We start from the raw sequence: 229,416 nt of genomic DNA on the forward strand, positions 1-229,416 counted from the left end.
GCGATCTCCAGATAGTCATGCAGGTCGCAATTCAAGGGCTGATAGGTGTGCATGTCGTTACTCCCGGCAACCTTGCAGTTTGAGGATGAAATAGCCCTGTTGGCTGATCGCTGCGGCCACTTGCGGGTTGGACGGTTCGACGTGGCAGAACTGGCAGCGGTCCTGGGCGATATCTTCGTCCTGCACGCCTTGTTCATCAAGGAAGCGGCGTGCATAGGTTTTCGCCAGATCGGGATCGTTCTGCTCGATCAACACATCGAAGTGCAGGTAGCGGCCGTCTTTGGTGCGCACGTGGGTATCGAAGACCTTGATGCTCATCATTGGCGCTCCTTGAGTTTCCAGGTGCCCGGCAACGACAGGTCGCCGGAGGCAATGTCATAGACGCTGCTGACGCACAGCAGCGGGTTGTGCAGGTCGGCGTTGACCTTCAGTGCCGCGGTGACGCCGTCGTAGTTGAAACTTTCCGGGAAGCCCACAGCCGCCAGCGGCACTCGGATTTGCGCGGTGTTTTTCTCCACGCCCAGGTCGTAGCCGGGGGAGTCGATGTAGATCGGCGCGCCCGGCCAGGTGGCCGGCAATTTCGGCTTGGCATCCTTGGGAATGTCACGGACTTTCAAACCGCCAGGGCCGCAGCTGTCGTCCTTGCTCAGCACCACCCAATGGGAGTGCCAGAGACCGCCGTCGTTGTCTTTCTTGCCGTCCTTGTTTTCGTCCAGTTGCGGGGTGTCATCGAAATCCGGGTGCGAGGTCAGGGCCAGGGCGAGGATGCCGGACTGGGCTTCAAAGCCGACGGCGGCGCTGTCCAGACTGGTCGGCCAGACATAGCTGTACACCTCGGCACCGGCGAATGAACCCTTGGCGGCCGGCACGCGGCTGCCGGCCTTGCCATCCACCCGTTGCTCGAACACCAGGTCGTTGCCGTCCTTGAACACCCGGGTGTTGACCAGATCGAACGCGGCGTCGGCCTTGCCTTTGTCGCTGTGAATGCCTTGTGAGTCATGGGCCCAGGCGTGTGAAGCGAGCAGGGCGCCGAGGCTGAGTGCCAGTGCGGTTTTCATGGGTGCCTCCCTTACAGAATGGATGGAATTACTGTTTCGAATCGACACCATAAAGCCTACGGTAAGCCGGCCTTTTGTCAATAAGGTTTTTATCCGATACTATTTATCAAGGTTATTGATCAGGAATTGCCCCGTGTTATTTGATCTGCTGGAAAGGTTGTCGAGCCTGACGCGCGTCTGGTTTCGCGAGCACCCGCTGCTGACGGACCTGCAGCCGATTCAGCTCAGCGCCTTGATGTACCTGGGCCGCTGCAATCGCTACTCCGACACACCGCTGGCGGTGACCGAGTACCTGGGGTTGACCAAGGGCACGGTGTCGCAATCGCTCAAGGCCCTGGAGGGCAAAGGGCTGCTGGTCAAAAGACCGGATGCCCGGGACAAACGCAGCGTGCACCTGGTGCTGACCGAACCGGCCCAGGCGCTGCTGGACGCCGTGACGCCACCGGATTTCCTGGTGGCCGCTGCCCGACGCATGGGGGCCGACGCAGTGGCGCTGGAAGGTTTGCTGCTGGATTTGCTGCGCAACATTCAACGCGGGGAAGACGTGCCAGGTTTCGGATTGTGCCGGACCTGCCGTTTTCACCAGGCCGTGGCGGGCGGGGCGTTTTGCGGGTTGACCCAGGAGCCGCTGGAACCACGGGAAATCGAGCTGATCTGTCGCGAGCATGAGGTTCCGGACCCGGCGTGAGCACGGGCACAGCAACGCTGAGATAGACTCACAATCACTACCCGACCCTGGAGCCCCCCCATGGCAGGCCTGCAATGGACTCGCTGATCAACGCCGCCGCACAGGCCCTGGCGGCCGGTGATCCGCTCGGCGCGCTGGACCGGGTCGCGTTGCGCGAGGACGCACCGGCCCTGGCCCTGCGCGGGATCGCCATGGCGCAACTGGGTGACCTGGTGCGGGCCAGGGCGCTGGTGCGCCGGGCAGCGCGGGCGTTCGGGCCGAAAGAACCGCTCGCCCGGGCACGCTGCATCGTCGCCGAAGCCGAGATCGCACTGGCGACCCGCGACCTCGGCTGGCCAGTCAAAACACTCGACGCGGCGCGAATCACCTTGCAGGCGCATGGCGACTGGGTCAACGCGGCCCATGCGCGGTATCTGGAGATCCGCCGCCTGCTGCTGATCGGGCAACTTGAGGAGGCCCAGGAAACACTCGCCCGGCTTGACCCGGCCATCCTGCCACCGCCCCTGCGGGCCACCCATGAACTGGTGGCGGCCGGGATCGCCATGCGCCAGCTGCATTCACACACGGCGCGCGAGGCCCTCGCCAGGGCCGGAATCGCCGCCGGGCAGGCCGCCATTCCTGCGCTGATGGCGGAAGTCGAGAGTGCCGTGCGGACCCTCGACAGTCCCGCCGCCCGCTTATTGTCCCAGGGTAAGGAGCGAACCGTGCGGCTCGACGAGGTCGAAGCCTTGCTCGCGTCGACGTCGCTGGTGGTGGACGCCTGCCGATACGTCGTGCGTGGCGCGGGCATGTCGGTCTCTTTAGCGACGCGACCGATCCTGTTCACCCTCGTACGCGCGCTGGCCGAAGCCTGGCCGGGCGACGTGCCTCGGGACATCCTCATCGCCCGGGCCTTTCGCTTGAAACTCAGTGATGAATCTCACCGCGCGCGCTTGCGTGTGGAAATCGGCCGGCTGCGCGCGGCGCTCAAACCTTTGGTCGGCGTGATCGCAACCCGGCGCGGCTTTGCACTGACCTCGCCGGAGTCAGCCGACGTCGTGCTGCTCACACCCCCGGTCGAGGAGAAACACGCGGCGGTGTTCGCCTTGCTCAGCGACGGTGAAGCCTGGTCGAGTTCGGCGCTGGCCCTGGCGTTGGGGAGCAGCCAGCGCAGCGTGCAACGCGCCCTCGATGCGCTGGCCGCAAACGGCAAGGTGCAGTCTTTCGGGCAGGGACGGGCACGGCGCTGGCTGACCCCGCCGGTGCCTGGTTTCGCGACGACCTTGTTACTCCCGGTGCCGCTGCCCGGTGGCTAGGATGAACGCCTCCAACCCCTTTCGAGGAACACCCGCATGAAACAGTCAGCCGCTGAAATTCTTCGTGAATATGGCCCTTTTGAGGGGGTCGATTCTGTGCACGGCCTCACCTGGGACGGTCAGCAGGTGTGGTTCGCCACCACCCACAAGCTGCACGTCCTGGACCCTGACAGCGGCCGTTTGGTGCGCTCGATCGATGTCGCCGGCCACGCCGGCACCGCCTTCGATGGCAAGCATCTGTTCCAGATCGCAGAGGACCGTATCCAGAAAGTCGACCCGCAAACCGGCCAGGTGCTCACCACGATCCCGGCCCCCGGTGGTGGCAACGATTCCGGGCTGACCTGGGCCGAAGGTTCGCTGTGGGTGGGCCAGTACCGCGAGCGCAAGATCCATCAGATCGATCCCGACAGCGGGGCGATCCTGCGCACCCTCGAATCCAACCGTTTCGTCACCGGCGTGACCTGGGTCGAGGGCGCGCTGTGGCATGGCACCTGGGAAGGCGAGGAGAGCGAGTTGCGCCGCGTCGATTCGCAAACCGGCGAGGTGCTGGAGAGCCTGAAGTTGCCCGCCGGCATCCATGTGTCGGGGCTTGAGTCCGATGGCGGCGAGCGGTTTTTCTGTGGCGGTGGTGGCAGCGGCAGGGTGAGGGCGGTTCGCCGGCCCGCGTGATGCGCCTGCTTCGTGGCTCAACGCGTTTGTGGATGCCCGTCGGCTATCTCATACCAGCTGGCCTTCGAAGCGACGCAACCGTGTTTTTGTGGGCGAACCGGGAACGGCGTATCCAGCGTCGCGATGGCAATCGATACCCACTGTGAAAACGCACCCTTTGAATCCGACCAGAACAGCGAAGAGCCGCAGTGGGAACAGAACTGGCGCATCACGCCCTCGGACGATGCATAGCCCTTGAGCAGCGGTGCGCCCGTCACGATGGAAAGGGCCGACGCGGGTGCGCTCGCGTAAGTCGCGAAGGCCGCGCCATGGGCTTTTTGGCACCGGGTGCAATGGCAGTGGGTAACGGCCTTCAGCGCGGTCGACACGCTGTAACTGACCGCGCCGCAAAGGCAGCTGCCGTGGTGAAGTTCATCCATGTTGAGTGGTTCCTGAAATGGGCCGCGCTACTGTAACGGGCTTGTACGCCGCTGGCGAAAAAAGGCGCTGCAAAAAAGGGTGCTCTGCGGCGAGATGATATCCTTCGCAAATATCGTGATAAACAGCGGATGTATGAGGCGCATGAACACGAATCGTGATCAATTTCCCTTGCCTGAAGACCTCAAGGTGTTTCTGACCGTGGTGCGCAAAAATGGCTTCGCCAGCGCCGCTGAAGAGCTGGGCTACTCGCCGGCCTACATCAGCAAGCGCATTTGCGTGCTGGAAACCACCCTGTCGACACGCCTGTTGCACCGCACCACCCGACGGATCGCATTGACCGATGACGGTGAGCGTGTGCGGGTGTGGGCCGAGAAGCTGTTGGGCGATTTCGACGATTTTGTCGGCGAAATTTCCGAAGCGCGGCAGCAGCCGATGGGCTCGCTGCACATCTGCAGCAGCTTTGGTTTCGGGCGCAATCATGTGGCGCCAGCGATCTGCAAACTGTCGCAGACCTATCCGAAACTGGAGATTCGCCTGGACGTGTTCGACCGCGTGGTCGACATCGTCGGCGAGGGCTTCGACCTGGAGATTCGTGTGGGCGATGACCTGCCGGGGCAGCACCTGGGGCGCAAGCTGGTGAGCAATCGACGGGTGCTGTGTGCGACGCCGCAGTACCTGGAGCGCCGAGGCACGCCGCACTCGCTGGATGACCTCAAGCAGCATGATTGCCTGGTGCTCAAGGAGCGCAACAATGCCTTCGGCGTGTGGAACCTGACGCGGGATGGGCAAGAGGCGTCGGTGCGCGTCAGCGGACCGTTGTCGTCCAACAGCGGCGAGATTGTCCTGGAATGGGCGTTGAGCGGAGGCGGGATTTTGTTGCGCTCGATGTGGGACGTCAAACCGCTGCTGGAACAGGGGCGACTGGTGCAAGTGCTGCACGACTACACCCAGAGCGCCAATGTCTGGGCGGTCTATCCCACCCGGCTCAGCCAGTCGGCGAAGTTGCGGGTGTGTGTCGAGTTCCTGGAAGAGTACTTCCGCGATTTATCCGTTGAATGAAGAGCCCTCTGTAGGAGCTGCCGCAGGCTGCGATCTTTTGCTGTCAAGAAACAACGTCAATAGATCGCAGCCTGCGGGAGCTCCTGCCCCGTCAGGCCAACCAGGGATTTTCTGCCAGGTGCCGAGCTTCAAAGCTGCGAATTTGCTCGGCCCGCTGCAGCGTCGTGCCGATCGCATCCAGGCCCAATAGCAATGACTGTTTACGCAGCTGATCGATCTCGAACGGGATCACGCTGCCGTCCGCCAATTCGATGCTTTGCTCGGGCAGATTGACGCTGATCCGGGCCGTCTCGGCCACGCTGATCACCCCGGCAATCCGCTTCAGTTGGGCGTCGTCCAGCTCAATCGCCAGCACCCCGTTGCGCTGGCAATTGTCATAGAAAATCCCGGCGAAGCGGGTGCCGATCAAGGCCCGGATGCCCACTTGCTTCAAGCCCCACACCGCGTGTTCGCGACTGGAACCGCAGCCAAAATTGGTGCCGACGACGAGGAACGCGGCCTCGTTCCAGGCGGGTTGGTTGAGGATGAACGCAGGGTTGGGTTCGCCTGATGGCAGAAAGCGCAGATCGAAGAACACTCCCCGATCCAGCCCCTGGCGATCGATGCCCTTGAGGAACTGCTTGGGCATGATCACGTCGGTATCGATGTTGCCGGCCAGCAGGGGGGCGGCACTGCCGCTGACGGTTGCGAAAGGTTGCATGGTTCAAGCCTCCAGAGCGAACGAGCGGACGTCGGTCAAGTGCCCGGTGATCGCGGCGGCCGCGACCATCGCCGGGCTCATCAGGTGGGTGCGCGCACCAGCGCCCTGGCGACCTTCAAAGTTGCGGTTGGTACTGGATGCGCAGCGGTCGCCGGGCGCGAGCACATCGTCATTCATGGCCAGGCACATCGAGCAGCCCGATTGGCGCCATTCGAAACCGGCATCGAGAAAAATCTGCGCCAGCCCTTCGTCTTCCGCCTGGCGCCGGACCAGCGTCGAGCCGGGAACGATCATCGCCCGTACATGGGCGGCCACGCGCTTGCCGCGCACGACGCGGGCGACGTCACGCAAATCCTCGATGCGCGCGTTGGTGCAGGAACCGATGAACGCGTGGCTGATCACCACCTCGCTCAACGGCATGCCCGGCGCCAGGCCCATGTAGTCGAGGGCGCGCTGCATGCCCTGGCGCAGGATCAGGTCGGGTTGGCTGGCGGGGTCGGGCACATGGCTGCCGACCGGCGCGGCCTGGTCGGGGCTGGTGCCCCAGGTGACCATAGGCTCCAGCGTGCTGACGTCGAGGACCACTTCGCGGTCGAAGAGGGCGCCGGCATCGCTGTGAAGGGTTCGCCAGCTGGCGACGGCCTGTTCCCACAACTCGCCCCGGGGGGCCCGCGGCTTACTCTGCAGATAGGCAAACACCTTGTCGTCCGGCGCCATGAACGCACCCCGGGCCCCAGCCTCCACGGCCATGTTGCAAATGGTCATGCGGGCCTCGACGCTGAGTGCGGTAATCGCCGGGCCGGCAAACTCGATCGCATAGCCGGTGGCCCCCGAGGCACCGATTGTCTCGATCAGGGCCATGATGATGTCCTTGGAGGTCAAGCCGGCGCCGAGCAGGCCGTTGACCGTTACGCGCAGGGTCTTGAGGCGCTTGTAGACCAGGGTTTGCGACGCCAGCAGGTGCTCGATTTCAGAGGTGCCGATACCGAAGCCGAAAGCACCCAGGGCACCGTAGGTGGTGGTGTGGCTGTCGCCGGCGGCGACCACCATGCCCGGCAGGATAAAGCCCTGCTCGGGCGCGACCACGTGTTCGATCCCCTGGCGTTCATCCAGGACGTCGAACAGCTCGATCCCGAAATCACGGCAGTTTTCTGCGAAGTACGACACCTGGCGGGCACCCCCGGCATCCGGCATCGTCGCGATGCGTGTCGCCGCCGTCGGGTTGACGTGGTCGACCACCGCCAGTGTCGCGCCCGGACGCCAGGCCTGGCGTCCCGATTCGCGCAGGCCGCTGAAGGCCTGGGGGCTGGTGTACTCGTTGGCGACCTGGCGATCGATGTACAACAACACATGGCCCTGGTCGTCGAGTTCGCAGAGGGTGTGACTGTCGATGTGCTTGTGGTAGAGCGTTCTTGGGCGGGGCATGGCGTGGGCTCTTGTTTGACTTGGGCGGGATCAACGTACGAACAGCATATTCGTCGCGGATCCCGCATCAAGAGCCGGAAAGTGAAGGCTTTGTGCATATTTCGTGAATAATCTTGCGATCAACGAACCGCGAGTGTCGTCCGTACAGGCTCAAACCCATCCACCGCAGGAATCGCCGCAACCGGTCCGCTCGCATCGCGATCGATGGACACCGAGAACCCGTGCCAGGCGTCGGCCTCTGCCGCTCGCGCCTGTTCGGCCTGGCGAGCCAACGCGCAGGCGTCGCTGCCGAGCAGAATGTGCGGCGGCAATGTGGTCGCTTCGGCAATCCGCAGCACCGCTTGCGCCACCTTGGCCGGATCGCCGGATTCGTTGCCCCAATAGGGTTCAAGCTGCCTGATCGATGCGCCGACGGACAGTTCATAGTCACTCAACACCGGGGGAAGTGCGGCGTTGGCGCGTTTGCCCCAGTTGGTGCGCAGGGCGCCGGGCTCCAGGGCAGTCACCTTCACGCCGAAGGGCGCGACTTCCTGGGCAATGCTTTCGGTGAAACCGCCCACGGCCCACTTGGCGGCGAAGTAGGCGGCATTACCCGCCATGGCAAAGCGTCCGCCGACCGACGAAATCTGAATGATGTGGCCACTGCGCTGCCGGCGCATCAGCGGCAGTACCGCGCGGGTCAGGTTGACCACGCCGAACAGGCAGGTTTCCACCACCTGGCGAAACTCATCGGTCGGCACCTGTTCAAAGGCCCGGCCATCGCCGTAGCCGGCATTATTGACCAGCACATCGATGCGCCCGAAGACCTCGACGGCCGTTTGTACGGCGGCAATGCCTTGCGCTTCCTGGGTGACATCCAGCGTCACCGCGCGCACCCGCGTGGGATATTTGAGCAGCAGATCCGCCAGGCCTTGGGTATTGCGTGCCGTTGCCAGCACGCAGTGGCCCGCTTCAAGTGCGGCCTCGGCCATGTGGCGACCAAGACCACTGGCACTCCCTGTGATCAACCAAACCTTTGACATCCTGTTTACCTCTGAAAACATCGTGGAGCGTTGGGTGACATGAGCCGATCAAGGGGCAATCAATAGCGTTGGTACTTGGAGCCGAACTCCGCACGGTTGTCCGCCACGATCACGCCGCTGCGCCATTCGTTACCCGGGCCAACGAGGGCAACACGCTCGCGCAGTTCCTGCAGGCGGTCAGCGCCACCTTCGGCCACCCGGTTCTGAATCAGGCGATCGGAACCGCCTTCGGCCACGCGGTTTTCGATCAAGCGGTCGGAACCCCCTTCGGCCACTCGATTCCTCTGCAGGTTTTCCGAGCCGTATTCAGCGACGCGGTTTTGTTGCAGGCGCTCAGCGCCGCCTTCCACCAGCAGCGGCTGGACCTGCGTGTACGACGCCGGGCTCGGGCTGTTGGCAGAAGCGAGGTTCGACAGGCCAAGGCCGCCGACCAGTGCCAGGCCGAGTGCCAGGGAGGAGAATTTCGAGAAGGTGATCATGGGTAATGCTCCTTGCGCTTAATGTTTGAGTGGGTCAGCAGCGGCCAGTGGGTGGTCGCTGTCTGGTGTTCACAGTTAAACGCCCGGGTGTATCGAGGGTGTGTGCTTGATCGTCGTGAAACAGCGCGTTGCGTATCAATCCGCGCTCCAGATACACAGAGATACAATCCTCTCGGCATTGGCGTGCACGGCCCTCTTTCTGTCGCCCTCGGACAACCCCCTCCGCGCATTGCCCCGGTTGCGGCCCCAGGCGCCATTCAATCCGCGACAAAAAACATTCCTGTTAGCGACCAGCCCGATCCAGTCCTGCGAATCCAAGCCCCTGTTTTTCAAGGGCTTGACCCATTTTGCATGTGTGTTCTTACAGTATTTTCTGTGTATACATAAAAAATACAAAGCATTGACGGTACCTGAAAGCCGTGCGAATCTGATTTCAACAACCCGCCACACACGCTGATTTGACTGCCCTGGAGGTCTTTTGTGAAAAACGGCAAGAGCACTCTTTACGACGACCTCAAGCGTCAGATCCTGACCATGGAACTGGACCCGGACGAGGCGTTGGACGAGGTGGCAATCAGTGAGCGCTACGGTCTTTCACGGACCCCGGTGCGCGAAGTGTTCCGGCGCCTGGCCGGCGAGGGTTATATCGATATCCGGGAAAACCGGGGCGCGCGGGTGATCCCGATGAATCACTCGACGCTGCGTAACTTCTTCCTGGTGGCGCCGATGGTCTACGCGGCCATCGGTCGCCTGGCGGTGCAGAACTTCAAGGCTCATCAATTGGCCGACCTCAAGGAAACCCAGCGCCGTTTCCGTGCGGCGACGGTTTCCCGCGATGCGCTCATGATGGTGGTGGAGAACAACCGGTTCCACGCGATCATGGGTGAGATGGCCGGCAATCAGTATCTGGAACCCAGTCTTGAGCGCCTGCTGATTGACCATGCGCGCATTGGCCACACGTTTTTCCGTCCTCGCGACGACGACACGGAGCAACGCCTGGAGCTTTCCGCCGAGCATCACGATGCCTTTATTGTTGCCATCGAGAATCGCGACGAGAGCGCTGTCGTTGATCTGGTGTTTGAACATTGGGAACTTTCCCGGGAAAACATGGAAATGTTTATCGCGCCGCAAGGAATGAAAGCGGATTTACCTCTTCCTTTTAAATGATATTGATCCCGGCCCGATGAATATCAGCCGCCCGCGCGGCAAACCGCATTGAATGCCCACTCAGGCAAGAGTTGGCAAGCAATAAATGCTGAATCGGATGGTGGACTTAAAGTTTCACGCCATGGGCTTCTATTGTTTAGAGGCTGAATAAAAACAGGTTTAAAAAAAGATCGAGGAACGCCATGAACAAAATCTGGAAGGCCGTTTGCGCGGTCGTGTTGATGGGCATGTTCATACTGCCTGTTCACGCGGAAGAAAAAACCATTACCGTCGGAACATTGTCCTGGGAGGACTTGACGCCCATTACCGGTATTACCAAAAAGGTGCTTGAAGACTCCGGTTATACCGTCAAGGTCATCGAGTTCTCCGAGTGGGGCATTGCCTACGCGGCACTGACTAAAGGCGATATCCAAGTGCTGGCTTCGCAGACCCACTACGCGGCGCAGGATTACTGGAACAAGAACAAGAATCGCCTGGAAAAACTCTCGCCGGTGTCCTATGGCCTCTACCAGGCCATCGCGGTGCCCAAGTACGTCGACATCGACTCGCTCGAACAACTCAATGACAACGCCGATAAGTTTGGCGGGAAGATCATCGGTATCGAACCCGGTTCCGGCCTGATGAGCGATGCCGTCAAGGCGGTCAAGGATTACGGGATCAAGTTGCAATTGCTTGAAGGCAGTACCGCGGCCATGACCGCTGCATTGAAGTCAGCGGTGGATCGCAAGGAGTGGGTGGCGGTGACTGTCTGGGAGCCGTCCTGGATGGCGCAAAAGTTTGATCTCAAGTTCCTCAAGGATCCAAAAGGCGTATTCCCTCCGCCGCAAGGTTATTACTGGATCGGGCACAAAGGCTTCTCGGCGGAATATCCGCACGCCCGTGAAGTCATCGCCAGTGTTTATGTTCCGCTGGGCGACATCACCCAAATAAATGGCCAGGTCAAAGACGGTAAAAGCATGGAACAGGCGGTCAACGACTGGACCACCAAGAATGCTGACCTGTTGAAGCGCTGGGAAAATATTAAAAAGCCATAAGCTACACTTTCATGCCACTGCCGAGTTTTGATCAATTAGAAAAACCAGCAAAACTGGTTCAATAGGCAAACAAATGAATACGGTCAAAATAGACACTAACGAAGTACTGGTGGATTGTCAGTCAGTCTGGAAAATCTTCGGTCAGAACGCCAGCGCGGCGATGGATGCTGTGGTTCAAAAGGGACTCAGCAAAACCCAGATCCTGCAGGATTATGGCTGTGTGGTCGGGGTGTCTGACGTCAGTCTCCAGGTTCGTCGTGGAGAGATCTTTTGCATCATGGGACTGTCCGGCAGTGGCAAGTCCACCCTCATCAGGCTCCTCAACAAGTTGATCACGCCCAGTTCAGGGAAGGTGTTTGTCAAAGGTAACGACCTGGCCGCGCTGTCGCCGGCAAAACTGCGCGAGGTCAGGGCACGCAATATCGGCATGGTGTTCCAGAGTGTCGCCTTGCTGCCCAATCGCACGGTGCTGGAAAACACCGCCTTTGGCCTGGAAGTGCAGGGCGTCGGCAAAGCCGAGCGCTATCAAGTCGCAGAGCGGGCGTTGGCCAAGGTCGGCCTGACCGACTGGGCCGCGCGTTACCCCAGCGAACTGTCGGGCGGCATGCAGCAGCGGGTCGGCCTGGCCAGGGCGATTACCGCTGACCCTGAAGTGATCCTGATGGACGAACCCTTCAGTGCGCTGGACCCGCTGATCCGTCGGCAGCTGCAGGATGAGTTCCGCCAGTTGACCAAGGAACTGGGCAAGTCCGCGGTGTTCATTACCCACGACCTGGAGGAGGCGATCCGCATCGGTGATCGCATCGCGATCATGAAGGATGGCGTGATCATCCAGGTCGGCACCGCCGAGGAGATTGTCCTCAACCCGGCGGATGACTATGTGGCCGAATTCGTCGCCGGCATTTCCCGACTGCACCTGGTCAAGGCCCATTCGGTCATGACCCCGGTGGCGGCATTCCAGGCGGCCAATCCGCCCTGCGATCTTGCGCGGCTGCCCAAAGCCTCGGCCGAGGCTGACATCGACGAACTGATCGGCCTGACCACGCAGTCCAATCTGGAAGCCATCACCGTGGTGAAAAACGGCGTGGTGGTGGGCGTGATCACGCCGCGGGATCTGCTGCGCGGCGTGCAGGGCCTGCCGAATGAAGTCGCGGCAGAACACGCCGCCACCGTCCTGGAGGCGTCGACATGAGCACGCCGGATTTTTCAGCGCAGTTCGATGCGGTGGTCGACTCCGGCCTGGAGTGGCTTTCCGATAACGGCGAGTTTGTCTTCGAGACCTTCAACACCCTGCTGGAGGGCCTGTTCAAAGGCGTGCAATGGTGCCTGGCTTATCCGCCGTATTACGTCATTGCCATCATCATCGGCCTGATCGGCTGGCGCATGGTGGGTGTGCGCTTTGCCGTGCTGTCGACCCTGGCCTTGCTCGCCTGCGCCATGATCGGCCTGTGGCCGGAAACGGTAAGCACGCTGGCGCTGGTGCTCACGGCCACGGTGCTGGCCCTGGTGGTCGCGGTGCCCCTGGGTGTGTTGGCGGGGCTGGCGCCGGTGTTCGACCGCGTGGTCGATCCCTGCCTGGACCTGATTCAGACCATGCCGCCCTACATTTACCTGCTGCCGGCGATTGCGCTGCTCGGCTACGGTCCGGCCACGGCCTTGCTGGCGACCTTCATCGTCGCGGTGCCGCCGGCGTTGCGCCTGACCTCCCTGGGCATTCGCATGACGCCCAAGGAGTTCATCGAGCTGGGCGAAGCCAGCGGTGTGACCGGGTTGCAGATGTTCTTCAAGATTCGCCTGCCGTTCGCCATGCCCAGCATCATGGCCGGGGTCAACCAAAGCCTGATGATGGCGTTCGGCATGGTGGTGATCGCCGGGATTGTCGGCTCCGGCGGCCTCGGTGAATCGATCTACGGTGCCGTGCGGACGCTGGATATTGCCAAGTCGATCAATGCGGCGATTGCCATCGTGATTCTGACCATGATCCTCGATCGGCTGGCACAGAGTGCGGCGCGGTCGCGGATGGGAGACAGCCAATGAGCCTCCTTGACCTGCGTTTCTCTCCCGGCGCGTTTCTCGCCCCGGCCATCGATTGGTTGAACGCCAATCTGCATGGGCTGTTCGTGGTCATCAGCAAAGTGATCGAGACTTGCCTGGGCGGTATTGAAACCGCGTTGCTGGCGCCTTCGCCCTATGTGTCGATGGCGGTGGTGGTGGTCCTGGCGTTCATCTTCGCCAACTGGCGGGTGGCGATTTTTGCCGGGCTGATGCTGGCTTTCTGTCTGTTCTCGGGGTTGTGGGTGGCGTCGATGCAGACCATTGCCCTGGTCTCGGTGTCGGTGCTGATCTCGGTGGCGATTGCCTTTCCCCTGGGCGTGCTGGCGGCGCGGGTCAAACGGGTCGACGCGGCGTTCCTGCCGATCCTCAACGTGATGCAAACCGTGCCGCCGTGGGTGTACCTGATTCCCGCGGTGATGTTGTTCAGCCTCGGCCGCGTGCCGGCGATCATCGCCACCATCGTGTATGGCATCCCGCCGATGCTGCGGTTGACCACCCTGGCGTTCAAGCAATTGCCCAAAGACCTGCTGGAACTGGGCCAGGCGCTGGGGGCGTCGCCACGCTCGATTCTGTTCAAGATCGAGCTGCCGACCGCCGCGCCGACACTGCTGGTCGGGCTGAACCAGTGCATCCTGTTGTCCCTGGCGATGGTTGTATTGGCCGGCCTGGTCGGTGCCGGCGGGCTGGGCGCGGAGGTCACCCGTGGCCTGACCCGAATGGAAATGGGCCTGGGGCTTCGCGCGGGGCTGGCGATTGTTGCGGTGGCGTTGCTGCTCGATCGCCTGTCACGGGGCGCCTTGCAGCGTCATTCGCCACGCCGGATGGTTTGAGGAGGCGGGCATTGCGATCCCTGTGGGAGCGGGCTTGCTCGCGAAAGCGGTGGGTCAGCCAATAGAGATGTTGAATGATAAACCGCATTCGCGAGCAAGCCCGCTCCCACAGATGATCTGTGTGGTGTTCAAAATGAGCGTCCACAGTAGCTCCCACAGGTGTTATGCCTATTGCCCAGGGCGTTGATTTTGCGTAAACAGGCCACTCACCGAGCCTGGTCAGGAGTAGCCACAATCAAGACGTTAATTCACCTGTTCGTCAACCCGACGAAGCGAGGCGTGCGTTGATAGAGCGACGTCAGTTCAGCGGTGGCATGAAGGGCAAGAACCTGCGCTACCTCAAGGAGCATGAAGGCCAGTCTGTCCGCGCCCGGGCGGGCTTTGTGCTGCTGGAGCATTTTTCCCTGCCCGCGTTCACCCAGGCGCTCGACACGGTCATCACCGCCAATCTGCTGCGGCCCGACCTGTTTTCCACGAAAACCTTCGGCTTGAGCGAAGGGGAAGTGATCAGCGACCTGGGGTTGGTCATTCGCCCCGATGCCTGCCTCAGCCAGGCCGAGATCCAGGACCTGGATCTGCTGGTGGTGTGTGGCGGCTACCGGACCGCGCTCAAGGCAGACGAGGCGTTGATCGGCCTCCTGCATGGGGCGGCCGAGCAAGGGGTGACGTTGGCGGGCATATGGAACGGCGCCTGGTTTCTCGGGCGCGCCGGTTTGCTCGATGGCTATCGCTGCGCGATTCACCCCGAACATCGTCCTGCCCTGGCGGAAATCGCCAAACTCTCGCAAGTCACCAGCGAAGCCTATGTGGTGGACCGCGACCGCCTGACCGCCTCCAGTCCGAACGGTACGTTCTATATGGCGCTGGAATGGATCAGGGGGTTGCACGACAAGGCACTGACCGATGGCATCGAAGACATCCTGGCGTTCGAGGCGTCGCGTTACCGGCGTATCAAACCTTCGCTGAATGCCTCGGTCTGTGGTCCGTTGCGCGAGGTGGTCAACCTGATGGATGCCAACCTCGAAGAACCGCTGGAGATGGAAGCCCTCTGCGAATACGCCGGGCGCTCGCGGCGGCAGATCGAGCGCCTGTTCAAGGAACAACTGGGCACCACGCCGCAGCGCTATTACATGGACCTGCGGATCACCGAAGCGCGTCGCCTGTTGCAGCACACCTCGCTGACCATCGTCGAAGTGTCGGTGGCCTGCGGTTTCGTGTCCCCCAGTCACTTCAGCAAGTGCTACAGCTCGTATTTCGGCTATCGGCCGTCGAAGGAAACACGTTTGGTCAAATGACCGCCGCATTAGGTCAGGACACCACGATTTTGTAGGCGCGAGCATGCTTGCTCCTACAAAAAGGCCCGTTTTTTCAGCGCATATCCAATCCCCATCAACCACCCATCACCTGCCATTGGCCTCTGTTTCTTTTGTGTATTTTAATTGTAGACACAAAGAATAATGTTGTTTTATAGTGAGAATACAGGTAGTAGACAACGCTCACTCACCCGTACTAAGGTTTCTGAAAATGGCCACAAAAGAACTCGATCCGCAGGCTTCCACCGATTTGCCTGTCGACCGTAAAGCCGTGTTGGGCGAAGCGCTGCGGCGGCGGATCCTGAGCATGGAACTGGCACCGGGCGCAGTGGTGGATGAACTGGCCTTGTGCGACGAGTTCGGGCTGTCTCGCCCACCGGTGCGCGAGCTGATGCGGCAGATGGCCGCCGAGGGCTACATCGACCTTGAAGCGAACCGCGCCGCGCGGGTTTCGTCGATGAACTATCAATCGCTGCGCAGCTTTTTCCTCGCCGCGCCGCTGATCTACATCGCCACCACCCAACTGGCCGCGTCCCACGCCACGGCGGCCGAAATGGTCGAGCTCAAGCGCATCCAGGCGCTGTTTCGCACCGCCATCGAAGAAAAAGATGTCGAGAAGCGCGTGCTCTACAACGACGAGTTCCACCTGCAAATCGGCAAGATGGCGCACAACGCCTACCTGATGCCGAGCCTGCAGCGCCTGCTGATCGACCATGCGCGGCTGGGCAAGATCTTCTACCGCCACCCGACCACCGTCGACATGCAGGAAGACCTGGAAGTGGCGGCGCAGCAGCACGACGAAATGATCAGCGCCATTGAAAACAATGATCCGGTACTGGCCGGGGACATCGTGCGCGCGCACCTGGAGTTGTCCCGTCGCCGGATGTCCGAATACGCAGCTCCCGAAGGGCTGGAAGTGGCACTTACCTACTAAGAGCAGTACCTGCCGAAGGGAAGCTTTTAGGACTCACAACTATAAAAGAACCCAGGTCGCGAAAATGGCAAAGATCAGATACACACCGGCAGACGATTCCACCTGTGGCTGGTTTCACCTCAGTCCACCCCGAGTGGCTCGTCCGTCCCATTCCGGCATCCGCGCAGCCCGCTGGGTGGTGCTGGGCGCCGGGTTCACCGGGCTGGCGGCGGCACGCCAGCTGGCGCTGAACTTTCCCGATGACGAGATCGTCCTGATCGAGGCCCAGGAGGTCGGTTACGGGGCTTCCGGGCGAAACGCCGGCTTCGCCATCGACCTGCCGCACGACATTGGCGCGGACGACTACATTGGCGACATCAAGACCGCCAAAATCAGCATGGAGTTGAACCTGACCGGTCAATCCATTCTGAAAAGCCTGGTGGAGAAACACGGCATCCAGTGCCAGTTCAGCCTGTGCGGCAAGTACCAGGCAGCCATTGAAGATCGCGGCATTGCGGTGCTGGATGCCTATCGCCGTGGCCTGGACAAGCTCGGCCAGCCATACGAGATGATCGAAGAGAAGGACTTGCCCGAGCACATTGGCACGCACTTCTATCGCAAGGCCTTGTTCACGCCCGGCACCGCCCTGATCCAGCCGGCCGCCCTGGTCAAAGGCCTGGCCGACAGCCTGCCGGCCAACGTGACATTGTACGAAAACACCCCGATCACCGAAGTGGAGTATGGCGACAAGACCATCCTCACTCACAAATACGGGCGCATCGTCGCCGACAAGCTGTTGCTGACCAACAACGCGTTCGCCATGAGCTTCGGCTTCCTGAAAGGGCGCATGTTGCCGATCTTCACCTACGCCAGCCTGACCCGGCCTTTGACCGAAGAGGAACAGGCGCGACTGGGTGGCCGGCCTTACTGGGGGGTGATTCCCGCCGACCCGTTCGGCACCACCCTGCGCCGGACCCCGGACAACCGCCTGCTGGTGCGCAACAGCTTCAGCTTCAATGCCGATGGGCGCAGCCATCCCAAGTACCTGCAACGCTTCAACCAGCGGCACAAGGAATCGTTCGAGCGCCGCTTCCCGATGCTGCCGGATGTCGACTTCGAGTACACCTGGGGCGGCTCGCTGGCGATGTCGAGGAATCACATGGCGCACTTCGGCCAGTTGACCGACAACGTCTACGGCGCGCTGTGCTGCAACGGGCTTGGCGTCACCCGGGGCACGGTGACGGGCGCGCTGCTGGCGGACTGGCTGGCGGGCAAGCGCAACCCTCTGATCGACTTTCTGTTGTCCTCCCCGGGGCCGAACAGAAATCCGCCCGAGCCCATACTCTCGGCAGGCGTGAACATGAACCTGCTGTGGGGCCAGTGCCGCGCCGGTAAAGAAAGCTGATCAATTAATACGTTAGTTACACACGTTCGAATTTAAACGATTGATGGGAAGTTGTGAGTGCCATGGGAGCGTCCCTGGCGGCTGACGGTTTCCGATCGAGACGGCTTTCGTTTACCTGGATTTCGGGTTTGCGCTTCAGCCCTTCGAATGATTGAGGCGAACTAGGAGACAATAATGACAAGTCCTAATACATCCATTGAGGATGTTCCTCTTAACAACTTTCACCGTTTGTTGACGGCCCGTTCGGGAGGCGGTTCGTTTGTAGACGGTTATGTGTTGAGCATTATCGGCATCGCCATGTTGCAGGTAACTTCTGCACTGAACCTGTCGGAGTTCTGGCAGGGAATGATTGCGGCATCGGCCTTGATGGGAGTGTTTTTCGGCGGCTTTATCGGGGGCTGGCTGACGGACCGGCTGGGTCGCAAGACCGTTTACTTCATCGGGCCCTCTCTGTTCATCGTTTGTTCGCTGGCACAGTTCTGGGTGGAGTCGGCCGCAGCGTTGTTCGCCCTGAGGTTCATCATCGGCCTGGCGGTGGGCATCGAATACCCGGTGGCCACGTCGTTGCTGGTGGAGTTCCTGCCCAGGAAGCAACGGGGCCCGCGCCTCGCGGCATTGACCATCCTGTGGTTTGCCGGTGCGGCATGCGCTTATGTCGTGGGTAACGCGATTCTCGGATCGGCGGGTGAAGAGGCCTGGCGCTATGCACTGGCGAGCGCTTCGGTGATCGGTCTGCTGTTGTTGCTGATGCGCATCGGCACGCCGGAATCCGCGCGCTGGCTGTTGAGCAAGGGCCGCGAGTGTGACGCTGAAGCCGTGATCAAACGTGTGTACGGTCCGCTGTATTCGCTCAAAGACCTGCCTGAACAACCTGATGAAAAGAAGATGACGTTCAGTGACTTGCTGCACTCGGGTTATGGCAAGCGCTTGTTCTTTGTCTCGGTGTTCTGGTCGTGCTCGATCATTCCGGTGTTTGCTGTTTATGCCTTCGCGCCCAAAGTTCTCCTGGCCCTTAACTTGAAAGGGGAGTGGGCCTCTTATGGCTCGATGGCGATTACTTTGTTGTTTGTCGTTGGTTGTGTGCTGGCCACTCGGCTAATCAATACGATTGGCCGGCGCAGCATGTTGATTCACAGCTTTTTATGGTCGGGCGTCTCGCTGTTGTTGTTGGCCATGTGTTCAAACGGCAATGAAATTTTGGTGCTCTTCCTGTTCGGAGCCTATGCGCTGTTCATTGGTGGCGCGCAAGTCCTGCAACTGGTTTACCCCAATGAACTTTTCCCTACGGAAATCCGCGCCTTTGCTGTGGGCATCGGCACGTCGCTGTCCCGTGTCGGGGCGGCGGTCGGTACTTACCTGGTGCCTGTTTCGCTACAGACGCTGGGTATCGGCAACACCATGTATGTGGCAGCAGCCGTGACCTTTATCGGGTTGACGGCAGCCTGGGCCATGGCTCCTGAAACACGTTCGCTGAACTTGCGCGATGCGGCGGCACTGAATTGAAAATTCCCCTTACTGATGGAGAAGCAACCATGAAATTCGAAGGCATCTATACCCCGGCAATCACTCCGCTGACGGCAAGCGGTGAAATCGACAAGACGGCATTCGCCGAAGTGCTCGAATACCTGATCGAGTCGAAAGTGCACGGCATCATCATTGGCGGTTCCACCGGTGAGTACTACGCCCACACCGCGCAAGAGCGCATCGCCCTGGCGACCCAGGCCAAGGACGTGATCGGCGGGCGCTTGCCGCTGGTCATCGGCACTGGCGCGATCCGTACCGAAGATTCGGTGGAATACGCCACGGCTGCCCGCGCCATCAAGGCTGACGCCATCCTGGTCGGCTCGCCTCCCTATGCGCTGCCGACCGAGAAGGAAAACGCCATCCATGCGTTGACCGTCGATCGAGCCGCCGGCTTGCCGATCATGCTCTACAACTATCCGGCACGCATGGGCGTGAGCATGGGCGAGGCGTATTTCGCGGCGGTGGCCGAATCGAAAAACATCGTCGCCATCAAGGAAAGCTCCGGCGACATGGCGCAGGTCCACCGTCTGGCGCGCAACTACCCGAACATCAGCCTGTCCTGCGGCTGGGACGACCAGGCACTGGAATTCTTCGCCTGGGGTGCGCGCAGCTGGGTGTGTGCCGGTTCCAATTTCATCCCGCGCGAGCACGTGGCGCTCTACGAAGCCTGCGTGATCGAAAAGGACTTCGACAAAGGCCGCAAGATCATGAGCGCGTTCATGCCGCTGATGGACTTCCTGGAAAGCGGCAAATTCGTGCAGTCGATCAAATACGGCTGCGAGCTCAACGGTCTGCGCACCGGTAGCGTGCGTTCGCCGCTGCAACCTTTGTACGAGCACGAAAAACAGGCCCTTAAAGACGTCATCGCCACCCTCAAGCGCGACGTCGCGCAAGTGATCGGGAGTTCGAACAATGACTGATCTGCTCAGCGCGGCCGACTATGCCGCCATCGCCCAACAACTGAAGTTCCCCACCGCATCCTTCGTCGACGGCGCGCCGTACACCTCGGGTTCGGGCAAGACCTTCACCACCACCAACCCGGCGACCAGCGAAGTACTGGCCGAAATCACCGCCTGCGATGCCAGGGATGTGGATATCGCCGTGGCCAGGGCCAAGCAAGCCTTCGACGACGGCCGCTGGCACAAGCTCAGCCCCGGCGAGCGCAAGAAAGTGCTGCTGCGCTTTGCCGACCTGCTGGAGCAGAACACCGTTGAGCTGTCGGTGATGGAAAGCCTGGACAGCGGCAAGCCAATTCGCGAATGCCAACTGGTCGACATTCCCGAAACCATTCACATGATCCGCTGGCACGCCGAGTTGATCGACAAGATCTACGACAACACCGCCCCGGTCGGCTCCGGCGCCCTGAGCCTGGTGGTGCGTGAAGCCATCGGCGTGGTCGGCCTGGTGCTGCCGTGGAATTTCCCCCTGCTGATGCTGGCGTGGAAAATCGGCCCGTCCCTGGCCGCCGGTTGCTCGATCATCGTCAAACCGGCGAAGGAAACCACGCTGACGGCACTGCGTGTCGCCGAACTGGCCCATGAAGCCGGGGTGCCAGCCGGGGTGTTCAACGTGTTGTCGGGCGGCGGCAGCGAAGTCGGGGAACCCCTGGGGCGGCACATGGACGTGTCCATGGTCAGCTTCACCGGCTCGACCGCGACCGGTCGGCGTTTCCTCCACTACGCGGCCGATTCGAACCTCAAGCGCATCGTGCTGGAGTGCGGCGGCAAGAACCCGGCCGTGGTGATGAACGACGTCGAAGACCTGGACCTGGTGGCCAGCCATGTGGTCAACGGTGCGTTCTGGAACATGGGGGAAAACTGCTCGGCGTCTTCACGGCTGATCGTGCATGCCGACATCAAGGACGCGTTGCTCAAGCGCATCGGCGTGCACATGCGTGAATGGAAAATGGGCAGCCCGCTGGACCCGGAAAACCGCATCGGCTCGATGGTCAGCCAGGCGCACTTCGAGAAAGTCCGTTCCTACCTCGAACATGCCGCGGATGAAAAGCTGAACGTGGTGTTCGGTGGCAACACCGAGGGCAATATTTTCGTTGAGCCAACGGTGGTCGATGGCGTCAGTGCCCAAAGCCGGCTGTTCCAGGAAGAAATCTTCGGCCCGGTGCTCGCGGTGACCACCTTCACCACCCTCGACCAGGCCATCACCCTGGCCAACGACTCGGTATACGGCCTGGCAGCGTCGGTCTACACCGACAACCTGCGCAATGCGATCAAGCTGTCCCGGGAAATCCGCGCCGGCATCGTGACGGTCAACTGCTTCGGCGAGGGCGATGCCTCCACGCCATTCGGTGGCTACAAGGAGTCCGGGTTCGGCGGCCGCGACAAGTCGATCTGGGCCCATGATCAATACACCGAGATCAAGACCATCTGGATTGACGTGTCCGAGCAGTAAAAAGACAAGCACGAGGGGGCTGCTCTGGCGGTGTTGAGGCCACTATCGCCTTCGCGAGCAAGCCCGCTCCCACATTGGACCGGTTGTGTACACATAATCCGTGTACGACCCACATTCCAATGTGGGAGCGGGCTTGCTCGCGAAAGCGGCATCACAGTCAACACACAATCAGGCAGCCAGCCCTCAAGGCGCGCCGAACAGCATCGTCCAGTAAACCCCTTCATCACTGCGCGCATCCGTCGCGTAGGCTGCACCCACCTGGGTGAACATCGGGTTCATCAGGTTCGCGCAGTGCCCCGGACTGGCCAGCCAGCCGGCCATCGCCTTGCCCGGGGAGCCCTGGCCGGCGGCAATGTTTTCGCCGATCTGCCGGCCACGGAAACCCGCTGCCCGCGCACGGTCGGCGGCGGTGTCGCCATCGGGGTCGCGGTGGGCGAAGTAATTGCCGTAGGCCATCGCCTTGCTGTGCCCCCGTGCGGCGGCGTCCAGGCTGGCGTTCCAGGCCAGCGGGCGGGCGGCGGCGAAGCGTTGGCGCCCGCACAGGCGCGGCTTGGCCCGGGCGGCGTTGACCTGGGCCAGCAGGGTCTTGCCGACGCTGCGCGCATCGCTCATTTGACTGCTCATCAACGGCTGCGCCAGCACCACCTGCCATTCACCCCGGCTGCGGCTGACCCCGACATCGGTGTATTGGCTATCGAGCAAGGCGGAGCAGTGCTCGCCCTGCATCAAATCGAACGCCTCTTCGGCATCTCGCGCACCCACCACGCGGATGCTGCGCACGGCCACGGCCTGATACCCGGAGTTCTTTAAGCGGTCGCGCAAGCCACCGCCGTAACCGACCGGCAACGCCAGGCTGGATTTCAGTGCCAGCGGCGCCAGGCGCTGCGCGGGACGGCGTTCGCAGCCATGGGGACGGGCGCGGTAGTCGTTGATGGCGTCCACCAGTTGCCGTTCCGCGCTGGCGTGGGCGGGGCTGGGAAACAGCGAAAGCGAGGACAGCAGGCACAGCGAAGTGAAGCGCAAGGCGAGGGCGGTTTGGCGCATGGGGCGGACAGCTCTGATGAGATGACGACGGTTGGGAGGAGGATCAATCGCCGGTTTAGACTGGCGGCGCGAAACTAGTTCAAGGGACAGGAAGGGATATTTGCTAAGGCGCAGCGGTGTCCGACGAGCGCCTCGTCGAGATGCGTCTATGGGCCTTCAATCGCCTGCGCGGGTTCGACCGGGCGCAGCTTGAAACGGCAGACATGGCCACCGCGAACCATGCATTCGCTGTGCTCGACCTCACCGCCGCCCAGTGTGCCGATCAGGGCCAGGTCAAGTTCGCAGACCACCGGGTGCGCCGCCGCCAGGCGATGAAACACGCAATTGTGCGCGACGATCTGCGCATCGCCGGAAGAGCGAAAAAACACCTCGGCTTCATACCCTGCCTGATTCATGTGCTCGACGATCTTCACCTCATCGACGACTTGCCGTTCGCGATCCCGGGCCAGCTTGCGGCCCAGGCTGCGCATCAGCGTCGCCAGGGCCTCGGGGCCGATGATCTCGGCCACTTCATCGATCAGCGCGCTGGCCAGCAATTGGTACTGGCGGGGGAATTGTTCCCGGGCATGCTCGGTGAGCCGATACAGCTGCTCCGGCCGCCGCCCCGTCGGCCGGGTGTCGCCGCGCAGCACCAGGCCGTCACGCTCCAGCGCCGCCAGGTGTTGGCGAATCGCCGTGCGCGTGACCGCCAGGTGCTCGGCCAACTCGTCAATGCTCATGCCGCCCGCCTGGTGCAGCAGCGCGTTAAGCAAGTCCTGCTGTGTCCGGCCCAATCCTTCCAGCATGGTGTGCCCTCGCGCGGTGTCAGAACTTGTCCGGGAATTGCTTGACCAGGGCGCCGGTCAAGGCGTCGGCCAGCGCCAGGATATGCGTGCGCATCATGTGCCAGGTCTGCGCTTCGCCCGCGTAGTCGTGAGCGGCGAATTCATCGATCTGAGCAATATGATGGCCACCGTGGGCGGCCAGCAGATTCACCAGCGTGGCCTCGGGCAGATTGGGGTTGGCCCCGGCCAGGAACGCCGCGATTGCCTTGGCATTGGCGGTCAGCTCCGTGACGGCCGCCTGCTTGCCCTTGGCGTCCCTGGCCACTGTGGCGTCGCTGTAGTGTTTCACCGCACCCCAATGGCCGGCAAGCAGCTTGAGCAGTTGATCCGCCGCGGGCTGCCCATACAGCGGCGCGATGCTGTTGGCGATTTTGGTCGCGTTGTCGACCACCTGATCCGCCGCGACCTTGGCTTGTTTCTGGTCGGCGGACTGGTTGGCCTGGGCGTAGGTTCTGATCCAGAAAATATGCTCGACCCACAGATCGCGCAGCGCCAGGCGCGTGGTCAGCGCCGGGCTGTCGACATCGGTGGGAGAGGCGGCGGGAGTCTGGCTCCAGACCGGTTGCGCGCAGAAAGCCAGGAGAATCAGAGCCAGGATCTTGCTATTCATGACGGCACCCTCGTGTAGTGGGAACGTTCGACAATAACAATTTAAGCATACAAATATGTTTTTATAGGTCGATGCAAAAATCTCGGATCAACGGTGGCGCCGCACGCGCCTTCCGTGATTTTCCCCATGCGAGGTATCGCGGCGGCGATCTCGGCGATCTGGATCAGGACCTGATTCACGGCGGCGTACTCGGGTTTTTCGCGAGCAGGCTCACGCCGACAAGACGCCACACCGCCGTCAGTAAACATCCCGCAAATAACGCTTCTGCTCGCTCAACTGGCGCCAGTAGTCCGCGGCGCCTTCGGTGCACAAGCCGCCATGGTCCTGGGCGATCGCGCGCAGGGCCTGGTCGACATCCCTGGCCATGCACGAGGCATCGCCGCAGATGTACAACTGCGCGCCTTCCTGTAGCCAGCGCCACAGTTCGGCACCCTGTTCGCGCAGGCGGTCCTGCACGTAGATCTTCTGCGCCTGATCACGGGAGAAGGCCAGGCTCAGGTGCGTCAGCAGGCCATCGTGCTGCATGCCTTGCAGTTCCTCGCGGTAGTAGAAATCGCTGGCGGCGTGCTGCTCGCCGAAGAACAGCCAGTTCTTGCCCTGGTCGCCCCGTGCGCGGCGCTCTTGCAGGAAAGCGCGAAACGGCGCGACGCCGGTGCCGGGGCCGATCATGATCATTGGCCGGTCGCCATCGGCCGGGGCGCGGAAGTGTTTGGAGGGCTGCACGAACACCGGCACCGGGCCGTCCTTGGCGCGGTCGGCGAGGAAGGTCGAGGACACCCCTTTGCGCTTGCCATAGCGCACGGCGGCCACCGTCAGATGGACTTCCTGCGGGTATGCCTTGGGGCTGGAGGCGATGGAATACAGGCGAGGTTGCAGACGCTTGAGGGTGCCCAGCAGCTCGCTGGCCGAGCACTCGACCGGGAATTGCTGCAGGACGTCCGCCAGTTGCCGGCCCCACAGCCAGTCTTTCAATTCAGCCTTGCGTTCGCTGCCCAGCAGCTGCTTCAACGCCGGGTTGCGGCTGCGCTCGGCGATGAAGGCCAGGGTGTCGCTGTTGGGCCGGGCGATTTCGAAATGTTCGGTCAGGGCCTGATGCAGTGGCAGTTCACCGACTTTGTCGACCTTCACTGTGGTGTCAGCACCCAGGCGCGTCAGTTCGAGCATTTCGGCCACCAGCCCGGGGCAGTTGCGCGGAATGACGCCCAAGGCATCGCCCGCTTCGTAGTGCAGTCCGGAGTCGGCCAGCGCCAGGGAAAACAGGCGGGTTTCCTTGTTGCTGCTCTGTTGATTGAGGTGCAGGTTGCTGAGCAGGCGCGAGGCATAGGGCTTGGCTTTGCATGGCGTCGCGACAGCGTTGGAGACCGCCACCGGGGAGGGCACGACCGTCGACGCTTGCAGTGACTTCAGCAGGTCGGCCAGCCACTGCTCCGCACGGGCCTCGAACTCGGTGTCGCAATCGACTCGCTCCAGCAATCGCGTGGCTCCCAGCTCCTGGAGGCGCTGATCGAGTTGTTTACCGTGCTGGCAGAACTGCTCGTAGTTCGGGTCACCCAGGGCCAGCACCGCGAAACGAAGGGACTCCAGGCGTGTCTCGGCACGGCTCAGGCTGTGCCAGAAACCTTCGCCGTTGTCTGGCGGATCGCCGTCACCGAAGGTGCTGCTGATCACGGCCAGGGTGCGGGTGCTGGCCAGTTTGCTGGCCGGGAAATCGGCCATCGCGCTCAACTCGACGGCGATGCCGCCCTCGCGCAAGCGTGCGGCAAAACGTTCGGCCAGGGCTTCGGCGTTTCCGGTTTGCGAGGCCCACAACAGCGTGACGGCCGCGGTGTTTACGGACGAATCAAGGCCGTCGGCAAGGGCTGGGGCCGCGCCCTCGACCCGGCTGAACAAACCGCCCAGCACGCCATCGAGCCAGAGCCGGGTCTCGCTGGACATCGGCGCGCTGGCCGGCAGCACAGGCACGCCAGCGGCCACGCGGCCCGCGGTGGATTGCAGGCCACTGACGAAACCGGCGAGGTACTGGCGCTCCTGTTCATTGAGCGTCGGCGGGGGCAGGCGACGGATGCCGGCGATATCGGCGAATGCCTCGATGCTCGACATGGCAAGTTCCTCTGGCAAGGGGGATACGGGGAGCGGTTCATCGGCCGGCGCGGGCACGTCGAGGAACTGGTGCTCGATCAGGGCGACCCGTTGCAGGGCAACGGCGCAGAACTTGAATTCGGGCTGCAGCGAAATCGGGTCGACCGCATCATGGGTGACGGCGTTGATCGCCAGGTGTTCACCGAACACATCGTTCCAGTGAAAGGGCGCAAAGCAATTGCCCGGGCGCACCCGGTCGGTCAGCGCTGCCGGCAGCACGGCGCGGCCACGGGCGGAACGCACTTCGACGTGGTCCTTGTCGCGAATGCCCAAGCGCGCTGCATCGTCCGGATGAATCTCGATGAAGGGACCGGGGTTGAGTTTGTTGAGGGTCGCGACCTTGCCGGTCTTGGTCAGGGTGTGCCACTGATGCTGCAATCGGCCGGTGTTGAGGACAAAGGGAAACTGCTCGTCCGGCATTTCCGCCGGTGCCATGTGCGGGCGGGCGAGGAAGATGCCTTTGCCGCGCTCGGTGGGGAAAGCGATGGCTGGCGGGTTGCCGTCGGCGTCGATCCTGAGGGCCTGGCTCACGCCGTCGTTCAGGTAGCGAATCGGGTGGCGGTGCTGCGTATCGTTTTCAGCGCAGGGCCATTGCAGCGGTTGTTCCCGAAGGCGCGCATGGCTCGCACCGCGAATGTCATAGCCGGTCTTGGGATTCCAGGCGCGCTTGATCTCTTCAAACACGTCGCTGGCCGAGGTGTAGGTGAACGCATCCGCGAAGCCCATCGCGCACGCCACCCGGGCAATGATCTGCCAGTCGGCCAGGGCCTCGCCGGGTGGCTCGACCGCCTGTTGCATCAGCGTCAGGTTGCGTTCGGAGTTGATCATCACGCCTTCGGCTTCGGCCCAGAGTGCACCGGGCAGGAGGATGTCGGCGTAGCGGTTGGTCTCGGTGTCGAGGTAGGCATCCTGGGTGATGACCAGCTCGGCGCTGCGCAGGCCGTCGATCACGGTCTGGCGATTGGGCACCGACGCCACCGGGTTGGTGCAGATGATCCAGCAGGCCTTGATCCGTCCGTCGGCCATTTGCTCGAACAGGTCCACGGTGCCGCCGCCGACACCGCGCGGCAGGCTGTCGCGCGGGATGTCCCACAGGTCCTCGATGAACGCCCGGTCCGCCTCGACCAGCGTTGAACGCTGGCCGGGCAGGCCGGGGCCCATGTAGCCCATTTCCCGACCGCCCATGGCATTTGGCTGTCCGGTCAGGGAGAACGGCCCGCTGCCTGGGCGGCAGATCGCGCCGGTGGCCAGGTGCAGGTTGCACAGGGCATTGGTGTTCCAGGTGCCGTGGGTGCTCTGGTTCAGGCCCATGGTCCAGCAGCTCATCCAGTCGGCTGCCTGACCAATCCAGTCGGCCGCCTGACGAATATCAGCTTCGGCAAGGCCCGTGAGTTCGGCGACTTTTTCCGGTGGGTAGTCTTCAAGGAACCCGGGCATGGCGTCCCAGCCTTCGGTGAATGCGGCGATGAAATCCGGGTCGGTATGGCCGTTTTTCAGCAGCAGGTGCAGCAAGCCATTGAGCAGCGCCAGGTCGGTGCCCGGGCGGATTTGCAGGAACAGCCCGGCCTTGTCCGCCGTGGCGCTGCGCCGAGGGTCGACCACGATCAGTCGCGCCCCGGCCTTGACCCGGTCCATCATGCGCAGGAACAGGATCGGGTGACAGTCGGCCATGTTGGCGCCGATCACGAAGAACAGATCCGCCTTGTCGAAGTCCTCATAGGAGCCGGGCGGCCCGTCGGAACCCAGCGACAGCTTGTAGCCGCTGCCTGCACTGGCCATGCACAGGCGTGAGTTGGATTCGATGTTAGGGGTGCGCACAAACCCCTTGGCCAGCTTGTTGATCAGGTATTGCGCTTCCAGCGACATTTGCCCGGAGACATAGAACGCCAGCGCGTCGGGCCCGTGGCTGTCGAGGATGCCGCGCAGCCGCCTGGCCGTTTCGTCGATGGCCTGGTCCATGGCGACCCGGGCCGGTTCCTGACTGCGATCCTGACGCAGGAAAGCGCTTTCCATCCGCCCCGATTCGGCAATCGATTGCCCGCAGGTGGTGCCTTTGGTGCAGAGCCGACCGGCGTTCGTCGGGTGAGCCTTGTCGCCGACGACCTTGACCACCCGATTGCCCTCGACCTGCATGACGATGCCGCACCCCACACCACAAAAGGGGCATACGCTGCGTACGGTTTTGTCTGCCATCCTCGACACCCTGCCAACACTTGATCAATCCAGAAACGCAAAAGGCGCCATGCGGCCCCTCCGTCGAAACGGGGAGCTACACGGCGCCTTTGTCGTATATGTGCAATCTGCGTTGACTGCGTAGTGGGTGATTGCAAGGGGCGGGCCAAAAGCGTTGAGGCAGAGCTGTAAAGGCTTTCCCGGCTGTCGGCGGTGACGAAGCAAGCGCTACATGCACTTTTTTATGGCGATGCTCAGGCTCGATGCACCAGTGGATGGCGACACCAAACCCTGTGGGAGCGGGCTTGCTCGCGAAGGCGGTGTGTCAGGCAACTTTTACGGTGATTGATACACCTTCTTCGCGAGCAAGCCCGCTCCCACAGGGGGCGGTGTTGCCGAACAGATCTCTAACATTCGCTAAGAGCCCCATCCCTCGCGCACCGCCCGCCGAATCCCTTCCAGCAACATCGCGAACGCCGGGTTGTCGTTGTTCTCGCGCCAGATCAGGTGCAGCTCGCTTTGCACCCCTTCGCCCAGGTCGATATCGCGGAACACCACGTGCTTGAACACCACGCTGGTGGCGCAGCGGGGCACGAGGGCCAGGCCCATGCCGGCGTTGACCAGGGCGAGGATGGTCAGGGACGAGCCCAGCCATTGCACGTAGTCCGGGGCGACCCGGGCCGAGCGCAGCATGCCGGTCAGCAGTTCGTTGAACGGCGGGTAGGCGGCGTGGGAGTACATCAGGAACGGTTGGGCGTCGAGGTCCTTGACCGACACCGTTTCGGCGCTGGCCAGTGGATGCGAGCTTGGCACCGCCAGCACAAAGGGCTCGCGCACCAGGCATTCGGTGGCGTAGCCGGGTTCCAGCAACGGCGCGCGGGCGATGCCCAGGTCGATGCGGCGGGCGCGCAGGGCTTCGTGCTGCTGGTAGGTGTTCATTTCCGACAGGTCGATTTTGACGTGGGGCTGTGTCAGTCGCGCCTCGGCAATGACTTTGGGCAGGAACTCGTACACGGCGCTGCCGACGAAGCTGATATTCACCGAGCCAATGTCGCCCTCGGCAAAACGCCGGGCGGTCACCGCAGCCTGCTGGGCGCGCTCCAGCAGGTTCTGCGCTTCGATGAAAAACGCCCGGCCGGCGGCCGTCAGGGCGACGCTGCGGGTGCTGCGGGTGAACAGCTCGACCCCCAGGTGATGCTCCAGCAACTGAATCTGCCGACTCAGCGGCGGCTGGGTCATGTTCAGCCGTTCGGCGGCACGGCGGAAATTCAGTTCGGTGGCCACGGTGGTGAAGCAGCGCAATTGCGTCAGTTCGAACATTGATCTAATCCAGGTATCAATCGCATGCCAAGTTAGATTAGACGGGATCAATGTGCGCGTCCATCATCGGCCCAGGCCTAAAAAGTCATCCCTAAAGCTTTCCACCAAAAAGAATAACGAACGGGAGTCGCCCCTTGAATAACGTCCTGAGCCCACCCGACCCGAATGTGCTGGCCCGCGCGGCCGCGAAGGTCAAGCGTCATGTCCTGCCGCTGTTCGTGATCATGTTCATCGTCAACTACATCGACCGGGTCAACATCGGCTTCGTACGCAGTCACATGGAAACCGACCTGGGCATTGGCGCTGCCGCCTACGGCCTGGGTGCCGGGCTGTTTTTCGTCGGTTACGCGATCTTCGAAGTGCCGTCCAACCTGTTGCTGCAACGCTACGGCGCCCGCGCCTGGCTGACGCGGATTATGTTCACCTGGGGCGCGGCCGCCATGGCCATGGCCTTCGTGCGCGGTGAGACCAGTTTCTATGTGTTGCGCTTCATCCTCGGCGCTGCCGAGGCAGGCTTCTTTCCCGGCATCATTTATTACTTCACCCAGTGGCTGCCGTCGACCGAACGCGGCAAGGCCATGGCGATCTTCCTCAGCGGCTCGGCCATCGCCTCGGTGATTTCCGGCCCGGTGTCCGGCGCGTTGCTCAATGTCAGCGGCCTGAGCCTGCATGGCTGGCAGTGGATGTTTCTGATCGAGGGCTTTGCGTCGATCGTGCTCTGCGGTTTCGTCTGGTTCTGGCTGCAATCCCATCCACGGGAAGCGAAGTGGTTGAGTGATGAAGAAAAATCCGCGCTGACCGCCGCCATCGCCCTGGAACAGCAGGCTCGCGACGCCAGCCATACGGTCAAGCCATCGATGTTCAAGCTGCTGGCCGACCGGCAGATCGCGCTGTTCTGCTTCATCTACTTCTCCATCGCCCTGACCATCTACGGTGCCACGTTCTGGCTGCCGAGCATGATCAAGAAAATGGGCAACCTCGGCGATTTCCAGGTCGGCCTGTTCAACTCCATTCCGTGGATCATCTCCATCGTTGCGATGTACGGCTTCGCCGCCATGGCCAGCAAGTGGAAATACCAGCAGGCCTGGGTCGCGGTGACGCTGGTGATCGCCTCGTTCGGCATGTTCATGTCCACCACCGGCGGGCCGGTCTTTGCCTTCGTCGCCATCTGTTTTGCCGCCATCGGTTTCAAGGCCGCCTCGGCCTTGTTCTGGCCGATCCCGCAAGGCTATCTGGATGCCCGCATCGCAGCGGCGGTGATCGCGCTGATCAACTCCATCGGCAATCTCGGCGGCTTCGTCGCGCCGACCACCTTCGGCTTTCTGGAGCAGACCACCGGCTCCATCGAAGGCGGGCTGTACGGTCTGGCGGCCACCTCGCTGCTGGCGGCCATCGTGATCTTTTTCGCCCGCACCTCACCGCGTGGCAGCAGCCTGCTGTCGCCGGATGCAGACGTCATTGCCGAAAAGCCCATCAGTCATCAAGCCCTGAAATCTGAACCAACGGGAGCAGCCTCTTGAAAATCAAACGCGTCACCGTCACCCCCATCGCCTTCCGTGATCCGCCCTTGCTCAACGCCAGCGGCATCCACGAACCCTTCGCGCTGCGCTCGATCATCGAAATCGAGAGCGACAACGGCTACATCGGCCTGGGCGAGAGCTATGGCGACGCCCCGGCGCTGGCGATCCAGCAGCAATTGCAAAGCCAGCTGATCGGCCTTGATCCGTTCAACCTCAACCAACTGCGCGCCATCGTCCAGGCCACGGTGGCGGCGAACAAACCGGCGAGTATTGCCGGCGCGGAACTGGCCCCCGGTTCCCACGCCAGCAAAGCAGTGAGCAATGCCTATTCGGCGTTCGAAGTGGCGTTTCTCGATCTGCAAGCGCATTACCTGAACGTGCCCCTGGTGGACTTGCTGGGCGGGGCGATCCGCGACGAGATTCCGTTCAGCGCCTATCTGTTCTTCAAGTACGCCCGGCACGTCGATTCACCCTACAAGCCTGACAACTGGGGCGAGGCACTCAACGAAGAACAGATCGTCGCCCAGGCGCGGCGGATGATCGAGGCCTACGGCTTCAAGAGCATCAAGCTCAAGGCCGGCACACTGCCGCCGGAGCATGAAGTGTCATGCATCAAGGCGCTGAAAAAAGCCTTCCCGGGCTATCCGCTGCGCATCGACCCGAACGGCAACTGGTCTTTGGAGACCTCGATCCGCATGGCCGAACTGCTCGGTGACGACCTGCAATATTACGAAGACCCGACGCCGGGGCTGGAGGGCATGGCCGAGCTGCACAAGCGCACCGGGCTGCCGCTGGCGACCAACATGGTGGTCACCGACTTCGACGAGTTCCGCCGCAGCGTGGCGCAGAACAGCGTGCAGATCGTCCTCGCCGACCACCACTACTGGGGCGGCCTGCGCGACACCCAGGCGCTGGCGAAAATGTGCGACACCTTTGGCCTGGGCGTGTCCATGCATTCCAACTCGCACCTGGGCATCAGCCTGATGGCCATGGCCCATGTCGCGGCCGCGGTGCCTAACCTGGATTACGCCTGCGACACCCACTACCCGTGGCAGGAACCGGATGAAGAGGTGATCAAGGGCGGCAAGCTGCCGATCGTCGACGGTTGCGTGAAGATCACCCGGGCGCCGGGATTGGGTCTGGAGCTGGACCAGGACCAGTTGGGCAAGCTGCATGACCAGTACCTGACGTGCGGCATTCGCCAGCGCGACGATGTGAAGCAGATGCAGCGGTACAAGGCGGACTGGAAGGCGGTCAAGCCACGGTTTTGATGAGCATGTAGCAACCTTTGGTCCGGGAAGCGTGGTCGCGCTTGCCCGGATTTTTTTTGTCCCGGGAGTATCAGCCACTGTAGGAGCTGCCGAAGGCTGCGATCTTTTGACTTTGCTTTTAAAGATCAAAAGATCGCAGCCTCGTTGCACTCGGCAGCTCCTGCACAGCTCCTACACAGCTTTTACAGACCATCCGCCAGCGCCTTGAGGTATTCGGGGTTGTCGCTGATCGAGTTGTGCCCCGTGTCCGGGATCACTCGCAGTGTTGCCACTCCCGCCGGGAAATGGCTGAACAGTCGCCGGGTACTTGCAGCCGGAATCACTTCATCCTGCTCGGCAGCGATCAGCCGCGTCGGCACCGCGATGTGCTCGGCATAACGCCAGGATTCGAATGTGTCCTGCAACAGCCACTGCACCGGAAACCAGCGGAACTGACGGGCCGCGAGTTCCACAAGGCTGTTGTAAGGCGTGATCAGCAGCAGCTGCGCCGCCGGCCGGACACTGGCCAGGCGCACGGCGACGCCCGACCCCAGGCTGCGCCCGACCACGACAACCTGCGGATGCTCGGCATAGACCTTGTCGAACAAGGCCATGGCATCGCGGGCAAGTGCTTCTTCGCTGGGGGCGCCACTGCTGCCGCCGTAGCCGCGGTAGTGCATGAAAAACAGGGCGTGTTCAGGGAACGCCTGTTCGAACGCCGGCAAGCTGCGCGAGACATCCTCGGCGTTGCCGCCAAAGTAGATCAGCGCCTTGGCACCCCGGTGCGGCCGGGTCGAAACCAGGACCTGCGCATCGTCGACCGATAGCGTCAGCAGCGCCGCCGTCGAGCCGGTGGCGCGGGGTTGCGGGTAGTAGATGAGGGCGCGCTGAAACACGAACAGCGCCGCACAGACCGCCAGGTACAGCGATGCGAGGATGACGACGATTAACATCAGGGTCCGGGACATTCGGCTAACGTTAGTGGGCGGCATGGACGGCTCCGGGTTGCCGTCCAAGTGTAGCTGGCGGTAAAGGAGGGCACCGATGCCGAACATGCCTCAATGGCTCGATGTACGGCCATCCGAGCGATCGGCCCTGTGGCTGGGCTTCGCCTTCCATTTCTGCGTGCTGGCCAGTTATTACCTGGTGCGGCCGCTGCGCGATGCCCTGGGCCTGGAAGGTGGCGCCGGCCAGTTGCAATGGCTGTTCACCGCCACCTTCGTGGTCATGCTGCTGATGGTGCCGCTGTTCGGTGCGCTGGCCTCGCGGCTGCCGGCGACGCGGTTCGTGCCGCTGATCTACCGGGTGATCGCCGTGTCGATGCTGGTGTTCGGCCTGTTGATCGCCAACCACGTTGCGCCGGTGACGGTGGGGCGGGTGTTTTTTGTCTGGATCAGCATCTACAACCTGTTCATCGTCTCGATTTTCTGGAGCGTGCTGGTCGACCGTTTTTCCAGCGAGCAGGGCCGACGGCTGTTCGGGTGCATCGCGGCGGGCGGCACCCTCGGCACGTTTATCGGGCCGCTGCTGGCGGCGACCATGGCCACCCGACTGGGGCCGGTGGCCTTGACCGTCGCGGCGGCGCTGCTGCTGGAAATCGCGGTGCGCTGCTATCGGGCACTGCTGTCGCGTACGCAGTCGCAGTCTGGCCAACGGCTAATCGACGAACGGCGCATGGGCGGCAGCATGCTCGCCGGCATCACCCTGATCCTGCGCTCGCCGTACCTGTTGGGGTTGGTGCTGTTCATGCTGTTGCACACCAGTGCGGCGACCTTGTTGTATTTCGAACAGGGACGGATTGTCGCTGGCAGCTACGCTGATACTGGCAGCCGGACGCAATTCTTCGCCGTGGTCGATTTACTCGTGTCGGCGCTGACCCTGGCCATCCAGCTGCTGCTGACGGCACCGTTGATCCGCCTGGTGGGGATCGGCGGGGCGTTGGTCGCGCTGCCCCTGGCGACAATCGTGGCCTTCGCCGCCATGGCCCTGGCACCGCTGCCGACCACCGTGGCGCTGGCCCAGGGCCTGCGCCGGGCGGTTGAGTTCGCCCTGGTGCGCCCGGCGCGAGAGGTGCTGTGGACGGTGGTGAGCCGCGAGGAGAAGTACAAGGCCAAGAATGTGATCGAGACCCTGGTCTATCGGGGTGGGGATGCCGCCAGTGGCTGGTTGTCCGCTGGCTTGACGGCGCTGGGCGCCGGGTTCGGCCTGGTGGCGATGCTGATCGTGCCGTTCGCCGCGTTGTGGGGCGGGCTGTGCCTGTGGCTGGCCCGGCAGCAGGCCCGCCGCGCCACACCTGAAAAACGGGGGAGGGATAGGTCATGAGCCATCCGGATGGTTTCACCCGCCGGGAAATACTCACGCTGGCTGCCGGTGTCTCGGCGGCCTTCACGTTCGGTCCGGTGGTTGCGCAAACGACGCCGTCGACGGAAGCAGGAGGCAAGACCATGCAGACCCGCGCCATTCCTTCCAGCAACGAGCCACTGCCGATCGTCGGGCTGGGCACCTATCGCGGCTTTGATGTGGCCCCGACCGATCCCGCCTACAAACAACTGCCCGCGGTGCTCCGTGCGTTGTTCGAGAAGGGCGGGACGGTGATCGACAGCTCGCCGATGTACGGCCGCGCCGAAGAGAACACCGGCGAACTGCTGTCGATCCACGAACCGCGCTCGCCGGCATTCCTGGCGACCAAGGTCTGGACCCGGGGCCGTGAGGAAGGCATCGCGCAGATCGAACAGTCCTTCAAGCGGTTGCAGACCGACCGCATCGACCTGATGCAGATTCACAACCTGCTGGACTGGCAGATTCATTTGCCGACCTTGCGTCACTTGAAGGAGCAAGGGCGCATTCGCTACATCGGCATCACCCATTACACCGCCTCGGCCTATGACGAAGTCGAAGCGGTGCTCAAGGCCGAGCCCCTGGATTTCCTGCAAATCAACTATGCGCTGGATGATCGCGGCGTCGAGAAACGCATCCTGCCGCTGTGCCGCGAGCGCGGTGTGGCGGTGATCTGCAATCGGCCGTTCGGCGGCGGCGGGCTGCTCGGCCGCTTTCAAGGCAAGCCGCTGCCGGGCTGGGCCTCGCAAGTCGGGGTCAAGAGCTGGCCGCAACTGGCGCTCAAATTCCTGCTGTCGCATACGGCGGTGACCTGCGTCATCCCCGGCACCGGCAACCCGCGCTACATGACCGAAAACGCCGGGGCGGGCTTCGGGCCGATGCTCACCGATGCCCAGCGTCACCAGCTGATTGCCCTGGTGGAGTAGGTATTGAAGCAAGGGGTTACACAGTGACTGCCCTGACTCCAACGAGTCACGGAACCTTTTCTATACTGTTCGCGGTGACCGGCTCAAGGTAGCTGGCGAATGCCGTCGAGCACACTGGCGGCGCCCCCCCGACCATTACTGCAAGGAGATCGAACATGGCAATCCGTATTGGCGACGAAGCACCGGATTTCACCGCCGAAACCACCGAAGGCACGCTCAACTTCCACCAATGGATCGGCGACGGGTGGGCCATCCTGTTTTCCCATCCCAAGGATTTCACCCCGGTCTGCACCACCGAGCTGGGTTACCTGGCCAAGCTCAAGCCGGAGTTCGACAAGCGCAATACCAAGATCCTCGGGCTGAGCATCGACCCGGTCAGCGACCACAACAAGTGGGTCGGTGACATCGAGGAAACCCAGGGCAATGCCGTCAACTATCCGCTGATCGGCGATGAAAACCTGGTGGTGGCCAAGCTCTACGACATGATCCACCCCAATGCCAGCGGCGGTTCGCGCACGGCGGTGGACAACGCCACGGTGCGTTCGGTGTTCATTGTCGGCCCGGACAAGAAGATCAAGGCGATGCTGATCTACCCGATGAGCGCCGGGCGCAATTTCGATGAAGTGCTGCGCTTGCTCGATTCGCTGCAGCTCAATGCCAAGCACACGGTGGCCACGCCGGTGAACTGGCGTCCGGGGGAAGACGTGATCATCCCGACTTCGGTGTCTGACGAGGATGCGAAGAAGAAATACCCCGATGGCTTCAAGACCCTGAAACCTTATCTGCGGACCGTGGCACAGCCAAAATAAGTACGACACAACACCTGTAGGAGCTGTCGAGTGCAACAAGGCTGCGATCTTTTGATCCTGCTTTAAAAGATCGCAGCCTCGTTGCACTCGGCAGCTCCTACAAGGACCGCCATTAAGCCAGATACTTGCCAAACCACCCCAACGTCCGGTCCCAGGCCAGCTTCGCCGCCGCCTCGTCATAACGCGGCGTGGAGTCATTGTGAAAACCATGATTGGCGCCGGGATAGATAAACGCCTCATAGGTCTTGCCCCCGGCCTTCAACGCCTGCTCATAGGCGGGCCAGCCTTCGTTGATCCGCGTGTCCAGTTCGCCGTAGTGCAGCATCACCGGGGCCTTGATCCGCGGCACATCCTTGGCCTCCGGCTGGCGGCCATAAAACGACACGGCGGCGCCCAGTTCCGGATAGGCCACCGCCGCCGCATTCGCGACCCCGCCGCCGTAGCAGAACCCGGTAATGCCGACCTTGCCGCTGCTCGCGTCGTGTTTCATCAGCCATTCGATGGCGGCGAAAAAGTCGTTCATGAGCTTTTCCGGATCGACTTTCGCCTGCAGTTCCTTGCCTTTCTCATCGTTGCCGGGATAGCCCCCGACCGAGCTCAAGCCGTCCGGGGCAAGGGCGATGAACCCGGCCTTGGCGACACGCCGGGCGACATCCTCGATGTAAGGGTTCAGGCCCCGGTTTTCATGCACGACCACCACCGAGGCGACCTTGCCGCCGGCCTTGGCCGGGCGCACCAGATAGCCGCGAACCTGACCGTGGCCCTTGGGCGAGGGGTAGGTGATGTACTCGGCGATGATGTCCGGGTCGGTGAACTCGACCTGTTCGGCGAGGGCGTAATCGGGGCTCAGCGAGGCCAGCAATGCGCTGGCCGTCAAGCCGCCGAAGGTGAACAGCGCCGCGCGGTCGAGAAACTCGCGCCGGTTGATCAGGCCGTGGGCGTAGTAGTCGTAGAGTTCCAGCAGTTCGGGGGCAAAGTCTTTCGCCGTGAGACGGGTCATCTGTGCGGTTCCTCTTTGACGGGGGGATGGTCTGAATGTGAAATACGATCCTTGTGGGAGCGAGCCTGCTCGCGAAAACGGTGTGTCAGACACATGGATGCGGGATGTACCGCCGTCTTCGCGAGCAGGCTCGCTCCCACAGTAGGTTTGGGGTTACTTCAGGGATTGCGCCCCGGCTTTCGCCACCTGCGCATCCTGCTCGGCCTTGACCCCGGACACCCCGACCGCGCCGATCACCTGGCCGTCGACGATGATCGGCACGCCACCTTCCAGCGACGTCAGCAACGGTGCCGACAGGAACGCCGTGCGGCCGCCGTTGACCATCTCTTCATAACCCTTGGATTCACGGCGGCCCAGGGCTGAGGTGCGCGCCTTTTCCGTGGCGATGTAGGCGCTGACAGGCGCGGCGCCGTCGAGGCGTTCGAGGGCCAGGGGATGGCCTCCGTCGTCGACCACCACAATGGTCACCGGCCATTGTCGGGCTTGCGCTTCGCTGCGCGCCGCAGCGAGGATCTGGCCGACTTCGGTCTGGCTCAGCACGGCTTTGCTTTTCATGGGGCATCTCCAGGGTTCGGTCAGGGCAACGCGGCCTCGACCAGTTCGATCCAGTGCTTCACCGGCGTACGGCCTGCGCCGTCGAGGTGTGACTGGCAGCCGATGTTGGCCGTGACAATGACCTCAGGGTAGCCGCTTTCCAGTGCATTCATTTTGTTGTCGCGCAGTTGCCGTGACAATTCGGGTTGGGTCAGCGAGTAAGTACCCGCCGAGCCGCAGCACAGGTGGCTGTCGGGTACGTACGTCAGGTTGAAGCCCAGGCGTTCGAGCAGCGCTTCGACCGCGCCACCGAGTTTTTGCGCGTGCTGCAGGGTGCAGGGGCAATGGAAGGCCAGGCGTTGGGCGTTGTGGATGCCGAGTGTTTCCAGCGGCTCCTTGCGCAGCACTTCGACCAGGTCCAGGGCCAGGGCACTGACCCTCCTGGCCTTGTCGGCATAGGCCGGATCCTTGCTGAGCAAGTGGCCGTAATCCTTGATGAAGGCGCCGCAACCGCTGGCGGTCTGGACGATGGCCTCCACGCCTGCTCTTTCGATCATGGGCCACCAGGCATCGATGTTGTGCCGGGCGCGATCAAGGCCGGCGGCCTGGGCGTCCAGGTGATAATCCACGGCGCCGCAGCAACCGGCCTCGCGGCTCGGCATGACGCTGATGCCGAGTCGATCCAGGACCCTGGCGGCGGCCACGTTGGTATTGGGCGACAGGCCGGGTTGCACGCAGCCTTCGAGCATCAGTACCTGCCGCGCGTGGCGCGTGGCCGGACGCGGTTTGACGGGCGTGGCGCTGCGCGGCAATTTGCTTTGCAGCGCCTCGGGCAGCAGCGCCCGGAACACCTGGCCACCGCCGACCAGGCTTTTGAACAGGTCGGGATGCGGCACCAGCGTGCGCAAACCCTCGCGCAGGAGGCGCTGGCCGATTGGCCGGGGCACCGCCGCATCGACCACGGCGCGGCCGATGTCCAGCAGATTGTGGTAGTCGACGCCAGACGGGCAGGTGGTCTCGCAGTTACGGCACGACAGGCAGCGATCCAGGTGTTGCTGGGTCTTTTGCGTGACCTCGTTGCCTTCCAGCACCTGCTTGATCAGGTAGATGCGCCCGCGCGGGCCATCGAGTTCATCGCCGAGCAATTGATAGGTCGGGCAGGTAGCGTTGCAGAACCCGCAGTGCACGCAGGTGCGCAGGATACTGTGGGCCTCTTCGGCGCGGGGCAGTCGGCGGGCTTGTTCACTCAGGGTGGTCTGCATGGTTCAAAGCTCCGCGTACAGGCGACCGGGGTTGAAAATGCCCCGGGGATCCAGTTGCTGCTTGAGGCTGCGGTGATAGCGCATCAGGGCCACCGGCAACGGCTGGAACGGGCTGTCGGTCAGGCCATGGCTGTAGCTGGTCACGTGGCCGCCGGCTTCGTCGACCACCTGGCGAAGGAACGAGGCTTCGGCGTCGGATTTGAGCCAGCGCTGGGCGCCGCCCCAGTCGATCAATTGCCGGCCGGGCAGGGACAGTTTCGGCGTGTTGTGGGGCAGCGACAGGCGCCAGAGCGGCTGGTCCTCGTCGAAGAATGGCAGGTGATGCTCGTTGAGGTCGGCCCAGAACGCACTGTCCAGGGGCTCGCCGCCCAGGCGGTCACGGGCCGCCGCCACCGAGCCTTCGCCGCCTTCAAGCCGCAGGTGCAGGCGTTCGCCGTCATGGCACGCGGCACTGATGGGCAAGGGTTGCTGGCCCCACTGCGACAGGCTCTGCAGGGCACGTTCACTGTTCATGTCCAGGCTGATACTCAAGGTTTTGCGCGGTTTGGGCAGGACCTTGAGCGAGACTTCCGTGATCAGGCCCAGGGTGCCGTAGCTGCCGGCCATCAGGCGCGAGACGTCGTAGCCGGCGACGTTCTTCATCACCTCGCCGCCAAAGCGCAGGTGCTTGCCCAGGCCGGTGATCACCCGGGTGCCCAGCACATAGTCGCGCACCGATCCCGACCACGGCCGCCGTGGCCCCGACAGCCCGCAGGCAATCATCCCGCCGACGGTGGCGTCATCAGCGAAGGCGGGCGGTTCGCAGGGCAGCATCTGTTGCGCGGCGTCGAGCACCTGCAGCAGTTCGGCCAGCGGCGTGCCACAACGCGCGGTGATCACCAGTTCGGTCGGGTCATAGCTGACAATGCCGCGGTGGGAGCGGGTATCGACGATCTCCCCGGCGACAATGCGTCCCAGGAACGCCTTGCTGTTGGCACCCTGGATGCGCAACGGCGTGGCGTTCTCCAGCGCCCCGTTGACCTGTTCCAGCAGCGCGCCGCTGTCGTCGAGATCAGCTGTTCCGTGCATCAGAAACGCTCCAGGTCAGGGAAGGGCAGTTGCCCGGCGTGCACGTGCATCGCGCCGAACTCGGCGCAGCGGTGCAGGGTCGGGATGTTCTTGCCGGGGTTGAGCAGGCCGCCCGGATCGAACGCCGCCTTGATCCCATGGAACAGGGTCAGCTCATCGCTGTTGAATTGCGCGCACATCTGATTGATCTTTTCGCGGCCCACTCCGTGTTCACCGGTGATGCTGCCGCCGACCTTCACACACAGTTCCAGGATCTTGCCGCCCAGGGTTTCGGCACGCTCAAGCTCCCCCGGCGTATTGGCATCGAACAGAATCAATGGATGCATGTTGCCGTCGCCCGCATGGAACACATTGGCGACACGCAGGCCGTACTCGGTCGAAAGCCCGGCAATGGCCTTGAGGACACCGGGCAGCTCGCGACGGGGAATCGTGCCGTCCATGCAGTAATAATCCGGGGAGAGGCGACCCACCGCCGGAAACGCATTTTTGCGCCCGGCCCAGAAACGCACGCGCTCGGCCTCGTCTTTGGCCAGGCGTACTTCGGTGGCGCCGGCCTGTTCCAGCACCTGGCGCACCCGGGTGCAATCGTCGTGGACGTCGGCTTCGACGCCGTCGAGTTCGCACAACAGAATGGCCTCGGCGTCGACCGGGTAGCCGGCGTGGATAAAGTCCTCGGCGGCGCGGATGGCCAGGTTGTCCATCATCTCCAGGCCTCCCGGGATGATGCCGGCGGCAATGATCTCGCCCACGGCCCGGCCGGCCTTTTCCACGGAATCGAACGCCGCCAGCAGCACCTTGGCGGACTGTGGCTTGGGCAGTAGTTTGACCGTGACTTCGGTGATCACCCCGAGCATGCCTTCGGAACCGGTGAACAGCGCCAGCAGATCCAGGCCTGGCGAGTCGAGGGCGTTGGAGCCCAGCGTCAGGCATTCGCCGTCGACGGTGAGGATGTCGACCTTCAGCACGTTGTGCACGGTCAGGCCGTACTTCAGGCAATGCACGCCTCCGGCATTTTCGGCGACGTTGCCGCCAATGGAACAGGCGATCTGCGACGATGGGTCGGGCGCGTAGTACAGGCCGAACTGCGCGGCCGCCTGGGAAATCGCCAGGTTGCGCACCCCCGGCTGGACCCGCGCGGTGCGGGCGGCGGGGTCGATGTGCAGAATCTGATTGAAGCGCGCCATCACCAGCAGCACGCCTTTTTCCAAGGGCAGTGCACCACCGGACAAACCGGTACCGGCCCCCCGGGCGACCACCGGCACTTGCCGTTCATGGCACAGCTTGAGCACGCCCTGAACCTGCGCGATGTCGCGCGGCAGCACCACCAGCATCGGCGTGGTGCGGTAGGCCGAGAGGCCGTCGCACTCGTACGGCTTGAGTTCTTCCTGCTGATGCAGCACTTCCAGGTCCGGCCACTGGGTGTGCAGAGCCTGTAATAACCCGGCCTTGTCCACGTCGGGCAACACGCCGTCGACGCGTTCATCGTAGAGAATGTTCATGGTTGCTTTACGATACTCCGTTCACATGAAGTGTGATGCGGTGGTGTGCATAAGCGAGGCGGCCTTAAAGCCGACATGACTTTGTAGTTGCCCACGTTCCCCTGTGGGAGCGGGCTTGCTCGCGAAGGCGGTGTTTCAGTCAATACACGTGTCAGCTGACACACCGCCTTCGCGAGCAAGCCCGCTCCCACATTTGAACGGTGCACATCAACAAGCGTCAGGTCGGCTTTAACGCCGCCTCGCTTTTGATTTTGATCCGGGCGCCCCGTTAAACCACGCTGGCCCCTCGCGGCGACCCACGGAGCAATGCCTTCGTTCGGGCATGCCGAGCCAGAGCGAGGCACCGAGTGGTGGGGCAAGAGCGCTTTGGTTACTTTCCGCCGGGCCGCGCAGGCTTTTCGAAAGTGACCCGCTGTAAGAGCGGAACCAATAGCCGCCGTTACCGAAAAAACGGATATTCACCCAACCCCTATGTGCGCCAAAAGCGTTGCCCCCAATCAATGCCCACCCACCACCATATGACTGAACGGCGCCACATAAGCCTGCAACGTCACCAAACCACCGACCAGGATCGCCAGAATGATCGAGTGGAAGAACACATAGCGCAGGATTTCCCCTTCATGCCCGTACCAGCGGGTGGCGGTAGAGGCGACCACGATCGATTGCGCATCGACCATCTTGCCCATGACCCCGCCGGAACTGTTGGCGGCGGCCATCAACACCGGGCTCAATCCCAGCTGCTCGGCGGTGACTTTTTGCAGCCCGCCGAACAGCACGTTGGAGGCCGTGTCGGAGCCGGTCAGCGCCACGCCGAGCCAGCCGAGCAGGGTGCCGAACATCGGGTAGAAAATCCCCGTCGCGGCGAAGGCCAGGCCCATGGTGGCGTCCAGCCCGGAGTAGCGCGTGAGGAAACCGAGGGCAAGCATCGCGGTGATGGTGATTAACGAGTAGCGCACCACCCAGATCGTGCGCAGGTATTGGTGAATCAGCTGCGGGATGGTGTAGCCCATCAGCAGGCCGCCGACAATCGCGGCCAGCAGGATGCCGCTGCCGGTGGCGGTGAACCAGGTGAACTTGTACACCGCGTCTTCGGTTTTAGGCGCCGGCACAACCGGCGGGACCTTCTCGATTTGCTGGTGAATCGTGGCGAAGGTCAGGACCGGGGCGAAAACCGGGTTGGCTTCGCGCAGCGGTTTTCCCTGCGGGTCGAGCTTGGCCGAACGGGTGGCCGGGTCGATCGCCGGGCGGGTGTCGAACATGTTTTTGAAGCCTTGGGTGCCCCAGGCGAAGACGAAGACGGTAAGAATGATCCACGGCATCCACGCGCGCATCACCGCCTTTTTCGAGTCGCTGGCAAACGCAGCGCTCGGTTCGGTCTTGCTGGCGTATTCGTCATCGATTTTCGAGTTGTCGACCCGCCCGGTGAGCGCGGCGGAGGTGTGCACGGTGGCCGGCTTCCAGACCCGCAGGAAACCGGTCAGGCACGCCATGGAAATCAGCGCGGCGATCACGTCCACCAGCATCGGCCCGTGATAGTTGGACACCAGGAACTGCGGGATGGCAAAACTGACCCCGGCGACGAGGATCGCCGGCCAGATTTCCAGCATCTTGCGCCAACCGGCGAAGGCCCAGATCAACCAGAACGGCACGATCACCGAGAAGAACGGCAGCTGCCGGCCGACCATCATCGACAACTCCATTTCATCCAGCCCGGTGACTTTGGCCAGGGTGATGATCGGCGTGCCCAGGGCGCCGAACGCGACCGGCGCGGTGTTGGCGATCAGCGCCAGGCCCGAGGCGGCCAGCGGTGAAAAACCCAGCCCGATCAGAATCGCCCCGGTCACCGCCACCGGTGTACCGAAGCCGGCGGCTCCTTCGAAGAAGGCGCCGAAGCAGAAGGCAATCAGCAGCAGTTGCAGGCGGCGGTCGTCGGTGATTCGCGCCAGGGAGTCCTGCAGCACTTTGAACGAGCCGTTTTCGGTGGTCAGCCTGTGCAGGAAAATGATGTTCAAGACGATCCAGCCAATGGGCAACAGGCCGTTGGCGGCGCCGTACAACGCCGCCGAGCCTGCCATGTTGGCGGGCATGCCGAAGGCGAAGATGGCGATCACCAGCGCCGAGGCCAGGGCGAGCAAGGCCGCCAGGTGTGCCTTGACATGGAAGAACGCCAGGGCGGCCAGCATCACCACCACGGGGACGGCGGCCATCAGGGTTGAAATCACCGGGTTACTGAACGGATCGTAGACTTGCTGCCAGACCATGTTTCACCTCTGCTTCTTATTGTTGGAAATGCAGACCCCAGGGGGGAGGTGGCTTGTAGTATAGGTGGCATTGCGCCGCTGTCAGGCGCTGCCTTTTGTCTCGTCAAACAGCGCTGTTTCGGTGGCCTGAGCTAGCATGGCCAGTAGAGTCAATCACCAGCCACGGGAGGAAAGTCGCGATGACAGAGCGTCATGAGGAGCACAAGGAGACGCTGTCGAACGGATGCAGCATCAGGGTCAAGGCCGAAATCCTGAAAGACGGTTCGTTGGGCATGTTTATCGGTGTCTACCGGCCGGACGGCTCGGTCATCGACGAGAATCACGACCCCAAGCCGCACATGCTGGACATGGAGGCGGCGATGGATTGGGGGATCGACATTGCCAAGGGGATTGGCAATAGCCAGCGCACATTGTAGCCGCTGTGGGTGGGAGCGGGCTTGCTCGCGAAGGCGGTGTGTCAGCCAACATTGATGTTGAATGTTAAACCGTATTCGCGAGCAAGCCCGCTCCCACATGTTGATTCGGTTCCTATAGGGATGCAGGCGTTGTCAGATGGCTGATCTGCGGGCCGACGCGCCGGAAAGACCGGCTGGCTGGGTCAAAGGCTTCGAAAATTTCCACGCATCCCCCGCCGGCGCCGTGCCTTTGTCGTACGGCTTGCCCAGCAGCATGTAGACCAGGCCCGCGCCCATCACCACCAGGGTGGTCAGGATCATCGAGTAATTGATGTACCACGCGGCGTCCGGCGAACGCGGCCAGACCATGTTGACGATGGCGCACACACCATAGACCAGCGCGGCCAGGTTGACCCACAGGCCCCAGGCACCGAGGGTGAACTGGCCGTTCGGGCGCCAGCCCTTGGCGCGGGCGATCAGGGCCGCGACCACGATCAGCTGGAACGCCACGTAGATCCCGATGGCCGCAAAGCCGACGATGGTCGCCACGGCATCGGCCATGAACATGCCCAGGCAGACGATCGCCGCCGGCACCAGACCACTCACCAGCAACGCGAACGACGGCACGTGATTGGCCGACAGGCGCTTGAACAGCGAGCTGCCGACGATCATTTCGTCCCGGGCATAGGCGAACAGCAGCCGGCTGGCGGCCGCTTGCAGGCTCAGCACGCAAGAGATGAACGAGACCATCACCACCGCCATCACGAGGCGCGAACCCACCGGGCCAAACGCATTGGCGAGGATCGTGGCGACCGGGTCGGTGTCTTCGCCGGCCAGGACCTTGGCCATGTCCGGCACCGAGAGGATTAACGCCAGGCAGGCGAACATCGCCGCCGCGCCGCCGATGTAGATGGTCATGCGCATGGCCTTGGGGATGCGCTTGCCCGGGTTCGGGGTTTCTTCGGCGACATCACCGCAGGCCTCGAAACCGTAGTACTGGAACAGGCCGGCCAGCGATGCGGCGAGGAACGCCGGCAAGTACGAACCGTTCACTTCCAGGTTGAAGGTGTCGAACAGCACGCTGATCGGCTGGTGGCGCTCGAAGATCAGCAGGTAGCCGCCCACCAGGATCGCCCCGACCAGTTCGCAGAGAAAGCCGAACATCGCCACCCTTGCGAGCAGCTTGGTGCCCACCAGATTCAGCCCAGTCGAGAGCAGGATGATCGCCAGGGCGATGCCGATATTGGCCTCGGGACCGGGTTTGAAACCCATCATGATTGCCAGGTACGGCCCGGCACCCACCGCGACCCCGGCGATGGTGGCGCACAGGGCCCAGGCATACACCCAGCCGACCATCCACGCCCAGCGCTTGCCCACCAGGCGACGGGCCCACGGGTAGACGCCACCGGAAATCGGGAACTGCGAAACCACTTCACCGAAGATCAGGCACACCAGCATCTGCCCGGCGCCGATCAACAGGTAAGACCAGAACATCGGCGGGCCGCCGGCGGCCAGGCACAGGCCGAACAGGGTGTAGACGCCGACGACCGGCGAGAGGTAGGTAAAGCCCAGGGAAAAGTTCTCCCACAGGCTCATGCTGCGATTGAAATCCGAGCTGTAGCCCAGGGCGCGGAGTTGTTCCGCATCCTGATCGGCGCTGGCGCTTGCACGCGGGTTGGATGAGCCACTCATGTTATTTCCTCATTATCAATGGCAGTGGATTGCGGTGCTGGCGGGTTGGACCGCCAGTTCACGGATACCTCGAACCTGTGGGAGCCAGCCTGCTGGCGATGGCGGTCTTGGGGTCGCCATCGCCAGCAGGCTGGCTCCCACAGGGGATAGCGTCAGGCTTTGGTTTCGTCGTCGTACTGCGACAGCCACTCAACGGCAGCATCGCGATACCTGCTGAAGCCCTTGTAATCCACCAGTTGCTGATTCAGGTCCCGCAGCACGCGGTGCATGCGCCGGGCCCAGGCGGGATGGGTGGCGATGTCTTCCAGGCTCAGCAGGTAGGTGCGGATCGGAAAGACGATGGCGTTGCTGCGCGGCAGGCGGTGCAATGGCTGCAACTCGATGCGCAGGTACACCAGTTTGCCGGCGTTTTCGGCAGTGACGATGGTCCGGTCCGGCGCCCATTCCGGCAGGCTCTCGGCCGACACTTCAAGGCGCGGATTAACCGTCAGCGACCAGTTCAGGCGGCGCACCGGATGGCCGGTGCGCAGGCGCAGCAGGAACTTCAGGGCGCGGTCGAGCATGCCGATTTCCTTCACCAGCGGCACCGGGCCGTGGAACTCTTCCCAGCTCATGCCGAGGTTGAAACGCAGCGAATAATCGGCGCGCTGGGTGGCAATGCCCGCACCCCAGTACAACGTGCCGTCGCGTTCTTCCTGCAAGACCCAGTCGCCCTGGGCCTGGCGGGTCACGTATTCCATCGGCTCATAGGGCAGGGTGGCCGGGTCGCCGAAGGTGAAACGATCGTCGATGCCCAGCAGGCGGTTGGTCCAGTGCCATTGGCGGCCTTCACGCTCAAGGCTGAAGTACTGCGGGTAGTCGCGGGCGTAGGACTCCATGATCAATTCCAGCAGGTCCCATTGCGCCTCCATCATGTGCGGCGCCGAGACGTAGTGCATGCCCGGGTCTTTCTCCAGGGTGATCGCGCGGTCGCGGCACTCGCTGATGTAGTGCTCGTCGATATCGAACGCCGCCCGGAACGCCCCGTCGCCCACCGAGACATGCGGCTCGAGGTTCATCGAGTACATGTAGTCGTCATCGGGGAACGGGAAGGGGGCGCGGGCGATGGTTTCCGGGCTGTTGGCGAAGGTGTAGTCGTCGCGGTAGGTTTCGTCGGGATTGAATTGGATATTCATGTTTTTTTCTCCGTCGATCAGAGGTCGATGACCAGGCGATTGCATTTGGCGCGGGATACGCAGGGCATGATTTTCTTGCGGCCGTTCTTGTCCTCGTCAGACAGCCAGTCATCGCTGTGCAGCAACTCGCCGTCGAGCTCCAGTACCTCGGTTTCACAGTGCCCACAGGCGCCACCGCGACACAGGTAAGGCATGCTGTAGCCGGCGGCTTCCACCGCTTCGAGCATGGTCTGGTCGGGGGAAACCTCGATAGTGGTGCCGCTGCGACCGAGGGTGAAACTGAAGGCCTCGCCGCCGCTGCTCTGCTCAAGGAAGCGCTCGAAGTGCACGTGGCTGTCGGTCCAGCCCAGGTCGCGGGCGCAGGCGAGCGTGGCGTCGATCATGCTGTCCGGGCCACAGGCATAGACGTGGCTGCCGAGCGGGCGATCCGCGAGGATCCGGCCGATGTCCATGCGTGATTCGATGCCCTTGCGGTACAGGTGAACCTGTTCGCCGTAGGTGGCCTGCAACTCGTTGCCCAGCTGCGCATGTGCTTCGCCACGCACCGCGTAGTGCAGTTCGAACGGCACCTTGCTCAGGCGCAACTCTTCCAGCTGGGAGATCACCGGGGTGATGCCCACGCCGCCGGCGATGAACAGATGCAGGCGCGCCTGTTTGATCAGCGGGAACAGATTGACCGGGGGCGTGACTTCGATCAGGTCGCCCTCGTTGACGTTGTCGTGCAACGCCATGGAGCCGCCGCGACCGCTGTCGACCCGGCGCACGGCGATCTGGTAACTGCTGGTGTCATAGGGCGAGCTGAGCAGCGAATAGGGGTTGCGCAGGGTGTTGTTGCCGTTGCCGATCAGCACCACGACGTGGCTGCCACCGGAGAAGGCCGGCAGGTGCGCGCCGCTGGGAGCGACCAGGGTGAAGCGCTTGATTTGCGGGGTCACCGCTTCGATGCGGGCTACGCGCAGATTCAATGTCCCATTGTTCTGGCTCATGTATCGAGCTCCTCGGCTGGGGGCAATTCGCCCGGTACTTCGGCATCGGCCTTGACCGCCTGAAACGCCGCCAGGCGCCGTGAATAGTGGTCGCGCACCACCAGCGTCAGGCCGCAACCAGGGCAGTCGTAGAGGCGCTGGGTGACGTTTTCGGTGTAGGTGTCGCAGTGCACGCACCAGACGCGGCGCACCAGGGTGCCGGAGTGTTCGCGCAGGACTTCGTCACGGTTCAGGTCGAAATGCGTGGCCACTTGCATGGCACTGCCGAGGAAGCTTTCGGAACCGGCCAGGTACAGGCGGGTGCCCATGCGGGCGTCGATCAGCAGCGCCTTGAGCGCCTCGATCAGGGCCTGGTTGGACGCGAGCACCTGCAAGGGCAGGTGCGGGTGTGCCTGCTGCAATTGAGCGAGAAAGTCCTGGCCGGAGAAGGACTCCTGGGAGTACAGCAGGGTGATGGGCCGATCCAGGCCGGCCATGTCGTCCAGCAGGCGCAACATGGCGCGCCCGCCGCTGCCTTGCCCGGCAACGATATGCCGCCTGCCGCCCGGCAGCGGTTGCAACCGGTCATAGACCGGCCGGCTTTTGATCCCGGTGATCAACATTCTTATTATTCCTCCTGGCTAGCGAGCCCCACGATGGTGGGATGCGGATAGCAGGAGCACAGGGCGTGCCAAGTTATTAACTTGTTGAATATAAAAGGATTATTGTTTTGGTGAGGGCTGGGGGCAGGCAGAAGTAACTAGATATGTATGCGTTTTCGCAGCGGTTAAGCGAAATCGAAGAAGGGTAAGGCCCCTGTGGGAGCGGGCTTGCTCGCGAAAGCGGTTTGACATGCAAGATAGACAGTGACTGACACACCGCTTTCGCGAGCAAGCCCGCTCCCACAGGGGCCGAGTCAGGTTGGAGGGTGGGGCAGGGGCTTCAGTCGCGCTGAAGCTTGCGGATCAAGGTGCCGATATCGATGCCCAGGTGCTGCGCCGCCTTGCGCTTGCTGCCGCACAACGCCACGGCCTGGAGGATGACCTGGCGTTCGAATTGTTGAACCTGGAGCTTGAGGTTTTGTTCCGGATCGTCTTGATCCGCCATCGCCCCTTTTGCCGGTTCCCGGGCACGCGCCGGTGCGAGCAGTTCAGCCGGCAAATGCTGCTCCTGTGCCTCGTCGTCCGCGAGCACCGCCAGGCGTTCGAAGATGTTCACCAGTTCCCGAACGTTGCCGGGGAAGTCATAACCCATCAGGCGCTTGCGACAGCCGGCCGACAGGCTCAGCGAGGGCTCGCGGTCAACGTTGATGCGGCTTAGCAGAATGTCGATGAGAAACGGCAAGTCATCCAGATGCTGGCGCAGCGGTGGAATTTCTACCGGCAACACCGCAAGGCGGTAGTAAAGGTCGGCACGAAATTCGCCGGTGCTGACCAGATGACGCAGGTCCTTGTTGGTGGCGGCAATCACCTGGACCTGCACGGTTTTGCTCAACGGCGAACCGACCGACTGGATGGTGCTGTCTTCGAGAAACTTCAACAGCTTGGCCTGGACATGCAGGGGGATTTCACCGATTTCGTCGAGGAACAAGGTGCCGCCCGAGGCCGCCTCGATATAGCCCTGCTTGCCGCCTTGCAGGGCGCCGGTAAACGCGCCGCGCTCGTACCCGAACATCTCCGATTCGAACAGGCTCTCCGGAATGCTCCCGCAGTTCACATGAATGAACGGCCGGTCGCCCCAACCGGCCGCCCGGTGAATGTGCCGGGCGATGGCGGTCTTGCCGACCCCCGGCTCACCCAGCAGCAACAACCGTGCGCGTCGGCGAAACGCACGCACGCCGGTATCGGCGATGCTCGACAGTTGCGGCGAAAGGTGCAGGGCATTGTCCTGGGGGTCGCGCAGGCCTTGCGGCTCCACCGGCCGACTGCCCAGGGTCGGGCGACGTTGTGGCTGGCTGCCGTCGACATCTTTCTGGGTCAACATGCGGAACGGCTTTTCGTAGGCCCCCGTGGGAATCGCGTGGGTGCTGCTGAGCAAGACCCGACCTTCGCGCGAGCGGGTCAGCGCGTGGTTGCCGCCACGGTTCAAGGCTGTCAGCAAGTCGTCGTAGTTCAAGGCCGAACGCTGGAAGAAATCACGCTCGGACAGGCCCACAGCCTGCTGTTTCGACAACCGGTTGACGCGCTCGGCGGCCAGGTTGAGAAACCGCACCCGACCTTCGCCATCGGTGACGATCAACGCGTCGCTGAAGCTGTCGAGCAGCGCGTGCAGGGCCGGGGTCTCCAGCAATGCGCCGAGCACTTCGCTACTGGCATTGACCGAAGAGCGCATGCCCATCTGCAGCGTCGGGGGCAGGTTGGTGTCTTTCATGGGTGCAACTCTTCGGCGTGGCGAACGCCCTGGCTTTGCCGGAACACCGCGACCCGCCAGGCCACGCCCTCACGGATCAGAATCCGCGAGCAATGCACATTAAAGTGGCGTTCGCGCCCGCCCAGGTCGGGCAGCGGCAAGCTGTGCCAGGTGCGCTCGGGCAGGGCATTGTCCAGCAGCAAGCGGGCGATGCCGGCGCCATGGGTGATGCCGAACGTTTCTTCGAACGCGGCGTTGCGCCATTGCGGTTGCAGTTGTTCATCGATCACCAGCACCGCGTCGGGCACCGCGTCGAACACCCGGCGCAGGGCATCGATGCGCTGCTCGGCGTCGTGTTGCATGCGCAATTCCTGGCTGACGTCGCGAATGCTGCCCCACATCCGCAGCAGCTGGCCGTTGACGATGGTCGCCCGCACGTCGTTTTCCACATAAGCCGGCGAGCCGTCATGCCGGCGATCCACCGAGAGGGCGCAATCGACACTGAACCCGGCCTCGATCAGGCGCCGCACAAACTCTTCGTTGGCCGGACTGCGCGGCCAGTACAGGCGCACCGGTTGCTGGTTGAAATCGACATCCGAGGGCATCTCGTAGACCTCGGCCATGGCGCGGTTGCACAGGCGCCAGTGGGAGTCGTTTTCGAACACCTGGCGGACGATTTCATCCGGCGTATGGTTGATGTCCACCGCCTCGGCGAACTCGATGCACCAGTAGGCGACCTTGGCGCTCTGCAGCATCTGGCTCATCACTTCATTGGCGTTGTGCATTTCCCGCAATCGATGGCCCAGTATCCCCAAGGGGATTTTCAGCAGGTGCAGGCGTGCCGGTTGCACCGCCCGCCACTCCAGCAAGCCGCTGGCGACCACGTGCAACAACCCGCCGTTATGGCGGATCAGGGTCAGCTCCAGGCTGTAGACCTGCTCGTCGGCCGGCGGGTTGGCGAACAGCGCTTGCAGGGTGCGCAGCGAGTCGATGCTGAACAGGCGTTCGATCGGTTGATCGAGCAGTTCTTCAGGCGCATAACCCAATTGATCGCTCAGGCTGGCGGACAGGCTGACAAGGTGCCCGTCAGCACTCAGGGTGCTGGTCAGGGGCGGGGCTTTATGGGCCAGCAGATTCAGGATATCCATCGATGGTCGGCTCGATTTTACTTATGGTATCGGGGACAGGGCATTTCGCATGCCAGCCTGCACACGCCTGAATCCGGGAGGCTGATAAAGCCTGAGCGGAAAGAGTGCTGTGATATCACAGCAAAATAGGCATTTATGCAGCACATTACAAATCCCTGAGGGAACTGTGTAGGAGCTGACGAGTGAAACGAGGCTGCGATCTTTTAACGTTAAAAAACAAGATCAAAAGATCGCAGCCTCGTTTCACTCGTCAGCTCCTACAAGCTCCTACAAGCTCCTACACAGCTCCCATAAACGGCGGCGATAGCATTTTTCCGTCCTGCGGCGTTTTTCACAGAACGAAAACGGTCTAAAAACACCGTCGCATTTCGTGAGGGCTTTGCTAATCTCAATTTTGTAGGTGAAAACGCAGACTTATGCGCAAGCGGATAGCGAGGACGCGTGGGGCGCGCTCCGAAGGGTACACGGTTAGAAAGATCTCCGCGCTGAGATCCAGCCCTTATGCCGTGTGAAGCAGGACAGTGCATTGCTGTTCCTGTGAGAGTCCTGATAAACCTCGTAAGCCAGAGACCAGCACTGGCCACCTACTAAATCCTCCCAGAGCCCGCCTTGTGCGGGCTTTTTAATGTCCGTCGGCTGAATATGTCCCGCTTTTCTGTGGGAGCGAGCCTGCTCGCGATGGTGTGTCAGCTACAGCGATGTGTCTGATACACCATCGCGAGCGTGCTCGCTCCTACACAGGTCGGCGTTTAAACCAGGTTGATCGTCACGTCGATGTTGCCCCGGGTCGCCTTGGAGTACGGGCAGGTCTGGTGGGCGGCGTCCACCAGGGTGCGGGCCAGCGCCGGGTCCAGGCCGGGCAGGCTTACATTCAGGCGCGCCTGGAGGAAAAACGCGGTGTCGCTTTTGCCCAGGTCAATTTCGGTGGCGACGCTGACGTCAGCCGGCAGGCTCACCTTCAACGCGGTCGCGGCCTTGCCCATGGCGCCGATGAAACAGGCGGACCAACCGGCACCCAGCAGTTGTTCGGGATTGGTGCCACTGCCGGACGAACCTGGCGGGGAAAGCTTGACGTCCAGGCGTCCGTCGTCGCTGCGCGATTCGCCCTGGCGGCCGCCGGTGGTAACGGTCTTGCCGGTGTACAGCACGGTGTCGATTGGATTGATCATGGGGGCTCCTGAAGATTTTTGGTGTTGGCCCTGGATGTCGCTCGACGGATCGAAAAACACCTGGAGGCCGCCCGCGCACTTTTTCACCGTCATGTACGCGGTGTGTGTCTTCAACCTGCCTTTGTGTATCGCTCTGTACCCTGGCCCGGCAAAGCTACACGGCGATACAAAACACTGACCCGGGAACTTCACACAACCGCCGGGCGGCTTTTGCTAGCCTGCGCTTTCCGTTTTCCAACAGGCACCCATCAATGTTCAACATCCGAGTCATGACCCTGGACGATTACGAGGCGGTCATGGAGTTCATGGCCAACACCCCGGGCATCGCCCTGCGCGATGCCGACTCCCGCGAGGCGACCGCGCGTTACCTGCAACGCAATCCCGGGATGAGTTTCGTCGCTGAAGTCGACGATGTGCTGGTCGGCTGCGTGATGAGCGGGCATGACGGTCGGCGAGGTTACCTGCAGCATTTGCTGGTGCTGCCGGCGTATCGGCGCCGGGGGATTGCCCAGGGCCTGGTCGAGTGTTGCCTGGCTGTTCTGGAGCAGCAGGGGATCGTCAAATGTCACCTTGATGTGTTCAAGACCAATGAGGCTGCGGCGCGATATTGGCGCAGGCAGGGGTGGCAGTTGCGGGAGGATATTGATCGGTATTCGTTCATTCGGTCGGGGGGCGGGAATGCCTGATTGAGGGAACGGCGAGTCACTTGGAAAAGCCTCTGGCAGCAAAGCTTGCTCGCGATGGCGGCGGGTCCATCCACATTGATGTCGCCTGACACATCGCTTTCGCGAGCAAGTTTCACTCCTGCATGGGCGCGTTCACCCGCTTTACTGGAGGGCCTGCGATGAATTCGGCTCGTGACCGATGTACTTCGGTCCTGCCAGTGCCCAAAGGAGCAAGCCAACCAGCGGCATAAACACGATTACCACCATCCACACCCCCCGAGTGCTGGATTTGCCTTCGCTTTTGCGCAACCGGTTGATCGCCCACAATTCGATCGCTAAAAGCACGGCCGCCAATACAAACCACGTCGTTTCAATGTGCATGAGTCACCTCCTGATGGTCATTCGGTTAGGCGGGTACTCACCGGCAGGGTTCATTAATTTTTCCGGGAGGCGCTGCTCGGGGTCGGTGCTCAACACGCTCGCAGGCACCCTGTGATTTAGCGAAAGCCAACCCAAGGGACTTGATGCATGATGGTGGGCGAGCGTCACCCGACACGTGCAGGAGAGGCCCATGAACCCGCCCGAGCGTCATGACCCGTTGCCCGGCCAGTCAGCCGAAGATCACCAGGAAATTGCGGAGTGGCGCGATGCCCTGTTGTCTGTCATCGCCCATGGCGGCGCGGACCAGGCCAGGCGGATTCTCGACCGGCTGGTGGCCGTGGCGAGGGAGTCGGATCTCGGTTGGCGACCCAGCCATCGCACGCCTTACATCAACACCCTTGGCGTTGAGCAGCAGCCTGTATTCCCTGGGGATTTGGCCATTGAAGAACGGCTGGCCTCGATCATGCGCTGGAACGCGCTGGCGATGGTTGCCAGGGCCAACCATGCCTATGGCGAATTGGGCGGGCACATCGCCAGTTACGCCAGCGCCGCCGACCTGTTCGAAGTGGGTTTCAACCATTTCTTCAAGGCGCGTACCGACACCAGCGGTGGCGACCTGGTGTTCTATCAGCCGCATTCGGCGCCGGGTGTCTACGCCCGGGCGTTCCTCGAAGGACGCCTCGATGAGCAGGACCTGCAACACTATCGGCAGGAAATCGGCGCTCGCGCCCATGGCGCGCGAGGCCTGTCGAGTTATCCGCACCCGTGGCTGATGCCGGACTTCTGGCAGTTCCCCACCGGCTCCATGGGCATCGGTCCGATCAGCTCGATCTACCAGGCGCGTTTCATGCGCTATCTGCACCACCGTGGCCTGCAAGACACCACGGGCCGGACCGTCTGGGGAGTGTTCGGCGACGGCGAAATGGACGAGCCCGAGAGCATGTCGGCGCTGACCCTGGCCGCGCGGGAGGGGCTGGACAATCTGGTGTGGGTGGTCAACTGCAACCTGCAACGCCTGGACGGGCCGGTGCGTGGCAACGGCCGCATCATCGACGAACTGGAAGCGCTGTTCGGCGGCGCCGGCTGGAACGTGATCAAACTGGTCTGGGGCTCCGATTGGGACAGCCTGTTCGCCCGTGATACCGAGGGCGCCCTGGTCAAGGCGTTGTCCAGCACCGTCGATGGCCAGTTCCAGACATTCGCGACCAAGGACGGGCGTTTCAACCGTGAGCAGTTCTTCGGCCAGAACGAGGCCCTGGCGCAGTTGGCCGAGGGCCTGAGCGATGAGCAGATCGACCGCCTCAAGCGCGGTGGTCATGACCTGGTGAAGATCTTTGCCGCGTATCACAGCGCACAGCTTGAAAGCAGCAAGCCCACGGTGGTTTTGGCGCAGACCAAGAAGGGTTTCGGCATGGGCGACGCGGGGCAGGGCAAGATGACCGTGCACCAGCAGAAGAAACTCGACAAGGACGCCTTGCTCGCCTTTCGCAACCGCTTCAACTTGCCGTTGACCGATGAGCAGGCCGCCGCGCTGAGCTTCTTCAAGCCGGACGAAAACAGCGCCGAGATGCGCTACCTGCATGAACGTCGCCGTGCGCTGGGCGGCTACATGCCGGCGCGATCCTCTGTCTGTGCGCCATTGCCGATTCCGGATATCAATGGCTACGGCACGTTCGCCATCGCCGCCGATGGCAAGGAAATGTCGACCACGATGGCTTTCGTCCGCCTGCTCGGCGGGTTGCTGCGGGACAAGCAATTGGGGCCGCGCATCGTGCCGATTGTGGCGGACGAGGCGCGGACGTTCGGCATGGCCAGCCTGTTCAAGCAGATCGGTATCTACTCCAGCGTCGGGCAACGCTATGAACCGGAAGACATCGGTTCGATCCTCAGCTATCGCGAAGCCCTCGATGGCCAGATCCTGGAGGAGGGCATCAGCGAGGCGGGGGCGATCAGTTCCTGGGTCGCCGCCGCGACCAGTTACTCGGTTCATGGCTTGCCCATGCTGCCGTTCTATATCTACTACTCGATGTTCGGGTTCCAGCGCATTGGCGACCTGATCTGGGCCGCCGCCGATCAACGGGCTCGCGGCTTCCTGCTCGGTGCCACCGCCGGCCGCACGACCCTGGGCGGCGAAGGCCTGCAACACCAGGACGGCAGCAGCCACCTGATGGCCGCGACGGTCCCCAACTGCCGGGCGTACGACCCGGCCTTTGCCGGCGAATTCGCGGTGATCCTGGATCACGGCATGCGTCAGATGCTCGAGCGCCAGGTGGACGAGTTTTACTACGTCACCCTGATGAACGAGAACTACCCGCAGCCCAACCTGCCGGCAGGTGTCGAAGCAGCCATCATCAAGGGCATGTACCGGTTTGCCCGACATGAATCAAAAGCTGCCCGTGGTCGCGTGCAGTTGCTGGGTTCGGGCGCCATCCTGCGCGAAGTCATCGCCGCCGCCGGGTTACTGGCCAGTGACTGGAACATCGACAGCCAGGTGTGGAGCGTCACCAGTTTCACCGAACTGGCCCGTGATGCCCGGGAGGTCGAACGCTGGAATCGCCTGCATCCACAACAACCGGCGCGGCACAGTCACCTGCAAGCGTCGCTCGACGACCGGGCTCCGGTCATTGCCTGTACCGATTACGTTCGCGCGGTGCCGCAACTGATTGCCAGTTATACGACGGGCCGATACACCGCGCTCGGCACCGACGGTTTCGGGCGCAGTGACACCCGCCAGCGGCTGCGCCGGTTCTTCGAAGTGGATCGTCATCAGATCGTCTTGAGTGCGCTGACCGCGCTGGTTCACGAAGGGCAAATGGCGGCGGATGTGTGTGCCGAGGCGATCGCCAGGTACGCCATGGACGTGGACGGCATGGCGCCCTGGGAGACATGAAAGCGCCAGCTCTGAGTCAGGGCTGATCAGCTTTGATGCGATTGAAGGAGACTGAAAGGAGTTTTTTCAACGAACGGGCAAGCGGAACTTCTACTTTCTTGTGAATGATGTAAGAGGCACCCAGCATCAAGGCGATGGTGCCCCATAACAGCACGTGTGAATTGACCGCCGGGTAGGCGATGTTGAAGATCATGAAACCGATCATTTGGTGCAGCAGGTAAAGCGGGTAGGTGATTGCCCCTGCGGTCGTCCAGTTCAATCGCCCGATGACGCCCGTCCTGTTCATGATGATCAAAAGGAATGTGACGAAGAACAGGGTGATGATGCTGCACACGATCAGCGGGCTGAACTCGGTGGGGTATTTGCTTTCGAGCAATGCGGCCCATGCCACCGCGGTGTAGCAGGCCAGTGCCAATGCGCCGATCAACAGGAACACTCGCGTCTTGGTGAATCCCTTGTTCCACAGGAGGTAGAACGTTGCACCCGCGATGAAATAGGCGGCGTAGTCGGTAATCAATATCGAGCGCAGCTTTTCAAACGCGAGCCCTTCTGCCGTGGCGGCAATCAAGAGCCAGACCACCAGGCAGCTCTCGATTTTTTCAATTTTCCTCATGCCCAGCAGTACCGAAATCATCAGGTAGAACTTTATTTCCACAAACAGTGACCAGTACACGCCATCGATGGGCGGCACACCGATGAATTCGCTCAGTAGTGTCATGTTGACAAGGTATTGATAAAAATCGGCGGTGTACCGGGGTTGTCCGATGGCCAGGGTGATCACGAACGTCAGGGTGCAGCACGCCCAGAACGCCGGGTAGAGACGGATGGCGCGGGAGATGAAAAACACTTTGAGGTTGTTGTTCGAAGCGGTCATCAGGATGACGAATCCGCTGATCATGAAAAACAGCTCGACACCCAGGTAACCGTATTTCGCCGGCTCTGCCAGCAACGGGTAGGGCATCGTGGACATGTCGCCTTTTGCGTAGCCACGGAACGCATAGTGAAAAAACACCACGGCCATGGCTGCCAGAAAACGCAGCAAGTCCAGTTCATTCAGCCGGCGTTTGATCACGAATGTGCGCTCCAGTTTTTTTGGCGCTGATGGACAACTGATCACCCTGCCGATTGAACGGGTGTGCCGGGGTGGGGAGTAGAGCGGGCAGGGCTGCCGCAGGCTCCTGCGTCGGGTGAGCCAGGGCTGGGGCGTGTCGGTTATTGGGTGTGGATCCGTTGCTGCGGTAACGGCGGCTTATGGTTCCGCTCTTACAGCGGGTCACTTTGAATAGCTGTACGGACTGGACACATGGTCGCCGCGCTGGGCCATCCCTGGCCCAGCGCGGCTAAACCGGCGTCCTGGCGGTTTACCCACTGCGCAATGCCTGCGTTCGGCCATCGTGGTTTAACGGGGCGCCCAGATCAAAATCAAAAGCCAAAGCGAGGCGGCCTGATAGCCGACCTGACTCTTGTTGATGTACACCGTTCAAAATGTGGGAGCGGGCTTGCTCGCGAAGGCGGTTGTCAGTTGACACATGTATTGACTGACACACCGCCTTCGCGAGCAAGCCCGCTCCCACAGGGGGACGCGTACATCCGCGAATCAGGTCGGCTTTAAGGCCGCCTCGCTTGGCTTTGGCTGTTGAGGTGTACGCCCCAAAAATAGCGTTCACCGCCCTCGCTGCCACACCTTGACGTAATCAACACTAAAGGTAGAAGGCAGATCCGCATCATCAACGACCCCGAACCATTGCCACATGGCCTCGCTGTCAAAAACAACCTGCATCGGGAAGAAGAAGTGGTTGTTCTTCGACTCCCTGACCAGCACGCCATCGACGTACCAGCGCAGGCTGTCGGGCCGCCAGTCGAAGCCGTAGACGTGAAAGTCATCGGCCAGGCGCCAGGGGCTGATCCAGTTGCTGCCGTCGGCGATATGTTCGGTGCTCTGCGGCGTGGCCCAGAGGTGGGCGTTCATGTTGTATCGCCGGTCGAAGGCCGCGCCCTTGGTCTTGCCGCCAATTTCGAAGATGTCGATTTCGGTGGCGTTGTCGGCCATGCCCGTCCAGGCCAGCCAGAAGGCGCTGGAGCCTGCGGAGTTCATGGGTTTGGCGCGTGCTTCGTAATAGCCGTAGAAACCGCGTTCATTAGTACGCACCATGGCCGAGGAGTAGTCCTTGAAGCCCAGCTGGACGTACTTGTGCGGCAGGGTTTCCTTGCGAAAGACAATGTTCAGGTGGCCCTTGTCGACGCTGGCATTGTCCGGCTTGAACAGGGCCGGTTTGCGTCCCAGGGACTCGTTGCCGATGGCATTGTTGACGTGCCAGCGGGCACGGTCGAGGGTGGCGCCATTGAAGTCGTCGGACAGTGTCGGGTCGAGCGTCCACTGACCGGCATTGGCCTGGTCTGACAGCGGCAGTCGGGCGTTGGTCCGGGCCGGCACTGTGCCCAGCGGTCCGACACGGGTCCAGGTGTCGGCCACGGCGGGGATGGCCACCGACCACTTGTGCGCCAGGTACTCAAACGCCTGCCGACGCTCCGCCAGCGAGGCAAACCGACGGTCATACACCAACACTTCGGCGATGTCGCCGCGAAAGTTCTCGGCATTGCCAATGGCATTGCGTCCCACGGCATATGGACCGATGGGCACATCGTCAAGCTCCAGGACGGAAACGGTCGGTGCATACGCGGTGGCCTGTTGCAGGCTGATGGCGAAATTGGGCAACACATTATCGTTGTTGGCTGTTTGCGGCCGTGAACTGAACAAGCGTTGCCAGGGATCGACCTTGGCTTGTTCGGGTAGGCGACGGGACACGATCAATACCGTCACATCGCCTTTGGCTGTGCGAATGCTGTTGCCCAGAAACGCCGAAGCGCCACTGAACCGCACCACCGAATGACCATTCAAGGCGTTGTTCACCCACTGCGGCGGCGAAGCGGCATCGTCGACCCTGGCGTCATTGGAGCGGGCGGATTTGTCGCTCCAGCGCTGAATCCGGCCCTGCGCATCCAGGGGCAGGGTGGTCGCATCGGCCGCGTCCAGCCACAGTACCAGCCCTGTGGCAGGTGGCTGCGCGGCCTCGCCAGCCAGCGACAGCAGCAACAGGCAGGCCGCCAGCCATGGCTTGATGCCCGGCATCACTTGACTCCGATCATCGCCGGCATTTCGACGCAGGACTGATACCCCTGCGGATTCCCCGACTGCCACCGCCAGGTATCAATGATCATCTGCTCCAGGTTGCGTTGTGCGCGCCAGTCCAGTTCACGTGCGGCCTTGCCCGGGTCGGCCCAGCACTCGGGGATATCCCCCGGGCGTCGCGGGGCGAAGCGGTAGGGAATGCTGATGCCGGTAATGTCCTCGAAACTGTGGATGATCTGCAGCACGCTGTAGCCGATGCCGGTGCCGAGGTTCCAGGCGTGGATGCCGCTGCGTTGCTGCAACACCTGCAACGCCTTGAGGTGACCATGGGCAAGGTCCACCACGTGAATGTAGTCGCGCACGCAGGTCCCATCCACGGTGGGATAGTCGCAGCCGTACACCGTGAGTTCGGCAATCCGGCCGATCGCGACCTGGGTCAGGCACGGCAACAGGTTGTTGGGGCGGCCTTTGGGGTCTTCTCCGATCATCCCGCTCTCATGGGCGCCAATCGGGTTGAAGTAGCGCAACAAGGCGATGCTCCAGCGTGGATCGGAGAGGCACAGGTCGGTGAGCAATTGCTCGATCATGAGCTTGGTGCGACCGTAGGGATTCACCGGCTTGCCGGTGCCGAAGTCTTCCTGGATCGGCGTCCGGGCGGGCTCGCCGTAGACCGTGGCCGAGGAACTGAACACCAGGTTGAACACCCCGTGAGCCGCCATCGCCCGGCACAGGTTCACGGTCCCGGCGACGTTGTTGGCGTAATAGTCCAGCGGCAGGCGAAGGCTTTCTTCCACGGATTTGAGACTGGCGAAATGCACCACCGAATCGATGGCGTAACGGCTGAAAATCTCGTCGAGCAGGATCGAGTCGCGGATATCGCCGTTGATGAAGTCGATCGAGGTATGGGTCAGTTGCTCAAGGCGCGCGATGCACTCTCGACAACTGTTGCACAGGTTGTCGAGCACCAGCACAGAGTGTCCGGCATTGATGAGCGCCAGGGCGGTATGGGAACCGATGTAGCCGGCCCCGCCAGTAATCAGCGTAGTTTTGCGCATGGTGAGCTGTTCCTGTTTCGGGATTGAATTCAGCGAGCGGTGAAAACCGATTTGAATTCCTGCGGCCAGCGCGGGTGCATGACGCTATACGCCACGGCATAGCTCAACGCGCCGACCACGATGTTGCCGATCAGGTGCAGGTAGCCTTGGACACCCAATCTTGAAGAAACCACCAGGACGATCACGGCCATGACCAGCGAGGCAATCACGCTGCGATAGTTGCTGTCGAAAAACAGCCGCCATTCATAGCCGATAGCGCTGTTCAAGCCGGCGATTTGCAGGGGCGTGATGACCACCATCCGGGCCAGCAGGCCCAGGGCCGCGGCCATGCCGCCATAGACGCTGCCGAAGCTGTAGACCAGTGCCAGGGCCAGGACCGTGGTGAGCACTTCGGCCTTGATGGTCAGGTGGCTGCGATTGACCGCGACCAGTGCGGTCGTGGCGTACATGGCGGTGTTGCCGATGGCGGCCGTGCACGCCAGCACTTGCAGCAGGGGAATGGCGTCGCTCCAGCGCTCGCCGAAAATCAGCAGGATCAGGTCCTGTGCCGTGAGTGCGAGGCCGATGAACAGGGGCGTCAGCACGAAGCCGCTGACGGCGGTCGAATCGCCGAGGATCGCGCGCAACCGCGATGGATCGGCACTGCGCCGGGAGAACGCCGGCAGCGCATAGCTCAGCAGGCCGTTGTAGATCGCCGTGCGCGGCAGCTCGATGATGCGCATCGCCATGTTGAACATGCCGACCGCGCTGGCGCCGGCCGTCATGCCCAGGACTACGTTGACCCCGCGTTGCAGGGTTTGCGAACTCAGCGCGTTGATGGCGACCGGCGTGCCGGCCTTCAACAGTTCGCGCAAGAACGGACCGTCGATGTGAAAGGCAATGCGTCGCGGGTCGGCGAGCATCAATACGATGATGGACACCCATTCCATGATCAGGGCCTGGGCAATGACCGCCCAGGCTCCCCACCCCCAGAGCGCGACCGCGATGCCGCCGACGCCGCCACACACCTTGCCCAGCAACGTGCGCGACGCCAGCGCCTTGAAGTTACCGCTGCGGCGCATTTGCGCCACATAGACCCGCGCCATCATGGTGAACAGGATCTTCACCGAAGCCACCGCCGTCATCCATTGCAGCACCGGGTCGCTCGTGTAGAGCATGGCCGCGCCCGAGATCACCACGATGGACAGCAGGCTGACGAGCACCGAGGCCCAGAAAGCCGTGGCGATGTGTTTGTCCTCCAGCCGTTCGAGTCGTACCAGCGGGTCTTCCAGCACCGACGAATACACCAGGCCGATCAACTCGACGATGGCGATGATCACCGTGCCCACACCCAACTCTGCCGGTGTCAGCAACCTGGCATAGGCGACAAAGGTGATCATCGACAGGAAAATCAGGCCGAATTTCTCGGTGAAGATCCAGATCAAGGTAACCAGACGGTGATTGGCCATGGCGCGCGCCCGTTCAATGCGCGGTGGTTGAGGCGGTTGCCCGGCGCAACGTCCTGGCGCGGGCATAGAGGTAGCGCAGGGTCGGTTTGCCGTTGGCGAAGATCAGGGTTTTCCAGGAACACTCCAGCATGCGCCGGTACACGTCGATGACCTCGGCATGTTCGCCACGTCGGGAAAAGGCATTGAGAAAATCGGTGTGGTTGCCCAGCACGAAATCGGTCCGCTGCTGCTTGCTCAGCTGCGCGCCATAGCGGGCCAAATACACTTCGATGAAGCGGATCTTGTTCTGGTAGTACTTTTTCGGTTGCGCGGTCATGTTGCCGCCGTTGATCGTGCGATCCAGCAGCACCTGCGGCACTGTATGGATCTCCCAGTGTTCGGCGATCCGGGTCCACATGAAGCGGTCTTCGGAATACCGCAGGCCGGCATCGAAGCCGCCCAGTTGCATGATCACGTCGCGCTTGACCAGCGCGGTGGAGACGCCATTGACAACGTTGGCGTGGATGAAATCGTAGAAATGCCGGCCGTGCTTGCGCAGGTTATCCAGTTGTCGCCTGCCGTCGCTGTAATTGACCTGCGCATAGCAGTCGATCAGCCCCACCGGCTTTCCCTGGCGAGTGAGGTCGTCATACAGCGCCAGTTGCAGCTCCAGCTTCTGCGGACGAAATTGGTCATCGGCATCGAGCATCGCCACAAACGTCTCTTCAGAATGCCGCAACCCGTGGTTGCGGGCACTGGCCTGGCCTTCGTTGGCTTGCTGCAACAGCGTCAGGCGAAACGGTGCCGCGAAGTCCCTGACCCGTTGGGGGCCGTCATCGGTGGAACCATCGTCGACGACAATGACGTGATCGGGCAGCCGGGTTTGCGCGACCAGGGACGCCAGTGTTTGCTCGATGCTGTCGGCACCGTTGTACATCGGGATCACGACGCACACGGTCGGGGGTAAAGCGTGGGCTTGGTCTGACACGGGCATTTCTCCTGTGGTTACGCCTGGGCCGAGTCGCGCGGCATGGCCCCGTCAGACGGACGCTGACGCTGGGTTGCCGGTGCAAACTCGGGGTATGTCGCGCGGTGATGCCGAAAGGACAGGGCAAGGGTGCAGAACACCAGAAACTCGGCGGAGCGGTAGTTGGGAATCACATACGCCACGTAGTTGGTGACGATGAACAAACCGATGATCACCAGGGCGCTGGCGCGAAACTGTGCCGCCTGGTTCGCCGTCACGGCGCGGTATTGTTTGAGCAGCGCTTCGCCCAGCAGCAGCGTCAGGGCAACCAACTGGATAACGCCGCCGTTGAGCAGGGTCTCCACGTAGCCGCTGTGGGCATTGCCGATGTAGCCCCAGCGATTGATGAAGGCATCGGCGTCGCGACTGGCCCAGAAGGCGCCGAAACCGTAACCCTTGAGCCATTCCTGGTCGACGAATGGCGCCAGCAGCTCCCAGATCAGCGTGCGGTCGGTGAGTGACGGATCGCGGCCGGCCATCTCCAGCAGCCACGCGATGTGGTTGTACAGCAACAGGCAAACCAGCAGGAATACCAGCGTGCAACCGAAGAACAGCCACTGCGAACGGTTGAGGCGCAAGCGGATCAGGGTGAGGAAATACCCGTAGCTCACCGTACCGGACACAATCAGTGCCACGCCGGTCGCCGACTGGGCGAGCAGCACGGCGACCAGCGAAAAAAACGAGCAGAACAGGGCCCAACGGTTGCGCTGGCGGATCATCGGCAGCAACAGCAGGATGGCGATCGCGTTCAGTCGTGCGCCGGCATTCTTTTCGGAAAAGATCCCCTTGAACGCACCGTCGCGAATGCCGCCGGAGATGAAGGCGACACTGGGCATGAGCAGGGCGAGTATCAGCCCGATCAAGGCCGCCACGCCGATGGCACAGCCGAGCATGAAGGTGATTTTTTCGAGGCTGTAGTTGTAGGCGATGAAACCGGCGAAAAACACCACGCTGATCAGCGCGATAAACCGCTTGAGACTCAACATCGGGTCGTGGGACCAGCCGATCGACGCCGCGACACAGAGCATGAACACCAACAGAAAGAAATTGCCCCGGTAAAAACTCTTGCTGAGGAACACCTTGTTGCGGATGAAGAAATACAACGGCACCAGCAGGGTAATCAGGCCGCATACCTGGTTGGTGACGTTACCGGCGAGGTCTTTGTCGATGTCGTCGAAACTCGCTGCGCCACCCAGCCCGAGGAAAAACGCAATCACCTGGATGTAGAACAGCACGCCGAACAGGGTGAAGGCGTCGCGCAGGGTGGAATGCCTGATCTCCAGTGTGCTCATGGCAATGGCCTCCCGAGCAGCGCGGCGAGGTAGGTTTGCACGGCGCTGGCATTCATGAATCGTGCGGCGGCATCGATGCGCGATTGGCGCTGCAGGTCTCGCGGCGTGGACAGTTGCAGGGTGATCGCTTGCGCCAGGGCCAGCGGGTCGTCGACGGGCACGAGCGGGGCGACGATGCCACCGATGAGAATGTCCTGCGGGCCATGGGGGCAGAGGGTCGAAACCACCGGCGTGCCCGTGGACAGGGCTTCTACCAGCGCGTTGGGGCTGCCCTCGAAGCGTGACGACAGCACGAAACAGTCGGCGGCAGCCACTTCTGCCATGGGATCGCGGGTGTAGCCCGGCAAGTCGAACCGGTCCGCCACGCCCAGCGTTTTGGCCTGCGCTTGCAGTTGGGCCCTGAGCGCGCCTTCGCCAAAAATGACCAGGCGAGCCCCGGTATCCGGCAGTGCCGCGAAGGCGGCGATCAAGGTGTCGAAGCCTTTTTGCGGGGCCAGGCGACCCACGGCGACAATCACCGGGCCGGATTTCTCCCGCAGCCAGTAGTGAACCGGCAGACCGAGCCTCTTGTGGCGAAAGTCGTTGTCGAGGACCGGGTTGTCGGCCACGGTGACATCCCGGTGCCGCGCAATGGTGGTTTTGACCAGGTCCTGGGCAACGCCTCGCGAGACGCAGATCACCGGATTGGGAATGAGCCGGTACAGCAGCGGTGCCACCAGGTACGCCACCCGCACCATGAACGCGGGGTTGACGTATTTGTCGTGGGAAAACGCGTTGCGCTCGCTGACGTGCAGCCGGGCCAATGTCCCTGACAGCGCGGCGGCGGCGATCGCCACCACATTGACGTGGGTGAGGGCAGCCAGTTGCGCGTCGAAGCGATTGGCCCGCAGAAATCGCGCGAGTGCCGGCACCGCTCGGGCGCTGCGCGGACTTTGCAGCTCAACCTTTTTTACCCGTGGGTCGAGTTGCGTGGCATGCACGCCGCCGCCGGTGAGCATCAGCAAGGTCACGTCATTGCCTGCGTCCACCAGCGCGCCGGCCAGGCGCGCCATCATTTTTTCAGCCCCGCCCGCGCCGAGGTCATGCAGGATAATCAGCAGCTTTTTCATTGATTCCATACCTGGTAGTACGCCTGCGCGGCGTGCTGGCTGGTGTACGGGTGAATGGCCTCCGTGAGCATTTTCGCGCTGGGTGCAACGGACCCCTGGGACGTCAGGCTGTGCAGCATGCCGCTCGCCAGCGCCGGTACATCGTTGACCTTGACCAGTTGGCCAAGCCGGCCGTGGTCCAGCAGTTCCCTGGGCCCGGTCTCGCAGTCGCAGGCCAGCACGGGCGTACCCAGGGCCAGCGCCTCGATCAGTACGGTCGGCATGCCTTCCTGCACGGAACTGAGAATGAACAGACGTGCGTGCCTGAGCAGTGGATAGGGGTTACTCAGGAATCCGGTGAAATGCACCCGGTGTGCGATGCCCAGGCGGCTGGCCTGGGTGGTCAGCGCGTCGAGCAAGGGGCCGTCGCCGACGATGACCAGGTCCGGCAACGCTGCACTGCGCAACGCCAGGGCGTAGGCGTCGAGCAACAGGTGAAACCCTTTGGGCTGCACCAGGCGGCCCAGGCTCAACCAGTAGTCGCCGGGCAGTCCGGCGGGCAGCGGTGCCCTGGAGGCTTGGAGCAGTTGTTCGGTGACGACGGCATTGGGGCAGTAACGGATTCGCTGCCGACCCCATGGCAGCAAGTCGACGAGGGCCTGGCGCAGGGCGGTGGAGACGGTGACGACCTTGCCACCGCCACACAAATACAGGCTGTAGAGCCATCGCAGGCTGGAAGGGCCGGTGTTCTGTTCAGTGCAATCGAGTGTCGCGTGGCGGCTGTAGATGACGTTGCCGGAACGGCCCAGGGTGGCGAACCAGGTGCAGAGGTTGGCCTGCTCCTTGGCGGAGATCAGGTGGGTGATGCCCTCACGGCGAATGAGACGGCGCAACAGCGCGATGGACTTGAGCAGCCCGACGATCCCGCTGCCGCCGCCCTGGATGTGTTGAACACCCGGGGTGTCGGGTGAGTCGCCGTTCATGACGAAAAAACTCACACGCCGGCCGTCCTTGAGAAACTGCTCGGACAAGCGTTGCTGAACGCGCTCGACGCCGCCGCCCGACTTGAAATCCTTGAGGATAAACAGGATGTGCATGGTCATTCCCCAACGCTGATGGCGACTTTGCGCCGAGCGAGCATCACCAGCAGGTGCAGGAAGTTGCCCGGGTAGTCGATGAGGTAGCGTTTGATCGTATGGGGTTCGCGGTACATTCGATAAAACGCGCGCAGGTGCAGGCGATTGATCAGCGCGGGGTAGTACTGCCGCGTAGCCATGGCTTCCTGCCGAATGAACCCGCCACAGGTAAAGGCGACGCCGCCGAAGCCCGCGCGCAACGCATCCTCGACGAACTGCTCCTGGCGCCCGGCGCCCAGGCCGACGATCAGGATGTTCGCAGCGCTGCGGCAGATGTCGGCCCGAAGGTCTTCGGCCTGCGCCGCATCGAAGTAGCCGTGGTGATAACCGGCGATGCCCAGCCGTGGATAGAGTGTCTGGATCTTGCTGACGAACAGCGCCAGTTCAGCTTGCCGGGCACCGACGAAATACACGCGCTTGCCCTGTTGCTCGGCGCTGCGCAGCACCAGGTCGGCAATCGAGGTGAAATCGAAGCTGACCCGGCCAATCGTCCGGCCGGTCACGCGCGACATGAAGGTCGACATCAGCAGGCCGTCGCAAAAATAGGCGACGGTGCCGGGAGCCTGTTCGAAAAAACTGCCAATGGACGCAAAGTTGATAAAGGAATAGGCCTGGTTGGCCTCCAGTAGCCGCGGTGAGTAATGCCTGACGAGTTCCAGTCGGATCATGGCGTGACTCCTGTCAGATAACCGCGTGGGTCTGGCGGCCCACGCAGATGTAGGTAAAGCCACGGTTGCCCAGGCGCTGCGGATCGAACAGGTTGCGTCCGTCGAAGATCAGCGGTTGCTTGAGCTGCCGGCTGAGCAGGTCGAAGTCCGGTGCGCGAAAGGACTGCCACTCGGTGACGATGATCAGCGCATCGGCATTTTTCAGCGCCGCTTCCTTGGTGCCCGCCAGTGTCAGGTCATCGCGGGCGCCGTAGATGCGCTGGGCCTCTTCCATGGCTTTGGGGTCGAAAGCCTGGACGCTGGCGCCGGCGTGCCACAGGGCTTCCATCAACACCCGGCTTGGCGCTTCGCGCATGTCGTCGGTGTCGGGCTTGAAGCTCAGGCCCCACAAGGCAAAGGTCTTGCCGCGCAGGGCGCCGTCGAAGTGATTGAAAATCTTGCCGTACAGGCTGGCTTTCTGTTCGTGGTTGCGCGCCTCGACGGCCTTGAGCAGCCGGGCGTCGATGTCGACTTGTGTGGCGGCATGGATCAGTGCCTTCACGTCCTTGGGAAAGCACGAACCGCCGTAGCCAAGTCCCGGGTAGATAAACTGATAACCGATGCGCGGGTCGGAGCCGATGCCGTGGCGCACCTTCTCGATGTCGGCGCCGAGTTTTTCCGCGAGGCAGGCCATTTCGTTCATGAAGCTGATCTTGGTCGCCAGCATGCAGTTGGCGGCGTACTTGGTCAGCTCGGCGCTGCGCACGTCCATGACGATGATTTTTTCGCGGCTGCGATTGAACGGCGCGTACAGTTCGCGCATCACCTCTTCGGCACGCGGGCTGTCGGTGCCGATGATGATCCGGTCCGGGCGCATGCAGTCTTCCACCGCGCAGCCTTCCTTGAGGAATTCCGGGTTGGAGACCACGTCGAACGTGAGATCACTGCGCCCGTTGTCGGCCAGCACCTGCTCGATGCAAGCACGCACACGGTCACCGGTGCCGACCGGCACGGTGGATTTGTCGACGATGATGTGGTGCCGGTCCATGTGCAGCGCGATGGTCTGCGCCACGCTCAACACGTATTGGAGGTCCGCCGAACCGTCTTCGTCAGGTGGCGTGCCGACGGCAATCAGCAGCACATCGCCATGGTGGACGGCGCCGGGCAGGTCGGTGGCGAATTGCAGGCGTCCACTCTGGTAATTGTCGCGGACCAGGCTTCTGAGGCCGGGTTCGTAGATCGGCAGCGTGCCTTCCTTCAATGCCTCTACCCGGGCAGCGTCGACATCGACGCAAAGCACGTTGTGGCCAACCTCCGCCAGTGCGGCGCCCTGGACAAGGCCGACATAACCAATACCGAATACGCTCACATTCATGGTCAAACCTCGGGTCGTGTTGACAGTGATCAGCGATGGGGCAGGGCGTCAGTAGATGTTTTTCGAGAACAGCGTGAAGGGGGTCTTGATGAGGATCTTGATGTCGAGCCACAGCGACCACTGGTTGATGTAGTTGAGGTCCTGGGCGACGCGCAGCTGCATTTTTTCCACCGTCTCGGTTTCGCCGCGATGCCCGGTGATCTGGGCCAAACCGGTGATGCCCGGCTTGAGGCGATGGCGGGCCATGTAGGCGCGGACTTTTCCGGTGTAGTAAATGTTGTGGGTGACGGCGTGCGGGCGCGGGCCGACCAGGGCCATTTGCCCCAGCAACACATTGAACAGTTGCGGCAACTCGTCGATGGAGCTGCGACGCAGGAAGCGTCCAACGGGGGTCACGCGATCGTCTTCGCGCGTGGCCTGGCGCACTTCGCGGTCGTCGTGCACGCGCATCGAGCGAAACTTCCAGACCTTGATCACTTCCCCGTTGCAACCGTGGCGATTCTGCTTGAACAGCACAGGGCCGGGGGAGCTGAGCTTGACGGCGGCGGCCACCAGCAGCAGCAACGGACTGAGCACTATGATCGCCACGGCGGCCAGGCTGCGTTCGAACAGGTCCTTGCAGAACAGGCTGGTGGGATGGGAGCTGATCAGGCTTTCGTTGAGGTAAATGGCCGGCATTCGCTCGATTTCCGAGATCGAATGGTTGAGCAGCACCATGCTGCCGAAATCCGGGATCCACACCACGTCCACGTTCAAGTCCAGCAGGTCGATGTACAACGCTTCGATGGTTGAAGCGTGCGCCATGGTCAGGACGACGTAGACGCGGCGTACTTCCAGGCGGGAGATGATTTCGCGGATCGAGTCGACGTGGCCGAGCAGCGGCAGAATGCTGGGAGCCGGGCCGCTGTTGTCCGCGGCACGAATAAACCCCAGCACCAGCGCACGGTTGGGCCTGGAGAGTTTTTTCGCCAACTCATGGGCGGTCGGGCATGTGCCGATGATCACCGAACGGCGCTCGTTGCAGAGCATCCGGGAGTGCAGCCGGGCAAAGTAGTGCAGGGGCAGAAAACTTGCGGCCTGGACCACGAAGCCCAGCACCGCCCAAACCATAATCACTTGGCGCGAATACAGCGCACTGGTCTGGGTGATGAAGGCGATGGCCGCCAGCACGGCCATCAGGATCAACCAGCCGGCCAGCAACCGGCCGAGGCCGACCAACAAGCCATGGCGCTTGTGGTAGACCTGCATCAGGCTGTAGATCGGTACCGAACCGAGCACCGCCAGGATGATCAGAATGCGGTATTCGCTGGTCAGGCTGCCAACGCGCCAATACACCAGCAGCATCAGCACGCAAGTGGCCAGCGTCAGCGCACACAGCCACTGACCCCAGAACGTCAGGCCTCGGCGATGTGTGATATGGGCGGTATAGAGCGGTGTCATGGGCTTGACCTCAAGGCAGGAGTAATGCATCAGCGTGGGTCGGGCAGGCACGGCGTGGCCCCCGGGCGCTATTTCGTAGCTCGGCAGAGGTGAAGCTGATTGTTGGCAGGGCAGACGTTGGCGTAAGGGGCAGGCGGGGTCGCAGTGTTATCGAGGCGCGAAGCCGTAGTTGTAGAACGACCGGGAATGGAGGTAGCCGTACTTGCGTGCCTTGCGCAGGTCGACCTGGTTGAGCACGGTGCCGAATACCGGCACATGGCTCTGTTGCAACATGGCCAGGCCTCGCTGCGCCTGGCTGATCGGCGTGCTGTCGGCCTTGACCACATAGATCACCGCGTCCGAATGCTTGGCCAGCAACAGCGCGTCGCTGATCATCTCTGCCGGTGGCGAGTCGATGATGATGTGGCGGTAACGGGTCTTGAGCACCTCAAGCATGCGCGCCATGCGCGGTGAGCTGAGCAGGTCCTGCGGCGGTGGCTGGCGCGATGCATTGAGCGAGTCGGCGGGAGACGGCAGGCGCGGCGCGGCGAACAGATCCAGCGACGGCGGCATGACCTTCCCGGACAGCAGCATGTCCAGATTACCCACCGACACGATGCAGTCCTCGAGCCGGGCGGTACCGGCAATCACATTGGCCAGCCCCGGGGTGTCAGACGCAAAATCGAAATTCAGCGAAAGGGTCGGCTGGCGCATGTCGGCATCGATCAGCAGTACCCGCTCCAGCGAAGAGAGCGAACTGGCCAGGTTGTTGGCAATGGTGCTTTTGCCCTCGCCGGCAACGGTCGACGTCACCAGCACCACCTGCGATGGCTTTTCAGTGCTTTGCAGCATCAGCCAGGTGCGCAGATTGCGAATGGTCTCGGAAAAACGCGGGTTGTCGTTGTCTTCGAACAGGCGCGCCAATTGCCGCCGGTTTTTCTTCGTCACCAGGGGGACGACGCTGAGCAGCGGAATGTTGAGCGCGCTCTCGATCGACTCGTCGGTTTTGAAGGTGTTGCTCAGGCTTTCGAGCAGTAAGGCCAATGCCACACCGATGACCGCGGCGACCAGGCCGACGATCCCCACAATCAGTTTTTTGCGCGGCTTGCTGGCTTCGGCCGGAACAATGGCCGGGTCGACGATGCGCACTTTGGTGGAGTCCATGTCGGCGGTCGCCGCCGTTTCCTTCAGGCGGGTGACGAAGGTTTCGTACAGGGCGCGGGTGCTGTCGACCTCCCGCTGGAATTCGCGCAACTGGAATTCCTTGCGCGCAATGTCCTGGATCTGCGCCTTGTTACTGTTGAAGGATTGCCGCAGCGAGGCTTCGCTGGCCGAGGCGAGCTGGTATTGCCGTTCAATGCCGGCCACCACCTGCTGCACCTGCAGTTGCAGGCTGGTGGTGGCAGCGCGCAGTTCGGACTGGGCGGAAAGCAGGCTCGGGTGTTTCGGCCCGTAGCGGCCGGACAGCTCGTCGACCTTGGCTTGGGCCTTGGCCCGGTCCGCCTGGAACTGCTGGACCAAGGGGTTGCTCAAGACCGCCGGCACGCTGGAGAGTCGGCTCAGGTCGCCATTGCTCAAGGCCTTCGCCTGGCGGTATTCGCTTTCTGCTTCAGCGCGGTTGCGCCGGGCGTCGACCATGCGGTTGCCGGTCATTTCCAGTTCGTTGGCACTGATGGTGGCGACCCCGCCGACGTCGACCAGACCTTGCTCTTCCCGATACCCCTGGAGTTTTTTCTCCGCCGTGCGCAGGTTGTCGCGCAGCTTGACCAAGCGGATGTTCATCCACGCGGTGGTGGTCTGCGAGGACTTCTCGCTGGTGTCCAGCTGGCTGTCGGTAAAACCCTGGGCCAGCGCGTTGGCCGCCGCTGCCGCGAGGTTCGGGTCGGGCAGTTCCACCTCGATTTCAAGCAACTGGCTCTTGCCGATGAACTTGACGCTGGTGTGCAGCATGAGGTTCTGCGTGACCTGATTGAAGACGTCTTCTTCGGTCGGCACCTCTTTCTCCGGGATCCACTTGCCCAGGCCCGGGATCCATTGATCAAGGTCAAGATCCGCCAGCCACTGGCGCGGCGTGAACCATGGCTTGGGCTGCTGGCGCGGGTCGGTGACCGGGTGGGTCGTCAGGCCGAGCTTTTTCACCGCGCGTTCGGCAAGGTCCCGCGACTGCAGGAGCGCTTGTTGAGTCTGCAAATAATCGGTGGCGTTGCTGCCCGAATCCTTGACTTGCTGGAAGGACATCAGCGGCGGTGTCTTGTCGTTGAACAGCAAGGTGGTGCTGCCGATGTACTGCGGGGTAATGGTCGAGACCACGGCGATCGCCAGCACACAGCTGAGCAGGACCAGCCATCCGATGTTCCATTTGGCGCGCCAGATCACCCGCCACAGATTAAGCAGGTCAATGGTGTCCTTGTCTTCGCGGTACTGCTGATGCAGATGCGTTTGCAGGGGACGTTCGACGTAGGTGCTAGGGCTGTTGTCCATGATCAGAAAAACCCTTGTGCAATGGAAATGGTGTCGCCGGGGGCAATAGTGGTGGTTCGCGTGATGTCGTCGGTGACGGTGGCACTGCCATCGCCGCGCACGATGGTCACCCGCTTGATGGAGGCGCGCTCGGTCAGGCCGCCGCCCAGGGCGATGGCTTTCTCCAGTGTCAGCCCGGGCACGAAGGGATAGCTGCCGGGTTTTTGCACTTCGCCATTGATGTAGAACGAACGGTATTCAATCTGGCTGAGGCTGACTTTCGGATCGATCAGGTAGCCTTTCTTGAGCCCGTCGACGATGATCTTTTCGACTTGGCCGGGGGTGAGTCCCTTGGCGGAAATCTCGCCCAGGAACGGGTAGGAAAATGTGCCGGCATCGCTCAGGCGGATCTTCTTGAGGCTCAATTCCGGCTCGCCGAACACGATGATGCGCAAGACATCGCCAGCGGCCAGTTTGTATTGGGTGTCGGGGTCTGCTGCATGCGCATTGGATACAAAACCCAGTGCGAACAACAAACCAAGCGTCTGCGCGTTCATGTCGAAACCCTCGTGCTTAAAGGCTTACGTTGAAGCTGAGCTGAACCACGTTGCGGGTGAAACTTTCATTGTCGGCATCGGAGTCGTTATCGCGGTATCGATAGCCGAGTTCGATATCCAGCCATCGGCGCATTTCGTACACCACGGCCAGGCGGTAGTCCTGGAGGTTGTCGGTCCGGCTTTGGCCCTCGTAGACATAACGACCGAACCCGGCCTGGGCCACGGTGGTGATCCGTTCGGTCCAGCCATGACGCCAACCGACCTGGGTGAAGGTGGACTTGACGGCATCAGCGCCGTCATCGCCTTCGGCCAGGGCCTGGCGAGCGACGAAGGTAAAGGTCGAATAAGTGCGCGGTTTCCATTGCAGGTCGACCTGCCAGGTGGGGTTGTCGAGGTCCTTGGATTCGCTGTTGTCGAAGTCTTTTTTCTCGTAGCCAATGCGCACCTTGCCGGTGGTGCGGGCGGTGATGTCCCACACCGCACCGGCCAGTACCGCATCGGAGGTGCTGCTGCGCGGGCTGTTGGATTGCAGGTAATCGAAAACGGTGTGGTCGTATTCCAGCAGGCTGCGGGTATTGCTGCCGAGGCGGTGGTACCAGGTACTCGTCACACCCGTAGTATTGCGCTCCTTGTCCTCATTGATGCCGTCGGAGTTGTCGTAGCGCAGCTGCGCGTAGTTGGCCCCGAAGTCGATCTGGTTGTCGGCACTCTTGGCGCCGTAGGTATAGAGCCCGCCCACCCGCTTGTTGTTGATCTTGTCATTGATGCCTTCGACCGCCGTCGATTCCGTGCGCTCGTATTTGCGGTATTCGGCTTCGAGGGCCAGCCGATGCCGGTCGGTGAACTCCATGATGCTGTCCGCCCGCACGCGTTGGGCGGTGTACGAGGCATCCGACTCGTCGTGGTAAATGTAGCGGGAGGGCTGCCAGGTCAGTCGGGTGGCGCTGTTGCGATCTTCGGCCTTGAGTTCGAAGGAGGGCAGCAACTTGGTGATCATGGAAGACTGTCGATTGTTTTCCAGTTCGCGAAAGTTGTCGTCATGACTTTCCGACAACATGAAAGTCGGTGTGAAATCGAACCCATACACATCAATAGCCTGTGGATCAATACTCCAGGCCATTGTCGGGTACAAAGAGACCATGATCAGTGCGTAAGGGCAGCGTGATTTCAAGACCATGTCCTAGCTCCCGGGGAAAGCATACAAGTCAGGGGGTTAATTATTTATTTGTAGTGAGGGTTGCTGGCGTTCGAGATCACGTAATGGCAGACAAATCGCCTGGTCCCGATTAAGAAACTGCAGCAGGATCATCACGCGCTCAGTCCCCTGCGACGATATGAAAATGCCTTCCAGTGTCGACAGTGGCCCTCGAATGATCTGCAAGGGTTCGCCGGGCTTGAGGGGCTCGTTAACTTGCGATTCCGCCGATTCACAGCGCGCACGCAAGTGCTCGACGACATGCTCGGACACCGTCGCGGGGCCATGATTGAATTCGACGATACGACTGACACCACGCGTGGATCGTATGGGCGCCCAGTTGTCGTTACCGCCAAGATGGATAAACAGATACCCAGGGAAGAGGGATTCGCGCACCCTGTGTTGTTTGCCGCGAATCACACGTTCACTCATGAGTTGAGGATGGAATACAACATAGTTTTGTTGAGTCAGGTTGACGTGGGCACGTTCATCCTGGTGAGGCTTGCATTGCAGTAGATACCATTGAGACCGTTCCGGGCATATTGCGGGCATGCTGGTAAACTCCGTGAAGATCGAAAGTTTAGGCAGGCAGGGGCTCTATCGAGACCGGGAAAATAAAGTCGGGAGGGATGTATTTTTTATAAGTGCTGCGCATGCGTGTTTCAAAGTTGAATCACATCGTGTTACGTCAGTGAGACAGCCATGAATGATTTTGCGTTATTACTGACAGCTTGAATGGAATAAGACACTGACAGTTTGTCGCAGGCAAAGCTACCGCACGGTCCGTGTCACGGACCTTTAAGAATAAGGAGATCAGAAGTTGCCTGGGGAGCAGCGGTAAACGAACAAGTTGCACTCGTATGCTGTTCCAATAGACCGGTGTAGTTATTGACTACTCTCGGCAGCCTGTCAAACGATCGTTGTCAAAAAACGTGCCTTCTATCCATTAGTGCATTCGCTAACAGCCAACTGTCTGTTTTTACGAATAATTTTTTTTCCGTCGAGCGGATTAAACTTTTCAGAATGTTTATAGTCGTGCTCTGGCAAGATTGTCATGAAAACATTTTCCCGAAGTGGATCCTATTATTCAGCTGGACCCCTTTCTATAGCAACGCTATAACTACCCGCCTTGGGTTGGACAATGGGGCAGGGCATTATGACCGTTCTTGTGACTGGCGCCGCAGGATTCATCGGATATCACACGGTCAGGCGGTTGTGCCGCGAAGGACTTGAAGTCGTCGGTATCGACAACCTCAACGACTATTACAGCGTGGCGCTCAAGCACGCGCGGCTCAAGCGGCTGAGCGCGCTGGACGGCTTCCGTTTTCAGGCAATGGATATAGTCGACAAGTCGGCCTTGATGGCGTTGTTCAAGGAACAGGGTTTCACCGAGGTTGTGCATTTGGCCGCGCAGGCGGGGGTTCGCTATTCACTGGACAACCCGGATGCCTATGCGCAATCGAACCTGGTCGGGTTTCTGAATGTCCTTGAAGCCTGCCGACACCATCGTCCCGCGCATCTAATCTACGCATCGAGCAGTTCGGTATATGGCGCCAACAACAAGTTGCCGTTCAGCGTCGATGACCCGGTCGATCAACCGGTTTCGTTGTATGCCGCCAGCAAGCGCGCCAATGAACTGCTCGCCCACAGTTACTGCCATCTCTACGGTCTTCGCGCCAGCGGCCTGCGTTTTTTCACCGTGTATGGGCCCTGGGGACGTCCCGACATGGCCCTGTTCAAGTTCACTGAAGCGATGCTGAAGGGGCGGCCGATCGATATATACAACCATGGCCAGATGGGGCGCGATTTCACCTATGTCGACGACATCATCGAAAGCATTGCCCGACTGCGCATTAAACCGCCGGTGCCGGACAAGGGCGCGGATGGCGTCAACCGGATTTTCAACATCGGACGAGGCATGCCCGTTGCACTGATGGATTTTGTGCAATGCCTGGAATCGGCGTTGGGCATAAAAGCCCAGTGCAACTTTTTGCCGATGCAGCCTGGCGATGTCGTGAAGACCTGGGCGGATGTTTCGGCACTTGCAGATTGGGTCGGCTTTTCTCCGAAAGTCGGGATTGAAGAGGGTGTGATGCAGTTTGTTAGTTGGTATCGGGAGTATTATCAGGAACTCAGGGGCGGCGCAGGGATTTAACAGTTCAGGTGGGTTGAATAGATTGTTGTCGTCAGGTTGCGACAACTAACCTGTATAGCGGCTATGTGCGCATTACTACTAACTTCAAAAGGGAGTTACTGTACTAATATTCATTGGTGAATGGATCCAATTTGCGAGTTATCGGATAGCTTACTAATTTTTCGTTTGTAATCAGCGGGCAAATAAATTCAGCGGAAACTCGTGTAAGCTTTCGCTTACACGCTTTTGCGAGATCGGCTTGTTTCAAAAATTTTTATGGCTTTTTGATATCATTTATACTAAAAAGTACGCCGATGGCGATGTGAACACGCTTCGCGCGAGTATTCGCCTGCTGCAGTCCAGTAATAAAACCGCAACAAAAAATACTCTCTGCGCAAGCTGTTTACGCGTCGTTGACGCAGTAAAGCCTCAAGTACCACACGGTTTGGCTCTGTTGTGCTCAAGCTACTGACTGCCGTGGGATTACATCCTCACGGCCAGTCACTATGGATTTACCAACTGCCATCATGGGATGGAGTTAATCAAGGGAATAAGCATGACTGTTCTGCAGACAAAACTGGCCGAGTTGTACATTTCTTTCTTCAACCGCGCGCCCGATTCCGCAGGCCTGGCCTATTGGGTCGAGCAACTGGACAAGGGCCCGTTGACCCTTGAAGACATCTCCAAAAACTGGATGACCGAGCAGGCTGAAGGCCTCGCCAAGTACCCGTCGACACTGACAGACAACGATTTCATTACCCAGATTTACCAGGCCACTCTGGGCCGCGCGCCGGATGCCGAAGGTCTTGCCTACTGGCAGGATCAACTGACCAACAACAGTGTCGGTCGTGATGTGTTCCTGGCTGCCGTCATTAATGGCGCCAAGGCGAACACCTCGGCCCAGGGCGTGCTCGATGCAGCCAATCTGAGCAACAAGGCGACCGCAGGCGTAGCGTTTGCGGACAAGGGTCTTAACGATCTGACATTGGCCGCCCAGGTCGTCGCGTCCGTCAACAGCAACCCCGACACCCTGGCTGCCGTTCAAGCGGTCCTCAAGCTGGTACCGGCCGCAGCGGCTGACGTGACCCCGGGTTTGATCACCCTGCTGACGCAAACCTTCGACAGCATCATCAACCTGAACACCAAGGCCCCGAGCGAACTCGGCGACCTGGCGACCTACCTGACCACCGTGGCCAACCAGGCTGGCGCAACCACTGACCTCAGCATCCTGCTGGCCAACGTCGCGACTACCGTGACCAAGGCTGCAACCGACACTACCGCGCTGGACAACCCTGCGGCGCTGGCGGGTGATGCTGTGACAGCAGCCACGCCATCGACTGGCGGTGGCCCGGTAACGCCGACCGAGACCGTGATCACCAGCAAGGTTGGCGGTGACAACATCGACGTGACGGCTCATCCGACCAAGGTTGTTGTGCAGTTCGGTCAGGATAAGCAGGCGCTGGCTAATGCTGCACAGCTTATCGCCGATCAGACCGACGCGGATGCGCTGCTGGCAACGGCCGAAGCCTTGCAGGATACCGCCGATGCGACTGACGCCGCCGCGTTGCTATCTGCTGCTAGCGTTTTGCAAATTACTGCCGACCAGACTGACGCTGTAGCATTGCAAAACACCGCCAATCCTCTGAATGCTATCGCTGCTCTGACCGACGCCGGTGCGCTGCAAACAATTGCCGACGGACTGAAGGCCACTGCTGATCTGACCGACGCGGGTAACCTGCAAGTTTTTGCCGATGCCCTGAAGGGTACAGCCGATTTGATCGACGTAGACGTGAAGCAGAATGTTGCCAACGCTGCCAAGGCCACTGCCGATCTGACCGACGCGGATGCCCTGCAAATCGTTTCTGTTGCGGCACAAGAATTGCGAGCTGCGTATACCACTGCTGCCAACGTCTCGATTGCTGCAGATGTGACCGCAGATAATAGTTTAGATGTAGCAGACGATCTCATTGCCATTCAAGCAGCCTTTGCAGTAGCTCCGGGCGTATTACCCGCTGACCTGGCGCTTGTTCAGGCGGCAACTACGGATGCTGAAGCAATAGCGCTCATCACAGGCTTTTTGGAGACCTACGGTGACGCTGCTGACAGCGCTAAAGCCGCCTTCGACAGTGCTGTAGCCGACGATGCTGCTGCGACAAGCGCTCAGAATGAAGCCGACGAAGCGCTGGCCGACGACGTTGCCGCTGCATCCGCTCAGACGGCGGCCGACAACGCAAAGGCTGCCGACGAAGCGGCTGCAACCGCTCAGACTGCAGCCGATCAAGCCCTGGCTGACGACCAAGCTGCCGAAGCCGCTCAAACAACGGCCAACGATGCCGCAGCCGACGATCTGGCGGCTGCAACCGCTCAGATTGCCGCCAACGTTGCCGTAGCCGACGACTTGGCGGCTGCCAACGCCCAAGTCGCTGCCAACAGCGCGGTAGCCGACGATCTGATCGCCGCAAACGCCCAGGCCGCCGCCGCCAGCGATGCGCCGTCCCACTCGACACTGGCCGACATGGACCTGTTCACAGGCTTCACCATTGGCACCGACAAGATTGACCTCTTGTCCGTCACCGGTGGTGCAGTAGCACAACCTGCCGGGCTGGAACGCCTGGCTGACATCTTCACTGCCGACACTGGCGACCTCTCGGGTGTGCTGACAACAGCCTTCACGGGGACTGCTGCTAACAAGGCTTCGATGGTCGTCATTGAAAACGGTACGGCTAAAGGCACATACCTGTATGTGAACGATGCAGATGCCGCGTTCAGCGCAACGGCGGACGTATTCATCCAGTTGGTAGGCGTCACACCTGGCGATGTCGGCCAATTGAAAGTAGGCGACTACTTCGCCTGATCTCCCTGAAACGGAGGCATCCTTCACTTAGCTGAAGGATGCAGGTGAACCCGTAAACCCCGCTTCTCACAAGGAAGCGGGGTTTTTTGTTGTGCGCCGAACAGGGCAGGGGGCACAGTGAAGAAGGCAAACCAGGGTCGGCATTCTTGCCAGACCCCGCTCACGCTCACAGCTGATCCATCGCCTCCGCCATCCCCTGATCCTCACCCAGGAACCCACCGCTTTGATGCTGCCACAGCCGCGCATAAGTGCCGTTTTTTCCCAGCAGCTCGGCGTGGGTACCTTGTTCGATGATGCGTCCCTCATCCATGACGATGAGCCGGTCCATGGCCGCGATCGTCGACAACCGATGGGCGATGGCGATGACGGTCTTGCCCTGCATCATTTCATCGAGGCTTTCCTGGATGGCGACTTCGACTTCGGAGTCCAGGGCGCTGGTGGCTTCGTCAAGCAGCAGGATCGGGGCGTTCTTGAGCATCACCCGGGCGATGGCGATGCGTTGGCGCTGGCCCCCTGAAAGCTTGATGCCGCGCTCACCCACCAGGGTGTCATAGCCGGTATGGCCTTGCCGGTCGCTCAGCTGGTCGATGAAACGGTCGGCCTGGGCGCTGGCGGCTGCACTGCGGACCTGTGCATCCGTGGCATCCGGGCGGCCGTAGGCGATGTTGTCGCGAATGGAGCGGTGCAGCAGGGAGGTGTCCTGAGTGACCATGCCAACAGCGCTACGCAGGCTGTCTTGTGTCACGTGAGCGATGTTTTGCCGGTCGATGCGAATCTCGCCGCTGTCGACGTCATAAAAGCGCAGCAGCAGATTGATCAGCGTGGATTTGCCGGCGCCGGAACGGCCCACCAGACCGATTTTTTCGCCCGGGCGGATGTGCAGGCTCAGCCCGTCGAGCACCTGGCGTTCACCGTTGTAGTTGAAGCTCACATTGTCAAAGGTCACCGCGCCGCCAGTGGTCACCAGTACGCGGGCGTCCGGTGCATCCTGCACCTTCGGGCCGCGGGTCAGGGTGGCCATGCCGTCCTGCACGGTACCGATGTTTTCGAACAGCGAGGTCATTTGCCACATGATCCAATGCGACATGCCATTGATCCGCAACGCCATGGCGGTAATCGCCGCCACGGCTCCCGTGCCGACTTCGCCCTGGTGCCACAGCCACAGGGCATAGCCGCCTGCGCCGAGGATCAGCGCGACCACCAGTGCCTGATTGACGATTTCAAACTGGCTGACCAGGCGCATCTGGCGAAAACCGGTGTGCTTGAAATCTTCCATCGCCGCGCGGGCGAAGTGCGCTTCACGTTTGGAGTGCGAGAACAGTTTCACGGTGGTGATGTTGGTGTAGGCGTCCGAAATACGCCCCGTCATCGACGATCGAGCATGGGCCTGTTCCTGCCCGACCTGCCCCAGGCGTGGCACGAAGTACAGCATGGCCAGCCCGAACAACGCGACCCAGGCAATGAAAGGCAGCATGAGTTTGAGGGCAAAGCCACCCGCCAGGGCGATGATCGCAATGAAGTAAATGCCGATGCCCGGCGCGATTTCGATGAGGATGAACAGGACTTCGCGCACCGCCAGGGCAGTCTGCATCACCTTGGTCGTGACCCGGCCGGAGAACTCATCGGAAAAGAAAGAAAGGCTTTGCCGCAGCATCAGCCGATGGAAGTCCCAGCGCAGGCGCAGCGGCAGATTGATCGCCAATACCTGGTGCTGCACCATTGTGCGAAGCGCCACCAGCCCGATGCTGGTGAGCAACACGATGCCAACCCCCCACAGGACTTGACTGACTTGCCCGTTCGCCTCGCTGCCGACCTGCCAGGTCGAGAGCAGGTCCACGACCTGCCCGAGAAAGTAAAACAGCCAGGCTTCGTAGATCGACACACCGGCACTGAGCAGCGCAAGCGCCAGGATATAGCCGCGGGCGCCGCGCGTGCAGGCCCACAGAAATCGCACCAGACCCACCGGCGGTGGGGGTGCTTCGTCGGGGGGGAATGGGTCGAGCCTTCGTTCAAACGCGCGAAGCATTGTGGTCTCCGAAATGATCAGGGTGAGGGGATTCTGCCATTTAATGTCTGTTTTGAGGGACAGCACTTTACGGGGGTGACGTTATCGAGGGTTGGGTTGCGGCTTGATACGAGCCGAAGGTAGTGGCTTTCTGATGGTACACTCAAGGCTCCTTCATCACTGTTCTGCAGGACGATTAATGGCTCGGAAAGCAATTGGAAAAACTTCAGAAAGAGCACTGCGCGCTGAATTCAATAAAAAGAACCCGCTCCCCAAGAAGTTGGAGTTTCTTGATGGCGTGAAATTCACGTCTATCGCCTATGTGACCCTGCCGGACAAGGTCAAGGAAAGCACGCTGATTGAATTCACGCCCAAACAGGTGCAAGAGCTGTTGGTGAGGCGTGAGGTCAGGTATGGCGGTGCGCTTCGTTTTCTAAATGACCGCAAGGTAAAGGTTAAGCCGGCACCTGTCGGAGAAGCGCTCAAGCGTGCGGGAGAGGTGATTGAGTCTCTACAGCAGGCCAACGCTGAGGCAGCGACCCGAATGGAAGAGCTCAGCGCTGAATTGTCGAAGCAAAAGCGTCGAGTCCTCAGTAAGGATCGGGAGCTTGGAGAGGCCCACATCCAACTGGCTAGCGCCAACGCAACGTGTGAGCGATTCGAATCTCAAATTCGTTCTTACAAAGCTCAAATTGAAGAGCTCCTGGGGCGTTCTACTTCCCCTGGAGGGCGGAGTCCAGCCGACGCCTGGGAAGAACATCAACCTGGCGGATGGCTGCATAAAACCAATTTGGGACGCCCCAAGTGAGTGTTCACTCTGAATTCAGACCCGCCATGCGCGGGTTTTTTATCGCCGGGGTCCCAGGCTCATCTCATTGATCAAATGCCGATGGACCACTGGTCACGCAGGTACCACGTTGCATTGCGCGGATTGAATGGGGGGCTTGAGCGGGTAAGGCAACCCGGCTGGTAGGCGATTCACGGCCTCCTCAGATCGGGGTTGCGCTTTGTTGGACACCTCGCAAGCTCGACGGCTGCCGTGATCGCTGCTCGGGCATGAGGGTGATACGTGTCGTTGTTGGGTGATCGTTGACCCAGGGAAAGGATCTACCTATACAATTCGCTCTTTCAATATTTGTTTCGGTAAGTCATGAGCGAAGAACGAGATATTCCCGAGCCCGAGCACGACCATCTGCTCGATCATGAGTTTCATGATGACGAGTCATGGGGCGAAGAAGATGCTCAGGCAATTTTTGACGAAGAAGACGATGACGTTGATTTTCTTGATCAGATAGATCAAGAGGACTGACGGAGGGGGGCGCGATTTTTTTGACGGCAGTTCTAAATCGTCATCAGCCGATCTTCAAACGAGTTACTGAAGCGATTCAAGGTCGCTTCGTAAGCCGGAAATCAGGCGCGGGTCTATCTGCTGGTGCTGGCGGGATGCGCGAGCCAAGAGCCAGCGGTTCGGACTGTTCGGGTCGAGGTGCCGGTATTGGTTGCCTGTAAAACCCAGGAAGTTATTGTGCCACCCAGGGCAGCCGCCGGACTGATGAAAGCGGATTCGCTTGAATTGAAGGTAAGGGCGCTGCTGGCTGAGCGCCGGCAGCGGATTGGATATGAGAGGCAACTTTGGGCGGCAGCAAATGCTTGCAATCCATAAGCTCTGACTTACAGGCGGCTTTTCACCTATGACAGTTACTCTGTATTCCGGGTTTTTGGCGCATTGGTTTGTTTATGCTTGACGAAAGCTTTTTCCAGCAAATAGTACGTGAGGATAATCAGAAGTAGATTTGCCGGTAAATTATTGTCCGCTGATAAAGCTCCGCCTGTCACGGCAGTAAAAATTCGAACTGCAATCAACGAGCAGAAAAATAAGCCGAACTCGGCTTGAAGGGAAACCTTAGCCTTCCTGGGAGGCACGCTGTCATAAAAGGTGGTTCCAGAAAGCTTTGAGGCAAATACAAAAAAGAAATACAACGAGGCATACATGAAAAACATACTAGGCCTGTTGCGGTCAGTAGTCTCCATGTGATTTACCCATGCCAACATGCAAGATATGAGTATTGTTCCACTAAAATCCTCCACAAAGTGAACCACTTGTGGAAGTCTCTTTCCTATCCAACTGATGCTGAGATGTAGGATTGCTGAAACCACCAAAATCCCGAATATCGCTCCGATCATGCTTATTTCCCTAGCTTTGCGGCGAGTCAGCCAAGGTCGCTATCGGCGAGTGATGAAGTAACTTGAGTGTCGCCCGCTAGCGAACAGCCAATCTGGACCTGCGGCGTACAGCGGGTCTGATCCACCTGGTCTGCGCAACAAAATCGCTCTTAGACCCCATTGTGTGTCCGGGGCCGAGCGGCCAATTGCGAGCGGTGCGTCAAGATGGCCAAGGCAACCGCCACGATGAAGAGCGCCGGCACGTCACCTGCCAAGTGCCCCATTTGCCCCGGCTGGGTGACCGCCTGGACGGCCATGATGCCTCCGTGTACGGCACTGGACCACACGGTGAACCAGATCAGGCTCAGATTGGCTATTGGATCACGTGCGGCCAGGATCAAGAACACGCCAAGTGTGGCGTAGATGCCAACGATCATCATCGGGTAGTCCGAGTGACCGACGTGCCAGGCCCAGCCGGACGGCCAGAACAACATCAGTGGGTAGAGAGCAAGGCACGCGAGGCCAGCCAAAACAAGAACGACGCGCAAATACCTGAGGCGATCGACTACGGTCATGGCTGACTCCTTTTTGGGCCTTCCTCTAAATAAACCCCGAGTGAGGTGATAACGCCTTCACGGGCTTGATGGATAACATTCCTTGTTCTGTCGTCTATCCCTGACCAGGCCGGGCATTGTGACAGTCGGGTGACCGCTGAAAGGGTTGATACAACATCAATCTGCTCAATCAGTTCCGGCACTAGACCAAGCATAGCTACCCATTTGCGATCGCTCCGTCCACCGACTGCTTCTGGCCGATTGATGCCTGCCGCAAAGGGCAGTTACCGACCCATAACTGACAGTCGCCTCAGATTCAGATTGAGCAAGTCGGTCGCTCACCCAATCGCTCCACCAACCTTACAAGATAACCGTCGGGATCCTGGACGATGAATTCGCGCTGGCCTACTTCTACATTGTCAGCTCGATACCAGGTGTCTTTGCATTCTCGATAGAGTGCACATCCAGCCTGATCAAGCTGTTGGATGATGGGTGCGACAGCCTCAACATCAATCTGTAGGTTGATGCCTCTTCCAAATGGCTGGGTCAACGGTGCGGCCAGCCATTGACCCGCGTCTGAATCAACCTGTTCGAGCATTATTTGAGCACCCTTCAAATCAAGGTATGCAAATCCATCTTCCTGGCGTTGATAAGCTACTTTGAACCCCAGACGAGAAACCCAAAAAGCCAGGCTGGTATCCAGGTTGGTGACCATTAACTCCGGTACCAGTTTGTTGCGTTCGAACATGAGATGACTTCCATTTCAAAAGGCTCGTTTTTGCGGGCGGGCAGGTTCTGCGCCGTTGGCTTCGACACCACGATCCGGTGCTGGAATAAAGGGCTAAGCTTGGCCCAGCCCTGGTAAATCCACAATGTTGCGATCTTCTGCGCCTTAGTTTTTCTCGGCACTGACCTGGCCGGTATACTTGGGCAGATTAATTTCCACATCAGCTTTTTGTTGCAGGCCTAGTTCCATAAGGCGGCCGATATGGTGTTGGGCGGCAGGGCGTCGAACAGAGTTGAGAAAAGCGGGCCATTCCTTTCCGACGTCTTCGTTTGAAGGGAGGGAAGCTACATTCACCAGTTCCTTGATCTCGCCCAGAGATTGCTTGTCGAAGGTGGCGATGCGGCGGGCCAGAGCATCGACGAAGCTGTTCAGCTCGTTTTCGGGAAAGCTGCGGTTTACGTAACCATAACGCTCGGCCAGCTTGCCGTCGATGTCGTTACCGCTTAGCAGGACCTCTAATGCACGGCCGCGGCCGATAAGACGTGGCAGGCGCGCCATTGGGCCTCCGCCTGGGACAAAGCCGGCGCCAATTTCAAATTGGGAAAGCACTGCCTTGTCGCTGGCAAAACGCATATCGCTGGCCAGGGCCAGTTCGCTCCCCACGCCAGAGGCGCGGCCGTTGATCATCGCGATGGAAACCACCGGGGACTTACTCAGGCGTACCAACATGTCCGGAAGCGGCGGCAGGCCGGTCTTCCCGTTGGGCATATCCAGGGTCCGCTCCAGGGGCTCCGCGAAGTCGTAGTGGGTCAGGAAAAAGCCAGGCACCTTGCTTTCAAAGACCACCACCTTGAGTTTGGGGTCGCTTTCGATCGCGCTGATTACCTTCTCGAACTGTAAGGTAGAGTCCGGGCCATATATGTTGAAAGGCGGGTTGTTGATCTGCACTCGCCAGTATTCGGGGCTGACCTTATCAATGAGAAACTGGTTGGGGGAGGAACTGGCGGATTTGGGGGGGCTGGCAGTGTCGGCAGCAAGGGCTTGACCAGCCATTGTGGTGCCGCCCAGCAGCATAGTGAAAGCGAGAGTGGCGCTTACGATACGTCGTGATTTCATAATGGTGGAACTCCAATTTTATGGAATGAACAGCGATGAATTAACCTGAGTTCCGTTCAGGACCACGAGCACCAGTTGATGCTCGAATTAGCAGTACCGTTTTGGCAAAGACAGGCGCGATGTGGTCACGTTAATGCTCAACTTTGTGATACCCCCTTCTGCCGGCCAGCCAACATCGCCGGTTTTTTTTATGGAAAATTGAACTTGGCTGTGCTTCTGGAGAACGATGGGGTCACTATATTTATGATGATCATCAAGATAAACGGACGATCTGAAATATCAGTTTATACATGGCGTAACTAATCAGCTGAAACTTCAGGAGGGATGGGCTATCGATTCCGAAGTGGCGATTGGGGAATTGCCTAAGCGCTTCTGATCTGCTCAGTGCTGCTGCCGCAATTCATAGAAAGCTGCCTGTGATGTGTGTCTAGGAGTGTAGTGCGGTTCACGGAGCTTGCTCGACAGGCTGCATCTGATCTCCAAGGCGAGGCGGCTATGCAGTGCATATGAACGCAGACCAAGGGAGAAACTGCTCCGGAGCACGCCTTTGTATGGGCCATGCTCGTTTGTACCAATGCTCGTGGTTTAGGGCGTTAAGCCGAGATCGCTAACGTACGAAACGTAGCTTTATCAGTTTGTTCATGCACGACGGCTGCTTCGATAGTTCACAGAACACCACCAGGGACAACAACGATGGCACCTAGTCGTCTTTTCAAATGCACAAGGGAAAGGTCGAGGAGAGCAAGTGGTTCAATAATGCGTCGGAAGGCTGGGAGCAGCTTGTGCGACTGTTCAACGCCCATATCGTGCGCCGCGTCATTCGCCGCGCCGAACTGCACGCACTAACAGGGGAGGGGCATCTTTTCGTGGTAACCCGCGCCAGGCATACCGCCGTAGCGATACGCGAATACCTCCGCCACCAGCACGTCGACTACGATCCAGATACTCCCGGCACATCCATGTTTATTTTGCGCCAGGCAGCTTCGGAAAAGCTGTAGGCCGAAAAGGCGATTAAACCCAGAGCCATCACCATCAAAATCAAAGCTCCCGCTGGCAGGTTCTGAAGAGCATCAAGGGCCTCCTTCATGCCGGGCGGATCCGTGGCTTTATACCGGGAACCGCTTATCGTTAAAAGCAGGGCGATCTCGATAAAAACCACTCCTCGGGCGATGAGTCCAAACCGGGACACCGGGCGTATATAACGCATTACGTCTTCATCAGCCTCAAAGTACTTATCGAACGACGCCTTCCAACCCTTGAAGATGTGAGCAACGCCTACGCCTAGCGGGACGAATGCCACAAGATAGATCAACACGTTTGAGTGATCCCAGGACAAAAGATGCGCCAGTAAATCCTTTGTCTCCCCACCTCCGGAATTGCCTGAACTGCGAACGCCGCTGATAAGTAGACCCAATGCAAAAAACGCAAGCGCACCGTTGACCACACCTCCCGCCAACAAACCTGCACGAATCACCAAACCCTTGAGTTGTGTACCGTGATGATCGACGTCGCGAATCGCTTGCAGCACTCGCCACCCGGCAAAGGCGAGCAAACCAGCCACGACCAGCCCGACGAGGACATATCCGAATGGCTCGCTTAACAACGCCTCAAGGCTTTTTTGACCGTCCTTCGGTCTGGTCGAGTCCTGAGCGGCCAGCAGTGCGAAGATTCCAATGATCAGATAAAGAACACCCCGAGCGGCATATCCGCCCCGAGCGAGCATGACAAGGGTGTGTTGAGCGGACATTGGATTATTTCCAAGGAGTTATGTGAGAACAGACTCATCGCTGCGCAAGGGGTTCGATAATCCGACTCGTTTGGACGTTCCTGGCGACCTCAAGGCTGCTTGCGGAAGAACAAGGTGATCTGCCCTACCTCTACCCCGAACTTGGTCATGAACGAACGATTGATCATGGTGTTCTTGTCCATAAGGTACATCCAGTCGTCTAAGTGAACCTGGTACTCCTTGCCATCCACCGGAAGGTTCAGCACATATTTCCAGCGCAGTGCATTGCCTGCCACCTCTCCAAGCGCCTCGCCCACCACGTCGCTAGCGGTTCCGCGCCATTGGCCAGGGCCAGCAGGGGTCAGCGTCCACACCCGTTTTTGCTTGGTACCATCGCTGTAGGTAAACGATTCGTCGAGGATCAGCCTGCTGCCTGCGGAGTGGCCATTGATCACCACATGGAAGCGCTTGGTTACCTCGCCTGAACGCTTTTGAAACATACCCCAAGCTTCAACCCGGCCCTCGAAGAATTCACGCAACTCAAGCGTGGGCGTCTCCTGGCTGTAGGTATGCACATCCACCCGGCTGCAACTCGCAAGGCAAATGCATAGCAGCATTATCCATATCTTGAGCATGAGCATTTCCTCAACGATCACCGAGCCATTTAAAGCTGAGTCATAGCAAGTAGCTTTGGTTCAGTGCGGTGCAAAATGGGGATAGATTTATTTTTCCCTGGATTAGACATCCGCTTTTGGCCGATCAGGGCCTGTCGCGAAGGGCCGTTACCAACTTATTGCAGGTGGTTGTGACATCGAAGGCAACGCCGCGTGAGGAAGCTAGGGCGTATAGCCCTAGCAGATAACAAATATCACTTTTTCTTTTTAGCTGACTTTTCTGCTTTCTCTGATTTCTTAGCCTTTTCTGGCTTGCTATCAGCTTTTTTTGCAGATTTCTTGGGTATGGCATCTTTTTTCTTGTCTTTCTTTTCGGAAGATTTCGAAAGAGCCGAGGCCGCAGCTGATTTCTTTGCCGGTGACGATTTCTTGTCTTTCAACACCATGCTGGCTTTTGAAGACTCGCCTTTACTTTTCTTCTCGTCCTTAGCCACGTTGACCACCTCTCGGAGTGTGCCGGTATAGGCACATTGCCTGTGGGAATGCCCACACGCTGATCATTAGGCGAGCGCGCCCAAGAGCGGTTCCAAATTTTTCACATGCACCGACCTTTCGAGTCTGCAGCCGGTAGTCGTCACTCCGGCGCTACGTCGCTCGACCCAGTTCGACAGCTCCATGATGGCGGCCTCTAGGGCGAACTGCTTTTCGTGGTCGGCGTAGCACCAGGTTCTATGAAGGATTTTTTACGATTGGCAGGACGCCGGGAGAGAGGAAAATCAGGAAATTTTTGTAGCGGTTACCAAATAGTTTTGTAACGCATCGAAATCAGCAGGACGCAAACTAAACCACAGAAACGACAAAGCCCTGAATAATCAGGGCTTTGTCGTATAAAGATGGCGGAGGCGATGGGATTCGAACTCATGGACCTGTTACAGTCGACGGTTTTCAAGACCGTTGCCTTAAACCACTCGGCCACACCTCCGTTTGCGTTGCGGGCGCCATAATACCTGAATGAAACACACTGTCAAACTCTCTGCATAGCTTGTTACAGAGCGTCTGTTATGATCTTTGCGACTGAACGTTTCAAACCAACAGGAGTGTCGCCATGCGCGAACAGGATTACGCAGTGAATAGCAGCGTGCAGGCTGAGCAGCTAGAGGTTAGCCGCGTCCTGCGCAACACATACGGCTTGCTGGCCCTCACCCTCGCATTCAGCGGTGTGATGGCCTTCGTGGCCCAGCAGATGCGTGTTGGCTACCCGAACATTTTCGTGGTGCTGATCGGCTTCTACGGCCTTTTCTTCCTCACCAACAAACTCCGTGATTCCGCCTGGGGCCTGGTGTCGGCATTTGCCCTGACCGGTTTCATGGGTTTCCTGCTCGGCCCGATCCTCAACCGTTACCTGGGCATGCAGGGCGGCGCTGAAGTGGTCAGCTCGGCCTTCGCGATGACGGCGCTGGTGTTCGGCGGTCTGTCGGCCTACGTGCTGATCACCCGCAAGGACATGAGCTTCCTCGGCGGCTTCATCACCGCGGGCTTCTTTGTCCTGCTGGGTGCGACGCTGGCCAGCTTCTTCTTCCAGATCAGCGGTCTGCAACTGGCGATCAGCGCAGGTTTCGTGCTGTTCTCCTCGGTCTGCATCCTGTTCCAGACCAGCGCCATCATCCACGGCGGCGAGCGCAACTACATCATGGCGACCATCAGCCTGTATGTATCGATCTACAACCTGTTCATCAGCCTGTTGCAGCTGTTCGGCATCATGAGCCGCGATGACTGATCGGCAGCCTTGAATGAAAAACCCGCTCCGGCGGGTTTTTTATTGCCCGGGATTTGCGCAAGTGGCTAGGCCATCGGTGGCAACCGGCGTTTGACCGGGGTTTTCTTGACGATCGCGGTGTTGGTTTCCGCATGGGTGTTGAGGCGGTCGAGCAGGGTGTCCAGTTGCTCCATCGAGCGCACGTGCAGGCGGGCGATGAAGCAGTCGTCGCCGGTGACCTTGTCGCACTCGGTGAACTCGGGAATGGCCATAATCTGCCGCTCCACTTCCTGCAATTGGCCCGGCAGGGGGCGTACGCGCACGATGGCCTGGAGTTGATAGCCGAAGCATTTCGGGTCGATATCGACGGTATACCCCTTGAGCACGCCGCGTTCTTCGAGACGGCGCAGGCGCTCGGCAACACTGGGGGATGACAGGCCGCTGATCTGTGCCAGGGCCTTGAGCGAGCGTCGCGAGTCTTCCATCAATGCCGAGATCAGCACTTGGTCGATGTCATCGGTCATGGCAAATCCTCGATTAGGCCATTAATCAAAATCGCCTTGATAAAAAAGGCAGATACCGAGTTTAGCCTGATTTTTGCGCTGGAGATGCGCCCCGGCTGATTGGCATACTTTGCTCAAATACAGAGGAGTCTGAAGATGGACAACACAATACGTCGCGGCTCGTTCGAAATGACCGCCGCCATGTTGATTTCCGGCACCATCGGCTGGTTCGTGCTGGTGTCGGGGCAACCGGTGCTGGATGTGGTGTTCTGGCGTTGCCTGTTCGGCGCGGGCACCTTGCTGCTGATTTGCGCGGCCTTTGGTTTCCTGCGTCCTGGCATCCTGACCCGCACCACGTTCCTGTTGGCGGTGCTCAGCGGCGTGGCGATCGTCGGCAACTGGGTGCTGTTGTTCGCGTCCTATTCCCGCGCCTCGATTGCCATCGGCACCGCGGTCTACAACGTGCAGCCGTTCATGCTGGTGGGCCTGGCCGCGGTGTTCCTCAACGAGAAAATCACCCTGCAGAAACTGGCGTGGCTGGGGGTTTCCTTTCTCGGGATGCTGGCGATTGTCAGCGCGCATGGCGGGCAAGGTGAGGGCGGTAATGAATACCTGATCGGCATTGTGCTGGCACTGGGTGCGGCGTTTCTTTACGCGATTGCCGCGTTGATCATCAAGCGCCTGACCGGCACGCCGCCGCATCTGATCGCGCTGATCCAGGTCAGCACCGGCGTGCTGTTGCTCGCACCCTTCGCGCACTTCTCGGCGCTGCCGCAGGCACCAGGCGCCTGGGCCAGCCTGGTGACGCTGGGCATCGTGCACACCGGCGTGATGTACGTGCTGTTGTATGGCGCGATCCAGAAGCTGCCGACGGCACTGACCGGTGCGCTGTCGTTCATTTATCCGATTGCGGCGATTTTCGTCGACTGGTTTGCCTTTGGCCATCGCCTGGAGCCGCTGCAGTGGATCGGGGTTGCCGCGATATTGCTGGCCGCCGCCGGGATGCAGCAAGGCTGGAGCCTGAAAGGGCGACGCACAGTAACGCAGTAGGCCGGCGTCAGATGTTCCAGTGCGGCGCGGTCCTGGCCAGCCGCTGGCGCATCTCGCCGAGGTTGGCGGCCAGTTGTTGAGTCAACAGTCGGTAACCGTCCAGCGCGTTGTAGACCGGGGCATCGAGGCTGACGGCCGGCAGCTCCATGGAGCGACTCAGCCGCTGCGTGGCGCCGGATTTCAGGGCCCGGGCCATGCCGATCAGTTGCACGCGAATCAGCCGATGTTCCGCCTTCAAGGTCGATTGCAGGTGAGCCATGGCGGCGGGGTCGCTGGCATCCGGCCGGGTGTTGCCGAGAATCTCCAGGGTGCTGACACACAGGCGCAGGTGACGTTGAATAGCGTCGAGTTCGGTCATCGAGATCTTCACTTCCTTGGAGACCGAGGGCATCAGTGAACGCAGTTGCACCATCACCGTGTTCAAACGGCCCATCAGCTTGAGGTGCTCGTCGGCCGCAATGGGCTCGCCGTTGATGACCCGTGCGTAGATCGACGCGCAATCGCGCAAGGCATCAGCCAGGTTGTAGCGCCAGGAATACACCGCGTAGAGCGGCAGGGCGAAGGAGAACGCCAGGGCCAGCGCGATGCCGATCAGGATGTCCACCCCGCGCCACAGCCCGTCGGAGACCGGATTGTCACCGTGCCCGGCGACGATGAACACGGTAATGCCGGCCAGCAACGCGGTGTATCCGCCCTTGCCGATGGCGTGGTAGGAGAAAAACCCGCAAATCACCGCCATGGCGAAATAGGTCAGCCACTGCAGGCCGAGCCAGGACTGTTGCACCACCAGCACCAGGCCGATCGCCGCCCCCACCAGGGTGCCGATGGCCCGTTCGGCGGCTTTTTTGCCGATGTTGCCGTGGTGCTGCAAACCGCCGATCACCACCAGCATCGTCACCGATGCCCACTCGCCGTGGGGCAGGTGGATGCCGGTGGTCAGCAGGATCGTCGCCAGTAACCCGAGCGACACGCGCACCGCATGGATCATCCGCGCGTGGCGATAACGCTGGTAAGGGTCCAGCAACGGGCGCAGCAGCCGCCGCAGCAGCGGTGGCAGTCGATGGGCGATCAATGTACTCAGGCCGGACCTCCTCAGAAAATGTAGTCAGTGGTCAGGAAACTCGAACTGCGCCCGCTGATGATCTCGCTGATCAGGTCCTTGTTGGTCTCCTGGAATTTGGTCGCCACCAGCGTGCGGATCGAAAACACCCGCAAGGCGTCATGCACCGACAAGGTGCCCTCGGCGGAGTTCTTGCGGCCATTGAATGGGTAGGTGTCGGGACCGCGCTGGCACTGGGCGTTGAGGTTGATGCGCCCGACCTGGTTGGCGAAGGTATCGACCAGGCGACCCACCGCCACCGGGTTGGTGCCGAAGATGCTCAATTGCTGGCCGAAGTCCGACTCCAGGACGTAGTCGATCACCGTGTCCAGATGGCGATACGGCACGATCGGCACCACCGGGCCAAACTGCTCTTCCTGGTAGACGCGCATCTGCGGGGTCACCGGGTACAGCACCGCCGGGTAGAAGAACGATGCACGGGCCTCGCCGCCATGGGGATTGACCACTTTTGCGCCTTTGCCGACGGCATCGGCCACCAGCGAATGCAGGTAATCGACCTTGCCGGACTCCGGCAGCGGCGTCAGGGCCACGCCGCTGTCCCACGGCATGCCGGGTTTGAGTGAGGCCAGTCTAGCGTTGAATTTCTCGATGAAGGCGTCGACCACGTCTTCATGAACGAAGAGGATTTTCAGCGCGGTGCAGCGCTGGCCGTTGAAAGACAGGGAGCCGGTGAGCGCTTCGGTCACGGCGTTGTCCAGATCCACCTCCGGCAGGACGATGCCGGGGTTCTTCGCATCCAGCCCCAGCGCCGCACGCAGGCGATGCGGGCGCGGGTGCAGTTTCTTCAAGTCACTGGCGGCCTTGTTGGTGCCGATGAACGCAAAGATATCGATCTGGCCGCTGGCCATCAGCGCGCTGACGGTTTCGCGGCCGCTGCCGTAGATCACGTTGATCACCCCGGCCGGGAAGCTGTCGCGAAACGCTTCCAGGAGCGGGCGAATCAACAGCACGCCCAGCTTGGCCGGTTTGAACACCACGGTGTTGCCCATGATCAGCGCCGGGATCAGCGTGGTGAAGGTTTCGTTCAGCGGATAGTTGTAGGGGCCCATGCACAACGCCACGCCCATCGGCACGCGCCGGATCTGGCCGAGGGTGTCCTGCTCCAGTTCGAAACGGCTGGAGCGGCGGTCGAGTTCCTTGAGGGCGTTGATGGTGTCGACGATGTAGTCGCAGGTGCGGTCGAATTCCTTTTCCGAATCCTTGAGGTTCTTGCCGATTTCCCACATCAGCAGCTTGACCACCGCCTCGCGTTGTTCGCGCATGTGCTTGAGGAAGGTTTCGACATGCTGGATACGCTCGGCCACGCGCATGGTCGGCCACAACCCCTGGCCGCGGTCGTAGGCGCGGACGGCGGCGTCGAGGGCGGTCAGGGCGGTGTCGGCATCGAGCAGCGGCGTGCTGCCGAGGATGATTTGCTCGTCGCCTTGCGCGCCGCTCAGGTACACCGGGCTGCGCACCACCGCGAGGGGGCCCGGCCAGGTTTGCAGGATGCCGTCGACCAGGTATTCACGCTGCTCGATCTGGCCGTCGAGGCGGTACTTTTCCGGGATGCTGCCGGCCTCGGGAAACAGGTTGCCAAGCAGATCTGCTGTGCTCATGTCGCTACCCCGTATCAATTGGCGAGCCTGCCCCCTGTAGGAGCGAGCATGCTCGCGATGGTCTTGAACGATGACGCGGGCTATCAGGAACCCCGCGGCGCTTAGGTGTTTTTCGCGAGCATGCTCGCTCCTACAGTAGGATTTTGGCGCTAACAGGCAGAATAGAGGGGTTCAGGGTCTGGGTCTTGTGCCTCAAGCGTAGACCGCTTTGAGCCATTCTTGAATCGCTAGTTTTGACCTCGGTCCACACAACGGCGGGTGCTGCGGTTAAACTTGGCGTTCTTTCTAAAGGAGTTCACATGAGTCACTACCAGCCGGGCATTCTCGCCACCCCCGTTCCGCCTCACGCCCGTCATCTGTTCTTCGCCCTTGAATCCGCCGCCGACCTGCCGGCCGCGCTCGACAGGTTGATGCAGCTGGTGGATGGCAAGTCGGCAGTGGTCGGTTTCGGTGAATCCCTGGTCAAGGCCCTGGATGGCAACATTGCAGGGTTGCGGGTGTTCCCGGCGCTGACCGGCGTCGGCGTGGACAACCCGTCGACGCAACAGGCGCTGTGGTGCTGGCTGCACGGCACCGATCGTGGCGAATTGCTCAATCGCGGCCACGCATTCGCCGCCGCGTTGGCCCCGGCCCTGCGCCTGGTGCAAGTGACCGAAGGCTTCCGCCACCGTGACGGCCATGACCTGACCGGTTACGAAGACGGCACCGAGAACCCTCGCGATGAAGCGGCTGCAGCGGCGGCACTGGTGGGTGAGGGCGCTGAAGGCACGGTCGGTGGCAGCTTCGCCGCGATCCAGCAATGGCAGCATGACCTCAAGCGGTTCCACGCCATGCCCTCCCATGAAACCGACGACATCATGGGCCGCCGCTTGAGCGACAACGAAGAACTCGATGACGCGCCGATCTCCGCCCACGTCAAGCGCACCGCCCAGGAAAGCTTCGCACCCGAAGCGTTCGTGGTGCGCCGTTCGATGCCTTGGATCGAAGATGACCGCGCCGGCCTGATGTTCCTGGCGTTCGGTTTTTCCCTCGATGCCTTCGAAGTCCAGCTGCGGCGCATGAGCGGCCTGGAAGACGGCATCACCGACGGTCTGTACCGGATCAGCCGGCCGATCACCGGTGGCTACTACTGGTGCCCGCCGCTGAAAGACGGCCGGCTGGACCTGCGCGCCCTGCATATCGGCTAATCATCACGCACACCTTGACCCTGTGGGAGCGGGCTTGCTCGCGAAAGCGGTGTGTCAGCCAATGAACATGTTGACTGACACATCGCTTTCGCGAGCAAGCCCGCTCCCACAAGGGAAGCTCAGCGCGTATCTAACCTTATATCCAAACAATATTTCTCAAGCCCGTCATTAGAACTTTAAGATCACGTCATAACTCGTTATGACAAGTGATCCCTGATGACCGATAACGTTCTCTCCCTCAGTAGCGTTCCGCTGCACACCCAGCTTCGCGATGTGCTGCGCGCACGCATCCTCGACGGCCAATACCCGCAGGACAGCCAGATGCCTTCCGAAAGCGAGCTGGGCGCGCTGTTCAAGGTCAGCCGCATCACCGTGCGCCAGGCACTCGGCGATCTGCAAAAGGAAGGGCTGATCTTCAAGATCCACGGCAAAGGCACCTTTGTCGCCAAACCCAAGACCTTCCAGAACGTGAGCACCCTGCAAGGCCTGGCCGAGTCCATGACCGGTCGTGGCTACGAGGTGATCAACCGCCTGCGCAGCTTCAAGTTCATCGCCGCCGACAAACTGGTCGCCGAGCGCTTGCAGATCGCCGAAGGCGAGACCGTGGCGCAGATCAAGCGGGTGCGCCTGATCAACCGCGAGCCGGTGTCGCTGGAAATCACCTACTTGCCCCAGGCCATTGGCGAGCGCCTGGAGAAGGCTGACCTGGTCACCCGCGACATTTTCCTGATCCTGGAAAACGACTGCGGCCTGGCCCTCGGTCACGCCGACCTGGCCATCGACGCAGTGCTGGCCGACAGCGACCTGACCCAGGCGCTGAACGTCGAACCCGGCTCGCCGATCATGCGCATCGAGCGTCTGACCCACGACGCCGCTGGCCAGCCGCTGGACTTCGAACACCTCTATTACCGTGGCGATGCCTTCCAGTACCGCCTGCGGATCGACCGGCATAAAGGGGAGCAGGCATGACTCGAAACACCCTTGAACAGGAATACGACATTGTCGTCATCGGCGGCGGCACCGCCGGCCCCATGGCGGCGATCAAGGCCAAGGAGCGCAACCGCGATCTGCGGGTGTTGCTGATCGACAAGGCCAACGTCAAGCGCAGCGGCGCGATCAGCATGGGCATGGACGGCCTGAACAACGCGATTATTCCGGGTCACTCGACACCCGAGCAGTACACCAAGGAAATCACCATCGCCAACGACGGCATCGTCAATCAGGCCGCGGTGTATGCCTACGCCACCCACAGCTTCGAGACGATCGAGCAACTGGACCGCTGGGGCGTGAAGTTCGAGAAGGACGAGACGGGCGACTATGCGGTGAAAAAGGTCCACCACATGGGCGCCTACGTGCTGCCGATGCCGGAAGGCCACGACATCAAGAAAGTCCTGTACCGCCAGTTGAAGCGGGCGCGGGTGAGCATCACCAATCGCCTGGTCTGCACCCGCTTGCTGACGGACGAAGAGGGCGCGGTCAACGGCGTGATGGGCTTCGATTGCCGCACGGCGGATTTCCACGTGATCAAGGCCAAGGCGGTGATCCTCGCCTGCGGCGCCGCCGGGCGTCTGGGCCTGCCGTCCTCGGGTTACCTGATGGGCACTTACGAAAACCCGACCAATGCCGGCGACGGCTATGCCATGGCCTATCACGCCGGGGCCGAACTGGCGAACCTGGAATGCTTTCAGATCAACCCGCTGATCAAGGATTACAACGGCCCGGCCTGCGCCTACGTCACCGGCCCCCTGGGTGGCTACACCGCCAACAACAAGGGTGAGCGCTTCATCGAGTGCGACTACTGGAGCGGCCAGATGATGTGGGAGTTCCACCAGGAACTGGAAAGCGGCAATGGCCCGGTGTTCCTCAAGCTCGATCACCTGGCCGAGGAAACCATCCAGAACATCGAGGAGATCCTGCACAGCAACGAGCGCCCGAGTCGCGGTCAGTTCCACGCCAATCGCGGCACTGACTACCGCACGCAGATGGTCGAGATGCACATCTCCGAAATCGGTTTTTGCAGCGGGCATTCGGCGTCCGGGGTGTGGGTCAACGAGAAGGCCGAGACGACGGTCAAGGGTCTGTATTCGGCGGGCGACATGGCCGCGGTGCCGCATAACTACATGCTCGGCGCGTTTACCTACGGCTGGTTTGCCGGGACCAACGCGGCGGACTTTGTTGCCGAACGCGAGTTTTCCGCGCTGGACGCCCGGCAGATCGACACCGAAAAACAACGGGTCTACGCACCGCTGGACCGTGAGCACGGTCTGCCACCGGCCCAGGTCGAGTACAAGCTGCGGCGCTTTGTGAACGATTACCTGCAACCGCCGAAAGTGACCAAGAAGATGCAAATCGGCCTGCAGCGCTTCAGCGACATCCAGCGCGACCTCGATCAGATCAAGGCCCACAACGCCCACGAACTGATGCGCGCCATGGAAGTCAGCATGATCCGCGACTGCGCCGAGATGGCTGCCCGCGCTTCGTTGTTCCGCGCCGAAAGCCGCTGGGGGCTTTACCACTATCGGGTCGACCACCCGCAACGCAACGACGGTGACTGGTTCTGCCATTGCCACCTGAAGAAGGACGAAAACGGTTTGATGACCAGTTTCAAGAAGCCCGTCGAGCCTTACATCATCCCGCTGGATGCCGATGAAATGCAGGCCTACGACCGGTTGCGGGTCGGTGCCGACGCGGCGTGATGCCGTCCACCAGAGAGAGACTGAACATGGCCTATCAGCCCCAGGAAATCTTCTTCCGCTCCAATGCGCCGGTCACGGTCGACGAGGACCTTTGCATCGCCCACAAAGGCTGCACCGTGTGCGTTGACGTCTGCCCGATGGACCTGCTGGCGATCAACCCGGCCACGCAAAAGGCCTACATGGCCTTCGACGAATGCTGGTACTGCATGCCCTGTGAAAAGGACTGCCCGACCGGGGCCGTGAAAGTCGATATCCCATACCTGTTGCGCTGAAACACTGATCCATTGTGGGAGCGGGCTTGCTCGCGAAAGCGGTGTATCAGGTAAGGAATATATCGGCTGACACGCCGTCTTCGCGAGCAAGCCCGCTCCCACAAGGGATCGAGCCCGACTTTAAAACGCCATCCGGCCACCCCCGGACGCCTGCTTCAAAACACCCCTCGTTTCCCACCACGCCCTGATCGTGGCGGAGACGAACATCCTATAAATGATTCGAGGGGAAACACCCATGTTCTTGCGCGCAACCCTGGCCGGTCTGGTACTGGCCTCATTCACCCTGTCGGCCTCGGCCGAAACCATCCGCATCGCCATCGGCACCCAGGACACCACCATCAACTGCGCCGCCGGCGGCCTGTTGATCCGCGAGCTGGGCCTGTTGGACAAATACCTGCCCCATGACGGCCCGTACAAGGACGCCCAGTACGAGGTGCAGTGGAAGAACTTCACCAGTGGCGCACCGCTGACCAACGAGATGGTGGCCGGCAAGCTCGACTTCGGCGCCATGGCCGATTTCCCCGGCTCGTTCAACGGCGTGGCGTTTGAGGCGGCGGGCAAGCACAGCCTGTTCATCAGCGTGCTGTCGGGCAGCACCAAGGGCAGCGGCAACGGCATCGTGGTGCCAAGCGCGTCGGGCGTGCAGTCGCTGGCGGAGTTGAAGGGCAAGACCATTTCCGTGCCGTTCGCTTCCACCGCCCACGGCATGTTGCTGCGGGCGGTAGCGGCCCAGGGCTGGGATCCGCTGAAGGATGTGAACATCATCGCCCAGCCGCCGGAAGTCGCCGGTTCGGCGTTGCAGGCCGGCAAGATCGACGCCCATGCCGACTTCGTGCCGTTCGCCGAACTGTTCCCCAACCGTGGTTTCGCCCGCAAGATCTACGACGGTTCCCAGGCCGGCGCGCCAACGTTCCACGGCGCGCTGGTCGATCAAAGCTACGCGAAAAAATACCCGGAAATCGTCGTCGCCTACCTGCGCGCCAGCATCGAGGCCAATCAGCTGCTCGCCGCCGAACCGGAGAAATACAGCGAGCTGATCGCCAAAGTCACCGGGGTCGATGCCGAGGTCAACTACCTGTTCCACGGCCCGCTGGGCGTGCAGACCCGCGACCTGAGCTGGAAACCGGAATACCGCCAGGCCGTCGGCACCGCCATCGACACCCTCAAGCTGCTGAAAAAGGCCGATCGCGGACTCGACCTCAATAGCTTCATCGACGACCAATACATCCGCGCCGCCTTCAAGGCGTCGAACCTGGACTACGCGGCGCAGCTGGCGAACTACGCGCAAACGCCGCTCAAGGCGGTGGATGCGGCGAGCGGCAAAGCCATCACCGACTTCAGCCACGTGGCGGAAATCTGGGTGCGCGGTGAGCCGAAAGTCCGCCAGTACGCGTCGGCGCAAGCCGCGTTCACCGCCCTGGCCAGCCTCAAGCAGGAAGGCAAGAACATCCGCGCGGTGTACGCCCAGGCCAGTGACAGCGGCATCAAGCTGCTGGCCGATCAGGCCTGGTTTGCCAGCGATGCGCAAGGGCGGCTCAGCGCGTTCCTGCTGAAGGGCCAGGCCCAGCAGTTCGCCACGGCCCAGGGCGGCAAGGTGTTCGACTTCACCGATGCCACGACCCAGGCCGTGGCTGCCCGCTAACCCCCAAACACCACAGTCCAATGTGGGAGCGGGCTTGCTCGCGAATGCGGTTGAACATTCAACATCAATGTCGACTGACCCACTGCATTCGCGAGCAAGCCCGCTCCCACAGGGGTTCTCGGTTGAGAGGAATTATTGTGTACCGATCATTGAACCGCTGGCTCCCCCGAGCCGCCTCACTGCTGTTCTGCCTGCTGTTCTGGCAACTCGCCGCCAGCCACCACTGGAACCTGGGCCTGGTGACCTTCGCCAACGTGCCGACGCCACTGGCGGTTGTTGAAGCGGCACTGGGCCTGGGCGACTCCGGCAAGCTCGCCCGGCACCTGAGCAGCAGCCTCGGCCGGGTGTTCGCGGGTTACCTGGCGGCGCTGGTCATCGGCGTTGCCCTGGGCCTGGCCATCGGCCGCTCGAAATGGGCCGAAGACCTGTTGCTGCCGCCGCTGGAAGTGCTGCGACCGATCCCGGCGGTGGCCTGGATTCCTTTGGCGATCCTGATGTTCCCCTCGTCCGAGCTGTCGATGGTCTTCATCACCTTCACCGGCGCCTTGTTCCCGATCCTGCTCAACACCGTGCACGGCGTCGAAGGGGTCGACCCACGGTTGATCGCCTCGGCGAAAAGCCTCGGGGCAGGGCGCCGGGCGATGCTGCTGGAGGTGATTCTGCCCGGCGCCGCGCCGAGCATCATCACCGGCCTGGCCATCGGCATGGGCACCTCGTGGTTTTGCCTGGTCACGGCGGAAATGATCTCCGGCCAGTTCGGCATCGGTTATTACACCTGGGAGTCCTACACCATCCAGAACTATCCCGACATCGTGGTCGGCATGTTGCTGATCGGCATACTCGGGATGGGCAGCAGTTGGCTGATCAAGCGCCTGGGCGGGTTGTTCACGCCTTGGCATCGACCACGAGGAAAAGCCTGATGAGCGTTTTTCAACAGCCCGAAGGGCGGATCGATATTCGCGACCTGTCGATCAGCCTCGGCGAGGGCAGCGCCGCTTTCGAAGCCGTGCAGGGGCTCGATTGCCAGATCGAACCGGGCCAGTTCGTGTGCATTCTCGGGCCGTCCGGCTGCGGCAAATCCACCTTGCTCGGCGCCCTGGCCGGGCACCTGCAGCCGCGCAACGGCAGCCTCAAGGTCGACGGTGCGCCGGTGTCGGGCCCGTCACCGCAACGCGGCATGGTGTTCCAGCAACACACCCTGTTTCCCTGGCGCACGGTGCGCGACAACGTCGCCTTTGGCTTGAAAATGCGCGGCATCGGCAAACCCGAGCGGCATCAGGCCGCCGATGAAATCCTCGCGCTCGTGGGCCTCGAAGGCTTCGCCGGACGCTGGCCCGATCAACTCTCCGGCGGCATGCAGCAGCGGGTGGAAATCGCCCGGGTGCTGGTCAACCGTCCGCGCCTGTTGCTGATGGATGAGCCGTTCGGTGCCCTCGATGCCCTGACCCGCTTGAACATGCAGGAACTGCTGCTGGACATCTGGACGCGGATTCGCACCACCGTGGTGTTCGTCACCCATGACATCGACGAAGCGCTGTTCCTCGCCGATCGCCTGCTGGTCATGAGCACCCGTCCCGGCCGGATCATCGAAGACCTGCGCCTGGATTTTCCCCGGCCGCGTACCACCGAACTGGTGACGAGCCACGAATTTTCCCGCTTGAAGCGTCACTGCCTCGAGTTACTGCGTCACGAAGACGGTCGGCAGCTACCGCGCCTGAACCCTCTCGGACTTCCCCCAGAAAACAAACTGCCGCGATTTGCCCTATGACCTCTCTATTCGAAGTAACCGATAACGCTGACATTCTCGCCCTGCAACCGCGCCTGACCGATGAGGATGCCGGCGTGCGCCGCATCGCCCTGATCGAACTGGCGGACCTTGAGGAACCGGACGGCCTGCTGTGGCTGGTCGATCGCCTGGCGCAAGACCCGACTGAAGACGTCCGCGCCGAAGCCGCGCGGTTGCTGGAGGCCTGGGAGGACGAACCTGTGGTCGAGGCGCTGTGCCAGGCCCTGACCGATCCATCCGAAGCGGTGCGGGCCGCCGCCGCGCAAAGCCTGAGCCTGCTCAAGAGCGAAACGGCGGGCAGGGTGATTCTGCCGTGGACCGGGTATGCCGACATCGGCGTGCGCATCGCCGCGTTCCGGGCGTTGCGCGAGTTGCGCTTCGCCGAGGCGGCGCCGGCAGCGTTGTTGGCACTGCGCGACGAAGATGCCAATGTCCGGCGCGAAGCGGTCGGCGTGCTGGGCTGGCTCAAGCAGCTCGATGCCTTGCCGGCACTGGCGCGCCTGGCCAGTGATGACCCGGACACCGAAGTCCGCCGCGCCGCCACCGGGGCGTTGGGCCTGGCTTCTGATGCACAGGTGTTGCCGGCATTGCGCCAGGCCTTGCAGGACCAGGCCTGGCAAGTGCGCGAAGAAGCCGCGACCACCCTGGGCAAGGTCGGGCACACCGATGCCGGCCCCGCCTTGATCGACGCCTTGGGCGACGATTATTGGCAAGTGCGCCTGCGCGCCACCCGCAGCCTGGGCCGTTTGCGGTATGGACTGGCCCTCGACCCGCTGATCGAAACCCTCGGCCACCGCATCAGCAACCTGCGTAAGGAAGCCGCCCTGGCCCTTGGCGAATTGAATGAAAAAGGCGCCATCGCCGCTTTGCAGGCCGCGCAGGACGACGGCGACCCGGAAGTGCGCAAAGCTGTGCGCATCGCTTTGAGTCAACTGCAATGAATCCGCTGGCGGTGGGCAATTCCCGAAGCAAACAGCAGTTGCGACTGAGCTGGCCGGACGGGCGCGAGCAGGTGTTGGGGCATGCCGAATTACGGCGCCAGTGCCCGTGTTCACAGTGCCGGGCGTTTCGGCTGCGAGGGATGACGCCGATGGTGGATGAGCGGGTTAGCGTCATCGAACTGAATCCGCAGGGCTATGGCGTGCAACTGGTGTTCAGCGACGGCCATGAACGCGGGATCTATCCGTGGCTTTACCTCGCACAACTGACCACCGGGGTGACTTGAATCTAATGTGGGAGCGGGCTTGCTCGCGAATGCGTTTCAACATTCAAGATGAGTGTCGACTGACCCACCGCATTCGCGAGCAAGCCCGCTCCCACCTGGATAGTGCATTCCGACGGACAGATCCTGCAGGTCCTTGTAAGAAAAACCCGAAAAGAGTACAAATGTACTCCATGACGACTCTGACCCCACGCCGTACCGCCATCCTGACCTTTATCCGCGAACGCATCGCCGAACACGGTCAGTCCCCGAGCCTCGCTGAAATCAGCGAGGCGTTCGGTTTCGCCTCCCGCAGCGTGGCGCGCAAGCATGTGCTGGCGCTGACCGAAGCCGGGTTCATCGAGGTCAACCCCCACCAGGCCCGGGGCATTCGCCTGCTCGGCCAGCCGCCGCGCCCCGAACTGCTGGACATCCCGGTGCTGGGACGGGTGGCGGCCGGTGCGCCCATCGGCGTCGATGCGCAAGTCCATGGCCGATTGCTGCTCGACCCGGCGATGTTCTCCAGAACACCGGACTACATGCTGCGGGTACGCGGTGATTCGATGATCGAGGACGGCATTCTCGATGGCGATCTGGTGGGCGTGCACCGCAGCCCCGAGGCGCTCAACGGCCAGATCGTCGTGGCGCGACTCGACGGCGAAGTCACCATCAAGCGCTTCGAGCGCATCGGCGACAAGGTCCGCCTGATGCCACGCAACCCGGCGTACCAGCCGATCGTCGTCGAAGCCGACCAGGACCTGGCCATCGAAGGGGTGTTCTGCGGTCTGGTGAGGCCAGGCTGATGGGTGCCGTCGTAGCGCTGGACACGCTGTTCAATGGCGGCCAGGTCTGGAAGGGCCGGCCTGCGCCTCCGGCCGCCAGCCCGCAACCCACCGGGCATGCCGCGCTGGATGCGGCATTGCCCACGGGCGGCTGGCCGGAAGCGGCGTTGAGCGAGATCCTCCTGGCCGGGCAGGGCGTGGGCGAATTGCAGCTGGTCTGGCCGGCGCTGGCGCGGCTGTCGGCGGCCGGCGAGCGGATCGTGCTGGTGGCACCGCCTTACGTGCCGTATCCCCAGGCCTGGCAGGGCGCCGGGGTCGATCTGCGGCTGTTGTCGATCATCCAGGCCAGCGAGCGCGATGCGCTGTGGGCGGCGGAACAATGCCTGCGTTCGGGCAGTTGCGGCGCCGTGCTGTGCTGGCCGCACAAGGCCGACGATCGTGCCTTGCGCCGCTTGCAGGTGGCGGCGGAAACCGGCCAGACCCTGGCCTTCGCCTATCGCTCGCTCAGCGAAGCGGTCAACCCGTCGCCGGCGGCCCTGCGCATCGCCATCGATGCCAGGCCTGCGCAATTGCGCGTGCTCAAGTGCCGGGGCGGCCTGGCCCGTTCGGCGCCGATTGCCTTCGCCGTGGGGCATTGAGGTTGCCATGCGCTGGGTCTGCATTCTGTTCCCGCAATTGGCGCTGGACGCCGTACTGCGTCAGCGCACTGATCCCGATGAGCCGTTGGCGCTGCTGACCGGCCCGGCCCAGCGCCGGGTGTTGCAGGCGGTCAACGGCCCGGCGCGTGAACTGGGCCTGCGCCCCGGCCAGTCCATGAGCGCCGCCCAGGCCTTGAGCAAAGCGTTTGCCACGGCGGAGTACGACGTTGCCGAGATCGAACACTGGCAGCAGTTTCTCGCCGCCTGGGCCTATCGCTTCAGCGCCCAGGTCAGCGTGCATTACCCGCGGGCCCTGGTGTTTGAAATCGAGTCCAGCCTGGGCCTGTTCGGCGACTGGCCGCAATTGGAGGCGCGCTTGCGACGCGAGCTGCGCGAGTTGGGCTTTCGTCACCGCATAGTCGCGGCGCCCAATCCGGTGGCGGCGCGAGTGCTGGCCAATGCTTATGACGGTTTGGTGGTGCCCGACGAGCAAGCCTTGCAGCATCACCTGGGGCAATTGCCCATCGACCGGATCGGCCTGGAGGCAAATGTCGCCACGGCCTTGTCGCGGATGGGGCTGCGCACCCTGAGCCAGTTGCAGGCGTTGCCCCGGCAGAGCCTGGCCCGGCGTTTCGAGGCCGGGGTGCTCAAGCATCTGGACACGCTGCTGGGGTTGCGCCGGCTGGCGCTGGCGTTCTATCTGCCGCCGGATCGCTTTGACGTACGCATCGAGCTGAATTTCGATGTGCAATCCCACCAGGCCCTGCTGTTTCCGTTGCGCCGCCTGACTGGCGACCTGTCGGCGTTCCTGTGTGGCCGGGACAGCGGCGTGCAGCGTTTCGACCTGCACCTGGAACACGCGGGGCTGACGGACACGCTGATCAAGGTCGGCCTGCTCGGCGCCGAGCGTGATCCGGCGATGCTGTTCGAGCTGGCCCGGGGGCGGCTGGAACAGGTGCAGGTCGAGGCCCCGGTGCGTGGGTTCCGCCTGCGCGCCGATGACTTGCCAGCCTTCGTGCCCCAGCGTCAGGCGCTGTTTGACGATCGTGCGCAGCAATCCTTGCCCTGGGAGCAGCTGCGCGAGCGCCTCCGCGCACGGCTGGGGGATGACGCGGTGCAGGGCCTGCGCTTCCAGGCCGATCATCGACCCGAGCGTGCCTGGCAGGCCAGTGCCGACCCCCAGCCCTGTGCGCTGCCGCCGACGGTGAAGCGCCCCGGCTGGCTGCTGACCGAACCGATGGCCGTGCATGAGGGTTCGGCGCGCATCCTGATGGGGCCGGAGCGCATCGAGTCGGGCTGGTGGGACGGCGACGACGTGCGTCGCGATTACTACCTGATCGAAACCCGGGCCGGCCAGCAGGGCTGGGCCTGGCGCGCCGTCGGCGAGGACGGTCCGTTGTGGCTGCAAGGCTGGTTCGCATGAACGCCGGGTATGCCGAGCTGCACTGCCTCTCCAACTTCAGCTTCCAGCGCGGCGCGTCCAGTGCCCTCGAACTCTTTCAGCGGGCCAGAAAACAGGGCTATCAGGCCCTGGCGATCACCGACGAATGCACCCTGGCCGGCATCGTCCGGGCCTGGCAGGCGGCGAAGTCGGTGGAGCTGCCACTGATCATCGGCAGCGAAATCCGCATCGAAAACGGCCCGAAACTGGTGCTGCTGGTGGAGAGCCTTGAGGGCTACCAGACCCTGTGCCGGTTGATCACCCGAGCCCGTCGCCGTACGCACAAAGGCCAGTATCAGGTCCTGCGGGACGACTTGCGCGAGCCAATGCCGGGCTTGCTGGCGCTGTGGGTGCCGGATGCGGTCGATGAGGTCGAACAGGGTCGCTGGCTCAAGCAGGTGTTCGCCGAACGCCTGTGGCTGGCGGTGCAACTGCATTGTGGCCAGGACGACACGCGGCGCCTGCACGATCTGCTCGCCCTGGCCGGGGAAGTGGGCATCCCGGCCGTGGCCAGCGGCGATGTGCACATGCACGCTCGCGGGCGGCGTGCCTTGCAGGACACCATGACCGCGATCCGTCATCACCTGCCGGTGGCCGATGCCGGGTTGCGCCTGCATCCCAACGGCGAACGGCACCTGCGCAGCCTCGATGTCCTGCAAGCGCTTTATCCACCAGCCTTGCTCGACGAAACGCGGGTCATCGCCCGGCGCTGCACGTTCGACCTCGGTCAGTTGCGTTATCAGTATCCGCGCGAGCTGGTGCCTGGCGGGCACTCGGCCACGTCCTGGCTGCGGCACCTGACCGATGAAGGCATTGCCTGGCGTTGGCCGAAGGGGCCGCACAGCCAGGTGCTCCGGCAGATCGACAAGGAACTGCAACTGATTGCCGAGCTGGGCTACGAAAGCTATTTCCTGACGGTCCACGACATTGTCCGCTTCGCCCGTGACCAGCAGATTCTTTGCCAGGGACGCGGTTCGGCGGCCAACTCGGCGGTGTGTTTTGCCCTGGGTATCACCGAAATCGACCCGGATCGCACCACGCTGCTGTTCGAGCGTTTTCTCTCCAAAGAGCGCAACGAACCGCCGGACATCGACGTCGACTTCGAACACGAGCGCCGCGAAGAAGTGCTGCAATACGTGTTCCGGCGTTATGGCCGGGCCCGGGCGGCGCTGACCGCCGTGGTCAGCACCTACCATGCGGCCGGCGCGGTGCGCGATGTGGCCAAGGCATTGGGCCTGCCAGCGGACCAGATCAATGCCCTGGCCGATTGTTGCGGTCACTGGAGCGACGAAACGCCGCCCGTGGAGCGCTTGCTGGAGGGCGGCTTCGACCCTGAGAGTCCGGTGTTGCGCCGGGTGCTCAGCCTCACGGGGCAGTTGATCGGTTTCCCCCGGCATCTGTCCCAGCACCCCGGTGGCTTCGTGATTTCCGAGCAGCCACTGGACACGCTGGTACCGGTGGAAAACGCGGCCATGGCCGAGCGCACCATCATTCAGTGGGACAAGGACGATCTGGACGCGGTCGGCCTGCTCAAGGTCGACATCCTCGCGTTGGGCATGCTCAGTGCGATTCGTCGTTGCCTCGACCTGTTGCGCCGACATCGCGGCCTTGACCTGAGCCTGGCGACGATTCCGGCCGAAGATGCGGCCACCTACGAAATGATCGGTCGCGCCGACACCATTGGCGTGTTCCAGATCGAGTCCCGGGCGCAGATGTCGATGCTGCCCAGGCTCAAGCCGGTGAATTTCTACGACCTGGTCATCGAGGTCGCCATTGTGCGACCGGGGCCGATCCAGGGCGGCATGGTGCACCCGTACCTGCGCCGGCGAAACAAGGAAGAACCGGAGATTTATCCGTCGCCGGCACTCAAGGTGGTGCTGGAGCGCACCCTGGGCGTGCCGTTGTTCCAGGAGCAGGTGATGCAGATCGCCATCGTCGCCGCCGACTACAGCCCCGGCGAGGCGGATCAGTTGCGCCGCTCCATGGCGGCCTGGAAACGTCACGGCGGCCTGGAACCGCACAAGGAACGACTGGCGGCCGGCATGAAGAAAAACGGCTACACCGCCGAGTTCGCCGCGCAGTTGTTCGAACAGATCAAGGGTTTTGGCAGTTACGGCTTTCCCGAATCCCATGCCGCCAGTTTCGCCTTGCTGACCTACGCCAGTTGCTGGCTGAAGTGCCACGAACCGGCGGCCTTTGCCTGTGCGCTGATCAACAGCTGGCCCATGGGTTTCTACAGTCCGGACCAGATTCTGCAGGACGCGCGGCGCCACCATTTGCAGATTCGTCCGGTGGACGTGCGGGCCAGCGACTGGGATTGCAGCCTGGAGCCGGTTGCCGGTGCGCAACCGGCGATTCGCATGGGCATGCGCATGATCAAGGGCTTTCGCGAGGACGATGCCCGACGCATCGAGGCGGCGCGGTCCAGGGGCGCCTTTGCCGACATCGCCGACCTTGGCGAACGGGCACAACTGGATGCCCGTGCCCAGGAACAACTGGCCGATGCCGGTGCGTTGCGCGGGTTGGCCGGTGATCGGCATCGGGCGCGCTGGGAAGTGGCGGGGGTGCACAAGCAACTTGGCCTGTTCGCCGGCCTGCCCCGTCAGGAGGAGGACGAGGTGAGGCTGCCAACACCCAGCGTCGGCGAAGACCTGCGCGCCGATTACGCCAGCGTCGGCACGACCCTCGGGCCGCATCCGCTGGCCTTGTTGCGCGGCGAATTGAAGGCCCGGCGTTGTCGCAGTTCGCAGGAGTTGCTGGCGGTCGAGCATGGGCGACCGGTGAGCGTTGCCGGCCTGGTGACCGGTCGACAACGACCGGGCACCGCCAGTGGCGTGACGTTCGTCACCCTGGAAGACGAGTTCGGCAACGTCAACGTGGTAGTCTGGCGCGACCTGGCCGACCGGCAACGCAAGGTGCTGGTCGGCTCGCAATTGCTCAAGGTCGACGGGCGCTGGGAAAGGGAGGGCGAGGTGCGGCATTTGATCGCCGGGCGCTTGAGTGACCTGAGTCCGTTACTGGACGGCATCACCGTACGCAGCCGGGATTTCCATTGAAATCCCATCCCCTGTAGGAGCTGCCGAAGGCTGCGATCTTTTGATCCTGATCCCGGGTGATCTCAAGATCGCCAAAAGATCGCAGCCTGCGGCAGCTCCTACACGGACCGCCTACATCAGCCGTGTTCTATTTGGCCACCGGCCAAAACCGCTCGCCACCCCCCGGCGCATCCGTCCAGGCCTGCAATGTGCGGGTCGGCAGATCGAAGTAATCCCGGGTGCGCGCATAGCCATGGCCACCCATGCGCCCAATGGCATCAAGCCCCAGTTGATCGATGTACAGGGTTTTCGGGTCGATCAGCTCGTCGCGCACATGGGCCATCAGCACTTCGCCGAAGATGATCTCCCGCGATTGGCCAATGTTCAGTGCCATCATCCGGCGGCATTCCAGTGCCACCGGGGCTTCGCCGATGCGCGGGCATTTGACGGTGGTGCCGGCAATGGCGGTGAGGCCCGCGGCGGTCAGTTCATCGAAACCGGGGGCGAAAGGCACGGCGCAGACGTTCATGGCTTCCACCAGGGCGTCGCTGACGATATTCACGGTGAATTCCTGGTTGAGCTGGATGTTGCGCGTGGTGTCCTTGGGGCTCTGGTCGCCGTAGTTCTCCACGCCCAGCGCCAGGATCGGCGGATCGGCCGAGAGCGCGTTGAAAAAGCTGAAGGGCGCGGCGTTGACGCGGCCCTCACCGTCGATGGTGGTGACCAGGGCAATCGGCCGGGGCACCACACTGCCGATCAGAATTTTGTATTTGTCCCGTGGGCTCAGTTGGCTGAAGTCGAAGCTTTGCATGGGCAGATTCTCTAAGGAAGGCGGTCGATGGCGCACAGTGGCGCCTGTGCGCTGTAGTCGTCGGCGAACGGGATGGCCGGCTGGAACAGGGTTTTCCAGTCCGGTTGGCCAAAGGCCCGGTCGCTGTGACTGCGCATCAGTTTTTCGAATTGTTGTTGGGCCTGGCGTTGCAGGGCAGGGTAGTCGACCCCCATGACCTGACCGTCCTGCATGACGCAGCGGCCATCGATGTAACTGGCGATACAGTCGTCACCGCGACCGGCCAATACCAGGTTTTTCAAAGGATCGAACAGTGGCCCCAGGTGCAGGCCACGCAGGTTGAACACGGTGATGTCAGCCTTGGCGCCCGGCGCCAGACGACCAATATCATCACGGCCCAAGGCCTTGGCGCCGCCCAGGGTGGCGGCGTTGTACAGGTCCAGCGTGCTGGTGAGTGAATTGCCGCCTTCCATCAGTCGGGCAATGTTCAAACCCTGGCGCATGTTGTCCAGCAAGTCCGCCGGCCAGGTGTCGGTGCCCAGGGCGAAGTTGATGCCCTTGGCCCGATAGCGGCCGAACGAATTCAGCGCCTCGCCATCGCGGGCAAACACCACCGGGCAATGCACCAGGCTGGCGCCGCCGTCCACGACGCGTTGCAGGTCGTCATCGCCACGGGTGTAGATGCCGTGGGGCAGCAGGCTGCGCGGATTCAACAGCCCAAGCTGCTGCAACCAGGCCAATGGCGAGGCGCCGCGCAGTTGTTCGACCATCGCCACTTCGCCGAGCCCCTGGCAGCAATGCAAGCGCATCGGTGCGTTCAGCTCGCGACTCAGCGCGGCGGTGCGTTGCAACAGCGCCGGGGTGCAGGTCTGGATGCGATCGGGCAGCAGCGCGCCACGAATCAGGCCATCGTTCGCACCGTCGAAATCGCGGAAAAACCGCTCGGCCGCCTCCAGCCCGGCCAGGCCCCGGGCTTCATCCCAGTGATGGGCCAGGGTGCCGTCGGCCTGCCAGTAACTCATGCCGCTCATGTAGCAGGGGCCGAGATAAGTGCGCAGCCCCAGCTCGGCGGCCACGCCGGCCACCGCCGCGAATTCATCGTAGGTTTCCGCCCACTCTCGGTAGTACATCGAGGTGATCGGCATGGCCGTGGTGATGCCGTTGCGGATCAGCTGCGTGAAGGCGTAGCGGTATTTGAACACCTCTTCATCCGGGCTGTAGCTTTCCCGGGGACCGCGTGCCAGGTACTCGGCGGTCCACATCCGGCCCATGTCGCGCTCGTCGCCGTTGTCCAGGGTCAGCACCGTGGAATCGAGATCGCCCAGGGCATCCAGGTCGATGAAGCCGGGGCCGATCAACGCGTTGCCGTAGTCGATCCACTGATCCACCGGCCCCGGGTAATCGCGGCCGACGAACACAATGCGCGAGCCTTCGAACACCACTTCGCCGTTGCGCCACAGCACATGCTGCGTGCCGTCGAAGCCGACCACGCAGCTGGCCCGCAAACCGATGCGCTTCACAAACGACTGTCCAGCAAACGGCCACCGGAGGCAATCAACTGCCCGCCGCGATAAACCTGACGCAGCGGACGCGCTACCACCGCTTCACCCAGGGTCTGCACGGGCATCAGCAGGAAGTCCGCCGGGCGTCCAAGCGCCACGCCATAACCTTCGCGACCCAGCGCCCGGGCGCCGTTCACGGTCGCCGCGTCGAACGCCGCGGCCAGTTCATCGTCCTTGTTCAAGTCGAAACGGAACGCCAGCAGCATCGCCCGTTCCAGCATGTCGCCGTTGCCCATGGGCGACCAGGCATCACGGATGCCGTCCGAACCCAGGCACACATTCACCCCGGTCTCGCTCAGGGCGAGGAACGGCGGCACCGCACAATCGGCCGGTGCCGAACTCATCAGCGAAATGCCCAGTGCCGCCAGGCGTTCAGCCACCGGTTTGACCTGGCTCCACGCCAGCATGCCCAGGCAGTAGGCGTGGCTGATCATCACCCGGCCTTGGAGCCCGAAACGCTCGGTGTAGTCGGCGATCAACGCGATCTGCCACAGGCCCAGCTCGCCCTTGTCGTGCAGGTGAATGTCGACGCCACGCTCGAATTCGCTGGCGAGCTTGAACACGAAGTCCAGTTGCGCGATGGGGTCGTTATCGATGCCGCACGGGTCGAGGCCGCCGACGTTTTCCACGCCCAGGGCCATGGCTTCGCGCATCAGTTCGGCGGTGCCGGGGCGGCTGATCAGGCCGGTTTGCGGGAAGACCACCAGTTGCAGGTCGATCAGGTCGCGGTATTGTTCACGCAGTTGCTGCATGGCCTGGACGTGGCGCAGGCCGAATTCCGGGTCGATGTCGACGTGGCAGCGCATGGTCAGCGAGCCCCGGGCGATGCAGTTTTCCAGCAGGGCCCCGGCGCGTTGTGCGATGGGGGTGTCGACTTCACGCAGGATGCGTCGCTCGTTGGCGATGTAGTCCTTGAGGGTCGGGCCGGCGCTGTTCGGGCGCCAGGGTTGGCCCCAGAGGGTTTTGTCCAGGTGCACGTGGCTTTCCACCAGGGCGCCGGTGAGCAGGTGGTTCTGGCCGTCGATGTCGGTGGCGAGCAGCTCCCCGGTCGAGGCCGGGCGACGTTGGGTGAACCGGCCATTGTCGATCAGCAGGTCTTCGGCGGGGGCGCCGTAGGGGCGTACGTTGCGTAGCCAGCGGGGGTGGGTCATACAAACCTCAGTTCAGTTCTTGAAAATTTGTCGCCAGACAGGGCCTCTTCGCGAGCAAGCCCGCTCCCACATTGGTTTTGTGTTGAACACAAACCCTGTGGGAGCGGGCTTGCTCGCGAAGGGGGCGACCCGGTCTAAAGTCAGGCCGGATCAGACGCCCCTGCACAAAGGTCAGCCCTTGAGCTTCGCCCAGATCCGGTCCTGCAGTTCCCGCGCCTTGTTGCTGCATTCCTTTTCAGGGCGCAGGCGCGAGGCGAATTCGTCGGGCATGTTGATGGCGTCCATCACCCGCCATTTGGCGTCGATCAGCTTGTCGCTCTGGATGCCGTTGGCGTAGGCGATGGCGTTGGACACGGCGGCGGCGTTTTCCGGTTTCATCATCCAGTCGATGAAGATCTTCGCGTTGCCAGGGTGCGGCGCGCTTTTCGGCACGGCGAAGTTGTCCTGGAACATCGCCAGGCCTTCTTTCGGGTACACGTACTTGATGGTGTTCTTCTGCAAGGTGGCCCGCGCCGTGGAACCGTTCCAGTTCTGCATCATGATCACCTCGCCCGAGGCCATGCGGTCGACGGTGTTGTCCGAGCTGTACATCTTCAGGAAGGGTTTCTGTTTTTGCAGCAGTTCGAGGATGCGCTTGGCGTCCTGGGGGTTTTCCGAACATTCATCGACATTCAGGTAATGGCTGGCGGCGTTGATCACGCTGCTGGAGGTGTCGAGGGCGGCGAGCTGGCCTTGCAGTTCCTTGCGCGGTTCGAAGAACTCTTTCCACGAGTCGTCGAGCTTGCCGCCAGGCACCCGGGCGCTGTCATAGGAGAACCCGGTGGTGCCCCACAGGTACGGCGCCGAGAACTTGCGGCCAGGGTCGAAGCTCGGGTCACGGAACGCCGGCTTGACGTACTGGAAGTTGGGCAGGGTCGAGGCGTCGATTTCCAGCAGCAGGTTCTGGTTGATCAGGGTGCGCATGATCGATTGCGACGGCACGATCACGTCATAGGCGGCGCCACCGGCCTGCAACTTGGCCAGCAGGGTTTCGTTGCTGTCGTAGCCGTCCATGGTGACCTTGATCCCGGTCTCCTTTTCGAACTTGGCCAGCAGGTCGACCGGGTAGTAATCGGTCCAGTTGTAGAAGAACAATTCCTTGGGCTCGGCGGCCTGGACGCTGAGGGCGGTGAAGCAGCTCAAGGCCAGGCCGGTGACGGCGAAACACATGTTTTTCATTTTCATTTTTCTGTGCGCTCCAGGGATTATTGGTTTTTGCCGCGCTGTCCCAGCCAGAAGGCCAGCACCACCAGCACGATGGAAATCACCAGCATCAGGGTCGAGATCGCATTGATCTCCGGCGTCACGCCGGCCTTGATCGCCGAGAAGATGTACACCGGCAGCGTCGTGGAACCGGGGCCGGCAACGAAGAAGGTCATGATGAAATCGTCGAGGCTGACCACGAACGCCAGCACCGAACCGGACAACACCGCCGGCCACAGCAGCGGCAACGTTACCCGGCGAAACACCTGCCACGGGTTGGCGTACAGGTCGTTGGCCGCTTCCAGCAGGCTTTTATCGAGGTCGTTGAGCCGCGCGCGGATCGGCAGGTAGGCGAAGGGAATGCAGAAGCCGATGTGCGCGACGATCACCGTCAGCAAGCCGAGCTTGATCCCCAGCGCCATGAACAGCAGCAAGGTGGCGACGGCGGTGACGATCTCCGGCAGGATCAGCGGCAGGTTGATCCCGCCTTCGACCATCTTCTGCCCGTAGAACGGCCGGTAAGTCGCCAGCGCCGCAAGCAGGGCAATGGCAGTGGCGCAGACCGTGGCGATGCTGGCGACGATGATCGAGTTCAGCGCCGCCGTCTGGATCGACGGGTTGGCCAGGATTCGTCCGTACCAGTCCAGGGAAAACTCGGTCCAGACCGTCGCCGAGCGGTTGGCGTTGAAGCTGTAGGCGATCAACACGAAGATCGGCAGGTACAGGTAGGCCAGGATCAGCAGGCTGACTTCCCGGGTCATCGGCAGTTTTTTCAGGTGCAGGGCGATCATGCGGTGGCTCCCCGACGAAGCGTCTTGGCGGCGCGGCGGCTATAGAGGGCGTAAAGCACCAGGGACAGCAGCAGAATCCCCAGCAGCAGGAAGGACAGCGAACTGCCCAGCGGCCAGTTGCGCGCGGTGCCGAACTGTTGCTGGATCAGGTTGCCGATCATCAGCGTCTTGCCGCCGCCGAGAATCGCCGGGGTGATAAAGGCGCCGAGGCTCGGCACGAACACCAGCAGGGAACCGGCAATCACCCCCGGCATCGACAACGGCAAAATGATCCGCCGCAACGCGTGCCAGCGATTGGCGCCCAGGTCATAGGCCGCCTCCACCAGGCGCCAGTCGAGTTTTTCCAGGGTCGAGTAGATCGGCAAAATCATGAACGGCAGGAAGCTGTAGACCAGCCCGATGCTGACCGCGAAGTCGTTGTAGAGCAGGGTGATGCCACCCGCGCCGGGGAACAGCGCGTTCAGGCTCTGGGCGACCCAGCCATGCTCGCGCAGGATGATCAGCCAGGCATAGTTGCGAATCAGCAGGTTGGTCCAGAACGGGATGGTGATCAGCAACACCATCAGGTTGCGCCGGCGCGGGGTCAGGCTCGACATCCACAGCGCCACCGGGAAGCCGAACAGGAAGCACAGCACCGTGGTGCCGCCGGCCTGGAACACCGAGCGCAACAGCGCCTGGGCATAGACCCAATTGAGCTCAAGCTCACCGTCGAATCCTTCCTGGAAAAACAGCTGCACGTAGCTTTGCAGTTGCCAGTCGGCCTGCCAGTCGACGCCGCCATAGACGTTGCGCGGCAACAGGCTGATGTAGCCCATGATGCCCAGCGGGATGGCGATCAGGGCCAGCAGGGTCAGAACCACCGGGCTGAGCAACAGCGCGCGGTTAAGGGCGGGAGAAGTGCTGCTGACGCTCATCTCAGGCCTCCATCAACAGGCAGGCGTGGGGCGGCAGGTGGACCGCCACGCGATCACCGACGCCGCGGCTGCGGTTCAGGCCTTCGTTGTTCTCACGCAGCATGACCTTGATGTCATTGTTCAGGCGGCACTGGTAGAGGGTCGCGGTGCCGACGTACAGCACGGCCTCGATCACCCCGCGCAGGTGATGCGGTTGCGCCGGGTCGACCAGTTGAGAACGTTCCGGGCGAAATGCCAGTTGCACCTTGCCGTCGATGCCCTGGGCCGGGCAGGGGATTTCCACCGGCATGCCGCTGGGCACGAACAGGTTTTCGTTGTGCTGGCCGCGCTTGAGGTGGCCGGGGAGGAAGTTGATGTCGCCGATGAACTGGGCGACGAACTGATGCTGCGGCCGTTCGTAGATGTCGTTCGGCGTACCGATTTGCAGGATCTTGCCGGCGGACATCACGGCGATCCGGTCAGACAGGGTCAGGGCCTCTTCCTGGTCATGGGTGACGAAAATGAAGGTAATCCCGGCTTCTTTCTGCACACGCTTGAGTTCGACCTGCATTTCCTTGCGCAGCTTGAGGTCCAGCGCCGAGAGCGGTTCGTCCAGCAACAGCACCTTCGGTTTCGGCGCCAGGGCCCGGGCCAGAGCCACCCGCTGCTGTTGGCCGCCGGACAGCTCCGCCGGTTTGCGCCTGGCCAGGTGCTGCATTTGCACCAGCGCCAGCATTTCATCGACGCGTTGCTCGGTCTGCTTGCGATCAAGACCCTGCATCTCAAGGCCGAAGGCGATATTCTGCGCAACACTCATATGTGGGAACAGCGCGTAACTCTGGAACACCGTATTGACCCGCCGCTTGAAGGGCGGCAGGTCGTTGACCGGTTCGCCGGCCAGGCGGATTTCACCGCCGCTGACGTGCTCAAAGCCAGCGATGGTGCGTAGCAGGGTGGTCTTGCCACAGCCGGAGGGGCCGAGCAGGGTGAAGAATTCATTGTCGGCGATGTCGACCGAGACGTTGTCCAGGGCAGGTGCCAGTCCCGGATCGTCGGAATACCGTTTAAAAACGTTACGCACTTCAATTGCAACTGGATGACCCATAATGGTGCATTCCTCTAATTATTGTATGCAAAATCTGGATGCAATTTAGAAATACCCGGATTAACCTGCTCGTGCAACCCCCTTTTTCAAGGCTGTTCATTCGCCTGGGGCCGGTTGCAGGGCACTGAAGGAGTCTTCGAATGGCGGAAAAGAAACTGGAAACCACGGTCGACCGCGTCTACCAAGGGGTTTACGAGGCGATCAGCAAACACACCCTGCGTCCCGGGATGAAGCTGGGCGAGGCGTCGCTGGCTGAACTTTTCAATGTCAGCCGCACGTCGGTTCGTGCCGCGCTCAAGCAATTGGAGGCCGATGGCCTGGTCACCACCGAGCCCAATAAAGGTGCGTCGGTGTCGTTGCCCAGCGACGAGGAAATCCGCTCGCTGTTCGAAACCCGGCGCCTGGTGGAGATCGGCATCGTCAGCGAGTTGTGTCGTCGCCGCGACACCGCCGTGACCCGGGACTTGCGCGATCACTTGTTGCTGGAAGATGAAGCGGCGAAAAGCGGCGACCATGAGCGATTGATTCACCTGCTCGGCGAATTCCACATCAAGCTTGCCCGCAGCCTGAACAACCCGGTGTTGCTGGACTGGTTCCAAAAGCTGATTTCCCGCGCCTCGCTGTACGCCGCCGCGCTGGATGACGACAGCCACGAAGCCTGCCGCGACAACGAACACCTGCGCTTGATCGAGTACATCGAGGCGGGTAACCAGAGCGCGGCCATCGAGTTGACCTGCATGCACCTCAATGGCATCGAGAAAGCGATCCTCGACGTGGCCGCCACCCTGAAAACCAGCTACAACCCGCTCAAGCATCTGATAGAGGTGTAGCCCTCTTACCTGAATTTGAAACCGCAACCTGTGGGAGCGAGCCTGCTCGCGAAGGCGCAGTGTCAGGCACCCTCTATGTTGAATGTGCTGGCCTCTTCGCGAGCAGGCTCGCTCCCACAGGGATCTTCGGCGTCCATAAATGCCGCTGAAATCAGCTATACCTCCATGAAACCATTGGCATCCGCCATGCTCGAAACAGACGGGTGCAATCACCGGGACTCAGAGCCAGCCAATGCAGTTTCTAGACGATAGCCACGGGTGTGCCGGCTGGAGCGGCGAAATGGCCGAGCGTATTCGTGCGTTCGACTGGAGCGGCACCGAGCTTGGCAAGATCGACAGCTGGTCCAGGAGCCTGAGCAGTTCGGTGCAGCTGATGCTCGCCTCGCCCTTGCCGATGGTGATGCTCTGGGGTCGGGCCGGCTACATGATCTATAACGACGCCTATTCGCAGTTTGCCGGCGGCCGTCACCCCTACCTGTTGGGTTCGCCGGTAGAACTGGGCTGGCCGGAAGTCGCCGAGTTCAACCGGCATGTGGTCGACACCTGCCTGGCCGGTGGCACCTTGTCCTATCGCAATAAAGTGTTGGTGCTGCTGCGCGACGGGGTTCCCGAAGATGTCTGGCTGGATCTGTATTACAGCCCGGTCGCCAACGATGAAGGGGTGCCTGCCGGGGTCATGGCGATGGTGGTCGAAACCACCGAGTTCGTGATTTCCGAGCGCCTGCGCCAGGCCGCCGAAGATGCCTATCGCGCCGACAACGAAAGGGTACGCCTGGCACTGAATGCCGGCGCCTTGCTTGGCTCATTTGTCTGGGACATCAAGGCCAACGTGCTGAGCGGCGATGAACGGTTTGCCCGTACCTTTTCCTTTCCCGTCGGGCAACCGCTGGACAACCTGTCCCGGGACTTCGCCGAAGCGCGCATCCACCCCGATGACCGCAGTTGGGTTCAGGAACAGGTCAAACAATCGATGGAAACCGCTGCACCCTTTAACGCCGAATACCGGGTCTTGCGTCCCGATGGCAGTTACCTGTGGGTGCTCGCCAGTGGTTGTTGCGAGTTCAATGAGCAAGGCCAGGCCTTTCGCTTCCCCGGGGTACTGATCGACATTCATGAACGCAAGGTGGCCGAGGAATCGTTACTCAGGTTTACCCGCAACCTGGAGCAGCGCGTCGCCGACGAAGTAGAGGCGCGACTGGCGGCGGAAGAGCAATTGCGCCAGTCACAGAAACTCGAAGCCATCGGTGGCCTCACGGGCGGCGTGGCCCATGACTTCAATAACCTGTTGCAGGTCATCGCCGGTAACCTGCACCTGCTGGCCCGACATGAATCGCAAAACGCCAACGTGCAACGCCGGGTCGCCGCCTCGATTGCGGCGGTCGAACGCGGCGCCAAACTGTCCTCGCAATTGCTCGCCTTCGCTCGCCGGCAACCGCTGTCGTCGGCGATTTACACACCGCAGCAGATCTTCGACGGCCTCGGTGAACTGTTGCAGCGTGCGCTGGGGGAAACCATCCAGATCCAGATGAGCGCCGCCGCTGATCCCTGGCCGGTGTTTGTCGATCGCAATCAACTGGAAAACACGCTGCTGAATCTGGCGATCAATGCCCGTGACGCGATGAAGGGCGAGGGGACCATCGAGCTGCGCGCTGAAAACACCCGTCTCGACCAGGCGTTCTGTGCGGGCAAGGGCATCCCCGCCGGGGATTACGTGTGCGTGACGGTCGCCGACACCGGTGTCGGCATGCCACCGCTGGTGCTGGCCCAGGCTTTCGAACCGTTTTTCACCACCAAGCCCGACGGTCAGGGTACCGGGCTGGGATTGAGCATGGTGTTCGGTTTCGTCAAACAGAGTGGCGGGCATGTGGAGATGTCCAGTGTCGTCGGGGAGGGTACGCGGGTGCAGCTGTATTTCCCTCGCAGCCTGCGACCGGCCGCCAGTGAAACAACGGTTCTCGACGTGCAACAGGGGGGCGGACATGAGCGGATTCTGGTGGTCGAGGACAATGAAGCGGTGCGCACCTCGACCGTGGAGTTGTTGCGGGAAGAGGGTTATCAGGTGCTGACGGCGCCCAATGCCGACGTCGCCATGCAGATGCTGCTGGAGGGCGTGGGGGTGGACCTGATTTTCACCGATGTGGTCATGCCCGGCCTGATCAAGAGTTCCGACCTCGCGGCCTGGGCCAAAGTGCAACACCCACCCGTGGCCGTGCTGTTCACCTCCGGTCATACCCGTGACATTATCTCGCGCAACCACCAGCTCAGCCCTGACACCCATTTGCTGGGCAAACCCTACAGCCCGCAGGCGCTGACCCGGATGATCCGCACGGTTCTCAACGGCTGAACACCATTGCTCTATGTAGGAGCTGCCGCAGGCTGCGATCTTTTAACTTTGCTTTTTGACAATCAAGATCAAAAGATCGCAGCCTTCGGCAGCTCCTACAGTGTCTATTCATTGACTTTCAAACAAGGCTGCTCATGAATTCCAAGCGCACCACCACACCCCCTTCAGGCATGGTCAGGGTGCGCGGCGCCCGGGAACACAACCTCAAGAACATCGATGTCGATATCCCCCGCGATGCGCTGGTGGTGTTCACCGGGGTATCCGGTTCGGGCAAGTCATCGCTGGCGTTTTCGACCCTCTATGCCGAAGCACAACGGCGCTATTTCGAGTCCGTGGCACCTTATGCGCGGCGCCTGATCGATCAGGTCGGGGTGCCGGACGTGGACTCCATCGAGGGCTTGCCGCCGGCGGTGGCCTTGCAGCAGCAGCGGGGCACGCCGAGCACGCGCTCTTCGGTGGGCAGCGTCACCACCCTGTCGAGCCTGATCCGCATGCTGTATTCACGCGCCGGCAGTTACCCGGCAGGGCAGCCGATGCTGTACGCCGAGGACTTTTCACCGAACACCCCCCAGGGTGCGTGCCCCGAGTGCCACGGGTTGGGCCGGGTGTATGAAGTCACCGAAGCGCTGATGGTCCCGGACCCGAGCCTGACCATCCGCCAGCGCGCCGTCGCCTCGTGGCCCTTGGCCTGGCAAGGCCAGAACCTGCGCGACATCCTGGTGACGATGGGCTACGACGTCGATATCCCCTGGCGCGACCTGCCGAAAAAACAGCGCGACTGGATTCTCTTCACCGAAGAAACCCCGACGGTGCCGGTGTATGCCGGGCTTACGCCGCAAGAAACCCGGGTCGCCCTCAAGCGCAAGCTGGAGCCGAGCTATCAGGGCACCTTCACCGGTGCGCGCCGCTACATCCTGCACACCTTCAGCCATTCGCAAAGCGCGCTGATGAAGAAGCGCGTCGCGCCCTTCATGCTCGGCAGCCCTTGCCCGTTGTGCGACGGCAAGCGCCTCAAGCGCGAGGCGTTGTCGGTGACCTTCGCCGGCTACGACATCGGCGAGTTGTCGCAGATGCCGTTGTTGCAAGTGGCCGAAGTGCTCAGGCCGGTGGCCGCTGAGCATTATCTGGAGGAGGGTGAAGAGGCCGGCGAAGTGCTGAGCCACAGCCAGACCCGCGAGGCCCGTGAGCAGCGCATCGCCCACGGCGCCAGTGGCCATGCCAATGCGCCGGATGTGCGGCACACGCCAAACCTGTCGGTGGAGAAACGCCTGGCCGCGCAACGGATCGCCCAGGATTTGCTGGAAAGGGTCAGCACCCTGACCGACCTGGGGCTCGGTTACCTGGCGCTGGAGCGCAGCACGCCGACCCTGTCGTCCGGCGAGTTGCAGCGCCTGCGCCTGGCGACGCAGCTGGGTTCGCAGTTGTTCGGTGTGATCTATGTGCTGGACGAGCCCTCGGCCGGCCTGCACCCGGCCGATGGCGAGGCGTTGTTCGAAGCGTTGCAACGCTTGAAGGCCGCCGGCAACACCCTGTTTGTGGTCGAGCACGACCTGGAAACCATGCGCCGCGCCGACTGGTTGATCGACGTCGGCCCGGCGGCGGGCGAGCATGGCGGCCAGGTGTTGTACAGCGGCACGCCGGCCGGGCTGGCGGATGTGGCCGACTCGCAAACCCGCGCCTACCTGTTTGCCGATCCGACCGGCCAACGCCGGGCCCCACGCCCGCCGGACGACTGGCTGCGCCTGGAGGGCATCACCCGCAACAATCTGAATAACCTCAGCGTCGAGTTCCCGATGGGCTGCTTCACGGCGGTGACCGGTGTGTCCGGCTCAGGCAAATCGAGCCTGGTCAGCCAGGCCCTGCTGGAGCTGGTCGGTGCGCACCTTGGGCGCCCGGTTGCCGACAGCGAAGCCGAAGAACCGAGCCTGGAGGACGATGCGCCGCAAACCAGCGGTGGCCAGGTGACGGCGGGGTTGGCTTCGATCAAGCGTCTGGTGCAGGTCGACCAGAAACCCATCGGCCGCACGCCGCGTTCCAATCTGGCGACCTACACCGGGCTGTTCGACCACGTGCGCAAGCTCTACGCCGCGACGCCCGAGGCGCAAAAAGCCGGCTATGACGCCGGGCAGTTTTCCTTCAACGTCGCCAAGGGCCGTTGCCCGACCTGTGAAGGCGAGGGCTTTGTCAGCGTCGAGTTGCTGTTCATGCCCAGCGTCTATGCGCCGTGCCCGACGTGCCACGGTGCCCGTTACAACCCTGAAACGCTGGCTATCACCTGGCAGGGCCGCAGCATTGCTCAGGTGCTGCAATTGACGGTGGATCAAGCGGTGGACGTGTTCGCCGAGCAAGCGGCCGTGCGCCGATCGCTGGAGGTGCTGCGCGATATCGGCCTGGGTTATCTGCGCCTCGGGCAACCGGCGACGGAGCTGTCCGGTGGCGAAGCCCAGCGGATCAAGCTGGCGACCGAACTGCAGCGCACCCAGCGCGGGGCGACACTCTATGTGCTCGACGAACCCACCACCGGGTTACACCCTCGGGATGTCGATCGCCTGCTTGAACAACTGAACAATCTGGTGACAGCGGGGCACACGGTGATCGTGGTCGAGCATGAGATGCGCGTGGTGGCGCAGTGTGACTGGGTGATCGATATCGGGCCGGGGGCGGGGGATCAGGGCGGGACAATCGTGGTGGCCGGGGTGCCGCAGAAAGTCGCCAAGAGCAGGAAGAGCCGGACGGCGCCGTTTTTAGCCAAAGTGCTCAAGCCAGATTTGCTATGAATGTACCGGCCTCTTCGCGAGCAAGCCCGCTCCCACATTTGAAATGCATTCCCCTGTGGGAGCGGGCTTGCTCGCGAAAGCGGCCTATCAGGCACCGTCGAGTGTGCGCCGGACCTTGTCGAGCAATTCATTGATCTGGAAGGGTTTGATCAGCATTTCCATGCGATCGCCGAGAAACACCTGGCGGTTGATCGCGTTTTCGGCGTAGCCGGTCATGAACAGGATCGGCAGCTGCTCGCGCCAGCCCCGCGCCACATCGGCCAGCTCTCGGCCGCTCATGCGCGGCAGGCCGACGTCGGTCAGCAGCAGGTCGATGGACTCGTCGTTCTGCAGGCGCTCGAGCGCCGTTTCGATGTCGCCGACCTGGGTGCACCGGTAACCGGCGTCCACCAGCACTTCGGCGACGAACATGCGCACCGACGGCGTGTCCTCCACGATCAGGATATGCTCGCCGGCCCCTTGCGGATCGACGGTGGCGGGTTCAAATCCGCTGACCGTAGGGGCGGAGCTGGCCGGCAGCATGATGGTCACTTCGGTACCGCGCCGCGCCACGCTGCGGATGTGCGCATCGCCACCGGATTGCCGGGCGAAACCGTAGATGGTCGATAAACCGAGCCCGGTGCCCTGGCCCAGCGGCTTGGTGGTGAAAAACGGGTCGAACACCTTGTCGATCACGTTGTGTTCGATGCCGGTGCCGTCATCGCGCACCGACAACGCGACATACGCGCCATCGGCCAGGCTCGGGTCGCCGTGGGAGTAGGCAGCGTAGGTGTTGACCCAGATATTGCCACCCTGGGGCAGGGCATCGCGGGCGTTGATCACCAGGTTAAGCACCGCGCTTTCCAGCTGGATCGGGTCGACCAGGGCGATGGCGGCCTTGCTCGTCAGCTCAAGCTTGAGCGCAATACGCTCGCCGATGGTGCGCACCAGCAGCTCTTCGAGGGAGCGAATGTGCTCGTTGATGTCCACGGGCCGGGTATCGAGGGGCTGTTGCCGGGCGAAGGCCAGCAGGCGGTGGGTCAGCGCGGCCGCACTCATCGCCGAATTCAGTGCGGCCTCGGCGTAGAACTGGACCTTGTCGGTGCGGCCATCGGCGACCCGCTTCTGGATCAGTTCCAGGCTGGTGATGATGCCGGTGAGCAGGTTATTGAAGTCGTGGGCGATGCCGCCGGTCAGCTTGCCCAGCGCGTCCATTTTCTGCACCTGCAACAGCTGGGCTTCGGTGCGCGCGCGTTCGGCGACTTCCTTGGCCAACTGCGTGGTGGCGTCATCGAGTCGCGCCAGGTGGGAACGCTCGCGGTGACGGTGTTCAGTGACGTCCTCGACAAACACCAGGCTCAATTGCGGGGTGCGATAGGGCGAAATCTGCCACTCGGTTTCGCGGATCTCCCCCTGGACGCGCATGCTCAAGGTGCCTTTCCAGCGTTCGCCATAGGCCAGGCGCAGGCGCAATTCCTCGATCACGCTGATCTGGTCGTCGGCAAAACATTCGCGCAAGGTGTCGGCGTCGAGGTTGTCCTGGATCAGCTGGGCGAAGGCATGGTTGCATTCATGCACCTTCAGGCCGGCATCGAGCACCGCGATGGGCGCCGAGACATTGATGAAAATCTCGCGAAAGCGCGCTTCGCTCTCACGCAGGGCGAATTCGGTTTCACGCACCCGCAGCAGGGTGCGCAGGGTCGCCAGCAGCACATCCGGGTCGATCGGGTGGATCAGGTAAGCATCGGCCCCGGCGTCGAGGCCGGTAATGATGTCGCCGGTCTGGATCGAGGCGGCCGAGACGTGCACCACCGGCAGCAATGCCGTGGCGGGGTCGGAGCGCAGTTTGCGCACGATATCGAAGCCGCTCATGTCCGGCAGATTGACGTCGAGCACCAGTGCGTCGAGGGCCACGCTTTCGATCAACTCCAGGCCCTCGCTGCCGGTGCCGGCTTCGAGCACTTCATAGCCGTGACGCTCCAGGCGCCGGCGCAGGGCATAGCGCGTGGCGACGTTGTCGTCGACGATCAGCAAGCGCAGATCACGTTTCATCGGCAGGCTCCATGGCGATGGCCAGCGGGATGATCACGAAAAAGGTCGAGCCCGTGCCCGGCGTGCTCTGGACCCCGACTTCGCCGCCCAGCAAACCCGCGAAGCGTTTGCACAGGGACAGCCCGAGCCCGGTGCCGCGCAGGCGCTTTTGCAGCGGCGAGTCGACCTGGGAAAAGTCTTCGAACAATGCGCCATGCAGCTCGGGAGCGATACCTATTCCGGTGTCGCTGACGGCGAAACGCACATGGGTGCTGTTTTCCAGCCGGGCCGAGACCCGGACTTCCCCGCGAGTGGTGAACTTCAGCGAGTTGGCAATGAAGTTGCGCAGGATTTGCGCCAGTTTCTTGTCGTCCGTGTACAGCCGCGGCAGGCCCACCGGCTCCTCGAAAATCAGGTCCACGGCGGTGGCATCGACAATCGGGCGAAACATGCCGCGCAGGGCCGCGAACAGGTCGAGCATGTCGAACCAGGCCGGGGAAATGGTGATGCGACCGGCCTCGATCTTCGCCAGGTCCAGCAGGTCGTCGACCATGTCGCTCAACTCGCGCGCGGAGTTGCTGACGAAAGCCACTTGCTTGTGCTGCTCGGGACTCAGTGGCCCGTCCAGTTCGTCGCTCAGCAGGCTGGCGATGCTGAGGATCGAGCCCAGGGGCGTGCGAAATTCATGGCTCATGTAGGACAGGAAACGGCTTTTCAGGTCCGAGGCCTGTCGCAGTTGTTCGGCCTGGGTGTCGAGCTCGGCATACAGCGCCAGCACGCCCTGGTTGGTTTCATCCAGTTCTTCGCGCAGGGCGCTGGCTTCGCCTTGCAACTGCGCGATCAGCGCCGCTTGATCGGCAACCGGGCTGACGGGTGTTTCAGACATGGGCGGCCTCCAGGGCAATGACCAGTACCGTGACATCGTCTCGTCCACGACAGAAATCGCGGTGCAGAATGGCGGCAATCACGGCGGGGTGGCGATACACCAGGCCGGGGTAATCCTGCAGGTTCCAGCGCGATTGCAGGCCGTCGCTGTACATGATCAGCAGCTGTCCGTTCACTTGAGCATAGTCAAAGGGTTGCGCCTTTCGATATTGGCCGCCGACGATGCCGGGGTGGGAGGCCAGCCCGCGTGACTTGTCCGGGGCGATCAGGCAGGCACCAATGTTGCCGATGCCAACAAATGTCAAGCTGTCAGCGGCGCCGTCGAACTGCGCGATGGCGACCGCACCGCCGCGAGTGCCGGTCATGGCCAGATGAATGTCTTGCAGCCCCGGCACCGGTGAGGCGAATGGCGCAAGGGCGAAGGCTTTTTCGCCGGCGCGGGCGGCCCGTTCGGCCTCTTCGCCATGGCCCAGGCCGTCGATCACCAACGCGCTGATGCGCGGCCCGTCAAAGGCCAGGTGCCAGACATCGCCGCAGGCGGGATCGTTGCCCAACGAATGCTGGCTGATGCCGATGCGCCGGTCCGTCGCCTTGTGCGGGCGCGGATAAAGCCGCGTGAGCAGGACGGCACCCCGTGAATCGGCATAGACGTCGAACACCTCCGCCTGGCGCGACACGGCCCCCAGCCCGATGCCCTGGGTGCCTCCGGTGGAAAAGCCGTCGGTCAGGCACGCCTGTAAATCAAAGCCTTTGGCGCGGTCTATTGCGAGCATTTCAAGGCCGGCGCCCGCTGCACCGGGCAAGACCCGCAAGTGCAACTCGCCATGGGTCGCGTGCTTGAGAATGTTGCTGGCCAGCTCGGTCGCCACCAGCGCCACCCGCCCGGCATCGGTGGCGTCGAAGCCGAGCTTCTCGGCCAGTTGCTGCGCGGTGCGCCGGGCATGACCGATCTGGCTGCTGTCTTCGATCACCAGCACCTGCGTCAGGGTGCCGCCCATGTTCATGTCCATCGGGTGATCGTTATGCGAGTGCCTTTGCCGGGCGCGGTGTCCAGTTCGAACTCGTCCACCAGGCGCTTGGCCCCGGTCAGGCCCAGGCCAAGGCCGCTGCCGGAGGTCCAGCCGTCGGTCATCGCCAGTTTGATGTCGGGGATGCCCGGGCCTTCGTCGCGAAAGACCAGGCGCAGACCGGCGCGCGCGTGATCGTCGAGGATCTGCCAGTCCATGTCGCCGCCACCGCCATAGACCATGGTGTTACGCGCCAGCTCGCTGACGGCGGTCACCAGTTTGGTCAGGTCGATCAGGCGCATGCCGCATTCCTGGGCGAGTTTGCGCGCCAGTTGCCGAGCCAGGACCACATCCTGCTCGATATGAATCGGATGAGTACCGCTACTGCGCTCGATCATTGCTCATGCACTCGATCCTGTAGCAGTTTCATGCCGCGCTCGACATTCAGCGCGGTACTGACGCCGGGCAGCGTCAGGCCAAGCTCGACCAGGGTGATGGCGACGGCGGGCTGCATGCCGACCAGCACGGTCTGGGCATCCATGATTTTCGACAGGCCGGAAATGGTCCCGATCATCCGGCCAATGAACGAGTCCACCATGTCCAGCGCGGAAATATCGATCAATACGCCGCGGGCCGAGGTCTTGCTGATGCGCTCGGACAGGTCGTCCTGCAACGTCAGCGCCAACTGGTCATGCATGTCGACCTGGATGGTTACCAGCAGAAAGTCGCCCATCTGCAAAATCGGAATACGCTCCATGGGCTCAGACCGCCTTGCTGATGGTCATTCCCAGCCGGGTCAGGGCCAGCTTCAGGGCATCGGCCAGGTTGGCCTTGGTGACCACGCCTTGCAGGTCCAGCCCCAGGTGCACGATGGTTTGCGCGATCTGCGGACGCACGCCGCTGATGATGCAATCGGCACCCATCAGGCGAATCGCGGTCACGGTCTTGAGCAGGTGCTGGGCGACGAGGGTGTCGACGGTCGGCACACCGGTGATGTCGATGATGGCGATCTCGGAGCCGGTGTCGACGATGCGCTGCAACAGCGATTCCATCACCACCTGGGTGCGTTGCGAATCCAGGGTGCCGATCATCGGCAGCGCGAGTACGCCGTCCCAGAGCTTGACCACCGGCGTCGACAGTTCCAGCAGTTCTTCCTGCTGACGCTTGATCACCGATTCACGGGACTTCTGGAAGGTGCGAATGGTGTGCAGGCCCAAGGCGTCGAGCAGCTCGGAGACTTCCCAGAGTTGCTCGGCCAGCAGCGCCGGGCTGTCCTGGTAATGATTTTGCAGCAAGGCGAACAGCGGGCCCTTGAGGGCGAAAATGAAACTGGCGGTCTGCTGCGAATCGTGGCCGAGCAGGGCGCGGCTATGGGAAAGCTTTTCGAGGAACAGGCGAATGTCATCCCACCCCGGTGCCGCGACATTCTGACCGTTGCCTTTATCCAGGCCGGAGACGATCAGTTGCAGGAACTCCGAAGTTTGCTGCTGCAAGTCCTGTTCTTTGAGATTGCGGGTGGCGCCGGTGGTTTCGAGGCTGTTTTTCCAGTCGGCAAGCAGTTGCGCCTGGTTTTTTTTCATCGCATCGAGTGTGCTGGATTGCAGTGCCGCCATGAGACATGACTCCTTGAATGTAGGCGCCGGCTCCCCGGAAAACGACCGGCGCAAGTCAGTGACATTTGGCGGATGAAATAGTTGTTCACGTTTGACCGCTTTTTTTCATCCGCTGCCTATGGACTGTAGGAGCTGGCGCAGCCTGCGATCTTTTTTTTTCCGTTCAGCGCCGCTTTTCCAGATAAAAATCAAAAGATCGCAGGCTGCGCCAGCGCCTACCCGGACGCGCAATGCTCGAAGGGAACGTTGGCTGCATCGTGACTTCAAAACTACAAGGCCGACTGTTTAGGCCGCACACCGGTAGTGACGAACGAGGTTGTTATGAACGAGCAGATCAATCAGGACGAAAACCTGGGCGAACCCCAGGAAAAAACCCCGCAGCCGCAGAGCGGTGACACAGAGGTCGATCAGAAAAACCGCCATACCGACAACGACAATGAATTCAGCCCGGGCTTCAAGCCCAACCCGGACCGACCCAAACCCAGCGATGACACGGATGCCGACATTGATACCGATGGCGGCTAGAGCTGTACGAGCGAGCCCTGCGCGCGATAAACGTCCGGATAACGCGTCCACTCGGACAGGGCGCGTTATCGTTGACATTCATCGCGAGCAGGGCTCGCTCCTGGAGGGGATCTATTTACCGGGATGGGCGGCCTGGAGTTTCTTCGCCATGTCCAGGTGCTTTTGCAAGCCTGGCAGCATTTGCTGCGCAAAGCCTTTGAGTTCTGTCGCGCCTTTGGTCTTGTCGTCGGTCACGGTGTCGGCTTCTTTCTTGAACAGCGCAATGGCCTCTTCATGGGCTTTGACCTGGTTGTTGGCATAGGCCGCATCAAAGGATTCGTCGCGCATGTCGAGGATTTTTTCCTTGGCCAGCTTCACCAGCGTCGTGCTGTCCGGCACTTCGATGTCGTTCTTTTTCGCGATGGCCGCGAGCTCATCGTTCGCCTTGCCGTGATCGGTGATCATCATGTTGGCGAAGGCCTTGATGTCGGCCGACTGGCTTTTTTCCAGGGCCAGGCGGCTGGTCTCGATCTCGGCGATGCCACCGGCGGCGGCCTTGTCGACAAAATCATTGGAGGTTGCCGCGAGCGCCGCGCCCATGCTGGAGCTGAGGGCAACGGCCAGTACGAGGTGGCGCAGGTTGAATCCGTCCATTGGTGTTCTCCACACAGTTGATCGAAGTGATCGTTAAGCTGTGGAGGCTGGCGCCCGGGCAAAGGTTTTATCGCGTTTCAGACAGGACGACGAACGGACACCGCCGGTCAGACAGATGGTCGACAGAACCCCTCAACGGGGGCCATTCTGATAGTTGGCGAACGCAATCAGTCGCGTTTGCCACCGATTAACAAACGGAGGTGTTCCATGCCGGTGCCACACGACCTTTTTCAGGACCTGAGTTGCACAAAGGAAGAAATCCAGCAGAAACGCACCAAGGATCCGTTACTGGATTCACTGATCAACAAGTATTCCCTGGCGGATGCCGAGGTAGTGAAGGCCGAAGAAGCCAAATCCAGTGACGACGCGGTGACCAGGCTCAAGGCCAAGCGCCTGGAGGTCAAGGACAAGATCGTCAAACAACTCCAGTCGTCGTCCTGATGCAGGGTAAAGAGTCGGGTAAGGAGTCACCAGAGCGGTGACTGAACCAATGGAACGACGATAAAGACCGGCACCTCGAATGTTCAGAGTCCCTTGAAACGGCTCCATGCGAGGTGCCCCATGCATCACCCAAACCCCAGCAAAGAACAGGTCGGCCAGCGTTACCTCTGCAGGGCGCTGCTCAGCGGCAATCGCACCATGTGCTGCGCCTTCAGCGACCCGAAATATAACCATTCCCCATACTCGCGCACCGTGGTGATCGGCGAGTAATTGCCGCTGCTGCCATCCTGCAGGTTGGCAATCACCTTGCCCTCGAGGTCCAGGCCCAGGGCAAAGGCGCGCTTTTCCACCGGCTTGGGCAGGACGGTCATGGCCCGCGTGATCATCTTGCGGATGAATGGATGGGCCGCCGTGGCGTCGAGCAGGGCATTGCGCGGTGCATACAGCGCCACCCAGAAACGGTCGCGGCCATTGAACGACAGGTTGTCCGGCAATCCCGGCAGGTTATCGATGAGTAGATCATGGGTGCCGGCCTTCGGCCCGTTCAGCCAGTAGCGGGTGATCCGATAAGCGCCGGTTTCATTGACCAGCACAAAGTCATCCTCCGGCCCCAGGGCGACGCCGTTGGCAAACTCCAGCTTGTCGAGCAGCACGGAAGTCTTGCCGGTCTGGAAGTCGTAGCGCAGCAGGCGGCCGTCGCCGCCATGCTCAAGGATCGCCTCGCCGTCCCTGCCGTAGCCGAAGCGGCTGGAGGCATCGCTGAAATAGGCGTAGTGCCCGGATTTGTCGATGGCCACGTCGTCGGTGAAACCCAAAGGCACGCCGCCGGCTGCGGTGGTCAATGCCACCAGGCGGCCCTGGGCGTCCAGCGACAGCAAGCCCTTGACCGCATCGGCGATCACCAGCAAACCATTGGGATGACGGGCCAGGCCCAACGGACGGCCACCGGTATCGGCCAGGACTTTGGTGACCTTGCCGTCAAGGCTGGTGCGGATCAGCCGGCCGTCGTGCAAGCCGGTGATCAGCATGTCGCCTTCCAGCAGCAGGGCCTCCGGACCGTCGATGTCCGCGGCGCCGACGCGCTCCATACCTTTGAGGCGCTGATTGTCGGCATACGGGCCGCTGGTGAGGGACGGGGCGGGCGGCGGCGTCCAGGCCACCGGCCGCACGTGGGTCGGCATCAGCAGCAGATACCCGGCGATGACCGCGATCACCAGCAACACCCAGTGGTGGAGGCGGATCAATCGACTCACGCATTGACCCCCGACAGAGCCAGGTGTTTGAGCGCCATCTCACGCAATGCCAGCATCGAGTCGGCCGACTCGCGATTGATCCGGCGCCGGAGCAGCAGCCGGTTGGCGATGCGCATCCACAGGCCGCTGAACTGATACTCCAGGGTGCGGACGAACCGCGTGCCATCGCCCTGGGCCTCGCACTCGTAAGTCAGGATCAGTGACAGGCCATGATCGCCCTGGGCCCGGGCCACCCAGCGGCGCCCCGGCAGGTACTCGTCGACCCGCCAGCTCAAATGGCCGTCACGCCCGCCGGCACGGATGTCTTCGTCGAACCGCGCGCCGGCGTGCAGCGAGCCTTTTGGCCCATTGATCCTGAGCGACGAGGGATGCCATTGCGGCCAACAGCTGACAGTGCTGGCGTAGGCGAGCACGGCGACGGGGTCTGCGGCGATATCGACAGGATGCTGCAAGCGGGTCATGGGCGGTCTCGTCAGGTAGGGGGCGGTGTCCTCCGGCTCCCAGTAAAGGGTGCCGAACAGATAATCCATCAACGGAAAAACGATGTTGAAGTTGCGCTCCTGCATCATCTCGCGGCGGTGATGCAGTTCATGCAGGTGACGCATCTGGCGGATCCACGGCAGTCGCGTCAGCGGGTTGTGTGGCGGCAGATGCTCGCAGGCGTGAAACACTTCATAGGCCAGGTAGCCGAGGACCAGGCAGCCGCCGACCAGGCCGGCGACGTTGGCATCGAACAGTCTGATCAGCCACCACAGCGGCAGGCTGATGAGGATCGTGTGCACCACGATCAGCCAGGCCGGAAACAGGATCACCCGCCAGTCGCGGGCGCTGTCGTAGGCCATGCTGCCGGGGGCGAAAAAGCTGTGGTGGTCGCCGGCATGGCGCGCATAGAACATTCGTGCGAAGGCTTTTTTGTGATGGCCCAGGTGTCGATGCACCATGTACACGCCGAAGTTGAAGAACAGCAAGGTCAGCGGCACCGCCAGCCATTCAAGCGGTTGCACCTGGTGCACGGTGCGCCAGAACGCGGCGATGGCCGCGATGCCGAACAGCAGCACAAAGGCGCCGTGCAGCCACGGGTTGTAGAGGGGGTGGATGTTGGCGCGGTAACGGCTGCGGAATGCTTCGGTGGTCTGCCTCACTGCAATCACCTGTCGTTATTGTTATCTCCAGCAGATTAGCCGATCCCGGCGTTTTGTCCGGCCGAACCTTAAGGACACAACGGCCATGATCCGGTGCAAACCGGACTCAGGAGAGCGGGTCCCAGCGTTGCGACCAGTCGTCATCGGTGCGGATCACTTCGCGCAGCAGATCGAAAGCCTGTTGCAGGGTGGGCGAGTCACGGTCGCGGGAGTAGACCAGGTAGGTCGGGTAACTGAATTCCGGCGCCTTGGGCACGGGTTCCAGCACACCGCTTTGCAGGTAGCTGTGCACGACGCGGGTGCGGAAATAGCCGCTGCCGCCGTTTTCCAGGATGTACTGCAAACCCAACGGACCGAGGTTGAAGCTCAGGGCGGCCTTGGCCTTCTCCGGCAGCGCGGCGTCGTGCTGGCGCCGGAAGTCCTGGCCCCAGTCGATGTACACGTAAGGATCCGGACGCCCGGGCAGGCGTACCTGTACCAGTTTTTCTTCCAGTACCTGCTCGACTTGCAGGCGCGGCCAGTATTCGGGCTGATACACCAGTGCCGCGTCCAGTACGCCCAGCTCCAGTTGCCGCAGCAGGTTCTCGCCATCGCGGATTTCCATGCGCAGGGCGTGGCCGGGGATTTTCTCGCGCAATTGGGCGGCCCAACTGAGCATCAACGGGTTGCACAGGCTGACCTCGCCGCCAATGTGCAGCACGTCGTGATAACCCTCGGGCAGCGGCAAATCCCGGCGCGCGGCCTCCCAGGTTTCCACCAGTTGATTGGCATACACCACGAAGGCTTCGCCGTTGGGCGTCAGGCGGGCACCGGCGCGATTGCGCACAAACAGGGTACTGCCCAGCTGGCTTTCGAGTTTCTGTACCCGCGCGGTGATCGCGGTCTGGGTGACATGGAGCTTTTCGGCGGCCGCGGCAAGGCTGCCGTGGCGGACGATTTCCAGGAAGGTGCGGGCGAGATCGATGTCCATGGGGTGGCCGGTGTGGGGAGTGCTGGCATTGTAAGAGCACCACTGGCCTGTGGCGAGCGGACTGGTAGACGCTGTGCAGGCGCTGTGTAGGAGCTGACGAGTGAAACGAGGCTGCGATCTTTTGCTCTTAAAAGCGCAGATCAAAAGATCGCAGCCTTCGGCAGCTCCTACACTGCAATCGTCTCTCGCCCGACGGACTCACCATGACAGCCAAGGTCGCTGCGAACATCCAAGCCACTGTCGAAGGCCAGCGCCTGGCCGGCAGCGAGGCCGATACCTGGCGCGAGTGGGGGCCGTACCTGAGCGAACGCCAGTGGGGCACGGTGCGCGAGGACTACAGCGCCGATGGCGATGCCTGGTGCTATTTTCCCCATGACCATGCCCGCAGTCGGGCCTATCGCTGGGGCGAGGACGGGCTGGCGGGGTTTTCCGACAAGGCTCAGCACTGGTGCCTGGGATTGGCGCTGTGGAACGAGCGCGACCCGATTCTCAAGGAGCGCCTGTTCGGCCTGAACAACACCGAAGGCAACCACGGCGAAGACGTCAAGGAACTGTATTTCTATGTCGATGGCGTGCCCAGTCATGCCTACATGCGCATGCTCTACAAATACCCCCAGGCCGAATTTCCCTACGCTGACCTGATCGCCGAAAACGCCCGCCGTGGCCTGGCCGACACCGAGTACGAAATTCTCGACACCGGCGTGTTCGAAGACGACCGCTACTTCGACGTCACGGTGGAGTACGCCAAGCACGCGGCCGATGACATCTTGATGCGCGTCACGGTGCACAACCGCGCCGACCAACCCGCGCGCTTGCACGTACTGCCGCAGCTCTGGGCGCGCAACACCTGGAGTTGGGCGGCCGGCGAGCACAAGCCAAGCCTGACCCTGGCCGGTGATCATGTACTGGCCCGCCACCCGCACCGAGAAGACCGGCAGGCCAGTGCCTGGGGCGAGGACGCCGTTGAGTGGCTGTTCTGCGAAAACCAGAGCAATTTCCCGAAACTCGATGGCGTGGCGGCGGATGGCCCGTTCAAGGACGGCATCAACGATTTCCTGGTCGATGGCATCAATGACGCGATCCGCCGCGACAGCGGAACACGGGTGGCGGCGCATTTCTCGTTGGCATTGGAGGGCGGTGAAAGTCGCAGTGTTTATCTGCGGTTCGCCCCGACAGGCGCGCCCCGGGTCAATGCCAGGGCGCTGTTCGCGCGTCGGCGCGCCGAGGCCGACGGGTTTTACGCGGTGCTGCAACGCGCCATCATCGACCCTGATGCACGCAACGTTCAGCGCCAGGCCCTGGCCGGGCTGCTGTGGTCCAAGCAACTGTATTATTTCGACGTCAACCAGTGGCTCGACGGCGATCCGGCGCAACCTGCGCCGCCACCCGGACGCTCGCGCATTCGCAATACCCATTGGCGGCACCTGTCGAATCTCGACATCGTCTCCATGCCCGACACCTGGGAATACCCCTGGTACGCCTCCTGGGACCTGGGCTTTCAGGCCGTGGCCTTCGCGTTGATCGACCCGGGATTCGCCAAGCATCAGCTGTTGCTGCTGGTCAAGGACCGCTTCATGCACCCCAACGGCCAATTGCCGGCCTATGAATGGCGCTTCGACGACGCCAACCCGCCGGTCCACGCGTGGGCCTGCTGGCGCGTGTATCAGCAGGACAAGCAGTTGAGCGGGTCAGGGGACATGGATTTCCTCGAACGGATATTCCATAAGCTGCTGCTGAATTTTTCCTGGTGGGTGAACCGCAAGGATGCCGAAGGTCGCAACCTGTTCCAGGGCGGCTTCCTCGGTCTGGATAACATCGCGCTGTTTGACCGCTCGGCGGCATTGCCCCCCGGTTTCCAACTCGATCAGGCCGACGGTACGGCGTGGGTCGCCGCCTATGCGCTGGACCTGATGCGCATCGCCCTGGAACTGGCCAAGCGCAACCCCGTGTACGTCGACATCGCGGTGAAGTTCTTCGAGCATTTTCTCTACATCGCCGGGGCGATCAATAAAATCGACTCGGACGCTGAAGGCCTGTGGGACGAGCAGGACCGGTTTTTCTACGACGTGCTGCACCGCCCGGACGGCGTCAACGAGCCGCTGCGGCTGCGCACCATCGTCGGGCTGATGCCGCTGTTCGCCGTTCAGGTGCTGGAGCAGCACGAGCACGAGGGGTTGCCTGGATTACGCGACCGCCTGCTGGGGTTCATGCGCCATCGACCGGATCTGGCCGGCCTGGTCTCGCGCTGGACCGAACCGGGTGAAGGCAACCGGATGCTGCTGGCGCTGTTGCGTGGCGAACGCACCAAGGACTTGCTCAAGCGCATGCTCGACGAGGACGAGTTTCTCTCTGAATTTGGTGTTCGCTCGCTGTCCAGGGCCTTCGCTGACCGACCCTTTGCTGTACAGATCAATGCGGATCGGCTGTGTGCCCGCTACCAGCCCGGCGAATCGGATTCGCGGCTGTATGGCGGCAACTCCAACTGGCGGGGGCCGGTGTGGATGCCCATCAACTACATGCTGATCGAATCCTTGCGCGAGTTTCACCGTTACTACGATCAGAATTTCTCGGTGGAGTACCCCACCGGCTCAGGTTTCCTGGCGTCGCTGGAGGAGGTTGCCGATAGCCTGGCCCAGCGTCTCACCCGGCTGTTCTTGCGCGATGAACAGGGCAATCGGCCCTCGATGGCGGCGTACGCGCCATTGCAGGCCGACCCGGCCAGTCGCGACCTGGTGTTGTTCCATGAGTATTTTCATGGCGAAACCGGGCGTGGCCTGGGGGCCAGTCACCAGACCGGGTGGAGTGCGTTGGTGGCGTTGTTGTTGCAGCCCTGATCTCACCGCCGATCAGATGTGGGAGCGGGCTTGCTCGCGAAGGCGTCGTGCCAGCCGACATTGATGCAGCTGACACACCGTCTTCGCGAGCAAGCCCGCTCCCACTTTTGATCGGCGGGTTCACCCTTCAAAACGCAAAACACGAACAGCCAAACGCCCCCCAGAACCCGCGAAAATCGCTGACTGGCGCATTCGACAATCGTGCTCTGTCATGGCTGTGCGCATGCACCGCACAGGCGCCGACACACTGATGCACCTGCGCCACCAGTGGCACCGCTTTCCAGTGCCCGGGCACCTTGGCCACCGGCGACCACTCCGGCACCACCGGAATCGGCGGTGGCCCGAGCTTCTCGAATTCGGCGCTGCCGTAGACGATCTTGCCATCGACAATCGTCAGCACCGCTTCGATGTCCTTGATGCCGTGGTCCTCGATGTGGAAATAGTCCGCCGACAGCGCAATCAGGTCCGCCAGTTGCCCGACCTTGATCTGGCCTTTCTTGCCTTGTTCGGAAGAGAACCAGGCGCTGCCGTGGGTGAACAGTTCCAGCGCGGTGTCGCGGCTCAAGCCTTGCGGGTACAGCGCCAGCCCACCGACGGTGCGCCCGCTGACCAGCCAGTACAGCGATGTCCAGGGGTTGTAGCTCGACACCCGCGTGGCGTCGGTGCCGGCACCCACGGGCACGCCTTCGGCGAGCATGCGGGCAATCGGCGGTGTGTGCTCGGCCGCCTTGGCGCCGTAGCGATCGACGAAATATTCGCCCTGGAACGCCATGCGGTCCTGAATCGCGATACCGCCACCGAGGGCTTTGACCCGCTCGATATTTTGCGGGGTGATGGTTTCGGCGTGGTCGAAGAACCACGGCAAACCGTTGAACGGGATGTCGCGATTGACCTTCTCGAACACGTCGAGCATGCGGCTGATGGATTCGTTGTAGGTGGCGTGCAGCCGGAACGGCCAGCGTTGTTCCACCAGATGGCGGACCACCGGTTCCAGGTCCTGCTCCATGCCGGCCGGCAGGTCCGGGCGCGGTTCGAGGAAATCTTCGAAGTCGGCGGCGGAGAACACCAGCATTTCCCCGGCGCCGTTGTGCCGCAGGAAGTCATCACCCTGATGCAACTTGACGCTGCCGGTCCAGTTGCGGAAATCCGCCAGTTCTTCCTTGGGTTTCTGGGTGAACAGGTTGTAGGCGATTCGCACCGTGAGTTGTTGATCCCGGGCCAGTTGCTGGATGACCTGATAATCGTCCGGGTAGTTCTGGTAGCCACCGCCGGCATCGATGGCGCTGGTGACCCCCAGGCGATTGAGTTCGCGCATGAACTGGCGGGTCGAGTTGACCTGGTGCTCCAGTGGCAGTTTCGGCCCCTTGGCCAGGGTCGAGTAGAGAATCATTGCGTTGGGCCGGGCGATCAGCAGGCCGGTGGGGTCGCCATTGGCATCGCGCTGGATTTCACCGCCTGGCGGGTTCGGGGTGTCGCGGGTGTAACCCACCACTTTCAACGCGGCACGGTTGAGCAGGGCGCGGTCGTAGAGGTGCAGGACGAACACCGGTGTGTCGGGCGCGGCCTTGTTCAGTTCATCAAGGGTCGGCAGGCGCTTTTCGGCGAACTGGAATTCGTTCCAGCCGCCCACCACCCGCACCCATTGCGGCGTCGGCGTGCGGTCGGCCTGCTCCTTGAGCAGGCGCAGGGCATCGACCAGCGATGGCACGCCTTCCCAGCGCAGTTCGAGGTTGTAATTGAGGCCGCCACGGATCAGGTGCAGGTGTGAGTCGTTGAGACCGGGGATCACCGTGCGCCCGTGCAGGTCAATGATTTGCGTAGCGGGACCTTGCAGGGCCATGGCCTGGGCATCGCTGCCGACCACCACAAAGTGACCGTCCTTGATCGCGACGGCACTGGCCTGGGGTTTTTTGCGGTCGACGGTGTGCAGTCGACCGTTGTACAGGATGAGGTCGGCGGGTACTTCCGGCATGGTTTTACTCCCTGCGAAAAGCGGACTGACCCAGGCGCCGACTGCGCCGGCGGTAAGGCCTTGCAGTACGTGACGGCGGTTGAAACCGTTGTGATCGTCAGGTGGGCTCATGCCAGTGGTCTCCACAACTTGAGTCGGGGACAAACAGCCGATGGCTGACGCATGCGGCCTGAAGGAATATAGACGGCAAATCCGGGGCGAGGCGTTTTCCGCCGCCGAAAACGACAAATCCCGCCACAAGGGGCGGGATTCGCGTACAGCCAGAGTGCCCCCCGAAGCAGGGAGCCGCTGTCTTAGGCCGGGAACAGCTCGGACAGTTTCATGGCCAGCATCATGTCGCCTTCGGCGCGCAGTTTGCCGCCCATGAAGGCTTGCATGCCGTCGGTTTCGCCGCTGACGATGCCTTCCAGGGTTTCGCCGTCCATCACCAGGGTCACCTGGGCGTCCGGGTTCTCGCCTTCTTGCAGCTCGCAGGTGCTGTCCTTGACGATCAGGGAGAAGTTCTTGGTGTCGTCGATGCGGAAACCGAAGACCAGGTCCAGACCGGCAGCGGCGGCTGGGTTGAACTTGGCTTTCATTGCTTGTACGGCATCAGCTACGGAGGTCATGGTTCGATCCTTTCTTGGTTAATAAGCGCAGGGTAATAAGAGCTGGGTGGTTACAGCCAGGGTCACAATAGTCCGGACTCAGCGAAACGTGATGAGTTCCGGGGCTTTCAACAGTTGCAGGTGCGCATGACTGTTGAAAGAAGCCAGGGCCACCTCGCGACCCCGAAACTTCAGGTGGTTGAGCGAGGTGTTGACGATTTGCCAGTTCAGTTCAAAGGCCTGTCGGGCCGGCATTTGCGTAATGAGATGGAGCAGGGCGGTGATGGTGCCACCTGAGGTAAACACCGCGATTTTCTGGGTGTTGTCGGCCTGTTCGAGAATCCTGTATAGCCCGGCGCGAACCCGTTCGACAAAGCCCAGCCAGCTTTCCAGCTCAGGGGGGTCGTAGGTGCCGGCGAGCCAGCGTTCGATGATCAGGGCGAAGATGCGCTGGAACTCGGCGCGGTTCTGCGCGGCGTTGCGCAGGATGTTCAGCGCTTCAGGCTCGTCCGGCAACATGGCCGGGAGCAGCGCGCGGATCACCGCGTCAGCGTCGAATTCATTGAAGGCGGCGTCGGTTTCCAGAAGCGGTACCGGCAAGCCCACCGCGGCGAACTGTTCGAGCGCGCTGGTGGCGGTGTGTTGTTGGCGGCGCAGGTCGCCCGACAGGCAGCGATCGAAGCTGATACCGAGGTCGGCCAGGTGCTGGCCGAGGATGTGTGCCTGGCGAATGCCGATGGGCGACAGGACGTCGTAGTCGTCTGCACCAAAGGAGGCCTGGCCATGTCGAATCAAATAGATGCTGCCCACGTCCGCGTCATCCCGGTACGTTGAAGGTTTGGCGAGGTTATGAGGATGGCAGTGAGCTGTCAATGAAAAAACATACGCTTGTTTGAAATGCCTGTTCCAGGCCTGCTGCCTGAGGTTTCACGGCTGGTCGCAAGGACGGCGCATGGGTATGCTGGAGGTATCCCGCGCGTATTCATGCCGCGCATCGCTTGAGGAGTCCCTGTGGAGTTTTTGTCCGAGTACGCCGTTTTTCTGGCCAAGACCGTGACCCTGGTGATCGCCATTCTGGTGGTCCTGGCCAGTTTTGCGGCCTTGCGCAGCAAAGGTCGACGCAAGTCGGCCGGCCAGTTGCAGGTCAGCAAGCTCAATGATTTCTACAAGGGGCTGCGCGAGCGCCTGGAGCAAACCTTGCTCGACAAGGACCAGCTCAAGGCCTTGCGCAAGTCCCAGGCCAAATCCGACAAGCAGCAGAAGAAAAAGCCCGAAGCCAAACCCCGGGTGTTCGTGCTGGATTTCAATGGCGACATCAAGGCCTCGGCCACCGAAAGCCTGCGTCACGAAATCACCGCCTTGCTGACCCTGGCCACGCCCAAGGATGAAGTGGTGCTGCGCCTGGAAAGTGGCGGCGGCATGGTGCACAGCTATGGCCTGGCGTCTTCGCAACTGGCGCGCATCCGTGACGCCGGCGTGCCGTTGACCGTGTGCATCGACAAGGTCGCCGCCAGCGGCGGCTACATGATGGCGTGCATCGGCGAGAAGATCATCAGCGCACCGTTCGCAATCCTCGGCTCGATTGGCGTGGTAGCGCAGTTGCCCAACGTCAATCGCCTGTTGAAGAAACACGACATCGACTTTGAAGTGCTGACGGCCGGCGAATACAAACGCACCCTGACGGTGTTTGGCGAAAACACCGAGAAAGGCCGGGAGAAGTTCCAGGAAGACCTGGACATCACTCACCAGTTGTTCAAGAACTTCGTCTCCCGTTATCGCCCGCAACTGGCCATCGACGACGTAGCCACCGGCGAAATCTGGCTGGGTGTCGCCGCGCTGGACAAGCAACTGGTGGACGAGCTCAAGACCAGCGATGAATACCTGGCCGATCGCGCCAAACAGTCCGAGCTTTATCACCTGCACTACGCCGAACGCAAAAGCCTGCAGGAACGCATCGGCATGGCGGCCAGCGGTTCAGTCGATCGTGTTTTGTTGAGCTGGTGGAGCCGGTTGACTCAACAACGCTTCTGGTAACGTTCAACGCGTCATCGTCATGACCCATGAAAACCGTGGACCGCCTCCACGGTTTTTTTTGTCTTCGGGATTGCCGGTTTTCGTTCGCAATCAGCGAACTTTCGCAACCGTGCTGTCGATCGCTCCCACTGTGCAGAACGGTCGCATTGGTTAGGGTGATGTTCCCCAATCTGCAACGGAATGCACCATGAACACATCGACAGACACGACCTCGGATCCCGCCCCTGCATTACCCATGCGCAACGAGCTGAAAGCAGCCGTGGACACCGCGCTCCCGCAAACGCCCGGCCAGTTTGGCGAACGCCTGATCAAGGACAAATGGGGCCCAGGCATCGATCCGCAGACAGCCTTGCTGGTAACACTCGATTACGACTACATGGGCCACCCGGCACAGGACGGCATCCATCAAGGCCAGGTGGGCAGTTCGCGCACGCTGGTGCAAGCGCTGCTCTCCAACTACCAGACCGTCGGCGACGGGCGTTTCGGTGAAACCGCCTTCGGTCTGTACACGCCTCCGGATATCGGCCCCGCCGTGCGTATTGTCGAAAAAGTCGACGAATTCGCCGGACACGACAGCGGCAATCACCGGACGTACGAAGGCATTTATCGCCGGACGACACCGCAGGCGTATGGACCCCAGACCCAGATCAAACTGAGGCCGGCCGATTTCAAGGAATGGGTTTGGAAACTGGATTTCAAGTATTCGTATGAACAGTATCTGGAGCGGGCCTGGCCGTCGGACGAGAGCCTGCTGGCCTCCAGACCCTACGCGTTGAGGACGTCGGTCAAGGCTGCATTTGTCATGACGGCCTGGCTGCAATACCACGAAAACTGCCTGTCGAAAAAAGGCCTGGAACTGGCCATGGAGGCAGCGGGGTTGCCGCACGGGCAAACGTGGGAAAGGCTGACGATCGATCAACTGCAAGCGCCGACGCGCCTTCCGGCAAGTGTCGAGGCGGGACGTTTAAAGCTGTATCGATACACCGCGCTTGATATCTGGTGCTACCGGGACCGGTCCAGTGGCCGCGTGCTGCTGTACATCCCAGGCAACTCCTCACCGCTGCATGAGTTCGCCGACAGAAGCCAGCTGCGTCAATGGATCGTCGAAGAGGGCAAGGTCAGCGAAACGAAGCAGGCGCTGGCGGCGCACTTCGCCGATGACGATCGCGAGGACGGCACCTTCCATGCCGGGGTGCTCACGGCGCTCGATGGCATGGCGATTTTTCCGCTCCAGCATCATTTGACCAAAGAGTCGGGCTTCTTCAATGACGACGGTTACTGGGACCCGGCCGACTACATCGGCGTCGAGCTTGCTTCCTCCAACACGGACCCCTTTGCGCAACTTGTGTTGACGATGAAGCAGGCGGCAGTCGCCAGTGTCCAGACCATCCGCGATGCTGCTCAGGTCAACCGCGACAATTTGAGTGCTGTTGTCGAGCCTATTGTCCAGTGGGTCAACCAGTTTGGTCCGCTGGCGCTGTTCGTGCCGGGAGGCGAGGGGCTGTTAGTCCTGGCGGGACTGATCGATGCCGGGTATGGCCTGGATCAGGCTGTTGACGGCAAGACGGCCAGCCAACGCTCCCAGGGTGTGACTCGAACCGTGTTCGGGTTGCTCAACGCGCTGCCGTTGGCGACGGGCGTTGCTTCGCTCAGCAAGGAAGGGGCGGAGTTGGGCACGTTGACCCATGTGGAACGCGAAGGCAACGGATCCAGCGGACCGATACACGAAACAGCCCCTGCCCAACCGCCCCGGCAACCGGAATTGCCGTTGCCGACGCGTACGGAGCTTTTGCGTGGAGTCGGTGCGCCAGCCGGCACCTTCACCGATGACGTGTTGGCACAGATTGGCAGGGTCAGCGCCGTGGACGATGACATGCTGCGGCTGATGCAGGCGGGGCGTTCACCGACGCCGCAGCTGGCCGATACCATCGATCGCTTCAGAATCGATCAGGAAGTGACAGCGCTGGGCGACCCGTCATCCGCGCAGGCTGAATTCAACCGTCGATATCAGGCGCTGCAGCAGTCGGAAAACCCATGGGTCCAGCTGTTTCAACAGACATACCCCGATCTGCCCAAGGCTGCCGTTGAGCAAATGCTGGATCGCTACGGTATCGATTTCAAGGCGTCCCCCGACCCTGTCCTGGCCAGGACGCTGTTCAAACAACTGGACAGCAAGGCACGCCAATACCAGCAGCATGTCCGTCTAAACCGTGCCTATGAAGGACTCTATCTGCGGTCAGTCACCAGTGCCGAATCGGACACGCTGGCCTTGCACTCTCTGAACAATCTGCCCGGATGGCCCAGGGGGCTGCGAATAGAAGTGCGCGACGGTTCCATTGGCGGCCGGATACTGGATCGCAGCGGGCCGCTGGATGCGCTTGATTACCGGACCCTGATCAAGTCGGATGCGGGTTATCTGACCCATGCCTCTTCAGCCCAGGCCACTGGTTTTACCGAGGCTGTCGCTGCGGTTCTGTCCAAGGAGGAACGGTCGGCGTTGGGGCTGATATCAACTGACCCGGGGACGGAGTTGAGGCTGGAAATCAGCCATCGGCCGTTGTCCCGATCAGAGTTGGTGCTTGGTCTGGGCAGAATGGACTCAGGGTTGTCCTTCGAGGCGCAGGGATTGAGAGGAGGCTTTTATCCGGATCCTCCTCCAGCGGGGGCCTTGATGCACAGGGTGATGAGTTTGCAACTCAGGGAGATCTATCCGGATTTTACCGATACAGAGGTCGAAGAAACACTACAACGGCTGGGAAATGAGGCCCAGACCCATATCGACGGCCTCAAACAGCAACTGCAGCAATTGCATACGGACCTGGACACCTGGATTGATCAAGTCGCGGACGACGTCGAGGATATGGACGTCGACTTCCTGCAAGAGGGGGATCCTGAGGCAGAGGGCATGTCGCACATGCAAATCCAGCACGAAAACATAAGACGGGTGCAGGAGGTGATGAGGTATGAAAGCGAAACTCGCGGTGAGCTGGCGGATGAATTGATTGCGATTTGGCAAAAACAGCCTCCGCAGGTCGATAGCCACTACACGGGTAGTCATGTTGATGGTTTTACGATGAACATGAGTAATGAAGACTATCACCGACTGCCAGTGCTGAATGTTCGGTTCAATGATGTGGTGGGGCTGAACATGAGTAACTTTCACTTATTCGAGCGGGAGACCCTGAACGGCTTTATCGAACGCTTTCCGCAATTGCGTGTCTTGGACCTGGAAGGCACAGACTTACGATTACCCAATATTGATGGGCAGCTGGAAAGTAAGTTGCCGCCGGTCATTCCTCAGTTGCAGCGCCTCACTTCGTTGAATCTACGTTCCACCCGATTGACCTTCCAGAGGAATACGGCGGCGCTACCCGTTGTGCTGGATGATGTGCATGCATTGGCTGTCCCGGGAAATACGGCGGGCCAGCTGAGTTCGTTGGTCAACTTGCAAACTTTGGATTTGAGCGATAATCCTTTGGTTGTTGCGCCTGTCGTCACCGGAATGAATCAACTGCGGTCACTGAGACTTAACAACACGGGCATCAAGAGTTGCCCCGTAGGGATCATGGATCAGCCCTACCTGACGACCCTGGACTTGAGCGACAACCGGATCAATCGAGTGCCGCAGGCAGTATTGAATCAGGCCATCAGCAGAGACCGAGTCCTGTTGTGGCACAACCCCTTGACCGATGAGGACACCCTGCAGAGGCTGGTCGCCCATCGGGAACAAACAGGTATCAACTTGTGGCTGGATGCACCGGGGTTCGACTATCTAGGACCTGCAAACTGGTTGCGCGGCCTTGAGGAAGGACAGCGCGATGCGCGGATACAACTTTGGCAGCGACTGGGCGTCAAGCAGGGCGGCAGGCGGTTTCTGGGGGCTATGAGTACCTTGACCCTCACGGCGGAATTTCGGGTCAACTATCTGGATCTTCAGGCCCGGGTCTGGCGACTGATGAGTGAAGCCGATGCTTCGCAGGAAGCGTGGACGCAAATATCCCGGGATGTACCGATACCAGGAGGGGCTTTAGATAATCCGATAGCAGTGCTTACAGCTTTGGAAGAGCGGGCCAGGGTTTATAACGACTGGGTCGCGTTGGGGCGGCCGTTTCCGATCGGCCCACTCTGATCGTAGCAGTGCTGTATTGACGATCGGCGTGAAAATATTCTGTGCTGATAAGCAGGTTGAATCGCCGCAAGGATTGCTTAGACTCCCGTTTACCTTAACCGCAGCAAGGAAGTTGCATCATGAGTGAAAGCAAGCACTGGGGCGATCCAATAGAATTCGCCGCATTTGAAAAGTTACTGTCAGAAAAAAGTATGTTTCTGATCGATGAAAGACCAAAAGTGGATGCGTCGGTTGTTTATCGCTGCAGGAAATGTAATCAGGTCGAAAAGACCTATGTCAAACGCCATCAGGCCAATCAGTGGAAGCCCGAATTTAAAGTATTTGTCGAGGGTGACTACTGGGGGAGTTTGAACAAGAAGTTGTTTGATGATATTCCCGCGCTGGCACAGGCATTAAGAGAAAGAGGGCTGACGCAAGTCGGGTTCTGAGTTTTACTCCTCACAAAGAATAAAGCCCTGGCTCCGTATGGAGTCAGGGCTTTATTTTTTCAGCGGCGACGGAACAGCGGCAGCGGTTCGTCGGTGGCGGCCTGATAGGTCACCGAGAAGTCCTTGAGACCTTCCAGGGCTTCGTACGGGTCTTTATCGGCGCGAATGGCAAAAGCGTCGAAACCGCAGCGATGCAGGTAGAACAACTGGTCGCGCAGCACGTCGCCGATCGCCCGCAACTCGCCTTTGAAACCGTAACGGTCACGCAGCAAGCGGGCGTTGGAGTAGTTGCGGCCATCGGTGAACGCCGGGAAGTTCAAGGCGATGACCTGGAAGCTCGCCACGTCTTCACCGATTTCCTCGGCTTCTTCATCGGCATCCAGCCACACGCCCAGGCCGCCATCGCGGGCCAGGAGCATGCGGCTGTGTTCGCGCCACAGCTGCAACGGCACGATGTAGTCGTCGCAGTTGCTGATCTCGTCGATGTTGAAATCCTTGGGCAACAGGTGCCAGGTTTCGTCGACGACTTCGTTGTTCTTAATGATTCGCTGCATAGACGCGTTCCTTGAAGAGGTCGATGCCAATACGCTGATAGGTGTCGATGAAACGCTCGTCTTCGGTACGTTGTTCGATGTACACGTCGATCAGCTTTTCGATCACGTCAGGCATGGCTTCCTGGGCGAAGGACGGGCCGAGGATCTTGCCCAGGCTGGCGTCACGGCTGGCGCTGCCACCGAGGGAAACCTGGTAGAACTCTTCGCCTTTCTTGTCTACCCCGAGAATGCCGATATGGCCGACGTGGTGGTGACCGCAGGCGTTCATGCAACCGGAGATGTTCAGGTCCAGCTCGCCAATGTCGAACAGGTAGTCCAGGTCGTCGAAACGGCGCTGGATCGATTCGGCGATCGGGATCGACTTGGCGTTGGCCAGGGAGCAGAAATCGCCGCCCGGGCAGCAGATGATGTCGGTCAGCAGGCCGATGTTCGGCGTGGCGAAACCTTTCTCGCGCAACTCGCCCCACAGGGTGAACAGCTTGTCCTGCTCGACGTCGGCCAGGATGATGTTCTGCTCGTGGGAGGTGCGCAATTGGCCGAAGCTGTAGCGGTCGGCCAGATCGGCCACCGCGTCCAGCTGCTTGTCGGTGATGTCGCCCGGTGCAACGCCGGTCGGCTTCAGGGACAGGGTCACGGCCACATAACCCGGCTTCTTGTGGGCCAGGGTGTTGCGGGTACGCCAGCGGGCGAAACCTGGGTGTTGCTGGTCGAGCTCGGCCAGTGCGGCGCTCTGGTTGTCCAGGGCCTTGTAGTCCGGGTCGACGAAATGTTTGGCGACGCGATGCACTTCGGCTTCGGTCAGCGTGGTCTGGCCACCGCGCAGGTGCTCCATTTCCGCATCGACTTTTTGCGCGAAGACTTCAGGTGTCAGCGCTTTCACCAGGATCTTGATGCGTGCCTTGTACTTGTTGTCGCGACGGCCATAGCGGTTGTAGACACGCAGGATGGCGTCGAGGTAGCTCAACAGGTCTTGCCACGGCAGGAATTCATTGATGAACGCCCCCACCACCGGTGTACGGCCCAGGCCGCCACCGACCAGCACACGGAAACCCAACTCGCCAGCGGCGTTGTGCACCGGCTCGAGGCCGATGTCGTGGACTTCGATGGCGGCACGGTCGGAGGTCGAACCGTTGACGGCGATCTTGAATTTACGCGGCAGGTAGGCAAATTCCGGGTGGAAAGTGGTCCACTGACGAACGATCTCGCACCATGGGCGCGGGTCGATCAATTCGTCCGCAGCGACACCGGCGAACTGGTCGGTGGTGACGTTGCGCAGGCAGTTGCCGCTGGTCTGGATCGCGTGCATCTGCACCGTGGCCAGTTCCGCCAGGATGTCCGGGATGTCTTCCACCGCCGGCCAGTTGAACTGCACGTTCTGCCGGGTGCTGATGTGGGCATAGCCCTTGTCATAATCACGGGCGATCCTGGCCATCATTCGCATCTGGCGCGAAGTCAGTTGGCCGTAAGGCACCGCGACCCGCAACATCGGCGCGAAGCGTTGGATGTAAAGCCCGTTCTGCAGGCGCAGGGGGCGGAATTCTTCTTCGCTCAGCTCGCCTGCCAGATAGCGTCGGGTCTGATCACGGAACTGCTTGACGCGGTCCTCGATGATCCGCTGATCGTACTCGTCGTATACGTACATATAAGTCCTGTTCTCAGGCTGGGCCGGTCGGAAACAGCGGCGTTTTTTGGCTTGCTGGAATCCGATAATGCCTCGGCAATTCTGCGCGCACGGCCGCGCACTCCCTACGGAGCCGGGGCAAGATACCAGTTTGCAGTTATGCGCAAAAGTGATGTTTGAATATATGCAAAGAACCAAATCGCCTAACGGGAATAGTTGTCAACTAATCCACATTTGTCGTGCGGACAATCATCGTCTTAACTGTGGTCGAGTCTTTCTGCAATCACCGATAAAACCGACAAGAGGCGATGCAATGAGCAACCCAACCAAAGCAAGGAAAGCCGATAGCACCGTCGATGCCTGGGCGATTCTGTTCCTGATCATTCTGGTCGTCGGCACGGCGGTATTCTGGGTCAGTCACCAATAAACGACCCCGTCCGGGCCTCGTTCTGACGATTGTCGGACAAAACCTGTAATAAACGCCGTTTTGCGGGCGTTCGCTGGCTATAATGCGCGGCGAATTTCCGGGGGCTCGGACGACCAATGTTGAAGTTTCTGTGTGGCGCGTTGCTGGCGTTGGCGACGGTCGTAGGACCTTGCGCCCAGGCCGCGTCGGTGCTGTTCCTCAATCCGGGAACCACCAGAGAAGCTTTCTGGGTCAGTTACTCGCAATTCATGCAGGCGGCCGCCAAGGACCTGGGTATGGATTTGCGCATTGAATATTCCGACCGCAATTCCGACATCACCATTAAACAAGCGCGCGAAGCCCTGCAAGGGCCAAAACGGCCCGACTATCTGGTGTTCGTCAACGAGCAATACATCGCGCCCGAGATCCTGCGCCTGGCCCAGGGCAGCGGGGTCAAGCTGTTTATCGTCAACAACGCCCTGACCCCGGACCAGATGCGGCTGCTCGGCAATCGCCCCGACAAATACCCCGATTGGGTGGGCAGCCTGGTGCCCAACGACGAGGAGGGTGGCTACCGGATGCTCAAGGAGCTGGTCCGTTTGCATCCTCCAGTGGCTGCCGGTCAGTACATCGACCTGCTGGCCTTCTCCGGCCTGAAAATCACGCCATCGGCGCAATTACGCGAAAAGGGCCTGCGCCGGGCTTTGGCCGAACACCCCGAAGTGCGCTTGCGTCAGCTGGTGTATGGCGGCTGGACCCGGGAACGGGCCTACGAACAGGCCAAGGTATTGTTCAAGCGTTACCCGCAGACCTCACTGGTCTGGTCGGCCAACGACGAAATGGGCTTTGGCGTGATGCGCGCCTTTGAAGAGTCGGGCGGCAAACCCGGCAAGGATGCGCTGTTCGGCACCATCAACAACTCGCCCGCTGCCTTGCACGCGCTGCTCGACAATCGCTTGAGCGTGTTGCTGGGCGGACACTTCAGCCTGGGGGGCTGGGCCCTGGTCGAGTTGCATGATTACGATGAGGGGGTCGACATCAGCCAGTACGGCGGCCGTGACCGGCAGATTCCGCTGTTGCAGCTGATTGACCGGGCACAGGCCCGGCGATTGCTGGCGATGGGCAGCGCCGAAGATTTCGGGGTGGATTTTCACAAGCTCTCGGCCAAGGGGCGACCGAAGTCCTATCGTTACCCGTTCAGTCTGCAAACCCTGATGCATTAAACCTTTGCCAGGTGCACCACCAGTTGCACGATGCCGTAGAGCGTCAACGCGAACACCGCCGTGAACAGGATGCCCAGGATCACGAAATGACTCGGCTTGCCGTGGGTGAAATCCCGCGCGCGGTTCTTCCCGCTCTGCACACCGAATGCCGCGGCCATGACGCTGTGCAGCATCTGCCAGAAGGTCGGCGGCTTGTTGTCGACTGGATCGTCCATAAACCCCTCGTCACGTAGATGTGAGTCGTAAGCATAGACAATTAAAGAAGGGACAAGACAAATGTGGGAGCGGGCTTGCTCGCGAAGGATTCGTGTCAGTCGACATCCATGCCGCCTGAAACACCGCCTTCGCGAGCAAGCCCGCTCCCACAATGGGCCGAGGGAAGCTGGATTACTCGTCGTAACCCAGGTTCGGCGCCAGCCAGCGCTCGGTCACGCTCAGTTCCTGGCCTTTACGCGACGTATAGCTTTGCACCTGATCCTTGTCGATCTTGCCCACGGCGAAATACTGCGCCTGCGGATGCGCGAAGTACCAGCCGCTGACCGCCGCCGCCGGGAACATTGCGTAGTGCTCGGTGAGGAACACCCCGCTACGGCCGGCGCGCATTTCAGCAGCCTCGGGATCGAGCAACGCAAACAGCGCGGCCTTCTCGGTGTGATCCGGGCAGGCCGGGTAGCCCGGGGCAGGGCGGATGCCACTGTATTGCTCCTTGATCAACGCCTCGTTGTCCAGGGTTTCGTCCTTGGCATAGCCCCAGTGCTCTTTGCGCACCTGCTGGTGTAACCACTCGGCGCAGGCCTCGGCCAGGCGGTCGGCCAGGGCCTTGACCATGATCGAGTTGTAGTCGTCGCCGGCGTCCTGGTAGGCCTTGGCCACTTCTTCGGCACCGATGCCGGCGGTGGTGATGAAACCACCCACATAGTCGGTCAGCTCGCTGTCCTTCGGCGCGACAAAGTCGGCCAGGGAGAAGTTCGGCTTGCCGTCGGTCTTGATGATCTGCTGGCGCAAGTGATGCAACTTGGCAATCGGTTTGCCGTGATCGTCGTAGAGTTCGATGTCGTCGTCACGCACCTGGTTGGCCGGCCAGAAGCCGAACACGGCGCGGGCGCTGATCAGCTTCTCGTCGATCAGCTTGGCGAGCATTTCCTGGGCGTCGGCGTACAGCGCAGTGGCGGCTTCACCCACCACTTCGTCCTGCAGGATGCGCGGGAATTTGCCGGCCAGGTCCCAGGAAATAAAGAACGGCGTCCAGTCGATGTATTCGGCCAGTACCTTGAGGTCGATGTTATCCAGCACTTTGGCGCCGGTGAACGTCGGCTTGACCGGCGTGTAGGTGCTCCAGTCGAACTGCGGTTTTTTCGCAATCGATGCGGCATAGCTCAGGCGTTCGGTGCGGGCGCTGCGGTTGGCGGTGCGTTCGCGGACTTCGACGTATTCCTCTCGGGTTCGCTCGACGAAACCGGCCTTCAGTTCCTTGGACAGCAGCTGCGTGGCCACGCCCACCGCGCGCGAGGCATCGGTGACGTACACCACGGCATCGTTGCTGTACTTGGGCTCGATCTTCACCGCCGTGTGCGCCTTGGAGGTGGTGGCGCCCCCGATCATCAACGGCAGGTGGAAATCCTGGCGCTGCATCTCGCGGGCGACGTGGACCATTTCATCCAGCGACGGGGTGATCAGCCCGGAGAGGCCAATGATGTCGCACTTCTGTTCCTTGGCCACCTGGAGGATTTTCTCCGCCGGCACCATCACGCCGAGGTCGACGATGTCGTAGCCATTGCAGCCCAGGACCACGCCGACAATGTTCTTGCCGATGTCGTGCACGTCGCCTTTGACCGTGGCCATCAGGATCTTGCCCTTGGCTTCGGGTTTGTCGCCTTTTTCCAGTTCGATGAACGGGATCAGGTGGGCCACGGCCTGTTTCATCACGCGGGCGGATTTCACCACTTGCGGCAGGAACATTTTACCGGCACCGAACAGGTCGCCGACGATGTTCATGCCGGACATCAACGGCCCTTCGATCACTTCGATCGGACGGGCGAACGACTGGCGGGACTCTTCGGTGTCTTCGACGATATGGGTGGTGATGCCCTTGACCAGCGCATGCTCCAGGCGCTTGTTGACGTCCCAGTTGCGCCACTCCTCGGTTTCGGCTTCCTTGACGCTGCCGTCGCCCTTGTACTTGTCGGCGATGGCGAGCAGGGCGTCGGTGCCTTCCGGGGTGCGGTTGAGGATCACGTCTTCAACGGCGTCGCGCAGCTCCTGCGGGATCTGGTCGTAGATTTCCAGCTGACCGGCGTTGACGATGCCCATGGTCAGGCCGGCGCGGATCGCGTACAGCAGGAACACCGAGTGGATCGCCTCGCGCACCGGGTTGTTGCCGCGGAACGAGAACGACACGTTGGACACGCCGCCCGAGGTCAGGGCGTACGGCAGTTCGTCACGGATGTAGGCACAGGCGTTGATGAAGTCCACAGCGTAGTTGTTGTGTTCTTCGATACCGGTGGCCACCGCGAAGATGTTCGGGTCGAAGATGATGTCTTCCGGCGGGAAGCCGACGTCGTTGACCAGAATGTCGTAGGAGCGCTTGCAGATCTCTTTCTTGCGCGCTTCGGTGTCGGCCTGGCCGGCTTCGTCGAACGCCATGACCACGACCGCAGCACCATAGCGCTTGCACAGTTTGGCGTGATGGATGAACTGCTCGACGCCTTCTTTCATGCTGATCGAGTTGACGATGCCCTTGCCCTGGATGCACTTGAGGCCGGCTTCGATCACTTCCCACTTGGAGGAGTCGATCATGATGGGTACGCGGGAGATGTCCGGTTCACCGGCGATCAGATTGAGGAAGGTCACCATGGCCTTCTTCGAATCGAGCATCCCCTCGTCCATGTTGATGTCGATCACCTGGGCGCCGGCCTCGACCTGTTGCAGGGCGACTTCCAGGGCTTCGGTGTAGTTGTCTTCACGGATCAGCCGGGCGAACTTGGCGGAACCGGTGATGTTGGTGCGCTCGCCAACGTTGACGAACAGCGAGTTGCGATCGATGGTGAACGGTTCCAGGCCCGACAGGCGGCAGGCCTTGGCAATCTCCGGAATCTCGCGCGGTGCATAACCGGCCACGGCCTTGGCGATGGCTTCGATGTGACCCGGCGTGGTGCCGCAGCAGCCGCCGACAATGTTGAGGAAGCCGCTTTGGGCGAATTCTTCGATGACCTTGGCGGTTTCCGACGGCAGTTCGTCGTACTCGCCGAATTCGTTTGGCAGGCCGGCGTTCGGGTGCGCGGAAACGTGGGTGCTGGCCTTGTTCGACAGCTCCTCCAGGTACGGGCGCAATTCGCTGGCGCCGAGGGCGCAGTTCAGGCCCACCGAGATCGGCTTGGCGTGGGCCACGGAGTTCCAGAACGCTTCAGTGGTCTGGCCCGACAGGGTGCGGCCGGAGGCGTCGGTGATGGTACCGGAGATCATGATCGGCAATTCGATGTGCAGCTCTTCGAACACCCCTTGCACGGCGAAGATCGCCGCCTTGGCGTTCAGCGTGTCGAAAATGGTTTCGATCAGGATCAGGTCGGCGCCGCCTTCGATCAGGCCTTTGGTGGCCTCGGTGTAGTTTTCCACCAGTTCATCGAAGGTCACGTTGCGGTAGCCGGGGTTGTTCACGTCCGGCGACAGCGAGCAGGTGCGGCTGGTCGGGCCGAGCACGCCGGCCACGAAGCGCGGCTTGTCCGGGTTCTCGTGGGTTTTCGCATCCGCGACCTTGCGTGCCAGGCGAGCGCCTTCTACGTTCAGTTCGTAGGCCAGTTCTTCCATGCCGTAGTCGGCCATGGAAATCCGGGTGGCGTTGAAGGTGTTGGTTTCCAGAATGTCGGCACCGGCATCGAGGTAGGCTTTCTCGATGCCACCGATCACGTCCGGGCGGGTCAGCACCAACAGGTCGTTGTTGCCTTTGACATCGCTCTGCCAGTCGGCAAAGCGTTTGCCGCGGTAATCCTGTTCTTCGAGCTTGTAGCTCTGGATCATCGTGCCCATGCCGCCATCGAGAATCAGAATGCGCTCCTTGAGGGCGTGCTTGAGAGCTTGAAGGCGAACGCTGCGATCGGACATTTGGGCTACTCGGTAAGGCCATGACGAAGGGCCGAGATAATAGCAAACCTGTGCGCTTTTAGAGCATGTCGGGATTTTGCATGAATATCGCTCATGTTGAAGGGGCCTGCGGACCGGTAGAATCGCGGCGTTTTTCAAAGGATCGGGAACAGGGCATGTCGTATCGCGTCGTCATCAGCAGTGTGTTGCTGTTTTTAAGCGGGGGCGCCCTTGCGCAAGATCCGGCGGTGCCGGCTGGCCTTTCTCCGGCGATTTCCTACAGCCGCGACATTCAACCGATCTTCACCGAAAAGTGTGTCGCCTGCCACGCCTGCTACGACGCCGCCTGCCAGCTCAACCTGGGCAGCGCTGAAGGCGCAGTTCGCGGCGCGAGCAAATCCCCGGTCTACGACGGCGAGCGCACCCAGGCCGCCCCGCCGACCCGGCTGTTCTATGACGCCTTCGGCAAGCGCGCCTGGCAGCAGAAGGGCTTCTATTCGGTGCTGGACGCCCAGGGCAGCCAGGCCGCATTGATGGCGCGGATGCTGGAGCTGGGGCATCAGGCACCGTTGCAACCCAACGCCAAGTTGCCCGAAGACATCGTTCTGGGGCTCAACCGCAATAATGTGTGCGCCATGCCGGCGGAATTCGACGGCTACGCCAGCTCCCATCCCGGGCAGGGCATGCCCCTGGCCGTCACTGGCCTGACCGATCAGCAATACCAGACGCTGCAACGCTGGCTGGCTTCCGGCGCGCCTATCGATGCGCAGGGCCTGGTGCCGAGCGCGGCGGAAGCGCTGCAAGTGGTGCAGTGGGAAAACCTGCTCAATGCGCCGGGCGCCCGCCAGAGTCTGGTGGGGCGCTGGCTGTTCGAGCACTGGTTCCTCGCGCATCTCTATTTCAAGGACGGTGAGCCGGGGCATTTCTTCCAGTGGGTGCGCTCGCGCACGCCGACCGGCCAGCCCATCGACCTGATCAACACCCGGCGGCCGAACGACGATCCGGGCACGCAGTTTTACTACCGCCTGTGGCCGGTGCAGGGCGTGATCGTGCACAAGACCCACATCACCTATCCGCTGAGCGCGGCGAAGATGGCCCGGGTCAAAAGCCTGTTCTACAACGGCAACTGGCAGGTGAGCGCCTTGCCGGGGTACGGGCCGGAGCGCCGGGCCAACCCGTTTGCCACCTTCGAGGCGATCCCGGCCCAGGCGCGTTATCAGTTCATGCTCGATAACGCCGAGTATTTCGTTCGCACCTTTATTCGCGGCCCGGTCTGCCGGGGGCAGATCGCCACGGATGTGATCCGTGACAACTTCTGGGCGCTGTTCCAGGCGCCGGAACATGATCTTTACATCACCGACCCCGATTACCGTGGCCAGGCCACGCCATTGCTGGAAATGCCGGGGCAGAACGACGACGTGGGCAGCGTCCTGAGCCTGTGGCACGACTACCGCGACAAGCGCAACGAGTACGATGCCCTGCGCCGTGACAGTTACGCCGACCTGCCGGCGCCGAGTTGGTCGTCCCTGTGGGCCGGCAATGACAATGCCTTGCTGAGCATCTTCAGGCACTTCGACAGTGCCGCGGTGACCAAGGGCCTGATCGGCGAGGTGCCGCAAACGATGTGGCTGTTCGACTTTCCGCTGCTGGAGCGTACGTATTATCAGTTGGCGGTGAACTTCGACGTGTTCGGCAATGTGTCCCATCAGGCCCAGACACGCCTGTATTTCGACCTGATTCGCAACGGTGCCGAGCAGAACTTCCTGCGCTTGATGCCGGCCGATTCCCGGGACGGCTACCTCGACGACTGGTACCAGAGCAGCGGCAAACTGAAAATGTGGATGGACTACGAGGCCATCGACAACGACAAGCCGACTGCGCTCAAGCTCGATCCAAAGGATCCCAAGCGGGATTTCGCCCTGCAGTTGCTGGCGCGTTATGGCGAGCTCAATGCCAAGCCTGACCCAATCAATCGTTGCGATGGCGCCTATTGTTCGCGGCCCAACATCGACCCAGACCTGCAGAGCGCGGAACAGGCGCTGAGCCGCCTGACTTCACGCCCGGCGGCCGGGCTCAAGGTCATCGACCAGCTGCCGGAAGCCACCCTGCTGCGGGTCCAGACCGCGCGCGGCCAGCGGGTGGTCTACAGCCTGCTGCGCAACCGTGCGCACAGCAACGTGGCATTCCTGCTCGGCGAATCCCTGCGCTATCAGCCTGGCCTGGACACCCTCACCATTTTCCCCGGTGTTCTGAGCAGTTACCCGAACTTCATGTTCAATATTCCAGCGGCAGAGGTTCCGGCATTTGTCGACGCCATGGAAAACGCCAAGGATGCCCATCGTTTCGAGAACATCGTCGAACGCTGGGGGATTCGTCGCAGTCATCCGCAATTCTGGTTTTATTTTCATGACCTGAGCCGCTACCTCCACGAGACCGAGCCGATGGAAGAGGGCGTGCTGGACATGAATCGCTACGAGAACCTCTGAATCACCCCAGAACCCCCTGTGGGAGCGGGCTTGCTCGCGAAAGCGGTACATCAGTCGACGTCATTGTTGCCTGACACGACGCTTTCGCGAGCAAGCCCGCTCCCACAGGGGGTCGGCATTAAATTTCCCGACAAAAATACTAGGACTTTGTCCCGCGCGATGATTGGCGTAAACTGCGCCCAAGCCTGCGAGGAGTTTCCATGACCGCTATTACCATCACCGACGCCGCCCATGATTATCTGGCTGATCTGCTTTCCAAGCAGAACACCCCGGGCATTGGCATCCGCGTCTTTATCACCCAGCCTGGCACCCAGTACGCCGAAACCTGCATCGCGTACTGCAAGCCAGGCGAAGAAAAACCCGAAGACACGGCGTTGGGGCTCAAAAGCTTCACCGCTTATATCGATCATTTCAGCGAAGCCTTCCTGGATGATGCGGTTGTCGACTACGCCACCGACCGTATGGGCGGCCAGCTGACCATCAAGGCGCCTAACGCCAAGGTGCCGATGGTCAACGCCGACAGCCCGGTCAACGAGCGCATCAATTATTACCTGCAAACCGAGATCAACCCGGGGCTCGCCAGCCACGGCGGTCAGGTGAGCCTGATCGATGTGGTCGAGGACGGCATCGCCGTCCTGCAGTTCGGCGGCGGTTGCCAGGGCTGCGGCCAGGCAGACGTCACCCTGAAGGAAGGCATCGAGCGCACCTTGCTCGAGCGTATTCCCGAGCTCAAGGGCGTCCGTGACGTGACTGACCACACGCAGAAAGAAAACGCCTACTACTAAGGTGTTCGCTGCGGCATAAAAAACGGCGCCCCGTGAGCGCCGTTTTTTTATGGGTCAAATTCACCGGCCCCTTCGCGAGCAAGCCCGCTCCCACGCTGGACCACATTCCACTGTGGGAGCGGGCTTGCTCGCGAAGAGGCCCTTACGGCCGATACAAATGCGCGTGCCCGGCACGGTACAGCGACGACTCACTGAAGTGATCGCTCCCCAACACCCGGCCCACCAAAATCAGCGCCGTTCGCCGAAACCCCTTGGCCGCCACCTTCCCGGCAATATCCTCAAGCGTCCCCACCACCCAATCCTGGTCTGGCCAGGTCGCCCGGTGAATCACGGCAATGGGGCAATCGGCACCGTAATGCGGTAGCAATTCAGCGAGGATCTTCTCCAGGTGATTGACCCCCAGGTGAATGGCCATGGTCGCCGCGTGCTGTGCCAGGCTGGCCAGTTCCTCGCCGGCCGGCATGGCGGTTTTGTCGGCATAACGGGTCAGGATCACGCTCTGCGACACGTCCGGCAGCGTCAGTTCCGCGCCCAGCAGGGCGGCACAGGCCGCCGTAGCAGTGACACCGGGGATGATCTCGAATGGAATATCGAGTTCGCGAAGGTGACGAATCTGTTCGCCAATGGCGCCATACAGGCTGGGGTCGCCGGAGTGCACGCGGGCCACGTCCTGGCCCTTCGCGTGGGCGCTTTTGATCAGGGTGATGATCTGTTCCAGGTGCAGTTCGGCGCTGTTGACCACCTGTTCAGCGCAATGGCCGTCCAGTACGGCGGTGGGCACCAGTGAACCGGCATAGATGATCACCGGGCATTGGCGAATCAGCCGTTGGCCTTTTACGGTGATCAGTTCGGGGTCGCCGGGACCTGCGCCAATGAAGTAGACGGTCATCGTCGATTCCTGTGGGAAAAAGGGTCAAGGCAAGGCTTCAGATGAAGATTGCTCATGATTGAATGCGGGGATTATCGGGGATTTTACCCGGCGCAGGCCAACGCCAGCGTCGCTTGCGCGTATTTTTGTCGGGGGATCAGCAGTTTCGCAGGTGAATTGGCCAGTTCTTCGGCCAAGGCCAAGGCGGCACTTTCCGCCACGCCATAGCAGCCGGTGCGTTCGAAGGCGATCTGCGAATGATGGCTGAGCTGCCCTTGATACGTCGCCAACTGTTCGCTGCTGTAATACATCATTGGCAGCCCAAGCTGCTCGGCCAGTTCGATCAGTGCCGGTTCGTCGCGTTTCAAATCGATGCTGGCCAGGGCCCTGATTCGATGAAGTTCGACCTGGTGCGCCTGCAACGCCTGATCCAGCAGGGCCCGCAACGTACTGACCGGGCAGCCGCGCTGGCAGCCCAGGCCGACCACCAGGGTCGGCGCTGTGCCGGTATCAGTCATGCGTGGTATTGGCTATCGTTTTTACGGCGGAACAGCCAGGCGCTGATCAGGCCCAGGGCCAGCCAGAACGCGACGTTGGTCAACTGCGAAGCGATTTTGAACTGCGCTTCCAGGGCTTGCGGGGCGAGCATCGAGTGCACTTCCGGTTGCGGTGCGCCGATCACGTGAGGCACGGCAAGGATCGCCACGCCCAGCAGCTTCATCAGCCAGTGACGGCTGAAAACGATCAGGGCGATCCCGACAGCGGTGGACGCAGCGGTGCCGATCCACCAGAGCTGGCGTTGCGCCAGATCGGCAGCTGCGGTGCCTGGCAATTCAGGCGGCAGGCCAAGGGTTGGCGCCAGCACGAACGTCGCGTAGCCGGCCAGGCCCCAGAGCAGGCCCTGGGACGTCCTGGTCGGTGCGCGCAGGGTGTAGAGACCGGCGAGCATCAGGGCGAAACCGACGGCCACCACCAGATTACCGCCGGTGGTCGACAGCACGCGTTGCCAGCCGTTTTCCGGCTCCCAGGCTTCGGCATCGTGGGTATGGGCGGCAACGCCGGCGGCGTGTTCATGAACTTCAACGGCCGCCGGTTCGGATTTTTCGTAGGTCTCGGCCTGCAGAATCAGCGGGGAAACCCACAGGCTCTGCAACACCGTCAGCAACAGGGCGGCCAGCAACCCGGTGAAGCCTGCGGTTTGCGCAATACGCTTGATCATGTCGGCAGGTCTCAATGGCACGGGAACGCGGAGCTGTGGCGGGTATCGTGGGCGGCGTTGTGGACCGCTTCGATGTGCGAGAAACCGGCGAAATACACAAGGCAGGCACCAAGGATCGACGCGCAGACGGCGGCGGTGACGCGCTGGGCAAGGGTGGAGGTGGTGCTGGAGGAGGCTGTGTGGCCGGTGCTGCTGATGATCGACATGGCGTTTCCCTCTGTTCTGTCAGCGGGGAATTAGAGCGCATGATTAAACCCCGCACGACCAGGCGCGCAGCGATTCGAACAGCGCCCGCCCACCGCGGGTTTGTCATTCAGTGAAGTTTGATCACTTCGTGTTGCGGGCCGGTCTCCGGGCTCACGAGGGGCGCTGGCGCATGCCTTGGCCTGCAAGCATCACCTTCCCATGCCGTGTTGGCACAGTGGATCTGACGCTTCGCTCGCTTACCGTTGCGGGGGCAGCACCGGACTGACGTGGCTTTGAGTAAAGCACACGATTCACCGGTTTCCCGTTTCACCCTGTGAAGGGCACCCGTAACAAGGCGTGTAGGAGACCATGGGCGGGGGTGGGGCGTCAATTGGCAGGGGTTCTCATCTTGATGCCGAGTCGCATCCTTCGCGAGCAAGCCCGCTCCCACAGGGGATTGCATTTTATAGGTGGGAGCGGGCTTGCTCGCGAAGGCGTCGTATCAGGCGCCACAGAACACAGGTCAATGATTGACCCGCCCCAATACGATGCGTAGCCTTGCGCTTTCGAGGTTCTTCGGCGTTTGTCGAAGCTAAGAAGGGAACGCGGTCAAAGCCGCGGCTGCCCCCGCAACTGTGAACGGTGATGTCCGTTGCCACGCCACTGCACGCTCAAGACCTGGGCCCGCGGGAAGGCGCAGCGAACGCCAGTCCAACGACTGGCACACCGTCAGCCAGGAGACCTGCCTCGATACAGATTCTCACTACAACCGGGCGGGGTGATCCGGTGGCGAACGCTTCCGGCGCGCACAGGCGTGGCCGGTTCTCGTCCCGTATGCCCGCCACCTTGCCAAAGGGCATCCGATGAAAACACTGGCCAAACTCCCCGTCACCATCGTCACCGGCTTTCTCGGCTCGGGCAAAACCACCTTGCTGCGGCACATGCTCGACAACGCCCAGGGCCGCCGCATCGCGGTGATCGTCAACGAATTCGGCGAGCTGGGCATCGACGGCGAAATCCTCAAGCAATGTTCCATCGGTTGCACCGAAGAAGAAGCCAGCGGTCGCGTCTACGAACTGGCCAACGGCTGCCTGTGCTGCACCGTCCAGGAAGAATTCTTCCCGGTGATGCGTGAACTGGTCGCCCGTCGCGGCGATCTTGATCACATCCTCATCGAAACCTCGGGCCTGGCCCTGCCAAAACCCCTGGTCCAGGCATTCCAGTGGCCGGAAATCCGCAGCGCCTGCACCGTTGACGCGGTCATCACCGTGGTCGACAGCCCGGCCGTCGCCGCCGGCACCTTCGCCGCGTTCCCCGATCAGGTCGATGCCCAGCGCAAACTCGACCCGAACCTGGATCACGAATCGCCGCTGCACGAACTGTTCGCCGACCAACTGGCGAGCGCCGACCTGGTAATTCTCAACAAGGCCGACCTGATCAGCCCTGAAGACCTGGCCCGGGTGCGCCTGGAAGTCGCCGAGGAATTGCCGCCGGCGGTCAAACTCATCGAAGCCAGCAGCGGGCGCCTGCCGCTGGACGTGCTGATCGGCCTCGGTGCCGGTTCCGAGGAACACATCGACGGCCGCCATAGCCATCACGATCACCATCACGAAGGTGAAGACGATCACGACCACGATGCGTTCGATTCCATCTCTATCGAGCTGCCGCAAGCCGATGAAAGCCTGCTGCTGGACGCGCTGACCCAACTGGTGGTCCGGCACGGCATCCTGCGCGTCAAAGGCTTCGCGGCGATCCCGAACAAACCGATGCGCCTGCTGATCCAGGGCGTGGGCACGCGTTTCGACAAGCACTTCGACCGCCGGTGGGGCGCGCAAGAAGCGCGCACCACGCGTCTGGTGCTGATCGGCCAGGCACTGGACGCTGCTGCCCTCGAAGCGCAATTGCGCGCCGCGCTCAGCGTGTAAGCCATGCACCTGCTCAGGACCCAGCCCGGCGGTTTCGTGTCGGATGACAACATTGCCGACCTTGGGCAAACCCCCGCCGAGCTGGTGATCCTGTGCAGCGGCGACTCCAGCCTGGCGCTGCTCGCCGAAGCGGCGCAGCAGTTGCCCGACGACTACCCCAGCGTGCGCCTGGCTAATCCCATGCAGGTGCAGAATCACGCCTCGGTCGACCTGTACGTCGACGAAGTGCTGCGCCACGCCAAAGTCATACTGATTTCGCTGCACGGCGGCATCGCCTATTGGCGCTACGGCGTCGAGCGCCTGGTCGAGCTGTCGCAACGCGGTGTGCAACTGATCCTGGTGCCGGGCGATGACCGTCCGGACCCGGAACTCAGCGACCTGAGCACCGTGCCTCCCGAGGATCGCGAGCGGCTGTGGCACTTCCTGCGCCAGGGCGGCATGACCAATGCGCTGGACCTGTTCCGTTGCCTGGCCACCCGCTGGCTGGGGCGCGACTACCCTTGGTCCGAGCCGCAAACCCTGCCGCGCACGGCGATCTACCACCCACAGACAAGCCCCGCCACATTGCAGGATTGGCAAGCCGACTGGCAGGCCGATCAGCCGGTGGCCGCGTTGCTGTTTTACCGTTCCCATTTGCAGGCGGCGAACACCGCGTTCATTGATGTGTTCTGTCAGCGTTTGCAGGCCGCAGGGTTGAACCCGCTGCCAATTGCGCTGGCCAGTTTGAAAGAACCCGGCTGCCTGACGGTGGTCGAGGATTGGCTGGATGAAGCCAGCGCCTCGGTGATTCTTAACACCACCGGCTTCGCGCAATCGAGTCCCGAAGCCCCGCACCTGCGACCGTTCAGGCGCAATATCCCGGTGATCCAGGCGATTTGCGCCCAGGACAACGAACCAGGCTGGCAGGCCAGCGAGCAGGGTCTCGGTCCTCGGGACCTGGCGATGCACATCGCGCTGCCGGAACTGGACGGGCGGATCATCAGCCGGCCGATCAGCTTCAAGGACCTGGCCTGGCGCAGCGAGCTCAGCCAGTGCGACGTGGTCTGCTACCGACCGCACCCGGAGCGCATGGATTTTGTCGCCGAGCTGGCGCGCCGCTGGATCGATCTGGCGCGCCTGCCAAACGCGGAAAAGCGCGTGGCGCTGATCCTTGCCAATTACCCGACCCGCGATGGCCGCATCGGCAACGGCGTGGGCCTCGATACACCGGCCGCCGCCTTGAACATTTTGCGTGCGCTGCATCGGGAAGGTTATCCGCTGCCGGCGGAGCTACCGGACAGTGGCACCGCGTTGATCCAGCAATTGCTGGGCGGTGTCAGCAATGATCTCGACACCCTCGACCAGCGCCCCTGCCAGCAAAGCCTGGCGATGGACGCGTACCTGACCCTGTTCAATGCACTGCCCGAAGCCAACCGCGCAGCGGTGCATGAACGCTGGGGCGCGCCGGAAAACGACCCGATGTGCCGGGGTGGCCGGATGATGATCGCGGGCCTGCGATTCGGCCTGACCTTTGTCGGCATTCAACCGGCGCGGGGTTATCAGGTGGACCCGAGCGCGGTCTATCACGACCCTGACCTGGTGCCGCCCCACGGTTACCTGGCGTTCTATTTCTGGTTGCGCAACACCTACGGCGCCCACGGCGTGATCCACGTCGGCAAGCACGGCAACCTCGAATGGTTGCCGGGCAAAGGCGTCGGCTTGTCGCAACACTGCTGGCCGGATGCGCTGCTCGGCCCACTGCCGAACATCTACCCGTTCATCGTCAACGACCCGGGCGAGGGCGCCCAGGCCAAGCGCCGCACCCAGGCGGTGATCATCGATCACTTGATGCCGCCGCTGACCCGCGCCGAAACCTATGGTCCGCTGCGCAACCTCGAACTGCTGGCCGACGAATATTACGAAGCGCAACTGCTCGATCCACGCCGGGCGCGAGAGTTGCAGCGCGACATCCTGCAACTGGTGCGCGACACCCGCATCGACCGCGAACTGCAACTGGACGAAAAGCTGGACAGCGACGCCGATGCGGCGATCTGGCTGCCGCGCCTGGACACTTACCTGTGCGACTTGAAGGAGTCGCAGATCCGCGACGGCCTGCACGTGTTCGGCGAATCACCCGGCGGACGCTTGCGCATCGATACCTTGCTCGCGCTGCTGCGCATTCCCCGGGGCGATGGCCGTGGGGCGCAATCGAGTTTGCTGCGGGCGTTGGCCAAGGCCTTCGAACTTGGCTTTGATCCGCTCGATTGTGCCTTGGCCGAGCCGTGGGCCGGGCCGCGACCGGATGCATTGCTATCAATCAGCAATGAGCTCTGGCGCACGGCGGGCGATACCCGCGAACGTCTCGAACTGTTCGCCACGCAACTGATCTCTCAGACAGTCAATGCCTTATGTGGGAGCGAGCCTGCTCGCGAAAGCGGATTATCAGGCGACATTGATGTGCCTGACGCGCCGCCTTCGCGAGCAGGCTCGCTCCCACAGGAAGAGCGATGGGCCGAGGTGCAAGCCATCCTCGACAACCTGCGCGACGTGGTCGCGCCAAGGCTGGACGCCTGCGGCCCGGCAGAAATGCGCGGCCTGCTCGACGCCCTCGGCGGTCGTTTCGTCCCGGCCGGCCCCAGCGGTGCACCGAGTCGCGGTCGCCTGGACGTGCTGCCGACCGGGCGCAACTTCTATTCGGTGGACGTGCGCAACCTGCCCACCACCACGGCCTGGCGCATCGGTTTCCAGTCCGCCAACCTGATCCTTGAGCGCCACCTGCAAGACCATGGCGATCATTTGCGCCAGCTCGGCCTTTCGGTGTGGGGCACGGCGACCATGCGTACCGGTGGCGATGACATTGCCCAGGCGATGGCGTTGATGGGCGTGCGTCCGGTGTGGGCCACGGGCAGCCAACGGGTCGATGATTTTGAAATCCTGCCGCTGAGCTTGCTCGACCGTCCACGGGTGGACGTCACGTTGCGGGTGTCGGGCTTCTTCCGCGACGCCTTCGCCAACCTGATCCGCCTGTTCGACGCCGCTGTTCAGGCGGTCGCCGCGCTGGATGAGCCGGACGATCTCAACCCGCTGGCGGCCAAGGTGCGCGCCGAGCGTGAGGCGTTGCTGCAAGCAGGCCTGGATGAAGAGGCCGCGCGGCGTCAGGCCGGCTGGCGTATTTTCGGCGCCAAACCCGGTGCCTATGGCGCGGGCGTGCAGGGCGCCATCGACGGTCGCTTGTGGCAGAGCCGCGAGGACCTGGCCGAGGTTTACCTGAACTGGGGCGGCTACGCCTATGGCGGGTCCGATGAAGGCACCGCGGCCCGCGAACCGTTCGCCCGACGCCTGAGCCAAGTGCAGGCGGTGCTGCAAAACCAGGACAACCGCGAGCACGACCTGCTCGATTCCAATGACTATTACCAGTTCCAGGGCGGTATGCTGGCCGCCGTGGAAAGCCTCAGTGGCGAAGTGGCGGCCAGTTACCATGGCGATCACAGTCAGCCGGACCTGCCGAAAATCCGCACGCTGAAGGAGGAACTGAACCGGGTCATCCGCTCGCGAGCGGCCAATCCGAAGTGGCTCGAAGGCGTCAAGCGTCACGGCTATAAAGGTGCGTTCGAGATGGCGGCGACGGTCGACAACCTGTTCGCCTTCGACGCCACCACGCAGCTGATCGACGATCACCAGTACGCGTTGCTGGCCGATGCCTACCTGCTCGACCCCGGCACCCGGGATTTTGTGCGCGAACACAACCCCCATGCCCTGCGCGACATGACCGAACGAATGCTGGAAGCGCAGCAGCGGGGGATGTGGAAGGCGCCGGGGGAGTATCGCGAGGCGCTGGAAAACTTGCTGCTCGATATAGAAGAAGACACCTGATACACCACAATCCCCCTGTGGGAGCGGGCTTGCTCGCGAAAGCGGTGTGCCAGATAAATAGATGCTGACTGACACACCGCTTTCGCGAGCAAACCCGCTCCCACAAGGGATCGAGGTGCTCTTGAGATCACCGACCATGACCGAGATTCAATAATGACCGACACCCCGCATTTCCCCCTCTCCGCCGTGGTCGGCGCCGACGACTTGAAGCTCGCGCTGTACCTGACCGCCATCGATCCGAAGATCGGCGGCGTGCTGATCGAAGGCCCGCGCGGCATGGCCAAGTCGACCCTGGCCCGTGGCCTGGCCGACCTGCTAGCCAGCGGACAGTTCGTCACCTTGCCGCTGGGCGCCACCGAAGAGCGTCTGGTCGGCACCCTGGACCTGGATGCAGCCCTGAGCGAAGGCCGCGCACAATTTTCCCCCGGCGTCCTGGCCAAGGCGGACGGTGGCGTGCTCTACGTCGATGAGGTCAATCTGCTCCCCGATCACCTGGTCGATCTGCTGCTCGACGTGGCGGCCAGCGGCACCAATCTGGTGGAGCGCGACGGCATTTCCCACCGGCATTCGGCGAAGTTCGTGCTGATCGGCACCATGAACCCGGAAGAGGGCGAGCTGCGCCCGCAACTGCTCGACCGCTTTGGCTTGAACGTTGCGCTCGGCGGCCACACCGCACCCGTCGAGCGGGGCCAGATCATTCGCCGACGCCTGGATTTCGACAGTGATCCCCAAGGCTTCTGTGCCGAATGGGAGAGCCAGCAGCACCTGTTGCGCGAGCGGTGCCAGAAGGCGCGCGGTGCATTGGCCAGTATTGCGCTGGACGATGCAGCGTTGGCGCAGATCACCGAGCGTTGCTTTGCCGCCGGTGTCGATGGCTTGCGCGCGGATCTGGTCTGGTTGCGCGCGGCCCGGGCCCATGCGGCCTGGCGTGGCGCGAATGCGATTGCCGAAGACGATATCGACGCGGTTGCCGAGTTCGCCTTGCGTCATCGTCGTCGCGAACACACACCACCGGCACCGCAGCAACACAATCAGTCCCCCTCCAGACAAGATTCCAGCCCCAGCGATGGCCAGGGCCAGTGGGGTGAAATGCCCGCCCAGGCGCTGCCGGTCGGTGCCCGGCGTGAAGTGCCGAGCTGGCCAAAAAAGCCCTAGGCATTCGCCCTCGATCTGACGCGGGGGCGAATGCCAGGCCCCGCGCCGGGCGACTCGACAACGGCAAGCAGGGTAAACGTCACGCCGCGCGAAGCGGGCTGGTCAATTGGCCCGGCACCTTGCTCAACGGCCGACCGCGCCAGCGTTCAGCGCTTTTATTTCAACTGCGTACCCGTTCGCCCCATGAGCTGTGGCTGGTGATTGTCGACGCTTCGGCATCGACCCGCCGCCATCAGGCCTTGAGGGATGCCAAGGGTTTATTGGCCCAGCTGTTCGATGACGCCTACCGCCAACGCGCACGCCTGGCCTTGCTCACTGCCAGCGGTGTGTCGCCGACGTGGCAAGTGCAAGGCTTGAAAGCCTCCAGCGGTTTGCGCACCTGGCTCGACGGTCTCGGCGCGGGTGGTGGCACGCCATTGCTGGCGGCGCTGGGCGAGGCGGGGCATTGGCTGGTAGCGCGCAAAAAGCGCTTCGCGGCGGAGCAGCAGCGATTGTTGGTGGTGACCGATGGTCGCTTGAAAGAGTGGTCGAGGCTGCCTGTCCTCGATTGTCCGGGACTGGTCATCGACATTGAACGCGGTCCGATTCGCCTGGGGCGCAGCCGGGTGTTGGCTGAGCAGTTGCAGGCTGAGTATCGGCATATCGATGAGCTGTTGCAGGGTTGAATCCAGCGTTGCCTGTGCAGGCCTCTTCGCGAGCAAGCCCGCTCCCTCATTAGGAATGAGTTCCCCTGTGGGAGCGGGCTTGCTCGCGAAAGCGGTAGATCAGCCACTGCACATTTGACTACTTGCCCATCGCCTGCCGGTACTGCCGGGTCCGCCGGGCGATGTACAACCGGTCAAGCATCAACGCCAACAACGCCGACACCTGCGGCCGGGTCGTGAGCCCGCGACTCAAGCGCTGCAGCTGGAACTTGACCACCGCCATGCTCGCCAAGGCCGCCAGCGGCTTGCGCTTCCAGCGAATCGGCGGTAGCTGCGGATGGCTGTCCTGGCCTTCGCGCCAGTGTTTGACCAGTTGCGGCTCGACGGCCAGCGCGGTGCCGATACCGGCCATGGCGATGCCACTGTCGAGCACGTGTTCGACAATGGCCAGGCGCCGAATGCCGCCTGTCACCATCACGGGCATGCGTGCCACGCTGGCCAACTCGCCGGCCATTTCCAGAAAATAGGCTTCACGCGCCAGGGTCCGACCGTCCCGAGCTTCGCCTTGCATCGCCGGTGCCTCGTAGCTGCCCCCGGACAGTTCCAGCAAATCGATCTGTTGCTCGTTGAGCCACTGGATCACCTGCCGGGCGTCATCGGCATCGAAACCACCGCGCTGGAAATCCGCCGAGTTGAGCTTCACCGCCACGCAAAACGAAGGCGAGACGGCTTTGCGTACCGCGTCGACCACCGCCAGCAGCAAGCGTGCACGGTTTTCCAGCGAGCCGCCCCAACGATCCGTGCGGCGATTGGTCAAGGGCGAGAGGAACTGGCTGATCAGGTAACCGTGCGCGGCATGAATCTGCACGCCGCTGAAACCGGCCTTTTCGGCAAGCGCTGCGCTGGTGGCGAAGCGTTGAATCACCTCCTCGATGTCGGCCTCGCTCATGGGTTTGGGTTCGGCAAACATCTTCGAAAACTGACCCAGGTCCAGCGCCACCGCCGAGGGTGCCAGGGCTTGCTGGCCGAGATTGGCCAGGGTCTGGCGGCCCGGATGATTGAGTTGCATCCAGAAATGCGCGCCGCCGGCCCGACCGATGCCGGCCCACTGGCGGAACCGCTCAAGGTGGCGTTCATCTTCCAGTACCACGCCACCGGGCCCGGTCATGGCACGGCGGTCGATCATCACGTTGCCGGTCAACAGCAACCCGGCTTCGCCCTCGGCCCATGCCTGGTACAAGCGAAACAGCGCTTGATCGGGTGCCTGCCGGGTATCGGCGAGGTTCTCTTCCATCGCGGCTTTGGCGATCCGGTTCCCGAGGGTCTGGCCGTTGGGCAATTGCAACGTTTGGAAGGGGGACATGCTTGGCTCCTCATCAGTGGTGAGTGGAGCCTAAGCTTAAAGTTAACTTCAATGTCAAGCAGGCAAAACGCAGGCCCGAGGGCATGACCTGCGATGACCAGGCCGAATGGGTGATGACGTCATTCAAGCGCCAGCTTCGATCGCGCCACGGGGATCGGATTGCGCATCAGCGTGCCCACCACCAGCGCCGCCAGCAATCCCGCCAGCCCCGCCACCCACAGCAACAGGCTGAAGCCGCCGACGAACGCCTGGCGTGCCAACGGTTCGACCGCGGAGCGCGCGGCTGGCGGCAACAGCTTCAGCGCCGCCGGCATGTCACCGGCCACCACCCGTGAGGCGACGCCCTGGGTGTGTTCGAGCCACTGCCCGCCCTGCGCCGACAACGTGTCGTGCAACAGCTGTTCACTATGGCCGGAAAGCAGTGCGCCATACACGCCGATCGCCAGCATCACTGCGCTGAAGCGCATGGTGGTGCTCATGCCCGACGCCATGCCGGTACGCTCGCGGGGGACGCAGGCCATGATGTTCTTCTGTGTGTCGCCATTGAGCAGGCCGGCGCCGGCACCAGTCACGGCGATCGCCAGGGCGAAGGGGAGATAACCGCCGCTGTTGACTGCCCAGGCGCTGAGCAGGTTGCCGCAGCCCACCAGGGTCAATCCGGTGGCCATCATGTTCGCCGGGGTCACGCGTCCCGCCAGCCGGGCGCCGATGCGCGGGAAGACCAGCATGGTCACGGCAAACGGCAGCATGCCCAGGCCTGCGGATATGGCGGTAAAGCCCAGGCCGTTCTGCAGGTAAAACGGCAACATCGTCATCATCACCTGGGCGCACGCGGCGTAGGAGAACATGCCGAGCAGGGCGCCAATGAAGCGCGGGTGACGAAACAGTTGCAGGTCGATCATCGGCCGCTGTTGCAGGCGCTCGATGATCACGAACAGTCCCAGCAGCAGGGCGCCACCCACCAGGCGCGCGTAGGTCACGGGGTTGTTCCAGCCGATGCGGTTGGCTTCGATCAGGCCCCAGATCAGGCACAACAGGCTGGCGCTGAACGCGAGGCTGCCCCAGGGGTCGAGACGGGCGGCCTGGGTGTCGCGCGATTCCGGCACCGCGCGCCAGACCATGAACATCAGGAACAGACCGACCGGCAGGTTGAGGTAGAAAATCCAGCGCCAACCCACGTATTCGGTGATCAGGCCGCCGAGGGTCGGTGCCGCCGTCATGGCCACGCCCATGCAACCGCCCCAGAACGCCCAGGCCTTGGCGCGCTCCACTTCGTCGTGAAAGACGTGACCAATGGACGCCAGCGCGGAGGTCAGCAGCAAGGCGCCGCCGACGCCCTTGATCGCCCGCGCGATGTCCAGAAACAATGCGTTGGGTGCCGCACCGCAACCCAGGGAAGCGAGGATGAAAATACCCAGTCCCCAGATCAGGGTTTTCTGCCGGCCAAAGCGGTCGGCCAGGCTTCCGGCGGGTAACAGCAACGCGGCGAACGCCAGCATGTAGGCGCTGACGACCCATTCGATGTCGACGAAGTTGGCCCCCAGGTCCCGGGCAATGCTGGGCAAGGTAACGGCGACGATGTTGGTGTCGAGCACGATCAGCGAGCAGACGGCGGAGGCCGTGAGCAAGGTCAGGCGCGGACTCACCGTGGGTTTGACGGGCATGGCAAGGGTTCTCTACTGTGAGGTTGCGTGCAGCTTATCGCTGGCCAAGGCTCTCTTTGTTAGGCGCGCACCCTCACTTCATTACCTTTGAGCTAATGCACCGATGGACATCCGCCATTTCCGCTACTTCCTCGCCGTCGGCCGTCATCGCAATTTCACCCGGGCCGCCGAGCAGTTGGGCATCGCGCCACCGACCTTGACCCGGCAGATCCAGGACATGGAAGCGGAACTGGGCACGCGCCTGTTTCTGCGTCAGGCGAGGGACGTGAGCCTGACTGAAGCGGGGGCGGCGCTGATGATCGAGGCCGACGCCACGGTGCGCCAGTTCGAGTCGGCCCAGCGCAATGCGCAACGCGCCGGTCGCGGCGATATCGGCCACATTGAACTGGGTTACGTGGCCTCGGCGGTCTACTCCGGGCTGCTGCAAAGGCAGGTACAGGGTTTTACCGGCGAGTACCCGGACGTCAGCCTCAACGTGCGGGAAAGCCCGATGGCCAGCCTGCCGAACATGATCCTGGAAGGGCGTTTCGACCTGGGTTACATCCGCTGTCCCCTGACGTTGCCCGAGGGTGTCGAAGCGGTGCGCCTGAACGACGAAGGCTTTGTCCTGGCGCTGTCGGTCGACAGCTGGCTGAGCCGTTTGCCGGTGATCACCTCGGCGCATCTGCACAACGAGAACTTCATTCTTCCCGAACAGGTGGTCGGCACCCTGCAGGTCGCAAGTCAGGGCGATTTCGTGCCGAAGCTGGGGGCGCAACCCGGTGGCCTGGTGGCGGTGATCGCGCTGGTTTCCCTGGGGCAGGGGGTGGCCGTGGTGCCGGCATCGGTGGTGGGGCATGTGAGTTTGCCGAACGTGGTGTATCGGCCGATCAGCGATTGCGATGCGACCTCGTGGCTGGCGCTGGTGCATCGGCGGTTCGAGAAGTCACCGGCGGTGAACAAGTACATTGAGCTTGTGAAAAAAGCCTGAAGCAAAAGCTTCGCGAGCAAGCCCGCTCCCACATTCGATCGTGTTTTGTCAGGAAAAAAGCGACCAAGAGTGGGAGCGGGCTTGCTCGCGAAAAGGCCCTGAAGAACACCTGGATTCCTAACTTGCTACAGATCTTGAAATGATTTCTGGCTGTAGGAATTGTAACTATCACCTGTAGGATTCAAGTCCTATTCTTCTTTCAGGACCTGCATGAACACCCTCACGGAGCCTCCCAGTTTCCCTTTCCCCTCGCGCCACCGCGCGGTCTTGACGCACGCGAAACATCCGGTCTTCCGGTTTCCGACTACCCCTGACATTGCACTTCCACGGCCTCTGCGCCGCGCCTTGCCGTGCCCGGCATTCTGAACCCACTGAAGAGATCGAGACGTTTTTATGGAATGGTTAGCTGACCCCACCGCATGGCTGGGCTTGTTGACGTTGATTGTGCTGGAGCTGGTGCTGGGCATCGACAACCTGGTGTTTATCGCCATCCTGGCGGACAAGTTGCCGCCGGAGCAGCGCGACCGCGCGCGCATCATTGGTCTGTCGCTGGCGTTGTTGATGCGACTGGGCCTGCTGGCAAGTATTTCCTGGCTGGTGACCCTGACCCAGCCGCTGTTCGAGGTGTTCGACAAGAGCTTCTCCGGGCGCGACCTGATCATGTTGTTCGGCGGTGTGTTCCTGCTGTTCAAGGCCACCATGGAGTTGCACGAACGCCTTGAAGGGCATGTCGGCCAGCGTTCCTCCAATACGGCTTATGCGCTGTTCTGGCCCATCGTGGCCCAGATCGTGGTGCTGGACGCAGTGTTCTCCCTCGATGCGGTGATCACCGCCGTGGGTATGGTCGATGAATTGTCGGTGATGATGATCGCGGTGATCATTTCCATCGGCCTGATGATCGTCGCCAGCAAACCGCTGACCCGTTTCGTCAACGCACACCCGACGGTGATCATGCTGTGCCTGGGCTTCCTGATGATGATCGGCTTTGCCCTGACCGCCGAAGGCCTGGGCTTCCACATTCCCAAGGGCTATCTGTATGCGGCCATCGGTTTCTCGATCCTGATCGAGGTGTTCAACCAGATCGCCCGGGCGCGACGCAAGCGCTCGATGCAGGGCCTGCGACCGATGCGCGAACGGACCGCCCATGCGGTGATGCGCCTGCTGGGCGGCCGTAAACTGGCGGTGGAAGAGGTCGGTGAGGAGATTGCCGACATGCTCGACAACGGCGAGGCGCCGAACGAAGAGCTGTTTGATCGCCGCGAGCGGGTCATGATCAGTGGCGTGCTGCAACTGGCCGAACGACCGATCCGCACCCTGATGACCGTGCGCGCCGACGTCGATCACATCGACCTGGCGGATGACGCCGAGGCGATTCGTACACGATTGATGCATTCGTCCTACTCACGCCTGCCGCTGATCCGCGATGGCGCGGTGGACGAGCCGTTAGGTTTCGTCCACAAGAAAGAGCTGCTCAAGGAGTTTCTCGCCGGCAACCAGCCCGACCTTGCCCATCTGGCGCGTCAGACCATCAACCTGCTGGAGAGCTATTCGATCCTCAACGCCCTGGAACAGATGCGCAAGGCGTCGACGCACATCGCTTTTGTGGTCAACGAATTCGGTGACTTCGTCGGCGTGCTGACCATGACCGACATCCTCGAATCGATTGCCGGCGAACTGCCGGACGCCAGCGAAATCGAAGGCCCCGACGTGATCGAGGAGAAGGGCGGATTCGTGGTCAGCGGCGCCCTGAACCTGGCGCGGGTGCGCCAGCGCACCGGGTTCGCGGCAGAACCGACCGACGACTACCAAACCCTGGCCGGCCTGGTGGTCAGCCTTATCGACCGGTTGCCGATGATCGGCGACAGCCATGAGTGGGAAGGCTGGTGCCTGACGGTGATGTCGGTTGAAGAGCGGCGGGTGACACGGGTGTTTCTGGCGCGTATCGGCGGGTAAATCTGCGTCCGCTTCAACAGCCCCTTCGCGAGCAAGCCCGCTCCCACATTTGATCGCATTCCAATGTGGGAGCGGGCTTGCTCGCGAAAGGGTCCGGATGAGCGCCACCGTACTGCCGAGTGCCCCCGCGCCATTTTGCGCCGCCTCACATCCCGATGTGGTGCAAATACCCGCCTTCTGTAGCCAACGGTAGCGCTACGCTATCGTTTCCCCAGGTAACGCCTTTCTACGCATTAACCCATCCCCCTGATTCAAAACACTTTTCAATCCCCCCTACATTCCCCCCACATCCTGTGGCACACTTTCTGCTGTCTGTTCCGTTGTTACATACCAAGTTCCGGTATAGCGGAATAAACATCATCCTGGAGTGCTTGCCATGCATCGCCGACCATCCTTGTTCAAAGCGTGTGTTCTTGTTTTTGCAGCGACTGCTGCTGCCGTGGGCGTGGCCCAGGCGGCGGACAGCAAGCTCGATAGCGTCCTGGCCCGTGGCAAACTGATTGTGGGCACCGGCAGCACCAATGCGCCGTGGCACTTCCAGGGCGCGGATGGCAAGTTGCAGGGTTTTGATATCGATATCGCGCGCATCGTCGCCAAAGGTCTGTTCAATGACCCGAGCAAGGTCGAGTTCGTGGTGCAGTCGTCCGATGCGCGGATTCCCAATTTGCTGACCGACAAGGTCGACATGAGTTGCCAGTTCATCACCGTGACCGCCAGCCGTGCGCAGCAGGTAGCGTTTACCCTGCCGTACTACCGTGAAGGCGTCGGCCTGCTGTTACCGGCCAACAGCAAGTACAAGGAAATCGAAGACATGCAAGCCGCCGGCGATGGCCTCACCGTCGCGGTGCTGCAAAACGTCTATGCCGAGGAACTGGTGCACCAGGCGTTGCCCAAGGCCAAGGTCGATCAGTACGACAGCGTCGACCTGATGTACCAGGCGGTGAACTCGGGCCGTGCCGACGCGGCGGCCACCGATCAGTCTTCGGTCAAGTACCTGATGGTGCAGAACGCCGGCCGCTATCGCAGCCCGGCCTACGCCTGGAGCCCGCAAACCTATGCCTGCGCGGTCAAGCGCGGCGACCAGGACTGGCTGAACTTCGTCAACACCGCCCTGCATGAAGCCATGACCGGCGTTGAATTCCCGACTTACGCGGCGTCGTTCAAGCAGTGGTTCGGTGTCGAGCTGCCGTCGCCGAAGATTGGTTTCCCTGTCGAATTCCAATGACCCCGTGAGAGCGGGGCGGTCCTGATCGCCCCGCTCAAGGTACTGCCGACCATGAACTATCAGTTGAACTTTGCCGCCGTGTGGCGCGATTTCGACACCTTGCTGGCGGGGCTCGGACTGGGCCTGGAACTGGCGCTGGTGTCGATCGCCATCGGCTGCGTGATCGGCCTGCTGATGGCGTTTGCTTTGTTGTCGAAGCACCGCGCGTTGCGGGTGCTGGCATCGGTGTATGTCACGGTGATCCGTAACACGCCGATTCTGGTGTTGATTCTGTTGATCTACTTCGCCTTGCCCAGCCTGGGGATCCGGCTGGACAAGATTCCCTCGTTCATCATCACCCTGTCGCTGTATGCCGGCGCGTACCTGACCGAAGTGTTCCGCGGCGGCCTGCTGAGCATTCCCAAGGGGCAACGCGAAGCCGGCCTGGCGATCGGACTGGGCGAGTGGCAGGTCAAGGCCTACGTCACCGTGCCGGTGATGTTGCGCAATGTGCTGCCGGCCTTGTCGAACAACTTCATTTCGCTGTTCAAGGACACCTCGCTGGCGGCGGCGATCGCCGTGCCGGAGCTGACCTATTACGCGCGCAAGATCAATGTCGAGAGCTACCGGGTGATTGAAACCTGGCTGGTGACCACGGCGCTCTACGTGGCGGCCTGTTACCTCATTGCCATGATGCTGCGCTACCTCGAACAGCGTCTGGCGATTCGCCGATAGGAGGCCCCATGTACGAATCCCCCAGTTGGTTGCATGAGTTGTGGGTAGCGCGGGAACCCTTGTGGCAAGGCTTTCTCACCAGTGTGCAGGTGTCGGCGCTGGCGATTCTGCTCGGCACCGTGCTCGGTGTCTTCGCCGGCCTGGTGCTGACCTACGGCAAGTTCTGGATGCGCGCGCCGTTTCGTTTTTATGTCGATGTGATTCGCGGCACCCCGGTGTTTGTGTTGGTGCTGGCTTGCTTCTACATGGCACCGGCGCTGGGCTGGCAGATCAGCGCGTTCCAGGCCGGTGCCCTGGGCCTGACGCTGTTCTGCGGCTCCCACGTGGCCGAGATCGTGCGCGGTGCGTTGCAGGCTCTGCCGCGCGGGCAGATGGAAGCGAGCAAGGCCATCGGCCTGACCTTCTATCAGTCCCTGGGCTACGTGCTGTTGCCCCAGGCCATGCGCCAGATCCTGCCGACCTGGGTCAACTCTTCGACCGAGATCGTCAAGGCTTCGACGCTGTTGTCGGTGATCGGTGTGGCCGAGCTGTTGCTCAGCACCCAGCAGATCATCGCCCGGACGTTCATGACCCTGGAGTTTTACCTGTTCGCCGGTTTTCTGTTCTTCGTCATCAACTACGGCATCGAGTTACTCGGCCGGCACATTGAAAAGCGGGTGGCCTTGCCATGACTCAAGTTCAAAACACTGCACAAAACGGCCAACCGCTGCTGGACATTCGCGGCCTGCACAAACGCTACGACCAGCTCGAAGTGCTCAAGGGTGTCGACCTGACAATGCAGCGCGGCAACGTGGTGACGCTGATCGGTTCCAGCGGTTCGGGCAAGACCACGCTGCTGCGCTGCGTGAACATGCTCGAAGAGTTCCAGGGCGGGCAGATCCTGCTCGACGGCGAATCCATCGGCTATGACGACATCAACGGCAAGCGCGTGCGCCACCCGGAAAAGGTCATCGCCCGCCATCGCGCCATGACTGGCATGGCGTTCCAGCAGTTCAACCTGTTTCCGCACCTCACCGCCCTGCAGAACGTCACCCTGGGTTTGCTCAAGGTGAAGAAGCTGCACAAGGACGAGGCGGTGGCACTGGCGGAAAAATGGCTGGAGCGGGTCGGTCTGCTGGAACGCCGCGATCACTTCCCCGGCCAGTTGTCCGGCGGCCAGCAGCAGCGCGTGGCGATTGCCCGGGCCATTGCGATGAACCCGAGCCTGATGCTGTTCGACGAAGTGACCTCGGCGCTGGACCCGGAGCTGGTCAGCGAAGTGCTGAATGTGATCAAGGGCCTGGCGGACGACGGCATGACCATGCTGCTGGTGACCCACGAAATGCGCTTTGCCTTCGAGGTCTCCGACAAGATCGTTTTCATGAATCAGGGGCGCATCGAAGAGCAGGGGCCTCCCAAGGAACTGTTCGAGCGCCCGCAATCGCCACGTCTGGCGGAATTTCTCAAAAGCACACGTTTTTGATCCTTTAATGTTCAATCAGGAGAAACACTCATGAGCATCACTCGTTACGGCACCGGCAGCAGCGCCGCGGGCGGCACGCCTCGTCCTTTCGCCCGCGCCGTGGAAGCCGATGGCTGGCTGCACGTTTCTGGCCAGGTGCCGGCGCTGGATGGCGAGATCATTGTGGGCGGCATCGTCGAGCAGACCCACCAGACCATGAAGAATCTGATCGCGATTCTCGAAGAGGCCGGTTATGGCCTTGAAGACGTGGTGCGTGCCGGGGTGTGGCTGGAAGATCCGCGGGATTTCACCAGTTTCAACAAGGTCTTCGCCGAGTACTTCAAACCCGAACACGCACCGGCCCGGGCCTGTGTACAGGCGAACATGATGGTCGACTGCAAGGTTGAGATCGACTGCATCGCCTACAAGAAAAAGGCCTGATCCTCGCCGGCTCTTGTAGGCGCTGCCGAAGGCTGCGATCTTTTGCCGTTTTTTGGACGCACCGCAAAGGCAAGATCTAAAGATCGCAGCCTGCGGCAGCTCCTACAGGTAAACGAAATGAGCACACTGACATGACCGAAGACACCATCAAGCGCCGGGCACGCGGTCTGGACCGGGCGTTCGATATCCTCGATTTCCTCAAGGAGATCGGCCAGCCCCTGCGCCCGAATGAAATCGCCAGCGGCATCGGCAGCCCCAAATCCACGGTCTACGAACTGGTTGCCTCGCTGCTGGAACGACGGATCCTGGAGCCGGTCGGCAAGGATGGCCACGTGTACCTCGGTCGCCAGCTGTACTTCCTTGGCCAGGCGCACTTGCGCCATTTCGACCTGACCCGCGAGGCCGATCTGGCCTTGCAGGAAATCGTCAGCCAGACCCACGAAACCGCGCAGATGTGCCTGCTCAACGGGCGCAAATACACCGTGGCGCTGATGAAGGAAGGCGAGCGGCATTTCCGCATTTCCTCGGACATCGGCGAGAACGCGCCGATCCCCTGGACCGCGTCCGGGCGCCTGCTGCTGGCGCACCTGAGCGACCAGGCCATCATCGACCTGATCGACCACGACGATTTCATCCTGCCCAGCGGCGAACGCCTGCCCCTGGAGCAGTTCCTCAAGGAAATCCGCCAGGCCGGCCTCGACGGCTTTTTCTCCTTCGACAGCGTGGCCGACACCTTTACCCATTGCTTCGCCGCCCCGGTCAAAGACCCGAACGGCGTGGCCATTTGTACCTTGTGCATCGTCGCGCCGCGCGCTGACGCCAAGACCCATTACAACGACTATCGCCGGGTGCTGATCGACAGCGCCAACAGCCTGGCCCGTCGCATCAACGAATAACAGCGGCTGCTGGCAGCCGCGAATGTGAGGAGTTCAACCATGTCTTCTGCCCCCCATACTGCCGCCGTGGAAAAGGGCTTTGCCCAGACCGGCGCCAACCTGGTCCGCGACGTCAGCCTGCCAGCACTGGTGCTGCATCGCGAGCCGCTGGAACACAACATTCGCTGGATGCAGGCGTTTGTCAGCAACAGCGGCGCGGAACTGGCGCCCCATGGCAAGACCAGCATGACCCCGGCATTGTTTCGCCGTCAGCTCGACGCCGGCGCCTGGGGCATTACCCTGGCCAGCGCCACGCAAACCCGCGCGGCCTACGCCCATGGCGTGCGCCGGGTGCTGATGGCCAACCAACTGGTCGGCACGCCGAACATGGCGTTGATCGCCGACCTGCTGGCGGACGCGACCTTCGACTTCTATTGCATGGTCGATCACCCGGACAACGTGGCGGATCTGGGCGCGTATTTCGCAAGCCGTGGTGTGCGCTTGAACGTGATGATCGAGTACGGCGTGGCGGGCGGTCGCTGCGGTTGCCGCAGTGAACAGGAAGTCCTCGACCTGGCCAAGGCGATCGCCGCGCAACCGGCCCTGGCGCTGACCGGCATCGAAGGCTACGAAGGGGTGATCCACGGCGATCACGCTGTCAGCGGCATTCGCGCATTTGCCGGTTCACTGGTTCGCCTGGCCGTGCAGTTGCAGGACAGTGGCGCGTTCGCCATCGCCAAGCCGATCATCACCGCGTCGGGCTCGGCCTGGTATGACTTGATCGCCGAGGAATTCGAGGCGCAGAACGCGGCCGGGCGTTTCCTCAGCGTGTTGCGTCCCGGCAGCTACGTGGCCCACGACCATGGCATCTACAAGGAAGCGCAATGCTGCGTGCTGGATCGTCGCAGCGATTTGCACGAAGGGTTGCGTCCGGCTCTGGAAGTCTGGGCCCATGTGCAGTCGCTGCCTGAGCCGGGTTTCGCGGTGATTGCCCTGGGCAAGCGCGACGTCGCCTACGACGCCGGTTTGCCGGTGCCGTTGCTGCGTTACAAGGCGGGTGTGGTGCCGGCCAAGGGCGACGATGTCGGCGCCTGCAAAGTGACGGCGGTGATGGATCAGCATGCGTTCATGACCGTGGCGCCGGGGGTGGAATTGCGGGTGGGTGACATCATTTCGTTCGGCACTTCGCACCCGTGCCTGACGTTCGACAAATGGCGCACGGGGTGCCTGGTGGATGAGCAACTGAACGTCATCGAGAACATGGAAACCTGTTTCTAAGGTTCAAGACCGAGGCGCGGCCTTCGCGAGCAAACCCGCTCCCACATTTGATCGCATTCCAATGTGGGAGCGGGCTTGCTCGCGAAGGCGTCCTTGCAGACAACATCGCAACACCAGAGACGCCACAACAATGAACACCATCAACACCCTGGGCCCCAACGCCCCCCGCATCGCCCTGATCGGCGAATGCATGATCGAGTTGCAGCATCGCGCCGATGGCAGCCTGCAACAGAGCTTCGGCGGCGACACCTTGAACACCGCGGTCTACCTCTCCCGTGAACTGGGCGCGGCCGGCGCCGTGGATTATGTCACCGCCCTGGGCGATGACAGTTTCAGCGATGCCATGTGCCAGGGCTGGGCCGCTGAAAACATCGGTCTGGACCTGGTCCAGCGCCTGCCCGGTCGCTTGCCGGGGCTGTACTGCATCCAGACCGATGCTGCTGGCGAGCGGCGTTTCCTCTACTGGCGCAATGAGGCGGCGGTGCGTGATTGCTTCACCACCCCGGCGGCTGCACCGATCCTGGCGGCGTTGCCGGACTACGACGTGCTGTATTTCAGCGGTATCACCCTGGCGGTGCTGGGCGTGCAGGGGCGGGAAAAACTGCTGGAAACCCTGATCGAGGCCCGGCAGCGCGATGCCAGGATCGTCTTCGACAACAACTACCGGCCACGCCTGTGGGCTTCGGTGGAGGAGGCGCGGGCGGCTTATCGCAGCGTGCTGCCCTATGTCGACCTGGCGCTGCTGACCGTCGACGACGAACAGGCGCTGTTCCATTTCGCCGATTGCGCGGCGGTGTTTGCCGCCTATGAACAGATCGGCACGCCGGAAGTGGTGCTCAAGCGTGGCGCCGAGGCTTGCCTGATTCGTTGTGAGGGGGAGTCATTTGAAGTGCCGGCGCAGAAGGTCGAGCACGTGGTGGACACCACGGCGGCGGGGGATTCGTTCAGCGCGGCGTATCTGGCCAGCCGGCTCAAGGGCGGGAGCCCGGTGGAGGCGGCTGAAGCCGGGCATCGGTTGGCGAGTCGGGTGATTCAGGTGCCGGGGGCGTTGATTCCCAGGTAAGTGCTGGATGGCCGCTGGCTGCGCCATCGGTTCGCGGGCAAGCCCGCTCCCACAATGGAATGCGGCCAATTGTGGGAGCGGGCTTGCTCGCGAAAGGGCCCTCAAGACAAAAACCTCAATCGCGGAAAAACACCTGCACCAGGTGATAGCCGAACTTGCTCTTGATCGGCCCATGCACCACCCGCAGCGGTTTCTTGAAGATCACCGCATCGATCACCCCGACCATCTGCCCCGGCCGCACTTCACCCAGGTCGCCGCCGCGCTTGCCGGACGGGCAGGTGGAGTACTTCTTGGCCAGCACATCAAAGGCTTCGCCTTTGGCGATGCGTTGCTTGAGTTGCTCGGCTTCTTCCGAGGTTTTCACCAGTATGTGGCGGGCTTGAGCTTTCATCGGGCTACCTTGTAACGGGGGTGGCAGGTACGGGGCGCGCGATTATGCCCTAACTCACTCGGGTTGGCCGATCATCGTACGAATCTTGTTGGCCAACAGGTCCATGGAAAACGGCTTGGCCACCATGTCCATGCCTTCTTCAAGGAAACCCTGGCGTTCAGCGGCCATTTGCGCATAACCGGTCATGAACAGCACTTTGAGCTGCGGGCGGTGCTGGCGGGCGATCTCTGCCAGTTGACGGCCATTCATCCCCGGCAGGCCGACATCGGTGACCAGCAGGTCGATCCTCAGGCCGGATTCCAGCAAGGGCAGGGCCGTTCTTGCATCCTCGGCTTCGTGGGCCTGGTAGCCCAGCTCCTTGAGCAGGTTCAGCACCAGCATGCGCACCGCCGGGTCGTCCTCCACCAGCACCACGGTTTCCCCGGCAATCGCCGGCGGTGCCTCGCTGATGACCGGCGACAGCACGTTTTCCTCTTCCATGGCATGAAGGCGCGGCAGGTACAGGCGCACACTGGTGCCCTGGCCAGGCAGGCTGAACAGGCTGACGTGACCCCCCGATTGCTGGGCAAAACCGTAAATCATCGACAATCCCAGCCCCGTACCCTGGCCGATGGGCTTGGTGGTGAAGAACGGATCGAACGCCTTGGCCAGGACCTTGGGCGTCATGCCGGTGCCGTTGTCGCTGACGGCGATCATCAGGTAGTCGCCGGCCTTGACCGGTTCCAGGATGTTGATGTCACTGCTGTCGAGGTACACGTTGGCGGTTTCGATGCGCAACTCGCCGCCATCGGGCATGGCATCGCGGGCGTTGATCACCAGGTTGAGCAGGGCGTTTTCCAGTTGGCTGACATCGGTGCTGACTGACCAGATGTTGTCCGCCAGTTGCAGCTTGAGCTCGATGTGGTCGCCCTTGGTGCGGCTGAACAGGTCTTCCAGGGAATGGATCAGGTCGTTGGCATTGAGCGGCCGGCGATCCAGCGACTGACGCCGGGAGAACGCCAGCAAGCGATGGGTCAGGGCCGCGGCACGGTTGGCCGAGGATACCGCCGCTTCGGTGAACCGGGCGATTTCCGTGATGCGCCCGTCGGCAATGTAGCGTTGCATCAGGTCGAGGCTGCCGATGATCCCGGTCAGCATGTTGTTGAAGTCATGGGCGATACCGCCGGTGAGCTGGCCGACCGCTTCCATTTTCTGCGCATGGCGCAGGGCGTCTTCGGCGCGCTCGCGTTCGAACATCTCGTTTTGCAGGCGCTGATTGGTCTCGGCCAATTGCTGGGTGCGGGCGGCGACCCGTTCTTCGAGGGTTTCGTTGAGGTTGCGCAAGGCTTCTTCGGTCTTTTTGCGTTCGGTTTCGTCAATCACGAAGATATAGAAACCGTTCACCGCGCCGTCGGCGCCGTGGCGCGGCAAATAGTTCATCAGCGCATGGCGGATGCTGCCGTCACGGTGCGGCGTGTTGATGCTGAAGCAGCAGGTCTTGCCCGTCAGCGCCTGGGCGATGTGCTCGGCACGCAGGGCGTAGGCCGCGTCGCCCAGCACTTCGCGCACGGTCTTGCCGTAGAGTTCCTGGGGCGTCAGGCCGTACCAGTCCAGGTAGGCGGAATTGTTCAGGCGAAAGCGCTCTTCGCGGTCGACGTAGCTGATCAGGATCGGCATGGCATTGATGATCAGCTGCAATTCGGTCTGGCTCTGGCGCAGGGCCTGCTCGGTATTCTTGCGCTCGGTCAGGTCCAGGGCGGCACCGAGGAAGCGGATTGGCCGGCCATGATGGTCCTTGTAGCAGCGCCCGCGGGCAAACACCCAGCGCAGCTGGCCGTCGGCTTGCAGCAGGCGATATTCCTCGGCGTATTCGCTGCCCTGGGTGATGCACTGCTTGATGCTGCGGGCAATCAGGGCGCGGTCTTCGGGGTGGACAGCGTGCAGGTATTCGCTGATTGGCAATTGGCCCGACAGGGCCGGGTCGACGCCATGCAATTGGGCGAAATGCGCGTCGGCGATGAAACGGTCTTCACCGATGTCCCAGTCCCAGGTGCCCACTGCGTCGGTGGCGGCGAGGGCCAGTTGCAGGCGCTCCTCGGTGTCCTGTTGCGCCTTGAGGCTGGCGGCCGAGCGCTGTTCCAGTTCCAGGGCGATGCGCCGGCGTTCGTTGGTTTCGATGGCGGTGACCAGGATCCCGGCGACCTCGGCGCTTTCATCGCGGATCGGGCTGTAGGTCAGGTCGAGCCAGAAGTCCGTATCCTTGCCGTCACGCTGCAGGGTGAAGCGTTGTTCGCTGTAGCTGCGGACCTGGCCTTGTAGGACGGCGCTGTAGATCGGGTCGGTAAAGTCCTGGAGTTCTGGCCATGTCTGGTGTGTCGGTTGTCCGAAAGCGTGCGGATGCTTGCTTCCGGCCAGCAGGGCGAAGCCGTCGTTGTAGATCTGTGTCAGCTGCGGCCCCCAGAGCAACAGCATCGGCATTGGCGAGTGGATCACGATGTCCACGGCGGTGCGCAGGCTCTGCGGCCAGGTACTGGCCTCGCCCAAGGGACTGCTCGCCCAGTCCAGTCGGGCAATCAAGGCCTGGGCATCGCTGCCGGTGGGTGATGCGTTCATCAAGGTGTCCTGCCATTGAAGTCGGTGTGACGCTGTCTACTATGCTTGCTGAGCGATCAATGCGTTGGCCCGGTCCGGGTCGTTTCTGTCAATTGAATGCCTCGCGGGTGCTTTTTGCCATGGAAATCGATGCGTTGTTGAAACGCCTGGCCAGCCAGGATGGCTCCGACCTTTATCTGTCCACCGGTGCACCGCCGAGCGCGCGGTTCGACGGTGTCCTCACGCCCCTGGCCGAGCAATCGTTCAAGCCGGGGGAGATTGCGGCCATTGCCGCGTCCATCATGGACGCCGAACAGCGCCTGGAGTTCGATCGCGAGCTGGAGATGAACCTGGCGATCTCCCTGGCGGGCACCGGCCGCTTTCGGGTGAATATTTTCAAACAGCGCAACGACGTGTCGATGGTCGTGCGCAACGTCAAGCTCGACATCCCGCGCTTCGAAGACCTCAAGTTGCCCTCGGTGCTGCTGGAAACGGTGATGCTCAAGCAAGGCCTGATGCTGTTTGTCGGCGCCACCGACTCGGGCAAGTCTACCTCGCTGGCGGCCTTGATCGACTACCGCAATCGCCACAGCCGGGGGCATATCGTCACCATCGAAGACCCAATCGAGTACATCCACCGGCACCAGCAATCGATCATCAACCAGCGTGAAGTCGGCGTCGACACCCGCAGTTTCCATGCGGCCTTGCACAACACCCTGCGCCAGGCGCCGGACGTGGTGCTGATCGGCGAAATCCGCGACCGCGAAACCATGGAGCACGCGCTGGCATTCGCCGACACCGGGCATCTGGTGCTCTCCACCCTGCACGCGCATAACGCCCATCAGGCGCTGGACCGCGTGATCAACTTCTTCCCGCAAGAGCGCCGGGCGCAACTGCTCAACGACCTTTGCAACAACCTCAAGGCCTGTGTGTCCCAACGCCTGGTGCGTACCCGCGATGGGCAACGGCGGGTGGCCGTGGAGGTGATGCTGGGGACGCCGACCATTGCCGACCTGATTCGGCTCAACCAGTTTTCCGAGCTCAAGGGCGTGATGGAGAAATCAGGGGCGCAGGGGATGCAGACGTTTGACGGGGCATTGTTCGCGTTGGTGGTGGAGGGGGTGATCGAAGTGGAAGAGGCGCTAAAACATGCGGATTCGGTGAATAACTTGCGGCTGCGGCTCAAACTTCACAGCGAAGTCGCGCCGGGCGATTGGGGCCTGATGGACTGACACCTATCCCTGTAGGAGCTGCCGCAGGCTGCGATCTTTTGATCTTCAAAATCACAAGATCGCAGCCTGCGGCAGCTCCTACAAGGGGCGCATTTCAAGTCAGGAGTTCAAGACGGTCGCGGAACTGCTCCAGCGCCTCGGGATTGGCCAGTGCGTCGGTGTTCTTGACCTTCTGCCCATGCACCACATTGCGCACCGCCAGTTCGACGATTTTCCCGCTGATGGTCCGGGGGATATCCGTCACCGCGACAATCTTCGCCGGCACATGGCGCGGCGTGGTATTGGCGCGGATGACCTGGCGAATCTGCTGCTGCAAGGCTTCATCCAGTTCCACCCCCTCCAGCAAACGCACGAACAGCACCACGCGCACATCGTCCTGCCATTGCTGGCCGATGGCGACGCTGTCGAGCACCTGCGGCACCTTTTCCACCTGCCGGTAGATTTCCGCCGTGCCGATGCGCACGCCGCCGGGGTTGAGCACGGCGTCGGAGCGCCCGTGGATCATCATCGCGCCATGGGGCAATTGTTCGGCGTAATCACCCTGGGCCCAGACCCCGGGAAACTGGCTGAAATACGAGGCCCGCAGTTTTTCGCCGTCGGGATCGTGCCACAGGCCGACCGGCATCGCCGGGAAGTGGCGGGTACACACCAACTCACCTTTTTCGCCCACCACCGGCTGACCGGCGTCATTCCACACCTCGACGGCCATGCCCAGGCTCTTGCCCTGCATCTCGCCCCGACGCACCGCTTGCAAGGGATTGCCGTTGGCGAAGCACGAGACGATATCGGTACCGCCCGACATCGAGGCCAGGCACACGTCCGTCTTGAGGTCGCGGTAGACGTAGTCGTAGCTCTGGGGCGACAGCGCAGAGCCGGTGCAGAGCAGGGTTTTCAGGCTGCCCAGGTCGTGGCTTTCCCTGGGTTTGACGCCGCTGCTTTCCAGGGTGGCGAGGTACTTGGGGCTGGTGCCGAAGACGCTGATGCGCTCGTCGTCGATCAGGTCCATCAGGCGTTCGGAGGCGGGCTGGAACGGCGAGCCGTCGTACAGCACCACGGAACTGCCCACTGCCAGGGCCGAGACCAGCCAGTTCCACATCATCCAGCCGCAGGTGGTGTAGTAGAACAGGCGCTCGCCGGGGCCCAGGTCGCAATGCAGGCCATGTTCCTTGACGTGCTGCAGCAGTACGCCGCCCGTGCTGTGGACGATGCATTTGGGCACGCCGGTGGTGCCGCTGGAGTAGAGGATGTAGAGCGGATGGTTGAACGGGACGGCGACGAAATCCGGTTCGCCGCCGGGAAAGTAGAAGTCGTCCCAGAGCGTGACGTTGGCCGGGGTATGGAAGTCTTCGATGCGGGCATCGGGCCGCGCGTAAGGCACGATGACCAATTGCTGCAAGGACGGCAGGCGTTCGAGGATTTCGTTGAGCTTGACGCTCTGGTCGATCTCCTTGCCGGCGTAGCGGTAGCCGGCGCACGTCACTAGCACTTTCGGTTCGATCTGGCCGAACCGGTCGATCACTCCCTGGGTGCCGAAATCCGGTGACGAACACGACCAGATCGCCCCCAGGCTGGTGGTGGCGAGCATGGCGACCAGGGTTTGCCAGGTGTTGGGCATGCACGCGGCGACCCGGTCGCCGAGGCCGACGCCCGCCGCCATCAGGCCGCCCTGGAACCCGGCGACATGCTCGGCCAGTTCGGCCCAGGTCAGGTGCTCGCGCTGACCGTTTTCCGCCACGGCCACCACCGCGACTGCATCGTCGCGCCGGCGCAGCAGGTGCTCGGCAAAATTCAGGGTCGCGCCGGGGAACCACTGGGCGCTGGGCATCTGCGCGCCTTCCAGCAGCACCGCGTCGGGTTGCTGATGGAAACGGATATCGAAGAAGTCGACAATCGCCTGCCAGAAGTCCTGGCGCTGGTCGATGGACCATTGGTGCAGGGCCGGGTAGTCATCGAGGTGCACGTGATGTCGTGCAACGAGGAAGCGCCGAAAGGCCTCCATGCGGGTCTTGGCGATGCGCTCGGCACCGGGTTGCCACAATACTTCGGACATGATTTGCCTCTTCTTTTATTGTTCATGCACAAGCGGCGGTAGACACATCACCTGTGGGAGCGGGCTTGCTCGCGAAAGCGGTGTGTCAGTTGAAATAATGTCAACTGACACACCGCTTTCGCGAGCAAGCCCGCTCCCACAGAGTGCGTCGGCGTTTATTGCGCCAACCACCCACCATCAATATTCCACGCCGCGCCCCGCACCTGGCTGCCGGCTTCGCTGCACAGGAACAGCACCAGCTCGCCCAGTTGCGGCGGGGTCACGAATTCCAGCGACGGCTGTTTCTCAGCCAGCAGGTCATGCTGCGCCTGCTGCGGATCGATCCCGGTCGCGGCACGATCATCGATTTGCTTCTGCACCAGCGGCGTCAGCACCCAGCCCGGGCAAATCGCGTTGCAGGTGACGTTGCTGGTGGCGGTTTCCAGGGCGACGACCTTGGTCAAGCCGATCACGCCATGTTTGGCCGCCACGTAGGCGGCCTTGCCCGTCGAACCGACCAGGCCATGCACCGAAGCGATGTTGATCACCCGGCCCCAGCCCTTGGCGCGCATGCCCGGCAGGCTCAGGCGGGTGCTGTGAAACACCGACGAGAGGTTGATGGCAATGATCGAATCCCAGCGCTCCACCGGGAACTCGTCCACCGGCGCCACGTGCTGGATGCCAGCGTTGTTGACCAGAATGTCGACACCGCCAAACTCGCGTTCGGCGTAGGCGATCATGTCGGCGATCTGCGCCGGGTCGCTGACGTCGGCGGGGTGATGGCCAACCTTGCCACCGAATTGCTCGACCTCGGCGATCACCCTGGACGCATCGCCGAAACCGTTGAGGATCAGATTGGCGCCGGCCTTGGCCAGGCTCAGTGCAATCCCCAGGCCGATGCCGCTGGTGGAACCGGTGACCAGTGCGGTCTTGCCCGAAAGAGTCGTCATGAATACCTCACACAATGCCAGTGGCGTAGAAGGTGCCGATCACCACGAAAACCGCCAGGGTCTTGATCAGCGTAATACAGAAAATGTCTTTGTAGGCCTCGCGGTGGGTCAGGCCGGTGACCGCCAGCAAGGTAATCACCGCGCCGTTGTGCGGCAGGGTGTCCATGCCGCCACTGGCCATCGCGGCCACCCGGTGCAGCACTTCCAGCGGGATGTTGGCGGCGTGGGCGGCGGCGATGAACTGCTCGGACATGGCGGCCAGTGCGATGCTCATGCCACCCGAGGCGGAACCGGTGATACCGGCCAGCAAGGTTACGGTGATCGCTTCATTGACCAGTGGGTTGGGAATGCTCTTGAGCCAGTCGGCCAGCACCAGGAAGCCTGGCAGGGACGCGATGACCGCGCCAAAGCCGTATTCCGAGGCGGTATTCATCGCCGCCAGCAACGCACCGCTGACCGCGCTTTTACTGCCTTCGGCCAGTTTGCTGCGGATCGCCTGGAAGCCAAACGCGAGCACCATGATGATGCCTACCAGCAGCGCTGCCTGTACCGCCCAGATCGCGGTGAGTTTGGCGATGTCGGTGGTGACCGGCGTGGCCATCCCCGGCAGTGCCAGGCTATGGGTCTTGCCGTACCACTGCGGAATCCACTGGGTGAACAGCAAGTTCATGATGCCCACGGCCAGCAACGGCGACAGGGCGATCCACGGGTTGGGCAGCTTGATGTCGGCAGCGGTTTCCGGCTCGTTGCGCAGGTCTGTGCCGTAGCCTTCACCCGCTCGCTGGGCTTTGTTGCGCTGACGCTGGAGAAACAGCATGCCGGCGCAGACGACGAAGATCGCACCGATCACACCCAGCCAGGGCGCTGCCCAGGCCGTGGTGTTGAAGAAGGTGCTGGGGATGATGTTCTGGATCTGCGGGGTGCCGGGCAGGGCGTCCATGGTGAACGAGAACGCGCCAAGGGCGATGGTCGCCGGGATCAGGCGCTTGGGAATGTTGCTCTGGCGGAACATCTCGGCGGCAAACGGATAGACCGCGAACACCACCACGAACAGCGACACGCCGCCGTAGGTGAGGAGGGCGCAGACCAGCACGATCACCAGCATGGCCTGGCTCGTGCCGAGCAAGCGAATGGCGGCGGCGACGATGGAGCGCGAGAAGCCCGACAGCTCGATCAGCTTGCCGAACACGGCGCCGAGCAGGAACACCGGGAAGTAGAGTTTGATGAACCCGACCATTTTTTCCATGAACACGCCGGTGAAGGCGGGCGCGACGGCGGAAGGGTCAGTCAGCAGGACGGCGCCGAGGGCGGCAATGGGAGCAAAAAGGATAACGCTATAGCCACGGTAGGCAGCCAGCATCAGCAGCGCGAGGGCTGCCAAGGCAATGATCACACTCATGGTGTGTCTCCTGGGATTGTTATTTTTGTAAGGGTGAATCTTTGTAGGAAAAGTCTTTAGCGAGTTTCGTGCCAGATCGATAAATCATTGAAATATAAGGAAATAGTCGCTTTCGATGAGTGTGATTTATAGATTTTATCTCTGTTTGGAGACATATGATGTCAGGACTGGCCCTTTCGCGGGCAAGCCCGCTCCCACAGGTTCATGGGATGTCCAGACAAATGCGGTCATTGTGGGAGCGGGCTTGCTCGCGAAGAGGCCATATCTACCAATAGAGATCATTGTCTCTTTATTGAGACTCTACTATCCCCAATGCCACCATCTTCTTGTACAACGTCGACCGCCCCAGCCCCAGTCGCGCCGCCGCTTCAATCACCTTGCCCCCGCATTGCGCCAGGGCGGTTTCGATCAGTTGCCGGTCAAACCGTTCCCGTGCCGCACTGAACGTCTCATGTTCCAGTGGCTGGACCGGCAACGCAGCCGCCCGCTCAACCGGGGTAAAGGTCCCGATTGCAGCCCGGATGTCCGCCGCCGACAGGCGTAAGTCATCACTGAGCAACGCCGCCCGCTCCAGTACGTTACGCAGTTCGCGAATGTTCCCCGGCCAGGCATGTTCGCCCAGCAGAGCCAGTGCTTCGCTGTTGAGTTCATGCTGGCTACGCAGTTCTTCAAGGATCGCTTCACTGAGGGCCGGCAGGTCGTCGAGACGATCGCGCAGCGGCGGGACGTGGATCGGCAGGACGTTGAGGCGGTAATACAGGTCGGCGCGAAACTCGCCGCGCTTGATCGCCGCTTCCAGGTCCGTGGAGGTTGCGGCGATGACGCGCACGTCGCTCTGGATCACCTCGTTGGAGCCCACCGGTTCGAATTCCTTTTCCTGCAACACCCGCAGCAGTTTGCTTTGCAGCGTCAGGGGCATGTCGCCGATTTCATCGAGGAACAGCGTTCCGCCTTGGGCGATCTGCAATTTGCCGGCGCGGCCCTTGCGGTCGGCGCCGGTAAAGGCGCCGGGGGCGGTGCCGAAGAATTCGGCTTCCAGCAGCGATTCGGGAATCGCCGCGCTGTTGATGCTGACAAACGCCTTGTGCGCACGGGGCGACGCGTTGTGCACCGCCTGCGCCAGCAATTCCTTGCCCGTGCCGGTTTCGCCGAGCAGCAACACCGGCGAGTCGGTACTGGCACTGCGCCGGGCACGGCGCTTGACTTCCAGGCTGGCGGCGCTGGTGCCGATGAAGTGGGCGAAGTTGTATTTGGTCTGCCGCGCGCGCAGCAGCGAGCGGGTGGACGCCAGCTCTTCCTGCATGCTCATGTAGCGCTTGAGCATCGGCGACAGGCTGCGCAATTCGTCGAACAGCGCAAAGCCGATGGCGCCGATCACTTCGCCCGCGTCGTCATGGATCGGCAGGCGCATGACCACCAGCGGTTCCTTGGGGGTGTCCTGCATATCGAGCAAGATCGGCCGGCCGGTGCGCACCACTTCGCGCAACAGGCTGCCGGGGATCACGCTTTCACAGGCCTTGCCGATGGCGACCTCGGCCGATTGCAGGCCGAAACGGCGGGCGTAGCGCTCGTTCATCCAGACGATGTTGGCATCGCGGTCGACGATCACCGTGCCCTCACTCGACTGCTCGATGATCTCGAACAGGGAGCGGATCGCCAGCAGGCGCACACGCTGGTAGTCCTTGAGGCTTTCGGTGGTGTTCATGTATGCGGATCCTGGTGATGTAGTGCCTTTGCTGGCCTCTTCGCGAGCAAGCCCGCTCCCACCGTTAATAAGTGGGAGCGGGCTTGTTCGCAAAGGCCGCGACACGGTCTGACTGCATGACATCGATTATGCCTGCTGCAAATGCGCCGCCGCCAACAGCTCCTTGGTGTACGGATGCTGCGGTGCATCGAACACCTGGTGACTGGCGCCGCTTTCCACCACCTTGCCGTCCTTGACCACGATCATGTCGTGGGCCAGGGCGCGGACCACGGCCAGGTCGTGGCTGATGAACAGATAGGTCAGGCCATGTTTTTCCTGAAGCTGGCGGAGCAGGGCGACCACTTGTTTTTGCACGGTGCGGTCCAGTGCGGAGGTGGGTTCGTCCAGCAGAATCAGCGCCGGTTTCAGCACCAGCGCCCGGGCGATGGCGATGCGCTGGCGCTGGCCCCCGGAGAACTCGTGGGGGTAGCGATGGCGGCTTTGCGGGTCGAGGCCGACTTCCTGCAGCGCGCGAATCACCTCGGCATTGCACTGCTCGGCATTCAACTGGCTATGCACTTCCAGGCCTTCGCTGATGATCTGCGCCACCGACATCCGTGGGCTGAGGCTGCCGAACGGGTCCTGGAACACCACCTGCATTTTCTTGCGCCACGGCCGCAATTGCTTTTGCGTAAGGCCGTCCAGCGCCTGGCCCTGGAAGCGAATGCCGCCCTCGGAGTCGAGCAGGCGCAGGATCGCCTGGCCCAGCGTGGACTTGCCGGAGCCGGACTCGCCGACAATGCCCAGGGTCTTGCCGCGCTGGACATTCAGGCTGATGCCGTCCACGGCGTTCAAATAGGTCTTGCGCCGGAACACACCGCCACCCACGGCAAATTGCACCCGCAGATCGTCCACTTCGAGCACGTTCTCGCGCTCTTCGCGGGGCAGCGCTTCACCCTCCGGCTCGGCGTTCAGCAGCACGCAGCTGTAGGGGTGTTTCGGCTCGGTAAACAGGGTTTCGCAGCTGGCCTGCTCGACGATTTCACCCGCCTTCATCACGCAGACGCGCTGGGCGATGCTGCGCACCAGGTTGAGGTCGTGGCTGATCAGCAACAGCGACATGCCGAGGCGCTGTTGCAAGGATTTGAGCAGCAGCAGGATCTTGCGCTGCACGGTGACGTCCAGCGCGGTAGTGGGTTCGTCGGCGATCAGCAGTTCCGGCTCGCAGGCCAGGGCCATGGCGATCATCACCCGTTGACGCTGGCCGCCGGACAGTTGATGGGGATAGGCCTTGAGGCGCTCCTTGGGTTTCTGGATACCCACCAGGTGCAGCAGCTCAAGAATGCGCGCCTGCGCCGCTTTGCCCGCCATGCCTTTGTGCACCAGCAAGGTTTCGCCGATCTGCTTTTCGATGCTGTGCAAGGGGTTCAGGGAGGTCATCGGCTCCTGGAAGATCATGGCGATGCGGTTGCCGCGCAATTGACGCAGTTTTTTTGCATCGGCGCCCACCAGTTCCTGGCCGCGATAACGGATGCTGCCGGTGGTTTCGGTACCGCATTCGGGCAGCAGTTGCAGGATCGAGTGGGCGGTCACCGACTTGCCCGACCCCGACTCGCCGACCAGTGCCAGGCATTCGCCGGGGCGGATGTCCAGGCACAGGTTGCGCACCACGGTCTGGCCACTGAAGGCCACGCTGAGGTCACGGATTTCGATCAGATTAATACTCATATCAGCCGCCCGTAGCTCAAGATCGAGGGTCAAACGCGTCGCGCAGGGCTTCGCCGATGAACACCAGTAGAGAAAGAATCAATGCCAGGGTGAAAAACGCCGTCAGCCCCAGCCACGGCGCCTGCAGGTTCTGCTTGCCCTGACCGATCAGTTCGCCAAGCGACGCGCTGCCGGCCGGCATGCCGAAGCCGAGGAAGTCCAGTGCGGTGAGGGTCGAAATGGCACCCGTGAGAATGAACGGAAGGTAGCTCAAGGTCGCGTTCATCGCGTTGGGCAGGATATGCCGCACGATCACTTTGCGATCGGTCAGGCCCAGCGCCCGTGCGGCCTTGACGTATTCCAGGTTGCGTCCACGCAGGAACTCGGCACGCACCACGTCCACCAGCGCCAGCCAGGAAAACAGCGCCATGATCCCCAGCAGCCACCAGAAATTCGGCTCCACAAACCCGGACAGGATGATCAGCAAGTACAGCACTGGCAGCCCCGACCAGACCTCCAGCAGCCGCTGGCCAAGCAGGTCGACCCAGCCACCGTAATAGCCTTGCAGGGCGCCGGCGGCAATGCCGATCAGCGCGCTGACGAAGGTCAGCATCAAGGCAAACAGAATCGATACCCGCGCGCCGAAAATCACCCGGGCCAACACGTCCCGCGCCTGGTCGTCGGTGCCCAGCCAGTTCACGTTCGACGGCGGGCTCGGGGCCGGTTTGTTCAGGTCGTAGTTCGGCGTGTCGTCACTGAAGGGGATTGGCGGGAACAGCAGCCAGCCACCGTCCTTCTTGATCAGGTGTTGCACGTAGTCGCTGCGGTAGTCGGCCTGGAACGGCAGTTGCCCGCCGAATTCCTGCTCGGTGTAGCGCTTGAAGGTCGGGAAATACCACTGGCCTTGATAGCTGACCAGCAACGGCTTGTCGTTGGCGATCAGTTCGCCGCCCAGGGTCAGCAGGAACAGGCCGACAAACAACCACAGCGACCACCAGCCGCGACGGTTTTTCTTGAAACGTTCGAAACGACGACGGCCCAGCGGCGAAAGCTTGAACATCAGGCGTTCCTCGCGGCGAAGTCGATGCGCGGGTCGACCAGGGTGTAGCACAGGTCGCCCACCAGTTTTATCAGCAGGCCGAACAAGGTGAAAATGAACAGCGAGCCAAACACCACCGGATAGTCCCGGGACACGGCGGCCTCATAGCTCATGCGCCCCAGGCCATCGAGGGAGAAGATCACCTCGATCAGCAGGGAACCGGCAAAAAATACGCTGATGAAGGCCTGGGGAATGCCCGACACCACCAGCAACATGGCGTTGCGGAACACGTGGCCATACAGCACCCGCCGCTCACTCAAGCCCTTGGCGCGAGCGGTGACCACGTATTGGCGGGTGATTTCATTGAGAAACGAGTTTTTGGTCAGGATGGTCAGGGTGGCGAAACCACCGATCACCAGCGCCGTCACCGGCAGCACCAGGTGCCAGAAGTAATCGGCGACCTTGCCCAGGGTCGACAGCGACTCGAAATTGTCCGACACCAGCCCGCGCACCGGAAACCAGTTCAGCGACGTGCCGCCGGCAAAGATCACGATCAGGAACATCGCGAACAGGAACGCCGGCATCGCGTAGCCGATGATGATCGCGGTACTGCTCCAGATATCGAATTGGCTGCCGTGGTGCACCGCCTTGCGAATCCCCAGCGGGATCGACACCAGGTAGGTGATCAGCGTCGCCCAGAGCCCGAGGGAGATGGTCACCGGCATTTTCTGCAGGATCAGGTCGGTGACCGTGGCGCCGCGGAAGAAACTCTTGCCGAAGTCCAGGCGCGCATAACTGGTGAGCATCAGCCAGAGCCGCTCGTGGGCCGGTTTGTCGAAGCCGTACTGTTTCTCGATGTCCTTGATCAGTTGCGGGTCGAGGCCGCGACTGGCCCGTGAGGTGCCGCTCATGGTCTCGCCCGAGCCGCCGCCGACACTGGCGCCGCCAATGCCTTGCAGATGGGCGATGGCCTGTTCCACCGGGCCGCCCGGCGCGGCCTGGACGATGACGAAGTTGACCAGGAGAATGATCACCAGCGTCGGAATGATCAGCAGCAGGCGCCGCAGTATGTAAGCCCACATCAGTGCGGTCCTCCGGGGCTGCCACGGCGAATACGTTCGGCGGTCATTTGCTGGTTGGTCAGCGGCGTGGTGCTCATTTCCCACCAGCTTTCGATGGCTTCGTCATTGCTGGCCTGCACGTTCGGGATGCCGAAGCGGTTCCACCAGACGGTGGACGTTCCCGGCGGGTAATAGTTGGGGATCCAGTAGTAGTTCCATTGCAGCACCCGATCCAGCGCATGGGCGTAGCGCAACATGTCGGCCTTGTTGTCGGCGCGCACCAGGCCGTTGATCAGGGTGTCCACCGCCGGGTTCTTCAGGACCATGTAGTTGTTGGAACCCGGGTCGGTGGCGGCTGCGGAACCGAAATAATTCAACAGTTCGCCCCCCGGAGAGGTGGTGACCGGGTAGCCGGTGACGATCATGTCGTAGTCGCGGCTCATCAAGCGGTTGACGTATTGGGACGAGTCGATGCGGCGAATGTTCAGGTCAATGCCGATCTGTTTCAGTGTGCGCTTGTACGGCAACAGCAAGCGGTCCATGCCGTTCTGGCTGACCAGGAACGTGAAACTCAGCGGCTCACCGTCGGCGTTGACCAGTTGATCGCCCTGGGGTTTCCAGCCGGCCTGCTCGAGCAAGGCCAGGGCTTGCAGCTGCTTGTCGCGAATCACGCCGCTGCCATCGGTTTTCGGCGCCTCGAATACCTGGCTGAAGACTTCGTCGGGGATCTGCCCGCGCAAGGGTTCGAGAATCGCCAGCTCGCCGGCATCCGGCAATTGTCGCGCGGCGAGTTCGGTATTGGAAAAGAAGCTCTGCTGGCGGATGTACAGGTTGCGCATCATCTGCCGGTTGCTCCATTCGAAATCCCAGAGCATGACCAGCGCCTGACGCACCCGGCGATCCTGGAACATCGGTTTGTCCAGGTTGAAAACAAAGCCCTGGCTCGGTTGCGGCGCCTCCGTCGCCAGGTGGGCCTTCTGCAGGCGGCCGTCGCTCAGGGCCGGGCTTTCATAGCCAATGGAATATCCGGTGGCGGAAAACTCGCGGTTGTAGTCGTAGGCGCCGCCGCGCAGGACCTGGCGGGCAACGTCGGTGTCGCCGAAGTATTCGATGCTGAAATGATCGAAATTGTACAGGCCACGGCTCACCGGCAGGTCCTTGCCCCACCAGTCGGGGTTGCGTTCGAAGGTGATGCTGCGCCCGGAGTCGACCTTGCCCACCCTGTACGGCCCGCTACCCAGTGGTGCCTCGTAACCGCCGCCACCGGCGAAGTCGCGGGTTTTCCACCAGTGCTCGGGAAACACCGGCAGGGTCGCGATGTCCAGCGGCAGTGTGCGGTTTTCGTTGTTCTTGAAGTCGAAGCGCACGGTCAGGGGCGACTCCACTTCGACGCCTTTGACATCGGCGAATTGGGTGCGATAACGCAGGCTGCCCTGGGTCATCAACAGGTCGAAGGTATAGCGCACGTCTTCGGCGGTGATGGGTTTGCCATCGGCGAAACGGGCCTTGGGATTGAGGAAGAAACGCAGGGACAGGCCGTCATCGCTGCGTTCCATCTGCTGCGCCACCAGGCCATATACGGTGTAGGGCTCATCCAGGGAACGTTGGGCCAGGGGCGAATAGAGCAAACCATCGATCTGCGTGACGCCAATGCCCTTGTCGATGTAGGGCAGGACATGGTCGAAGTGGCCGATCTCGATCGCCGAGCGACGCATGGTGCCGCCCTTGGGGGCCTGCGGATTGGAGTAGGCGAAGTGACTGAAGCCGGCGGGGTACCTGGCCGGCTCACCGTAGACGGTCAACGCATGTTGCGGTGCAGCGTTCACACCGGCGGCGCCCAATAGCAGGGCCACGGCAGTGAATAACACAGTAGGGAAAGCCAGTCGCATTGTCAGCCTTAGAGCCGGGTGGTCGTTAACGACAATTTGTACGCTAGCGGCGCGTCCCTCGCCAGCCGAATCGCGTATCTGAAACACGACGGCCCACCAAAAGGCGGGCCGTCGTGATGCAACGCCGGACGTCGATCAGTCCTGACGGCTGGTCACTTCCAGCAAGTGGTAGCCGAACTGAGTCTTCACCGGGCCTTGCACGACGTTGATCGGCGCGCTGAAGACCACGGTGTCGAACTCCTTGACCATCTGGCCCGGACCGAACGAACCCAGGTCACCGCCCTGGCGGCTGGAAGGGCAAGTGGAGTTGGCCTTGGCGATTTCGGCGAAATCAGCGCCGCCCTCGATCTGGGCCTTCAGTTCGTTGCACTTGGCTTCGCTGGCTACGAGGATGTGGCGGGCAGTGGCTTTAGCCATGGGAAATTACTCCTTTCAATGTTCTGTAAAATGTGGAGCCTACCGGATTCAGTGAGCTATTTCTCCTGTAGGAGCGAGCATGCTCGCGAAAAATGTCTGTACCGCACGGCCATTGAGGCCTGGTGCGTCGTAAATGCCACCCACCGTCGGAACGCCGCCCGCCGCCAGCATAGTGCCTGCAAGTGACCGGCATCACGATCAAAGCCCCGCTTTTATCAGCCGTTCGGCGTGCTGCACGTACAGCTCGATCGGGTCGATGCTGTTTGCCGTCGGCAGGCCTGCCTGGCGCAGGGTTCCCAGATGGTCCAGCGGATAGTCGGAACGAATGACGCTGCCCAGATGGGAGCTGTAGCGTCCGACCATGCCATCGTTCTGATCGGCTTCGGTGGTGAAAAATCGGGAAAAGGCCCTCAAGAAGCCGTGCAACGGATCGATGGGGTTGAAGGGGTCATCCAGAAGGTTTTTCGCCAGGACGCCGCTCCAGGAGTAATAGCGGACTCCGTTGACCTGTTCGCAGCCGTTGCCGCCCCAGGTTTCAGGCAGTCCTTGCGGGTATTTTTCGTTGAAGGCACCTGTACCCTCGGTCGTCAGGGCGTTCAGGGCGGCGACGGAGTCTTGTGGCAGGCGCCGGTTGCCACTGAGGAGCGACAGGAAATCTGCAAAAAGGGTCGCCACCGTATCGGCGATGTGTTCCGGCAAGCGGCCAGGGGTAAGGGCCTTGCGCAGGAAGTCGGCCAGCTCCGAACCATGGTTCGGTCCACTGACGGAGGTCACCGAAGCCACCGACTGCGGCGCGACCGCCCCCGCATAACGTGCCGCCAGTGCGCCCTGGCTGTGACCGATCAGGTTGACTTTAATCGCGCCGGTGCCCTCCAGAACCCGTTCGATCTGCGCCAGCAGTTGCTCGCCGCGTGTTTCGTTACTGTGGGTGGCCGACAGGTGTGGCACGAAGACGCGCGCGCCACCGCTCCTGAGGGCTTGCTTGATGTCATGAAAGAGTTCGAAGTTGCCGATCCGGTCGAAGCCGAAGAGCCCGTGGATCAGCAGGATGGGATAATGAGTGTCTGCATTCCGTTGCATGATTTTGTCCTTTTTGGCGTCCAGGGAGGCGCCTTGCGCCTCACTCTAAAACACTGGGACGTGGTCGCGATGTATGAAAAAGACGCGGTCAGTGGACGAAAGTGGCATTGAGAAACGCCGAAAAAGGCGAGGTGCGGGAGGTCCCGCCGGGGACTCTCCGCGCTCTGTCCGGCGAGTTCCCTGCGGGATTAACCGCGCTGAGAACGCAGTCGCTGCGCCGCCTGCAGCAACAGTTCTTCCGTCCCGTTCCAGCCCAGGCAACCGTCGGTGACCGACACGCCGTACTTAAGGGTAGGGCTCAACGGTTGGCAACCCTCGAACAGATGGCTTTCGATCATCATGCCAATCAGCGAGCGGTCACCCTGCAGGCGTTGTTCCAGCACATCGTTGAACACCGCCGGCTGGCGCAACGGATCTTTGCCACTGTTGGCGTGGCTGCAGTCGACCATGATCCGGGCCGGAATCTTCAGGCGTGTCAGGTCGCTGTGTACCCTGGTCACGCTGGCACGGTCGTAGTTCGGTCCGTCGTGGCCACCGCGCAGGACCAGATGGGTGTCGGCATTGCCCGGGGTCTGAATGATCGCCGGGTGGCCCTGGCTGTCGACGCCGAAGTGGCGATGCGGATGGGCGGCCGAACGCATGGCGTCGCTGGCGACCGCGACACCGCCGTCGGTGCCGTTCTTGAAACCGACCGGCATGCTCAGACCGCTGGCCATTTCGCGGTGGATCTGCGATTCGGTGGTGCGGGCACCGATGGCCACCCAGCTCAGCAAATCATCGAAGTAACCGGCGGCCATGGGTTGCAGCAGTTCGGTTGCCACCGGCAAGCCCAGCATGAGCATTTCGCGCATCAGTTCGCGGGAAAGGGTCAGGCCGCCCGCCATGTCGTCGCTGCCATCCAGGCGCGGATCGTAGGCCAGGCCTTTCCAGCCGACCGTGGTGCGGGGTTTTTCGACGTAGGCGCGCATCACCAACAGCATTTGGTCGCTGACGTCGTCGGCCAGGCGGGCCAGCTTGGCGGCGTATTCGAGTGCTGATTTCGGGTCGTGAATCGAGCAGGGGCCGACAATGACCAGCAGACGGGAATCTTCTCCGTTGAGGATCGCGCGAACCGCCTGGCGGTGAGCCGCGACTTGCTGGGTCAGTGCCAGGGTGAGCGGCAGTTGCTGTTTGAGTTGCAACGAGCTGGGCAGACGCAAGGTCAGCGCTTCATTGGCAGGGCTCAGGGTCGACAGTGGCAGAGCAGAGACGGACGAGTTCATATTCAGGCTTCCTGGGCTGGCGGCGGGTGGGTTCCCGCGTGCTCGGCCCTATTGGGGTGTTCGACAATTGGCCAAATTGGCTGCGTGTGTGTGCTTGCCACCTGTGGGTGACCGATCGGAGGCGGCAGGCTGTCCCGAACGGAGGGTGGTAAATCGCCAGGCGGTAAAACTGTCGTAACGGTAATAAGTGGCGTAGTTCATGTGCTTGATCCTCTGAATGTCTGGTGTGTTGCTAAAAATGTTCGGGGCTGAAAAAACAAAACCCCCGGTCGGGAGGCCGACCGGGGGTTGAGTATTCTCTGGTGGCGACCCGTCTAAAGTGGGCGCCGTGTGGGTATCAGGCGCGCCAGTGGCTAAACCAATACCCAAAATAAAAGCTGACCGGAGCACAAGCGTCGTTCGCCCGCGCAGCCGCAACCGAGCGCAGGGCGCTGGCGGTACGAAGCGGGGAGAGGGCGTTGAACATGTTGTGTCTCCGATGGATGGCCCGAGCTTACTAGAGCCCGGTACGAGGATTCAATCAGAAAATGCTATCGGGTACAGGTAGCGTGTTATATCGCTTGAGTGACATGCCGGTTGTGACCACACTTAGTCTCCCTGATAGATCAACCGTCGTGGAGGCACAATGGAGTTTGAGTGGCGTGCGGCAACGGACGGCGATCTCGATTTCGCACGCGAACTGACTTGCCGGAACATGCTGCGCTATTACATCCAGCACGACCTGCTTTGGCAGGACGAGGCGTTCGATGTGGCCTGGGCGGGGCGGGAAAACCGCTTGATTGTGCGCGGCGGGCATCCGGTGGGGTACGTCAGCCTGAGTCGCGATGCCAGGGCGCTGTACATCCGTGAAATACACATTGACGAAGGGTTTCGCCGGCAGGGCGCGGGTTCCTGGGCGATCGATCAGGTATTTGCCATGGCCTGCCAGGAACGGCGCCCGGCATTGCGCTTGACGGTTTTTGAAAACAACCCGGCGCGGGCGTTGTATGAAAGAAAAGGATTACAGGTGGTGGGGGCGGACCCGTGTTTCCTGAGGATGCAGCGCGACGTCGAGGCCTCGGATCGCTGAAACACGCATGGCACAGGGCTTCCAAGATAACTGGAAACTTTTTATCTGACGCTTTCCGCTAGGTTTGCCGGTGGCTTTTTTGCTAAGGTGTCGGCAACCCAATAAGACCATATCGCGAGGTGTCTGCTTGATTAGGGTGCTAGTAGTCGATGACCATGATCTCGTTCGTACAGGCATTACACGAATGCTGGCTGACATCGATGGCCTTCAAGTAGTCGGCCAGGCTGAATCGGGGGAAGAGTCCCTGCTCAAGGCGCGCGAGCTGAAACCCGATGTGGTGTTGATGGACGTCAAGATGCCCGGGATTGGTGGTCTTGAAGCCACTCGCAAATTGCTGCGCAGTCATCCGGACATCAAGGTCGTGGCGGTGACGGTCTGTGAGGAAGATCCGTTTCCTACACGCTTGTTGCAGGCGGGCGCCGCCGGATACCTGACCAAGGGCGCGGGCTTGCCGGAAATGGTCCAGGCCATCCGCCTGGTGTTTGCCGGGCAGCGCTACATCAGTCCGCAGATTGCCCAGCAACTGGCGATCAAATCCTTCCAGCCGACCAATGATTCACCTTTCGACGCCCTGTCCGAGCGGGAAATCCAGATTGCGTTGATGATCGTCGGCTGCCAGAAGGTCCAGATCATCTCCGACAAGCTGTGCCTGTCGCCCAAAACCGTAAATACCTACCGTTACCGCATTTTCGAAAAGCTTTCGATCAGTAGTGATGTCGAGTTGACGCTGCTGGCGGTTCGTCACGGCATGGTTGATGCCAGCCTCTGAAAATGACCGAAACCTTTGATCCAAGCGCCTTCCTGTCGACCGTCAGTGGGCGTCCCGGTGTGTATCGCATGTTCGACAGCGAAGCGCGCCTTTTGTATGTCGGCAAAGCCAAGAACCTCAAGAATCGCCTGTCCAGTTACTTCAGGAAAACCGGACTGGCGCCCAAGACGGCCGCGCTGGTGTCGCGTATCGCCCAGGTCGAGACGACCATCACTGCCAACGAAACCGAGGCATTGCTGCTTGAACAGACGCTGATCAAGGAGTGGCGCCCGCCGTACAACATCCTGCTGCGCGATGACAAATCCTACCCCTACGTTTTTCTGTCCGATGGCCAGTTCCCGCGCTTGAGCATTCATCGCGGTGCGAAGAAAGCCAAGGGCAAGTACTTCGGCCCGTACCCCAGCGCCGGTGCGATTCGCGAAAGCCTGAGCCTGCTGCAAAAGACTTTTTTTGTTCGCCAGTGCGAAGACAGCTATTACAAGAACCGTACGCGTCCATGCCTTCAGTACCAGATCAAGCGCTGCAAGGCGCCTTGTGTCGGGCTGGTCGAACCCGAGGTGTATGCCGAGGACGTGCGACATTCGGTGATGTTCCTGGAGGGGCGCAGCAATGCGCTGACCGACGAGTTGTCGGCGGGCATGGAAGAGGCGGCGATCAACCTGGAGTTCGAACGTGCCGCCGAGCTGCGTGACCAGATCTCACTGCTGCGCAGGGTCCAGGACCAGCAGAGCATGGAAGGCGGGACCGGGGACGTCGATGTGATCGCGGCGTTCGTCAACCCGGGCGGTGCATGCGTGCACTTGATCAGTGTTCGCGGTGGGCGGGTGCTGGGAAGCAAGAATTTTTTCCCGCAGGTGGGTATTGAAGAAGACGTTTCCGAGGTAATGGCGGCGTTTCTTGGCCAGTATTTCATCAGCAGTCCTGAGCGCGACTTACCGAGCGAGCTGATCGTCAACGTGGTTCATGATGATTTTCCGACGCTGATTGCGGCCATTGAAGAATTGCGCGGTCGCGAACTGACCATCAGTCATCGGGTGCGCGGTACGCGGGCACGCTGGCAACAACTGGCGGTCACCAACGCCGAGCAGGCACTGGGCGCGCGCCTGGCTAATCGTCAGCACATCACGGCACGTTTCGATGCGCTGGCCGAGGTGCTGCAACTGGACGAGCCGCCACAGCGCCTAGAATGCTATGACATCAGTCACTCCAGCGGTGAAGCGACCGTGGCGTCCTGCGTGGTGTTCGGCCCAGAAGGCCCGATCAAGTCCGATTACCGTCGCTACAACATTGAAGGCGTAACGGCCGGGGATGACTACGCGGCAATGCACCAGGCGCTGACCCGGCGTTTCAGCAAGCTGAAGGACGGGGAGGGCAAGCTGCCAGATATTTTGCTGGTGGACGGCGGCAAGGGGCAGCTGTCCATGGCCCGTGATGTGCTCAATGAGCTGGCGGTGCCGGACCTGATCCTCCTCGGGGTGGCCAAGGGCGCGACGCGCAAGGCCGGCTTCGAAACCCTGTACCTCAACGATGCCGCCCATGAATTCACATTGCGCGGCGATTCCCCCGCGCTGCACCTGATTCAACAGATTCGCGACGAAGCTCACCGCTTTGCCATCACCGGTCACCGTGCTCGTCGTGGAAAAACCCGTCGTACGTCTACGCTTGAGGGCGTTGCCGGCGTCGGGCCGACACGTCGCCGCGATTTGTTGAAACATTTTGGTGGATTGCAGGAGCTGTCTCGTGCCAGCATCGAAGAGATCGCCAAAGCACCCGGGATCAGTAAAAAGCTCGCAGAGTTGATTTATGCAAATCTGCACAGCGAGTAGAATGCCACCTCACCTCGTAGCCAGTTGTGCCGATGAATATCCCTAATCTGATTACCGTTCTACGCGTCCTGCTCATCCCGATCTTCATTTTACTGTTCTACCTGCCTTATCAGTGGAGCTACCTGGCATCAGCCTCGGTCTTCGCATTTGCCGCTGCCACGGACTGGCTGGACGGGTATCTGGCCCGCCGTCTGGAGCAAAGCACGCCGTTCGGGGCTTTTCTCGATCCCGTCGCCGACAAATTGATGGTCGCCGTTGCGCTGGTACTGCTGGTGCAGGAACACGGCAACCTGTGGCTCACGCTGCCTGCGGCAGTCATCATCGGTCGCGAGATCGTGGTCTCGGCCCTGCGTGAATGGATGGCCGAACTCGGCGCCCGTGCCCACGTGGCCGTGTCGAACCTGGGCAAATGGAAAACCGCCGCACAGATGCTCGCGCTGGTGATTCTGCTGGCCAACCCGTCAGACTTCAGTTTCTGGGTGATGTTGGGTTACGCCCTGCTGATGGTGTCCGCGGGCCTGACTTTGTGGTCCATGGTTCAATACTTGCGAGCTGCCTGGCCCCATCTGAAGACCGACGTTGAAAAGAAATAAAACTTTTTTGAATCAAAGGGTTGACGGGGCTTCTGGATTCTATAGAATGCGCCACACCAAGACGCGGGAATAGCTCAGTTGGTAGAGCACGACCTTGCCAAGGTCGGGGTCGCGAGTTCGAGTCTCGTTTCCCGCTCCAAGTTTTACGCATTTGATGTCGCTGCTACTGACAGCAAATGTTTTGAGGCCGAGTAGCAAAATGGTTATGCAGCGGATTGCAAATCCGCCTACGCCGGTTCGATTCCGACCTCGGCCTCCACTATAAACAACCCCGTAGATCGATGATCTACGGGGTTTTTTATTGCGGTCGGGAAAGTGCAGTACCTGGCAAATGCCCCCGCTCTTCGCGATCAATCTAAAAAAACTTTGTAGGTCTATGATTTACAGAGTTTTTATTTTCTTGAGTCTGCAAGATTTAGTCTGAATAATCGCAACTGCGACCTTGCTTCACGGGGACGGGATGTATATATTTCCCCCCTCTGATTCACCGCGCTACCGCCCGAATGGCGAAACTGGTAGACGCATGGGACTTAAAATCCCCCGCTCGTAAGGGCGTGCCGGTTCGATTCCGGCTTCGGGCACCATTTAAAATCAAGGGTTTGCGGGCGAAAGCTGATGCAAACCCTTGTTTGTTTCAGGGGGGCGTCATTTCTCCCGCTGGCGAAACTGTTTGATCAACCTGAAAGCCTCGGCAGTTGCCGGGGCTTTTTCGTTTTTAGCTTTCTGAGGCTTTCGAGGTGTCCGAATCCATCAGTCAGTCCTCTGGTCTTCGTCAGGCTTACTCCGAGCGATGATCTCGTCGATGGTTTCCGCTATAAAGTCCGCGTTCGCGCTGAGGACGCCCAGACGGTCCTCAATGCGGTTGGATAGTTCACGGGAGCCGCGCTGATCGATCCATAGGCCAATCTCCTCTTTGGCGCATCCGAGGGAGCACAGGGTTTTAAGGGCCGTACGTCATAGATGGTCGTTCGAGCCAGGCCGTACAGGCGCTGGGAGGGCGGCGTAAATGAGCGGGAATGAAAAAGCCCGCATGGGCGGGCTGTTTTTTCACACTGGTTGCTGATCCCTCAGCTGCATTGAGTGTAGATGGCGTCCTGCGAGGTGCAAGTCGAAACGAAAAGCCCGACGCATGGGTCGGGCTTTTGGTGGATGGGCCAAATCCCTTTGGCTGAGTGCATTGTGCCGGGTCAATGTGACGACTGTGTGAAAGGGCTGATGCCGGGCGGATTTCCTGACAATGCATCCGCGCGTCACATAGAACGCAATATTTAAGATTTAAATAATATTTAAATCAATTATTTAGGATCGATAGTTGAAGTTAGATGTAACTACGGCGTAATGCAGCGCAGGGCTGTCACTCGCAGGCAGTGATGACGGCCTTTTCGGCGCGCTGGATTTCTTGCTTGACGTCTGTCGTGATTCGCTGCTCCTTGCGCTGTTGCCCAAGGAAGGTTTGATCGCCCCGTGACTTGACCTCGGCGTCCGTAGCGGCAACTTGCGCCTGGACCTTGTCGGAATGTTCTGAAATGACCGTTTCCACTTCTTCCTTGGTCTTGGCGGTATCCAGGGCGCTGATGAGATTCCCCACTTCGGCCTTTTCGGCCTCGGCATAGCCTTCGACAGACAAGCCGGCGGCCATGGCGCGTGCCTGGATTTGCACGGTCTTGAGATGCTCCTGTGCGACTTCGCACAATTTATCCTGACGCGGATCCTTGCTGGCTTCCCACGTGCTGAACCCGTAAGCCACGGCAACTACAAATGCCACAACGACCGTTGCGCCAATAAATCTGCCTTTCACGATTACCTGCTCTCCAAATGACAACGGAGTGATCGTCCAATTCTGTTTTAGAGTTGAAAGACTAGCTCAGGATGCAAGGAAAGTGGCCCAGTAAATCGCAGGCAAGGGGCAGCCTCCAATGGTCAGCGAAGGTTCCAGCGGTCATGAGCGCGCTGGACAGGGACGGGGGATGCTCAGCCCTCGGAGTCGTTTTTCTGTTGTGTTTTTCCGTCATCCTTTGGGTTGTTAGAGGACGCCGCTTCTTTTTCCAGGGTTTGTGAATCGGCGCCGGAATTTGAACCTGCGGCTTCCTCGCCTTTTTTGCTGGCCTTGTCCTGATTGGACTCAGTGCCATGGGCCTGGTTTAAACCGGGGATGGCGGCAGGTGGAACGGCGGATCCCTGGCTGGCGGTTTCTGCCGCAAATGCATGGAATGAAGCACTCGATAGCAGGGCGAGAAGTGTGATCGCAGCTGTTTTTCTGTTCATGATTCGGGTCTTCCACGCGCAGGGATGTATGGCTTTGGAAGGGGGACGAAGGGAAAGGTGCCAGGCGCCTGACGAGTGGGGAATGAGAGGAGCGGCATTCATGCAGCGGGCATGTACTGCCACAGCCAGGCTTTATAGCGATTACCACCTGCCGAAAGCTTGACCGTGCGCAGCGTATCTACAGGGCTCAATCAACCGCCCGTTTCCTGTTGCGCCTTTCGCCGATCGCTGCCGTCAGGGTTGCCGCTGTTGATCAGTCTCCTTTCCAGCAGGATATTTTGCAGCGCCTGCCGGTCCGACGGGTTCAGTTGGTCTTCTCGCTCCTTGAGTTCAAGCAGGATCGGGCTGGACCACTGGCGATAGGTGTGTTCGGCATTACGAATGGATGACATCGCTTCCTCCTTGATCAGGCTGGCGCCACAAAGGGCGCCGCCATTCGATACGAAAGAGACCCTAGACGAGGAAGCGGATTGCCGCCAATGCAGTACGTCGGGCTTCGGCCTTGGAGGTATCAGGCACCTGTCGACGCTGGGCCGACCAGGCCCAGCCGTCGATGCTATCGGTTATACGAAAGGTTGCCCGGCAAAACCACGGGGCAGTCGTTGCAACCCGGCTATGGCCGTCAACCGCTCGGTCCAGGACTGGCGCCAGTCAGCATCGCTGTGGGGGGCTTTGTTTTTGCGTGCGGCGCGTCGCGCAGCATTGCGTTGGGCTTTGCGCGCTTCCTTGTAGGCGTCGGTGTTTCGGCAGCTTCGGCATTTGACCCGGTTGAGTTCGCGGGTGGAGGTGAGGTTGTTGCCTTTGTGACCGCAGGCCAGGTGCCCGCTGACGTTGAAGTGAGTGACCATCAGGACGTCTCCTCGTGACGTGTGATCGTTTGACCGCACGCGGGGGGTGACGTTCGTTGCCGGCCCTGGCACAAAAAAATCCCAGCGCCGGGCTGGGTGGGGGGAGCAGCACGCAATGATCGGGCAGGCATTCATTCGGTAACGAAGGGGTGTCGCCGATCATGCCTGCGCTGTCAGAACGCTGTTTTGCATCAGCTGCCTGCAAGAAGTCATCTGAACCGTGGCAGCGGCCGGTCGACCGGTTTAAGCGCCGACAGGGTGTTGCGAATCAGCGGCGTATCCTTCTCGATGTCGTTCAGGCGATCGCGAATCCTGAGGGCGGTGGGATGTCCGCCTTGATGATCGACCCAATCGGCGATTTCCTTGCACGCCGCAGCCAGGCGAACCTGACGGGAATCAAGCAGGGTGAGCAGGGTGGTGATGGACTCTTTTTCCGACATGGGAAACACCTCCGTTGAAGACACCTGGCGGGGCAGTAAAAAGCCCGCTGGGAGCGAGCTTCTACCGATGGTCGCTGGTCCCTCAGCGCTCTCTTCAGTATAGACCCGTAAAAAGCACGTCAAGGCTCATCAGCCTTGGCGGGCTGTCACTTGTGATCTGGCATTCAGCTGGCGGCAGACGCGCAACGCGTCTTCTTCAAGATCGTAGCCGTCACCGATGAAGCCGTTGGTGCGGGTATCGTTTATGCGGTACCAGACGGCGGCATCCGGGGGTGGATGTCCGATTTCACCGGCCCGGCGTCCATGAATAATGATCTTGTTGCAGCGCTTGACGACGAATATGTCTTCCATGGCTTCACCGCAGCTGATTTGTGTACAGATCAACTATAGAAGCCATTTGTCATCGTGCAAAAAATAGGCAGGTCAATTCGTCGGTTCAGACGCCAGTTGCTCCAGCAGCATGGCCAGCGCGACCTCTTCGGCACGCAAGCCTTTGCGCACCCTGGGCCTGGGTAATTTGGCCAATGCACCTAAATGAAATCCGTCGAGTACACCGGGATGGATGTAGCACTTGCGGCAAACCGCCGGTGTATTACCCAGTTGTCTGGCGACGCTTTTGACCATTTCCACCACTTGCCGCTTCGCCTCCGATTCCGGCTCCCACTGCAACTCGCGCAGCACGGAGAGCGCCAGGGCGCTGCCGGCCCAGGTGCGGTAATCCTTGGCGGTGAAATCGGCGCCGGTCAGGGTTTGCAAGTAGGCGTTGATGTCGGCGGAGGTGACCGTATGCCGTTCACCGTTCTCATCGAGGTATTGAAAGAGGTTCTGCCCGGGTATCTCCTGGCAACGCTTGACGATTCTCGCCAGCCGCCGGTCCTTCACGGTGATTTGATGTTCGACGCCACTTTTGCCCCGAAACTGGAATTTGATCGCGCTGCCGTTGATCTCCACGTGACGGTCGCGCAGGGTGGTCAGGCCATAGGAACGGTTGTCCCGGGCGTATTGAGCGTTGCCCACACGGATCAATGTCGCATCGAGCAGGGTAATGACCGTGGCCATGACCTTCTCGCGACTGAAACCCGGAGCGGCCAGGATGGCCTCCAGTTTTTTACGCAGTTTAGGCAATGCCAGGCCAAAATCCCGCAGGCGCGAATACTTGTCGGTGTCGCGCACTTCACGCCAGCGCGGGTGATAGCGGTACTGCTTGCGACCTCGCGCGTCGCGGCCGGTGGCTTGCAGATGCCCGCGCGGGTCGGCGCAGATCCACACATCGGTGTAGGCCGGCGGCACCGCGAGGGCATTGATGCGCCCAATCTCGTCGGGATCGGTGATGCGTTGACCGGCCGGATCGAAATAACAGACCTTGCCGCGCAATGTCTTGCGGGCGATTCCGGGCAGCGTGTCATCGACGTAATGCAGGTCGGGCGGCAGCGCATCGGGCATGGCGATTGTCCTGGGCAAGGAATCCGGGGGGCGTTACAGCCATTGACCCCACGGTGCGCCAGTCGTGCCAGTGGAGTTATGCCAGGACCGCCACGGCCTTGATCTGGGCCCAGAGTGGCTGTCCGGGATGCACGTTCAACTGGTCGCGCGAGTAGCGGGTGATCCGCGCCAGCAGTGGCGTGCCCGCGGCGTCCAGGCGCACCAGCACATGGGCGGCGTTGTCGGCACCCATTTCACTGACCACGGTGACGGGCAGGCGATTGAGAATGCTGCTGTGCTCGGCGTTGTGCAGGCTCAGGCTGACATCCCGCGCCTGGACCTTGCAGCGCAACGCCTGGCCCGGCGCCATCGGCGTATGGGTCACGCGGATATCCAGGGCCGTCCCGGGCAGTTGCAGGGTCAGCAACTGGTAATCGGCGTCGTAACGGCTGACGCGACCCTCGATCACCACGCCCGCGTCGTCGCCCAGCGCCAGTGGCAAGTCGAGACGGGCCAGGGTCTGGCCGATGGGGCCGCTGGCCAGTGCCTTGCCGTTGCTGAGCAGCACGATATGATCGGCCAGCCGCGCCACTTCATCCTGGGAGTGGCTGACGTAGAGCACCGGGATGTCCAGTTCATCGTGCAGCCGTTGCAGGTAGGGCAGGATTTCGCTTTTGCGCTGAGAGTCCAGGGCAGCCAGCGGTTCATCCATCAGTAACAGTTTCGGGCTGGTGAGCAGGGCGCGGGCGATGCCGATGCGCTGCCGTTCACCGCCTGACAAGTGTTGCGGATGGCGATCGAGCAGGTGGCCGATCCCCAGCAACTCGGTGGCGTGGGCCATGTCGACCCGACGCTGGGGTTTCGGGATTCGCTTCAGGCCGAATTCAAGGTTGGCCAGCACCGACAGATGCGGGAACAGGCTGGCTTCCTGAAACACGTAGCCCAGGGCACGCTTGTGCGGGGCGACGAACATCTTCTGCTCACTGTCCTGCCAGACTTCGTCGTTGACCTGGATAAAGCCTCGGTCGGCGCGCTCCAGGCCGGCAATGCAGCGCAGGCACGTGGTCTTGCCCGAGCCGGAATGGCCGTAGAGCGCCGTGACGCCACGGCCGGGCAACTGCAAGTCGACATCCAGGGCGAACCCCGAATAACTCATCTTCAATCGCATCTGAATCATCGATCAGCTCCAGCCCGCTTTGGTTTTACGGCTGGAGTACAGCGCCAGCAATACCGCAAAGGAGAACACCAGCATCGCCCCGGCCAGCCAATGGGCCTGGGCGTATTCCATGGCTTCGACGTGGTCGTAGATCTGCACCGAGACCACCCGGGTCTTGTCGGGAATATTGCCGCCGATCATCAGCACCACGCCGAACTCGCCGACGGTATGGGCGAAGCCGAGAATGGCCGCCGTGATGAAGCCGGGGCGGGCCAAGGGCAGGGTCACACTGAAAAAGCTGTCCCAGGGGTTGGCGCGCAGGGTCGCGGCCACTTCCAGCGGACGGGTGCCAATGGCGGAAAATGCGTTTTGCAGGGGCTGGACCACGAACGGCATCGAGTACAGCACCGAACCGATCACCAACCCGGCAAAACTGAATGTCAGGGTGCCAAGCCCCAGTGACTGGGTGAACTGGCCGACAAACCCGTGCGGGCCGAGGGCCAGCAACAGGTAAAAGCCGATCACCGTGGGCGGCAGCACCAGGGGCAGGGCGACGATCGCCCCGACCGGGCCGCGCAGCCAGGATTGGGTGCGCGAGAGCCACAACGCCAGCGGAGTGCCGATCAGCAACAGGATGACGGTCGTCAGGGACGCCAGTTTCAGGGTCAGCCAGATGGCGGAAAAATCGGCACTCGTCAGGGTCATTTAGAGTTGGTAACCGTAGGACTTGATGACAGCAGCGGCTTTCGGGCCCTTGAGGTAGTCAACCAGCGCTTTGGCAGCCGGATTGTCCTTGCCCTTGTTGAGAATGACCGCGTCTTGTTTGATCGGGTCATGCAGGTCTGCCGGAACGATCCAGGCCGAACCGCCGGTGACTTTGCCGTCTTTGTAGATCTGCGACAAGGCCACGAAGCCCAATTCGGCATTGCCGGTGGACACGAACTGATAGGCCTGGGTGATGTTCTGGCCTTCAACGATTTTGTCCTTGACCTTGTCGGTCAGGCCTTTTTTGGCCAGCACCTGGGTGGCCGCCAGGCCATAAGGCGCAGCTTTCGGGTTGGCGATGGACAGGTGCTGATACTGGTTGTCGCTCAGTACCTGGCCCTTGGCATCGACATAACCTTCCTTGGCCGACCACAGCGCCAGGGTGCCGATGGCGTAGGTAAAGCGCGAGCCCTTGACCGTGTCGCCTTCTTTTTCCAGTTTCTCCGGGGTGGTGTCGTCCGCCGAAAGGAACACTTCGAACGGCGCGCCATTCTTGATCTGGGTATAGAACTGACCGGTCGCACCGAACGAAGTCACCAGTTTATGACCAGTGTCCTTTTCGAAATCGGCGGCAATCGCCTGGATGGGCGCTGTGAAGTTGGCAGCGACCGCGACCTGGACTTCGTCGGCCTGGGCAGTGCCGAAGGCGAACATGGCGACCAAAGTCGCCAGGCAAGTGGGGGCAAAACGTGAGGCGCGAAAGGTCATGAAACGGCTCCGTTACAGGCAAATGTGACGAGGGGGTGAATCGCTATGTATTTAAATATATAGCGAAATGCCTTCAAACGGAATGTATTGGATGATCGCGCGTCTCCCCGTAGCAGCCGAACGCAGCCTCCGGCAGCGGCTACGCGGTCCGGGTCAGCTTCGCCAACCCTTCATCCGCCAGTCGCCGGGTCAGTTCAGCGGTCGTCAACTCAACCCCCAACGTAAACGCTTGTCCGGCCCAGAGGTTGCTGAAATCGGCTTCTCCCTTGGCCCGTAACGGCATGAGCGCACCACCGGCCAGCGGGAAGGCCGGTGCCTTAGCGTTCATCGGCCCGAGCTCGCGCATCACCCGATTGAGAATCCCCCGCGCCGGGCGCCCGGTGAACAGGTTGGTCACGGCGGTCTCGCTCTCTCGGGCCGTACGCAGTGCCTGGTGATGGGAGGCGCTGACCCTGGCTTCCGGTGTGAACAAGTAGGCCGTCCCCACCTGCACCGCCGAGGCCCCCAACATGAAAGCCGCCGCCACCCCTCGCGCATCGGCAATGCCGCCGGCGGCAATCACCGGCACTTTCACCGCATCCACCACCTGTGGCACCAGCGCGAAGGTGCCGACCTGACTGCTCAGGTCATCGCTGAGAAACATTCCACGGTGGCCGCCCGCTTCGTAGCCCATGGCGATGATCGCGTCACAACCATGCTGCTCAAGCCAGACCGCCTCTTCGACGGTGGTCGCCGACGACAGCACCTTTGCCCCGGTGGCCTTTACCCGATCCAGCAGGGATTTTTCCGGCAGGCCAAAGTGGAAACTCACGACTTCGGGGCGAAACGCCTCGATGACTTCACAACCGGCGGCATCGAAGGGGGCTCGATTGGACACCGGTGTCGGCGCCTCGAAGTCGACACCCAATTCTCGATAATAGGGTTCCAGCAGGCGCTTCCAGTCTTGCGCGCGTTGCTCATCCACGGGCGGTGGTTGATGACAGAAGAAGTTGACGTTGATCGGGCGCTGGGTGTGCTGGCGGATGGTTTTCAGCTCTTGGCGCAATTGCTCGATGCTGAGCATGGCCGCCGGCATCGAGCCCAGGCCTCCGGCGTTACATGCCGCGATGACCATGGACGAGTGGGTCGCGCCGGCCATGGGGCCCTGGATGATCGGCAGTTCGATCCCGAGCAGGTCGAGGATGCGGGTGTCTGGCCATTGGCTCATTTTGCGAATTCTCCGATGTGGAACCGGGCAGGGGCGGTCGATGGGGTTTTGTAGCAGCATGACTGACCCAAGGCCAGTCATGTTTGGCGCCCGGCTCGCCCGTCAGCGCCGGTGCAGTCCGCCGCCACCGAACGAGCGATTCATCATTTGGGACGAGTTGTGGAAGTTGTTGAAACGGTCGTTACCGAACGAGCGTGCGGTTGAATCCCGGTCCAGATTCTGCACTTGCGTCGCATTGGCCCGGTTCGCACCGCCGACCATCGATTGCCAGCCGTCATCGGTTTTCTTGTAGACGTTGCCATCGTGCCCTGCGTACACGTTGTCGCCGATTTGCGCGGCGCCACTGTTGCGACCGTGCACGCCGCGGTATTGCGTGGTGTCACCGGTATTGGGGTTGTACACGGCGCCCCGGTTGGCGCTGACCTGCGCGCCGGTGCGCGCGTTGCCCGCCGTCACGTGCTGGCCGGCGATCGCCGCGCCACCGGGGCCGACCGCCACGCCACTGCGACCGGCCGCGTAGTTGCCGGTATAGACATTCTGTACGGCGCCGCGCTGGCCGGCCGCCGCGACGCCGGTGCGCGAGTTGTAGGAGGCGCCGACCTGGCCAGCCCAGCGGTTGCCGGTCCAGGCGTTGTAACCGGCGCCGTAGCGACTGTCCGAGGCGCGATCGCCCCACTGACGATAAATATTGCCCGTGGTGCCGGCCCAGCCACCGGGCCCCCAGGCCACCGCGCCGCCGTGATAGCCGTAGGCGACACCGCCCCAGGGCATCGGCGCGGGATACAGGTGCGGGCCCCAGGCATAACCCCATCCATAATTGCCCCACCAGGGGTAAGCGCCCCAACCCCAACCAACTGCCACGGTACTGCCGCCCCAGCTCCATCCAAAACCGAAGCCAAACGTCCAGCCGGTCCATGGCGTATAGCGGATTGCCACGCCGAATCCATAGGTCACCGGCGGCCCGTACCAGACGCTGCCGATCCACGGTGTGTAGGGATAACCGGTGCCGTACACCACCACGCCGCTGACGGGGTCTACGGTGGAGCCCTGATAACCCGGCGTATAACCCACAACCACGGTATCGCCACTGGCCGAATAGACTTTGACGTAGGTGATGTAGTGCATTGGCGAACTTGGTGGAATCGAGTAAATCACCGCAGGCACGGTGGTCGCGACCGACCAGGGACCCTGCACCGAGGTGGCCACGAACCAGACACCGTTTTCGACCGCGTACCAGCTTTGCGGGTCAACCCGGATGATCGGCGTCGGGCTGTTCACCACGTATGCCAAGGGCGTGTCACTGATGGCCTTGAATTGCGGTTCGCCGTCGAATGCCGGCGGCGTCATCTTGAGTTGGCTTTTCTTGACGGCCGAGGTCTGTGGGATGGAGGCGGCAATCGCGGCTTCTTTCGCTTGAGGCGTACCGGCGACCGAGGCCTTGACGTTTTCTTTGGCACTGTCGTCGGGAATGTTGGCAAAGTCCGCCGGCAATTTATCGGCCGGCACGAAGCTCCATGGCCCTTGCATGTCCTGGGCGCGGAACCAGCGTCCGGAGATCAGCAGATAGCTGTCCTGGTCGCCGATCTCCTTGAAAATGTGCCCGGTGGTGTTGGTCACGTAGAGCAGTTGGGTGCCCTGGATCGGCAGCCATTGCGCGGCGCCGTCCGTGACGATCAGTTCCGTCGGCGCCGTGGCGATATGAATCTGTGGCACCGGAGGTTTGGTCAGTGACGGAATCTGGTCCTTCGGATCGCTCTGGCCAGTCAGCAGGTCGACCTGGCGGCCCTGGATGGCGGCATTTTTGGCTTTTTCCAGTTCAGCCGACGGTGAGGGCAGCGGCGCATAGGGCCCGCTCAACCCATCCGCTACCATCCAGCCATCAAACACGTGCAGGTAGTGTTTGCCCTGGGCGTCCTTGAGCAGCAGCGGCCGGGTATTGATGACTCGTTGCAATGCAGTGCTCTCGACCGGGCGATAGGCCGGCTCGCCATCGATGTACACCAGCATTGCAGGCACTTCGGACGTGATGATGGTCGGCGGGGTGTTTTCGATCGGCTCGCGGCTGGATTGCCGCTCGGCGGCGATCGCGCCCACGGCAGCCTCGAGTTGATCCAGGGGAATCATCTTCGTGCGATTCGCCGCATCCTTTTTCAATGTGGCGATCCAGCTGTCGGCCTTTGCCGCGCTTGAAGGGAAATCGGCTTTGGTCAGGGTGTATTGATCGAGCGCGACCCAGCGGGTTGCCTTGTCGACCAGCGTATGGGCGCTGAACTGCACGATGCCGTAGGTGGACTTGCCATCCGCCGCCGTGGCTTCGACCGCTGCCCGTCCCTGCAGGGTGTAGCCGTCCCAACTGTCGAGTTGCGGTTGATAGAGGGTCAGCCGGGTGTCGCCGCTGGTCAGCACCTGGGGCCAGCCTGGGCTATCAGGGGCAGGTGCAGTGGCGGTTTGGGCCGGCGCGGCCTCAACGTTCGTGAACACCAGCAGACAGAGCATCAGCCAAGCGGTTAGCGAGCGTAGGTGAGGCATAGTCAACTCCATCGACAGGACAGGGCTTGCAGCTTTCAGCGCCGCGAAAAAAGCATAGCCGTCGGCGATGGAAAAACCCGGCGGTGCGCTGAATTGGCTTAAAGTCGAGTACGGTATTTTTTTGCGATGTGGTATTTAATTCCGATCACAACAGGTGAACCCACCAGGAGGCAGTCATGTTCCAAGGCATCTTGATCGACAAAGACGACAGCGGTTACCGCGCCACACTGCAAGAGATCAGTGACGATCAACTGCCCGAAGGCGATGTGACAGTCCGTGTGGCCTACAGCACGTTAAATTTCAAGGATGGCCTGGCGATCACCGGCAGCAGCCCGGTGGTGCGAAAATTCCCGATGGTGCCGGGTATTGATCTGGCGGGGACTGTCGAAGTCAGTGGGCATCCGGACTACAAGGTCGGTGACAAAGTCCTGCTCAACGGCTGGGGCGTGGGCGAAGGGCATTGGGGTGGCCTGGCGCAAAAAGCACGGCTCAATGGGGATTGGCTGATTGCGCTACCCCCGGCCTTTACCGCCGCGCAAGCCATGGCCATCGGCACTGCCGGTTACACAGCGATGCTGAGTATCCTGGCGCTGGAACATAACGGAGTGACACCCGGGCAGGGCGAGGTATTGGTCACGGGCGCCAACGGCGGCGTGGGCAGTTTCGCCATCGCGCTGCTGAGCAGGCTGGGTTACCGGGTGGTCGCGTCCACCGGTCGCACCTCGGAGCACGACTACCTCAAGCAACTGGGCGCCAGCGACATCATTGATCGCGCCACGCTGTCCGAGCCGGGCAAGCCCCTGGCCAAGGAGCGCTGGGCGGCGGTTATCGATTCGGTGGGCAGCCACACCCTGGCCAACGCCTGTGCCAGCACCCGGGCCAATGGCACCGTTGCTGCTTGTGGCCTGGCCCAAGGCATGGATTTTCCGGCCTCCGTCGCCCCCTTCATCCTGCGCGGCGTAACCCTGGCCGGCATCAACAGCGTGACGCAACCCAAGGCCAAGCGCGTGGAGGCCTGGGCGCGACTGGCGCAGGACCTGGATTTCAACCTGCTGCCATTGATCAGCCATGAAATCGGCTTGAGCGAAGCCATCGAGGCGGCACCGCGCCTGCTGGCCGGACAATTGCGCGGGCGGGTGGTGGTGGATGTGAATCGCTGATTGAACACAAAACCCCTGTAGGAGCGAGCATGCTCGCGATGGTCGCGATGGTCGCCAGCGCACCGCGTTCATCCGGCAAGCACGCGTCATCGTTGGCGACCATCGCGAATGTGCTCGCTCCTGTAAGGGCTATGTGTGGCTTTCCCGATCCAGCAACTGCCGCTTGCGCTCCACCCCCCAGCGATACCCCGACAGATTGCCATCGCTGCGCACCACGCGGTGGCAGGGGATTGCCACGGCCAGGCTGTTCGCACCGCAGGCCTGTGCCACGGCGCGGACGGCTTTCGGGCAGCCGATGCGCCGGGCGATATCGGCATAGCTGGCGGTGCTGCCGGCGGGAATCTCCCGCAAGGCTTGCCAGACCCGTTCCTGAAACGCCGTACCCCGTACATCCAGTGGCAAGTCCAGGCCCAGGGCCGGGGCTTCGATAAAGCCGACGACCCGGGCGATCAACTGTTCGAAGCCTCGATCGGCGCCAATCAGATTGGCCCGGCGAAACCTGTCCTGCAGGTCACAGACCAATTGCTGCGGATCATCACCCAACAGGATCGCGCACACCCCGCGTTCGCTCTGCGCCACCAGGATTGCCCCGAGCGAGCACTGGCCAACCGCAAAACGGATGTCGTTGTTCTGGCCGGCGGCGCGGTAATCGGCCGGTTTCATGCCCAGGACCTGATCCGCCGCTTCATAGAAACGACTGTTGGAGTTGAAGCCGGCATCGTACAAGGCGTCGGTGACCGAACGGCCATCCGCCAGCCGTTCGCGCACCCGGCGTGATCGATGGGCCGCGGCGTAACCCCTGGGCGTCAGGCCGGTCACCGCCTTGAACACCCGGTGGAAGTGAAAGCTGCTCAGCCCCGCGACACGGGCCAGTTCGTTCAGCGCGGGCAGGGCTTCGGCGGCTTCGATCTGCCGGCACGCGGCGGCCACGGTGGCGGCATGTCGGGCGGCAAGCTCGGTTTGATCCTTGGCCGCGCGTTTGCTCGGACGGTAGCCTGCGGCTTGCGCCAGTTCGGCGGTGTCGAAGAACTCGACATTCTGCGGTTTCGGCAAGCGCGCCAGGCTGCTGGGATTGCAGTAGACCCCGGTGGTCTTCACCGCGTACACAAACTGCCCGTCCGCCTGTGGATCGCGGGCGACCACAGCGGCCCAGCGGGGATCGTGTTCGGTGGTGATGGTTGTCGATTGGCTTGTCATGGCTTTACATCCTTTGACCCGTTTCCCGCAGATTAACCACCTGCCCATGCCCCCACACTCCGGCGCTTGCGATCAAACTCCGGGGCGTCATCCGGCGCGTCGAAACGTGAAGTTGATCCGTTGTTCGCCGAGGCGCGGGTGCTGGCCGTCCTTGATCGGCAGGACCCCGTGATAACGCAGGCGATCCACACCGCCCCAGACCACGATGTCGCCATGCAGCAACGGCACTCGCTGGCTTTTATCGCTGCGGGCGAAGCCGCCGAACAGGAACATCGCCGGCAACCCCAGCGACACCGACACAATAGGCGCCGCATAGGACTTTTCGTCCTTGTCCTGATGCAATGACATTTTCGCCCCCGGGACATAGCGGTTGATCAGGCAGGAATCCGGGATAAACCCGGTAAAGCCCGCTGCTTGAGCCGCTGCTTGCGCCAGCTTGAAAAATATATCGGGCATGGGCGGCCAGGGCAGGTCGCTCTGCGGATCGTTGCGGGTGTAGCGATAGCCGTTGCGGTCGGTGGTCCAGCCCCAGGTCCCGCAACTGCTCAGGGCGACCGACATGGTAAAACCGCCAGGGGTGACCATTTGCCGAAACGGCGCCGCCGCCAGCACGGCCTCCAGCGCCGGCAGCAAGCGCTCCAGCCAGGGCAGGGCAAAGCCTCTCAAGACAAAGGATTGCTCGCCGATCCGATCGCGCCGGGCTTGCTGCTCGGGCTCTGCATCGGCGAACAAATCAAGGGTAGTGGGGCTCATGGGGTTCAGGACGCGTCGTGAAAGATAATGCCAAGGGTATGCCGTTTTCCGCTGTGCAGGCGACTGACGCCGTGGCGCAGGGTCACCCGGTAGAAACCCCGTGCGCCCTGGACCGGGCGCTGGTTGACCGCAAAGATCACCGCATCCCCTTTTTTCAGGTCGACGACCTGCGGGCGTGACTGCATGCGCGGGCGCTGCTCGGTCATCACAAACTCGCCACCGGTGAAATCTTCACCCGGTTCTGACAGAAGAATCGCCACTTGTAATGGAAACACCTGTTCGCCGTACAGATCCTGATGCAGGCAGTTGTAGTCCTGCGGCCCGTATTGCAGCAACAAGGGCGTCGGACGTAGCTGACCAGCGGCATGACAACGGTCGAGGAAGGCTTCATGGCTTGGCGGGAAACGGCTCGGCAGCCCCATCTGCTCATGCCAGCGATTGGCAATCGGGATAAGTCGCGGGTAGAGCGCGCTGCGCAGGCGAGCCACCAGCCGCGGCAGCGGGTAGCTGAAATATTTGTACTCGCCACGACCGAAACCGTGACGGGCCATGATCACGTGCGAACGAAAGGGCTCGGCGCGGGGGTACAAGGCGCTGAGTTCGTCACAGGCCTTGTGGCTCAACAGCGACGGGATGACGGCGCAGCCATCCTGGTCGAGTTGCTGTTCCAGCATCGCCCAATCGAGTTGGTCCAGGTAGCGCTCGCTCATTGGCAGGCCTCGCCATGGCGTGCTGTCAATGAACAATGGATAAAGCGGGTGCAACCGGTGGACATCGCGCTGACTCCTTGACCCAAGGGTGAAGTGGCCAGTGTGGAACGCGCCGAACATGCAAACACTCCGGCGCTTGCGGTCAAATTCCGCCGTCGGGGCGTTACAGGGCCTTGCTGACGCTGATCTCGCTGATCACGTCTTCGCCCTGGCCATGCAGGGCGTCGAGCGCAGCCTTGGCTTCGGCTTCGGTGCCGTTTTCCAGCTGGGCGAATTCGAAGCGGCGTTCGCCGTTGAGTTTGTACTTGATGACGTATTTGGTCGTCTGGGCCACGGTCTACCTTCCTGACAGTGTGTTTACGAGCGGGAGCGTCACTCAGCTGAGTTTCGAGCTGGAGCGGCGGATAATCTTGATCGAGTGGGTCAGGGTCGGCTTGCGGGTGACGCTGATCGCCCGGCGATTGACGGTGTCGATGGTGATGTTCCAGAAACCGGTACTCGGCGCCGTGATGCGGGCCGGGAAGGTGTCGAATGCGCCACCGTGGTAAGTATGGCGGCCACCATTTTTGAAGCTGCGGAAGTTCGCGTCGTTCATCAAACGGATGTTGCACATCTGCGAGCATTGAATGACGACAATGTCGTCTTCGTTGAGGTGCTCGCGCTGGTGAATAAATTTCATGGGCGCCTCCAGAAGGGCTTTTTCTACCAAATCAAAACGATAGCAATGGGTCGATGGGGCGCAGTTTATCAGCCCGCACGCCTTAATATCCGGCTGTCGAGGCCCGCTTTGACAATTTAAAGCGCTTATTGGGCGTTTGGTGAGGATTAAAAGCTGGCTTTAATGCACTGCACCCGGAGAAAAACCGCATCCTTGCTGTCGGAGGGTCTTTATCGGAGGTTTCGTATGAAGTGGGGTGTGTGGGTCTTGCCATTGGCGTTGGCGACAAGTGGTTGCGCAAGTGTCTCGGAGATCAACGAGACGTTGCCCACCATGAACGTGATTTCAGGCAAGAAACCCCTTGAGTACGCGCAATGCCTGAGCGAAAAACTCGCCGACAGCCGTGGCGCCTTGCAAATCGAGCCACAGAAAAACGGCGTGCGGGTGATCGTGCCGCAGAAATTGTCATCCGGGCCGGCCGCGGTGTTCGACATTGAAGAACGCTCCGGTGGCAGCGGCATCAAGCTCCATGAACGCATCTCCAATGTGCCGGTGCGTCCCCGTGATGTACGCAATGCCGCGACCGCGTGCATTTCCGGCTGATAGACTACCCGCATTCAACACCCATGCCGTCAAAGTGCTGCTTTGGCGGCATTGTCATTTCTGGAGTGGGGCATGAAGCGAGAGCGGGTACGGGAGCGGCACGCAGAGGGGCTTATCTGTGCCACCCATGTGATTCAGAACCCGGCGAATCCGGGGGAATGGATCGTGTTTTTCAAGAAGAGCGCCGGACGCAGTTTTTTCCTGGTGGATGACCACGATGAAGTGGAATCCTTCGCGCGCCTGGACGACCTGATCGAAACCGTGCGCGGCCTGGGCATCAAGTTCGCCGAAATCCACATGTAGGGCAGGGCGCCTTACTTGCAGACCACCACCACGCTGCGGTTCTTGTAGTTGCCGACGTCAACGCCCAGGGTCTTGTCGCTTTCCTTGGGCGCCGGGGTGCCATCGGTACCCACGATGCGGTAGCCGGTGCCGGCGCAGGAGGCGTCGGCCTTTTCATAGCAGCTCGCCCATGAATTGGCTTCCCCGGAGCAATCGATGGCCAGGCCCTGTTCGCCATTATTCAGGTAGGTGGTTTCGGATGTTGCACAGCCACTCAGGGCCAATATCGCGATCAATGGCAAAAATTTCGTCATGGGTAGGTCGTCGTCATAGGGGTGGGCAAAGGCTGTGACAGCGCCAGATGCAAAAGGTTATAGCTAAAGGCCACTTCCGTTGCACGAACACCAAAAAAGCCCTGCGCAAGGGCAGGGCTGTGAACACGCAGGCTTGTGATCAGGTCTTGTCCTTGCCGCGTCGCTTGGGCTCCGGGTGCTCCAGCTCCAGCACCGATGCCACTTCAATCGCCATGGCTTCAGTCGGAAAAGGTCCGACGATATTCTCGCCAGCCGCGTTGCCTATCCACCATTGGCCGTCTTTCGCCTTGTTGATCAGGTACCCGTTGACGCTTTTTGCTGCCGACATCTATCTGCCTCGTTGGCTGGTTCAAGTGCGCCATGATAGCGCCAAATGCACGCAACGGGTGTCCATGGGTGTAGGGTGGTGCGATTGTCGATCGGTTGACAATGCGTGCAAAGCTGCCGGTCTCTGCTATGACTAACAGGCTGCTGAAGGATGAACACACCGCTTGCGGAACTATCCGCAAGAATATTTCTCTATGATGGCATCGGTTAGCCAGCGCGGGGCATTGTAAGGTGCACGCCGCCTGATTAGACTGCGCCGAAACTCGTACACACAGCCCTTTCAAGGACTTATATGATCAAGAAATGCTTGTTCCCAGCAGCCGGTTACGGTACTCGCTTCCTGCCAGCGACTAAAGCCATGCCCAAAGAAATGCTGCCGGTGGTAAACAAGCCACTGATCCAGTACGGCGTCGAAGAAGCACTGGATGCCGGTTTGACCGAAATCTCCATCGTCACCGGTCGCGGCAAGCGCGCCCTGGAAGACCACTTCGACATCAGCTACGAGCTGGAAAACCAGATCAAGGGTACTGACAAGGAGAAATACCTGGTCGGTATTCGCAAACTGCTGGACGAGTGCTCGTTCTCCTACACCCGCCAGACCGAAATGAAAGGCCTGGGCCACGCGATCCTGACCGGCCGTCCTCTGATCGGCGACGAACCCTTCGCCGTGGTACTCGCGGACGACCTGTGCGTCAACCTCGAAGGCGACGGCGTTCTGACCCAGATGGTCAAGCTGTACAAGCAGTTCCGCTGCTCGATCGTGGCCATCCAGGAAGTCGACCCGCAGGAAACCAACAAGTATGGCGTGATCGCTGGCGAGATGATCCGCGACGACATCTACCGCGTGCACAGCATGGTTGAAAAACCAAAACCGGAAGATGCTCCGTCGAACCTGGCCATCATCGGTCGCTACATCCTGACCCCGGACATCTTCGACCTGATCGAACAAACCGAGCCAGGCAAGGGCGGTGAAATCCAGATCACCGACGCCCTGATGAAGCAGGCCCAGAACGGCTGTGTGATGGCGTACAAGTTCAAGGGCAAGCGTTTCGACTGCGGTGGTGCCGAGGGTTATATCGACGCGACCAACTTCTGCTTTGAGAACTTCTATAAGACGGGCAAGGCGTACTGATAGGCGCTGAGCTGGAAGTGTCGAGGGCCGGCTGACTCCGAAAAGAACAGCGGTTGTCTCAATGAAACGCCCCGACCTCTCGGGGCGTTTTTTTTGCCTGGAATTTATGATCGGAAGGCCGAGGCGCCGGTACCTGGTTTTAATAGGGTGAGACCTGCACCCGGCCTCGTGCTGGCGCATACGGCGAGATCCGCGATACGGCCTATCGAAATCTGGGGTGTCTCAGGGCGGGGTGTTCAAAGTGCTTGCCCGGCAACCTCCCACGGGTATGCTGTCCACCTGCCGAGGAGATAGACAATGGCCTACGATTTTGACCTTTATGTGATTGGCGCCGGTTCCGGCGGTGTGCGGGCGGCGCGGTTTGCGGCTGGTTTCGGTGCGAAAGTGGCCGTGGCCGAGAGTCGCTATCTGGGCGGCACCTGTGTCAACGTCGGCTGTGTGCCGAAGAAGCTGCTGGTCTACGGCGCGCACTTCGCCGAGGACTTCGAGCAGGCATCGGGTTTCGGCTGGAGCCTGGATGAGGTGCAGTTCGACTGGGCGACGCTGATCGCCAACAAGGACCGCGAGATCAATCGCCTCAACGGCATTTATCGCAACCTGCTGGTCAACAGTGGTGTGACGTTGCATGAAGGTCACGCCAAGCTCGTCGATCCTCATACGGTGGAGATCAATGGCGAGCGCCATACCGCCAAAAACATCCTGATCGCCACGGGTGGCTGGCCACAGATCCCGGACATTCCGGGGCACGAACACGCGATCAGTTCCAATCAGGCGTTCTTCCTCAAAGAGCTGCCCAAGCGTGTGCTGGTGGTAGGCGGCGGTTACATCGCCGTCGAATTTGCCGGGATTTTCCACGGCCTGGGCGCCAACACCACTTTGCTGTATCGCGGAGAGTTGTTCCTGCGCGGCTTCGACGGAGCCGTGCGCAAGCATTTGCAGGAGGAGCTGACCAAGCGTGGCATGGACCTGCAATTCAACGCCGACATCGAGCGTATCGACAAGCAGGCCGATGGCAGCCTTGAGGTCACGCTCAAGGATGGTCGTCAGCTGGAGGCCGATTGCGTGTTCTACGCCACGGGCCGGCGTCCGATGCTGGACAATCTCGGGTTGGAAAACACTGGGGTGAAGCTCGACAAGAAGGGTTTCGTCGAGGTCGATGATCAGTATCAAACCGCCGAGCCGTCGATCCTGGCCCTTGGCGATGTGATTGGGCGCGTCCAGCTGACGCCAGTAGCGCTGGCCGAAGGCATGGCGGTGGCGCGGCGTCTGTTCAAGCCTGAGCAGTATCGCCCGGTGGACTACAAAATGATCCCGACGGCGGTGTTCAGCCTGCCGACCATCGGCACGGTCGGTCTCACCGAAGAAGAAGCGCGCGACGCCGGGCATGAGGTGGTGATCTTCGAAAGCCGTTTCCGGCCGATGAAGCTGACCCTCACCGAGTGCCAGGAGCGCACGCTGATGAAGCTGGTGGTGGACGCCAAGACCGACAAGGTCCTGGGTTGCCACATGGTCGGGCCGGAAGCCGGTGAAATCGTCCAGGGCCTGGCCATCGCCTTGAAGGCGGGGGCCACCAAGCGCCACTTCGACGAAACCATCGGCGTACACCCGACGGCCGCCGAAGAGTTCGTCACCATGCGGACCCCGGTCGCCGGTTAAGCGTTCTTCGTGGCGTCTGGCGCTGTCGCAAGGGCAGCCGCCAGGCGCACGCTCTCTTCTTCAAGGTCCGTCCGGGTCTTGGCCAGCATGATTTCCAGCGACTTGTTGATCTGCGACTGTTCGTCGACATTCTGTTTGAGCGACTGGCTTTCCAGCAGGGCGACGCGCAAGCGTTCCTGGAGGAGGGTGCGTTCGCTATCGACGCGGGTGGCTTGCTCCAGCAGTTGATCCTGACGGCTGTTGCTCTGCTTGAGTTGTTCGTGCAGTGAACTCAGCTCGCGCAGCGTGCCGCGGTTTTCGGTCAGCAAGCGCTCGTTGTCGCGGTGCAGCTGGGTGATTTCATCCTGGCGCACCAATGCGCTTTGCTGCGCCTGACGCAGTTCCATCTGCAGCTGTTGCACCTGGCCTTCATGGCGACTTTGCTCCTGCTCGCGCTGCTCCTTGACGGCGTTGCGGTAGTGTTCGAGCGCGTCGCGAGCATGCAGGTGCTTCTCTTCCAGCGAACGGATCTGTTCATCCTTGTCCTGCAAGCGCAACTCGAAATCGGCCAGCGCCTGGTTCAGTCCGGCGTTGCGGGTCTGTTCGGCCTGCAACAGGGTGCGGGTTTCTTGCAGCGCCTCCGAGTCCTGGGTCAGGGCCAGGCTCTGAATCTCATATTGCTGGTTCAGCTCGACGTTGGCTTCTTGCGCTTGTTCCAGCTCGGTTTCCAGCGCTTTGCGTTGCGACTCGAACTGTTCGCGGGCTTGGTCAATCGGTGCTTGCGCCTGTTCCTTGAGGCGTTGCGCCAGTCGCGAAACCAGGGCCAGCAACTCGTCGTCGATGGGCTCGGACGGTTCGGTTTCGGTGGGTTGAGCGTCGCTACCCAATTCCTTCAGATAACGATGAATCGTGGTTTTCGAGCCGGTATTGCCCATTTCGATCCGTATGGCATCAATGCTGGGGTTTTCTCCGCGGGCGAGGATCGCCAACCGCGCCGCTTGCACTACTGCCTTATTTACACCGCCACGGGCCATGACTACTCCTGCATTTTCGTGATGTGGTACGTACTACGTAAAAACACATTGTACCATCGAAATAAAATTGTTACATGCAGCTTGTTTATGACACGGGATATACTGGTATTACCCCGTGTCAGAGCCATTCCAATGCCTTCCTCGCCCATCTGCCGTACACAACCCTCCTGTTGTAGGAGCGAGCACGCTCGCGAAAAATCTGAGAGCGCCGCGGGGTATCTGTCAGCCAGCGTTATCGTTCACACCCATCGCGAGCATGCTCGCTCCTACAGGGGAGATTGTGATGAGTGAGCTGGACCGTTACCTGCAAGCCGCCACGCGCGACAACACCCGTCGCAGCTATCGAGCGGCCATTGAGCATTTCGAAGTGTCCTGGGGCGGCTTCCTGCCGGCCACGGGTGACAGCGTGGCGCGCTATCTGGTTGCCCATGCGGGTGTGCTGTCGATCAATACCTTGAAGCTGCGGTTGTCGGCGCTGGCGCAGTGGCACAACAGTCAGGGCTTCGCCGACCCGACCAAGGCGCCGGTGGTGCGCAAGGTGTTCAAGGGCATTCGCGCGCTGCATCCGGTCCGGGAAAAACAGGCCGAACCGTTGCAGCTTCAGCACCTGGAACAAGTGACTGACTGGCTGGAACAAGAAGCACAGACCGCCCTGGCTCAAGGTGATCGTCAAGGATTGCTGCGTGCGAGGCGCGACATGGCGCTGATCCTGCTGGGTTTCTGGCGTGGTTTTCGCAGTGACGAACTGTGTCGCTTACAGGTCGAGCATGTGCAAGCCACGGCCGGCTCCGGTATCACCCTGTATCTGCCGCGCAGCAAGAGTGACCGTGAAAACCTTGGCAAGACTTATCAGACCCCGGCGCTACAGCGGTTATGCCCGGTGCAGGCCTATATCGCCTGGCTCGGCGAAGCCGCTCTGGTGCGAGGGCCGGTTTTTCGCGGCATTGATCGCTGGGGCAACCTGGGCGAAGAAGGCCTGCACGCCAACAGCGTGATTCCCTTGTTGCGCCAGGCGCTGGAGCGGGCAGGGATCGCGGCCGAGCTCTACACCAGTCACTCCCTGCGCCGCGGGTTTGCCACCTGGGCGCATCAGAGCGGTTGGGACCTGAAGTCATTAATGAGCTATGTGGGCTGGAAAGACATGAAGTCGGCCATGCGCTACATCGAGGCCAGCCCGTTCCAGGGCATGGCTCGCCTGCCGGAAAAACCGCTGGCACCGTAAATTCAATTTTCTTCTATTAATACCCATGGCTAATAGCGAAAGCCAATCAGCAGCATCAGGTTTGCCAATGAGCCATCCGTCCGTCGAGTGGGTAAAGTTCACTCCATCAACTTCACAACCCCTGACGGAGAGTCATCGATGCCTATCATCAACAGCCAAGTAAAACCGTTCAAAGCTGACGCATTCAAAAACGGCGACTTCGTAAAAGTCTCGGACGCTGACCTGAAAGGCAAGTGGTCGGTCGTATTCTTCTACCCAGCTGACTTCACGTTCGTTTGCCCAACCGAGCTGGAAGACCTGGCTGACAACTACGACGCCTTCCAGAAGCTGGGCGTCGAAATCTACAGCGTTTCCACCGACACTCATTTCGCTCACGCAGCCTGGCACAACACTTCGCCAGCCATCGGCAAAATCCAGTACACCATGATTGGCGACCCGACCCACGCCATCTCCCGCAACTTCGACGTGCTGATCGAAGAAGCTGGCCTGGCTGACCGTGGCACCTTCGTGATCAACCCTGAAGGCCAAATCAAGATCGTCGAGCTGAACGACGGTGGTGTAGGTCGTGACGCTTCCGAGCTGCTGCGCAAAATCAAGGCTGCTCAATACGTTGCTGCCCACCCAGGCCAGGTTTGCCCAGCCAAGTGGAAAGAAGGCGAGGCCACGCTGGCTCCGTCCCTGGACCTGGTCGGCAAGATCTAAGTCTGTGACGCGTAACCCAGGGCGGAACTCCGCACCTACTCAGTAAGCTGCACCGCCCAACAGAAAAGCCCGGGCGAGATTCGCTCGGGCTTTTTTTCGCCTCAGGCTTTTGTTTCAAAAAATTAAGGAAATCGCCCGTATGTTGGACACCAATCTTAAAGCCCAGTTGAAATCGTACCTGGAACGGGTCACCCAGCCGATCGAGATCGTTGCCTCCCTCGACGACGGTGCGAAATCCCGTGAAATGCTTGAACTGCTGAAAGACGTAGCCAGTCTTTCCACCCAGATTACTTTGCTCGACAACGGTGACGATGCACGCAAGCCATCGTTCTCGATCAATCGCCCCGGCGCGGATATCAGCCTGCGTTTCGCCGGCATCCCGATGGGCCACGAATTCACCTCGTTGGTGCTGGCCTTGCTGCAAGTCGGCGGTCACCCCTCGAAGGCCAGTGTCGAAGTCATTGAACAAATCCGTTCGCTCAAGGGCGAGTTCAACTTCGAGACTTACTTCTCGCTGTCCTGCCAGAACTGTCCGGACGTGGTCCAGGCGCTGAACCTGATGGCCGTGCTGAACCCCAACATCCGCCACGTCGCCATCGATGGCGCGCTGTTCCAGGCGGAAGTCGATGAGCGCCAGATCATGGCGGTGCCGAGCATCTACTTGAACGGTGTGAACTTCGGTCAGGGCCGCATGGGCCTGGAAGAAATCATCGCCAAAATCGACACCAGCGGCATCGAGCGCCAGGCCGAGAAAATCAGCGCGAAAGAAGCCTTTGACGTGCTAGTGGTCGGCGGCGGCCCGGCCGGTGCGTCGGCGGCGATCTACGCGGCTCGTAAAGGCATCCGCACCGGTGTCGTGGCCGAGCGTTTTGGTGGCCAGGTGCTGGACACCATGGCCATCGAGAACTTCATCTCGGTCCAGGAGACCGAAGGCCCGAAACTGGCCGTGGCCCTGGAAGAGCACGTCAAGCAGTACGACGTTGACATCATGAACCTGCAACGTGCCGACAAGCTGGTGCCCGGCGCGAACGGCGAGCTGCATGAAATCCACTTCGCCAGCGGCGCGAAGCTCAAGGCAAAAACCGTGATCCTGGCAACTGGCGCGCGGTGGCGCGAAATGAACGTGCCGGGCGAGCAGCAATACCGCAACAAGGGCGTGGCGTACTGCCCGCACTGCGACGGGCCACTGTTCAAGGGCAAGCGCGTGGCGGTGATTGGCGGCGGCAATTCCGGCGTCGAAGCGGCCATCGACCTGGCCGGTATCGTGTCCCACGTGACGCTGCTGGAATTCGATGTGCAACTGCGCGCCGACGCGGTATTGCAGCGCAAGCTGCACAGCCTGCCGAATGTCACCGTGATCACCAGCGCGCAAACCACCGAGGTGACCGGCGATGGCCAGAAGGTCAACGGCCTGCGCTACAAGGACCGTCAGACCGACGAGTTACGCAGCGTGGAGCTTGAGGGAATCTTTGTGCAAATCGGTCTGTTGCCCAACACCGATTGGCTCAAAGGCACCATCGAGTTGTCGCCGCGTGGCGAGATCATTGTCGATGCCCGTGGTGAAACCTCGGCACCGGGTGTGTTCGCCGCCGGCGATGTGACCACCGTGCCCTACAAGCAGATAGTGATCGCGGTGGGCGAGGGCGCCAAGGCTTCCCTGAGTGCCTTCGATCACCTGATCCGCACTTCGGCTCCGGCATAATCGCTGACGCTGAAAACACAAAACCCCATGAGCGATCATGGGGTTTTTTGTGTCGGCTTTAAAAGATCGCAGCCTGCGGCAGCTCCTACAGTTCCGAGCCGAGCTTTGCTTTTGTAGGAGCTGGCGAAGCCTGCGATCTTTTACAGCGGCGCGGGCTGGATGATTTCCACCCAGTAAGCATCCGGATCCTTGATGAACGCCAGGCTCTTCATGCGGCCATCATTCAGGCGTTTCTGGAAGTCGCAGCCCAGTGCCTCGAAGCGCTCGCACGCGGCGACGATGTCCGGCACCGAGATGCAAATGTGGCCAAAGCCGCGTGGGTCGGTGTTGCCGTTGTGGTAGGCGAAGTCCGGGTCGTTCTCGGTGCCGTGGTTGTGGGTCAGTTCGAGGATGCCAGGGATCGATTTCATCCACTCGGTGCGCGCGGCGGCGTCGGCCGGGACCTGGTCCTTATCGACCAGTGCGAGGAAGTACAGGCTGAATTCGGCTTCCGGGAAGTCGCGCTTTTCCACCAGCGTAAAACCGAGGATGCGCGTGTAGAAATCCAGGGACTTGGTGATGTCCTTCACACGCAACATGGTGTGGTTGAAGACAAACTTATGCGTCGCCGCGTCGGGTTGTGCGGTGACGCCGGGGAAGGTGTTCAGTTCGTGCAGGCTCATGGGCCCTCCGGAAAATAAGTGGGGCTGACGATGACGGCCATGATACGCAAGGGCTCGGACATCACCAAACCCTAAGCGACCACTATTGCCTGAACGCTTGCCTGGGCTCAGACTTTACGGCTCCAAACCTGAGTGTGCATGGCAATGATTCGATTCGGTAAACCGGCGTTCATCCTGGTGGGCATGCTGTGTGCAGTTGCCATCGCTCACGCCGAGGCGCCGGTCATGACCTGGCCCGCCGGCTGGCAGGTTGAAGAGGTTGCACAGGGCGATGGCGCTTCCGGGGTTTCCCGCCAGCGCGCGGTGAAAAACGATGAGGGCGGCACGCCGGTGATGGTCATGGAATTGACCATGTCCCAGGTGCAAAGCGGTCATCAGGTGAATCTGGAAGGTGTACTGCTGGAGATGCGCAAGTCGGTGCAGAAAGACTTCTTTCAAGGTGGTTATCAAAGTGTTTGCAACCGGATTCATCCGACTACCTTGAGCCGTTTATCGGCGCTGGAAACCACCTGCACCATCACGCAAAACGGTCGTCACGTGCTGTCTCAAACATTGGTTGCTGCCGTGGATGCCGATAAGGCCTACGTTCTTTCCTATGCGGGACAGGCCGAGGCTTATAAAGCCAGCCAGGATGAAATAGAAGCGGCTCGTAACGCGTTGAAACTTTAAACAAGACTTTAGTAGCTGCAGGCTTTGCGGCGAGTGGCGAAATGTTTAGATACCCAAATGGATTAAGTACAAAGTTAGTCGGCAAGTAGCGAGTTGCTCGCTGAATATCGTTGCATTTAGAGGGTATTCATGAAAAAGCCCTGCATTGGCAGGGCTTTTTTATAACGCGAGTGCTTAGCCGCGCAGCCAGGAATCCACGGTGCCGGCACCGTACTGTTCCTTCCAGGCCTTCAGGCCGCGATGGTTGCCACCCTTGGTTTCAATCAGTTCACCCGTGTGCGGATTCTGATAAACCTTGACCACGCGAGCGCGGCGGGTTTTAGGTGCCGCGGCTTGTTGCAGGCCGGATTTTGCCGGATTCGGGTCGAGGATGGCGATGATGTCACGCAGGCTCTTGCCGTAGGTTTTCATCAGCCCCTGGAGCTTTTCTTCGAATTCGATTTCTTTCTTGAGCCCGGCATCGTTCTTCAGCGACTCAAGCTGCTTGAGCTGTTCTTGAAGGGCCTTTTCAGCTGCACGAAATTCAGCGAGTCTGGACAATATCTTTACTCCAATAGTGTGTTTGGCTGAAACCAACCGCAAACAAAGCTACAAGCCAGGAGCCTTGAAGCGACTCGGTGATTAGTGGCTCACCTGCCAAATTACGGCAGGCATGAAAAATTGTAGTAGTTAATGGCCCAAGAGTAAATCATGTCTTTTTTTTCATGTAACTAGAGCAGTGTTTTGATTCAAAAGGGTGCAGGGTATCGCCATCTCGTCGCCGCAAATCTCTAGTTAATGGTCACTTAATGCACTAATGAACTCCGCGCCAGGCATCGGTCGTCCGAACAGATAGCCTTGCAGGAAGTTCACCTTGTGCGCAGTCAGGTAATCACTTTGTGCCTGGGTTTCCACACCTTCGGCCACCATGGCCATATCGAGTTTGATTGCAAGTTCGATGATGGTGTCCAGGATGTGGCTGGACAGTGTGTCGATGCCGATCATCGCGACGAAGCTCTGATCGATTTTCAGGAAATCGGCATTGAATTGACGCAAGTACCCGAGACTGGAGTGACCGGTGCCGAAGTCGTCAATGGCGATCAACACGCCCAGGTCGTGCATCTGCTCGAACAGTTGGTGGGTAATGGCCGTGG

At 61.5% G+C, this 229,416-nt stretch carries 203 protein-coding genes, 4 tRNA genes and 2 riboswitches (2 of these 209 cut by a window edge); of the genes, 86 read left to right on the forward strand and 121 right to left on the reverse strand.

Translation table 11 applies throughout. From position 1 onward, the window contains the following. The 3 genes in view from F8N66_RS12220 to F8N66_RS12230 are tightly spaced (at most 4 nt apart) and all read right to left on the reverse strand, a layout consistent with a single transcriptional unit that may run on beyond the window. Positions 1-53 carry the 5' portion of a Rho-binding antiterminator gene (locus tag F8N66_RS12220; RefSeq protein ID WP_150770413.1) on the reverse strand. The gene continues 226 nt to the left of window position 1, outside the view, so the window shows 53 of its 279 coding nt (coding positions 1-53); the start codon lies at positions 51-53; its stop codon lies off the left edge, out of view. Positions 54-57: 4 nt separating this feature from the next. Then, on the reverse strand, positions 58-318 hold the full coding sequence (locus F8N66_RS12225) for a DUF2024 family protein (protein ID WP_150770414.1): 261 nt from the start codon (positions 316-318) through the stop codon (positions 58-60). Then, on the reverse strand, positions 318-1,058 hold the full coding sequence (locus tag F8N66_RS12230) for a hypothetical protein (protein ID WP_150770415.1): 741 nt from the start codon (positions 1,056-1,058) through the stop codon (positions 318-320). Before F8N66_RS12230 ends, F8N66_RS12225 begins: the two co-directional genes overlap by 1 nt. 133 nt (positions 1,059-1,191) lie before the next feature. Between F8N66_RS12230 and F8N66_RS12235 the strand changes: the two genes are divergently transcribed. From F8N66_RS12235 to F8N66_RS12245, 3 genes are all read left to right on the forward strand, one after another. Then, complete coding sequence (locus F8N66_RS12235; RefSeq protein ID WP_150770416.1) at positions 1,192-1,746, forward strand: MarR family winged helix-turn-helix transcriptional regulator; 555 nt, start codon at positions 1,192-1,194, stop codon at positions 1,744-1,746. 74 nt (positions 1,747-1,820) lie between these two features. Then, positions 1,821-3,041 carry a helix-turn-helix domain-containing protein gene (locus tag F8N66_RS12240; protein WP_150770417.1) on the forward strand — a complete coding sequence of 407 codons (1,221 nt, stop codon included), beginning with the start codon at positions 1,821-1,823 and terminating at the stop codon, positions 3,039-3,041. 36 nt (positions 3,042-3,077) lie between these two features. Then, entirely contained in the window at positions 3,078-3,710 is a 633-nt protein-coding gene (locus tag F8N66_RS12245; RefSeq protein ID WP_150770418.1) for a glutaminyl-peptide cyclotransferase, read from the forward strand. Between the two features lie 17 nt (positions 3,711-3,727). Here the strand turns inward: F8N66_RS12245 and F8N66_RS12250 are convergent, their stop codons facing one another. Next, the gene (locus tag F8N66_RS12250; protein WP_150770419.1) at positions 3,728-4,129 is read right to left on the reverse strand and encodes a GFA family protein; all 402 of its coding nucleotides are present in this window, start codon (positions 4,127-4,129) and stop codon (positions 3,728-3,730) included. A 142-nt stretch (positions 4,130-4,271) separates the two neighbouring features. Between F8N66_RS12250 and F8N66_RS12255 the strand changes: the two genes are divergently transcribed. Next, positions 4,272-5,189 (forward strand): LysR substrate-binding domain-containing protein, encoded by a 918-nt coding sequence (locus F8N66_RS12255; RefSeq protein ID WP_150770420.1) that lies wholly within the window; start codon positions 4,272-4,274, stop codon positions 5,187-5,189. Positions 5,190-5,280: 91 nt separating this feature from the next. On the opposite strand, the gene leuD is transcribed toward F8N66_RS12255, so the two are convergent. The 4 genes from leuD to F8N66_RS12275 all read right to left on the reverse strand — a co-directional run bounded on the left by leuD (position 5,281) and on the right by F8N66_RS12275 (position 8,815). Continuing rightward, the gene (gene leuD, locus F8N66_RS12260) at positions 5,281-5,889 is read right to left on the reverse strand and encodes a 3-isopropylmalate dehydratase small subunit (protein ID WP_150770421.1); all 609 of its coding nucleotides are present in this window, start codon (positions 5,887-5,889) and stop codon (positions 5,281-5,283) included. A 3-nt stretch (positions 5,890-5,892) separates the two neighbouring features. Continuing rightward, a complete protein-coding gene (leuC, locus tag F8N66_RS12265) occupies positions 5,893-7,314 on the reverse strand; it encodes a 3-isopropylmalate dehydratase large subunit (RefSeq protein ID WP_150770422.1) in 1,422 nt (473 codons plus the stop codon). Between the two features lie 119 nt (positions 7,315-7,433). Then, positions 7,434-8,357, reverse strand: coding sequence for an SDR family NAD(P)-dependent oxidoreductase (locus F8N66_RS12270; protein WP_318195456.1), 924 nt, complete (start codon positions 8,355-8,357; stop codon positions 7,434-7,436). Positions 8,358-8,395: 38 nt separating this feature from the next. Next, positions 8,396-8,815, reverse strand: a complete 420-nt coding sequence (locus F8N66_RS12275; RefSeq protein WP_150770424.1) for a hypothetical protein — start codon at positions 8,813-8,815, stop codon at positions 8,396-8,398. A gap of 480 nt (positions 8,816-9,295) precedes the next feature. Here F8N66_RS12275 and F8N66_RS12280 point away from each other — a divergent pair, with 480 nt between their 5' ends. From F8N66_RS12280 to F8N66_RS12330, 11 genes are all read left to right on the forward strand, one after another. Next, a complete protein-coding gene (locus tag F8N66_RS12280; protein WP_150770425.1) occupies positions 9,296-9,982 on the forward strand; it encodes a GntR family transcriptional regulator in 687 nt (228 codons plus the stop codon). A 182-nt stretch (positions 9,983-10,164) separates the two neighbouring features. Further along, positions 10,165-11,016 (forward strand): glycine betaine ABC transporter substrate-binding protein, encoded by an 852-nt coding sequence (locus F8N66_RS12285; RefSeq protein WP_150770426.1) that lies wholly within the window; start codon positions 10,165-10,167, stop codon positions 11,014-11,016. Between the two features lie 73 nt (positions 11,017-11,089). Beyond that, a complete protein-coding gene (locus F8N66_RS12290; RefSeq protein ID WP_150770427.1) occupies positions 11,090-12,208 on the forward strand; it encodes a quaternary amine ABC transporter ATP-binding protein in 1,119 nt (372 codons plus the stop codon). Beyond that, entirely contained in the window at positions 12,205-13,053 is an 849-nt protein-coding gene (locus F8N66_RS12295; RefSeq protein WP_150770428.1) for an ABC transporter permease, read from the forward strand. The genes F8N66_RS12290 and F8N66_RS12295 overlap by 4 nt, the downstream gene beginning before the upstream one ends. Then, positions 13,050-13,901 carry an ABC transporter permease gene (locus F8N66_RS12300; protein ID WP_150770429.1) on the forward strand — a complete coding sequence of 284 codons (852 nt, stop codon included), beginning with the start codon at positions 13,050-13,052 and terminating at the stop codon, positions 13,899-13,901. Before F8N66_RS12295 ends, F8N66_RS12300 begins: the two co-directional genes overlap by 4 nt. 284 nt (positions 13,902-14,185) lie before the next feature. Further along, the gene (locus F8N66_RS12305; RefSeq protein ID WP_191622979.1) at positions 14,186-15,196 is read left to right on the forward strand and encodes a GlxA family transcriptional regulator; all 1,011 of its coding nucleotides are present in this window, start codon (positions 14,186-14,188) and stop codon (positions 15,194-15,196) included. A 229-nt stretch (positions 15,197-15,425) separates the two neighbouring features. Continuing rightward, complete coding sequence (locus F8N66_RS12310; protein WP_150770430.1) at positions 15,426-16,148, forward strand: GntR family transcriptional regulator; 723 nt, start codon at positions 15,426-15,428, stop codon at positions 16,146-16,148. 64 nt (positions 16,149-16,212) lie between these two features. Continuing rightward, positions 16,213-17,532, forward strand: coding sequence for an NAD(P)/FAD-dependent oxidoreductase (locus F8N66_RS12315; protein WP_150770431.1), 1,320 nt, complete (start codon positions 16,213-16,215; stop codon positions 17,530-17,532). Between the two features lie 174 nt (positions 17,533-17,706). Then, positions 17,707-19,035: an MFS transporter gene (locus F8N66_RS12320; protein ID WP_150770432.1), complete on the forward strand. Its 1,329-nt coding sequence runs from the start codon at positions 17,707-17,709 to the stop codon at positions 19,033-19,035. 29 nt (positions 19,036-19,064) lie between these two features. After that, the gene (locus tag F8N66_RS12325) at positions 19,065-19,976 is read left to right on the forward strand and encodes a dihydrodipicolinate synthase family protein (protein WP_150770433.1); all 912 of its coding nucleotides are present in this window, start codon (positions 19,065-19,067) and stop codon (positions 19,974-19,976) included. Next, positions 19,969-21,465, forward strand: coding sequence for an aldehyde dehydrogenase (locus F8N66_RS12330; RefSeq protein WP_150770434.1), 1,497 nt, complete (start codon positions 19,969-19,971; stop codon positions 21,463-21,465). Before F8N66_RS12325 ends, F8N66_RS12330 begins: the two co-directional genes overlap by 8 nt. A gap of 183 nt (positions 21,466-21,648) precedes the next feature. On the opposite strand, the gene F8N66_RS12335 is transcribed toward F8N66_RS12330, so the two are convergent. The 5 genes from F8N66_RS12335 to F8N66_RS12355 all read right to left on the reverse strand — a co-directional run bounded on the left by F8N66_RS12335 (position 21,649) and on the right by F8N66_RS12355 (position 29,574). Then, positions 21,649-22,509 carry a CAP domain-containing protein gene (locus F8N66_RS12335; protein ID WP_150770435.1) on the reverse strand — a complete coding sequence of 287 codons (861 nt, stop codon included), beginning with the start codon at positions 22,507-22,509 and terminating at the stop codon, positions 21,649-21,651. Between the two features lie 146 nt (positions 22,510-22,655). Further along, positions 22,656-23,294 carry a helix-turn-helix transcriptional regulator gene (locus F8N66_RS12340; RefSeq protein ID WP_150770436.1) on the reverse strand — a complete coding sequence of 213 codons (639 nt, stop codon included), beginning with the start codon at positions 23,292-23,294 and terminating at the stop codon, positions 22,656-22,658. Positions 23,295-23,313: 19 nt separating this feature from the next. Continuing rightward, positions 23,314-23,943, reverse strand: coding sequence for a hypothetical protein (locus tag F8N66_RS12345; RefSeq protein ID WP_150770437.1), 630 nt, complete (start codon positions 23,941-23,943; stop codon positions 23,314-23,316). Positions 23,944-24,180: 237 nt separating this feature from the next. Then, entirely contained in the window at positions 24,181-28,275 is a 4,095-nt protein-coding gene (locus F8N66_RS12350; protein WP_150770438.1) for a bifunctional nitrate reductase/sulfite reductase flavoprotein subunit alpha, read from the reverse strand. 396 nt (positions 28,276-28,671) lie between these two features. Further along, positions 28,672-29,574, reverse strand: a complete 903-nt coding sequence (locus F8N66_RS12355; protein ID WP_150770439.1) for a LysR substrate-binding domain-containing protein — start codon at positions 29,572-29,574, stop codon at positions 28,672-28,674. A 134-nt stretch (positions 29,575-29,708) separates the two neighbouring features. On the opposite strand from F8N66_RS12355, the gene F8N66_RS12360 reads away from it, so the two are divergent. Both F8N66_RS12360 and F8N66_RS12365 read left to right on the forward strand, forming a co-directional pair. Next, entirely contained in the window at positions 29,709-31,094 is a 1,386-nt protein-coding gene (locus F8N66_RS12360; RefSeq protein WP_150770440.1) for an MFS transporter, read from the forward strand. Further along, entirely contained in the window at positions 31,091-32,365 is a 1,275-nt protein-coding gene (locus F8N66_RS12365; protein ID WP_150770441.1) for a glucarate dehydratase family protein, read from the forward strand. The genes F8N66_RS12360 and F8N66_RS12365 overlap by 4 nt, the downstream gene beginning before the upstream one ends. A gap of 182 nt (positions 32,366-32,547) precedes the next feature. Here the strand turns inward: F8N66_RS12365 and F8N66_RS12370 are convergent, their stop codons facing one another. Next, a complete protein-coding gene (locus tag F8N66_RS12370) occupies positions 32,548-33,336 on the reverse strand; it encodes an alpha/beta hydrolase (protein ID WP_150770442.1) in 789 nt (262 codons plus the stop codon). 52 nt (positions 33,337-33,388) lie between these two features. Between F8N66_RS12370 and F8N66_RS12375 the strand changes: the two genes are divergently transcribed. The 3 genes from F8N66_RS12375 (at position 33,389) to F8N66_RS12385 (ending at position 36,416) form a co-directional block, all read left to right on the forward strand. Next, positions 33,389-34,666: an NTP/NDP exchange transporter gene (locus F8N66_RS12375; protein WP_150770443.1), complete on the forward strand. Its 1,278-nt coding sequence runs from the start codon at positions 33,389-33,391 to the stop codon at positions 34,664-34,666. Beyond that, the gene (locus F8N66_RS12380; RefSeq protein ID WP_150770444.1) at positions 34,663-35,607 is read left to right on the forward strand and encodes an aldo/keto reductase; all 945 of its coding nucleotides are present in this window, start codon (positions 34,663-34,665) and stop codon (positions 35,605-35,607) included. The genes F8N66_RS12375 and F8N66_RS12380 overlap by 4 nt, the downstream gene beginning before the upstream one ends. A gap of 155 nt (positions 35,608-35,762) precedes the next feature. Then, positions 35,763-36,416 (forward strand): peroxiredoxin, encoded by a 654-nt coding sequence (locus F8N66_RS12385; RefSeq protein ID WP_150770445.1) that lies wholly within the window; start codon positions 35,763-35,765, stop codon positions 36,414-36,416. A gap of 112 nt (positions 36,417-36,528) precedes the next feature. Here the strand turns inward: F8N66_RS12385 and yghX are convergent, their stop codons facing one another. The 6 genes from yghX to F8N66_RS12420 all read right to left on the reverse strand — a co-directional run bounded on the left by yghX (position 36,529) and on the right by F8N66_RS12420 (position 44,040). Next, a complete protein-coding gene (yghX, locus tag F8N66_RS12390; protein WP_150770446.1) occupies positions 36,529-37,416 on the reverse strand; it encodes a YghX family hydrolase in 888 nt (295 codons plus the stop codon). Positions 37,417-37,569: 153 nt separating this feature from the next. After that, on the reverse strand, positions 37,570-37,971 hold the full coding sequence (locus F8N66_RS12395) for a heme-binding protein (protein ID WP_150770447.1): 402 nt from the start codon (positions 37,969-37,971) through the stop codon (positions 37,570-37,572). Between the two features lie 20 nt (positions 37,972-37,991). After that, on the reverse strand, positions 37,992-39,212 hold the full coding sequence (gene glcF / locus F8N66_RS12400) for a glycolate oxidase subunit GlcF (protein WP_150770448.1): 1,221 nt from the start codon (positions 39,210-39,212) through the stop codon (positions 37,992-37,994). A 3-nt stretch (positions 39,213-39,215) separates the two neighbouring features. Next, positions 39,216-40,280, reverse strand: coding sequence for a glycolate oxidase subunit GlcE (gene glcE, locus F8N66_RS12405; RefSeq protein ID WP_150770449.1), 1,065 nt, complete (start codon positions 40,278-40,280; stop codon positions 39,216-39,218). After that, on the reverse strand, positions 40,280-41,779 hold the full coding sequence (glcD, locus tag F8N66_RS12410; protein WP_150770450.1) for a glycolate oxidase subunit GlcD: 1,500 nt from the start codon (positions 41,777-41,779) through the stop codon (positions 40,280-40,282). Before glcD ends, glcE begins: the two co-directional genes overlap by 1 nt. Positions 41,780-42,276: 497 nt before the next feature. Next, positions 42,277-44,040, reverse strand: a complete 1,764-nt coding sequence (locus tag F8N66_RS12420) for an L-lactate permease (protein WP_150770451.1) — start codon at positions 44,038-44,040, stop codon at positions 42,277-42,279. A gap of 179 nt (positions 44,041-44,219) precedes the next feature. Here F8N66_RS12420 and F8N66_RS12425 point away from each other — a divergent pair, with 179 nt between their 5' ends. After that, positions 44,220-44,456 (forward strand): hypothetical protein, encoded by a 237-nt coding sequence (locus F8N66_RS12425; RefSeq protein WP_096512092.1) that lies wholly within the window; start codon positions 44,220-44,222, stop codon positions 44,454-44,456. Positions 44,457-44,588: 132 nt separating this feature from the next. Here F8N66_RS12425 and F8N66_RS12430 read toward each other — a convergent pair whose 3' ends face one another. The 7 genes from F8N66_RS12430 to F8N66_RS12465 form a co-directional block, all read right to left on the reverse strand. Next, positions 44,589-46,127, reverse strand: a complete 1,539-nt coding sequence (locus F8N66_RS12430) for an APC family permease (protein ID WP_150770452.1) — start codon at positions 46,125-46,127, stop codon at positions 44,589-44,591. Positions 46,128-46,279: 152 nt separating this feature from the next. Further along, entirely contained in the window at positions 46,280-47,302 is a 1,023-nt protein-coding gene (locus F8N66_RS12435; protein ID WP_150770453.1) for a heme-dependent oxidative N-demethylase family protein, read from the reverse strand. A gap of 17 nt (positions 47,303-47,319) precedes the next feature. Next, the gene (locus tag F8N66_RS12440) at positions 47,320-48,288 is read right to left on the reverse strand and encodes a PDR/VanB family oxidoreductase (RefSeq protein WP_150770454.1); all 969 of its coding nucleotides are present in this window, start codon (positions 48,286-48,288) and stop codon (positions 47,320-47,322) included. Next, entirely contained in the window at positions 48,285-48,890 is a 606-nt protein-coding gene (locus F8N66_RS12445) for a dimethylamine monooxygenase subunit DmmA family protein (protein WP_150770455.1), read from the reverse strand. The genes F8N66_RS12440 and F8N66_RS12445 overlap by 4 nt, the downstream gene beginning before the upstream one ends. A gap of 319 nt (positions 48,891-49,209) precedes the next feature. Continuing rightward, positions 49,210-50,637 carry a sigma-54 interaction domain-containing protein gene (locus F8N66_RS12455; protein WP_150770456.1) on the reverse strand — a complete coding sequence of 476 codons (1,428 nt, stop codon included), beginning with the start codon at positions 50,635-50,637 and terminating at the stop codon, positions 49,210-49,212. Continuing rightward, positions 50,634-51,764, reverse strand: a complete 1,131-nt coding sequence (locus tag F8N66_RS12460; RefSeq protein WP_150770457.1) for a PAS domain-containing protein — start codon at positions 51,762-51,764, stop codon at positions 50,634-50,636. The genes F8N66_RS12455 and F8N66_RS12460 overlap by 4 nt, the downstream gene beginning before the upstream one ends. A gap of 749 nt (positions 51,765-52,513) precedes the next feature. After that, positions 52,514-52,933, reverse strand: coding sequence for an organic hydroperoxide resistance protein (locus F8N66_RS12465; protein ID WP_150770458.1), 420 nt, complete (start codon positions 52,931-52,933; stop codon positions 52,514-52,516). Between the two features lie 251 nt (positions 52,934-53,184). Between F8N66_RS12465 and F8N66_RS12470 the strand changes: the two genes are divergently transcribed. Further along, the gene (locus F8N66_RS12470; protein ID WP_150770459.1) at positions 53,185-53,619 is read left to right on the forward strand and encodes a GNAT family N-acetyltransferase; all 435 of its coding nucleotides are present in this window, start codon (positions 53,185-53,187) and stop codon (positions 53,617-53,619) included. A gap of 141 nt (positions 53,620-53,760) precedes the next feature. Here the strand turns inward: F8N66_RS12470 and F8N66_RS12475 are convergent, their stop codons facing one another. After that, entirely contained in the window at positions 53,761-53,979 is a 219-nt protein-coding gene (locus F8N66_RS12475) for a PLD nuclease N-terminal domain-containing protein (RefSeq protein ID WP_150770460.1), read from the reverse strand. Between the two features lie 190 nt (positions 53,980-54,169). Between F8N66_RS12475 and mdeB the strand changes: the two genes are divergently transcribed. Then, on the forward strand, positions 54,170-56,869 hold the full coding sequence (mdeB, locus tag F8N66_RS12480; protein ID WP_150770461.1) for an alpha-ketoglutarate dehydrogenase: 2,700 nt from the start codon (positions 54,170-54,172) through the stop codon (positions 56,867-56,869). Positions 56,870-56,885: 16 nt separating this feature from the next. Here the strand turns inward: mdeB and F8N66_RS12485 are convergent, their stop codons facing one another. From F8N66_RS12485 to rfaH, 15 genes are all read right to left on the reverse strand, one after another. After that, positions 56,886-57,941 carry an acyltransferase family protein gene (locus F8N66_RS12485; RefSeq protein WP_150770462.1) on the reverse strand — a complete coding sequence of 352 codons (1,056 nt, stop codon included), beginning with the start codon at positions 57,939-57,941 and terminating at the stop codon, positions 56,886-56,888. Positions 57,942-58,532: 591 nt separating this feature from the next. Then, complete coding sequence (locus F8N66_RS12490; RefSeq protein ID WP_150770463.1) at positions 58,533-59,999, reverse strand: family 16 glycosylhydrolase; 1,467 nt, start codon at positions 59,997-59,999, stop codon at positions 58,533-58,535. Continuing rightward, complete coding sequence (galE, locus tag F8N66_RS12495; protein ID WP_150770464.1) at positions 59,999-61,054, reverse strand: UDP-glucose 4-epimerase GalE; 1,056 nt, start codon at positions 61,052-61,054, stop codon at positions 59,999-60,001. Before galE ends, F8N66_RS12490 begins: the two co-directional genes overlap by 1 nt. Positions 61,055-61,083: 29 nt before the next feature. Then, complete coding sequence (locus tag F8N66_RS12500) at positions 61,084-62,502, reverse strand: oligosaccharide flippase family protein (protein WP_150770465.1); 1,419 nt, start codon at positions 62,500-62,502, stop codon at positions 61,084-61,086. Positions 62,503-62,515: 13 nt separating this feature from the next. Next, positions 62,516-63,469, reverse strand: coding sequence for a glycosyltransferase family 2 protein (locus tag F8N66_RS12505; protein WP_191622980.1), 954 nt, complete (start codon positions 63,467-63,469; stop codon positions 62,516-62,518). A gap of 17 nt (positions 63,470-63,486) precedes the next feature. Then, positions 63,487-64,800, reverse strand: coding sequence for an O-antigen ligase family protein (locus tag F8N66_RS12510; RefSeq protein WP_150770467.1), 1,314 nt, complete (start codon positions 64,798-64,800; stop codon positions 63,487-63,489). Then, positions 64,797-65,909, reverse strand: a complete 1,113-nt coding sequence (locus tag F8N66_RS12515) for a glycosyltransferase (RefSeq protein WP_150770468.1) — start codon at positions 65,907-65,909, stop codon at positions 64,797-64,799. The genes F8N66_RS12510 and F8N66_RS12515 overlap by 4 nt, the downstream gene beginning before the upstream one ends. Next, positions 65,906-66,985 (reverse strand): glycosyltransferase, encoded by a 1,080-nt coding sequence (locus tag F8N66_RS12520; protein ID WP_150770469.1) that lies wholly within the window; start codon positions 66,983-66,985, stop codon positions 65,906-65,908. The genes F8N66_RS12515 and F8N66_RS12520 overlap by 4 nt, the downstream gene beginning before the upstream one ends. 2 nt (positions 66,986-66,987) lie before the next feature. After that, entirely contained in the window at positions 66,988-67,692 is a 705-nt protein-coding gene (locus F8N66_RS12525; RefSeq protein ID WP_150770470.1) for a WecB/TagA/CpsF family glycosyltransferase, read from the reverse strand. Positions 67,693-67,705: 13 nt separating this feature from the next. Further along, positions 67,706-69,046, reverse strand: coding sequence for a UDP-glucose dehydrogenase family protein (locus F8N66_RS12530; RefSeq protein ID WP_150770471.1), 1,341 nt, complete (start codon positions 69,044-69,046; stop codon positions 67,706-67,708). Positions 69,047-69,094: 48 nt separating this feature from the next. Continuing rightward, positions 69,095-70,486, reverse strand: a complete 1,392-nt coding sequence (locus F8N66_RS12535) for an undecaprenyl-phosphate glucose phosphotransferase (protein WP_150770912.1) — start codon at positions 70,484-70,486, stop codon at positions 69,095-69,097. A gap of 147 nt (positions 70,487-70,633) precedes the next feature. Then, positions 70,634-72,946 carry a GumC family protein gene (locus F8N66_RS12540; RefSeq protein ID WP_150770472.1) on the reverse strand — a complete coding sequence of 771 codons (2,313 nt, stop codon included), beginning with the start codon at positions 72,944-72,946 and terminating at the stop codon, positions 70,634-70,636. Positions 72,947-72,948: 2 nt separating this feature from the next. Further along, on the reverse strand, positions 72,949-73,482 hold the full coding sequence (locus F8N66_RS12545) for a polysaccharide biosynthesis/export family protein (RefSeq protein ID WP_150770473.1): 534 nt from the start codon (positions 73,480-73,482) through the stop codon (positions 72,949-72,951). Positions 73,483-73,498: 16 nt separating this feature from the next. Beyond that, positions 73,499-74,659 carry an outer membrane beta-barrel protein gene (locus F8N66_RS12550; protein WP_150770474.1) on the reverse strand — a complete coding sequence of 387 codons (1,161 nt, stop codon included), beginning with the start codon at positions 74,657-74,659 and terminating at the stop codon, positions 73,499-73,501. A 36-nt stretch (positions 74,660-74,695) separates the two neighbouring features. After that, positions 74,696-75,229, reverse strand: a complete 534-nt coding sequence (rfaH, locus tag F8N66_RS12555; RefSeq protein WP_150770475.1) for a transcription/translation regulatory transformer protein RfaH — start codon at positions 75,227-75,229, stop codon at positions 74,696-74,698. Between the two features lie 604 nt (positions 75,230-75,833). On the opposite strand from rfaH, the gene F8N66_RS12560 reads away from it, so the two are divergent. Continuing rightward, complete coding sequence (locus F8N66_RS12560; RefSeq protein WP_150770913.1) at positions 75,834-76,832, forward strand: NAD-dependent epimerase; 999 nt, start codon at positions 75,834-75,836, stop codon at positions 76,830-76,832. Positions 76,833-77,367: 535 nt separating this feature from the next. Continuing rightward, positions 77,368-79,665 carry a DUF4214 domain-containing protein gene (locus F8N66_RS12565; RefSeq protein WP_191622981.1) on the forward strand — a complete coding sequence of 766 codons (2,298 nt, stop codon included), beginning with the start codon at positions 77,368-77,370 and terminating at the stop codon, positions 79,663-79,665. Positions 79,666-79,831: 166 nt separating this feature from the next. Here F8N66_RS12565 and F8N66_RS12570 read toward each other — a convergent pair whose 3' ends face one another. Further along, the gene (locus F8N66_RS12570; protein ID WP_150770477.1) at positions 79,832-81,691 is read right to left on the reverse strand and encodes an ABC transporter ATP-binding protein; all 1,860 of its coding nucleotides are present in this window, start codon (positions 81,689-81,691) and stop codon (positions 79,832-79,834) included. 178 nt (positions 81,692-81,869) lie between these two features. Between F8N66_RS12570 and F8N66_RS12575 the strand changes: the two genes are divergently transcribed. The 3 genes from F8N66_RS12575 to F8N66_RS32120 all read left to right on the forward strand — a co-directional run bounded on the left by F8N66_RS12575 (position 81,870) and on the right by F8N66_RS32120 (position 83,333). Then, on the forward strand, positions 81,870-82,478 hold the full coding sequence (locus tag F8N66_RS12575) for a hypothetical protein (protein WP_150770478.1): 609 nt from the start codon (positions 81,870-81,872) through the stop codon (positions 82,476-82,478). A 342-nt stretch (positions 82,479-82,820) separates the two neighbouring features. Next, a complete protein-coding gene (locus tag F8N66_RS31470) occupies positions 82,821-82,979 on the forward strand; it encodes a hypothetical protein (protein ID WP_191622982.1) in 159 nt (52 codons plus the stop codon). 117 nt (positions 82,980-83,096) lie between these two features. Beyond that, entirely contained in the window at positions 83,097-83,333 is a 237-nt protein-coding gene (locus F8N66_RS32120) for a hypothetical protein (RefSeq protein WP_150770914.1), read from the forward strand. Between the two features lie 35 nt (positions 83,334-83,368). Here F8N66_RS32120 and F8N66_RS12585 read toward each other — a convergent pair whose 3' ends face one another. From F8N66_RS12585 to F8N66_RS12620, 8 genes are all read right to left on the reverse strand, one after another. Next, the gene (locus tag F8N66_RS12585) at positions 83,369-83,854 is read right to left on the reverse strand and encodes a hypothetical protein (RefSeq protein WP_150770479.1); all 486 of its coding nucleotides are present in this window, start codon (positions 83,852-83,854) and stop codon (positions 83,369-83,371) included. Positions 83,855-84,003: 149 nt separating this feature from the next. After that, positions 84,004-84,408 (reverse strand): DUF6632 domain-containing protein, encoded by a 405-nt coding sequence (locus F8N66_RS12590; RefSeq protein WP_150770480.1) that lies wholly within the window; start codon positions 84,406-84,408, stop codon positions 84,004-84,006. Between the two features lie 295 nt (positions 84,409-84,703). Further along, entirely contained in the window at positions 84,704-85,135 is a 432-nt protein-coding gene (locus F8N66_RS12595) for a bleomycin resistance protein (RefSeq protein ID WP_150770481.1), read from the reverse strand. 144 nt (positions 85,136-85,279) lie between these two features. Continuing rightward, the gene (locus tag F8N66_RS12600) at positions 85,280-86,230 is read right to left on the reverse strand and encodes an enoyl-CoA hydratase/isomerase family protein (RefSeq protein ID WP_150770482.1); all 951 of its coding nucleotides are present in this window, start codon (positions 86,228-86,230) and stop codon (positions 85,280-85,282) included. Positions 86,231-87,161: 931 nt separating this feature from the next. Further along, entirely contained in the window at positions 87,162-87,977 is an 816-nt protein-coding gene (locus tag F8N66_RS12605; RefSeq protein ID WP_150770483.1) for a DUF1206 domain-containing protein, read from the reverse strand. 89 nt (positions 87,978-88,066) lie between these two features. After that, positions 88,067-88,591 (reverse strand): DUF3833 domain-containing protein, encoded by a 525-nt coding sequence (locus F8N66_RS12610; RefSeq protein WP_150770484.1) that lies wholly within the window; start codon positions 88,589-88,591, stop codon positions 88,067-88,069. Positions 88,592-88,824: 233 nt separating this feature from the next. Then, positions 88,825-89,073, reverse strand: a complete 249-nt coding sequence (locus F8N66_RS12615) for a hypothetical protein (RefSeq protein WP_150770485.1) — start codon at positions 89,071-89,073, stop codon at positions 88,825-88,827. 391 nt (positions 89,074-89,464) lie between these two features. Further along, positions 89,465-89,552, reverse strand: a tRNA-Ser gene (locus F8N66_RS12620). Positions 89,553-89,675: 123 nt separating this feature from the next. Between F8N66_RS12620 and F8N66_RS12625 the strand changes: the two genes are divergently transcribed. Beyond that, positions 89,676-90,347, forward strand: coding sequence for a Bax inhibitor-1/YccA family protein (locus F8N66_RS12625; protein WP_150770486.1), 672 nt, complete (start codon positions 89,676-89,678; stop codon positions 90,345-90,347). Between the two features lie 65 nt (positions 90,348-90,412). Here F8N66_RS12625 and F8N66_RS12630 read toward each other — a convergent pair whose 3' ends face one another. After that, positions 90,413-90,850 (reverse strand): Lrp/AsnC family transcriptional regulator, encoded by a 438-nt coding sequence (locus F8N66_RS12630; protein ID WP_150770487.1) that lies wholly within the window; start codon positions 90,848-90,850, stop codon positions 90,413-90,415. 135 nt (positions 90,851-90,985) lie between these two features. Here F8N66_RS12630 and F8N66_RS12635 point away from each other — a divergent pair, with 135 nt between their 5' ends. After that, the gene (locus tag F8N66_RS12635) at positions 90,986-91,879 is read left to right on the forward strand and encodes a DMT family transporter (RefSeq protein WP_150770488.1); all 894 of its coding nucleotides are present in this window, start codon (positions 90,986-90,988) and stop codon (positions 91,877-91,879) included. A 7-nt stretch (positions 91,880-91,886) separates the two neighbouring features. On the opposite strand, the gene F8N66_RS12640 is transcribed toward F8N66_RS12635, so the two are convergent. Both F8N66_RS12640 and F8N66_RS12645 read right to left on the reverse strand, forming a co-directional pair. After that, positions 91,887-92,927: an FUSC family protein gene (locus tag F8N66_RS12640; RefSeq protein WP_150770915.1), complete on the reverse strand. Its 1,041-nt coding sequence runs from the start codon at positions 92,925-92,927 to the stop codon at positions 91,887-91,889. Positions 92,928-92,971: 44 nt separating this feature from the next. Then, entirely contained in the window at positions 92,972-94,597 is a 1,626-nt protein-coding gene (locus F8N66_RS12645; protein ID WP_150770489.1) for an NADP-dependent glyceraldehyde-3-phosphate dehydrogenase, read from the reverse strand. A 299-nt stretch (positions 94,598-94,896) separates the two neighbouring features. Here F8N66_RS12645 and F8N66_RS12650 point away from each other — a divergent pair, with 299 nt between their 5' ends. The 13 genes from F8N66_RS12650 (at position 94,897) to F8N66_RS12715 (ending at position 109,298) form a co-directional block, all read left to right on the forward strand. After that, positions 94,897-95,784, forward strand: a complete 888-nt coding sequence (locus F8N66_RS12650; RefSeq protein ID WP_150770490.1) for a Dyp-type peroxidase — start codon at positions 94,897-94,899, stop codon at positions 95,782-95,784. A 216-nt stretch (positions 95,785-96,000) separates the two neighbouring features. Continuing rightward, positions 96,001-96,753 (forward strand): GntR family transcriptional regulator, encoded by a 753-nt coding sequence (locus tag F8N66_RS12655; protein WP_150770491.1) that lies wholly within the window; start codon positions 96,001-96,003, stop codon positions 96,751-96,753. Continuing rightward, positions 96,750-98,480 (forward strand): fumarate reductase/succinate dehydrogenase flavoprotein subunit, encoded by a 1,731-nt coding sequence (locus F8N66_RS12660; protein WP_150770492.1) that lies wholly within the window; start codon positions 96,750-96,752, stop codon positions 98,478-98,480. Before F8N66_RS12655 ends, F8N66_RS12660 begins: the two co-directional genes overlap by 4 nt. 26 nt (positions 98,481-98,506) lie before the next feature. Next, a complete protein-coding gene (locus tag F8N66_RS12665) occupies positions 98,507-98,752 on the forward strand; it encodes a ferredoxin family protein (RefSeq protein ID WP_008060065.1) in 246 nt (81 codons plus the stop codon). A 235-nt stretch (positions 98,753-98,987) separates the two neighbouring features. Then, entirely contained in the window at positions 98,988-100,394 is a 1,407-nt protein-coding gene (locus F8N66_RS12675) for an ABC transporter substrate-binding protein (RefSeq protein WP_150770494.1), read from the forward strand. Between the two features lie 137 nt (positions 100,395-100,531). Next, on the forward strand, positions 100,532-101,314 hold the full coding sequence (locus F8N66_RS12680; RefSeq protein WP_150770495.1) for an ABC transporter permease: 783 nt from the start codon (positions 100,532-100,534) through the stop codon (positions 101,312-101,314). After that, positions 101,314-102,162, forward strand: coding sequence for an ABC transporter ATP-binding protein (locus F8N66_RS12685; protein WP_150770496.1), 849 nt, complete (start codon positions 101,314-101,316; stop codon positions 102,160-102,162). The genes F8N66_RS12680 and F8N66_RS12685 overlap by 1 nt, the downstream gene beginning before the upstream one ends. Then, positions 102,159-103,121: a HEAT repeat domain-containing protein gene (locus F8N66_RS12690; protein WP_150770497.1), complete on the forward strand. Its 963-nt coding sequence runs from the start codon at positions 102,159-102,161 to the stop codon at positions 103,119-103,121. Before F8N66_RS12685 ends, F8N66_RS12690 begins: the two co-directional genes overlap by 4 nt. Next, positions 103,118-103,405 (forward strand): DUF971 domain-containing protein, encoded by a 288-nt coding sequence (locus tag F8N66_RS12695; protein WP_150770498.1) that lies wholly within the window; start codon positions 103,118-103,120, stop codon positions 103,403-103,405. The genes F8N66_RS12690 and F8N66_RS12695 overlap by 4 nt, the downstream gene beginning before the upstream one ends. Before the next feature lie 161 nt (positions 103,406-103,566). Then, positions 103,567-104,184, forward strand: coding sequence for a transcriptional repressor LexA (gene lexA, locus F8N66_RS12700; protein WP_150770499.1), 618 nt, complete (start codon positions 103,567-103,569; stop codon positions 104,182-104,184). Continuing rightward, positions 104,184-104,801, forward strand: coding sequence for a translesion DNA synthesis-associated protein ImuA (imuA, locus tag F8N66_RS12705; protein WP_150770500.1), 618 nt, complete (start codon positions 104,184-104,186; stop codon positions 104,799-104,801). The genes lexA and imuA overlap by 1 nt, the downstream gene beginning before the upstream one ends. 7 nt (positions 104,802-104,808) lie before the next feature. Further along, the gene (locus F8N66_RS12710; protein ID WP_150770501.1) at positions 104,809-106,224 is read left to right on the forward strand and encodes a Y-family DNA polymerase; all 1,416 of its coding nucleotides are present in this window, start codon (positions 104,809-104,811) and stop codon (positions 106,222-106,224) included. Then, positions 106,200-109,298 carry an error-prone DNA polymerase gene (locus F8N66_RS12715; protein ID WP_224790464.1) on the forward strand — a complete coding sequence of 1,033 codons (3,099 nt, stop codon included), beginning with the start codon at positions 106,200-106,202 and terminating at the stop codon, positions 109,296-109,298. Before F8N66_RS12710 ends, F8N66_RS12715 begins: the two co-directional genes overlap by 25 nt. 127 nt (positions 109,299-109,425) lie before the next feature. Here the strand turns inward: F8N66_RS12715 and F8N66_RS12720 are convergent, their stop codons facing one another. The 7 genes from F8N66_RS12720 to F8N66_RS12750 form a co-directional block, all read right to left on the reverse strand. Continuing rightward, positions 109,426-110,088, reverse strand: coding sequence for a flavin reductase family protein (locus tag F8N66_RS12720; RefSeq protein WP_150770503.1), 663 nt, complete (start codon positions 110,086-110,088; stop codon positions 109,426-109,428). A gap of 11 nt (positions 110,089-110,099) precedes the next feature. Continuing rightward, a complete protein-coding gene (locus F8N66_RS12725; RefSeq protein WP_150770504.1) occupies positions 110,100-111,587 on the reverse strand; it encodes an amidohydrolase family protein in 1,488 nt (495 codons plus the stop codon). Beyond that, positions 111,584-112,780 carry an amidohydrolase family protein gene (locus tag F8N66_RS12730; RefSeq protein ID WP_150770505.1) on the reverse strand — a complete coding sequence of 399 codons (1,197 nt, stop codon included), beginning with the start codon at positions 112,778-112,780 and terminating at the stop codon, positions 111,584-111,586. The genes F8N66_RS12725 and F8N66_RS12730 overlap by 4 nt, the downstream gene beginning before the upstream one ends. A gap of 171 nt (positions 112,781-112,951) precedes the next feature. Further along, positions 112,952-114,004, reverse strand: coding sequence for an extracellular solute-binding protein (locus tag F8N66_RS12735; RefSeq protein ID WP_150770506.1), 1,053 nt, complete (start codon positions 114,002-114,004; stop codon positions 112,952-112,954). A gap of 20 nt (positions 114,005-114,024) precedes the next feature. After that, entirely contained in the window at positions 114,025-114,813 is a 789-nt protein-coding gene (locus F8N66_RS12740; RefSeq protein ID WP_150770507.1) for an ABC transporter permease, read from the reverse strand. Then, a complete protein-coding gene (locus F8N66_RS12745; RefSeq protein ID WP_150770508.1) occupies positions 114,810-115,727 on the reverse strand; it encodes an ABC transporter permease in 918 nt (305 codons plus the stop codon). Before F8N66_RS12745 ends, F8N66_RS12740 begins: the two co-directional genes overlap by 4 nt. A 1-nt stretch (position 115,728) precedes the next feature. Further along, positions 115,729-116,811 (reverse strand): ABC transporter ATP-binding protein, encoded by a 1,083-nt coding sequence (locus F8N66_RS12750; protein WP_150770509.1) that lies wholly within the window; start codon positions 116,809-116,811, stop codon positions 115,729-115,731. A 140-nt stretch (positions 116,812-116,951) separates the two neighbouring features. On the opposite strand from F8N66_RS12750, the gene F8N66_RS12755 reads away from it, so the two are divergent. The 3 genes from F8N66_RS12755 to F8N66_RS12770 all read left to right on the forward strand — a co-directional run bounded on the left by F8N66_RS12755 (position 116,952) and on the right by F8N66_RS12770 (position 122,762). Further along, a complete protein-coding gene (locus F8N66_RS12755) occupies positions 116,952-117,641 on the forward strand; it encodes a GntR family transcriptional regulator (RefSeq protein WP_150770510.1) in 690 nt (229 codons plus the stop codon). Positions 117,642-117,873: 232 nt separating this feature from the next. Continuing rightward, positions 117,874-119,985: a PAS domain-containing sensor histidine kinase gene (locus tag F8N66_RS12765; protein WP_150770512.1), complete on the forward strand. Its 2,112-nt coding sequence runs from the start codon at positions 117,874-117,876 to the stop codon at positions 119,983-119,985. Positions 119,986-120,119: 134 nt separating this feature from the next. Further along, positions 120,120-122,762: an excinuclease ABC subunit UvrA gene (locus F8N66_RS12770; RefSeq protein ID WP_150770513.1), complete on the forward strand. Its 2,643-nt coding sequence runs from the start codon at positions 120,120-120,122 to the stop codon at positions 122,760-122,762. 87 nt (positions 122,763-122,849) lie between these two features. Here F8N66_RS12770 and F8N66_RS12775 read toward each other — a convergent pair whose 3' ends face one another. The 6 genes from F8N66_RS12775 to F8N66_RS12800 are packed head-to-tail and all read right to left on the reverse strand — an operon-like array spanning position 122,850 to position 128,277. Then, entirely contained in the window at positions 122,850-124,793 is a 1,944-nt protein-coding gene (locus tag F8N66_RS12775) for a response regulator (protein ID WP_150770514.1), read from the reverse strand. Continuing rightward, the gene (locus F8N66_RS12780; RefSeq protein WP_150770515.1) at positions 124,783-125,658 is read right to left on the reverse strand and encodes a sensor histidine kinase; all 876 of its coding nucleotides are present in this window, start codon (positions 125,656-125,658) and stop codon (positions 124,783-124,785) included. The genes F8N66_RS12775 and F8N66_RS12780 overlap by 11 nt, the downstream gene beginning before the upstream one ends. Continuing rightward, the gene (locus F8N66_RS12785; protein WP_150770916.1) at positions 125,651-126,661 is read right to left on the reverse strand and encodes an ATP-binding protein; all 1,011 of its coding nucleotides are present in this window, start codon (positions 126,659-126,661) and stop codon (positions 125,651-125,653) included. Before F8N66_RS12785 ends, F8N66_RS12780 begins: the two co-directional genes overlap by 8 nt. Continuing rightward, positions 126,658-127,062, reverse strand: coding sequence for an anti-sigma regulatory factor (locus F8N66_RS12790; RefSeq protein WP_150770516.1), 405 nt, complete (start codon positions 127,060-127,062; stop codon positions 126,658-126,660). Before F8N66_RS12790 ends, F8N66_RS12785 begins: the two co-directional genes overlap by 4 nt. Continuing rightward, entirely contained in the window at positions 127,059-127,421 is a 363-nt protein-coding gene (locus F8N66_RS12795; protein ID WP_150770517.1) for an STAS domain-containing protein, read from the reverse strand. Before F8N66_RS12795 ends, F8N66_RS12790 begins: the two co-directional genes overlap by 4 nt. Before the next feature lie 4 nt (positions 127,422-127,425). Beyond that, the gene (locus F8N66_RS12800) at positions 127,426-128,277 is read right to left on the reverse strand and encodes an STAS domain-containing protein (RefSeq protein ID WP_150770518.1); all 852 of its coding nucleotides are present in this window, start codon (positions 128,275-128,277) and stop codon (positions 127,426-127,428) included. Between the two features lie 321 nt (positions 128,278-128,598). Between F8N66_RS12800 and F8N66_RS12805 the strand changes: the two genes are divergently transcribed. Next, positions 128,599-128,802, forward strand: a complete 204-nt coding sequence (locus tag F8N66_RS12805; protein ID WP_150770519.1) for a hypothetical protein — start codon at positions 128,599-128,601, stop codon at positions 128,800-128,802. A 111-nt stretch (positions 128,803-128,913) separates the two neighbouring features. Here F8N66_RS12805 and F8N66_RS12810 read toward each other — a convergent pair whose 3' ends face one another. Continuing rightward, a complete protein-coding gene (locus tag F8N66_RS12810; RefSeq protein ID WP_150770520.1) occupies positions 128,914-129,435 on the reverse strand; it encodes a DUF4142 domain-containing protein in 522 nt (173 codons plus the stop codon). A gap of 207 nt (positions 129,436-129,642) precedes the next feature. On the opposite strand from F8N66_RS12810, the gene F8N66_RS12815 reads away from it, so the two are divergent. After that, positions 129,643-129,876, forward strand: a complete 234-nt coding sequence (locus tag F8N66_RS12815) for a DUF465 domain-containing protein (protein WP_150770521.1) — start codon at positions 129,643-129,645, stop codon at positions 129,874-129,876. A 161-nt stretch (positions 129,877-130,037) separates the two neighbouring features. On the opposite strand, the gene F8N66_RS12820 is transcribed toward F8N66_RS12815, so the two are convergent. From F8N66_RS12820 to F8N66_RS12830, 3 genes are all read right to left on the reverse strand, one after another. Then, on the reverse strand, positions 130,038-131,129 hold the full coding sequence (locus tag F8N66_RS12820) for an SMP-30/gluconolactonase/LRE family protein (RefSeq protein ID WP_150770522.1): 1,092 nt from the start codon (positions 131,127-131,129) through the stop codon (positions 130,038-130,040). Beyond that, positions 131,126-132,271 (reverse strand): sterol desaturase/SRPBCC family protein, encoded by a 1,146-nt coding sequence (locus tag F8N66_RS12825; protein ID WP_150770523.1) that lies wholly within the window; start codon positions 132,269-132,271, stop codon positions 131,126-131,128. Before F8N66_RS12825 ends, F8N66_RS12820 begins: the two co-directional genes overlap by 4 nt. A gap of 106 nt (positions 132,272-132,377) precedes the next feature. Beyond that, positions 132,378-133,241 carry a LysR family transcriptional regulator gene (locus F8N66_RS12830; RefSeq protein WP_150770524.1) on the reverse strand — a complete coding sequence of 288 codons (864 nt, stop codon included), beginning with the start codon at positions 133,239-133,241 and terminating at the stop codon, positions 132,378-132,380. 203 nt (positions 133,242-133,444) lie between these two features. Between F8N66_RS12830 and F8N66_RS12835 the strand changes: the two genes are divergently transcribed. After that, positions 133,445-136,075: an MGH1-like glycoside hydrolase domain-containing protein gene (locus tag F8N66_RS12835; protein WP_150770525.1), complete on the forward strand. Its 2,631-nt coding sequence runs from the start codon at positions 133,445-133,447 to the stop codon at positions 136,073-136,075. 127 nt (positions 136,076-136,202) lie between these two features. Here the strand turns inward: F8N66_RS12835 and F8N66_RS12840 are convergent, their stop codons facing one another. The 3 genes from F8N66_RS12840 to F8N66_RS12850 form a co-directional block, all read right to left on the reverse strand. Continuing rightward, a complete protein-coding gene (locus F8N66_RS12840; protein WP_150770917.1) occupies positions 136,203-138,047 on the reverse strand; it encodes an amidohydrolase in 1,845 nt (614 codons plus the stop codon). A gap of 293 nt (positions 138,048-138,340) precedes the next feature. After that, a complete protein-coding gene (locus tag F8N66_RS12845) occupies positions 138,341-138,655 on the reverse strand; it encodes an SCP2 sterol-binding domain-containing protein (RefSeq protein WP_008154977.1) in 315 nt (104 codons plus the stop codon). Between the two features lie 78 nt (positions 138,656-138,733). Then, positions 138,734-139,444 carry a histidine phosphatase family protein gene (locus F8N66_RS12850; protein WP_150770526.1) on the reverse strand — a complete coding sequence of 237 codons (711 nt, stop codon included), beginning with the start codon at positions 139,442-139,444 and terminating at the stop codon, positions 138,734-138,736. A 201-nt stretch (positions 139,445-139,645) separates the two neighbouring features. Between F8N66_RS12850 and sohB the strand changes: the two genes are divergently transcribed. The 3 genes from sohB (at position 139,646) to F8N66_RS12865 (ending at position 145,225) form a co-directional block, all read left to right on the forward strand. Next, positions 139,646-140,668, forward strand: a complete 1,023-nt coding sequence (sohB, locus tag F8N66_RS12855; protein ID WP_150770527.1) for a protease SohB — start codon at positions 139,646-139,648, stop codon at positions 140,666-140,668. Positions 140,669-140,855: 187 nt separating this feature from the next. After that, positions 140,856-144,797 (forward strand): leucine-rich repeat domain-containing protein, encoded by a 3,942-nt coding sequence (locus F8N66_RS12860; protein WP_150770528.1) that lies wholly within the window; start codon positions 140,856-140,858, stop codon positions 144,795-144,797. Between the two features lie 119 nt (positions 144,798-144,916). Continuing rightward, positions 144,917-145,225, forward strand: a complete 309-nt coding sequence (locus F8N66_RS12865) for a hypothetical protein (RefSeq protein ID WP_150770529.1) — start codon at positions 144,917-144,919, stop codon at positions 145,223-145,225. Positions 145,226-145,284: 59 nt separating this feature from the next. Here the strand turns inward: F8N66_RS12865 and F8N66_RS12870 are convergent, their stop codons facing one another. Together F8N66_RS12870 and F8N66_RS12875 are read right to left on the reverse strand one after the other, a co-directional pair. Continuing rightward, on the reverse strand, positions 145,285-145,779 hold the full coding sequence (locus F8N66_RS12870; RefSeq protein WP_150770530.1) for a DUF934 domain-containing protein: 495 nt from the start codon (positions 145,777-145,779) through the stop codon (positions 145,285-145,287). Continuing rightward, complete coding sequence (locus F8N66_RS12875) at positions 145,763-147,421, reverse strand: nitrite/sulfite reductase (RefSeq protein WP_150770531.1); 1,659 nt, start codon at positions 147,419-147,421, stop codon at positions 145,763-145,765. Before F8N66_RS12875 ends, F8N66_RS12870 begins: the two co-directional genes overlap by 17 nt. Before the next feature lie 522 nt (positions 147,422-147,943). Here F8N66_RS12875 and F8N66_RS12880 point away from each other — a divergent pair. Further along, positions 147,944-149,029, forward strand: a complete 1,086-nt coding sequence (locus F8N66_RS12880) for an ABC transporter substrate-binding protein (RefSeq protein ID WP_150770532.1) — start codon at positions 147,944-147,946, stop codon at positions 149,027-149,029. Here F8N66_RS12880 and F8N66_RS12885 read toward each other — a convergent pair. Together F8N66_RS12885 and metH are read right to left on the reverse strand one after the other, a co-directional pair. After that, entirely contained in the window at positions 149,026-149,244 is a 219-nt protein-coding gene (locus F8N66_RS12885) for a DUF2970 domain-containing protein (RefSeq protein WP_110963271.1), read from the reverse strand. The genes F8N66_RS12880 and F8N66_RS12885 overlap by 4 nt on opposite strands. A gap of 172 nt (positions 149,245-149,416) precedes the next feature. Then, positions 149,417-153,127, reverse strand: coding sequence for a methionine synthase (gene metH / locus F8N66_RS12895; RefSeq protein ID WP_150770533.1), 3,711 nt, complete (start codon positions 153,125-153,127; stop codon positions 149,417-149,419). Positions 153,128-153,282: 155 nt separating this feature from the next. Between metH and F8N66_RS12900 the strand changes: the two genes are divergently transcribed. Further along, on the forward strand, positions 153,283-155,592 hold the full coding sequence (locus F8N66_RS12900) for a fatty acid cis/trans isomerase (protein ID WP_150770534.1): 2,310 nt from the start codon (positions 153,283-153,285) through the stop codon (positions 155,590-155,592). Between the two features lie 200 nt (positions 155,593-155,792). Then, positions 155,793-156,377, forward strand: coding sequence for a Fe-S biogenesis protein NfuA (gene nfuA, locus F8N66_RS12910; RefSeq protein ID WP_007912592.1), 585 nt, complete (start codon positions 155,793-155,795; stop codon positions 156,375-156,377). 142 nt (positions 156,378-156,519) lie between these two features. Here nfuA and cobM read toward each other — a convergent pair whose 3' ends face one another. From cobM to F8N66_RS12930, 4 genes are all read right to left on the reverse strand, one after another. Beyond that, positions 156,520-157,266 carry a precorrin-4 C(11)-methyltransferase gene (gene cobM / locus F8N66_RS12915; RefSeq protein WP_150770535.1) on the reverse strand — a complete coding sequence of 249 codons (747 nt, stop codon included), beginning with the start codon at positions 157,264-157,266 and terminating at the stop codon, positions 156,520-156,522. Positions 157,267-157,349: 83 nt separating this feature from the next. Then, positions 157,350-157,763, reverse strand: coding sequence for a cobalamin biosynthesis protein (locus F8N66_RS12920; RefSeq protein WP_150770536.1), 414 nt, complete (start codon positions 157,761-157,763; stop codon positions 157,350-157,352). Then, positions 157,760-158,464, reverse strand: coding sequence for a CbtA family protein (locus F8N66_RS12925; RefSeq protein WP_150770537.1), 705 nt, complete (start codon positions 158,462-158,464; stop codon positions 157,760-157,762). Before F8N66_RS12925 ends, F8N66_RS12920 begins: the two co-directional genes overlap by 4 nt. An 11-nt stretch (positions 158,465-158,475) precedes the next feature. Then, positions 158,476-158,670 (reverse strand): CbtB domain-containing protein, encoded by a 195-nt coding sequence (locus F8N66_RS12930; RefSeq protein ID WP_150770538.1) that lies wholly within the window; start codon positions 158,668-158,670, stop codon positions 158,476-158,478. Between the two features lie 118 nt (positions 158,671-158,788). Next, a riboswitch (cobalamin riboswitch) is annotated at positions 158,789-159,014 on the reverse strand. A gap of 188 nt (positions 159,015-159,202) precedes the next feature. Next, positions 159,203-159,415, forward strand: a riboswitch (cobalamin riboswitch). A gap of 98 nt (positions 159,416-159,513) precedes the next feature. On the opposite strand from F8N66_RS12930, the gene cobW reads away from it, so the two are divergent. From cobW to F8N66_RS12950, 4 genes are all read left to right on the forward strand, one after another. Then, positions 159,514-160,575: a cobalamin biosynthesis protein CobW gene (cobW, locus tag F8N66_RS12935; RefSeq protein ID WP_150770539.1), complete on the forward strand. Its 1,062-nt coding sequence runs from the start codon at positions 159,514-159,516 to the stop codon at positions 160,573-160,575. Between the two features lie 3 nt (positions 160,576-160,578). Beyond that, complete coding sequence (gene cobN, locus F8N66_RS12940; protein WP_150770540.1) at positions 160,579-164,427, forward strand: cobaltochelatase subunit CobN; 3,849 nt, start codon at positions 160,579-160,581, stop codon at positions 164,425-164,427. A gap of 153 nt (positions 164,428-164,580) precedes the next feature. Beyond that, complete coding sequence (locus F8N66_RS12945) at positions 164,581-165,582, forward strand: ATP-binding protein (RefSeq protein WP_150770541.1); 1,002 nt, start codon at positions 164,581-164,583, stop codon at positions 165,580-165,582. A 119-nt stretch (positions 165,583-165,701) separates the two neighbouring features. Beyond that, positions 165,702-166,247: a vWA domain-containing protein gene (locus F8N66_RS12950; RefSeq protein WP_224790465.1), complete on the forward strand. Its 546-nt coding sequence runs from the start codon at positions 165,702-165,704 to the stop codon at positions 166,245-166,247. A gap of 118 nt (positions 166,248-166,365) precedes the next feature. Here F8N66_RS12950 and F8N66_RS12955 read toward each other — a convergent pair whose 3' ends face one another. Together F8N66_RS12955 and F8N66_RS12960 are read right to left on the reverse strand one after the other, a co-directional pair. After that, complete coding sequence (locus tag F8N66_RS12955; protein ID WP_150770543.1) at positions 166,366-167,589, reverse strand: NADH:flavin oxidoreductase/NADH oxidase family protein; 1,224 nt, start codon at positions 167,587-167,589, stop codon at positions 166,366-166,368. 119 nt (positions 167,590-167,708) lie between these two features. Further along, complete coding sequence (locus F8N66_RS12960) at positions 167,709-169,253, reverse strand: MFS transporter (protein WP_150770544.1); 1,545 nt, start codon at positions 169,251-169,253, stop codon at positions 167,709-167,711. Positions 169,254-169,356: 103 nt separating this feature from the next. Here F8N66_RS12960 and F8N66_RS12965 point away from each other — a divergent pair, with 103 nt between their 5' ends. The 10 genes from F8N66_RS12965 (at position 169,357) to F8N66_RS13010 (ending at position 179,213) form a co-directional block, all read left to right on the forward strand. Then, the gene (locus F8N66_RS12965) at positions 169,357-170,223 is read left to right on the forward strand and encodes a LysR family transcriptional regulator (RefSeq protein WP_150770545.1); all 867 of its coding nucleotides are present in this window, start codon (positions 169,357-169,359) and stop codon (positions 170,221-170,223) included. 393 nt (positions 170,224-170,616) lie between these two features. Beyond that, entirely contained in the window at positions 170,617-172,176 is a 1,560-nt protein-coding gene (locus F8N66_RS12970) for a TerC family protein (RefSeq protein ID WP_150770546.1), read from the forward strand. Between the two features lie 376 nt (positions 172,177-172,552). Then, entirely contained in the window at positions 172,553-173,401 is an 849-nt protein-coding gene (locus F8N66_RS12975) for a transporter substrate-binding domain-containing protein (protein ID WP_150770547.1), read from the forward strand. A gap of 51 nt (positions 173,402-173,452) precedes the next feature. Next, positions 173,453-174,115: an amino acid ABC transporter permease gene (locus tag F8N66_RS12980; protein WP_007941741.1), complete on the forward strand. Its 663-nt coding sequence runs from the start codon at positions 173,453-173,455 to the stop codon at positions 174,113-174,115. An 8-nt stretch (positions 174,116-174,123) separates the two neighbouring features. After that, entirely contained in the window at positions 174,124-174,786 is a 663-nt protein-coding gene (locus F8N66_RS12985; protein ID WP_150770548.1) for an amino acid ABC transporter permease, read from the forward strand. Beyond that, positions 174,783-175,577 carry an amino acid ABC transporter ATP-binding protein gene (locus F8N66_RS12990; protein ID WP_150770549.1) on the forward strand — a complete coding sequence of 265 codons (795 nt, stop codon included), beginning with the start codon at positions 174,783-174,785 and terminating at the stop codon, positions 175,575-175,577. The genes F8N66_RS12985 and F8N66_RS12990 overlap by 4 nt, the downstream gene beginning before the upstream one ends. Before the next feature lie 30 nt (positions 175,578-175,607). Beyond that, a complete protein-coding gene (locus F8N66_RS12995; RefSeq protein ID WP_150770550.1) occupies positions 175,608-175,997 on the forward strand; it encodes a RidA family protein in 390 nt (129 codons plus the stop codon). A 131-nt stretch (positions 175,998-176,128) separates the two neighbouring features. Then, entirely contained in the window at positions 176,129-176,893 is a 765-nt protein-coding gene (locus F8N66_RS13000; RefSeq protein WP_150770551.1) for an IclR family transcriptional regulator, read from the forward strand. Positions 176,894-176,932: 39 nt separating this feature from the next. Continuing rightward, entirely contained in the window at positions 176,933-178,150 is a 1,218-nt protein-coding gene (locus tag F8N66_RS13005; RefSeq protein WP_150770552.1) for an amino acid deaminase, read from the forward strand. A gap of 130 nt (positions 178,151-178,280) precedes the next feature. Next, complete coding sequence (locus F8N66_RS13010) at positions 178,281-179,213, forward strand: sugar kinase (protein WP_150770553.1); 933 nt, start codon at positions 178,281-178,283, stop codon at positions 179,211-179,213. A gap of 115 nt (positions 179,214-179,328) precedes the next feature. On the opposite strand, the gene F8N66_RS13015 is transcribed toward F8N66_RS13010, so the two are convergent. Together F8N66_RS13015 and F8N66_RS13020 are read right to left on the reverse strand one after the other, a co-directional pair. Beyond that, positions 179,329-179,604 (reverse strand): peptidylprolyl isomerase, encoded by a 276-nt coding sequence (locus tag F8N66_RS13015; RefSeq protein WP_008066899.1) that lies wholly within the window; start codon positions 179,602-179,604, stop codon positions 179,329-179,331. A 54-nt stretch (positions 179,605-179,658) separates the two neighbouring features. Further along, positions 179,659-182,196 carry a PAS domain-containing protein gene (locus tag F8N66_RS13020; protein WP_150770554.1) on the reverse strand — a complete coding sequence of 846 codons (2,538 nt, stop codon included), beginning with the start codon at positions 182,194-182,196 and terminating at the stop codon, positions 179,659-179,661. Between the two features lie 119 nt (positions 182,197-182,315). On the opposite strand from F8N66_RS13020, the gene F8N66_RS13025 reads away from it, so the two are divergent. Then, positions 182,316-183,407, forward strand: coding sequence for a PilT/PilU family type 4a pilus ATPase (locus tag F8N66_RS13025; protein WP_150770918.1), 1,092 nt, complete (start codon positions 182,316-182,318; stop codon positions 183,405-183,407). A gap of 94 nt (positions 183,408-183,501) precedes the next feature. Here F8N66_RS13025 and F8N66_RS13030 read toward each other — a convergent pair whose 3' ends face one another. From F8N66_RS13030 to F8N66_RS13080, 11 genes are all read right to left on the reverse strand, one after another. Continuing rightward, positions 183,502-185,457 (reverse strand): acetoacetate--CoA ligase, encoded by a 1,956-nt coding sequence (locus F8N66_RS13030; RefSeq protein WP_150770555.1) that lies wholly within the window; start codon positions 185,455-185,457, stop codon positions 183,502-183,504. Between the two features lie 155 nt (positions 185,458-185,612). After that, complete coding sequence (gene hbdH / locus F8N66_RS13035; RefSeq protein WP_150770556.1) at positions 185,613-186,386, reverse strand: 3-hydroxybutyrate dehydrogenase; 774 nt, start codon at positions 186,384-186,386, stop codon at positions 185,613-185,615. A 7-nt stretch (positions 186,387-186,393) separates the two neighbouring features. Beyond that, positions 186,394-187,785: a GntP family permease gene (locus F8N66_RS13040; protein WP_150770557.1), complete on the reverse strand. Its 1,392-nt coding sequence runs from the start codon at positions 187,783-187,785 to the stop codon at positions 186,394-186,396. Positions 187,786-188,074: 289 nt separating this feature from the next. Then, entirely contained in the window at positions 188,075-189,490 is a 1,416-nt protein-coding gene (locus F8N66_RS13045; protein WP_150770558.1) for a sigma-54 interaction domain-containing protein, read from the reverse strand. Positions 189,491-189,616: 126 nt separating this feature from the next. Continuing rightward, positions 189,617-191,197: an ABC transporter ATP-binding protein gene (locus tag F8N66_RS13050; protein ID WP_150770559.1), complete on the reverse strand. Its 1,581-nt coding sequence runs from the start codon at positions 191,195-191,197 to the stop codon at positions 189,617-189,619. Positions 191,198-191,213: 16 nt separating this feature from the next. Then, entirely contained in the window at positions 191,214-192,236 is a 1,023-nt protein-coding gene (locus tag F8N66_RS13055) for an ABC transporter permease (protein ID WP_150770560.1), read from the reverse strand. Next, entirely contained in the window at positions 192,236-193,297 is a 1,062-nt protein-coding gene (locus tag F8N66_RS13060; RefSeq protein WP_150770561.1) for a microcin C ABC transporter permease YejB, read from the reverse strand. The genes F8N66_RS13055 and F8N66_RS13060 overlap by 1 nt, the downstream gene beginning before the upstream one ends. After that, positions 193,297-195,165, reverse strand: coding sequence for an extracellular solute-binding protein (locus tag F8N66_RS13065; protein ID WP_150770562.1), 1,869 nt, complete (start codon positions 195,163-195,165; stop codon positions 193,297-193,299). The genes F8N66_RS13060 and F8N66_RS13065 overlap by 1 nt, the downstream gene beginning before the upstream one ends. 135 nt (positions 195,166-195,300) lie before the next feature. Next, positions 195,301-195,582: a peptidylprolyl isomerase gene (locus F8N66_RS13070; protein WP_027923796.1), complete on the reverse strand. Its 282-nt coding sequence runs from the start codon at positions 195,580-195,582 to the stop codon at positions 195,301-195,303. Between the two features lie 198 nt (positions 195,583-195,780). Next, the gene (locus F8N66_RS13075; RefSeq protein ID WP_150770563.1) at positions 195,781-196,662 is read right to left on the reverse strand and encodes a lipase family alpha/beta hydrolase; all 882 of its coding nucleotides are present in this window, start codon (positions 196,660-196,662) and stop codon (positions 195,781-195,783) included. 188 nt (positions 196,663-196,850) lie between these two features. Further along, positions 196,851-197,924 (reverse strand): 3-deoxy-7-phosphoheptulonate synthase, encoded by a 1,074-nt coding sequence (locus F8N66_RS13080; RefSeq protein WP_150770564.1) that lies wholly within the window; start codon positions 197,922-197,924, stop codon positions 196,851-196,853. A gap of 625 nt (positions 197,925-198,549) precedes the next feature. Between F8N66_RS13080 and F8N66_RS13085 the strand changes: the two genes are divergently transcribed. From F8N66_RS13085 to F8N66_RS13115, 7 genes are all read left to right on the forward strand, one after another. Next, complete coding sequence (locus F8N66_RS13085) at positions 198,550-198,993, forward strand: GNAT family N-acetyltransferase (RefSeq protein ID WP_150770565.1); 444 nt, start codon at positions 198,550-198,552, stop codon at positions 198,991-198,993. Positions 198,994-199,120: 127 nt separating this feature from the next. Continuing rightward, positions 199,121-199,762, forward strand: coding sequence for a UvrY/SirA/GacA family response regulator transcription factor (gene uvrY, locus F8N66_RS13090; RefSeq protein WP_008015884.1), 642 nt, complete (start codon positions 199,121-199,123; stop codon positions 199,760-199,762). A gap of 2 nt (positions 199,763-199,764) precedes the next feature. Continuing rightward, a complete protein-coding gene (gene uvrC, locus F8N66_RS13095) occupies positions 199,765-201,588 on the forward strand; it encodes an excinuclease ABC subunit UvrC (protein ID WP_150770566.1) in 1,824 nt (607 codons plus the stop codon). 32 nt (positions 201,589-201,620) lie between these two features. Next, on the forward strand, positions 201,621-202,181 hold the full coding sequence (gene pgsA / locus F8N66_RS13100) for a CDP-diacylglycerol--glycerol-3-phosphate 3-phosphatidyltransferase (protein WP_150770567.1): 561 nt from the start codon (positions 201,621-201,623) through the stop codon (positions 202,179-202,181). Positions 202,182-202,244: 63 nt separating this feature from the next. Next, positions 202,245-202,320: transfer RNA gene (locus F8N66_RS13105), tRNA-Gly, on the forward strand. A gap of 46 nt (positions 202,321-202,366) precedes the next feature. Further along, positions 202,367-202,440 (forward strand) — tRNA-Cys (locus F8N66_RS13110). Between the two features lie 238 nt (positions 202,441-202,678). Beyond that, positions 202,679-202,765 (forward strand) — tRNA-Leu (locus tag F8N66_RS13115). A gap of 770 nt (positions 202,766-203,535) precedes the next feature. Here the strand turns inward: F8N66_RS13115 and F8N66_RS31475 are convergent. The 12 genes from F8N66_RS31475 to F8N66_RS13180 form a co-directional block, all read right to left on the reverse strand. Further along, positions 203,536-203,979, reverse strand: coding sequence for a hypothetical protein (locus F8N66_RS31475; protein ID WP_191622983.1), 444 nt, complete (start codon positions 203,977-203,979; stop codon positions 203,536-203,538). 173 nt (positions 203,980-204,152) lie between these two features. Then, positions 204,153-204,446, reverse strand: coding sequence for a hypothetical protein (locus F8N66_RS13130; RefSeq protein WP_150770568.1), 294 nt, complete (start codon positions 204,444-204,446; stop codon positions 204,153-204,155). Between the two features lie 191 nt (positions 204,447-204,637). Next, on the reverse strand, positions 204,638-204,838 hold the full coding sequence (locus tag F8N66_RS13135; RefSeq protein WP_150770569.1) for a hypothetical protein: 201 nt from the start codon (positions 204,836-204,838) through the stop codon (positions 204,638-204,640). 171 nt (positions 204,839-205,009) lie between these two features. Further along, positions 205,010-205,294, reverse strand: coding sequence for a hypothetical protein (locus tag F8N66_RS13140; protein ID WP_150770570.1), 285 nt, complete (start codon positions 205,292-205,294; stop codon positions 205,010-205,012). A 209-nt stretch (positions 205,295-205,503) separates the two neighbouring features. Further along, entirely contained in the window at positions 205,504-205,734 is a 231-nt protein-coding gene (locus F8N66_RS13145) for a hypothetical protein (RefSeq protein ID WP_034147138.1), read from the reverse strand. A gap of 129 nt (positions 205,735-205,863) precedes the next feature. Further along, positions 205,864-206,085 carry a hypothetical protein gene (locus tag F8N66_RS13150; protein WP_150770571.1) on the reverse strand — a complete coding sequence of 74 codons (222 nt, stop codon included), beginning with the start codon at positions 206,083-206,085 and terminating at the stop codon, positions 205,864-205,866. A gap of 72 nt (positions 206,086-206,157) precedes the next feature. Further along, on the reverse strand, positions 206,158-207,177 hold the full coding sequence (locus F8N66_RS13155; protein WP_412070733.1) for a DNA topoisomerase IB: 1,020 nt from the start codon (positions 207,175-207,177) through the stop codon (positions 206,158-206,160). Positions 207,178-207,253: 76 nt separating this feature from the next. Beyond that, the gene (modC, locus tag F8N66_RS13160; RefSeq protein WP_150770573.1) at positions 207,254-208,333 is read right to left on the reverse strand and encodes a molybdenum ABC transporter ATP-binding protein; all 1,080 of its coding nucleotides are present in this window, start codon (positions 208,331-208,333) and stop codon (positions 207,254-207,256) included. 3 nt (positions 208,334-208,336) lie between these two features. Beyond that, positions 208,337-209,017 carry a molybdate ABC transporter permease subunit gene (gene modB, locus F8N66_RS13165; protein ID WP_150770574.1) on the reverse strand — a complete coding sequence of 227 codons (681 nt, stop codon included), beginning with the start codon at positions 209,015-209,017 and terminating at the stop codon, positions 208,337-208,339. Next, positions 209,018-209,785, reverse strand: coding sequence for a molybdate ABC transporter substrate-binding protein (modA, locus tag F8N66_RS13170; protein ID WP_150770575.1), 768 nt, complete (start codon positions 209,783-209,785; stop codon positions 209,018-209,020). It lies immediately after the preceding gene. Positions 209,786-209,924: 139 nt separating this feature from the next. Then, the gene (locus F8N66_RS13175; protein WP_150770576.1) at positions 209,925-210,992 is read right to left on the reverse strand and encodes an NAD(P)H-dependent flavin oxidoreductase; all 1,068 of its coding nucleotides are present in this window, start codon (positions 210,990-210,992) and stop codon (positions 209,925-209,927) included. A 102-nt stretch (positions 210,993-211,094) separates the two neighbouring features. Further along, on the reverse strand, positions 211,095-213,521 hold the full coding sequence (locus F8N66_RS13180) for an autotransporter (RefSeq protein WP_150770577.1): 2,427 nt from the start codon (positions 213,519-213,521) through the stop codon (positions 211,095-211,097). A 176-nt stretch (positions 213,522-213,697) separates the two neighbouring features. Here F8N66_RS13180 and F8N66_RS13185 point away from each other — a divergent pair, with 176 nt between their 5' ends. Next, on the forward strand, positions 213,698-214,681 hold the full coding sequence (locus tag F8N66_RS13185) for an MDR family oxidoreductase (RefSeq protein WP_150770578.1): 984 nt from the start codon (positions 213,698-213,700) through the stop codon (positions 214,679-214,681). Positions 214,682-214,810: 129 nt separating this feature from the next. Here the strand turns inward: F8N66_RS13185 and ada are convergent, their stop codons facing one another. The 5 genes from ada to F8N66_RS13205 all read right to left on the reverse strand — a co-directional run bounded on the left by ada (position 214,811) and on the right by F8N66_RS13205 (position 218,020). Continuing rightward, entirely contained in the window at positions 214,811-215,878 is a 1,068-nt protein-coding gene (ada, locus tag F8N66_RS13190) for a bifunctional DNA-binding transcriptional regulator/O6-methylguanine-DNA methyltransferase Ada (protein WP_150770579.1), read from the reverse strand. A gap of 87 nt (positions 215,879-215,965) precedes the next feature. Then, on the reverse strand, positions 215,966-216,631 hold the full coding sequence (gene alkB / locus F8N66_RS13195; protein ID WP_150770580.1) for a DNA oxidative demethylase AlkB: 666 nt from the start codon (positions 216,629-216,631) through the stop codon (positions 215,966-215,968). 5 nt (positions 216,632-216,636) lie between these two features. Continuing rightward, on the reverse strand, positions 216,637-217,341 hold the full coding sequence (locus tag F8N66_RS13200; RefSeq protein WP_150770581.1) for a 2OG-Fe(II) oxygenase: 705 nt from the start codon (positions 217,339-217,341) through the stop codon (positions 216,637-216,639). Between the two features lie 163 nt (positions 217,342-217,504). After that, entirely contained in the window at positions 217,505-217,675 is a 171-nt protein-coding gene (locus F8N66_RS31480) for a hypothetical protein (protein WP_191622984.1), read from the reverse strand. Positions 217,676-217,717: 42 nt separating this feature from the next. Further along, entirely contained in the window at positions 217,718-218,020 is a 303-nt protein-coding gene (locus F8N66_RS13205) for a DUF1883 domain-containing protein (RefSeq protein ID WP_057400164.1), read from the reverse strand. A 225-nt stretch (positions 218,021-218,245) separates the two neighbouring features. On the opposite strand from F8N66_RS13205, the gene F8N66_RS13210 reads away from it, so the two are divergent. Further along, positions 218,246-218,602: a hypothetical protein gene (locus tag F8N66_RS13210; RefSeq protein WP_150770582.1), complete on the forward strand. Its 357-nt coding sequence runs from the start codon at positions 218,246-218,248 to the stop codon at positions 218,600-218,602. Positions 218,603-218,674: 72 nt separating this feature from the next. After that, on the forward strand, positions 218,675-218,905 hold the full coding sequence (locus F8N66_RS13215; RefSeq protein WP_150770583.1) for a hypothetical protein: 231 nt from the start codon (positions 218,675-218,677) through the stop codon (positions 218,903-218,905). Positions 218,906-218,916: 11 nt separating this feature from the next. Here the strand turns inward: F8N66_RS13215 and F8N66_RS13220 are convergent, their stop codons facing one another. Continuing rightward, the gene (locus tag F8N66_RS13220; protein WP_150770584.1) at positions 218,917-219,198 is read right to left on the reverse strand and encodes a hypothetical protein; all 282 of its coding nucleotides are present in this window, start codon (positions 219,196-219,198) and stop codon (positions 218,917-218,919) included. Between the two features lie 139 nt (positions 219,199-219,337). Then, complete coding sequence (locus F8N66_RS13225; RefSeq protein ID WP_150770585.1) at positions 219,338-219,526, reverse strand: hypothetical protein; 189 nt, start codon at positions 219,524-219,526, stop codon at positions 219,338-219,340. Positions 219,527-219,817: 291 nt separating this feature from the next. Here F8N66_RS13225 and galU point away from each other — a divergent pair, with 291 nt between their 5' ends. Further along, positions 219,818-220,657 carry a UTP--glucose-1-phosphate uridylyltransferase GalU gene (gene galU, locus F8N66_RS13230; RefSeq protein WP_003182953.1) on the forward strand — a complete coding sequence of 280 codons (840 nt, stop codon included), beginning with the start codon at positions 219,818-219,820 and terminating at the stop codon, positions 220,655-220,657. 297 nt (positions 220,658-220,954) lie between these two features. Next, on the forward strand, positions 220,955-222,313 hold the full coding sequence (gorA, locus tag F8N66_RS13235) for a glutathione-disulfide reductase (protein ID WP_150770586.1): 1,359 nt from the start codon (positions 220,955-220,957) through the stop codon (positions 222,311-222,313). On the opposite strand, the gene F8N66_RS13240 is transcribed toward gorA, so the two are convergent. After that, complete coding sequence (locus F8N66_RS13240; protein ID WP_150770587.1) at positions 222,310-223,326, reverse strand: DNA-binding protein; 1,017 nt, start codon at positions 223,324-223,326, stop codon at positions 222,310-222,312. The two genes, gorA and F8N66_RS13240, sit on opposite strands and share 4 nt — an antisense overlap. 283 nt (positions 223,327-223,609) lie before the next feature. Here F8N66_RS13240 and F8N66_RS13245 point away from each other — a divergent pair, with 283 nt between their 5' ends. The 3 genes from F8N66_RS13245 (at position 223,610) to ahpF (ending at position 226,952) form a co-directional block, all read left to right on the forward strand. Beyond that, positions 223,610-224,548 (forward strand): site-specific integrase, encoded by a 939-nt coding sequence (locus F8N66_RS13245; RefSeq protein ID WP_150770588.1) that lies wholly within the window; start codon positions 223,610-223,612, stop codon positions 224,546-224,548. 138 nt (positions 224,549-224,686) lie between these two features. Next, positions 224,687-225,250: an alkyl hydroperoxide reductase subunit C gene (gene ahpC, locus F8N66_RS13250; protein ID WP_007975937.1), complete on the forward strand. Its 564-nt coding sequence runs from the start codon at positions 224,687-224,689 to the stop codon at positions 225,248-225,250. A 139-nt stretch (positions 225,251-225,389) separates the two neighbouring features. After that, positions 225,390-226,952 carry an alkyl hydroperoxide reductase subunit F gene (gene ahpF / locus F8N66_RS13255; protein WP_150770589.1) on the forward strand — a complete coding sequence of 521 codons (1,563 nt, stop codon included), beginning with the start codon at positions 225,390-225,392 and terminating at the stop codon, positions 226,950-226,952. A gap of 140 nt (positions 226,953-227,092) precedes the next feature. Here ahpF and gloA read toward each other — a convergent pair whose 3' ends face one another. Next, positions 227,093-227,614: a lactoylglutathione lyase gene (gene gloA, locus F8N66_RS13260; protein WP_150770590.1), complete on the reverse strand. Its 522-nt coding sequence runs from the start codon at positions 227,612-227,614 to the stop codon at positions 227,093-227,095. A 144-nt stretch (positions 227,615-227,758) separates the two neighbouring features. On the opposite strand from gloA, the gene F8N66_RS13265 reads away from it, so the two are divergent. Next, a complete protein-coding gene (locus F8N66_RS13265) occupies positions 227,759-228,283 on the forward strand; it encodes a DUF4946 domain-containing protein (protein WP_150770921.1) in 525 nt (174 codons plus the stop codon). Positions 228,284-228,457: 174 nt separating this feature from the next. On the opposite strand, the gene F8N66_RS13270 is transcribed toward F8N66_RS13265, so the two are convergent. Together F8N66_RS13270 and F8N66_RS13275 are read right to left on the reverse strand one after the other, a co-directional pair. Next, positions 228,458-228,823: a histone-like nucleoid-structuring protein, MvaT/MvaU family gene (locus F8N66_RS13270; protein ID WP_150770591.1), complete on the reverse strand. Its 366-nt coding sequence runs from the start codon at positions 228,821-228,823 to the stop codon at positions 228,458-228,460. A 234-nt stretch (positions 228,824-229,057) separates the two neighbouring features. Next, a protein-coding gene (locus tag F8N66_RS13275; protein WP_150770592.1) for an EAL domain-containing protein crosses the window boundary here: on the reverse strand, positions 229,058-229,416 show its end. 1,174 nt of this gene lie beyond the right edge of the window; the window shows 359 of its 1,533 coding nt (coding positions 1,175-1,533); the start codon falls outside the window, past its right edge; its stop codon occupies positions 229,058-229,060.

This window comes from Pseudomonas fluorescens (assembly GCF_902498195.1).
GTDB lineage: Bacteria > Pseudomonadota > Gammaproteobacteria > Pseudomonadales > Pseudomonadaceae > Aquipseudomonas > Aquipseudomonas fluorescens_BU.

What these genes read in the sequence shown, in the direction of transcription:
- F8N66_RS12270 (WP_318195456.1), bottom strand. Translation starts at nt 8,357, where the DNA reads ATGTTTTCAGAGGTAAACAGGATGTCAAAGGTTTGGTTGATCACAGGG.
- F8N66_RS12860 (WP_150770528.1), top strand. Translation starts at nt 140,856, where the DNA reads ATGAACACATCGACAGACACGACCTCGGATCCCGCCCCTGCATTACCC.
- imuA (WP_150770500.1), top strand. Translation starts at nt 104,184, where the DNA reads ATGGGTGCCGTCGTAGCGCTGGACACGCTGTTCAATGGCGGCCAGGTC.
- F8N66_RS13265 (WP_150770921.1), top strand. Translation starts at nt 227,759, where the DNA reads ATGATTCGATTCGGTAAACCGGCGTTCATCCTGGTGGGCATGCTGTGT.
- F8N66_RS12430 (WP_150770452.1), bottom strand. Translation starts at nt 46,127, where the DNA reads ATGAGTGGCTCATCCAACCCGCGTGCAAGCGCCAGCGCCGATCAGGAT.
- rfaH (WP_150770475.1), bottom strand. Translation starts at nt 75,229, where the DNA reads ATGCCCGCAATATGCCCGGAACGGTCTCAATGGTATCTACTGCAATGC.
- F8N66_RS12775 (WP_150770514.1), bottom strand. Translation starts at nt 124,793, where the DNA reads ATGAAACGTGATCTGCGCTTGCTGATCGTCGACGACAACGTCGCCACG.
- glcF (WP_150770448.1), bottom strand. Translation starts at nt 39,212, where the DNA reads ATGCAGACCACCCTGAGTGAACAAGCCCGCCGACTGCCCCGCGCCGAA.
- F8N66_RS12575 (WP_150770478.1), top strand. Translation starts at nt 81,870, where the DNA reads ATGGCTCGGAAAGCAATTGGAAAAACTTCAGAAAGAGCACTGCGCGCT.
- F8N66_RS12370 (WP_150770442.1), bottom strand. Translation starts at nt 33,336, where the DNA reads ATGCCGCCCACTAACGTTAGCCGAATGTCCCGGACCCTGATGTTAATC.
- cobN (WP_150770540.1), top strand. Translation starts at nt 160,579, where the DNA reads ATGCACCTGCTCAGGACCCAGCCCGGCGGTTTCGTGTCGGATGACAAC.
- F8N66_RS12325 (WP_150770433.1), top strand. Translation starts at nt 19,065, where the DNA reads ATGAAATTCGAAGGCATCTATACCCCGGCAATCACTCCGCTGACGGCA.
- F8N66_RS12875 (WP_150770531.1), bottom strand. Translation starts at nt 147,421, where the DNA reads ATGTACGTATACGACGAGTACGATCAGCGGATCATCGAGGACCGCGTC.
- F8N66_RS12510 (WP_150770467.1), bottom strand. Translation starts at nt 64,800, where the DNA reads ATGAGCACACTGGAGATCAGGCATTCCACCCTGCGCGACGCCTTCACC.
- F8N66_RS12350 (WP_150770438.1), bottom strand. Translation starts at nt 28,275, where the DNA reads ATGGCAGACAAAACCGTACGCAGCGTATGCCCCTTTTGTGGTGTGGGG.
- F8N66_RS12770 (WP_150770513.1), top strand. Translation starts at nt 120,120, where the DNA reads ATGAATTCCAAGCGCACCACCACACCCCCTTCAGGCATGGTCAGGGTG.
- F8N66_RS12240 (WP_150770417.1), top strand. Translation starts at nt 1,821, where the DNA reads ATGGACTCGCTGATCAACGCCGCCGCACAGGCCCTGGCGGCCGGTGAT.
- metH (WP_150770533.1), bottom strand. Translation starts at nt 153,127, where the DNA reads ATGTCCGATCGCAGCGTTCGCCTTCAAGCTCTCAAGCACGCCCTCAAG.
- F8N66_RS12550 (WP_150770474.1), bottom strand. Translation starts at nt 74,659, where the DNA reads ATGGTCTTGAAATCACGCTGCCCTTACGCACTGATCATGGTCTCTTTG.
- F8N66_RS12385 (WP_150770445.1), top strand. Translation starts at nt 35,763, where the DNA reads ATGGCAATCCGTATTGGCGACGAAGCACCGGATTTCACCGCCGAAACC.
- F8N66_RS12780 (WP_150770515.1), bottom strand. Translation starts at nt 125,658, where the DNA reads ATGTCTGAAACACCCGTCAGCCCGGTTGCCGATCAAGCGGCGCTGATC.
- F8N66_RS12600 (WP_150770482.1), bottom strand. Translation starts at nt 86,230, where the DNA reads ATGAAATCACGACGTATCGTAAGCGCCACTCTCGCTTTCACTATGCTG.
- F8N66_RS12345 (WP_150770437.1), bottom strand. Translation starts at nt 23,943, where the DNA reads ATGAATAGCAAGATCCTGGCTCTGATTCTCCTGGCTTTCTGCGCGCAA.
- gorA (WP_150770586.1), top strand. Translation starts at nt 220,955, where the DNA reads ATGGCCTACGATTTTGACCTTTATGTGATTGGCGCCGGTTCCGGCGGT.
- yghX (WP_150770446.1), bottom strand. Translation starts at nt 37,416, where the DNA reads ATGACCCGTCTCACGGCGAAAGACTTTGCCCCCGAACTGCTGGAACTC.
- F8N66_RS12515 (WP_150770468.1), bottom strand. Translation starts at nt 65,909, where the DNA reads ATGAAAAAGCTGCTGATTATCCTGCATGACCTCGGCGCGGGCGGGGCT.
- F8N66_RS12300 (WP_150770429.1), top strand. Translation starts at nt 13,050, where the DNA reads ATGAGCCTCCTTGACCTGCGTTTCTCTCCCGGCGCGTTTCTCGCCCCG.
- F8N66_RS12565 (WP_191622981.1), top strand. Translation starts at nt 77,368, where the DNA reads ATGACTGTTCTGCAGACAAAACTGGCCGAGTTGTACATTTCTTTCTTC.
- lexA (WP_150770499.1), top strand. Translation starts at nt 103,567, where the DNA reads ATGTACTCCATGACGACTCTGACCCCACGCCGTACCGCCATCCTGACC.
- F8N66_RS12740 (WP_150770507.1), bottom strand. Translation starts at nt 114,813, where the DNA reads ATGATCGCCCTGCACCTGAAAAAACTGCCGATGACCCGGGAAGTCAGC.
- F8N66_RS12395 (WP_150770447.1), bottom strand. Translation starts at nt 37,971, where the DNA reads ATGAAAAGCAAAGCCGTGCTGAGCCAGACCGAAGTCGGCCAGATCCTC.
- F8N66_RS12455 (WP_150770456.1), bottom strand. Translation starts at nt 50,637, where the DNA reads ATGAAAGACACCAACCTGCCCCCGACGCTGCAGATGGGCATGCGCTCT.
- F8N66_RS12975 (WP_150770547.1), top strand. Translation starts at nt 172,553, where the DNA reads ATGCATCGCCGACCATCCTTGTTCAAAGCGTGTGTTCTTGTTTTTGCA.
- ada (WP_150770579.1), bottom strand. Translation starts at nt 215,878, where the DNA reads ATGACAAGCCAATCGACAACCATCACCACCGAACACGATCCCCGCTGG.
- F8N66_RS12810 (WP_150770520.1), bottom strand. Translation starts at nt 129,435, where the DNA reads ATGGACGGATTCAACCTGCGCCACCTCGTACTGGCCGTTGCCCTCAGC.
- F8N66_RS12435 (WP_150770453.1), bottom strand. Translation starts at nt 47,302, where the DNA reads ATGAATATCCAATTCAATCCCGACGAAACCTACCGCGACGACTACACC.
- F8N66_RS12285 (WP_150770426.1), top strand. Translation starts at nt 10,165, where the DNA reads ATGAACAAAATCTGGAAGGCCGTTTGCGCGGTCGTGTTGATGGGCATG.
- F8N66_RS12795 (WP_150770517.1), bottom strand. Translation starts at nt 127,421, where the DNA reads ATGGAGCGTATTCCGATTTTGCAGATGGGCGACTTTCTGCTGGTAACC.
- F8N66_RS12295 (WP_150770428.1), top strand. Translation starts at nt 12,205, where the DNA reads ATGAGCACGCCGGATTTTTCAGCGCAGTTCGATGCGGTGGTCGACTCC.
- F8N66_RS13040 (WP_150770557.1), bottom strand. Translation starts at nt 187,785, where the DNA reads ATGAGTGTGATCATTGCCTTGGCAGCCCTCGCGCTGCTGATGCTGGCT.
- gloA (WP_150770590.1), bottom strand. Translation starts at nt 227,614, where the DNA reads ATGAGCCTGCACGAACTGAACACCTTCCCCGGCGTCACCGCACAACCC.
- F8N66_RS13045 (WP_150770558.1), bottom strand. Translation starts at nt 189,490, where the DNA reads ATGAACACCACCGAAAGCCTCAAGGACTACCAGCGTGTGCGCCTGCTG.
- F8N66_RS12380 (WP_150770444.1), top strand. Translation starts at nt 34,663, where the DNA reads ATGAGCCATCCGGATGGTTTCACCCGCCGGGAAATACTCACGCTGGCT.
- F8N66_RS12800 (WP_150770518.1), bottom strand. Translation starts at nt 128,277, where the DNA reads ATGGCGGCACTGCAATCCAGCACACTCGATGCGATGAAAAAAAACCAG.
- F8N66_RS12720 (WP_150770503.1), bottom strand. Translation starts at nt 110,088, where the DNA reads ATGCAAAGCTTCGACTTCAGCCAACTGAGCCCACGGGACAAATACAAA.
- cobW (WP_150770539.1), top strand. Translation starts at nt 159,514, where the DNA reads ATGAAAACACTGGCCAAACTCCCCGTCACCATCGTCACCGGCTTTCTC.
- F8N66_RS13135 (WP_150770569.1), bottom strand. Translation starts at nt 204,838, where the DNA reads ATGTCATCCATTCGTAATGCCGAACACACCTATCGCCAGTGGTCCAGC.
- F8N66_RS13150 (WP_150770571.1), bottom strand. Translation starts at nt 206,085, where the DNA reads ATGGAAGACATATTCGTCGTCAAGCGCTGCAACAAGATCATTATTCAT.
- F8N66_RS12765 (WP_150770512.1), top strand. Translation starts at nt 117,874, where the DNA reads ATGCAGTTTCTAGACGATAGCCACGGGTGTGCCGGCTGGAGCGGCGAA.
- F8N66_RS12645 (WP_150770489.1), bottom strand. Translation starts at nt 94,597, where the DNA reads ATGAGCACAGCAGATCTGCTTGGCAACCTGTTTCCCGAGGCCGGCAGC.
- F8N66_RS13185 (WP_150770578.1), top strand. Translation starts at nt 213,698, where the DNA reads ATGTTCCAAGGCATCTTGATCGACAAAGACGACAGCGGTTACCGCGCC.
- F8N66_RS12830 (WP_150770524.1), bottom strand. Translation starts at nt 133,241, where the DNA reads ATGGACATCGATCTCGCCCGCACCTTCCTGGAAATCGTCCGCCACGGC.
- F8N66_RS12840 (WP_150770917.1), bottom strand. Translation starts at nt 138,047, where the DNA reads ATGCCGGAAGTACCCGCCGACCTCATCCTGTACAACGGTCGACTGCAC.
- F8N66_RS12520 (WP_150770469.1), bottom strand. Translation starts at nt 66,985, where the DNA reads ATGCACATCCTGTTTATCCTCAAGGATTTCAAGTCGGGCGGCGGCGTC.
- glcD (WP_150770450.1), bottom strand. Translation starts at nt 41,779, where the DNA reads ATGAACATTCTCTACGATGAACGCGTCGACGGCGTGTTGCCCGACGTG.
- F8N66_RS12685 (WP_150770496.1), top strand. Translation starts at nt 101,314, where the DNA reads ATGAGCGTTTTTCAACAGCCCGAAGGGCGGATCGATATTCGCGACCTG.
- F8N66_RS13085 (WP_150770565.1), top strand. Translation starts at nt 198,550, where the DNA reads ATGGAGTTTGAGTGGCGTGCGGCAACGGACGGCGATCTCGATTTCGCA.
- F8N66_RS12650 (WP_150770490.1), top strand. Translation starts at nt 94,897, where the DNA reads ATGAGTCACTACCAGCCGGGCATTCTCGCCACCCCCGTTCCGCCTCAC.
- F8N66_RS13200 (WP_150770581.1), bottom strand. Translation starts at nt 217,341, where the DNA reads ATGAGCGAGCGCTACCTGGACCAACTCGATTGGGCGATGCTGGAACAG.
- F8N66_RS13070 (WP_027923796.1), bottom strand. Translation starts at nt 195,582, where the DNA reads ATGGCTAAAGCCACTGCCCGCCACATCCTCGTAGCCAGCGAAGCCAAG.
- F8N66_RS12735 (WP_150770506.1), bottom strand. Translation starts at nt 114,004, where the DNA reads ATGAAAATGAAAAACATGTGTTTCGCCGTCACCGGCCTGGCCTTGAGC.
- F8N66_RS13245 (WP_150770588.1), top strand. Translation starts at nt 223,610, where the DNA reads ATGAGTGAGCTGGACCGTTACCTGCAAGCCGCCACGCGCGACAACACC.
- F8N66_RS12945 (WP_150770541.1), top strand. Translation starts at nt 164,581, where the DNA reads ATGACCGACACCCCGCATTTCCCCCTCTCCGCCGTGGTCGGCGCCGAC.
- F8N66_RS13145 (WP_034147138.1), bottom strand. Translation starts at nt 205,734, where the DNA reads ATGTCGGAAAAAGAGTCCATCACCACCCTGCTCACCCTGCTTGATTCC.
- F8N66_RS12530 (WP_150770471.1), bottom strand. Translation starts at nt 69,046, where the DNA reads ATGAATGTGAGCGTATTCGGTATTGGTTATGTCGGCCTTGTCCAGGGC.
- F8N66_RS12275 (WP_150770424.1), bottom strand. Translation starts at nt 8,815, where the DNA reads ATGATCACCTTCTCGAAATTCTCCTCCCTGGCACTCGGCCTGGCACTG.
- F8N66_RS12340 (WP_150770436.1), bottom strand. Translation starts at nt 23,294, where the DNA reads ATGCTGGAAGGATTGGGCCGGACACAGCAGGACTTGCTTAACGCGCTG.
- F8N66_RS12635 (WP_150770488.1), top strand. Translation starts at nt 90,986, where the DNA reads ATGGACAACACAATACGTCGCGGCTCGTTCGAAATGACCGCCGCCATG.
- F8N66_RS12710 (WP_150770501.1), top strand. Translation starts at nt 104,809, where the DNA reads ATGCGCTGGGTCTGCATTCTGTTCCCGCAATTGGCGCTGGACGCCGTA.
- F8N66_RS12985 (WP_150770548.1), top strand. Translation starts at nt 174,124, where the DNA reads ATGTACGAATCCCCCAGTTGGTTGCATGAGTTGTGGGTAGCGCGGGAA.
- F8N66_RS12375 (WP_150770443.1), top strand. Translation starts at nt 33,389, where the DNA reads ATGCCGAACATGCCTCAATGGCTCGATGTACGGCCATCCGAGCGATCG.
- F8N66_RS13205 (WP_057400164.1), bottom strand. Translation starts at nt 218,020, where the DNA reads ATGAAATTTATTCACCAGCGCGAGCACCTCAACGAAGACGACATTGTC.
- F8N66_RS12730 (WP_150770505.1), bottom strand. Translation starts at nt 112,780, where the DNA reads ATGACCCACCCCCGCTGGCTACGCAACGTACGCCCCTACGGCGCCCCC.
- F8N66_RS12750 (WP_150770509.1), bottom strand. Translation starts at nt 116,811, where the DNA reads ATGGGTCATCCAGTTGCAATTGAAGTGCGTAACGTTTTTAAACGGTAT.
- F8N66_RS12290 (WP_150770427.1), top strand. Translation starts at nt 11,090, where the DNA reads ATGAATACGGTCAAAATAGACACTAACGAAGTACTGGTGGATTGTCAG.
- F8N66_RS12245 (WP_150770418.1), top strand. Translation starts at nt 3,078, where the DNA reads ATGAAACAGTCAGCCGCTGAAATTCTTCGTGAATATGGCCCTTTTGAG.
- F8N66_RS12535 (WP_150770912.1), bottom strand. Translation starts at nt 70,486, where the DNA reads ATGACACCGCTCTATACCGCCCATATCACACATCGCCGAGGCCTGACG.
- F8N66_RS12470 (WP_150770459.1), top strand. Translation starts at nt 53,185, where the DNA reads ATGTTCAACATCCGAGTCATGACCCTGGACGATTACGAGGCGGTCATG.
- glcE (WP_150770449.1), bottom strand. Translation starts at nt 40,280, where the DNA reads ATGCACGGAACAGCTGATCTCGACGACAGCGGCGCGCTGCTGGAACAG.
- pgsA (WP_150770567.1), top strand. Translation starts at nt 201,621, where the DNA reads ATGAATATCCCTAATCTGATTACCGTTCTACGCGTCCTGCTCATCCCG.
- F8N66_RS13005 (WP_150770552.1), top strand. Translation starts at nt 176,933, where the DNA reads ATGTCTTCTGCCCCCCATACTGCCGCCGTGGAAAAGGGCTTTGCCCAG.
- F8N66_RS12335 (WP_150770435.1), bottom strand. Translation starts at nt 22,509, where the DNA reads ATGCGCCAAACCGCCCTCGCCTTGCGCTTCACTTCGCTGTGCCTGCTG.
- hbdH (WP_150770556.1), bottom strand. Translation starts at nt 186,386, where the DNA reads ATGACGACTCTTTCGGGCAAGACCGCACTGGTCACCGGTTCCACCAGC.
- F8N66_RS13055 (WP_150770560.1), bottom strand. Translation starts at nt 192,236, where the DNA reads ATGTTCAAGCTTTCGCCGCTGGGCCGTCGTCGTTTCGAACGTTTCAAG.
- F8N66_RS13180 (WP_150770577.1), bottom strand. Translation starts at nt 213,521, where the DNA reads ATGCCTCACCTACGCTCGCTAACCGCTTGGCTGATGCTCTGTCTGCTG.
- F8N66_RS12595 (WP_150770481.1), bottom strand. Translation starts at nt 85,135, where the DNA reads ATGTTCGAACGCAACAAACTGGTACCGGAGTTAATGGTCACCAACCTG.
- F8N66_RS12815 (WP_150770521.1), top strand. Translation starts at nt 129,643, where the DNA reads ATGCCGGTGCCACACGACCTTTTTCAGGACCTGAGTTGCACAAAGGAA.
- F8N66_RS12955 (WP_150770543.1), bottom strand. Translation starts at nt 167,589, where the DNA reads ATGTCCCCCTTCCAAACGTTGCAATTGCCCAACGGCCAGACCCTCGGG.
- F8N66_RS13215 (WP_150770583.1), top strand. Translation starts at nt 218,675, where the DNA reads ATGAAGCGAGAGCGGGTACGGGAGCGGCACGCAGAGGGGCTTATCTGT.
- F8N66_RS12225 (WP_150770414.1), bottom strand. Translation starts at nt 318, where the DNA reads ATGAGCATCAAGGTCTTCGATACCCACGTGCGCACCAAAGACGGCCGC.
- F8N66_RS13220 (WP_150770584.1), bottom strand. Translation starts at nt 219,198, where the DNA reads ATGACGAAATTTTTGCCATTGATCGCGATATTGGCCCTGAGTGGCTGT.
- F8N66_RS13050 (WP_150770559.1), bottom strand. Translation starts at nt 191,197, where the DNA reads ATGAGTATTAATCTGATCGAAATCCGTGACCTCAGCGTGGCCTTCAGT.
- leuC (WP_150770422.1), bottom strand. Translation starts at nt 7,314, where the DNA reads ATGCCCCGCCCAAGAACGCTCTACCACAAGCACATCGACAGTCACACC.
- F8N66_RS12585 (WP_150770479.1), bottom strand. Translation starts at nt 83,854, where the DNA reads ATGATCGGAGCGATATTCGGGATTTTGGTGGTTTCAGCAATCCTACAT.
- F8N66_RS12880 (WP_150770532.1), top strand. Translation starts at nt 147,944, where the DNA reads ATGTTGAAGTTTCTGTGTGGCGCGTTGCTGGCGTTGGCGACGGTCGTA.
- F8N66_RS31470 (WP_191622982.1), top strand. Translation starts at nt 82,821, where the DNA reads ATGAGCGAAGAACGAGATATTCCCGAGCCCGAGCACGACCATCTGCTC.
- F8N66_RS13225 (WP_150770585.1), bottom strand. Translation starts at nt 219,526, where the DNA reads ATGTCGGCAGCAAAAAGCGTCAACGGGTACCTGATCAACAAGGCGAAA.
- F8N66_RS12665 (WP_008060065.1), top strand. Translation starts at nt 98,507, where the DNA reads ATGGCCTATCAGCCCCAGGAAATCTTCTTCCGCTCCAATGCGCCGGTC.
- F8N66_RS12960 (WP_150770544.1), bottom strand. Translation starts at nt 169,253, where the DNA reads ATGCCCGTCAAACCCACGGTGAGTCCGCGCCTGACCTTGCTCACGGCC.
- F8N66_RS12610 (WP_150770484.1), bottom strand. Translation starts at nt 88,591, where the DNA reads ATGCTCAAGATATGGATAATGCTGCTATGCATTTGCCTTGCGAGTTGC.
- F8N66_RS12490 (WP_150770463.1), bottom strand. Translation starts at nt 59,999, where the DNA reads ATGCCGGGCATCAAGCCATGGCTGGCGGCCTGCCTGTTGCTGCTGTCG.
- F8N66_RS12630 (WP_150770487.1), bottom strand. Translation starts at nt 90,850, where the DNA reads ATGACCGATGACATCGACCAAGTGCTGATCTCGGCATTGATGGAAGAC.
- F8N66_RS12460 (WP_150770457.1), bottom strand. Translation starts at nt 51,764, where the DNA reads ATGGATATCCTGAATCTGCTGGCCCATAAAGCCCCGCCCCTGACCAGC.
- F8N66_RS13025 (WP_150770918.1), top strand. Translation starts at nt 182,316, where the DNA reads ATGGAAATCGATGCGTTGTTGAAACGCCTGGCCAGCCAGGATGGCTCC.
- F8N66_RS13080 (WP_150770564.1), bottom strand. Translation starts at nt 197,924, where the DNA reads ATGAACTCGTCCGTCTCTGCTCTGCCACTGTCGACCCTGAGCCCTGCC.
- F8N66_RS13155 (WP_412070733.1), bottom strand. Translation starts at nt 207,177, where the DNA reads ATGCCCGATGCGCTGCCGCCCGACCTGCATTACGTCGATGACACGCTG.
- F8N66_RS13240 (WP_150770587.1), bottom strand. Translation starts at nt 223,326, where the DNA reads ATGGCCCGTGGCGGTGTAAATAAGGCAGTAGTGCAAGCGGCGCGGTTG.
- F8N66_RS12675 (WP_150770494.1), top strand. Translation starts at nt 98,988, where the DNA reads ATGTTCTTGCGCGCAACCCTGGCCGGTCTGGTACTGGCCTCATTCACC.
- F8N66_RS12525 (WP_150770470.1), bottom strand. Translation starts at nt 67,692, where the DNA reads ATGATCCGACTGGAACTCGTCAGGCATTACTCACCGCGGCTACTGGAG.
- F8N66_RS12925 (WP_150770537.1), bottom strand. Translation starts at nt 158,464, where the DNA reads ATGATCAAGCGTATTGCGCAAACCGCAGGCTTCACCGGGTTGCTGGCC.
- F8N66_RS12805 (WP_150770519.1), top strand. Translation starts at nt 128,599, where the DNA reads ATGAACGAGCAGATCAATCAGGACGAAAACCTGGGCGAACCCCAGGAA.
- mdeB (WP_150770461.1), top strand. Translation starts at nt 54,170, where the DNA reads ATGAACCCGCCCGAGCGTCATGACCCGTTGCCCGGCCAGTCAGCCGAA.
- F8N66_RS13010 (WP_150770553.1), top strand. Translation starts at nt 178,281, where the DNA reads ATGAACACCATCAACACCCTGGGCCCCAACGCCCCCCGCATCGCCCTG.
- F8N66_RS12790 (WP_150770516.1), bottom strand. Translation starts at nt 127,062, where the DNA reads ATGATCGAGCGCAGTAGCGGTACTCATCCGATTCATATCGAGCAGGAT.
- F8N66_RS12870 (WP_150770530.1), bottom strand. Translation starts at nt 145,779, where the DNA reads ATGCAGCGAATCATTAAGAACAACGAAGTCGTCGACGAAACCTGGCAC.
- F8N66_RS13030 (WP_150770555.1), bottom strand. Translation starts at nt 185,457, where the DNA reads ATGTCCGAAGTATTGTGGCAACCCGGTGCCGAGCGCATCGCCAAGACC.
- F8N66_RS12690 (WP_150770497.1), top strand. Translation starts at nt 102,159, where the DNA reads ATGACCTCTCTATTCGAAGTAACCGATAACGCTGACATTCTCGCCCTG.
- F8N66_RS12355 (WP_150770439.1), bottom strand. Translation starts at nt 29,574, where the DNA reads ATGTTCGAACTGACGCAATTGCGCTGCTTCACCACCGTGGCCACCGAA.
- alkB (WP_150770580.1), bottom strand. Translation starts at nt 216,631, where the DNA reads ATGAGCCCCACTACCCTTGATTTGTTCGCCGATGCAGAGCCCGAGCAG.
- F8N66_RS12655 (WP_150770491.1), top strand. Translation starts at nt 96,001, where the DNA reads ATGACCGATAACGTTCTCTCCCTCAGTAGCGTTCCGCTGCACACCCAG.
- F8N66_RS12230 (WP_150770415.1), bottom strand. Translation starts at nt 1,058, where the DNA reads ATGAAAACCGCACTGGCACTCAGCCTCGGCGCCCTGCTCGCTTCACAC.
- F8N66_RS12425 (WP_096512092.1), top strand. Translation starts at nt 44,220, where the DNA reads ATGACAGAGCGTCATGAGGAGCACAAGGAGACGCTGTCGAACGGATGC.
- nfuA (WP_007912592.1), top strand. Translation starts at nt 155,793, where the DNA reads ATGACCGCTATTACCATCACCGACGCCGCCCATGATTATCTGGCTGAT.
- F8N66_RS12590 (WP_150770480.1), bottom strand. Translation starts at nt 84,408, where the DNA reads ATGACCGTAGTCGATCGCCTCAGGTATTTGCGCGTCGTTCTTGTTTTG.
- F8N66_RS13210 (WP_150770582.1), top strand. Translation starts at nt 218,246, where the DNA reads ATGAAGTGGGGTGTGTGGGTCTTGCCATTGGCGTTGGCGACAAGTGGT.
- F8N66_RS13175 (WP_150770576.1), bottom strand. Translation starts at nt 210,992, where the DNA reads ATGAGCCAATGGCCAGACACCCGCATCCTCGACCTGCTCGGGATCGAA.
- F8N66_RS13015 (WP_008066899.1), bottom strand. Translation starts at nt 179,604, where the DNA reads ATGAAAGCTCAAGCCCGCCACATACTGGTGAAAACCTCGGAAGAAGCC.
- cobM (WP_150770535.1), bottom strand. Translation starts at nt 157,266, where the DNA reads ATGACCGTCTACTTCATTGGCGCAGGTCCCGGCGACCCCGAACTGATC.
- F8N66_RS12310 (WP_150770430.1), top strand. Translation starts at nt 15,426, where the DNA reads ATGGCCACAAAAGAACTCGATCCGCAGGCTTCCACCGATTTGCCTGTC.
- ahpC (WP_007975937.1), top strand. Translation starts at nt 224,687, where the DNA reads ATGCCTATCATCAACAGCCAAGTAAAACCGTTCAAAGCTGACGCATTC.
- F8N66_RS13020 (WP_150770554.1), bottom strand. Translation starts at nt 182,196, where the DNA reads ATGAACGCATCACCCACCGGCAGCGATGCCCAGGCCTTGATTGCCCGA.
- F8N66_RS12255 (WP_150770420.1), top strand. Translation starts at nt 4,272, where the DNA reads ATGAACACGAATCGTGATCAATTTCCCTTGCCTGAAGACCTCAAGGTG.
- F8N66_RS13060 (WP_150770561.1), bottom strand. Translation starts at nt 193,297, where the DNA reads ATGTGGGCTTACATACTGCGGCGCCTGCTGCTGATCATTCCGACGCTG.
- F8N66_RS12315 (WP_150770431.1), top strand. Translation starts at nt 16,213, where the DNA reads ATGGCAAAGATCAGATACACACCGGCAGACGATTCCACCTGTGGCTGG.
- F8N66_RS12920 (WP_150770536.1), bottom strand. Translation starts at nt 157,763, where the DNA reads ATGACTGATACCGGCACAGCGCCGACCCTGGTGGTCGGCCTGGGCTGC.
- modB (WP_150770574.1), bottom strand. Translation starts at nt 209,017, where the DNA reads ATGACCCTGACGAGTGCCGATTTTTCCGCCATCTGGCTGACCCTGAAA.
- F8N66_RS12695 (WP_150770498.1), top strand. Translation starts at nt 103,118, where the DNA reads ATGAATCCGCTGGCGGTGGGCAATTCCCGAAGCAAACAGCAGTTGCGA.
- F8N66_RS12930 (WP_150770538.1), bottom strand. Translation starts at nt 158,670, where the DNA reads ATGTCGATCATCAGCAGCACCGGCCACACAGCCTCCTCCAGCACCACC.
- F8N66_RS12500 (WP_150770465.1), bottom strand. Translation starts at nt 62,502, where the DNA reads ATGGCCAATCACCGTCTGGTTACCTTGATCTGGATCTTCACCGAGAAA.
- F8N66_RS12785 (WP_150770916.1), bottom strand. Translation starts at nt 126,661, where the DNA reads ATGAACATGGGCGGCACCCTGACGCAGGTGCTGGTGATCGAAGACAGC.
- galE (WP_150770464.1), bottom strand. Translation starts at nt 61,054, where the DNA reads ATGCGCAAAACTACGCTGATTACTGGCGGGGCCGGCTACATCGGTTCC.
- F8N66_RS12755 (WP_150770510.1), top strand. Translation starts at nt 116,952, where the DNA reads ATGGCGGAAAAGAAACTGGAAACCACGGTCGACCGCGTCTACCAAGGG.
- F8N66_RS12865 (WP_150770529.1), top strand. Translation starts at nt 144,917, where the DNA reads ATGAGTGAAAGCAAGCACTGGGGCGATCCAATAGAATTCGCCGCATTT.
- F8N66_RS12445 (WP_150770455.1), bottom strand. Translation starts at nt 48,890, where the DNA reads ATGTTGATCACCGGGATCAAAAGCCGGCCGGTCTATGACCGGTTGCAA.
- F8N66_RS13000 (WP_150770551.1), top strand. Translation starts at nt 176,129, where the DNA reads ATGACCGAAGACACCATCAAGCGCCGGGCACGCGGTCTGGACCGGGCG.
- F8N66_RS12320 (WP_150770432.1), top strand. Translation starts at nt 17,707, where the DNA reads ATGACAAGTCCTAATACATCCATTGAGGATGTTCCTCTTAACAACTTT.
- F8N66_RS12965 (WP_150770545.1), top strand. Translation starts at nt 169,357, where the DNA reads ATGGACATCCGCCATTTCCGCTACTTCCTCGCCGTCGGCCGTCATCGC.
- F8N66_RS12995 (WP_150770550.1), top strand. Translation starts at nt 175,608, where the DNA reads ATGAGCATCACTCGTTACGGCACCGGCAGCAGCGCCGCGGGCGGCACG.
- F8N66_RS12540 (WP_150770472.1), bottom strand. Translation starts at nt 72,946, where the DNA reads ATGGACAACAGCCCTAGCACCTACGTCGAACGTCCCCTGCAAACGCAT.
- F8N66_RS12835 (WP_150770525.1), top strand. Translation starts at nt 133,445, where the DNA reads ATGACAGCCAAGGTCGCTGCGAACATCCAAGCCACTGTCGAAGGCCAG.
- F8N66_RS12990 (WP_150770549.1), top strand. Translation starts at nt 174,783, where the DNA reads ATGACTCAAGTTCAAAACACTGCACAAAACGGCCAACCGCTGCTGGAC.
- F8N66_RS12745 (WP_150770508.1), bottom strand. Translation starts at nt 115,727, where the DNA reads ATGAGCGTCAGCAGCACTTCTCCCGCCCTTAACCGCGCGCTGTTGCTC.
- F8N66_RS13075 (WP_150770563.1), bottom strand. Translation starts at nt 196,662, where the DNA reads ATGCAACGGAATGCAGACACTCATTATCCCATCCTGCTGATCCACGGG.
- uvrC (WP_150770566.1), top strand. Translation starts at nt 199,765, where the DNA reads ATGACCGAAACCTTTGATCCAAGCGCCTTCCTGTCGACCGTCAGTGGG.
- F8N66_RS12475 (WP_150770460.1), bottom strand. Translation starts at nt 53,979, where the DNA reads ATGCACATTGAAACGACGTGGTTTGTATTGGCGGCCGTGCTTTTAGCG.
- F8N66_RS12560 (WP_150770913.1), top strand. Translation starts at nt 75,834, where the DNA reads ATGACCGTTCTTGTGACTGGCGCCGCAGGATTCATCGGATATCACACG.
- F8N66_RS12250 (WP_150770419.1), bottom strand. Translation starts at nt 4,129, where the DNA reads ATGGATGAACTTCACCACGGCAGCTGCCTTTGCGGCGCGGTCAGTTAC.
- modC (WP_150770573.1), bottom strand. Translation starts at nt 208,333, where the DNA reads ATGATTCAGATGCGATTGAAGATGAGTTATTCGGGGTTCGCCCTGGAT.
- F8N66_RS13140 (WP_150770570.1), bottom strand. Translation starts at nt 205,294, where the DNA reads ATGGTCACTCACTTCAACGTCAGCGGGCACCTGGCCTGCGGTCACAAA.
- ahpF (WP_150770589.1), top strand. Translation starts at nt 225,390, where the DNA reads ATGTTGGACACCAATCTTAAAGCCCAGTTGAAATCGTACCTGGAACGG.
- F8N66_RS13065 (WP_150770562.1), bottom strand. Translation starts at nt 195,165, where the DNA reads ATGCGACTGGCTTTCCCTACTGTGTTATTCACTGCCGTGGCCCTGCTA.
- F8N66_RS12980 (WP_007941741.1), top strand. Translation starts at nt 173,453, where the DNA reads ATGAACTATCAGTTGAACTTTGCCGCCGTGTGGCGCGATTTCGACACC.
- F8N66_RS12970 (WP_150770546.1), top strand. Translation starts at nt 170,617, where the DNA reads ATGGAATGGTTAGCTGACCCCACCGCATGGCTGGGCTTGTTGACGTTG.
- F8N66_RS12605 (WP_150770483.1), bottom strand. Translation starts at nt 87,977, where the DNA reads ATGTCCGCTCAACACACCCTTGTCATGCTCGCTCGGGGCGGATATGCC.
- F8N66_RS12440 (WP_150770454.1), bottom strand. Translation starts at nt 48,288, where the DNA reads ATGAGCCAGAACAATGGGACATTGAATCTGCGCGTAGCCCGCATCGAA.
- F8N66_RS13130 (WP_150770568.1), bottom strand. Translation starts at nt 204,446, where the DNA reads ATGAACAGAAAAACAGCTGCGATCACACTTCTCGCCCTGCTATCGAGT.
- F8N66_RS12545 (WP_150770473.1), bottom strand. Translation starts at nt 73,482, where the DNA reads ATGAACGCGCAGACGCTTGGTTTGTTGTTCGCACTGGGTTTTGTATCC.
- F8N66_RS12330 (WP_150770434.1), top strand. Translation starts at nt 19,969, where the DNA reads ATGACTGATCTGCTCAGCGCGGCCGACTATGCCGCCATCGCCCAACAA.
- F8N66_RS12660 (WP_150770492.1), top strand. Translation starts at nt 96,750, where the DNA reads ATGACTCGAAACACCCTTGAACAGGAATACGACATTGTCGTCATCGGC.
- leuD (WP_150770421.1), bottom strand. Translation starts at nt 5,889, where the DNA reads ATGCAACCTTTCGCAACCGTCAGCGGCAGTGCCGCCCCCCTGCTGGCC.
- F8N66_RS12625 (WP_150770486.1), top strand. Translation starts at nt 89,676, where the DNA reads ATGCGCGAACAGGATTACGCAGTGAATAGCAGCGTGCAGGCTGAGCAG.
- F8N66_RS12420 (WP_150770451.1), bottom strand. Translation starts at nt 44,040, where the DNA reads ATGGTCTGGCAGCAAGTCTACGATCCGTTCAGTAACCCGGTGATTTCA.
- galU (WP_003182953.1), top strand. Translation starts at nt 219,818, where the DNA reads ATGATCAAGAAATGCTTGTTCCCAGCAGCCGGTTACGGTACTCGCTTC.
- F8N66_RS12885 (WP_110963271.1), bottom strand. Translation starts at nt 149,244, where the DNA reads ATGGACGATCCAGTCGACAACAAGCCGCCGACCTTCTGGCAGATGCTG.
- F8N66_RS12570 (WP_150770477.1), bottom strand. Translation starts at nt 81,691, where the DNA reads ATGCTTCGCGCGTTTGAACGAAGGCTCGACCCATTCCCCCCCGACGAA.
- F8N66_RS12845 (WP_008154977.1), bottom strand. Translation starts at nt 138,655, where the DNA reads ATGACCTCCGTAGCTGATGCCGTACAAGCAATGAAAGCCAAGTTCAAC.
- modA (WP_150770575.1), bottom strand. Translation starts at nt 209,785, where the DNA reads ATGACCTTTCGCGCCTCACGTTTTGCCCCCACTTGCCTGGCGACTTTG.
- F8N66_RS12465 (WP_150770458.1), bottom strand. Translation starts at nt 52,933, where the DNA reads ATGATCAATCCAATCGACACCGTGCTGTACACCGGCAAGACCGTTACC.
- F8N66_RS12900 (WP_150770534.1), top strand. Translation starts at nt 153,283, where the DNA reads ATGTCGTATCGCGTCGTCATCAGCAGTGTGTTGCTGTTTTTAAGCGGG.